213 protein-coding genes, 7 tRNA genes, 1 other RNA gene, 1 pseudogene and 1 riboswitch (1 of these 223 only partly in view) are annotated in these 222,835 nt (G+C 66.7%); of the genes and pseudogenes, 117 read left to right on the top strand and 105 right to left on the bottom strand.

Annotated elements, in window-relative coordinates:
* Positions 1 to 28 precede the first annotated feature (28 nt).
* Positions 29 to 619, top strand: a complete 591-nt coding sequence (locus tag DFS13_RS06235; protein ID WP_034200938.1) for a nucleotidyltransferase domain-containing protein — start codon at positions 29 to 31, stop codon at positions 617 to 619.
* Positions 619 to 1,056, top strand: coding sequence for a hypothetical protein (locus DFS13_RS06240; RefSeq protein ID WP_034200937.1), 438 nt, complete (start codon positions 619 to 621; stop codon positions 1,054 to 1,056). The genes DFS13_RS06235 and DFS13_RS06240 overlap by 1 nt, the downstream gene beginning before the upstream one ends.
* An 89-nt stretch (positions 1,057 to 1,145) precedes the next feature.
* Here DFS13_RS06240 and DFS13_RS06245 read toward each other — a convergent pair whose 3' ends face one another.
* From DFS13_RS06245 to DFS13_RS06265, 5 genes are all read right to left on the bottom strand, one after another.
* Complete coding sequence (locus tag DFS13_RS06245; RefSeq protein WP_043205476.1) at positions 1,146 to 1,934, bottom strand: sulfite exporter TauE/SafE family protein; 789 nt, start codon at positions 1,932 to 1,934, stop codon at positions 1,146 to 1,148.
* 292 nt (positions 1,935 to 2,226) lie between these two features.
* Entirely contained in the window at positions 2,227 to 3,666 is a 1,440-nt protein-coding gene (locus DFS13_RS06250; protein ID WP_006485880.1) for a DHA2 family efflux MFS transporter permease subunit, read from the bottom strand.
* Between the two features lie 131 nt (positions 3,667 to 3,797).
* Complete coding sequence (locus DFS13_RS06255; protein ID WP_111441477.1) at positions 3,798 to 4,526, bottom strand: DsbA family oxidoreductase; 729 nt, start codon at positions 4,524 to 4,526, stop codon at positions 3,798 to 3,800.
* Between the two features lie 183 nt (positions 4,527 to 4,709).
* On the bottom strand, positions 4,710 to 5,357 hold the full coding sequence (locus DFS13_RS06260; RefSeq protein WP_012492917.1) for a transcriptional regulator: 648 nt from the start codon (positions 5,355 to 5,357) through the stop codon (positions 4,710 to 4,712).
* Positions 5,358 to 5,498: 141 nt separating this feature from the next.
* Positions 5,499 to 6,473: an ornithine cyclodeaminase family protein gene (locus DFS13_RS06265; protein ID WP_111441478.1), complete on the bottom strand. Its 975-nt coding sequence runs from the start codon at positions 6,471 to 6,473 to the stop codon at positions 5,499 to 5,501.
* Positions 6,474 to 6,854: 381 nt separating this feature from the next.
* Here DFS13_RS06265 and DFS13_RS06270 point away from each other — a divergent pair, with 381 nt between their 5' ends.
* From DFS13_RS06270 to groL, 12 genes are all read left to right on the top strand, one after another.
* A complete protein-coding gene (locus DFS13_RS06270) occupies positions 6,855 to 7,631 on the top strand; it encodes an ABC transporter substrate-binding protein (protein WP_006496681.1) in 777 nt (258 codons plus the stop codon).
* A gap of 67 nt (positions 7,632 to 7,698) precedes the next feature.
* The gene (locus DFS13_RS06275) at positions 7,699 to 8,943 is read left to right on the top strand and encodes an FAD-binding oxidoreductase (protein ID WP_006496680.1); all 1,245 of its coding nucleotides are present in this window, start codon (positions 7,699 to 7,701) and stop codon (positions 8,941 to 8,943) included.
* 111 nt (positions 8,944 to 9,054) lie between these two features.
* Positions 9,055 to 9,324: a hypothetical protein gene (locus DFS13_RS06280; RefSeq protein WP_080324027.1), complete on the top strand. Its 270-nt coding sequence runs from the start codon at positions 9,055 to 9,057 to the stop codon at positions 9,322 to 9,324.
* Positions 9,325 to 9,454: 130 nt separating this feature from the next.
* Positions 9,455 to 12,529, top strand: a complete 3,075-nt coding sequence (locus DFS13_RS06285) for a hypothetical protein (protein ID WP_111441479.1) — start codon at positions 9,455 to 9,457, stop codon at positions 12,527 to 12,529.
* 323 nt (positions 12,530 to 12,852) lie between these two features.
* Positions 12,853 to 13,212 (top strand): hypothetical protein, encoded by a 360-nt coding sequence (locus DFS13_RS06290; RefSeq protein ID WP_034200933.1) that lies wholly within the window; start codon positions 12,853 to 12,855, stop codon positions 13,210 to 13,212.
* A gap of 27 nt (positions 13,213 to 13,239) precedes the next feature.
* Complete coding sequence (locus tag DFS13_RS06295; protein WP_058901976.1) at positions 13,240 to 13,755, top strand: sigma-70 family RNA polymerase sigma factor; 516 nt, start codon at positions 13,240 to 13,242, stop codon at positions 13,753 to 13,755.
* Entirely contained in the window at positions 13,752 to 14,534 is a 783-nt protein-coding gene (locus DFS13_RS06300; RefSeq protein ID WP_060213797.1) for an anti-sigma factor, read from the top strand. Before DFS13_RS06295 ends, DFS13_RS06300 begins: the two co-directional genes overlap by 4 nt.
* A 26-nt stretch (positions 14,535 to 14,560) precedes the next feature.
* On the top strand, positions 14,561 to 14,983 hold the full coding sequence (locus DFS13_RS06305) for a hypothetical protein (RefSeq protein ID WP_062911448.1): 423 nt from the start codon (positions 14,561 to 14,563) through the stop codon (positions 14,981 to 14,983).
* Complete coding sequence (locus DFS13_RS06310) at positions 14,980 to 15,612, top strand: DUF1571 domain-containing protein (RefSeq protein WP_048986303.1); 633 nt, start codon at positions 14,980 to 14,982, stop codon at positions 15,610 to 15,612. The genes DFS13_RS06305 and DFS13_RS06310 overlap by 4 nt, the downstream gene beginning before the upstream one ends.
* Before the next feature lie 42 nt (positions 15,613 to 15,654).
* Positions 15,655 to 16,170, top strand: a complete 516-nt coding sequence (locus DFS13_RS06315) for an SRPBCC family protein (RefSeq protein ID WP_006485459.1) — start codon at positions 15,655 to 15,657, stop codon at positions 16,168 to 16,170.
* A 394-nt stretch (positions 16,171 to 16,564) separates the two neighbouring features.
* Entirely contained in the window at positions 16,565 to 16,858 is a 294-nt protein-coding gene (groES, locus tag DFS13_RS06320) for a co-chaperone GroES (RefSeq protein WP_004186661.1), read from the top strand.
* Positions 16,859 to 16,904: 46 nt separating this feature from the next.
* Entirely contained in the window at positions 16,905 to 18,545 is a 1,641-nt protein-coding gene (groL, locus tag DFS13_RS06325) for a chaperonin GroEL (RefSeq protein WP_006485462.1), read from the top strand.
* A 191-nt stretch (positions 18,546 to 18,736) separates the two neighbouring features.
* Here the strand turns inward: groL and DFS13_RS06330 are convergent, their stop codons facing one another.
* Positions 18,737 to 19,603: a hydroxymethylpyrimidine/phosphomethylpyrimidine kinase gene (locus tag DFS13_RS06330; protein WP_012492910.1), complete on the bottom strand. Its 867-nt coding sequence runs from the start codon at positions 19,601 to 19,603 to the stop codon at positions 18,737 to 18,739.
* 255 nt (positions 19,604 to 19,858) lie between these two features.
* Between DFS13_RS06330 and DFS13_RS06335 the strand changes: the two genes are divergently transcribed.
* The 8 genes from DFS13_RS06335 to DFS13_RS06370 all read left to right on the top strand — a co-directional run bounded on the left by DFS13_RS06335 (position 19,859) and on the right by DFS13_RS06370 (position 26,474).
* A complete protein-coding gene (locus DFS13_RS06335) occupies positions 19,859 to 20,029 on the top strand; it encodes a rubredoxin (protein ID WP_004186709.1) in 171 nt (56 codons plus the stop codon).
* Between the two features lie 104 nt (positions 20,030 to 20,133).
* Positions 20,134 to 21,435 carry a hypothetical protein gene (locus DFS13_RS06340; protein ID WP_111441480.1) on the top strand — a complete coding sequence of 434 codons (1,302 nt, stop codon included), beginning with the start codon at positions 20,134 to 20,136 and terminating at the stop codon, positions 21,433 to 21,435.
* Between the two features lie 182 nt (positions 21,436 to 21,617).
* On the top strand, positions 21,618 to 22,196 hold the full coding sequence (locus DFS13_RS06345) for a YqgE/AlgH family protein (RefSeq protein WP_006491354.1): 579 nt from the start codon (positions 21,618 to 21,620) through the stop codon (positions 22,194 to 22,196).
* The gene (ruvX, locus tag DFS13_RS06350) at positions 22,193 to 22,642 is read left to right on the top strand and encodes a Holliday junction resolvase RuvX (protein WP_006476737.1); all 450 of its coding nucleotides are present in this window, start codon (positions 22,193 to 22,195) and stop codon (positions 22,640 to 22,642) included. The genes DFS13_RS06345 and ruvX overlap by 4 nt, the downstream gene beginning before the upstream one ends.
* Positions 22,629 to 23,153: a bifunctional pyr operon transcriptional regulator/uracil phosphoribosyltransferase PyrR gene (gene pyrR / locus DFS13_RS06355; RefSeq protein ID WP_069352988.1), complete on the top strand. Its 525-nt coding sequence runs from the start codon at positions 22,629 to 22,631 to the stop codon at positions 23,151 to 23,153. Before ruvX ends, pyrR begins: the two co-directional genes overlap by 14 nt.
* 73 nt (positions 23,154 to 23,226) lie before the next feature.
* Positions 23,227 to 24,258 (top strand): aspartate carbamoyltransferase catalytic subunit, encoded by a 1,032-nt coding sequence (locus DFS13_RS06360; RefSeq protein ID WP_006476735.1) that lies wholly within the window; start codon positions 23,227 to 23,229, stop codon positions 24,256 to 24,258.
* A gap of 61 nt (positions 24,259 to 24,319) precedes the next feature.
* On the top strand, positions 24,320 to 25,597 hold the full coding sequence (locus DFS13_RS06365; RefSeq protein ID WP_111441481.1) for a dihydroorotase: 1,278 nt from the start codon (positions 24,320 to 24,322) through the stop codon (positions 25,595 to 25,597).
* A gap of 19 nt (positions 25,598 to 25,616) precedes the next feature.
* Positions 25,617 to 26,474, top strand: coding sequence for a 1-acyl-sn-glycerol-3-phosphate acyltransferase (locus DFS13_RS06370; protein WP_111441482.1), 858 nt, complete (start codon positions 25,617 to 25,619; stop codon positions 26,472 to 26,474).
* Between the two features lie 37 nt (positions 26,475 to 26,511).
* On the opposite strand, the gene DFS13_RS06375 is transcribed toward DFS13_RS06370, so the two are convergent.
* Entirely contained in the window at positions 26,512 to 27,351 is an 840-nt protein-coding gene (locus tag DFS13_RS06375) for a symmetrical bis(5'-nucleosyl)-tetraphosphatase (protein WP_111441483.1), read from the bottom strand.
* A gap of 339 nt (positions 27,352 to 27,690) precedes the next feature.
* On the opposite strand from DFS13_RS06375, the gene rfbB reads away from it, so the two are divergent.
* The 17 genes from rfbB to DFS13_RS06465 all read left to right on the top strand — a co-directional run bounded on the left by rfbB (position 27,691) and on the right by DFS13_RS06465 (position 48,546).
* The gene (gene rfbB, locus DFS13_RS06380) at positions 27,691 to 28,752 is read left to right on the top strand and encodes a dTDP-glucose 4,6-dehydratase (protein WP_058901969.1); all 1,062 of its coding nucleotides are present in this window, start codon (positions 27,691 to 27,693) and stop codon (positions 28,750 to 28,752) included.
* An 11-nt stretch (positions 28,753 to 28,763) separates the two neighbouring features.
* The gene (gene rfbA / locus DFS13_RS06385; RefSeq protein WP_058901968.1) at positions 28,764 to 29,657 is read left to right on the top strand and encodes a glucose-1-phosphate thymidylyltransferase RfbA; all 894 of its coding nucleotides are present in this window, start codon (positions 28,764 to 28,766) and stop codon (positions 29,655 to 29,657) included.
* Complete coding sequence (gene rfbC / locus DFS13_RS06390) at positions 29,642 to 30,193, top strand: dTDP-4-dehydrorhamnose 3,5-epimerase (protein ID WP_111441484.1); 552 nt, start codon at positions 29,642 to 29,644, stop codon at positions 30,191 to 30,193. The genes rfbA and rfbC overlap by 16 nt, the downstream gene beginning before the upstream one ends.
* Before the next feature lie 45 nt (positions 30,194 to 30,238).
* On the top strand, positions 30,239 to 31,147 hold the full coding sequence (gene rfbD, locus DFS13_RS06395) for a dTDP-4-dehydrorhamnose reductase (protein WP_111441485.1): 909 nt from the start codon (positions 30,239 to 30,241) through the stop codon (positions 31,145 to 31,147).
* A 403-nt stretch (positions 31,148 to 31,550) separates the two neighbouring features.
* Positions 31,551 to 32,399 carry a glycosyltransferase family 2 protein gene (locus DFS13_RS06400; RefSeq protein WP_111441486.1) on the top strand — a complete coding sequence of 283 codons (849 nt, stop codon included), beginning with the start codon at positions 31,551 to 31,553 and terminating at the stop codon, positions 32,397 to 32,399.
* A complete protein-coding gene (locus DFS13_RS06405; RefSeq protein WP_111441487.1) occupies positions 32,399 to 33,361 on the top strand; it encodes an NAD-dependent epimerase/dehydratase family protein in 963 nt (320 codons plus the stop codon). The genes DFS13_RS06400 and DFS13_RS06405 overlap by 1 nt, the downstream gene beginning before the upstream one ends.
* A gap of 2 nt (positions 33,362 to 33,363) precedes the next feature.
* Complete coding sequence (locus tag DFS13_RS06410; RefSeq protein WP_111441488.1) at positions 33,364 to 34,359, top strand: glycosyltransferase family 4 protein; 996 nt, start codon at positions 33,364 to 33,366, stop codon at positions 34,357 to 34,359.
* A 120-nt stretch (positions 34,360 to 34,479) separates the two neighbouring features.
* Positions 34,480 to 35,271 (top strand): ABC transporter permease, encoded by a 792-nt coding sequence (locus DFS13_RS06415; protein WP_111441489.1) that lies wholly within the window; start codon positions 34,480 to 34,482, stop codon positions 35,269 to 35,271.
* A gap of 15 nt (positions 35,272 to 35,286) precedes the next feature.
* Positions 35,287 to 36,036 (top strand): ABC transporter ATP-binding protein, encoded by a 750-nt coding sequence (locus DFS13_RS06420; protein ID WP_111441490.1) that lies wholly within the window; start codon positions 35,287 to 35,289, stop codon positions 36,034 to 36,036.
* A gap of 332 nt (positions 36,037 to 36,368) precedes the next feature.
* The gene (locus DFS13_RS06425; RefSeq protein WP_241308641.1) at positions 36,369 to 37,238 is read left to right on the top strand and encodes an SDR family oxidoreductase; all 870 of its coding nucleotides are present in this window, start codon (positions 36,369 to 36,371) and stop codon (positions 37,236 to 37,238) included.
* A 28-nt stretch (positions 37,239 to 37,266) separates the two neighbouring features.
* Positions 37,267 to 38,277: a polysaccharide biosynthesis protein gene (locus DFS13_RS06430; RefSeq protein ID WP_111441492.1), complete on the top strand. Its 1,011-nt coding sequence runs from the start codon at positions 37,267 to 37,269 to the stop codon at positions 38,275 to 38,277.
* A complete protein-coding gene (wecB, locus tag DFS13_RS06435; RefSeq protein ID WP_111441493.1) occupies positions 38,270 to 39,397 on the top strand; it encodes a non-hydrolyzing UDP-N-acetylglucosamine 2-epimerase in 1,128 nt (375 codons plus the stop codon). The genes DFS13_RS06430 and wecB overlap by 8 nt, the downstream gene beginning before the upstream one ends.
* Positions 39,398 to 39,413: 16 nt before the next feature.
* On the top strand, positions 39,414 to 40,199 hold the full coding sequence (locus DFS13_RS06440; protein WP_181461604.1) for a 2OG-Fe(II) oxygenase: 786 nt from the start codon (positions 39,414 to 39,416) through the stop codon (positions 40,197 to 40,199).
* A gap of 3 nt (positions 40,200 to 40,202) precedes the next feature.
* Positions 40,203 to 41,444, top strand: coding sequence for a glycosyltransferase (locus DFS13_RS06445; protein WP_111441495.1), 1,242 nt, complete (start codon positions 40,203 to 40,205; stop codon positions 41,442 to 41,444).
* A 1,197-nt stretch (positions 41,445 to 42,641) separates the two neighbouring features.
* A complete protein-coding gene (locus DFS13_RS06455) occupies positions 42,642 to 43,622 on the top strand; it encodes a hypothetical protein (RefSeq protein ID WP_111441497.1) in 981 nt (326 codons plus the stop codon).
* Positions 43,623 to 44,045: 423 nt separating this feature from the next.
* The gene (locus DFS13_RS06460) at positions 44,046 to 46,280 is read left to right on the top strand and encodes a glycosyltransferase (RefSeq protein WP_111441498.1); all 2,235 of its coding nucleotides are present in this window, start codon (positions 44,046 to 44,048) and stop codon (positions 46,278 to 46,280) included.
* A 385-nt stretch (positions 46,281 to 46,665) separates the two neighbouring features.
* A complete protein-coding gene (locus tag DFS13_RS06465) occupies positions 46,666 to 48,546 on the top strand; it encodes a nucleoside-diphosphate sugar epimerase/dehydratase (RefSeq protein ID WP_111441499.1) in 1,881 nt (626 codons plus the stop codon).
* Between the two features lie 118 nt (positions 48,547 to 48,664).
* Here the strand turns inward: DFS13_RS06465 and DFS13_RS06470 are convergent, their stop codons facing one another.
* The 6 genes from DFS13_RS06470 to DFS13_RS06495 form a co-directional block, all read right to left on the bottom strand.
* Positions 48,665 to 49,684: an acyltransferase gene (locus DFS13_RS06470; protein WP_111441500.1), complete on the bottom strand. Its 1,020-nt coding sequence runs from the start codon at positions 49,682 to 49,684 to the stop codon at positions 48,665 to 48,667.
* Between the two features lie 117 nt (positions 49,685 to 49,801).
* On the bottom strand, positions 49,802 to 50,905 hold the full coding sequence (locus DFS13_RS06475) for a glycosyltransferase (protein WP_111441501.1): 1,104 nt from the start codon (positions 50,903 to 50,905) through the stop codon (positions 49,802 to 49,804).
* Positions 50,906 to 50,932: 27 nt separating this feature from the next.
* A complete protein-coding gene (gene galE, locus DFS13_RS06480; protein ID WP_006485111.1) occupies positions 50,933 to 51,955 on the bottom strand; it encodes a UDP-glucose 4-epimerase GalE in 1,023 nt (340 codons plus the stop codon).
* A gap of 15 nt (positions 51,956 to 51,970) precedes the next feature.
* Positions 51,971 to 53,107 carry a glycosyltransferase family 4 protein gene (locus DFS13_RS06485; protein WP_006485113.1) on the bottom strand — a complete coding sequence of 379 codons (1,137 nt, stop codon included), beginning with the start codon at positions 53,105 to 53,107 and terminating at the stop codon, positions 51,971 to 51,973.
* Positions 53,108 to 53,158: 51 nt separating this feature from the next.
* Positions 53,159 to 53,983: a glycosyltransferase gene (locus DFS13_RS06490; protein ID WP_006485112.1), complete on the bottom strand. Its 825-nt coding sequence runs from the start codon at positions 53,981 to 53,983 to the stop codon at positions 53,159 to 53,161.
* Entirely contained in the window at positions 53,980 to 55,236 is a 1,257-nt protein-coding gene (locus tag DFS13_RS06495; RefSeq protein ID WP_006496640.1) for a lipopolysaccharide biosynthesis protein, read from the bottom strand. The genes DFS13_RS06490 and DFS13_RS06495 overlap by 4 nt, the downstream gene beginning before the upstream one ends.
* 244 nt (positions 55,237 to 55,480) lie before the next feature.
* Between DFS13_RS06495 and DFS13_RS06500 the strand changes: the two genes are divergently transcribed.
* The 4 genes from DFS13_RS06500 to waaA all read left to right on the top strand — a co-directional run bounded on the left by DFS13_RS06500 (position 55,481) and on the right by waaA (position 60,350).
* Positions 55,481 to 56,875: a phosphomannomutase/phosphoglucomutase gene (locus DFS13_RS06500; protein ID WP_006496638.1), complete on the top strand. Its 1,395-nt coding sequence runs from the start codon at positions 55,481 to 55,483 to the stop codon at positions 56,873 to 56,875.
* A gap of 172 nt (positions 56,876 to 57,047) precedes the next feature.
* Positions 57,048 to 58,043: a lipopolysaccharide heptosyltransferase I gene (gene waaC, locus DFS13_RS06505; RefSeq protein WP_111441502.1), complete on the top strand. Its 996-nt coding sequence runs from the start codon at positions 57,048 to 57,050 to the stop codon at positions 58,041 to 58,043.
* A 23-nt stretch (positions 58,044 to 58,066) separates the two neighbouring features.
* A complete protein-coding gene (locus DFS13_RS06510) occupies positions 58,067 to 58,951 on the top strand; it encodes a Kdo hydroxylase family protein (protein WP_006485119.1) in 885 nt (294 codons plus the stop codon).
* Positions 58,952 to 58,988: 37 nt separating this feature from the next.
* Positions 58,989 to 60,350, top strand: coding sequence for a lipid IV(A) 3-deoxy-D-manno-octulosonic acid transferase (gene waaA, locus DFS13_RS06515; RefSeq protein WP_062884032.1), 1,362 nt, complete (start codon positions 58,989 to 58,991; stop codon positions 60,348 to 60,350).
* A gap of 65 nt (positions 60,351 to 60,415) precedes the next feature.
* Here the strand turns inward: waaA and ureG are convergent, their stop codons facing one another.
* The 16 genes from ureG to hemN form a co-directional block, all read right to left on the bottom strand.
* A complete protein-coding gene (gene ureG, locus DFS13_RS06520; RefSeq protein ID WP_006476704.1) occupies positions 60,416 to 61,063 on the bottom strand; it encodes an urease accessory protein UreG in 648 nt (215 codons plus the stop codon).
* 16 nt (positions 61,064 to 61,079) lie between these two features.
* Positions 61,080 to 61,760 carry an urease accessory protein UreF gene (locus DFS13_RS06525; RefSeq protein ID WP_111441548.1) on the bottom strand — a complete coding sequence of 227 codons (681 nt, stop codon included), beginning with the start codon at positions 61,758 to 61,760 and terminating at the stop codon, positions 61,080 to 61,082.
* Positions 61,747 to 62,361: an urease accessory protein UreE gene (gene ureE / locus DFS13_RS06530; RefSeq protein WP_049019910.1), complete on the bottom strand. Its 615-nt coding sequence runs from the start codon at positions 62,359 to 62,361 to the stop codon at positions 61,747 to 61,749. Before ureE ends, DFS13_RS06525 begins: the two co-directional genes overlap by 14 nt.
* An 18-nt stretch (positions 62,362 to 62,379) precedes the next feature.
* The gene (gene ureC / locus DFS13_RS06535) at positions 62,380 to 64,086 is read right to left on the bottom strand and encodes an urease subunit alpha (RefSeq protein ID WP_006491061.1); all 1,707 of its coding nucleotides are present in this window, start codon (positions 64,084 to 64,086) and stop codon (positions 62,380 to 62,382) included.
* 29 nt (positions 64,087 to 64,115) lie between these two features.
* Positions 64,116 to 64,421, bottom strand: coding sequence for an urease subunit beta (locus DFS13_RS06540; RefSeq protein ID WP_006491066.1), 306 nt, complete (start codon positions 64,419 to 64,421; stop codon positions 64,116 to 64,118).
* Positions 64,422 to 64,429: 8 nt separating this feature from the next.
* Entirely contained in the window at positions 64,430 to 64,732 is a 303-nt protein-coding gene (locus DFS13_RS06545) for an urease subunit gamma (RefSeq protein WP_006491064.1), read from the bottom strand.
* Positions 64,733 to 64,964: 232 nt separating this feature from the next.
* Entirely contained in the window at positions 64,965 to 65,840 is an 876-nt protein-coding gene (locus tag DFS13_RS06550; RefSeq protein ID WP_111441503.1) for an urease accessory protein UreD, read from the bottom strand.
* A gap of 166 nt (positions 65,841 to 66,006) precedes the next feature.
* A complete protein-coding gene (gene urtE, locus DFS13_RS06555; protein WP_006488540.1) occupies positions 66,007 to 66,699 on the bottom strand; it encodes an urea ABC transporter ATP-binding subunit UrtE in 693 nt (230 codons plus the stop codon).
* Between the two features lie 4 nt (positions 66,700 to 66,703).
* Positions 66,704 to 67,558, bottom strand: coding sequence for an urea ABC transporter ATP-binding protein UrtD (urtD, locus tag DFS13_RS06560; RefSeq protein ID WP_006488543.1), 855 nt, complete (start codon positions 67,556 to 67,558; stop codon positions 66,704 to 66,706).
* Positions 67,555 to 68,742: an urea ABC transporter permease subunit UrtC gene (gene urtC, locus DFS13_RS06565; RefSeq protein WP_111441504.1), complete on the bottom strand. Its 1,188-nt coding sequence runs from the start codon at positions 68,740 to 68,742 to the stop codon at positions 67,555 to 67,557. The genes urtD and urtC overlap by 4 nt, the downstream gene beginning before the upstream one ends.
* A 1-nt stretch (position 68,743) precedes the next feature.
* On the bottom strand, positions 68,744 to 70,363 hold the full coding sequence (gene urtB / locus DFS13_RS06570; RefSeq protein ID WP_058901943.1) for an urea ABC transporter permease subunit UrtB: 1,620 nt from the start codon (positions 70,361 to 70,363) through the stop codon (positions 68,744 to 68,746).
* 139 nt (positions 70,364 to 70,502) lie between these two features.
* The gene (gene urtA / locus DFS13_RS06575) at positions 70,503 to 71,810 is read right to left on the bottom strand and encodes an urea ABC transporter substrate-binding protein (protein ID WP_111441505.1); all 1,308 of its coding nucleotides are present in this window, start codon (positions 71,808 to 71,810) and stop codon (positions 70,503 to 70,505) included.
* Between the two features lie 353 nt (positions 71,811 to 72,163).
* Positions 72,164 to 72,487, bottom strand: a complete 324-nt coding sequence (locus tag DFS13_RS06585) for a rhodanese-like domain-containing protein (RefSeq protein ID WP_006488544.1) — start codon at positions 72,485 to 72,487, stop codon at positions 72,164 to 72,166.
* Between the two features lie 14 nt (positions 72,488 to 72,501).
* Positions 72,502 to 73,158 carry a protein-L-isoaspartate O-methyltransferase gene (locus tag DFS13_RS06590; RefSeq protein ID WP_006488564.1) on the bottom strand — a complete coding sequence of 219 codons (657 nt, stop codon included), beginning with the start codon at positions 73,156 to 73,158 and terminating at the stop codon, positions 72,502 to 72,504.
* Between the two features lie 104 nt (positions 73,159 to 73,262).
* Positions 73,263 to 73,520, bottom strand: coding sequence for a hypothetical protein (locus DFS13_RS06595; RefSeq protein ID WP_006488573.1), 258 nt, complete (start codon positions 73,518 to 73,520; stop codon positions 73,263 to 73,265).
* A gap of 96 nt (positions 73,521 to 73,616) precedes the next feature.
* Entirely contained in the window at positions 73,617 to 75,008 is a 1,392-nt protein-coding gene (gene hemN, locus DFS13_RS06600; protein ID WP_034200902.1) for an oxygen-independent coproporphyrinogen III oxidase, read from the bottom strand.
* A gap of 173 nt (positions 75,009 to 75,181) precedes the next feature.
* Here hemN and DFS13_RS06605 point away from each other — a divergent pair, with 173 nt between their 5' ends.
* The 3 genes from DFS13_RS06605 to DFS13_RS06615 all read left to right on the top strand — a co-directional run bounded on the left by DFS13_RS06605 (position 75,182) and on the right by DFS13_RS06615 (position 76,987).
* On the top strand, positions 75,182 to 75,499 hold the full coding sequence (locus DFS13_RS06605; RefSeq protein ID WP_027783753.1) for a YkgJ family cysteine cluster protein: 318 nt from the start codon (positions 75,182 to 75,184) through the stop codon (positions 75,497 to 75,499).
* Positions 75,496 to 76,077: a DUF1439 domain-containing protein gene (locus DFS13_RS06610; protein WP_006496624.1), complete on the top strand. Its 582-nt coding sequence runs from the start codon at positions 75,496 to 75,498 to the stop codon at positions 76,075 to 76,077. Before DFS13_RS06605 ends, DFS13_RS06610 begins: the two co-directional genes overlap by 4 nt.
* A gap of 79 nt (positions 76,078 to 76,156) precedes the next feature.
* The gene (locus tag DFS13_RS06615) at positions 76,157 to 76,987 is read left to right on the top strand and encodes an undecaprenyl-diphosphate phosphatase (protein ID WP_006488560.1); all 831 of its coding nucleotides are present in this window, start codon (positions 76,157 to 76,159) and stop codon (positions 76,985 to 76,987) included.
* Between the two features lie 93 nt (positions 76,988 to 77,080).
* Here the strand turns inward: DFS13_RS06615 and trmB are convergent, their stop codons facing one another.
* Together trmB and DFS13_RS39775 are read right to left on the bottom strand one after the other, a co-directional pair.
* Entirely contained in the window at positions 77,081 to 77,857 is a 777-nt protein-coding gene (gene trmB, locus DFS13_RS06620; protein WP_006488575.1) for a tRNA (guanosine(46)-N7)-methyltransferase TrmB, read from the bottom strand.
* A gap of 346 nt (positions 77,858 to 78,203) precedes the next feature.
* Positions 78,204 to 78,473 carry a hypothetical protein gene (locus DFS13_RS39775; RefSeq protein ID WP_134163131.1) on the bottom strand — a complete coding sequence of 90 codons (270 nt, stop codon included), beginning with the start codon at positions 78,471 to 78,473 and terminating at the stop codon, positions 78,204 to 78,206.
* Positions 78,474 to 78,500: 27 nt separating this feature from the next.
* Between DFS13_RS39775 and DFS13_RS06625 the strand changes: the two genes are divergently transcribed.
* Positions 78,501 to 78,839, top strand: coding sequence for a hypothetical protein (locus tag DFS13_RS06625; RefSeq protein WP_111441506.1), 339 nt, complete (start codon positions 78,501 to 78,503; stop codon positions 78,837 to 78,839).
* 163 nt (positions 78,840 to 79,002) lie between these two features.
* Here DFS13_RS06625 and DFS13_RS06630 read toward each other — a convergent pair.
* The 5 genes from DFS13_RS06630 to DFS13_RS06645 all read right to left on the bottom strand — a co-directional run bounded on the left by DFS13_RS06630 (position 79,003) and on the right by DFS13_RS06645 (position 83,454).
* Positions 79,003 to 79,077: transfer RNA gene (locus DFS13_RS06630), tRNA-Gly, on the bottom strand.
* A 225-nt stretch (positions 79,078 to 79,302) separates the two neighbouring features.
* Entirely contained in the window at positions 79,303 to 80,001 is a 699-nt protein-coding gene (locus DFS13_RS06635; RefSeq protein WP_134163130.1) for a hypothetical protein, read from the bottom strand.
* 56 nt (positions 80,002 to 80,057) lie between these two features.
* Positions 80,058 to 81,659 carry an RNA-directed DNA polymerase gene (locus tag DFS13_RS06640; RefSeq protein WP_208328478.1) on the bottom strand — a complete coding sequence of 534 codons (1,602 nt, stop codon included), beginning with the start codon at positions 81,657 to 81,659 and terminating at the stop codon, positions 80,058 to 80,060.
* A 55-nt stretch (positions 81,660 to 81,714) separates the two neighbouring features.
* The gene (locus DFS13_RS39780; RefSeq protein WP_134163129.1) at positions 81,715 to 82,386 is read right to left on the bottom strand and encodes a hypothetical protein; all 672 of its coding nucleotides are present in this window, start codon (positions 82,384 to 82,386) and stop codon (positions 81,715 to 81,717) included.
* A 6-nt stretch (positions 82,387 to 82,392) separates the two neighbouring features.
* The gene (locus tag DFS13_RS06645) at positions 82,393 to 83,454 is read right to left on the bottom strand and encodes a ParA family protein (RefSeq protein WP_111441508.1); all 1,062 of its coding nucleotides are present in this window, start codon (positions 83,452 to 83,454) and stop codon (positions 82,393 to 82,395) included.
* 84 nt (positions 83,455 to 83,538) lie between these two features.
* On the opposite strand from DFS13_RS06645, the gene DFS13_RS40765 reads away from it, so the two are divergent.
* From DFS13_RS40765 to DFS13_RS06655, 3 genes are all read left to right on the top strand, one after another.
* On the top strand, positions 83,539 to 83,673 hold the full coding sequence (locus DFS13_RS40765) for a hypothetical protein (RefSeq protein ID WP_258399992.1): 135 nt from the start codon (positions 83,539 to 83,541) through the stop codon (positions 83,671 to 83,673).
* Positions 83,674 to 84,089: 416 nt separating this feature from the next.
* Positions 84,090 to 84,434 carry a cupin domain-containing protein gene (locus DFS13_RS06650; protein ID WP_006496617.1) on the top strand — a complete coding sequence of 115 codons (345 nt, stop codon included), beginning with the start codon at positions 84,090 to 84,092 and terminating at the stop codon, positions 84,432 to 84,434.
* Positions 84,435 to 84,757: 323 nt separating this feature from the next.
* A complete protein-coding gene (locus DFS13_RS06655) occupies positions 84,758 to 85,939 on the top strand; it encodes a mandelate racemase/muconate lactonizing enzyme family protein (protein WP_111441509.1) in 1,182 nt (393 codons plus the stop codon).
* Here DFS13_RS06655 and DFS13_RS06660 read toward each other — a convergent pair.
* On the bottom strand, positions 85,936 to 86,562 hold the full coding sequence (locus tag DFS13_RS06660; RefSeq protein ID WP_080330720.1) for a LysE/ArgO family amino acid transporter: 627 nt from the start codon (positions 86,560 to 86,562) through the stop codon (positions 85,936 to 85,938). The genes DFS13_RS06655 and DFS13_RS06660 overlap by 4 nt on opposite strands.
* 54 nt (positions 86,563 to 86,616) lie before the next feature.
* Positions 86,617 to 87,561: a LysR substrate-binding domain-containing protein gene (locus DFS13_RS06665; RefSeq protein WP_111441510.1), complete on the bottom strand. Its 945-nt coding sequence runs from the start codon at positions 87,559 to 87,561 to the stop codon at positions 86,617 to 86,619.
* 192 nt (positions 87,562 to 87,753) lie between these two features.
* On the opposite strand from DFS13_RS06665, the gene DFS13_RS06670 reads away from it, so the two are divergent.
* The 3 genes from DFS13_RS06670 to scpB are packed head-to-tail and all read left to right on the top strand — an operon-like array spanning position 87,754 to position 91,165.
* Entirely contained in the window at positions 87,754 to 89,076 is a 1,323-nt protein-coding gene (locus DFS13_RS06670; RefSeq protein ID WP_006488552.1) for an MFS transporter, read from the top strand.
* Positions 89,077 to 89,135: 59 nt separating this feature from the next.
* Positions 89,136 to 90,359, top strand: a complete 1,224-nt coding sequence (locus DFS13_RS06675) for a CaiB/BaiF CoA-transferase family protein (RefSeq protein ID WP_077190928.1) — start codon at positions 89,136 to 89,138, stop codon at positions 90,357 to 90,359.
* Positions 90,356 to 91,165, top strand: coding sequence for a methylmalonyl-CoA decarboxylase (scpB, locus tag DFS13_RS06680; protein WP_077021914.1), 810 nt, complete (start codon positions 90,356 to 90,358; stop codon positions 91,163 to 91,165). Before DFS13_RS06675 ends, scpB begins: the two co-directional genes overlap by 4 nt.
* Before the next feature lie 169 nt (positions 91,166 to 91,334).
* On the opposite strand, the gene DFS13_RS06685 is transcribed toward scpB, so the two are convergent.
* Positions 91,335 to 92,090, bottom strand: coding sequence for a DeoR/GlpR family DNA-binding transcription regulator (locus DFS13_RS06685; protein ID WP_111441511.1), 756 nt, complete (start codon positions 92,088 to 92,090; stop codon positions 91,335 to 91,337).
* Between the two features lie 81 nt (positions 92,091 to 92,171).
* Between DFS13_RS06685 and DFS13_RS06690 the strand changes: the two genes are divergently transcribed.
* The 5 genes from DFS13_RS06690 to DFS13_RS06715 all read left to right on the top strand — a co-directional run bounded on the left by DFS13_RS06690 (position 92,172) and on the right by DFS13_RS06715 (position 95,141).
* Positions 92,172 to 92,771, top strand: a complete 600-nt coding sequence (locus tag DFS13_RS06690; protein WP_006496610.1) for an NUDIX domain-containing protein — start codon at positions 92,172 to 92,174, stop codon at positions 92,769 to 92,771.
* Positions 92,768 to 93,148, top strand: a complete 381-nt coding sequence (locus DFS13_RS06695; protein WP_077190924.1) for a DUF4406 domain-containing protein — start codon at positions 92,768 to 92,770, stop codon at positions 93,146 to 93,148. Before DFS13_RS06690 ends, DFS13_RS06695 begins: the two co-directional genes overlap by 4 nt.
* A gap of 183 nt (positions 93,149 to 93,331) precedes the next feature.
* The gene (locus tag DFS13_RS06700; protein WP_060213713.1) at positions 93,332 to 94,198 is read left to right on the top strand and encodes a Sir2 family NAD-dependent protein deacetylase; all 867 of its coding nucleotides are present in this window, start codon (positions 93,332 to 93,334) and stop codon (positions 94,196 to 94,198) included.
* 181 nt (positions 94,199 to 94,379) lie between these two features.
* On the top strand, positions 94,380 to 94,766 hold the full coding sequence (gene crcB / locus DFS13_RS06710; protein WP_006488542.1) for a fluoride efflux transporter CrcB: 387 nt from the start codon (positions 94,380 to 94,382) through the stop codon (positions 94,764 to 94,766).
* A 24-nt stretch (positions 94,767 to 94,790) separates the two neighbouring features.
* Entirely contained in the window at positions 94,791 to 95,141 is a 351-nt protein-coding gene (locus DFS13_RS06715) for a DUF190 domain-containing protein (protein WP_043205441.1), read from the top strand.
* Between the two features lie 13 nt (positions 95,142 to 95,154).
* Here the strand turns inward: DFS13_RS06715 and DFS13_RS06720 are convergent, their stop codons facing one another.
* Both DFS13_RS06720 and DFS13_RS06725 read right to left on the bottom strand, forming a co-directional pair.
* Positions 95,155 to 95,718 (bottom strand): YggT family protein, encoded by a 564-nt coding sequence (locus DFS13_RS06720; RefSeq protein ID WP_006488584.1) that lies wholly within the window; start codon positions 95,716 to 95,718, stop codon positions 95,155 to 95,157.
* A gap of 75 nt (positions 95,719 to 95,793) precedes the next feature.
* Positions 95,794 to 96,723 carry a Rossmann-like and DUF2520 domain-containing protein gene (locus DFS13_RS06725; protein WP_006488556.1) on the bottom strand — a complete coding sequence of 310 codons (930 nt, stop codon included), beginning with the start codon at positions 96,721 to 96,723 and terminating at the stop codon, positions 95,794 to 95,796.
* 515 nt (positions 96,724 to 97,238) lie between these two features.
* On the opposite strand from DFS13_RS06725, the gene DFS13_RS06735 reads away from it, so the two are divergent.
* Positions 97,239 to 97,535, top strand: a complete 297-nt coding sequence (locus DFS13_RS06735; RefSeq protein WP_006488565.1) for a hypothetical protein — start codon at positions 97,239 to 97,241, stop codon at positions 97,533 to 97,535.
* Positions 97,536 to 97,653: 118 nt separating this feature from the next.
* On the opposite strand, the gene DFS13_RS06740 is transcribed toward DFS13_RS06735, so the two are convergent.
* Together DFS13_RS06740 and DFS13_RS06745 are read right to left on the bottom strand one after the other, a co-directional pair.
* Positions 97,654 to 98,322, bottom strand: a complete 669-nt coding sequence (locus tag DFS13_RS06740; RefSeq protein WP_012492886.1) for a LysE family translocator — start codon at positions 98,320 to 98,322, stop codon at positions 97,654 to 97,656.
* 58 nt (positions 98,323 to 98,380) lie between these two features.
* Positions 98,381 to 99,937, bottom strand: a complete 1,557-nt coding sequence (locus DFS13_RS06745; protein ID WP_006496605.1) for a UbiD family decarboxylase — start codon at positions 99,935 to 99,937, stop codon at positions 98,381 to 98,383.
* Positions 99,938 to 100,533: 596 nt separating this feature from the next.
* Between DFS13_RS06745 and DFS13_RS06755 the strand changes: the two genes are divergently transcribed.
* On the top strand, positions 100,534 to 101,661 hold the full coding sequence (locus tag DFS13_RS06755) for a lytic transglycosylase domain-containing protein (RefSeq protein ID WP_006496604.1): 1,128 nt from the start codon (positions 100,534 to 100,536) through the stop codon (positions 101,659 to 101,661).
* Positions 101,662 to 101,779: 118 nt separating this feature from the next.
* Here DFS13_RS06755 and DFS13_RS06760 read toward each other — a convergent pair whose 3' ends face one another.
* The 9 genes from DFS13_RS06760 to DFS13_RS06800 form a co-directional block, all read right to left on the bottom strand.
* Entirely contained in the window at positions 101,780 to 102,976 is a 1,197-nt protein-coding gene (locus DFS13_RS06760; RefSeq protein ID WP_060266531.1) for a pyridoxal phosphate-dependent aminotransferase, read from the bottom strand.
* Positions 102,977 to 103,047: 71 nt separating this feature from the next.
* On the bottom strand, positions 103,048 to 103,485 hold the full coding sequence (nusB, locus tag DFS13_RS06765) for a transcription antitermination factor NusB (RefSeq protein ID WP_006476662.1): 438 nt from the start codon (positions 103,483 to 103,485) through the stop codon (positions 103,048 to 103,050).
* The gene (gene ribH, locus DFS13_RS06770; protein ID WP_006476661.1) at positions 103,482 to 103,997 is read right to left on the bottom strand and encodes a 6,7-dimethyl-8-ribityllumazine synthase; all 516 of its coding nucleotides are present in this window, start codon (positions 103,995 to 103,997) and stop codon (positions 103,482 to 103,484) included. Before ribH ends, nusB begins: the two co-directional genes overlap by 4 nt.
* A gap of 53 nt (positions 103,998 to 104,050) precedes the next feature.
* On the bottom strand, positions 104,051 to 105,193 hold the full coding sequence (gene ribBA / locus DFS13_RS06775; RefSeq protein ID WP_006496602.1) for a bifunctional 3,4-dihydroxy-2-butanone-4-phosphate synthase/GTP cyclohydrolase II: 1,143 nt from the start codon (positions 105,191 to 105,193) through the stop codon (positions 104,051 to 104,053).
* 157 nt (positions 105,194 to 105,350) lie between these two features.
* A complete protein-coding gene (locus DFS13_RS06780; RefSeq protein WP_069352425.1) occupies positions 105,351 to 105,869 on the bottom strand; it encodes a DUF1993 family protein in 519 nt (172 codons plus the stop codon).
* A 329-nt stretch (positions 105,870 to 106,198) separates the two neighbouring features.
* Positions 106,199 to 106,828 carry a riboflavin synthase gene (locus tag DFS13_RS06785; RefSeq protein WP_006484245.1) on the bottom strand — a complete coding sequence of 210 codons (630 nt, stop codon included), beginning with the start codon at positions 106,826 to 106,828 and terminating at the stop codon, positions 106,199 to 106,201.
* 14 nt (positions 106,829 to 106,842) lie between these two features.
* Positions 106,843 to 107,964: a bifunctional diaminohydroxyphosphoribosylaminopyrimidine deaminase/5-amino-6-(5-phosphoribosylamino)uracil reductase RibD gene (gene ribD / locus DFS13_RS06790; RefSeq protein ID WP_006496600.1), complete on the bottom strand. Its 1,122-nt coding sequence runs from the start codon at positions 107,962 to 107,964 to the stop codon at positions 106,843 to 106,845.
* A gap of 15 nt (positions 107,965 to 107,979) precedes the next feature.
* Positions 107,980 to 109,263, bottom strand: coding sequence for a glutamate-1-semialdehyde 2,1-aminomutase (gene hemL, locus DFS13_RS06795; RefSeq protein ID WP_034200884.1), 1,284 nt, complete (start codon positions 109,261 to 109,263; stop codon positions 107,980 to 107,982).
* Positions 109,264 to 109,444: 181 nt separating this feature from the next.
* Entirely contained in the window at positions 109,445 to 109,897 is a 453-nt protein-coding gene (locus DFS13_RS06800) for a hypothetical protein (RefSeq protein WP_006484248.1), read from the bottom strand.
* A 249-nt stretch (positions 109,898 to 110,146) separates the two neighbouring features.
* On the opposite strand from DFS13_RS06800, the gene DFS13_RS06810 reads away from it, so the two are divergent.
* The gene (locus tag DFS13_RS06810) at positions 110,147 to 111,364 is read left to right on the top strand and encodes a Bcr/CflA family multidrug efflux MFS transporter (RefSeq protein ID WP_069352422.1); all 1,218 of its coding nucleotides are present in this window, start codon (positions 110,147 to 110,149) and stop codon (positions 111,362 to 111,364) included.
* Between the two features lie 105 nt (positions 111,365 to 111,469).
* Here the strand turns inward: DFS13_RS06810 and DFS13_RS06815 are convergent, their stop codons facing one another.
* The 3 genes from DFS13_RS06815 to zwf all read right to left on the bottom strand — a co-directional run bounded on the left by DFS13_RS06815 (position 111,470) and on the right by zwf (position 115,614).
* Complete coding sequence (locus DFS13_RS06815) at positions 111,470 to 113,398, bottom strand: bifunctional transcriptional regulator/glucokinase (protein ID WP_006484254.1); 1,929 nt, start codon at positions 113,396 to 113,398, stop codon at positions 111,470 to 111,472.
* Positions 113,376 to 114,056, bottom strand: a complete 681-nt coding sequence (gene pgl, locus DFS13_RS06820; RefSeq protein WP_077190919.1) for a 6-phosphogluconolactonase — start codon at positions 114,054 to 114,056, stop codon at positions 113,376 to 113,378. The genes DFS13_RS06815 and pgl overlap by 23 nt, the downstream gene beginning before the upstream one ends.
* Before the next feature lie 88 nt (positions 114,057 to 114,144).
* Positions 114,145 to 115,614, bottom strand: coding sequence for a glucose-6-phosphate dehydrogenase (zwf, locus tag DFS13_RS06825; RefSeq protein ID WP_006491174.1), 1,470 nt, complete (start codon positions 115,612 to 115,614; stop codon positions 114,145 to 114,147).
* Between the two features lie 431 nt (positions 115,615 to 116,045).
* Here zwf and DFS13_RS06830 point away from each other — a divergent pair, with 431 nt between their 5' ends.
* The 4 genes from DFS13_RS06830 (at position 116,046) to DFS13_RS06845 (ending at position 120,448) form a co-directional block, all read left to right on the top strand.
* Complete coding sequence (locus DFS13_RS06830; RefSeq protein ID WP_006491170.1) at positions 116,046 to 117,293, top strand: ABC transporter substrate-binding protein; 1,248 nt, start codon at positions 116,046 to 116,048, stop codon at positions 117,291 to 117,293.
* 138 nt (positions 117,294 to 117,431) lie between these two features.
* A complete protein-coding gene (locus DFS13_RS06835; RefSeq protein WP_011544827.1) occupies positions 117,432 to 118,370 on the top strand; it encodes a carbohydrate ABC transporter permease in 939 nt (312 codons plus the stop codon).
* Positions 118,360 to 119,217, top strand: a complete 858-nt coding sequence (locus DFS13_RS06840) for a carbohydrate ABC transporter permease (protein WP_006496594.1) — start codon at positions 118,360 to 118,362, stop codon at positions 119,215 to 119,217. Before DFS13_RS06835 ends, DFS13_RS06840 begins: the two co-directional genes overlap by 11 nt.
* Positions 119,218 to 119,329: 112 nt before the next feature.
* Positions 119,330 to 120,448 carry an ABC transporter ATP-binding protein gene (locus DFS13_RS06845; RefSeq protein WP_006496593.1) on the top strand — a complete coding sequence of 373 codons (1,119 nt, stop codon included), beginning with the start codon at positions 119,330 to 119,332 and terminating at the stop codon, positions 120,446 to 120,448.
* A gap of 96 nt (positions 120,449 to 120,544) precedes the next feature.
* Here the strand turns inward: DFS13_RS06845 and DFS13_RS06850 are convergent, their stop codons facing one another.
* From DFS13_RS06850 to trxB, 3 genes are all read right to left on the bottom strand, one after another.
* A complete protein-coding gene (locus tag DFS13_RS06850; RefSeq protein ID WP_006491172.1) occupies positions 120,545 to 121,168 on the bottom strand; it encodes a trimeric intracellular cation channel family protein in 624 nt (207 codons plus the stop codon).
* On the bottom strand, positions 121,155 to 121,934 hold the full coding sequence (locus tag DFS13_RS06855; protein ID WP_006496592.1) for a Smr/MutS family protein: 780 nt from the start codon (positions 121,932 to 121,934) through the stop codon (positions 121,155 to 121,157). The genes DFS13_RS06850 and DFS13_RS06855 overlap by 14 nt, the downstream gene beginning before the upstream one ends.
* Before the next feature lie 135 nt (positions 121,935 to 122,069).
* Positions 122,070 to 123,032 carry a thioredoxin-disulfide reductase gene (gene trxB, locus DFS13_RS06860; protein ID WP_006491171.1) on the bottom strand — a complete coding sequence of 321 codons (963 nt, stop codon included), beginning with the start codon at positions 123,030 to 123,032 and terminating at the stop codon, positions 122,070 to 122,072.
* A 388-nt stretch (positions 123,033 to 123,420) separates the two neighbouring features.
* Between trxB and DFS13_RS06865 the strand changes: the two genes are divergently transcribed.
* From DFS13_RS06865 to DFS13_RS06875, 3 genes are all read left to right on the top strand, one after another.
* The gene (locus tag DFS13_RS06865) at positions 123,421 to 125,730 is read left to right on the top strand and encodes a DNA translocase FtsK (RefSeq protein ID WP_006486612.1); all 2,310 of its coding nucleotides are present in this window, start codon (positions 123,421 to 123,423) and stop codon (positions 125,728 to 125,730) included.
* A gap of 46 nt (positions 125,731 to 125,776) precedes the next feature.
* Complete coding sequence (gene lolA, locus DFS13_RS06870; RefSeq protein ID WP_006486626.1) at positions 125,777 to 126,466, top strand: outer membrane lipoprotein chaperone LolA; 690 nt, start codon at positions 125,777 to 125,779, stop codon at positions 126,464 to 126,466.
* A gap of 179 nt (positions 126,467 to 126,645) precedes the next feature.
* Entirely contained in the window at positions 126,646 to 127,956 is a 1,311-nt protein-coding gene (locus DFS13_RS06875; RefSeq protein ID WP_006486630.1) for a replication-associated recombination protein A, read from the top strand.
* A 42-nt stretch (positions 127,957 to 127,998) separates the two neighbouring features.
* On the opposite strand, the gene DFS13_RS06880 is transcribed toward DFS13_RS06875, so the two are convergent.
* A complete protein-coding gene (locus tag DFS13_RS06880; protein ID WP_006486638.1) occupies positions 127,999 to 128,265 on the bottom strand; it encodes a DUF2164 domain-containing protein in 267 nt (88 codons plus the stop codon).
* A gap of 248 nt (positions 128,266 to 128,513) precedes the next feature.
* Here DFS13_RS06880 and serS point away from each other — a divergent pair, with 248 nt between their 5' ends.
* Together serS and DFS13_RS06890 are read left to right on the top strand one after the other, a co-directional pair.
* Complete coding sequence (serS, locus tag DFS13_RS06885) at positions 128,514 to 129,815, top strand: serine--tRNA ligase (RefSeq protein ID WP_006486625.1); 1,302 nt, start codon at positions 128,514 to 128,516, stop codon at positions 129,813 to 129,815.
* Between the two features lie 116 nt (positions 129,816 to 129,931).
* A tRNA-Ser gene (locus tag DFS13_RS06890) sits at positions 129,932 to 130,022 on the top strand.
* 234 nt (positions 130,023 to 130,256) lie between these two features.
* Here DFS13_RS06890 and DFS13_RS06895 read toward each other — a convergent pair.
* Positions 130,257 to 131,417 (bottom strand): alkane 1-monooxygenase, encoded by a 1,161-nt coding sequence (locus DFS13_RS06895; protein ID WP_006496590.1) that lies wholly within the window; start codon positions 131,415 to 131,417, stop codon positions 130,257 to 130,259.
* A 556-nt stretch (positions 131,418 to 131,973) separates the two neighbouring features.
* Here DFS13_RS06895 and DFS13_RS06905 point away from each other — a divergent pair.
* The 5 genes from DFS13_RS06905 to DFS13_RS06925 all read left to right on the top strand — a co-directional run bounded on the left by DFS13_RS06905 (position 131,974) and on the right by DFS13_RS06925 (position 135,257).
* Positions 131,974 to 132,597 carry a GNAT family N-acetyltransferase gene (locus tag DFS13_RS06905; RefSeq protein ID WP_226244688.1) on the top strand — a complete coding sequence of 208 codons (624 nt, stop codon included), beginning with the start codon at positions 131,974 to 131,976 and terminating at the stop codon, positions 132,595 to 132,597.
* Between the two features lie 169 nt (positions 132,598 to 132,766).
* Positions 132,767 to 133,552 (top strand): septum site-determining protein MinC, encoded by a 786-nt coding sequence (gene minC / locus DFS13_RS06910; RefSeq protein ID WP_006496586.1) that lies wholly within the window; start codon positions 132,767 to 132,769, stop codon positions 133,550 to 133,552.
* A 59-nt stretch (positions 133,553 to 133,611) separates the two neighbouring features.
* Positions 133,612 to 134,427 carry a septum site-determining protein MinD gene (gene minD, locus DFS13_RS06915; protein WP_006486674.1) on the top strand — a complete coding sequence of 272 codons (816 nt, stop codon included), beginning with the start codon at positions 133,612 to 133,614 and terminating at the stop codon, positions 134,425 to 134,427.
* Between the two features lie 12 nt (positions 134,428 to 134,439).
* Positions 134,440 to 134,694 carry a cell division topological specificity factor MinE gene (gene minE / locus DFS13_RS06920; protein ID WP_006486661.1) on the top strand — a complete coding sequence of 85 codons (255 nt, stop codon included), beginning with the start codon at positions 134,440 to 134,442 and terminating at the stop codon, positions 134,692 to 134,694.
* Positions 134,695 to 134,855: 161 nt separating this feature from the next.
* On the top strand, positions 134,856 to 135,257 hold the full coding sequence (locus DFS13_RS06925; RefSeq protein WP_006486632.1) for a YXWGXW repeat-containing protein: 402 nt from the start codon (positions 134,856 to 134,858) through the stop codon (positions 135,255 to 135,257).
* Between the two features lie 116 nt (positions 135,258 to 135,373).
* On the opposite strand, the gene DFS13_RS06930 is transcribed toward DFS13_RS06925, so the two are convergent.
* A complete protein-coding gene (locus DFS13_RS06930; RefSeq protein ID WP_060213704.1) occupies positions 135,374 to 136,930 on the bottom strand; it encodes a chloride channel protein in 1,557 nt (518 codons plus the stop codon).
* A 191-nt stretch (positions 136,931 to 137,121) separates the two neighbouring features.
* Here DFS13_RS06930 and waaC (DFS13_RS06935) point away from each other — a divergent pair, with 191 nt between their 5' ends.
* The gene (waaC, locus tag DFS13_RS06935; protein WP_034201852.1) at positions 137,122 to 138,117 is read left to right on the top strand and encodes a lipopolysaccharide heptosyltransferase I; all 996 of its coding nucleotides are present in this window, start codon (positions 137,122 to 137,124) and stop codon (positions 138,115 to 138,117) included.
* 16 nt (positions 138,118 to 138,133) lie between these two features.
* On the opposite strand, the gene DFS13_RS06940 is transcribed toward waaC (DFS13_RS06935), so the two are convergent.
* The 9 genes from DFS13_RS06940 to rph form a co-directional block, all read right to left on the bottom strand.
* Positions 138,134 to 138,313: a hypothetical protein gene (locus DFS13_RS06940; protein WP_006486620.1), complete on the bottom strand. Its 180-nt coding sequence runs from the start codon at positions 138,311 to 138,313 to the stop codon at positions 138,134 to 138,136.
* A 104-nt stretch (positions 138,314 to 138,417) separates the two neighbouring features.
* Positions 138,418 to 139,728: an MFS transporter gene (locus DFS13_RS06945; protein WP_006486616.1), complete on the bottom strand. Its 1,311-nt coding sequence runs from the start codon at positions 139,726 to 139,728 to the stop codon at positions 138,418 to 138,420.
* 305 nt (positions 139,729 to 140,033) lie between these two features.
* Complete coding sequence (locus tag DFS13_RS06955; RefSeq protein WP_006486614.1) at positions 140,034 to 140,525, bottom strand: energy transducer TonB; 492 nt, start codon at positions 140,523 to 140,525, stop codon at positions 140,034 to 140,036.
* Positions 140,526 to 140,822: 297 nt separating this feature from the next.
* Positions 140,823 to 141,116, bottom strand: coding sequence for a hypothetical protein (locus DFS13_RS06960; RefSeq protein WP_006486651.1), 294 nt, complete (start codon positions 141,114 to 141,116; stop codon positions 140,823 to 140,825).
* A gap of 230 nt (positions 141,117 to 141,346) precedes the next feature.
* Entirely contained in the window at positions 141,347 to 141,742 is a 396-nt protein-coding gene (locus tag DFS13_RS06965) for a hypothetical protein (RefSeq protein WP_111441512.1), read from the bottom strand.
* A gap of 141 nt (positions 141,743 to 141,883) precedes the next feature.
* Positions 141,884 to 141,971, bottom strand: a tRNA-Ser gene (locus tag DFS13_RS06970).
* Between the two features lie 44 nt (positions 141,972 to 142,015).
* The gene (hemW, locus tag DFS13_RS06975) at positions 142,016 to 143,230 is read right to left on the bottom strand and encodes a radical SAM family heme chaperone HemW (RefSeq protein ID WP_111441513.1); all 1,215 of its coding nucleotides are present in this window, start codon (positions 143,228 to 143,230) and stop codon (positions 142,016 to 142,018) included.
* A gap of 34 nt (positions 143,231 to 143,264) precedes the next feature.
* Complete coding sequence (gene rdgB / locus DFS13_RS06980; RefSeq protein WP_006496578.1) at positions 143,265 to 143,891, bottom strand: RdgB/HAM1 family non-canonical purine NTP pyrophosphatase; 627 nt, start codon at positions 143,889 to 143,891, stop codon at positions 143,265 to 143,267.
* Positions 143,884 to 144,624 carry a ribonuclease PH gene (rph, locus tag DFS13_RS06985; protein WP_006496577.1) on the bottom strand — a complete coding sequence of 247 codons (741 nt, stop codon included), beginning with the start codon at positions 144,622 to 144,624 and terminating at the stop codon, positions 143,884 to 143,886. Before rph ends, rdgB begins: the two co-directional genes overlap by 8 nt.
* A 176-nt stretch (positions 144,625 to 144,800) precedes the next feature.
* Here rph and DFS13_RS06990 point away from each other — a divergent pair, with 176 nt between their 5' ends.
* The 4 genes from DFS13_RS06990 (at position 144,801) to DFS13_RS07005 (ending at position 149,107) form a co-directional block, all read left to right on the top strand.
* Complete coding sequence (locus DFS13_RS06990; protein WP_006486665.1) at positions 144,801 to 145,724, top strand: YicC/YloC family endoribonuclease; 924 nt, start codon at positions 144,801 to 144,803, stop codon at positions 145,722 to 145,724.
* 7 nt (positions 145,725 to 145,731) lie between these two features.
* Entirely contained in the window at positions 145,732 to 146,415 is a 684-nt protein-coding gene (gmk, locus tag DFS13_RS06995) for a guanylate kinase (RefSeq protein WP_006486663.1), read from the top strand.
* 58 nt (positions 146,416 to 146,473) lie between these two features.
* Positions 146,474 to 146,677 carry a DNA-directed RNA polymerase subunit omega gene (gene rpoZ / locus DFS13_RS07000; protein ID WP_006025620.1) on the top strand — a complete coding sequence of 68 codons (204 nt, stop codon included), beginning with the start codon at positions 146,474 to 146,476 and terminating at the stop codon, positions 146,675 to 146,677.
* Between the two features lie 63 nt (positions 146,678 to 146,740).
* A complete protein-coding gene (locus tag DFS13_RS07005; protein ID WP_006496576.1) occupies positions 146,741 to 149,107 on the top strand; it encodes a bifunctional (p)ppGpp synthetase/guanosine-3',5'-bis(diphosphate) 3'-pyrophosphohydrolase in 2,367 nt (788 codons plus the stop codon).
* 191 nt (positions 149,108 to 149,298) lie between these two features.
* Here the strand turns inward: DFS13_RS07005 and DFS13_RS07010 are convergent.
* The 3 genes from DFS13_RS07010 to DFS13_RS07020 form a co-directional block, all read right to left on the bottom strand.
* Positions 149,299 to 149,375, bottom strand: a tRNA-Arg gene (locus DFS13_RS07010).
* A 61-nt stretch (positions 149,376 to 149,436) separates the two neighbouring features.
* Positions 149,437 to 149,513: transfer RNA gene (locus DFS13_RS07015), tRNA-Arg, on the bottom strand.
* A 66-nt stretch (positions 149,514 to 149,579) separates the two neighbouring features.
* Positions 149,580 to 149,656, bottom strand: a tRNA-Arg gene (locus tag DFS13_RS07020).
* A 129-nt stretch (positions 149,657 to 149,785) separates the two neighbouring features.
* Here DFS13_RS07020 and greB point away from each other — a divergent pair.
* On the top strand, positions 149,786 to 150,349 hold the full coding sequence (greB, locus tag DFS13_RS07025; protein ID WP_006486618.1) for a transcription elongation factor GreB: 564 nt from the start codon (positions 149,786 to 149,788) through the stop codon (positions 150,347 to 150,349).
* A gap of 82 nt (positions 150,350 to 150,431) precedes the next feature.
* Here greB and DFS13_RS07030 read toward each other — a convergent pair whose 3' ends face one another.
* Positions 150,432 to 151,583 (bottom strand): porin, encoded by a 1,152-nt coding sequence (locus DFS13_RS07030; RefSeq protein ID WP_111441514.1) that lies wholly within the window; start codon positions 151,581 to 151,583, stop codon positions 150,432 to 150,434.
* A gap of 502 nt (positions 151,584 to 152,085) precedes the next feature.
* Positions 152,086 to 152,352, bottom strand: a complete 267-nt coding sequence (locus DFS13_RS07035; protein ID WP_006486644.1) for a hypothetical protein — start codon at positions 152,350 to 152,352, stop codon at positions 152,086 to 152,088.
* A 393-nt stretch (positions 152,353 to 152,745) separates the two neighbouring features.
* Here DFS13_RS07035 and DFS13_RS07040 point away from each other — a divergent pair, with 393 nt between their 5' ends.
* Both DFS13_RS07040 and DFS13_RS07045 read left to right on the top strand, forming a co-directional pair.
* Entirely contained in the window at positions 152,746 to 152,949 is a 204-nt protein-coding gene (locus DFS13_RS07040; RefSeq protein WP_006476615.1) for a cold-shock protein, read from the top strand.
* A gap of 140 nt (positions 152,950 to 153,089) precedes the next feature.
* Positions 153,090 to 154,217, top strand: a complete 1,128-nt coding sequence (locus DFS13_RS07045) for an exonuclease domain-containing protein (protein ID WP_006496574.1) — start codon at positions 153,090 to 153,092, stop codon at positions 154,215 to 154,217.
* A 13-nt stretch (positions 154,218 to 154,230) separates the two neighbouring features.
* Here the strand turns inward: DFS13_RS07045 and DFS13_RS07050 are convergent, their stop codons facing one another.
* A complete protein-coding gene (locus DFS13_RS07050) occupies positions 154,231 to 154,824 on the bottom strand; it encodes a chorismate mutase (protein ID WP_006496573.1) in 594 nt (197 codons plus the stop codon).
* Between the two features lie 223 nt (positions 154,825 to 155,047).
* Positions 155,048 to 155,152 (bottom strand): chorismate mutase, encoded by a 105-nt coding sequence (locus DFS13_RS40225; RefSeq protein ID WP_162484450.1) that lies wholly within the window; start codon positions 155,150 to 155,152, stop codon positions 155,048 to 155,050.
* Between the two features lie 240 nt (positions 155,153 to 155,392).
* Here DFS13_RS40225 and DFS13_RS07055 point away from each other — a divergent pair, with 240 nt between their 5' ends.
* From DFS13_RS07055 to DFS13_RS07070, 4 genes are all read left to right on the top strand, one after another.
* A complete protein-coding gene (locus DFS13_RS07055) occupies positions 155,393 to 155,782 on the top strand; it encodes a DUF2946 domain-containing protein (RefSeq protein ID WP_006486673.1) in 390 nt (129 codons plus the stop codon).
* A 128-nt stretch (positions 155,783 to 155,910) separates the two neighbouring features.
* Complete coding sequence (locus DFS13_RS07060) at positions 155,911 to 158,274, top strand: TonB-dependent receptor (protein WP_111441515.1); 2,364 nt, start codon at positions 155,911 to 155,913, stop codon at positions 158,272 to 158,274.
* Positions 158,262 to 159,530, top strand: coding sequence for a sialidase family protein (locus DFS13_RS07065; RefSeq protein WP_111441516.1), 1,269 nt, complete (start codon positions 158,262 to 158,264; stop codon positions 159,528 to 159,530). The genes DFS13_RS07060 and DFS13_RS07065 overlap by 13 nt, the downstream gene beginning before the upstream one ends.
* Positions 159,527 to 160,018 carry a TlpA disulfide reductase family protein gene (locus tag DFS13_RS07070; RefSeq protein ID WP_111441517.1) on the top strand — a complete coding sequence of 164 codons (492 nt, stop codon included), beginning with the start codon at positions 159,527 to 159,529 and terminating at the stop codon, positions 160,016 to 160,018. The genes DFS13_RS07065 and DFS13_RS07070 overlap by 4 nt, the downstream gene beginning before the upstream one ends.
* Here DFS13_RS07070 and DFS13_RS07075 read toward each other — a convergent pair.
* From DFS13_RS07075 to pepN, 7 genes are all read right to left on the bottom strand, one after another.
* A complete protein-coding gene (locus DFS13_RS07075; RefSeq protein ID WP_006476609.1) occupies positions 160,002 to 160,256 on the bottom strand; it encodes a GlsB/YeaQ/YmgE family stress response membrane protein in 255 nt (84 codons plus the stop codon). The two genes, DFS13_RS07070 and DFS13_RS07075, sit on opposite strands and share 17 nt — an antisense overlap.
* Before the next feature lie 263 nt (positions 160,257 to 160,519).
* Entirely contained in the window at positions 160,520 to 160,732 is a 213-nt protein-coding gene (locus tag DFS13_RS07080; RefSeq protein ID WP_060213678.1) for a hypothetical protein, read from the bottom strand.
* Positions 160,729 to 162,471 carry an FAD-dependent oxidoreductase gene (locus tag DFS13_RS07085; protein WP_111441518.1) on the bottom strand — a complete coding sequence of 581 codons (1,743 nt, stop codon included), beginning with the start codon at positions 162,469 to 162,471 and terminating at the stop codon, positions 160,729 to 160,731. Before DFS13_RS07085 ends, DFS13_RS07080 begins: the two co-directional genes overlap by 4 nt.
* A 153-nt stretch (positions 162,472 to 162,624) precedes the next feature.
* Positions 162,625 to 163,434: a LuxR C-terminal-related transcriptional regulator gene (locus tag DFS13_RS07090; RefSeq protein WP_058902079.1), complete on the bottom strand. Its 810-nt coding sequence runs from the start codon at positions 163,432 to 163,434 to the stop codon at positions 162,625 to 162,627.
* A gap of 169 nt (positions 163,435 to 163,603) precedes the next feature.
* Positions 163,604 to 163,679 (bottom strand) — tRNA-Thr (locus tag DFS13_RS07095).
* Positions 163,680 to 163,885: 206 nt separating this feature from the next.
* Positions 163,886 to 164,899, bottom strand: coding sequence for a class 1 fructose-bisphosphatase (locus DFS13_RS07100; RefSeq protein WP_006485729.1), 1,014 nt, complete (start codon positions 164,897 to 164,899; stop codon positions 163,886 to 163,888).
* Positions 164,900 to 165,181: 282 nt separating this feature from the next.
* Positions 165,182 to 167,875, bottom strand: a complete 2,694-nt coding sequence (gene pepN / locus DFS13_RS07105; protein WP_111441519.1) for an aminopeptidase N — start codon at positions 167,873 to 167,875, stop codon at positions 165,182 to 165,184.
* 187 nt (positions 167,876 to 168,062) lie between these two features.
* On the opposite strand from pepN, the gene DFS13_RS07110 reads away from it, so the two are divergent.
* On the top strand, positions 168,063 to 168,770 hold the full coding sequence (locus tag DFS13_RS07110; RefSeq protein WP_111441520.1) for a DUF4136 domain-containing protein: 708 nt from the start codon (positions 168,063 to 168,065) through the stop codon (positions 168,768 to 168,770).
* A gap of 54 nt (positions 168,771 to 168,824) precedes the next feature.
* Here the strand turns inward: DFS13_RS07110 and DFS13_RS07115 are convergent, their stop codons facing one another.
* From DFS13_RS07115 to DFS13_RS07155, 8 genes are all read right to left on the bottom strand, one after another.
* The gene (locus tag DFS13_RS07115; RefSeq protein WP_006482044.1) at positions 168,825 to 169,397 is read right to left on the bottom strand and encodes a TMEM165/GDT1 family protein; all 573 of its coding nucleotides are present in this window, start codon (positions 169,395 to 169,397) and stop codon (positions 168,825 to 168,827) included.
* A gap of 78 nt (positions 169,398 to 169,475) precedes the next feature.
* Positions 169,476 to 169,613: riboswitch (yybP-ykoY riboswitch) on the bottom strand.
* Positions 169,614 to 169,742: 129 nt separating this feature from the next.
* On the bottom strand, positions 169,743 to 171,062 hold the full coding sequence (gene guaD, locus DFS13_RS07125; RefSeq protein ID WP_062884693.1) for a guanine deaminase: 1,320 nt from the start codon (positions 171,060 to 171,062) through the stop codon (positions 169,743 to 169,745).
* Positions 171,059 to 171,406, bottom strand: a complete 348-nt coding sequence (locus DFS13_RS07130) for a hypothetical protein (protein ID WP_080403529.1) — start codon at positions 171,404 to 171,406, stop codon at positions 171,059 to 171,061. Before DFS13_RS07130 ends, guaD begins: the two co-directional genes overlap by 4 nt.
* Positions 171,407 to 171,433: 27 nt before the next feature.
* Positions 171,434 to 172,459: an adenosine deaminase gene (locus DFS13_RS07135; RefSeq protein ID WP_006482041.1), complete on the bottom strand. Its 1,026-nt coding sequence runs from the start codon at positions 172,457 to 172,459 to the stop codon at positions 171,434 to 171,436.
* 18 nt (positions 172,460 to 172,477) lie between these two features.
* Positions 172,478 to 173,482, bottom strand: coding sequence for a xanthine dehydrogenase accessory protein XdhC (xdhC, locus tag DFS13_RS07140; RefSeq protein WP_006482042.1), 1,005 nt, complete (start codon positions 173,480 to 173,482; stop codon positions 172,478 to 172,480).
* Between the two features lie 625 nt (positions 173,483 to 174,107).
* A complete protein-coding gene (locus DFS13_RS07145) occupies positions 174,108 to 174,620 on the bottom strand; it encodes a disulfide bond formation protein B (RefSeq protein ID WP_006489750.1) in 513 nt (170 codons plus the stop codon).
* Positions 174,621 to 174,756: 136 nt separating this feature from the next.
* Complete coding sequence (locus DFS13_RS07150) at positions 174,757 to 176,133, bottom strand: amidase (RefSeq protein WP_111441521.1); 1,377 nt, start codon at positions 176,131 to 176,133, stop codon at positions 174,757 to 174,759.
* Positions 176,134 to 176,139: 6 nt separating this feature from the next.
* Positions 176,140 to 176,820, bottom strand: coding sequence for a GntR family transcriptional regulator (locus DFS13_RS07155; RefSeq protein WP_111441522.1), 681 nt, complete (start codon positions 176,818 to 176,820; stop codon positions 176,140 to 176,142).
* Positions 176,821 to 177,101: 281 nt separating this feature from the next.
* Between DFS13_RS07155 and DFS13_RS07165 the strand changes: the two genes are divergently transcribed.
* Together DFS13_RS07165 and DFS13_RS07170 are read left to right on the top strand one after the other, a co-directional pair.
* On the top strand, positions 177,102 to 178,292 hold the full coding sequence (locus DFS13_RS07165) for a gamma-glutamyl-gamma-aminobutyrate hydrolase (RefSeq protein WP_006496556.1): 1,191 nt from the start codon (positions 177,102 to 177,104) through the stop codon (positions 178,290 to 178,292).
* A 115-nt stretch (positions 178,293 to 178,407) separates the two neighbouring features.
* Positions 178,408 to 179,106: a DUF2968 domain-containing protein gene (locus DFS13_RS07170; protein WP_058902086.1), complete on the top strand. Its 699-nt coding sequence runs from the start codon at positions 178,408 to 178,410 to the stop codon at positions 179,104 to 179,106.
* Between the two features lie 78 nt (positions 179,107 to 179,184).
* Here DFS13_RS07170 and DFS13_RS07175 read toward each other — a convergent pair whose 3' ends face one another.
* Positions 179,185 to 180,138 (bottom strand): hypothetical protein, encoded by a 954-nt coding sequence (locus DFS13_RS07175; RefSeq protein ID WP_181461605.1) that lies wholly within the window; start codon positions 180,136 to 180,138, stop codon positions 179,185 to 179,187.
* A gap of 354 nt (positions 180,139 to 180,492) precedes the next feature.
* Here DFS13_RS07175 and DFS13_RS07180 point away from each other — a divergent pair, with 354 nt between their 5' ends.
* The gene (locus tag DFS13_RS07180) at positions 180,493 to 181,788 is read left to right on the top strand and encodes an MFS transporter (protein WP_011694210.1); all 1,296 of its coding nucleotides are present in this window, start codon (positions 180,493 to 180,495) and stop codon (positions 181,786 to 181,788) included.
* 81 nt (positions 181,789 to 181,869) lie between these two features.
* Here DFS13_RS07180 and DFS13_RS07185 read toward each other — a convergent pair.
* A pseudogene (locus tag DFS13_RS07185) lies at positions 181,870 to 183,776 on the bottom strand (tetratricopeptide repeat protein).
* A 58-nt stretch (positions 183,777 to 183,834) separates the two neighbouring features.
* On the opposite strand from DFS13_RS07185, the gene DFS13_RS07190 reads away from it, so the two are divergent.
* Positions 183,835 to 185,481, top strand: coding sequence for an FAD-dependent monooxygenase (locus DFS13_RS07190; RefSeq protein ID WP_034200861.1), 1,647 nt, complete (start codon positions 183,835 to 183,837; stop codon positions 185,479 to 185,481).
* Positions 185,482 to 185,487: 6 nt separating this feature from the next.
* Here DFS13_RS07190 and DFS13_RS07195 read toward each other — a convergent pair whose 3' ends face one another.
* Genes DFS13_RS07195 through DFS13_RS07210 form a run of 4 tightly spaced genes read right to left on the bottom strand, consistent with a single transcriptional unit; the run spans position 185,488 to position 190,790 of the window.
* Positions 185,488 to 185,739 carry a formate dehydrogenase subunit delta gene (locus DFS13_RS07195; RefSeq protein ID WP_006486928.1) on the bottom strand — a complete coding sequence of 84 codons (252 nt, stop codon included), beginning with the start codon at positions 185,737 to 185,739 and terminating at the stop codon, positions 185,488 to 185,490.
* A gap of 7 nt (positions 185,740 to 185,746) precedes the next feature.
* Positions 185,747 to 188,698, bottom strand: coding sequence for a formate dehydrogenase subunit alpha (fdhF, locus tag DFS13_RS07200; RefSeq protein ID WP_111441525.1), 2,952 nt, complete (start codon positions 188,696 to 188,698; stop codon positions 185,747 to 185,749).
* Between the two features lie 17 nt (positions 188,699 to 188,715).
* Positions 188,716 to 190,293 carry an NADH-quinone oxidoreductase subunit NuoF gene (locus DFS13_RS07205; protein WP_111441550.1) on the bottom strand — a complete coding sequence of 526 codons (1,578 nt, stop codon included), beginning with the start codon at positions 190,291 to 190,293 and terminating at the stop codon, positions 188,716 to 188,718.
* Positions 190,290 to 190,790 (bottom strand): NAD(P)H-dependent oxidoreductase subunit E, encoded by a 501-nt coding sequence (locus tag DFS13_RS07210; RefSeq protein WP_111441526.1) that lies wholly within the window; start codon positions 190,788 to 190,790, stop codon positions 190,290 to 190,292. The genes DFS13_RS07205 and DFS13_RS07210 overlap by 4 nt, the downstream gene beginning before the upstream one ends.
* Positions 190,791 to 190,921: 131 nt before the next feature.
* Between DFS13_RS07210 and DFS13_RS07215 the strand changes: the two genes are divergently transcribed.
* The 3 genes from DFS13_RS07215 (at position 190,922) to DFS13_RS07225 (ending at position 193,097) form a co-directional block, all read left to right on the top strand.
* Positions 190,922 to 192,028: a substrate-binding domain-containing protein gene (locus tag DFS13_RS07215; protein ID WP_109341657.1), complete on the top strand. Its 1,107-nt coding sequence runs from the start codon at positions 190,922 to 190,924 to the stop codon at positions 192,026 to 192,028.
* A gap of 100 nt (positions 192,029 to 192,128) precedes the next feature.
* On the top strand, positions 192,129 to 192,398 hold the full coding sequence (locus tag DFS13_RS07220; protein WP_006486884.1) for a hypothetical protein: 270 nt from the start codon (positions 192,129 to 192,131) through the stop codon (positions 192,396 to 192,398).
* A gap of 345 nt (positions 192,399 to 192,743) precedes the next feature.
* Complete coding sequence (locus DFS13_RS07225) at positions 192,744 to 193,097, top strand: DUF4148 domain-containing protein (protein WP_006486887.1); 354 nt, start codon at positions 192,744 to 192,746, stop codon at positions 193,095 to 193,097.
* Between the two features lie 248 nt (positions 193,098 to 193,345).
* Here DFS13_RS07225 and ssrA read toward each other — a convergent pair.
* The 4 genes from ssrA to ompA all read right to left on the bottom strand — a co-directional run bounded on the left by ssrA (position 193,346) and on the right by ompA (position 195,979).
* Positions 193,346 to 193,715, bottom strand: a transfer-messenger RNA (tmRNA) gene (gene ssrA / locus DFS13_RS07230).
* 17 nt (positions 193,716 to 193,732) lie between these two features.
* Positions 193,733 to 194,446, bottom strand: coding sequence for a phosphoglycolate phosphatase (gph, locus tag DFS13_RS07235; protein WP_060213651.1), 714 nt, complete (start codon positions 194,444 to 194,446; stop codon positions 193,733 to 193,735).
* Positions 194,447 to 194,459: 13 nt separating this feature from the next.
* Positions 194,460 to 195,158: a bifunctional 2-polyprenyl-6-hydroxyphenol methylase/3-demethylubiquinol 3-O-methyltransferase UbiG gene (ubiG, locus tag DFS13_RS07240; protein ID WP_006486844.1), complete on the bottom strand. Its 699-nt coding sequence runs from the start codon at positions 195,156 to 195,158 to the stop codon at positions 194,460 to 194,462.
* Between the two features lie 152 nt (positions 195,159 to 195,310).
* Entirely contained in the window at positions 195,311 to 195,979 is a 669-nt protein-coding gene (gene ompA, locus DFS13_RS07245) for an outer membrane protein OmpA (protein ID WP_006476579.1), read from the bottom strand.
* A gap of 541 nt (positions 195,980 to 196,520) precedes the next feature.
* On the opposite strand from ompA, the gene gyrA reads away from it, so the two are divergent.
* The 16 genes from gyrA to cysM all read left to right on the top strand — a co-directional run bounded on the left by gyrA (position 196,521) and on the right by cysM (position 214,262).
* Positions 196,521 to 199,124: a DNA gyrase subunit A gene (gyrA, locus tag DFS13_RS07250; RefSeq protein WP_012492866.1), complete on the top strand. Its 2,604-nt coding sequence runs from the start codon at positions 196,521 to 196,523 to the stop codon at positions 199,122 to 199,124.
* Positions 199,125 to 199,207: 83 nt separating this feature from the next.
* The gene (locus DFS13_RS07255; RefSeq protein WP_006486966.1) at positions 199,208 to 199,807 is read left to right on the top strand and encodes a DUF2059 domain-containing protein; all 600 of its coding nucleotides are present in this window, start codon (positions 199,208 to 199,210) and stop codon (positions 199,805 to 199,807) included.
* Between the two features lie 155 nt (positions 199,808 to 199,962).
* Complete coding sequence (serC, locus tag DFS13_RS07260; RefSeq protein ID WP_111441527.1) at positions 199,963 to 201,045, top strand: 3-phosphoserine/phosphohydroxythreonine transaminase; 1,083 nt, start codon at positions 199,963 to 199,965, stop codon at positions 201,043 to 201,045.
* A 33-nt stretch (positions 201,046 to 201,078) separates the two neighbouring features.
* On the top strand, positions 201,079 to 202,161 hold the full coding sequence (gene pheA, locus DFS13_RS07265) for a prephenate dehydratase (RefSeq protein WP_034200855.1): 1,083 nt from the start codon (positions 201,079 to 201,081) through the stop codon (positions 202,159 to 202,161).
* Between the two features lie 186 nt (positions 202,162 to 202,347).
* A complete protein-coding gene (locus tag DFS13_RS07270; protein WP_111441528.1) occupies positions 202,348 to 203,274 on the top strand; it encodes a prephenate dehydrogenase/arogenate dehydrogenase family protein in 927 nt (308 codons plus the stop codon).
* Between the two features lie 13 nt (positions 203,275 to 203,287).
* On the top strand, positions 203,288 to 204,592 hold the full coding sequence (aroA, locus tag DFS13_RS07275; RefSeq protein ID WP_006486921.1) for a 3-phosphoshikimate 1-carboxyvinyltransferase: 1,305 nt from the start codon (positions 203,288 to 203,290) through the stop codon (positions 204,590 to 204,592).
* Positions 204,593 to 204,605: 13 nt separating this feature from the next.
* Positions 204,606 to 205,292: a (d)CMP kinase gene (gene cmk, locus DFS13_RS07280; protein WP_080323312.1), complete on the top strand. Its 687-nt coding sequence runs from the start codon at positions 204,606 to 204,608 to the stop codon at positions 205,290 to 205,292.
* Between the two features lie 142 nt (positions 205,293 to 205,434).
* Entirely contained in the window at positions 205,435 to 207,147 is a 1,713-nt protein-coding gene (gene rpsA, locus DFS13_RS07285) for a 30S ribosomal protein S1 (RefSeq protein WP_012492864.1), read from the top strand.
* A 22-nt stretch (positions 207,148 to 207,169) separates the two neighbouring features.
* Positions 207,170 to 207,493, top strand: coding sequence for an integration host factor subunit beta (locus DFS13_RS07290; RefSeq protein ID WP_006486894.1), 324 nt, complete (start codon positions 207,170 to 207,172; stop codon positions 207,491 to 207,493).
* A gap of 210 nt (positions 207,494 to 207,703) precedes the next feature.
* Positions 207,704 to 207,997: a lipopolysaccharide assembly protein LapA domain-containing protein gene (locus DFS13_RS07295; protein ID WP_006486935.1), complete on the top strand. Its 294-nt coding sequence runs from the start codon at positions 207,704 to 207,706 to the stop codon at positions 207,995 to 207,997.
* Positions 207,998 to 208,050: 53 nt separating this feature from the next.
* Positions 208,051 to 209,223 (top strand): lipopolysaccharide assembly protein LapB, encoded by a 1,173-nt coding sequence (lapB, locus tag DFS13_RS07300; RefSeq protein ID WP_006496539.1) that lies wholly within the window; start codon positions 208,051 to 208,053, stop codon positions 209,221 to 209,223.
* A gap of 90 nt (positions 209,224 to 209,313) precedes the next feature.
* The gene (locus tag DFS13_RS07305; RefSeq protein WP_006486856.1) at positions 209,314 to 210,714 is read left to right on the top strand and encodes a UDP-glucose/GDP-mannose dehydrogenase family protein; all 1,401 of its coding nucleotides are present in this window, start codon (positions 209,314 to 209,316) and stop codon (positions 210,712 to 210,714) included.
* A 7-nt stretch (positions 210,715 to 210,721) separates the two neighbouring features.
* Positions 210,722 to 211,672: a D-glycero-beta-D-manno-heptose-7-phosphate kinase gene (gene rfaE1, locus DFS13_RS07310; RefSeq protein ID WP_006486931.1), complete on the top strand. Its 951-nt coding sequence runs from the start codon at positions 210,722 to 210,724 to the stop codon at positions 211,670 to 211,672.
* Positions 211,673 to 211,736: 64 nt separating this feature from the next.
* On the top strand, positions 211,737 to 212,729 hold the full coding sequence (gene rfaD, locus DFS13_RS07315; protein WP_006496538.1) for an ADP-glyceromanno-heptose 6-epimerase: 993 nt from the start codon (positions 211,737 to 211,739) through the stop codon (positions 212,727 to 212,729).
* Between the two features lie 73 nt (positions 212,730 to 212,802).
* On the top strand, positions 212,803 to 213,150 hold the full coding sequence (locus DFS13_RS07320; RefSeq protein WP_060213632.1) for a helix-hairpin-helix domain-containing protein: 348 nt from the start codon (positions 212,803 to 212,805) through the stop codon (positions 213,148 to 213,150).
* A gap of 209 nt (positions 213,151 to 213,359) precedes the next feature.
* Positions 213,360 to 214,262, top strand: coding sequence for a cysteine synthase CysM (gene cysM / locus DFS13_RS07325; protein ID WP_012492863.1), 903 nt, complete (start codon positions 213,360 to 213,362; stop codon positions 214,260 to 214,262).
* Between the two features lie 77 nt (positions 214,263 to 214,339).
* On the opposite strand, the gene mltB is transcribed toward cysM, so the two are convergent.
* Positions 214,340 to 215,683, bottom strand: a complete 1,344-nt coding sequence (mltB, locus tag DFS13_RS07330) for a lytic murein transglycosylase B (protein ID WP_077021933.1) — start codon at positions 215,681 to 215,683, stop codon at positions 214,340 to 214,342.
* A gap of 43 nt (positions 215,684 to 215,726) precedes the next feature.
* On the opposite strand from mltB, the gene DFS13_RS07335 reads away from it, so the two are divergent.
* Entirely contained in the window at positions 215,727 to 216,650 is a 924-nt protein-coding gene (locus DFS13_RS07335; RefSeq protein WP_006486840.1) for a histone deacetylase family protein, read from the top strand.
* Between the two features lie 28 nt (positions 216,651 to 216,678).
* Here the strand turns inward: DFS13_RS07335 and DFS13_RS07340 are convergent, their stop codons facing one another.
* Entirely contained in the window at positions 216,679 to 217,587 is a 909-nt protein-coding gene (locus tag DFS13_RS07340) for an alpha/beta hydrolase (RefSeq protein ID WP_006486872.1), read from the bottom strand.
* 216 nt (positions 217,588 to 217,803) lie between these two features.
* On the opposite strand from DFS13_RS07340, the gene DFS13_RS07345 reads away from it, so the two are divergent.
* From DFS13_RS07345 to DFS13_RS07365, 5 genes are all read left to right on the top strand, one after another.
* Positions 217,804 to 218,838, top strand: a complete 1,035-nt coding sequence (locus DFS13_RS07345; protein ID WP_043205428.1) for a methionine ABC transporter ATP-binding protein — start codon at positions 217,804 to 217,806, stop codon at positions 218,836 to 218,838.
* On the top strand, positions 218,828 to 219,481 hold the full coding sequence (locus DFS13_RS07350) for a methionine ABC transporter permease (protein ID WP_006486982.1): 654 nt from the start codon (positions 218,828 to 218,830) through the stop codon (positions 219,479 to 219,481). The genes DFS13_RS07345 and DFS13_RS07350 overlap by 11 nt, the downstream gene beginning before the upstream one ends.
* A gap of 28 nt (positions 219,482 to 219,509) precedes the next feature.
* On the top strand, positions 219,510 to 220,304 hold the full coding sequence (locus tag DFS13_RS07355) for a MetQ/NlpA family ABC transporter substrate-binding protein (protein ID WP_080323314.1): 795 nt from the start codon (positions 219,510 to 219,512) through the stop codon (positions 220,302 to 220,304).
* Positions 220,305 to 220,532: 228 nt separating this feature from the next.
* Positions 220,533 to 221,282, top strand: a complete 750-nt coding sequence (locus tag DFS13_RS07360) for an electron transfer flavoprotein subunit beta/FixA family protein (RefSeq protein WP_006496532.1) — start codon at positions 220,533 to 220,535, stop codon at positions 221,280 to 221,282.
* A 16-nt stretch (positions 221,283 to 221,298) separates the two neighbouring features.
* Complete coding sequence (locus tag DFS13_RS07365; RefSeq protein ID WP_006486854.1) at positions 221,299 to 222,234, top strand: electron transfer flavoprotein subunit alpha/FixB family protein; 936 nt, start codon at positions 221,299 to 221,301, stop codon at positions 222,232 to 222,234.
* A gap of 226 nt (positions 222,235 to 222,460) precedes the next feature.
* Here the strand turns inward: DFS13_RS07365 and DFS13_RS07370 are convergent, their stop codons facing one another.
* Positions 222,461 to 222,835, bottom strand: partial view of a D-amino acid dehydrogenase gene (locus DFS13_RS07370; RefSeq protein WP_034200850.1) — the 3' end only. It continues 912 nt past the right edge of the window; 375 of the gene's 1,287 nt are visible here — the last part of the coding sequence; its start codon lies beyond the right edge, outside the window; its stop codon occupies positions 222,461 to 222,463.

The raw sequence follows: 222,835 nt of genomic DNA on the forward strand, positions 1-222,835 counted from the left end.
ATTGAGGATTAGGTGAGAAATCCTCATAATGAGGACAGTCATCCCCGATCCAAGGATTTTTGTGGGCGTCGCCGACTTTCTCCTCACACCCGGTATGCAACGTGTGCTGGGTGCCACGTTGCTCGAACCCGACCGCTGCTTTACGCTGCAGGAATTGCTGCGTCTGGCAAGCAGTGGACACGGCAGCGCTCAAAAGCAGATAGACCGGCTGATTGAGGCCGGCGTACTCAAGGAGGACGCGCGCCGAGGCCGGCAGCGGAGCATCCGCGCAAATACGGACTTCGTCCTCTATCCGGAACTCGTCGAGATCGCGCGAAAGACGTTCGCTGTCGCGGAGCCGTTGAAGGACGCCTTGTTGCCTTTTGCCGGGCATATTTCCACGGCCTTCGTGTTTGGCTCGGTGGCCAAGGGTACCGACAGCAGCCGAAGCGACATCGACCTGATCGTCATCGGCGACGCCCAACTTCTCGAGCTATCCGAAGCCTTGCACGCGGCCGAGCATGATCTGCGGCGTCCCATCAACTTCTCGTTGTACGAACCTGCCGAATGGGCCGCGCTGGTCGATAGCGATCCCGTTATCGCGCAGATCGCCCAGGGCCCGACTTTGAGGATTCTGTGATGCCGCGTCCGACCGAATACGAAAACCTCGTCAAGACGAGAGCCTTCGAGGCGGTTGCGCCGACGCCCGGGGCAATCGCGGGCTTCCTGCGCAATGCGGAGGACTACAAGGCCACTGCCGACGAACTGGATCCCACCCGGCATTTGCAGGTATTTACCTTGGCCTACGAAGGCTACTTCCAGCTCGTACAGGCTGTTCTCGAGTTCTACGAGGTGAGGACCAAAGATGCCGGCCGCAATCTGGCTATCCAGCGCGTTTCTACCTCGTTGGGTGTGAGCCCCCCGGAATTCGCCTTCATCACGAAGGCCCACGAGCGACGCAACGGCACGTCGTACGTTTCGCCGTTTCCGCCGGTGTCGAAAGCCGAGGCCGCCACCATGCTGGGCATCCTGGCGAAATACCTGCCTATTGCACGTGCGCTGACCGGTATGTCGTGAAACCGCTTGGTCATCCGTCAAGACAGGCGACAGATGGTTGTGGGGGGTACCCACTGAGGCGGCGTTTTTCGGCAGGCGTGAGAGGCTGCTTACGCCAGCACGAGCCGCACGCCGACCGCGACGAGCGTCGCGGCGAGCAGGTTGCGCAGCAGCCGCTCGGGCGCGCGCGCCGACAGCAGGCTGCCGAGCACGATGCCGGGCAGCGAACCGAGCAGCAGCGACAGCAGCATCGACCAGTCGACCGAGCCGAGCAGCCAGTGGCCCATGCCCGCGACCAGCGTGAGCGGCACCGCATGCGCGATGTCGGAACCGACGATGCGGGTCGTCGCGAGCAGCGGATACAGCAGCAGGAGCACGGTCACGCCGATCGCGCCGGCGCCGACCGAGGTCATCGACACGAGCACGCCGAGCACGGCGCCCGTCAGCACGGTCGACCACAGCGTGCGTGCGGGGCTCGGCGCGAGCGGGTTGCGCGCGGCGAATGCCGTGAGCTGCGGCCGGAAGATCAACGCGAGCGACGTGAGCAGCAGCGCGACCCCGAGCACGAGCTGGATCATCCGCGCGGTGCCCGGCGTGTTCATCCCGTGCGTGTGCAGCCACCACAGCGTGAGCGCCGCGGCCGGCACGCTGCCCGCCGCGAGCCGGCCGGTGATGCGCCAGTCGATCGAGCCTTTCAGGCCGTGGACCAGCGTGCCGGTGGCCTTGGTCGCGGCCGCGTACAGCAGGTCGGTGCCGACCGCCGTCGCGGGGTGGACGCCGAACAGCAGCACGAGAATCGGCGTCATCAACGAACCGCCGCCGACGCCCGTCAGGCCGACGAGAATGCCGACGAACAGGCCGGACAGGGAGTACAGCAGATCGATATGGGGAAGCGACATCGGAAGCAGGCGGTTATGCGGCGTTCGGCGACGGCGCGCGGCCGCGGCGGCGCGCATCAAAGTCCGCCATTGTCGCAAAAGTGGCGCTTCAATGTACGACCGCGTTAAAAATCGGCCGGGAAGGCTCGCGCGGGCGGCGGCCGGCGGGATGTGAAACGGGCGTTTGAGCCGGGGGCGAGGATCGTCGTCAGCCTGACAGATATGACGAACCGCGCGCCTCCGCTGCGCGCAAAAAAGGGCGCGACACGGCGCGCCCTGATTCGATGAAGGCTCCCGGTTCGGCTGCCGACGGTCAGTGCAGCGCCGGGCCGGCGCCTTCGACCGCGCGTGGCGGCCGGATCCGCAGCGCGAACCCGATCAGCGCGGCCACGGCCGCGAACGCCGCGCCGAATGCGAAGGCCGCGTGGTAGCCGCCGTTCAGCGCGTCGAGCGGCGCGGCCCGCGCTGCCGCGAGCGCGTCGGTGCGGGCGCCGGCGAGACTCGCGAGGACCGCGAGCCCGAGCGCGCCGCCCATCATGAACGCGGTGTTGACGATGCCCGACGCGAGCCCGGAATCGGCCGGGTCGACGTCGCTCATCGCGGCGAGCAGCATCGGATTGAACGCGACGCCCGCGCCGATGCCGAGCAGCGTCATGCCGGGCAGCACGTGCCACACGAAACCGCCGTCGACCGGCGCGCGCGAGAACAGCGCGAGGCCGCACGCCGCGATCAGCAGGCCGGCGGCGATCGGGCCGCGGATCCCGAAACGCATCACGATCCGGGCCGACAGCCCGAGCGAGAACGCGGCCATGATCAGGTTCGCCGGCAGGAACGCGAGGCCGACTTGCAGCGGCCCGTAGCCGAGCACGCGCTGCATGTACAGCGCGGACAGGAAGAACCACGCGAACATCGCGGCCGCCCACAGCACGGCGATCGTGTTCGCGAGCGCGACGTTGCGCGCCGCGAACAGCGTGAGCGGCATCAACGGATGCGCGGCGCGCGACTCGATCGCGATGAACAGCGCGAGCAGCACGACGGCCGCGCCGATCAGCGCGACGGTCTGCGTCGACAGCCAGCCGGCCTCGTTGCCGCCGACGATCCCGTAGACGGCCAGCATCAGCGACGCGGTCACGGTGATCGCGCCGGCGACGTCGAGCCGCGCCGTGCCAGCCGGCGCACGCGTGCGCGGCAGCAGCGCGACGCACATCGCGTAGACCGCGACGCCGATCGGCAGGTTGACGAGAAAGATCCAGTGCCACGACAGCGAGCTCGTCAGCAGCCCGCCGAGCAGCACGCCGATGCTGCCGCCGCCCGCGCACACGAAGCCGTAGACGCCCATCGCGCGGGCGCGTTCGCCGGGGGCCGTGAAGAGGTTCATGATCAGCGACAGCGAGACGGCCGACACGACCGCGCCGCCGAGCCCCTGCACCGCGCGCGCGGCGATCAGCATCGCCTGCGATTGCGCGAGGCCGCAGGCGAGCGACGCGAGCGTGAACACGACGAGGCCCGCGAGGAACATGCGTCGCTGGCCGTACAGGTCGCCGAGCCGGCCGCCGAGCAGCAGGCAGCCGCCGAACGTCAGCAGGTATGCGTTGACGACCCACACGAGGGCCGTTTCGGTGAAGTGGAGGTCGGTGCTGATCGACGGCAGCGCAACGTTCACGATCGTGCTGTCGAGCACGATCATCAGCACGCCGAGACAGAGCACGATCAGCGCGTACCAGCGCTTCTCGCCGTGAATCCCGTGGGTCATGGGCCTGCAGCCTTCTGATAGTTATTTGAAAGGATGCATTGTAGACGTCGACGGCGCGGGCTTCCTGCCGGTTTGTGGCAGGAGCGTCGCGTAGTGGCGCCCGGCCCGGCGCGCGTGCAGCGGGCGGCGCGTTACGACTGGGGCAGTTCGCAGCCGTCGGGGCCGCAGGCGGCCGCGTCGCTGCCGCCGAGTGCGACGATGCCGTCGCGCCACGCCCGGTCGAGCGCCTGCGCGAACGCGTCGGCCGGCTGCGCGCCGGACACCGCGTAGCGGCCGCCGAACACGAACAGCGGCACGCCGCGCCCGCCGATCTGCGCGGCACGCGCGATGTCGGCCTCGACTTCGTCGCGGTGCGCGTCGCTGTGCAGCACCGCTTCGACGGCCGAGCGCTCGAGCCCGGCTTCGACCGCAAATTCGGTCAGCGCGGCATGATCGAACAGCGAGCCGTGTTCGCAGAAATACGCGCGATACAGCCGCTCGGTCAGCGCATGCGCGCGACCCGTGGCTTCCGCGAGCTTGACGAGCCGGTGGCCGTCGAGCGTGTCGCCGACGAGCGTGCCGGGCAGGTCGTAGCGCAGCCCGACGCTCGCCGCCGCCTCGGTCACCTGGCGCAGCATCTGGTCGACCTGCGCGGGCGACATCCGGTACTTGCCCGCCAGCATCGCCTCGACCGGCTCGACGGGCTGGCCGGGCATCAGCCGGTATGCGCGCAGCGCGACGTCGACGCGGTCGGCGTGCGCGAACGCGGCCAGCGCCTCGTCGAAGCGGCGCTTGCCGATCCAGCACCACGGGCAGATCAGGTCGGACCAGATTTCGACGGTCAGGGTCAGGCGGGCAGTCGGGGCAGGAGCGGTCGTCATGGGCGGTCCGGGGCGGCAAAAAGTGTAACCGAGACTATATCACTTTATGTTTCGACGTTTCGTCGTCCGGGGGACCGTGCGGAAGGGGCCGCGCCCGCCTGTCGCGAAGCATGGACGCGAAACCGGCAGTCCAGCCCGGTACCGATGACCGGGCCGGCCGTCATTACGCTCGCCGCGTCGCGTTCAGGCGTCGCCTTGGGTTTCCTTCAGATGCTTGAGGTGCTTGTAGACCGTCGCGCGCCCCATCCCCAGCACGTTCGCGACGTAGTTCGCCGCGCTCTTGCCGCGGAACGCGCCTTCCGCGTACAGCGCCTCGACGAGCTCGCGCCGGTGTTCGCGCGTGAGCCCGTTCAGCCCGACCTGGCGCTCGCGCAGCCAGCCGTGCAGGAACGTGTTGATGCGCTCCTGCCAGTCGTCGCGGAACAGCTCGTCGGGCTGCGCGACGACGCCCGCGCCCTTGATGAAGAGGTCGAGCGTCGCGCGTACCTCGTCGAACACCGCGATGTTGAAGTTGATGCACATCATCCCGGCCGCCCGGCCTTCGTCGTCGAACAGCACGTTGCTGACGCAGCGCATGCGCCGGCCGTCCCAGTTCAGCTTCTCGTACGGCCCGATCACGCGCTCGCGCGCCGAATGATCGATTTCCTCGAGCGCCGAATCGTCGCCGACCTCGCGCTTGGACAGGTTGTTCGCGAGATACAGCACGGTCTGGTCGTGCAGGTCGTGGATCACGACTTCCGCGTACGGGAAGAACAGCGCGGCGATACCGTCGGCGATCGGCGCATAGCGGGTGAGCAGCAGGTCTTTGACGGGAGATTTCTTCTTGCGCATCGGTGTCGCGATCTCGGGTGGGCGGGCGCCGGGCAGCGTGCCGGGCCGGCGAGCCGGCGTACCGTCGGTCGGCATGCCCGTGCGCGCGCGCGGCCGCCGCGGCGGTTGCGCCATTGTATCGGCCCCGCGTGCGCGTGCCGCTCATGCGCGCGTCAGATGCGCGTACAGCGCGTGCGCGATCGCGATGTCCTCGAGCCCGAGGCCGATCGAGCGAAAGAACGCGTGACGCGTGCGCGATGGCGCGGCGCAACTGCCGGCGACGAGCGCGGGCAGGTCGCCGACGATCCGGCCGGCATCCCAGCCGTGCTCGGCCGCGGCGATCTGCATCTCGCCGGCGCTCGCGGGCGTCGTGTGCCGGTAGTCGCAGTAGACGTCCATGTCCGGCAGCCACGCGGGCGGGATTTCGTGCGCGCGCGCGACGTTCGTGCTGATCGACGTGACGAGCGCGGGGCGCGTGAGCATTCCGTCGCCGAGCACGGGCGTGCCCGACGACGTGCACAGCATCACCACGTCCGCGTCGCGCACGCAGGCCTCGACGCTCGCCGCCGCGCGTGCGCGCGGGTCGAGCGCGGCGAGGCCCGCCTGCAGCGCCGCATCGCCGGCCAGCGCGGGCGAGTACACGCGGATCGTGTCCCAGTCGCGCAGCGCCGCCGTGTGCTTCAGGTGCGCGAGGCCGACCGCGCCCGCGCCGACGATCGCGAGATGGCGCGCGTCGCGCGGCGCGAGGCAGTCGACCGCGAGCGCCGTCGTGCCGGCCGTGCGCTCGACGGTCAGCAACCCGGCGTCGCACCACATCAGCGGCTGGCCGGTTCGCATCGACATCAGCGCGGTCCACGCGGTGACGATCGGTTTGCCGTCGGGCTTGCCGCCCGTCACGACGTACGGCGACAGCTTCGCGCCGAATACCTGTGCGTCGGCGAGCGCGCCGAGATACGTGATGAAGTCGCCGGCCTGGTCGGGAAACAGCGTGAGCGTCTGCGGCGGCTGCACCGCGCGCGCCGCGGCGAGCGACGCGAACATGCGGCGCAGCGTGCCGAGCACGTCGAGCGACGGCAGCGCCGCGCGCACCGCGGCCTCGTCGACGGTCAGCGGCAGAGTAGGGACGGTTTGCGTCATGAGGACATCTCCGGTTCGGGCTGGACAGAAAGTCTCGAAAGACGGCGTCCGGTGGGGTTTTTTATGGACGAAAAGTCTAATATAGACAAATGAAATCGGGAGGATTTTTATTTTCGGGACAGAGATTCTTTGCCGTCTTCATAAAAAACGCCATGAAATCAAGGGCATTCCGAGCGGGTGACGAAATTTCGACGTGAAGAAGCAGCGCGATCTCCTCGTATCCCCTATGGTCTATAGTAGACTTTAAGTCTATATTTCTGCGTGCGGGACCCGACACGTCGCCATGCGGCGGCCACCTGCGTCGAATGCCGACCCGGCGCCCGACCCGGCGCGCCGTACGACCCGATCTTCATCGCCACACTCCAGAACAGAAGGACCGTCATGAACTGGAAACTTTCCCTCTGCGCCGCTGCGGCGCTCGCGTGCGCGGCCGTCACGGCCCATGCGGAAACCACGTTGCGCTTCGGGATCGAAGCCGCCTATCCGCCGTTCGAGAGCAAGACGCCGGCCGGCCAGTTGCAGGGTTTCGACGTCGACGTCGGCAACGCGGTGTGCGCGAAGCTGAACATGAAGTGCGTGTGGGTCGAGAATTCGTTCGACGGGCTGATCCCGGCGCTGCAGGCGCGCAAGTTCGACGCGATCAACTCGGCGATGAACATCACCGCGAAGCGCAAGCAGAGCATCGATTTCACGCCGGCGATCTACGTGGTGCCGATCGTGATGGTCGCGAAGCACGGCTCGCCGCTGAAGCCCGACGTCGCGAGCCTGCGCGGCAAGCACGTCGGCGTGCTGCAGGGCTCGTCGCAGGAGGATTTCCTGAAGGCGCACTGGGCCAATGCGGGCGTGGCCGTCGTGTCGTACCAGGATCAGGACCAGATCTATGCCGATCTCGTCGCGGGGCGTCTCGACGCGGCCGTGCAGGAAGCGCAGACCGCGCAGGACGGGTTCCTCGACAAGCCGGCCGGCCGCGACTACCAGATCGTCGGCGAACCGCTGAAGGATCCGGCGACGCTCGGCGAAGGCACCGGCTTCGGGATGCGCAAGAACGACAAGGCGCTGCAGGCGAAGATCGTCGGCGCGCTCGACGCGCTGAAGAAGGACGGCACGCTGAGCGCGCTGTCGCAGAAGTACTTCAAGCGCGACATCATCGCGAAGTAAGCGCCGCCGCGTGCCGGCCGCGGGGCCGGCGCACGGCGCATCCCATCTCGACGCAGTGCGGGGAACCATGGATTTCGACGTGATCGTTCTGGGGGCCGGCATCGTCGGCGTGTCGTCGGCGCTGCATCTGCAGGATCGCGGGCTGCGCGTCGCGCTCGTCGACCGGCGCGCGCCCGGCGAGGAAACCAGCCACGGCAATGCGGGACTGATCGAGCGCTCGTCGGTCGTGCCGTATGCGTTTCCGCGCCGGCTCGGCACGCTGCTGCGCTATGCGCGCAACCGCTCGGTCGATCTCTATTGGGACTACCGTGCGCTGCCCGCGTATGCGGGCTGGCTCGCGCGCTTCTGGCGCGAATCGTCGCCGCAGCGGCTCGCGGCCGCCGCGCGCGACCTGCTGCCGCTCGTGGCGGCGAGCGTCGTCGAGCACGATGCGCTGCTCGCGCGCACCGACGCGCAGCCGCTCGTGCACGACGGCGGCTGGATCGAGGCGTTTCGTTCGCCCGCGTTGTTCGACGCGGAAGCGCGCGCGCAGCAGCGCGTGGCCGACGCGCACGGGCTGCGGATGACCGTGCTCGACGCGCATGCGCTGCGCGCGCGCGAGCCCGGTATCGGCGACGCCTTCTGCGGCGCGTTTCACTGGCAGGACCCGAAGACCGTGTCGAGCCCGGGCGGGCTGACCAAGGCCTATGCGCGGCTGTTCGAGCGTGACGGCGGCACGTTCGTGCGCGGCGACGCGACGACGCTCGTGCAGGTGGATGACGGCTGGCAGGTCCGGACCGAACACGGGCCGCTCGTGGCACGCTCGGCCGTGGTCGCGCTGGGCCCCTGGTCCGATCAGGTGTTCGCGCCGCTCGGTTACCGGATTCCGCTGCGCGCGAAGCGCGGCTATCACATGCATTACCGGCCGACGCGCACGCCGCTGAACGTGCCCGTGTGCGATACCGAGGCAGGCTTCGTCGTCGCGCCGATGGAGGGCGGCCGCCTGCGGCTCACGACGGGCGTCGAGATCGCGCTGCCCGACGCGCCGCCGACCGGCGTGCAGCTCGCGCGCGCCGAACCGCTGGCGCGTGACGCGTTCGGCATCGGCGAGCGGCTCGACCCGGAGCCGTGGCTCGGGATGCGGCCGTGCACGCCCGACATGCGCCCGGTGATCGGGCCCGCGCCGCGCCACCGGCATTTGTGGTTCGCGTTCGGTCATTGCCATCACGGACTCACGCTCGGGCCCGCGACCGGCCGCCTGCTCGCCGAAATGATGACGGGCGCGCCGACCTATATCGATCCCCATCCGTACCGGCCCGCACGCTTCGGCTGAGCCTGCGGCGTGCAGATGCGGCTTCGGCCGCCGGCACGCGCCGGTGGCCATGCGCACGCTTCACAGTTTTTCATTCTGCTATCCGGGTTATCGAAATCCACGCAATCGTAAATGATCTGCGTAATCGATAAGAAAGAAAATCGCGCGATAAAAGAAAATCAGCAAATTCGCGATTTATCAATGCATTTTCATATTGCTGAAATGCGTAATGGGCAGTCCGTCATGGCGGTATGGGGTCTCATCGTGATCGCGTGTTTCGACGTTACGCGGAATGTACCGGAACACGTTACTACGGGGCTCGCAAACGTTACGTTACATCCGCGTTCCGGCGACCTTTTTCATCAGACGATTCGGGCTCCGCAATTCAGGAATTTCGCCTGAAATCGATTAAAAAACGTTATTACCGGTCATTAGGCAGACGAATCAATCCCGTTTTTTGAATTGGCACGCTTCGTGCAATCCGTCCCCATGCTTTGTCAACGTAGTGCCAACCGAGATGGGGAAAATAAAGATGGGACAGAATTTTAAATTGACGGGTGTGGCGCTGTCGGTCGCGACGGTGTTCGGGGTGCTGGCTTCGGGTTCCGCGATGGCGGGGGCGCTCGACTCGCTGCCGATCCCGCAAGTGATCGTCAATCCGCCGACGAACAGCGTGTCGGTCGGGCTGGTCGCGACGGGCACGTCGCCGCTGGGCTCGGTCACCGTGACGGCGGGCGGGTCGGGGGCGATTCAGACGTCGCTCGGTGACCCGGGACACGTGCTGTCCGGCGCCGTGGGGGCGGTGACGGGCGCACTCGGCGGTGGCGGCGGGGTGCAGCCGCTGGCGCCGGTGCAAGGCGTGGTGAATCAGGTGACCGGGGCGCTCGGCGGTGGCAACCCGGCAGGCGCGCTGACCGGGGCGCTGAATACGGCGACGGGCGCGCTGAGCAATGCGGTTGGCACGGCCACGGGTGCGCTGGGCGGTATCGGCGGTGGTGCGAATCCGCTGGCGCCGGTTCAGGGTGTGGTGAATCAGGTGACGGGTGCGCTCGGTGGCGGCAACCCGGCAGGTGCGCTGAGCGGTGCCGTGGGTACCGTCACCGGCGCGCTGGGCGGCATCGGTGGCGGCGCGAATCCGCTGGCGCCGGTTCAGGGTGTGGTGAATCAAGTAACGGGTGCGTTGAGCGGCGGCAACCCGGCCGGTGCATTGACCGGCGCGCTGAATACGGCAACCGGCACGCTGAGCAACGCGCTCGGCACCGCAACGGGCGCACTGGGCGGCATCGGTGGCGGCTCGAACCCGCTGGCGCCGGTTCAGGGTGTGGTGAATCAAGTAACGGGTGCGTTGAGCGGCGGCAACCCGGCTGGCGCGCTGACCGGCGCGCTGAACACGGCAACCGGTACGTTGAGCAACGCGCTCGGTACGGCAACGGGTGCGCTGGGCGGCATCGGTGGGGGCTCGAACCCGCTGGCGCCGGTTCAGGGTGTGGTGAATCAAGTAACGGGCGCCCTGAGCGGCGGCAACCCGGCCGGTGCATTGACCGGCGCGGTGAATACGGCAACCGGCACGCTGAGCAACGCGCTCGGCACCGCAACGGGCGCGCTGGGCGGCATCGGCGGCGGCTCGAACCCGCTGGCACCGGTTCAGGGTGTCGTGAACGGGCTCACGGGCACGATCGGCGGTGGCGATCCGGCCGGTGCGCTGACTGGCGCCGTGGGCACGGTCACCGGGGCGTTGGGCAACCTTGGCGGCGGCTCGAACCCGCTGGCGCCGGTGCAAGGCGTAGTGAACGGCGTGACGGGTGCACTTGGCGGCAGCAATCCCGCAGGCGCACTGACCGGCGCGCTCGGCACGGTGACGGGCGCATTGGGTGGCGTTGGCGGCGGCAACCCGGCAGGCGCGTTGACCGGTGCCCTCGGTACGGTAACCGGCGCACTGGGCGGTGTTGGCGGCGGCAATCCGGCAGGCGCGTTGACCGGTGCCCTCGGTACGGTAACCGGCGCACTGGGCGGTGTTGGCGGCGGCAATCCAGCAGGCGCCTTGACCGGTGCCCTCGGTACGGTAACCGGCGCACTGGGCGGCGTTGGCGGCGGTAATCCGGCAGGCGCCTTGACCGGTGCCCTCGGCACGGTAACCGGCGCACTGGGCGGCATCGGCGGCGGCAACCCGGCAGGCGCGTTGACCGGTGCCCTCGGTACGGTAACCGGCGCACTGGGCGGCATCGGCGGCGGCAACCCGGCAGGCGCGTTGACCGGTGCCCTCGGCACGGTAACCGGCGCACTGGGCGGCATCGGCGGCAGCAACCCCGCAGGCGCACTGACCGGCGCCCTCGGCACCGTAACCGGCGCGTTGGGCAACCTCGGCGGCGGCGCAAACCCGATCACCCCGATCCAGAACGTCGTGAACCAGGTCACGGGCACGCTCGGCAGCGGCAACCCGGCCGGCGCGCTGAGCAACGCGGTCAACACGATCACGGGCACGCTTGGCAACGTCGGCGGCGCCGGGAGCCCGCTCGCGCCGGTGCAAGGTGCCGTCACGCAGATCGCCGGCACGCTCGGCAACGGCGATCCTGCCGGTGCGCTGACGAACGCGCTGAACTCGGTGACGGGCGCGCTCAGCGGCGCGAACCCGCTGGCGCCGGTGCAGGGTGTCGTCAACCAGGTCGTCGGCACGCTGTCCGGTGCGGGCGGCGGCAGCCCGATCACGCCGATCACGAACCTCGTCAACGGTCTGCAGAATGCGCTGCCGGGCGGTAATCCGGCCGGCGCGCTGACCGGCGCACTCGGTTCAGTGACGGGCGCGCTCGGCAATCTCGGCGGCTCCAACCCGCTGGCGCCGGTGCAAGGCGTCGTGAACCAGGTCGTCGGCACGCTGGGCGGCAGCAACCCGGCCGGCACGCTGAGCAACGCGATCGGCACGGCCACGGGCGCCCTCGGCAACGCGGTCGGCTCGGCGGCGGGCGCGCTCGGCGCACTGGGCGGCACGAACCCGCTGGCGCCGGTGCAGGGTGTCGTGAACCAGGTCGTCGGCACGCTCGGCGGTGGCAATCCGGCCGGTGCACTGACGGGCGCGCTGAACTCGGTGACGGGTGCCCTCGGCAATCTCGGCGGCTCCAACCCGCTGGCGCCGGTGCAAGGCGTCGTGAACCAGGTGGTCGGCACGCTGTCCGGCGCTGCGGGCAACAGCCCGATCGCGCCGATCACGAACCTCGTGAGCGGCCTGACGGGCGGCGGCAACCCGGCCGGCGCACTGACCGGTGCGCTCGGTTCGGTGACGGGCGCACTCGGATCCGGCCCGGCGGCACTCGGCCAGGCGGCCGGCGCGCTGTCGGGGGCGGCCGGTTCGACGGCAGCGGCGGGCGGCAGCCTGCTCGGCGCGGGCGCGAACGCGGCCGGCGGTACGGCCGGCGCGGTCGGTTCGCTGCTGACGACGGGGGCCAACTCGACGGCAACGGTCGTCAACGCGGTCGGCACGTCGGTGGGCACGGCGCTCGGTTCCGCGCCGAGCCTGTCGGTGACGCCGCATTCGGGCAACAGCTCGCCGAACAACCCGCTCGCACCGGTGACGACGCTGCTCCAGTCGCTGACCGGCGCACTGCCGAGGTAAGCGGCCGAAACCGGCCGAACCTGCACGACGGCGCTGCATCGGCCGTCGTGCGAAACGGACGTGCAATACGGGCCGTGCGATACGGTCGCGCAACGCGGCATGACAGCGATGTCATGCCGCGTTGTCGTTTGCGGGTTCCCGCTTTCTTTCGTCGCATGAACGATCGTCGCCGCTCGTCGCGCTGCCGGATGGAATAACCGGCCGTCGCCGTCCGTTTACATACCGAGTTCCGGCACCGCCGGCCGGCGGGATAATGATCGCGACGCAGCCGATCGTCCCGTCCGGCGGCACCGTGTCGCGACACGACGCCAAGGAGAACGGGAATGAAACGGATGATCTTCGCTGCCGCGCTGACGGCGGCGATCGCGCGGCCGGCGGCCGCCGAACCGCCACAGGCCGGCGACGGGAAACTGGTCGACGAAGCGCACATGACGCTGTACGTATTCGATCGCGATGCGCCGGGCAAGAGCATGTGCGACGGCACGTGCGCGGCCAACTGGCCGCCCGCGCTCGCCGACGCGTACGACAAGGCGTCGGGCGCGCTGAGCCTCGTCGCCCGCGACGACGGCAAAAAGCAGTGGGCGTACCGCGGCCGCCCGCTGTATCGCTGGAAGATGGACCACAAGGCCGGCGACGCGGGCGGCGACGGAATCGGCGGCATGTGGCACGTCGCGCGGCCATGACCGCGCGGCGACGCGCGAGGCATCCCGATGAGCTATGAGTCGGACCTGCTGGTGTGGCTCCCGCATCTCACGCGCTATGCGCGTGCGCTGACGGGCGAGCGCGCATGGGCCGACGACCTCGTGCAGGACACGCTCGAGCGTGCGCTGAACCGGCCGCCGCGCGACGGCGGCCACCTGCGCGCATGGCTGCTGACGCTGTTGCGGCACCGCTTCATCGACCAGTTGCGCGCGCGGCACGAGATCGCGGTCGACGACGCGACGGCGCCGTGGCAGACGATGGCCGCGCCTGCGGGCGCGGTCGGCGGGCTGGAGTTGCGCGACGTGCAGCGCGCGCTGTACCGGCTGCCGATCGAACAGCGCGAGGTGCTGCTGCTGGTCGCGCTCGAGGAGCTGAGCTATCGCGATGCCGCGCAGGTGCTCGGCGTGCCGGTCGGCACGGTGATGTCGCGGCTCGCACGGGCGCGCGCGCAGATGCGCGCGTTGCTGTCGGACGCGCCGCCGGCGCACGGCACGGCCACGTTACGGGTGATCGGGAAGCCATGATGGACGATCCGCGCAAGCCTTCGAACCAGCAGGACGACGATGCGTCGGCGCAACTGCTGTCCGCGTTGCTGGACGGCGAATTGTCCGGGCACGAACGCCGCGAGATGCTCGAGCGCCTGCAGTCCGATCCGCAGGAAGCCGAACGATTTGCGCATTACCGTGCGCAGCGCGATGCGCTGAAGGCGCTGTTCCCGTTGCCGGGTGCCGCGCCCGCGTTGTTCGTGCAGCGCCGCGCGCCGCGCTGGCGCGCCGTCGCGCATGCGTTCGCGGGGCTGGCGGCCGGCCTGCTGATCGGCGTCGCGCTGCATGCGGGCTGGGCGGCATTCGGCCGCGCACCGGCGTTCGCCGCGCGCGCCGATGTCGCGTACGCCGTGTACGCCGCCGACCGCGAGCATCCGGTGGAGGTGGGTGCGGCCGATCCCGCCCGTCTCGCCGCGTGGCTGTCGGCGCGCATCGGCCGGCCGGTGCGCGCGCCGTCGCTCGACGAATACGGTTACGCGCTGCTGGGCGGCCGGTTGCTGCCCGGCGACGCGGGGCCGGCCGCGCAGCTCATGTACCAGCGCGCGGACGGCGCGCGCGTGACGCTGTACATGACCGCATACGACGCGCGCCGCCTCGCGCCGCGGGCGATGTCGGCCGACGGTCGCTACACGTATTTCTGGTCGGATCGCGGCATGGGTTATGCGCTGTCCGGTCGCGGCGACGAACGGCGTCTGCGCGAACTCGCGATCGACGCATGCGGTGCGCTGGGCGGCCCGACCGACGCGTGGAAGGGATGACGCGCGGCGCCCGCAGGGAGCAGGCAATGAAGACGGCGATGATGAAGGGGCTCGTGCTGGCGGCGTGCGTCGCGGGCACGATGCTTGCGCGAGCGCAGGGCGATGCGCCGGTGCACGTGCCGGTCGATGCCGATGGCGTGCAGCGGGTGACGATCGTCGGCGGCAGCTATTTCTTCCGGCCCAACCACGTGATCGTTCGCGCGCACGTGCCGGTCGAGCTGACCGTATCGGCCGAACCCGGCGTCGTGCCGCACAGCTTCGAGATCGACGCGCCGCCGCAGGCGGGCATCGCGGTGCATACCGAACTCGGCACGACGCCGAGAACGTTTCGTTTCACGCCGCAGCAGCCGGGGCGGTTCGCCTACTATTGCACGCACCGGCTGCTGTTTTTCGGCAGCCATCGCGCGCGCGGAATGGAAGGCGTGCTCGATGTCGAGGCGGCGCCATGATCGCCGCGTTGCTGGCCGCGAGCCTGATAGGAGCGAGCATGACAGCCGATCCCGTGACCGTCGCGCAGGCGCATTTCGACCACGTTCGCTCGTACCGCGCGACGATCCGCTCGTCGGCGCGCGACGGCGAGCACACCGAAATCCGCTACGCGTACCTGAAACCGGGCTTCGTCCGGATGGATTTCGTGTCGCCGCATCGCGGCGCGGTGCTCGCGTACGATCCCGGCGACGGCAAGGTGCGGCTGCGCCCGTTCGGCACGCATGCGCCGCCCGCGCTGACGCTGTCGCCGTCCAATCCGCTCGTGCGCGACCGCACCGGCCACCGGGTCGACCGCTCGGACGTCGGCGAACTGCTGCGCAACGTGCATGCGCTGCAGCAGGGCGGCGCGACGGTGACCGAAGGCGAGGAGGCCGTCGGCGGCCGGACCGCGCTGCGCGTGCTGGTCACGGGCGCGCCCGCGCACGCGGTCGACGGCGTGCATCGCTACCGGCTGTGGCTCGACGCCGCGGACGGTTTTCCGCTGAAGGTCATCAGCTACGCGAACGATGACGACACGCCGCTCGAAACCGTGACGCTCGACGACGTGGAGATCGACGTCGCGTTTCCCGAGCGTTTCTTCGCGCCCTGACGGCGCGCCATCCGCGTTCCTGACGCGCATGCCGGAGGCTGCATGGCGGAGTACCGGTTTTCGACGACCTGGCGGGTGGATGCGCCGCTCGCGGCGGTCTGGGACGCGATCTACCAGGTCGACCGCTGGCCCGACTGGTGGAAGGGCGCCGTGCGTACCGTCGAGCTCGAGCCCGGCGACGCGCGCGGCGTCGGCGCGCTGCACCGGTATACCTGGAAGGGCGCGCTGCCGTACCGGCTGACCTTCGACATGCGCGTGCGGCGCGTCGAGCGGCCGCATGCGCTCGAAGGCCATGCGAGCGGCGCGATCGAGGGCGACGGCCGCTGGTCGTTCGTCGCCGACGGCGCGCGCACCGTCGTGCGCTACGACTGGCACATCCGCACGCACGCGCGCTGGATGAACTGGCTGGAACCGCTCGCGCGGCCGCTGTTCCGGTGGAATCACGACGTCGTGATGCGCGAAGGCGCGAAAGGGCTCGCACGGCGGCTCGGTGCGACCGTCGAGACGGACGGCCGGACCTTTCGGCCGCTGTCGGGCGCGGACTGCGCCGATGCGTGAGGATCGGCCCGGCGAAGCCGAGTGACGGACGCGTCGCGACGGACGAAATCGGCGTCCGTGCGGTTTTTTCGATGCGATGTCAGCGGTCTCGGGAACTCCGGGCTTACCCGGTGTCCAAACGGGGCTGGATGAGATGCGCGGGCCGCACGAGCCCGCGGGCGGAGCAGGATGTGTTCGGTTTGTCTTTGTTTTAAAAGGGTTTTTTGTCGCTTTTGTCTGTTTTCCCCGCTGCGCCGCCGCCCCGAAAATTCCTCCGGTTCCCCTTCTTGAATTTGTCAAAACCCGTCCATATAATTAGCACTCGCTGCACGAGAGTGCTAACAATTCTCTGCCGGGCGATGAGCCGGGCAGATTCCCTAAGCGTTCTTCAATCTCAGTCAAGAGAGGAGTGAATATGAACCTTCGTCCTTTGCACGATCGCGTGATCGTCAAGCGCCTGGATCAGGAAACCAAGACCGCCTCGGGCATCGTGATCCCCGACGCCGCTGCTGAAAAGCCGGATCAGGGCGAAGTCCTGGCCATCGGCCCGGGCAAGCGCGACGACAAGGGTGCGCCGATCGCGCTCGACGTGAAGGTCGGCGATCGCGTCCTGTTCGGCAAGTACGCAGGCCAGACCGTGAAGGTCGACGGCCAGGAACTGCTGGTCATGCGCGAAGAAGACATCATGGCCGTGGTCAACGCCAAGTAAGCGTCATCCGACGGTACATATTCCCAAGAATTCAAGGAGTTAGAAGATGGCAGCTAAAGACGTCGTATTCGGCGATTCCGCCCGTTCGAAGATGGTCGAAGGCGTGAACATTCTCGCCAACGCAGTCAAGGTCACGCTGGGTCCGAAGGGCCGCAACGTCGTGCTCGAGCGCAGCTTCGGCGGCCCGACGGTCACCAAGGACGGTGTGTCGGTCGCGAAGGAAATCGAGCTGAAGGACAAGCTCCAGAACATGGGCGCGCAAATGGTCAAGGAAGTCGCTTCCAAGACCAGCGACAACGCAGGCGACGGCACGACGACGGCAACCGTCCTCGCGCAATCGATCGTTCGCGAAGGCATGAAGTACGTCGCATCGGGCATGAACCCGATGGACCTGAAGCGCGGCATCGACAAGGCAGTCGCAGCGGCTGTCGAAGAGCTGAAGAAGATCAGCAAGCCGTGCACGACCAACAAGGAAATCGCACAGGTCGGCTCGATCTCGGCGAACAGCGATTCGTCGATCGGCGATCGCATCGCTGAAGCGATGGACAAGGTCGGCAAGGAAGGCGTCATCACCGTCGAAGACGGCAAGTCGCTGGCCGACGAACTCGACGTCGTCGAAGGCATGCAATTCGACCGCGGCTACCTGTCGCCGTACTTCATCAACAACCCGGACAAGCAAGTCGCCGTCCTCGACAACCCGTTCGTGCTGCTGCACGACAAGAAGGTGTCGAACATCCGTGATCTGCTGCCGGTGCTCGAGCAAGTCGCGAAGGCTGGCCGTCCGCTGCTGATCATCGCAGAAGACGTCGAAGGCGAAGCGCTCGCGACGCTGGTCGTCAACAACATCCGCGGCATCCTGAAGACCGTTGCGGTCAAGGCGCCGGGCTTCGGCGATCGTCGCAAGGCGATGCTGGAAGACATCGCGATCCTGACCGGCGGTCAAGTCATCGCGGAAGAAACCGGCCTGACGCTCGAGAAGGCAACGCTGGCCGAACTGGGCCAGGCGAAGCGCATCGAAGTGGGCAAGGAAAACACGACGATCATCGACGGCGCAGGCGAAGCTGCAAGCATCGAAGCACGCGTGAAGCAAGTGCGCGCGCAAATCGAGGAAGCTACGTCGGACTACGACCGTGAAAAGCTGCAAGAGCGCGTGGCCAAGCTGGCAGGCGGCGTTGCAGTGATCAAGGTCGGTGCTGCGACCGAAGTCGAAATGAAGGAAAAGAAGGCACGTGTCGAAGACGCACTGCACGCAACCCGCGCAGCTGTGGAAGAAGGCATCGTGGCCGGTGGCGGCGTTGCGCTGATCCGTGCACGCACCGCGATCGCAGGCCTGACCGGCGCGAACGCCGACCAGAACGCCGGCATCAAGATCGTGCTGCGCGCGATGGAAGAGCCGCTGCGCCAGATCGTCACGAACGGTGGCGAAGAAGCGAGCGTCGTGGTGGCGGCAGTTGCAGCAGGCAAGGGCAACTACGGCTACAACGCAGCAACGGGCGAGTACGTCGACATGGTGGAAGCCGGCGTCGTCGACCCGACCAAGGTCACGCGTACCGCGCTGCAGAACGCAGCTTCGGTGGCAGGCCTGCTGCTGACGACGGACGCAGCTGTCGCAGAACTGCCGAAGGAAGACGCACCGATGCCGGGCGGCATGCCGGGCGGCATGGGCGGCATGGGCATGGACATGTAATCGACTTCGGTCGACGGTGTCCGGGGCGCGCAGCGATGCGCGTTCCAGCCAAAAGAAAAGACCCGCAGCGATGCGGGTCTTTTTTTATGTGCGCGCGGTTTTCGATGCGTACGCGAGGCGGCCGGATACGCCACGCCTCAAAGCGTCGAGGCGCGGCGTGCGACGGCGGGGCCTGCCCGCCGCGTCGCGACTCAATGCCGGTGCGACGTCCTCGGCGCCGGGTCGGCCTTCACGGCCGGCGGCGTATCCGAATCGTCGTTGCTGCGCGCCCAGAAGAACCGGTCGGGCAGGTACGCGCCCATGCCGGGCCGGAACGCGTCGCGCACGGCCTGGTACAGGTATTCCTGCGCCTCGCGCACGGCTTCGGGCGGCTCCTGGCCGTTCGCGAGCAGCGCCGCGATGGCCGCGCCGAGCGTGTCGGTGATGCCCATCAGCCGGTGCGGCGAGCGATCCCACATGTCTTCGCGCAGCTGGCCTTCTTCGCCGTACAGCGTATTGACGAGCCGGTGCGAGCCGGTTTCCGACGACAGGATGTATTCGCAGCCCTGCGACAGCAGGTGCGATACGGCCGCGTCGAGATTCGGCGCTTCGGCATCGCCGTCCGGCTGGGCGAGCGCGATCAGCGTCGCGTGGTCGGCGACCAGCAGGGTGGTTTGCGGCGCCAGCAGGTCGGCGATCGATTCGCGCAGGTCGTCGGCGGCGAGCACGTGCTCGTCGTCGAGCGTGAAGTCCGGGGCGAGCACGAGCGGCACGCCGTCGTAGTCGGCGACGACTTCGGCGATCGCGCTCACGACTTCTGCACGCGTCGCCGCGCCGATCTTGAACGCGGCAACCGGCATGTCTTCGAGCAGCATGCGCGCCTGCGCGGCGACGACGTCGGGATCGAGGCCCGTGACTTCATCGCAGGCGGCCGAGTCGCGCACGGTATAGCCGGTCAGGACGGACACGCCGTGACAGCCCATGCTCGCCAGGGTCATCAGATCGGCTTGGAGGCCGGAGCCGCCGGTGGGATCGGACAGGCCGAAGGTGAGGACGATCGGAGGGGCGTTGCTGGACATGTAAAAATGGGGCAAGAGAAAAACGGACAAGCGACGGAAATGCGGACGGCGAGGCGAATGGGCTTTTTTTGCCCTGTGTTGCCCGGCAGGCCGCACTTTTCAACCATTATGCGGTGGAATCCGGCCGGTACGACGGAATTTTTAGCGCAGCGCAACGTAGTTGCCGTCCTCCAGCGCGATTGCTAGGCAGTCCGGCCCCGACACGGTACCATCATGGCTCCCGAATTTACCGACTTTTCCCCGACGCGGCTTAAGATGGAATACAAGAGCTGGATGTGCCTGATTTGTGGCTGGATTTACGACGAAGAAGCCGGGCTGCCGGAAGAGGGCATCGCCCCGGGCACGCGCTGGGAAGACGTCCCGATCAATTGGACGTGTCCCGAATGCGGCGCCCGCAAGGAAGACTTCGAGATGGTCCAGATCTGACCGGGCCGCTGGCCCACGGACACTCCGCTCAGGCCTCGCACCGGCCCGGCGCTTGCGCGCCGCGGTTCGCGCGAGCGACTTGACGATGACAGGCGCGCGTGTCCATGACGTCCGATCCGGCGAACGTTCCCAACCCTGACGCATTGCCCAACCCGCGTGGCGGAGCCGTGCGCGCGGCCGACGCGTGGCTGGCGGCGGCCGCCGACGCATTCGAGCGGCGCGATGACGCAGCGGCGCCGCTTTCCGCGGCCGCGGCCGTGCTGGCGGAAGCCGGCTGGTTGCCGGCCGCACGGTTTGCCGGGCAACTGTCGGCCGCCGTGCCGCTCGTCGCCACCGAGCCGACCTCGGCCGGCTGGCGCGCCGCACTGCGCGATTTTCGTGCGGCCGTCGGACGCCACAACCTGCGCGAGCTCGCGTGCTCGCCCGTTCTCTTCGAGCATTTCCGTGCGTTGCGCGCGCAAAGCGCCGCCGACCTGCGCACGCGCACGCCGCCCGATGCGCTCGCGCTGGTCGGCCGCGCGGTGCCGCCTGCCACGCTGCGCGCGTTGCCCGACGCATTCGCGCCCCGGATTCGCGCCCGTTACGAGCAGGCGCTGCTCGGCGTACTGCGGGCCGAACACGGCGCCCCGGGCGCCGCACTCGACGAACTCGACGCGCTGCTCGCCGCGCTCACCGACGACGGGCCGTACGATTTCTGGCGGCTCGCGGCCGCGTGTACGCGCGCGCTGCGCGCAAGCGGCGCGCCGGAGCTGAAGCGCTTTCTCGCGCGGACCAACCTGCTGCTCGGCGAACACGCGCAGGGCCGACGCAGCGCGCCGCCCGAATTGGTGCGCGAGACGGTGGCGCTGCTGTGGCGCGATTTCGCGCTGTTCGGCGCCGCGGCCGAGGACGTCGCGCTCGTCGACGTATTGCACGACTACGGATTGACGGTCGACTGGCACGTCGCCGGCACGCCCGCGTCCGAAGCGTTGTGGGAGGCCGATGCCGCGCGGGCCGAGCGCGATGCGGTCGCGGCCGCGCCCACTCGCGCGCTCGGCGTCGTGACCGTCAACGCGCATGCCTATGAGGATTTCCTGCAGACCGCCGATGCGTCGATGGCCGATCTGGCGGCCGACCCGGCCACGGCCGACGCCGGCGCCGCGTGGCACGCGTCCGGCGCGGCCTATCGGGTCGGCACGGCCGCATGCGCGCTCGGGCTCGGCCACGCGGCGCTGCTCGCCGACACGCTCGGCCTGGCGTGGCGCCGCGCGGCGCACGGCGTGCCGCTCGCCGACGGCGGCCTCGACGCGCACCGCCACGCGTCCGACATGCTGCGCGCGGCGCTCCTGAAGATCGCGGCCGGCGTCGCGCCGCCGGATCTCACCGCGGCGTCCGCAGCGCTCGGTACGGCGCTCGGCCGGACCTGACGAACAAGGGGACGGACACGCGACGGCGGCCCTTGTCGCGCGGGCCTGCAACACGCTGCCGACAGCGCCCGCGCGCGTGTTAGAGTGCCGTGTGATCCGCGCGCGCCGTTGCCAGCGTGGCGCGGCGTTGCTTGTTGATCGCGGCCCGGTCAGGTCGCGGCGTCTTTGCTAAAATTCAAACCATGTCAAAGCCTTCCGATCGCATCAATCTCACCAACCAGTTCCTGATCGCCATGCCCAACATGGCCGATCCGACGTTCTCGGGAACGGTGGTCTATCTTTGCGATCACAGCGAGCGCGGTGCGCTCGGCCTCGTCATCAATCGTCCTACCGACATCGACCTCGAATCGCTGTTCAACCGCATCGACCTGAAGCTCGACATCGAGCCGCTGCTGCACATTCCCGTGTACTTCGGCGGCCCGGTCCAGACCGAGCGCGGCTTCGTGCTGCACGAGCCGGTCGAGGGCGCGAGCTACAACTCGTCGATGTCCGTCGACGGCGGGCTCGAGATGACGACGTCGAAGGACGTGCTCGAGGCGGTCGCGACGGGCACCGGCCCGAAGCGCTTCCTGCTGACGCTCGGCCATGCAGGCTGGGGGGCAGGGCAGCTCGAGGAAGAAATTTCCCGCAACGGCTGGCTGACGGTCGCCGCCGATCCGCGCATCGTGTTCGACACGCCGGCCGAAGAGCGCTTCGAAGCCGCGCTCGGCCTGCTCGGCGTCAGCTCGTCGATGCTGTCCGGCGAAGCAGGGCACGCATGAGTGGCGCGAGCGCGCGCGATGCGACGCTCCTGGCGTTCGACTACGGCGAAAAACGGATCGGCGTCGCGATCGGCAACGCACTGACGCGCTCGGCCCGCGCGCTCGTCGTGATCCAGAATTTGAACCGCGAGCACCGCTTCAAGGCGGTCGGCGACCTGCTGGCCGAATGGCGGCCGGACGCGCTCGTCGTGGGCCTGCCGATGCATCCGGACGGCACGCCGCACGACATGACGCAGCAGGCGAAGCGCTTCGGCAACCAGCTGAACGGCCGCTTCGGGCTGCCCGTCACGTGGGTCGACGAGCGCTATTCGTCGGTCGAGGCCGAGGCCGGACTGCGCGAGCGCAACGTGCGCGGCCGCGCACGCACCGACATGCTCGATGCCGAAGCCGCGCGCGTCATCCTTCAACAGTATCTCGATCAATTGTCCGACCATGAGCACCATTGACGCCGAGGCGCTTTACCGCGTCCTGCTCGACCAGATCCGCGCCGCGTACGGCACGACGTTCGCCGCACCGGGCGGCCCGCGGCTCGCCGGCATTCACAGCGGCGGCGCGTGGCTCGCCGAGCGCCTCGCACGCGATCTCGGCGCACCGGCGTTCGGCGTCGTCAACGTCGCGCTGCATCGCGACGACTACGCGAAGAAGGGGCTGCACAGCCAGGCCAGCCCGACGTCGCTGCCGTTCGAGATCGACGGCGCGTGCATCGTGCTCGTCGACGACGTGCTGTACACCGGGCGCACCGTGCGCGCGGCGCTCAACGAGCTGTTCGACTACGGCCGTCCGGCCGCGGTCGAGCTCGCGGTGCTGGCCGATCGCGGCGGCCGCGAGCTGCCGGTCGCTGCGCGCTTCGCGGGCGGCGCACTCGACGTGCCGGCCGACGCGACGCTCGTGCTCGCGCGCGACGATGCGCGATTCACGCTGCGTATCGAGGCCCAGAGCGAGTCGCACGGCGCCTGAACGACACGCGAACCGTATCCCGGGCCGCTGGTTTGCACCGCGGCCCGTTTGCATAGTTGGAATCACGCACACCATGACCACCGACACCACTGGCCGCACCGGCAATCCCGCGGCGGCCGCGAGCCCCGACCGGTTTCGCTACGGGTTCCTGAAGGGCAACCCGCAGCTCACGAAAAACGGCGAGCTGAAGCATCTGCTGTCGATCGAGGGCCTGCCGCGCTCGATCGTCAATCACATCCTCGATACGGCCGAGCAGTTCGTCAGCGTGACGGACCGCGAGGTGAAGAAGGTGCCGCTGCTGCGCGGCAAGTCCGTGTTCAACCTGTTCTTCGAGAACTCGACGCGCACGCGCACGACCTTCGAGATCGCCGCGACGCGCCTGTCGGCCGACGTGCTGAACCTGAACATCAACGCGTCGTCGACGAGCAAGGGCGAATCGCTGCTCGACACGATCAACAACCTGTCGGCGATGCATGCCGACCTGTTCGTCGTGCGGCACGCGTCGAGCGGCGCGCCGTACCTGATCGCCGAGCACTGCGCGCCGCACGTGCACGTGATCAACGCCGGCGACGGCCGCCACGCGCACCCGACGCAGGGCCTGCTCGACATGTACACGATTCGTCACTACAAGCGCGACTTCACGAAGCTGCGCGTGGCGATCGTCGGCGACATCCTGCATTCGCGCGTCGCGCGCTCCGACATCCACGCGCTGACCACGCTCGGCGTGCCGGAAGTGCGCGCGATCGGCCCGCGCACGCTGCTGCCGGGCGGCCTCGAACAGATGGGCGTGAAGGTGTTCCACAACCTCGACGAGGGGCTGAAGGGCGTCGACGTGATTATCATGCTGCGCCTGCAGAACGAACGGATGAGCGGCGCGCTGCTGCCGTCCGCGCAGGAGTATTTCAAGACGTGGGGCCTGACGCCCGAGCGCCTCGCGCTCGCCGCGCCCGACGCGATCGTGATGCACCCGGGGCCGATGAACCGCGGCGTCGAGATCGATTCGCAGGTCGCCGACGGGCCGCAGTCGGTGATCCTCAACCAGGTCACGTTCGGCATCGCGGTGCGGATGGCGGTGATGGGCATCGTCGCTGGCAACAGCGATTGAGCCCGCTTTCGCGCCTCCTCGTTCAGGCATTCAACGCAATCAACGCATTCACAGACAGCGCATGAAGATTCATATCAAAGGCGGCACGCTGATCGACCCGGTCGCCGGTACCGAAGGGCAGGCCGACGTATTCGTCGCGGACGGCAAGATCGCCGCGCTGGGCAGCGCGCCCGCCGGTTTCAACGCGGACAAGACGATCGACGCGTCGGGCCTGGTCGTCGCGCCCGGCCTCGTCGACCTGTGCGCGCGGCTGCGCGAGCCCGGCTACGAACACAAGGCGACGCTCGCGTCCGAGATGACCGCGGCCGTCGCGGGCGGCGTCACGACCCTCGTGTGCCCGCCGGACACCGATCCCGTGCTCGACGAGCCGGGCCTCGTCGAAATGCTCAAGTTCCGTGCGCGCAACCTCCACCAGGCGAACGTGCATCCGCTCGGCGCGCTGACGGTCGGCCTCAAGGGCGAGGTGATCACCGAGATGGTCGCGCTGACGGAATCCGGCTGTGTCGGCTTCACGCACGCCAACGTGCCGGTGCGCGACACGCAGGTGCTGCTGCGCGCGCTGCAGTACGCGAGCACCTATGGCTACACGACGTGGCTGCGTCCGCTCGACGCGTTCATCGGCCGCGGCGGCGTGGCCGCGAGCGGCGCGCTCGCGTCGCGGCTCGGGCTGTCCGGCGTGCCGGTCGCGGCCGAGACGATCGCGCTGCACACCATTTTCGAACTGATGCGCGTGACGGGCGCACGCGTGCACCTCGCGCGGCTGTCGTCGGCGGCCGGCCTCGCGCTCGTGCGCGCGGCGAAGGCGGAAGGGCTGCCCGTGACCTGCGACGTCGGCGTGAACCACGTCCACCTGATCGACGTCGACATCGGCTACTTCGATTCGCAGTTCCGGCTCGACCCGCCGCTGCGCAGCGAGCGCGACCGCGAAGCGATCCGCGTGGCGCTCGCCGACGGCACGATCGACGCGATCTGCTCGGATCACACGCCGGTCGACGACGACGAGAAGCTGCTGCCGTTCGGCGAAGCGACGCCGGGCGCGACGGGGCTCGAACTGCTGCTGTCGCTGACGCTGAAGTGGGCGGACGAGACGCGCACGCCGCTCGCGCAGGCGCTGCGCCGCATCACGTCCGCACCGGCCGACGTGCTGCAACTGCCGGCGGGCCGCCTCGCCGAAGGCGGCGCGGCCGACCTGTGCGTGTTCGATCCGCGCGCGCACTGGCGTGTCGAGCCGCGTGCGCTGAAGAGCCAGGGCCACAACTCGCCGTTCCTCGGCTACGAACTGCCGGCCACCGTGCGTACCACGCTCGTGGCCGGGCAGGTCGCGTTCGAGCGCCACTGAACCTCGCCGGACCTTCGCCATGATCGCCTTTCGCAAGCTGCGTCTCGTCTTTCACCTGTTGCGCGGCATGGTGATCGTCGCGCTGCGTTTTTCGCATGTCACGCCCTCGCGCCGCGCCGAGATGACGCGCCGCTGGTCGATCAAGATGCTGCGGATCTGCGGGATGCGCCTGGTCGTCCACAACGACGGGGCGCGGCTCGACGCGAGCGCGCTCGTCGTCGGCAACCACGTGTCGTGGCTCGACATCTACGCGGTCAACGCGTGGCGGCCGACGCCGTTCGTGTCGAAGGCCGAGGTGCGGCAATGGCCGGTCGTCGGCTGGCTCGCCGAGAAGCTCGACACCGTGTTCCTGCAGCGCGAGAAGCGCACCGAGGCGATGCGGATCATGCACGAGATGGCCGAGCGCCTGCGCACAGGCGGGCTGATGTGCGTGTTTCCGGAAGGGACGACGTCCGATGGCCAGGAGCTGCTGCCGTTCCATGCGAACCTGTTCCAGGCCGCGGTCTCGGCCGGCTGCGCGGTGCAGCCGATCTGCCTGATGTACGAGGACGCGAGCGGGCGACAGTCGGTCGCGCCGGCTTACACGGGCGACCTGTCGCTCGGCAAGTCGCTCGACATGGTGCTGCGCGGCGGCCCGCTCGTCGCGCATCTGTACGTGTGCGAACCGATCGCGCCGGGTGGCGACCGTCGCGCGACGTCCGCGGCGGCGCGCGACGCGATCGCCGCTGCACTGGCGACGCTGCAGGAGAAGGTCGGCAAGCCGACGGCCGAATCGCTCGCCGAGTTGCAGAAGCATGCGTATCCGGCGACCGAGCTCGGTGCCGCTGCGGCGGGCGAGGCGACGACCGACGCGCCCGTGCCGGGGCGCGAGGGCTGACGCGCCGCCCGGCCGGGGCCGGCCAATCAGCGTGCCGTCACTCGCCGCCCGGCGAGCGGCACGCTTCGCACTGCACCTGCGTGACGGTGCGCTGCGCCGGATCGGCCGTGAGCCGCACGGCCGACAACTGGTTTCCCCATACGCATCCCGAATCGAGCGCGACGACGTTGTCGCGCAGCATCAGGCCGAGCGCGGCCCAGTGCCCGAACACGACCGTCACGTCCTCGGTGCGGCGCCCGGGCACGTCGAACCACGGCAGGTAGCCGGGCGGCGCGCTGTCGGGGCCGCCGTTCGCCTTGAACTCCATCGCGCCGTCGGGCGTGCAGAAGCGCAGGCGCGTGAACGCGTTGAACGCGACGCGCATCCGGTCGCGTTTTTTCAGGTCCGGACTCCATTGATTCGGCTCGTTGCCGTACAGGTCTTGCAGCGTGTCGCGCCAGTCGGGCGCACGGAGCGCGCGCTGGAGCTCGTCCGCGAGCTCGAGCACGAGCGTGGCGTCCCATTGCGGCAGCACGCCCGCGTGCACGAGCAGCATTCCGTGCTCCGCATGCACGAACGGGCGGTGGCGGACCCAGTCGAGCAGCGCGTCGGCGTCGGGCGCATCGAGGATCTCGCCGATGGTGTCGCCCGGGCGCTCGGTACGCAGCCCGGCGGAAACCGCGAGCAGGTGGAGGTCGTGATTGCCGAGCACGACGGTCGCGCGCGGGCCGAGGTCGACGAGCGCACGCAGTGCGGCGAGGGAGCCGGGGCCGCGGTTGACGATGTCGCCGGCGATCCAGAGCGGCGTGTCGGCGGGGGGCGAGAGCTTGTCGAGCAGCGACTGGAAAGCGGTGTGACAGCCTTGGATGTCGCCGATGGCGATGGGGGGCGGGGGCATGAGGGTCGGATTGTGAGCGAATCGGATGAACTGAGAAAAAAATCGCACAAACCCACGGCTGGCGCAACGGCCATTCCATATCAAGTGGCCTGCCTGGCATGCGATTTTCGTAACGCAAAGGGCCGGGGTGCTGTATCAAGTTGTTAGCAGCATGGAGTTGGCGTCGCTTGGATTCCTATAATCGGCATTTTCGCTCTGAAATTAACATCTCGTGACCTGGCCGGTCGTGGCGACCGGTTAAAATGCCGGGCCTGATCGGCTGAGACTTGGCCACTGTGCATGACAAGAAGTGCGATGAGCGCCTGCCAGGCGCGCCGCACATTACGTAGAGGAAGTTTCATGATCCTGGTTACCGGCGGCGCGGGTTTTATCGGTGCCAATTTCGTACTCGACTGGATGGATGCTTCCGGCGAGGCCGTGCTCAATGTCGACAAGCTGACCTATGCGGGCAACCTGCGGACGCTGGTCCCGCTGGACGGGAATCCGGCCCATGTGTTCGCCCGTGTCGACATCTGCGATCGCGCGGCACTCGATGCGCTGTTTGCCGAGCACAAGCCGCGCGCCGTGATCCACTTCGCCGCCGAAAGCCATGTCGACCGTTCGATCCACGGACCGGCCGATTTCGTGCAGACTAACGTCGTCGGTACGTTTACGCTGCTCGAAGCGGCACGTACGCACTGGAATAGCCTGAACGATACGGACAAGGCGGCCTTCCGCTTCCTGCACGTGTCGACCGACGAGGTATTCGGATCGCTGTCGGCCACCGACCCGCAATTCTGCGAGACGACTCCGTACGCGCCGAACAGCCCGTATTCGGCGACGAAGGCCGGCTCTGATCATCTGGTGCGTGCGTATCACCATACGTACGGCCTGCCGACTCTCACGACGAATTGCTCGAACAACTACGGCCCGTACCAGTTCCCCGAGAAACTGATTCCGCTGATGATCGCGAACGCGCTCGCGGGCAAGCCGCTGCCGGTCTACGGCGACGGCCAGAACGTGCGCGACTGGCTGTACGTCGGCGACCACTGCAGCGCGATCCGCGAAGTGCTCGCGCGCGGCGTGCCGGGCGAGACGTACAACATCGGTGGCTGGAACGAGAAGAAGAATCTCGACGTCGTGCATACGCTGTGCGATCTGCTCGACGCGGCGCGGCCGAAGGCGGCCGGTTCGTACCGCGAGCAGATCACCTACGTGAAGGACCGTCCGGGCCACGACCGCCGCTACGCGATCGATGCGCGCAAGCTCGAGCGCGAACTCGGCTGGAAGCCCGCCGAGACGTTCGAGACGGGGCTCGCGAAAACCGTGCGCTGGTATCTCGACAATCAGGCGTGGGTGGACGACGTCGCGTCGGGCGATTATCGCAAATGGGTCGAAACCAATTACGCGCAACGCACGTGAGGGGCTGATCGATGGCACGTAAAGGCATTATCCTTGCCGGCGGTTCGGGCACACGGCTGTATCCGATTACGCATGTCGTATCGAAGCAGCTGCTGCCGGTGTACGACAAACCGATGATTTACTACCCGCTGTCGACGCTGATGGTGGCGGGCATCCGGGACGTGCTGATCATCTCGACGCCGCACGACACGCCGCGCTTCGAAGCGATGCTGGGCGACGGCAGTCAGTGGGGCATGAATATCCAGTTCGCGGTGCAGCCGTCGCCGGACGGGCTCGCGCAGGCCTTCATCATCGGGAAGTCGTTCATCGGCAACGAGCCGTCGGCCCTGATTCTCGGCGACAACATCTTCTATGGACACGACCTCGCGAAGCAACTCGAACGGGCCGATGCGAATACGAATGGCGCAACGGTGTTCGCGTATCACGTTCAGGATCCCGAGCGGTACGGCGTGGTCGAATTCGACCGGGATTTCCGTGCGTTGTCGATCGAGGAAAAGCCGGTCAAGCCGCGTTCGCACTACGCGGTGACGGGCCTGTACTTCTACGATAACCGCGTGTGCGATATCGCGTCCGACATCAAGCCGTCGCCGCGCGGCGAGCTCGAGATCACCGACGTGAACTCGCGCTATCTGGCCGACGGTGCACTCGATGTCGAGATCATGGGGCGGGGCTATGCGTGGCTCGATACGGGTACGCATGATTCGCTGATCGATGCGGCAATGTTCATCGCGACGCTGCAGAAGCGCCAGGGGCTCGTCGTGGCGTGCCCGGAAGAGATCGCCTACCGCAAGCGGTGGATCGACGCCGAGCAGTTGGGCAAGCTCGCCGCACCGCTGTCGAAAAACAGTTACGGGCGATATCTCCAACATATTCTTTCTGACCAAGTCGCATGGCCATCCAGGTAACAGCAACGGCATTGCCGGAAGTCAAGATCATCGAGCCAAAGGTATTCGGCGACGCGCGCGGCTACTTCTACGAGAGCTTCAATGCCCAGGAGTTCGCCGAACAGGTCGCGCCGGGCGTCGAGTTCGTACAGGACAATCACTCGCGCTCGATGCGCGGCGTGCTGCGCGGGCTGCACTACCAGATTCAGCATGCGCAGGGAAAGCTGGTGCGCGTGGTCGAGGGCGAGGTGTTCGATGTCGCGGTCGATGTGCGTCGCAGCTCGCCGAACTTCGGCAAATGGGTCGGCGTGACGCTGTCGACCGACAACCATCGCCAGCTTTGGGTGCCGCCCGGTTTCGCGCACGGCTTCGTCGTGCTGTCGGAGTCGGCGCAGTTTCTCTACAAGACGACTGATTACTGGTTTCCCGAACACGAGCGGAGCATCGTCTGGAACGATCCGGACATCGGGATCGAATGGCCGTTCGACGGCGAGCCTGTGCTCGCCGCGAAAGACGTGGCGGGCCTGCGGCTGGCCGACGCGGAAGTATATGCGTGACCCGGCAGTGGGCATCCGACAGAACGTCATCCAACTGTGAGTGCAATGACTGATTCATTTCGTGTAACACGGCCGATTCTCGTGACGGGCGCCAATGGGCAGGTCGGCTTCGAGTTGACGCGCTCGCTGCAGGGCCTGGCGCCGGTGGTCGCGCTGGATCGCAGCGGGCTGGATCTTGCCGATCCGGACCAGATTCGTCGCGTCGTGCGCGACATCGGTCCGGCTGCCATCGTCAATGCGGCCGCGTATACCGCGGTCGATCGTGCGGAGAGCGACGAGGCGGCAGCGCGCAGGGTCAATGGCGAAGCGCCCGGGATACTGGCCGAAGAGGCGGTGCGCGCCGGTGCGCTGCTGGTTCATTACTCGACGGATTACGTGTTCGACGGACACGGCGATCAGCCGTTTCGCGAGGACGACCCGACCGGCCCGCTGAATGTCTATGGCCGCACGAAGCTCGCGGGCGAGCAGGCGATCGCAGCCGTCGGCGGCGACTATCTGGTATTTCGCACGAGTTGGGTCTACGGTGCAACAGGGAAGAATTTTCTCGGGACGATGCTCAGACTCGGCCGCGAGCGCGACGAACTGAGTGTTGTCGCGGATCAGATCGGCGCGCCGACGTGGAGCGGCACGATTGCAGCCTTGACCGGCCATGTCCTGGCCCGCTACTGCGCCGAGGGTGGGGATTCGCGCGACTGGTGGCGCGAACACACCGGCGTTTATCATCTGACGAATGGCGGTGAAACGTCATGGCACGGTTTTGCCAAGGCCATTTTCGCCCGCGCAGGTCTGAATGTCGCCGTGCATCCGATCCCCAGCGACCAATACCCGACGCCGGCGGCACGCCCGCGCAATTCGCGATTGTCGGGCGACAAGTTGTCCAGCGTGTTCGGGTTGTGCGCGCCGTCCTGGGAGGAGGCGCTGGCGCGTTGCCTGCAGGAACCGGGATTTCCATAACGGTTACCGGCGCACGATCTGACCGTCGTCAGCCTCGCAGAAATGGGGTGGCATCATATTTGATGACACAATATGTTCTGCCGCAACAATCTGTAACAGGGCTGCTCATTTATAATGCTGCCCGGGCGCGTTGAGCCCAACGCCGGTTTTCCGGGCAAAGGCAACATCACATTGTTGCGCCCCGGTGCGGACGCGTTTTTCCGGTGAGCGCATCTGCAAGCAACGGGCCGTGGCGTGCAGTCTAGCGGGTGGCGGCACAGGCAACTTTTACAAATTGATAAAATTTCGCGGCCCACCTTCAGTACCATTTCTCGGTTGCTGTGACCTGGCGAGGTCTTCCCAAGCGGATTTGCATGACAGGTGGTGGCAGTAAGGTGCAAACAGCGAAACCACAATCTGCTCAATGACTCGATCTTCGTCGCCCAGCTATCTACTCTCGATTTCCGTTGTCACGTATCGACCGGATCCGGTGCTGCTCGAGCGTACGCTGGCGACCCTGCTCGATTCGCTGCTGGCATTGCGTGAAGCGCCGCAACCGGCGGATTGCGACCGGCTGGCAAAGTTCTATTTCGTCGACAACGGCGACAGCGAGGTTCCGCACGCGTGGCGGGAGCGGCTCGAACGGGCCGGTGTCGATTTCGAGGTGTTGCGCGGTCACGGTAACGTGGGCTATGGCCGAGGCCACAATCTCGCGATCGAGCGCAGCGACAGTGTCTTTCATCTCGTCCTGAACCCGGACGTGCTGTGTGAGCGCGACACGCTGACGGCTGCCGTCGAACTGATGGTGGCATATCCGGAGATCGGTCTGGTCGTGCCCGAGGTACGCGGCGAGGACGGCTCGATCCAATATCTGTGCCGCCGCTATCCGAAAGTCCTGGATCTGCTGCTGCGTGGCTTTGCGCCGCAGTCGATCCGCCGTCTGTTCAAGGGGCGCCTGGAGCGCTATGAAATGCGCGAAGAGTGCGGCACGGCCGAAAACGTGTGGGGGCCCGCGATCGTGAGCGGCTGCTTCATGTTTTTTCGAAGCAGCGTGTTGCGCAAGCTGGGCGGCTTCGATCCGCGCTATTTTCTCTATTTCGAGGACTACGACCTCAGCCTTCGAACGGCCGAGGTGGCGCGAATCGTGTATTCGCCGCGCGTCCGGATCGTCCATTTCGGCGGCGGGGCGGCCAGGAAGGGCTGGCTGCACGTCCGGCTGTTCGTCGCGTCGGCGACTCAGTTCTACAACCGTTTTGGCTGGCGGTGGATCTAATGCGCATCCTTGTTTCCGGTGCGAACGGCTTCGTCGGGCGCGTGGTATGCGCGGCGGCGGTAGCGCGCGGCCACGACGTGACAGCACTTGTCCGTCGCGCGGGCCTTGGTATTCCCGGCGTGCGCGAATGGGTGTCGCCCGAGCCTGATTTCGTTTCGGTGGGCGACGCGTGGGGTGCGGGCGAGATTGATGCTGTCGTGCACACTGCGGCGCGCGTGCATCAGTTCGGGCGTCACGAGGCGCAACTGCTCGATGCGTATCGCCAGACCAACCTCGATGGCACGCTGCGACTCGCCGAAGCGGCCTATCGGCACGGCTGTCGTCGGTTCGTTGGTATGAGCAGCGTCAAGGCGCTGGCTGAGCGCGATGCCGGCCGCCCGTTGCGCGAGAGCGACACGCCTCGACCGCTCGATGCATACGGCATGTCGAAGCGCGAGACCGAGGAGGCGCTGGCGGCGCTCGCTGCCCGCTCCGGGCTGCAGGGCGTTTCCGTGCGCTGCCCGCTCGTCTATGGTCCGGGTGTCGCCGGCAATTTCGAACGTCTGATGTCGGCGGTTGCGCGTCGTATGCCGCTGCCGCTCGGGCGGGCATCCGCAGCGCGCAGCCTGGTATTCGTCGGCAACCTCGCCGATGCGTTGCTGGCACTGGCGGAGCATCCGGGCGCGTGCCAGTCCGTCTATCATGTCGCGGATCGCGAAACGCTGACCGTGCGCGAACTGATCGAAGCGCTCGGGCGTCATCTCGGGCAGCCCGCACGGTTCATCGATGTTCCCGTCGGCCTGCTGCAACTGGCGGCGCGCATGACCGGGCGGACCGAGACGGTGCGCCGGCTCGTCGATCCGCTGCGACTGGATATCGGCGCCATCCGGCAGGATCTCGGCTGGGAGCCGCCTTTCAGCTGTGAAGAGGGGCTCGCGCGCACTGCCTGGACGTATCTTGAACATCGCGAGGAGGGGCGCTGAACATGCGGGATCTTCCTTCGATCGCCGCAGCTGCGGCGTTGGCCGCCGTCGCGTGCGTCGCGTTGCTGGCATGGCTGCTGAAGACCCGGCTCGCGTGGCGGCTCGCGATCGACACGCCCAACTGGCGGTCGCTCCACACGATACCCGTGCCGCGCGTCGGCGGCTGGGGGATCGTGCCGGCGGCCGTGATCGCCTCTTTCGTCGTCGGTGCCGGCTCGCGGATTGGTTATGCGCTGGCCGGCATGGTCGCGCTGGCGGTACTCTCGTTCATCGACGATCGTCGCGGGCTGCCGGCCAGCATCCGGTTCGCCGTCCATTTCATCGTCGCGGGGCTGTTCGTCTCGTCGCTCAAGACGGGCGATGCCATGTGGGTGATGATCGCGTTGGGCGTGACGACCGTCTGGATGACCAATTTGTACAACTTCATGGACGGGCTTGACGGCCTCGCTGGCGGCATGGCGCTGTTCGGGTTTGCCGCCTATGCATGGGCGGCCGCCGGCCATGCAGCGGAGTTGGCCGTCCTGGCCGCCGCGCTTGCCGGCGCCGCGCTGGGTTTTCTCGTGTTCAATTTTCACCCGGCGAAAATCTTTCTCGGCGATGTCGGCTCGATTCCACTGGGCTTCATGGCCGGCGCACTTGGGCTGTATGGCTGGCGAAACGCGGTCTGGCCGCTCTGGTATCCGGCGATCGTCTTTTCGCCCTTCATTGCCGATGCATCGCTGACGCTTGCCAAGCGCGTGATCCGGAAAGAGAAGATCTGGGAGGCGCACCGTGAGCATTACTACCAGCGCTTGGTCCGTATGGGCATGGGACATCGGCCGATCACACTGGTCTGGTACGGCCTGATGGCGGTCGCGGCGCTATTGGGGATCGGGATGCTGCAATTGTCAGCGTTCGCTCAATACGCGATTCTGGTGTTGTGGTATCTAGGGTTGCTTGTTGCCTGCTTCAGGCTGGATACGGCCTGGAAGCGCTTCGAGCGCCGGAAATCCGCCTGAGCCGAAAGCGGCCGGCCGGCTCGACGAAATCCTGCGTCGGGTGGCCGAAGGAAGCGTGCGGTCGCGTCGACGGATGGCGCGCGGATGCGAAGGTAAATTGGAGCTGGACAACTGATACGTATGAGTCAAATCAATTACCGAAGGAACGAACTGTTCGACACGGTCAAGGCGCCGCAACTGTGGGGATTGCTCGCGTGGTACGACATCAAGCAACGCTATCGCCGTTCGGTGCTGGGGCCGTTCTGGATGACGCTCAGCACCGGGATCATGATCGCGACGCTGGGTGTCGTCTGGTCGATGATCTTCAAGATGCAGATTCACGAATACCTGCCGTTCTACGCGATCGGCCAGGTCGTCTGGTCGTTCTATTCGACGCAGGTCAACGAGTCGTGCACCGCGTTTTCCCAGTTCGAGGGGCTGATGAAACAGACGCGTCTGCCACTGCCGTCGTTCGTGCTCCGGTTGGTGTGCCGCAACCTGATCATCTTCGCGCACAACTTCGTCGTGGTCGCGCTGGTCATCACGTTCGTCGGCCCCGGCTGGTCGTGGTATGCACTGCTTGCGGTGCCGGGTCTCCTGCTCGCCTCGGTTGCGATTTTCTTCATTTCGTTGTGCGTGGCCATTCCGTGCACCCGTTTTCGCGATCTGCTGCCCGTCGTGCAGAACCTGACGATGATCGGCTTCTACCTGACGCCGATCCTCTGGCAGCCGAAGACGCTCGGTTCGAAATTCGCCTGGATGGTCGCCCTCAATCCGGCCGCGCATCTGCTGGACGTCGTGCGCAGCCCGTTGCTCGGGCAGATGCCGTCGCTGACGTCGTGGATCTGGGTAATCGGCATTACTTTGGTAACCGGCGGGGTGGCGTCGCTGATGTTGTCGCGGTATCGCCACCGTGTCGCGTATTGGCTTTGATCGAGAGTGGGCTGTATGGAATCTGTGCATATTCGTGCTGAACGCATCACCGTCGAGTTTCCGATTTTCAATGCATCACACCGTTCGCTGAAGAAGGCGGTGCTGCGTGCAACGACCGGCGGGCGCGTCGCACACGATGCCGGCAAGCACGTCGTCGTGCGCGCGGTCAGCGACGCGACGTTCGAGTTCAAGCCGGGCGATCGCGTTGCGCTGGTCGGCCATAACGGGGCCGGCAAGACCACGTTGTTGCGCGTGTTGTCGGGCGTGTATGCGCCCGTTTCGGGACGGCTCGACGTGAAGGGGCGCATCGGCTCGCTGCTCGATATCTCGCTCGGGATGGATCCGGAGGCGACCGGCTACGAAAACATCTTTCTGCGCGGCGTCGTGATGGGGCTGCGGCCGAGCGAGATCGAAGCGAAGATCGAGGAGATCGCCGAGTTCAGCGAACTGGGCGACTACCTGAACATGCCGACCCGAACCTATTCGAGCGGGATGGCCCTGCGTCTGGCTTTCGCGGTCTCGACCGCTGTCCATCCGGACATTCTTCTGATGGATGAGTGGCTGTCCGTGGGCGACGAGTCGTTCAACAAAAAAGCGTCGGACCGGTTGAATTCGCTGGTCGAGCGATCGTCGATCCTCGTGATGGCATCGCATTCGCCGCAACTCGTCGAGCGCGTCTGCAACCGAAAGATCGTCATCGACCACGGGACGCTGACCGAGGTGCCGATGGATGCGCCGACGTCGGATCTGGTGGTGAATTCGTAGTTCACAACATTTGTCAAATGCGCCGCCGGCTCGGCGGTGCGCGAAGACGGGTGGGATATAATCCGCTACGGCTATACGGGGCATACCTCGGGCGGGCGAATCTTGATGCAAACGATTCGCGTCTGCCAGCGGGATCGCGACAATCGACGAGAGCGTCGCGTGCCTGCCCTGCAATGGATGGGTTGGCGTCCTAACGAGAGCAATCTCTGGGGCGGTATGGTCCAAGTTCTTGAAAGGCTTTGGTTCGAGAATGTCTGCCAGGCCCGGTCACGACGGCAGTCGTTTGTCGCCAGGATCTGGCGGGCAGACGGGTATCCTCTCGTAGAAGCCGGATGGAAGGTAACTTTATGCGCATATTGGTCCTCGGCGTTTCCGGCATGCTGGGAAACGCAGTCTTTCGAGTATTTGCAGGCGATTCGGCCTTCGAAGTTTTTGGTGCCGCACGTAGCGCCTCCGTGTTGCGGCATTTCGACGAACAGCTCGCGCCGCGCATTCTGGTCGGCTTCGACGTCGAAAGCCCCGATGCATTGATGCGATTGTTCGCCGCGACCAAGCCGGATGTGGTCGTCAACTGTATTGGCCTCGTCAAGCAGTTGTCCGCAGCCAACCAGGTCCTCGATGCCGTCCCGCTCAATACGATTCTTCCGCACCGTCTCGCAGTGCTTTGCGAAGCGGTGGGTGCGCGACTGATCCAGGTCAGTACCGATTGCGTTTTCTCTGGCGCGAAGGGCGGTTACCTGGAAAGCGATTTTCCCGATGCGTACGACATTTACGGCCGCTCGAAGTTGCTCGGCGAGGTCGACTACCCGAACGCGATCACGCTTCGCACGTCGATCATCGGTCACGAACTCGAAGGCAGCCGCAGCCTGGTCGGCTGGTTCCTGTCGCAGCAAGGGGCCGTGAAGGGCTTCACCAAGGCCGTTTTCTCGGGCCTTCCGACCGTCGAACTGGCGACGGTCATGAAAGACTACGTGGTTCCGCGTCCGCAGATGCGCGGCCTTTACCACGTATCCGCCGCCCCGATCGACAAGTACGAATTGCTGCGGCTCGTAGCCGATGCCTATGGCAAGGAGATCCGCATTGATCCGTCGGACGAACTTGTCATCGATCGCTCCCTCGACTCGACGCGCTTTCGGGCCGAGACGGGTTATCAGCCGCCTGCGTGGCCGGAGCTCGTCCGTCGCATGCGCGATTTCAAATGACTGAACGATAAAGGTTAGACGTACGGCAATGTTTGCAAACAAAACCCTGATGATCACGGGCGGCACCGGCTCCTTCGGCAACGCCGTTCTCAAGCGCTTCCTCGACACCGACATCTCCGAGATCCGGATTTTCAGCCGCGACGAGAAGAAGCAGGAAGACATGCGGATTGCGTTCAACAATCCGAAGCTGCGTTTCTATATCGGTGATGTGCGCGACTACGACAGCGTGCGGCAGGCAATGCACGGCGTGGACTATGTGTTCCATGCGGCAGCGCTCAAGCAGGTGCCGTCGTGCGAGTTCTACCCGATGGAAGCGGTCCAGACCAACGTCATCGGCGCGGAAAACGTGATGGCCGCGGCGATTCACGAAGGCGTTGCGCGTGTCATCGTGCTGAGCACCGACAAGGCCGTCTACCCGATCAATGCGATGGGGTTGTCGAAGGCTATGATGGAAAAGCTGATGGTGGCCAAGTCGCGGATGCGGCGTGAAGGTGAGACGATTCTCTGCGCAACGCGTTACGGCAATGTGATGGCGAGCCGCGGGTCGGTTATTCCGCTGTTCGTTTCGCAGATCCAAGAAGGGAAGCCACTGACCATCACGGATCCGAAAATGACACGTTTCCTGATGTCGCTCGACGATTCGGTCGATCTTGTGCTGTACGCGTTCGAGCACGGCAACCAGGGTGACATCTTCGTGCAGAAGGCGCCCGCGTCGACGATCCAGGATCTCGCCGAAGCGTTGAAGGATCTGTTCAAGGCAGGCAACGAGATCAAGGCGATCGGCACGCGGCACGGCGAGAAGCTGTACGAGTCGCTCGTGAGCCGCGAGGAGCTCGCGCGCGCTGAAGATCTCGGCGGTTACTATCGCATCCCGGCGGATGCACGCGACCTGAACTACGCGAAGTTCTTCGTCGAAGGCGAAGCGAAGATTTCGACCTTCGAGGATTACACGTCTCACAACACCGAGCGGCTGGACCGCGAAGGCGTCAAGTCGCTGCTAATGAAGCTCGATTTCATCCGGGAGCAACTCGATGCTTAAGGTCATGACGATCGTCGGCACACGCCCCGAGCTGATCAAGATGGCCCGGGTGATTGCCGAGTTCGACAAGCACACGCATCATGTGCTGGTTCATACCGGTCAGAACTTCGACTTCGAGCTGAACCAGATCTTTTTTGACGAGCTTGGCATTCGCAAGCCTGACTACTTCCTCGAGGCAGTCGGTGAGAACGCGGCGCAGACGATTGCACGCGTGATCGAAAAGTCGGACAAGGTGATGGAGCAGGAGAAGCCCGATGCGGTGCTTCTCTATGGCGACACGAATTCGTGTCTCGCCGTCATCTCGGCAAAGCGCCGCAAGATTCCGGTATTTCACATGGAAGCCGGCAACCGCTGCTTCGACCAGCGCGTGCCCGAGGAACTGAACCGCAAGGTTCTCGATCACCTCAGCGACATCAACCTCGTGCTGACCGAACATGCGCGGCGTTACCTGATCGCCGAAGGCATTCCGCAGGACCGGATCATCAAGTCCGGGTCGCACATGGCCGAGGTGCTGGAGCACTTCAAGGACGAAATCGAATCCGCGACGGCGCTGGAAAAGCTCGGGCTCGAAGAGCGGAAGTATTTCGTGGTCAGCGCGCACCGCGAGGAGAACGTCGATTCCGAGGACAACCTTCGCAGTCTTGTCGCGACGCTCGATGCGCTGGCTGCCAAGTACGGCTTTCCGGTCATCGTGTCGACGCACCCTCGCACCCAGAAGCGTATGGCGGCGCTCGATCTGAAGCCGGCCTCGTCGCTGGTCTGGTATCTAAAGCCGTTCGGCTTCTTCGACTACGTCAAGCTCCAGCAGAAGGCGACCTGTGTCCTGTCGGATAGCGGAACGATTACGGAGGAGTCGGCGCTGCTGAACTTCCCGGCGGTTACGATCCGAAATTCGCATGAGCGGCCCGAAGGCATGGACCAGGGAACGCTCGTGATGTGCGGGCTGCAGGCGGACTACGTGCTCGATGCCGTCGGCATCGTGACGGCGCAATGGGCAGAGGCGGGCGATACCTACCGGCCGCCCGCCGATTACGTCGCCGAGAACGTCTCGCAGAAGATACTTCGTATCGTTTTGAGTTACACGCGATTCGTCAATCAGCGCGTGTGGTTCCAATTCTAGACACATGGGTCGAGAAATGACGCAATTTACCCAAGCTCAACTCAAGTCGGTTGCCGAATATTCCTGCGCTCGACTGCTCGCTGCCCGCGAGGGCGTCGAGCTCTTCGACGAGCCCTTCAAGCACGTCGTCATCGACAATTTTTTCCCCGATGATTTTGCGAAGGCTTGCCTCGACGCGTTTCCGGACATCACCGATCCGATCTGGGAGCACTCGAACGATCCCGACATCGAAGTGAAATTCCGGACCGACTGGAAATCGGAATTCGACATTCCGGATGGCATGCTGCCGTCCGTGCGTATCCTGAACAGCGCGCCGTTCCTGCAGGCGATGTCGAAGGTGATGGGCATCCAGAAGATCATTCCGGATCCGTACTTCACGGGCGGCGGCCTCAACGTGACGATGCGCGGCGGCTTGCTCGACGTGCACGTCGACGGCAACTACCACGACGCGACCGGCTTGAACCGGCGCCTGAATGCGCTCGTCTATCTGAATCCGAACTGGCAGGAAGAGTGGGGCGGTGAATTCGGCGTGTATGACGCCGAAGGCGAAGTGTGCGTGAAGAAGGTTGCGCCGCTTTACAACCGCCTGGTGATTTTCGACTCGCACGACAAGAGCTTCCATGGCTTGCCGGATCCGGTGAACTTCCCGGAGCACGAGCCGCGCCGGTCGATCATTCTTTACTACTACACGAAGGAACCGCGCCCTGATGGCCACGTCGTCGTGGACGAGCCGCACAGCGCGCTGTGGAAGAAGCGGAATCTCTTGGATAAGCGCGGTAACAAGACGCGCAACTTCACCTGATCCATGCGCACTGTTCTGAATATTTCCAAACATGACGCGACCGGACGGAGATTCAATAATCTGGATGCCCGTCCGGGTTTTCGCGCGCATGGTTGGGACGCGAAGTTTGCCTGCTGGACCCCTCGCACGGAATCGGAGGAGTACGTTCAGCAGGCAGGTTCGAGCTTGACCCGCAACATGACGCCGTTGTTGTCCGAACTGGCGCGTCGGACCGGCAACCTCAACGGCTATTACCGCAACGCATCGGCAATTACAAATCTCGATTTTTATCGGGCGGCCGATTTGCTGCATTTCCATATCGTCCACGAGGAATTCCTGTCGGTGCGTGACTGGGTCGAGATTGCCGCCGACAAGCCGCTGGTATGGACGTGGCATGACCCATACATGTTAAGCGGGCACTGCATTTATTCGCTGGATTGCAACGGCTTTGAATCCGGTTGCATACGTTGCCCGAATCTCAATTATCATTTTCCGATCAAGCGGGATCGCAGCGCGCGAAACCTCGAGGAAAAGCTTGCGGTGGTTAAGAAGCTTGATCCGATGGTGATTGTGGCTTCTGAATACATGCGCGAGTTGGTGGCGCGGTCGGTATACGAAAATCAGATTCGGGTGCGCGTGCTGCCATTTGGCGTTGAAATGGGCTCTGGGCTCAGCCAGGTCGACGCAAAGCGGGCACTGGGCATTCCGGACGGTAATATCGTGGTCGGATTCCGGGCCGTATATTCGGAATACAAGGGGATGACATTGATCCTCGCCGCGTTGCGCCGGTTGTCCGCGCGTTATCCGGGCCTGCCGATCACTATCATCGCTTTCCAGGAGACGGGCTGTTGTCGTGGCCTGTCGAGCCGTTATCAGATTATCGACACCGGCTGGATCAAGGATGCGGAGATCGCCAAGTATTACAGTGCGATGGACTACTTCTTCATGCCGTCGAAGGCGGAAGCGTTCGGCCTGATGGCCATCGAGGCGATGGCGGCCGGCGCGACGCCGATCGTGACGGTGGGGACCGCGTTGCCGGCCCTGGTCGGAGCGCCGATCTACGGCCTGTGCAGCGAGCATTCGGACGACGCATATGCGGATGTCGTCGAGACGGCCGTTCTGCGCGCGGCGCGCAACGCCGAAGGGCGGGCGGCTCGCCAGCAGTTTGCGCGAGACCATTACAGCATGGATGTCTTCTGCAAAGAACTCTCCGGAATTTACGATGAAGAAGTTGAGTATTCCCATAGTGTCCGACGTGCCGCCTGACTCCAGCTATACGGCTGGGCAGGTGTTGCATCGGATCATGTCGTCGATACCCGACGCCCGGTTCGAGTTCTTCTGGGTCAATCACTCGGGGCTTCCAGGGCACATCGCCGTGCCGGAAAACTGCATGATCGCCCGCATATTCGGCTTCCAGCTGGATGGCATTTGGCTGCGAATCGCGCGTCTAACGAAGCGGATTGGCGAGCGTTCGACGCTGCTGCACCGTTTCGGGCTTGTCGTGCGCATGATGATGTGGATGGCCAAGACGGCGTTGATCGGCGTGCGGCTCGGCCTCAACCTCCGCCATTCGCCGTCGCGCGTGGTGTGGTTCGTGGTGCAGGGCGAGAAGACCGTGCTGTGCTACACGGTGGCCGCCTGGGTGTCCGGCAAGCAATTCATCGTCCATCAGTGGGATCCGCTTGCGTGGTGGATGACGCACCGCGGGCATCCGCGCCAGCTTCATGGCCTGATGCGCAGGCTGCTGAATCGACTCGAGCGGCGTGCGATCCTGAACCTGGTACCGAGTGATGCGTGGAAGGCGCGTCTGACGAGCGAAGGCAAGCACAGCATCCGGATCGACAACTTCTTCGACGATCCGGTCGACGACGCTCAGGATCTGGTTCTGCTGTCCGACCCGAAGGCCGTGCACGCGGTGTTCGTCGGTCAGTTCTATTCGAATGCGGAACTCGATGCGTTGCTCAACGTGCTGTCGCGTACGTTGCTCGCGATGGGCAAATCGCTGGTTCTGCATTATTTCGGCTACGGTAATCCGTCCGCGACGAATCCCGGCTATCGACTGATCGCGCATGGCGCGTTGCCGCGCGACGAACTCGTCACGCGAATTGCAAAATGGGATCTTGCGTTGCTACCGTACCCGACGGAGGAGCGCTTCATCGAGACGTCCACGCTGTCGTTCCCGTCGAAGTCGCGCGTCTACCTTGCAGCCGGTCTGCCGATCATGTCGTGGGCCCGGGAAGGCGCTTCGCCGGACGTGTTCTATCGCCAGCATTACGGTGCCCACTATCACAACGGTTCGGTCGCGGAAGGGACCGACGCGTTCATCCGTTCGATCATGGAAGCCACACCCGCGCACCGGCGGCAACGCCACGAAGCTGCGCGACAGATCCTGAGTGAGCAATTCTCGTATTCATCCGAGCTCGTTCCATTTCGTGACTTTCTGGTGCAACACGTATGAGCAACATGACCCTGGAATCCCTGGTTGTCGAAAACAAGATTCTGAAGAATCAGGCCAACCAGCTTCGATACTTCCTCGGTGGTTCGCGGATCGATGTCCGGACGGTGAACGATGTCGAATACGGACAGACGCTCCATTGCAGCCATGATGCGCTGCATCGCGTGGCGACCAGTCTGCTGAAGCCGGTGGACGTCTGCCTCGACATCGGGCCGGGCGTGCGCCCGCAACGGATGCTCGATTGCCCCGTCCATGTGCTCGTCGAGCCGCATCGTCCGTATGCCGAGAAGCTCGTTGCCAGCTACCCCGACAAGGTCGTGTATTGCGTCGACGGTCTCGAATACTTCAAGAGTGCGCTCGACAAGAGCACCGACACGGTGTTCATGCTCGATGTGATCGAGCATCTGGAAAAGGAAGATGGCCAGAAGCTGCTGGATCAGGCATTGCGGGTGGCGCGCAAGCAGGTCGTGATATTCACGCCGCTGGGTTTCATGCCGCAGCACTACACGGAATCCGTGTCGTGGGAGGGCGTGCCCCATTCGGAGCTGCAGAACCACCGGTCGGGTTGGGAGCCGCACGAGTTCGACAATGCCATCCACGTGGTCTGCGACAACTATCACTCGTCGGGTTCGAAGGTGTATGGCGCGTTCTACTCGATCATCGATGCATCGGCCGAGCGACAACCGCGGCTCGTGCTGATTTCCGATGGCGTTCCGAACGACTTCGAATTTCAGGACGGAGACGTCATCATCGCGGATGTGATGTTCTCGGAGCTGAGCTGGAAGATCAATTACGTGCCTAAGCGCAACATGATCGTCGTCCCGCTTCAGCTGGTCGCCGAGGAAAGCCTGACGCCTCCCGAAATCCTGCGCAACTCGATCATTAACTTCGGTGCGCTCGAAAACTATCTCCGCCGTTTCGACAATGTCGTCGCGGTCGGTGCGTCGGCAGAGGTCGTGCTTCAACGTCATCGCAACGGCTGGGCCTGATCCGGCCCAACGCCCTGCGTCGCGCACCGGATGCCGTTTGACGAATCCGCCGGCGCGGCGCGGTGTCGTCGGACCGGGGGCAGCAACCGCCGCCGCGCGCTTGAATTGGGGCTCTTTCCCATATGCTGCGCGGCCGCTCGCGATGTTGCACTTTGTAGCATCCGGAGATGGCCAATGATGAGAGACTCTCGTCTTGCGATCCGTATTGCAATGCGCGGTCGCATCGTGGCCGCGCACTATCTTGCCGGCGACTGCGCCGCCCGGGGCAATCGCCAGCGTTGATGCCCGATAGGCCGACACATCGCGTTCCCGAGCCGCCGTGGCGGCACACATCACCGGGCCGATGACCGATGACGCATGCTCCCGACCGGGCCTCGGGCCGGAATGCGCCTGAATTTTCAAGCTTGGAACGTCTAGCCAATCGTGATTGACACGCTTTCTACCTCGTCCGTGGCCCAAAACGCCGCCACCCAGTCGACTGCAGTCGTGGTCGTCGTGCCCGTGTACCGGGATTGTGAACTGACGCGAGCGTGTCTGGCATCCGCGATGCCGGCCGTGATGCGCCATCCCGGTGCGCGGCTGGTGGCGATCAACGACGCATCGCCGGATGCCGCGATGGACGACACGCTGGCAAGCGAGGCGCGGCGATGGGGTGAGAAACTCGTTGTACTGCGCAACGAGGTCAACCTGGGCTTCGTGAAGACCGCCAATCGCGGCATTCGGTACGATGCCGCCGCGGACGTCATCCTGCTGAACAACGATGTGGTCTTGCCGGATCAGTGGCTCGAGCGAATCGTCGAGGACGCGGGCGCGCTCTCCGACGCGGGAACCGTGACGCCGCTGTCGAACAATACGACGATCTCGTCGTTCCCCAATTTCGTCGCCGACAATGCCAGCCCGCTGCAGCTCGAGTTGGAGCAGATCGACCAGGCTTTCCGGACGGTACGCCTGAACCCCGTCGATGCACCGACCGGCATCGGCTTTTGCATGTATATCAAACGCCAGTGCCTGGACGAGGTCGGCGAGCTGGACGAACAGTCGTTCGGCACCGGCTACGGCGAAGAGAACGACTTCTGCCAGCGTGCGCTGCGCAAAGGCTGGAAAAGCTATATTTCGCCGAACCTCTACGTTCACCATCGCGGTGGCGTCAGCTTCGGAGATCAGCGAACCGAGCGCATTCGCCACGCCGATCAGACGCTCGATCGCCGCTATCCGAACTACCACGCCGATGTGCAGTCCTTCGTTGCAAAGGACGAACTGCGCGGCGCGCGGCTGCAACGCTATTTCGATCTGTTGCGCACGCGGCAGGCCCCGATCGTGCTGCATGTGTCGCACGGATTGGGCGGCGGCGTCGATCAGCATATCAAGGACATCGCCCGCCGCTGCGAGGGGCGCCTCGTGTCGCTCGTGCTTCGGCCGGAAGACGGCGGGCGGCTGGTGTCGATCGGTGCTTGGGATGCAGATTCGTCGATGCGAATCGCAGTCGATGCGCAGCAGGGTTCGGCCGCGCTCCTGCCGTTCCTGAAGGCGATCGGCGTCGATCTGGTCCACTATCATCACGTGCTCGGCCTGTCCGCGGACTACCTGTCGCTCGGCGCGGTGCTAGGAGCTCGGCAGATTTTCACGGTACACGACTTCTATCTCATTAACGGCAACCCGACGCTGACGGATGAGCGCGGCGTGTTCGACGCCGTCGATCTGGACAAGGCTCGGAACCCGTTGTATCCGCTACCGAAGGACGTCACTCGCGAAGCGTGGCGCGACCGGTATCGAGGTTTTTTGGCCGCGTGCGAACGCGTGGTTTTCCCGTCGCATTCGACGTTCGCGTTGTTCGAGCGCTTTTTCGAGGTCCGCAATGCGCTGCTGGCCTACCATCCCGAAGACATCGCGCAGCAAGACCGGCCGCATCGCCCCTTCACGCCCAAGAAGACGTACACGATCGGGGTGCTGGGGGCGTTGAGCCGCGAAAAGGGCGCCGACCTGCTCGAAGCCGCGGCGGCGCTGGCCGCGTCCCGGCAGTCGAAAGTCGGGTTTACGCTGATCGGCTACGCGTATCGTCCGCTCCAGGGAGTCAAGACCACCGGGCCATACGAGAGCGCGCGAATCGGTGAGTTGATCGACAGCGCGTCGTGCGACCTGATCGCCTTCCCGGCCCTGTGGCCGGAGACATACAGCTATACGCTCAGTTCCGCGCTGGCCAGCGGGCTGCCGATCGTCGCTCCGAGTATCGGCGCCTTTCCCGAGCGCCTGGCCGGGCTCGACAAGACGGCGTTGCTTCCGCATCCGCCAACGGCCGATGCATTGCTCGCGGCCATCGAGTCGCTGCTGGCCACGCTCGAGCAGGGCGGGCAGTCGCGCGCGCCGGAATTCGTCGGTGAACGGCCGTGCACGGATTATTACGAGGAGCAGTATGTGCGCGATGCCGGTCCCGCCAGAGGGCAAGCGCGACGTACGGAGATGGTCACGGCGCTCGATGCGGTGCTGGCCGTGCAGGAGACGGTCGTCCACGGCGTGCGCGAACGCGTCCTGCGGGTTCTCTGGGGCATTTATACGGATCCGCGCACGCAGGCAGTGTCTAGGCTGATTCCGCATCGGATGAAACGTGCAGTCAAGCGTTTGCTTTCGAAGCGGCCATTACATGAAGTGATTCGCAGCTGACATGCGTTGCCGAGCACGACGATGCCCGCATGCGCGGTCACGCGGGCCTGCTGCCGACGCAGCGCGGGTGAGCGAAGGGGCGCGATATTGCGCTGCAGCATCCCTGCCGCACCAGATGTGATTCCGGTGACAGGCCGCGGTTTCGCCCGCATCGAGTTTCGAGCGCGTCGTCGCGTTTTGCCGCGATGCGTAGTTCGGTCGGTTCCGCGCGGCGGGGCGGTGTATTGGAACCCCCGGTCGTTGACGGCATAATGGTCGCCGTTGGCCACCTCGGCATGCCATCATGACGGCGCCGCGCGCGGTTTTTCGATCGACCGGCATGGGTTCGGCGCGGGCAGTTGAATCCGCAAGGCAGCGCCGCACAATTTCTTCGAGGTCTTCGTCGATGTTTCGTTTCAGGGCGTCGTGGCAGTCGTTGAGCGCTTTTCTGTTCGACCTGATTGCGGTTGCAGGCGCTTGGCTGACCGCTTACGTAGTTCGATTCAACGGGATCGTGCCCAGCGATTTTCTCGCCGGCGCATTCAGTGCGCTCGCGTGGGTGCTGCCGATCTACGGATCGATGTTCCACTGTTTCGGCTTGTACCGCGGGCTGTGGGTATTCGCGAGTCTGCCCGACCTTCTGCGCATCTCGAAAGCGGTGATCGGCGGCGGATTGATCGTGATGGTTGGTGCGGTGATGCTGCAGCCGACGCCCATCATTCCACGTTCCGCCCTCGTTCTGTCGCCGGTGCTCCTGTTCCTGGCGATGGGCGGCGCACGTGCACTATATCGCGCCAGCAAGGAGTTCTATCTGTACGGCGGTCTCGTCGGCAAGGGCAAGCCGGTGCTCGTACTGGGTGCCGGCACGGCCGGTGCCAGCCTCGCTCGTGAGCTGTCCCGCTCCGGCGAGTGGCGGCTCGTCGGTCTGCTCGACGACGATCCGGCCAAACGCGGTCGCGAAATCTACGGCTACAAGGTGCTGGGCGCGATCGGCGAACTGAATCACTGGGCGGAATTCACCAAGGCCGAGCACGCGATCATCGCGCTGCCTTCCACGCCGGTTGAAGTGCAGCGCCGGGTCGCGACACTGTGCGTACGTGCCGGTGTGAAGGCAATGGTGCTGCCGGCGTTGACCGCGCTGATGCCGGGGCAGGGTTTCCTGTCGCAGGTGCGGAACATCGACCTCGAAGATCTGCTCGGCCGCGAGGCGGTGACGATCGATACGCCGCACGTCGAGGCATTACTGCACGGCAGGGTCGTGATGGTGACGGGGGCGGGCGGTTCGATCGGCTCGGAACTGTGCCGCCAGATCCTGCGTTTCGCGCCGGCGCAATTGATTGCGTTCGACCTGTCCGAGTACGCGATGTATCGACTGACGGAGGAGTTGCGAGAGCGCTTCCCCGATCAGCCGGTCGTGCCGATCATCGGCGACGCGAAGGATTCTCTGCTGCTCGATCAGTTGATGTCGCGGCATGCGCCGCACATCGTGTTCCACGCGGCCGCCTACAAACATGTGCCGTTGATGGAGGAGCACAACGCCTGGCAGGCACTGCGCAACAACGTGCTCGGAACATATCGTGTCGCGCGCGCGGCGATTCGGCACGACGTGCGCCACTTCGTGCTGATTTCGACGGACAAGGCCGTCAATCCGACCAACGTGATGGGGGCGAGCAAGCGGCTGGCCGAGATGGCATGCCAGGCGCTTCAGCAGACGAGCGAACGTACGCAATTCGAAACCGTGCGGTTCGGTAACGTGCTCGGCAGCGCGGGCAGCGTGATCCCGAAGTTTCAGCAGCAGATCTCGAAGGGCGGCCCGGTGACGGTCACGCACCCGGAGATCACGCGATTCTTCATGACGATCCCGGAGGCGTCGCAGCTCGTGCTGCAGGCCTCGAGCATGGGGCACGGGGGGGAAATCTTCATCCTCGACATGGGGCAGCCGGTGAAGATCGTGGATCTCGCCCGCGACCTGATTCGCCTGTATGGGTTCTCCGAAGAGCAAATCCGCATCGAATTCACCGGGCTGCGCCCTGGCGAAAAGCTCTACGAGGAACTGCTCGCCGACGATGAGGAGACGACCCGTACGCCGCATCCGAAACTGCGGATCGCCCGTGCACGCGAGGTACCGGACAACCTGCTCGACGAACTGCTGCCGTGGCTGATGCAGCATCGCGTGCTGAGCGACGACGAAGTGCGGCGCGATTTGCGTAGATGGGTGTCCGAATACCAGTCGCCGAGCGCGCCGGTCCTACACAGCGTCCCCACTCGTGCTGCGTCGCGGGTTTGACGGATGATCGACCGGGTCGACATTGCGCCAATTGCCGTGAGCCGTTCACGAAGACGCGATCCGCACGTTCCCGTGCCGGTCGCGTCTTGCGTTGCAGGGTGCCCGTTGTTCCGCCTGATCAGATGACGATCCGAAGAGGGCGATACCGGAACAACGGAATCCAGCGCAGAAAAGCAATGATTGCAAACGCCGTGCCGAAGATCAGCAGCGTGGCTAGCAACGGATCGATCCACGACCACCCGGTCAACTGCAGCAGTTCGAAGCGTTTCGCAAATGGATCGATCAGGAAGGGATGCAATCCATAGATACCGAGCGTACATCCCGAGACGGTATTGAGCAGCGGCGATGCCTTGCCCGGGGTCATGCCCATGAATGCATGGAAGAGGCCGCATGCGGCGATGACGACGAGCGGCGACAGGTAGAGCTGGAAGAACGGGTTCGGCACGCCATGGATGCGCGATTCCCAGATCGTGGTGAGCGCGGTGGCCACCACGGCGGCGGCGAAGACCGACAAGCCCCTCACGACATTCCCTTTCAGGTCCGCAAGCCAGGCGCCGAGCACCATGAAACCTGCATACATGCCATAGTAGGACGCATCGTAAACACTCTCTCTTCCCCACTTGGCGATCAGGTCGTCTTCGCGCCCCGTGAACAGCGCCTGCAGGGTCGGGTAAAGTGAAGCAGTCAGGAGCCACACGGCGAGCAGCCACATTCGCTCCGATTGCGATGCGTTTTGATAGAAGCGACGCATAGCCGGCACGACCAGATAGATGCCGAAAATCACGTAGAAGAACCACAGGTGAAACATGGTCGGGCCCGCGACGATCGCGAGAACCCAGTTCTCGGTGTGCACGTTGTTGAAGTCGAGCCACCAGAGATAGAACACGGACCAGAAAACGAGCGGGGGAATCACGCGCAGCACGCGCTTCGACAGGAACGTCCCGAGAGGTTCATTTTTCCGCAGCAGATTGGCTCCGGAGATCATGAGGAAAATCGGTACGCAGGCGCGTGACAGCGATTCGTAGCAGTTCGATGCATTCCACGCTGCGCTGTACCTCACGAAGCTTTCGCTGGAAACGTGCAACAGCACGACCAGGAAGCAGGCAGCCACGCGTAACGCGTCTACTCGTCTATCCATCCCGATAGTCTCTCCACGCCTTGGGCGTTGTTTCAGCGGGGCTTCATGTTAGACGATATCGGGTATTTTCGGGATGGTGGAAATCCACCATTTCGACGTTTGTCGCAGTACGGATGATCAGCCACGCCGATGCTTCCTCACCACCATCCACCTCGGCGCCTTGAACCGCACGATGCTGAGATAAAGCCACACATAAGTCACCGCGAACAGTACGACGAACGCGAACAGGTGTACCGTATGCCGCCAGAACAGCGTCGCCGGTATTACCGCGACGAGGCACAGCAGCCACAGATAAGGTGAAGTCAGCGAATTCCGCCGCGTTAGGTCGTGCGCATGCTTCGTACCGACGGCCCAGCGCATCAACCGCTTGTACACGAGCATGTGCAGGTGCACGCCGTCCGGAATCCCTGGCGACATCCCGCGAATGAACTTCTTCCGGTAGATCGAGAAGCAGGTCTCGAAGATCGGATACATGAACAGCAGCACCGGGTACCACGCGGACACTTCGCGGTTGCGCATCACGAGCATGATCGCGAGTTCCGCGAGCATGAAGCCGATGAAATACGCGCCGCCGTCGCCGAGGAAGATCAACCCGGCCGGGAAATTCCACAGGAAGAAGCCGAGCACGGCGCCCATCATGATGATCGACGCGGACATCACGACCGGGTCGTTGACGTGGAATGCGACATACGCGAGCGACGCGAACATCATGAAGCTGACCATCGACGCGAGCCCGTTGAAGCCGTCGATGATGTTGATCGCATTCGCGAGCGCGGCGACCGCGAGCACGGTGACGAACGCCGAGATGGCGACGTAGCCGAGCAGGAAGTCGAGCGGCGGCACGCTGATGCGCGTGACCGCGATGTGCATCAGCCAGAATGCGAGCGCGGCCGCGCCCATCGTGCAGAGCAGCCGCGCGCGCGGCGACACGCGCTTGGTCAGATCCTCGACGAGACCGGACAGGAAAGCCGGCATCCCGCACGCAACGATCCCGAGAATGCTGCCGGAGATCGTCGGATAGCGCCGGAACAGCACCAGCGCGGCAACGACGACCCCGGCGAGGATCCCGATGCCGCCCACCCGCGGCACCGGCCGCACATGGAATTTCTGCACGCCGGCCAGGTCGCTGTCGATCGAGAATTTCTCGTGAAGGTGCGCGTAGCGCACGATGAACAGCGTGACGAGCAGGGAGACGATGAAGCCGGACGCGAAGCTGAGCATGGGACCGCTCGGAAAATGGACAGCGGATTATACAAAACCGCGCGGGTTCCCCTCCTGCCATCGCCAGTGGTCGGCACACATTTCCTCGATGCCGAGCGTCGCGCGCCAGCCGATGATGTCGGCCGCGGCCTGCGGGTTCGCATAGCACTCGGCGATGTCGCCCGGGCGGCGCGCGACGAGTTCGTACGGCACCGGACGACCCGACGCCTTCTCGAACGCGCGCACCACTTCGAGCACGCTGTAGCCTTGCCCGGTGCCGAGATTCACGACGAAGCTCGCGTCGCGCTTCGCGAGCGCGTCGAGCGCGGCGATGTGCCCCTTCGCGAGATCGACGACGTGGATGTAGTCGCGCACGCCGGTGCCGTCCGGCGTCGGGTAGTCCGAGCCGAACACGCGCAGCTTTTCCAGCTTGCCGACCGCGACTTGCGCGACATACGGCATCAGGTTGTTCGGGATGCCGGCCGGATCCTCGCCGATCAGCCCGCTTGCGTGCGCGCCAACCGGGTTGAAGTAGCGCAGCGTCGCGATTCGCCACGACGGGTCCGAGACTTCGAGATCGCGCAGGATCTGCTCGGCGATCAGCTTCGACTGGCCGTACGGGTTCGTCGCGGACAGCGGGAACGATTCGTCGATCGGCGAGCGCTCGGGCACGCCGTACACGGTCGCGGACGAGCTGAACACGAACTGCCTGACGTTGCGCTCGCGCATGACCTTGAGCACGGCGAGCAGCCCGCCGATGTTGTTCTGGTAGTACTCGAGCGGCTTCTCGACCGATTCGCCGACAGCCTTGAGCGCCGCGAAATGAATCGTGCCGGTGATCGGATGCGCGTCGAACACTTTCGCGAGCGCGGCTTCGTCGCACACGTCGACCTGGTGGAACGCGGGCGTCTTGCCCGTGATCCGCTCGATCCGGCGCACCGATTCGGCCTTGCTGTTGACGAGGTTGTCGACGATCACGACGTCGTAGCCGTTGTCGAGCAGCTCGACGGTCGTGTGCGAGCCGATATAGCCGGCTCCGCCGGTGACGAGGATGGTGCCTTTAGCGGTCATTGCTGATGCGCTCCTTCAGAGGGTGATACCGGTTAACGAGTGGATGGTACGCCGGTAGCGTTCGACGACCTGCTGTTCGTCGAATTCCGCCGTGACCTTCTGCCGGCCGCGCGCGCCCATCGCTTCGCGTCCGGCCGTTCCGAGTTCGATCATGCGAGTCAATTGCTCCGCGAGGCTCGCGCTGTCGCGCACACGGCACAGGTAACCTGTTTCGCCGTCGGCGACGACGTCGCGGCAGCCCGGCACGTCGGTCGCGACGATCGGGCGGCCCATCGCCGATGCTTCCATCAGCGTGCGCGGCACGCCTTCGCGGTACGACGGCAGCACGACGCAGTCGGCCGCCGCGATGTGCGGTCGCACGTCGTGCGCTTCGCCGAGATATTCGACGATGCCTTCGTCGACCCACGCGTCGACATCCGCGCGGCCGATCGCGCTCGGATTGTCGACGCCGAGCGGCCCGAGCAACTGGAAGCGCGCGTTCGGGAAGCGCTCGCGCACGAGACGCGCGGCCTCCACGTATTCGCGCACGCCCTTGTCCCACAGCAGCCGGCCGATCAGGATGAACACGGGCGCGTCGCCGGCGGGCAGCGGCACGGGCGCGAACTGTTCGAGATCGACGCCTTCGCCGTGCAGCAGCCGTGCGCGATCGGGGTGCGCGAGCAAGCGCTCGTCGGTGAAGGTCGCGAGATCGTCGCGGTTCAGGAACCACACTTCACGCGGGAAGCGGAATGCGAACCGGTACAGGCGCTTGGCGACGCTCGCCGCGCGGCTCTTCTGGATGAACACGTAGCCGAGGCCCGTCGTCACCGCGATCGACGGCACGCGCGCGAGCCACGCGGCCACCGAGCCGTAGATGTTCGGCTTGATCGTGTAATGGAACACGAGGTCGGGCCGCAGCGCGCGATAGTGGCGCACCAGCGCGGCGAGCGTGCCGAGATCCTCGCGCGGGCTCGTGCCTTTCGACGCGACCGCGAGCGCCACGTAGCGGCAGCCCATCTGCTCGAGCAACGGCACGGTGCGATCGTGCGGCGCGATCACGACGACCTCGGCGCCGCGCGCGACGAGCGCACGGATCAGCCCGTGGCGATACGTATGGATCGCCCAGGCCGTGTTGCAGACGAGCGCGATGCGCAGCGGGGAGGTGGCGGACATGAAAAAAAGAAAAAATAAAGCGTCGAAATTGCCGAACGGGCCGGATGCACGTCAGGCGGACGGCCGCGCGGCGAACAGCGTCTGCTTGATGCGCTGCAGCGTACGGTACGGCGTCACGAAATGCAGCAGGTTCTTGGCGAGGCCGGCCCAGTCGTACGGGTTCAGCACGTTGAAGTGGCGCAGCAGCAGCGTGAGCGTCGACACCAGCTGGCGCCGGCGTTTGGTCGCGCTGATCCCGCCCTCGTTAAGCTCGTAATACAGGCCGAGTTCCGGCAGGTTCGCGCAATCGTAGCGTTGCATTAACCGTAAAAAAAGATCGAGATCCTCGGCCGCGCGGTACTTTGCCCGATAGTTGCCCACTTCGCGCACGGCGTCGATGCGCAACATCACAGACGGATGCACGAGCGGCGAGCGCAGGAAGCGCGTGCGGCGCAGCGTGCGCGGATCGGCGGCCGGCGTGAGCATGAAGCGCGGCTCGCCGGCGCGCGACACGACCTGCGTCCACATGCCGACGCAGGCTACGCGCGGGTGGGCGCCGAGATAGGCGCGCTCCTTCGCGAGGCGCTGCGGCGCGGCGAGATCGCCGGCGTCGATACGGGCCGCGTAGCGGAAGCCGCGTGCCGCGAGCGCGTCGATGCCGGCCGCCAGCGCGCGTTCGATGCCGCCGTTCCGGGGCATGCGCAGCACGTCGATCGACAGGCCCGGCAGATCGGGCGCGACGATCGGCGGCGTGCTGCCGTCGTCGACGATCAGCACGTGCACGGGCGCGTCCTCGCGAAACGACGCGAGGGTCCGGACGACGTCGTCGTGCCCGTTGTAGGCCGGCATCAGCACGGCCACGTCGTCGAGCGGGGTCGGGCAAGCAGGGGACGTCATGTTCGCAGCTTGAAACGGATGTAATAAAAGTTGACGGCGGCCGCGGCCAGGTAGCCGGCCGCCAGCCCGACGAGCGCGCCGTACAGGCCGAGCCGCGGGATCGCGAACAGGTTGACGAGCGCGGCGATGGCCAGCGCGAGCAGCCATTTCGACAGCAACACGAATTTTGCTTGATATTTGAGAACGATAAGATTGCCTATCGCCTCGATGCCGGCCGGCACGGACAGCCAGACGGCCCAGCGGAAGATGTCGACCGACGCCTCGTAGCCGCGGCCGAACACCTTGCCGACGATCAGCGGGGCGGCGGCGTCGAGCACGAGCGCGCCGGCCGTCATCAGGCCGGCCGTCATCGCGATCAGCCGGACGATGTTGCGGCGCAGCCGCGCGACGTCCTGCACGCGGTAGACGAAGGCGGGCGCGATCGTCTGCGCGAGCATCAGCGCGAGCGTGATCCAGTTCTCGTTGAGCTGCTGCGCGGCCGAATAGCGGCCGAGATCGGCGAACGACACGTGGCGCTCGAGCATCAGGCGGTCGAGCTTCAGGAACAGGTACATGCAGATGAGGCCGAGCCAGAACACGGTGCCGGCCGTTGCAAAGTGCCGGAACAGCGGCTTGTCGAACGTCCAGCCGAGCGCACCGCCGTTACGATGGCGGTAGTACAGCAGCAGCGCGAAGCCGATGGCGGCGGCTTCCAGCGCCCACAGCCACGCGAAGCGGGCGGGGCCGGCGGCCGCGCGGACCAGCAGCCAGACGAGCAGCGCCTTGGCGAGCGCGGTGACCATGCTGGTGACGAGCTGCGGCTTGCTGTAGGTCATGCTCTGCAGCCACGCGTTGATCACGCCGACGAACGGCTCGCGGAACACCATCGTGACCGCGAGGCCCGCGAGCATCGCGCCGACCAGCGGGTCGAAGGCGCCCGCGGCGATCGCGATCCAGGTCGCGGCGAGCGCGGCGGCCGACACGGCGATGCGCAGCACGAACGCGCTGCCGAGCACCGCGCCGAGCTGCGCGGGCGGGCGCTGGACGATGGTCGGGACGAGGATTTCCGCGCCGCACACCCAGGTGAGCGGCGCCAGTACCAGGAGAAGCGTATTCGCATACTGCCATTTGCCGAACACATCTGGCCCGAAATAACGGGCCAGCAGGCCGCTGATCGCGATCGCGACGCCGATCTGGGTGAGCCGTTCGAGCCCCAGCCAGACGAGGTTCGCGACGGCCTTCGCGACGTCCGGGTTGCCGAAGCGCTTCAGCATGCGCGGCAGCGGCGGCGCGCGCGAGGGGCGGCCGGAGGCGGCAGGTGGGCGGCGGCGGGGCGGCTAGGCATTAAAATGGGCGACATGCGCGTCATCGAAACCCGCGATTATAAGTGGGATCGCGGCCGCTCCAGCCGTTGCGCCCCGTGTTCCGCCGGCAGGCATGTATCATGCGCGGCACCCGCGAGCGGCGGCCGCGCAAGCCAGACAATTTTTCATGCACGCAACCGAGAGAAGAGAATCGATGATCTCCCAATCCATCTTCAAGGCATATGACATTCGTGGCGTGGTCGGCAAGACCCTCGACGTCGACACGGCGCGCGGGATCGGCCGGGCATTCGGCAGCGAAGTGCGTGCGCAGGGCGGCGATGCGGTCGTCGTCGCGCGCGACGGCCGCCTGTCCGGACCGGAGCTGGTCGGCGCGCTGGCCGACGGCCTGCGTGCGGCCGGGGTCGACGTCGTCGACGTCGGCATGGTGCCGACGCCGGTCGGTTATTTCGCGGCGAACGTGCCGCTCGCGCTGAAGGGCGGCGAGCGCCGCGTCGATTCGTGCATCGTCGTCACGGGCAGCCACAACCCGCCCGACTACAACGGCTTCAAGATGGTGCTGCGCGGCGCCGCAATCTACGGCGAGCAGATCCAGGCGCTGTACCGCCGCATCGTCGACGAGCGGTTCGAGACGGGCAGCGGCACGTATGAAGCAATCGACGTCGCGGATCAGTACATCGCGCGCATCGTCGGCGACGTGAAGCTCGCGCGGCCGCTGAAGCTCGTCGTCGACGCCGGCAACGGCGTCGCGGGCCCGCTCGCGACGCGCCTGTTCAAGGCGCTCGGCTGCGAACTCGTCGAGCGCTTCACCGACATCGACGGCACATTCCCGAACCACCACCCCGATCCTGCCCACCCGGAAAACCTGCAGGACGTGATCCAGGCGCTGAAGGACACCGATGCGGAGCTCGGCTTCGCGTTCGACGGCGACGGCGACCGTCTCGGCGTCGTCACGAAGGACGGCCAGATCATCTATCCGGACCGCCAGCTGATGCTGTTCGCGGAAGAAGTGCTGTCGCGCAACCCCGGCGCCCAGATCATCTACGACGTGAAGTGCACGCGCCACCTCGCGCAGTGGGTGAAGTCGAAGGGCGGCGAGCCGCTGATGTGGAAGACCGGCCATTCGCTCGTGAAGGCGAAGCTGCGTGAGACGGGTGCACCGCTCGCCGGCGAAATGAGCGGCCACGTGTTCTTCAAGGATCGCTGGTACGGCTTCGACGACGGCCTGTACACGGGCGCGCGCCTGCTGGAAATTCTCGCGAAGACGGCCGATCCGAGCGCGCTGCTCAACAGCCTGCCGGACGCGATGAGCACGCCGGAACTGCAGCTCTGGCTCGACGAAGGCGAGAATTTCCGCCTGATCGAGCAGTTGCAGAAGGAAGCGAAGTTCGACGGCGCCGACGAAGTCGTGACGATCGACGGCCTGCGTGTCGAGTACCCGGACGGCTTCGGCCTCGCGCGTTCGTCGAACACGACGCCGGTCGTCGTGATGCGCTTCGAAGCCGAGACGCAGGAAGGGCTCAAGCGCATCCAGGAAGACTTCCGCCGCGTGCTGACGGCCGCGAAGCCGGACGTCAAGCTGCCGTTCTGAGCGCCGGCGGCCGGCGGGCCGCCCGTACGATGGCCGGCTCATCGGCCGGGTTTATCTTGAAAAGCGGCGCGCGCCCCGGGCGCGTGGCCGCTTTTTGTCTGTCCGGCCCTCCGGGCGGGATAAAATCCCCCCTTTATGTCTGTCGCCGGCTGCCAGCCGGCGTTTTTTCAGCGTGCAAAAGATCCTGATCGTGCGTGTGTCGTCGCTGGGCGACGTCGTGCACAACATGCCGGTGATCGCCGATATCCGGCGCCGCCACCCCGATGCGCAGATCGACTGGCTCGTCGAGGAAAGCTTCGTCGACCTCGTACGGCTCGTCGACGGCGTGCGCAACGTGCTGCCGTTCTCGCTGCGCCGCTGGCGCAAGAAGCCGTTCTCGGGGGCCACGTGGCGCGAGATCCGCGCGTTCCGCCGGCGCCTCGCGGCCGAGCAGTACGACCTCGTGATCGACTGCCAGGGCCTCATCAAGACCGCGTGGGTCGCGAGCTGGGCCCGCGGCCCGCTCGTCGGGCTCGGCAACCGCACCGACGGCGCCGGCTACGAATGGCCGGTGCGCTTCTTCTACCGCAAGCGCGTGCCGATCGCGCCGCGCACGCACGTCGTCGAGCGCTCGCGCCAGTTGGTCGCGGCCGCGCTGGACGACCCGGCGCCGACCCCGGCCGACCCCGTCGAGTTCGGCCTCGACACGCGGGCGGCAGCGCGCGCGGTGGCCGCGCTCGGCCTGAACTTGCCGGTGCCGTACGTCGTGTTCGTCCACGCGACGTCGCGCGCCGACAAGCAGTGGCCGGACGCCGCGTGGATCGAGCTCGGCCAGGCGCTGGTGCGGCGCGGCGCGTCGCTCGTGCTGCCGTGGGGCAACGACGCGGAACGCGCGACCAGCGAGCGGCTCGCGAAGGAATTCGGCGCGGCGGCGATCGTGCCGCCGAAGCTGTCGCTGCCGGCCGTGGTCGGGCTGATCGACGGCGCGGCTGCGACGGTCGGGGTTGATACAGGTCTGGTTCACATCGCGGCCGCGCTGAAGCGCCCGACGGTCGAACTGTACAATTTCGCGACGGCCTGGCGGACCGGCGGCTACTGGTCGCCGAACGTCGTCAATCTCGGCACGGCGGGGCAGCCCCCGTCGATCGCGCAGGTGAAGTCGGCGCTCGCGGGCTTCGGCCTCCTGTAACGCTGTCCACACGCGAACCGATCATGAGCGAATCCCAGATCATCGAAGTCCCGTCCGCCGACTGGAGCGGACACAACCTGTCGGCGCCGCGCGAGCAGTTGCTGGCCGCGGTCGAGGAAGGCAAGGTGCTGTATTTCCCGCACCTGCGCTTCGCGATCGAAGGCGGCGAGGAAGCGCTGCTCGATCCGGCGCTCGCCGATCCGAAACGCAAGAACATCAGCCTCGCGCCGAACGGCGGCGCGCTCGCCGGCGTGCTCGGCGACAGCGTCACGCAGTCGGCCGTGCGCGCGCTCGTCGCGCGCTTCCAGCAGCAGGCCGGCACGCTCGTCGACGGCCTCTTTCCCGAATACCGCGGCAAGCTGCGCGTCGCGCCGACGAGCCTGCGGCTGATGCAGGTCGAAACGCGCCAGACGTCGTGGCGCAAGGACGACAGCCGGCTGCACGTCGACGCGTTCCCGTCGCGGCCGAACTACGGCGAGCGCATCCTGCGCGTGTTCACGAACGTGAACCCGGCCGGCGCGCCGCGCGTGTGGCGTGTCGGCGAGCCGTTCGAGGACGTCGCGAAGCGCTTCCTGCCGAAGATCCGGCCGCAGTTCCCGGGCTCGGCGTGGCTGCTGAACCTGCTGCACGTGACGAAATCGCCGCGCAGCGCATACGACCACCTGATGCTGAACCTGCACGACGGGATGAAGGCCGATCTCGACTACCAGAAGACGTGTCCGCAGCAAACGATGCCGTTTCCGCCGGGCAGCGTGTGGATATGTTTCTCCGATCAGACTTCGCACGCTGTGATGTCGGGCCAGTTCATGCTCGAGCAGACCTTCTTCCTGCCGGTCGACGCGATGGTTCGCCGCGAATGCGCGCCGCTCGGCATTCTCGAACGCCTGACGGGCAGGGCGCTGGTTTGAGCGCGCGCCTGCTTCGACGCAATACCCGGGCGGCCGCATGCTGAGGGCGATCTATCGCGCGCTGTGGTGGCTCGTCGCGCCGGCCGCAGTCATCCGGCTCTACGTGCGCTCGCGCAAGGAGCGCGGTTATCGCGAGCATATCGCCGAGCGCTTCGGTCACGTCGCGGGCCGCTCGCGCGACGACCGCGCACCGCTGATCTGGGTGCATGCGGTGTCGGTCGGCGAGACGCGCGCCGCGCAGCCGCTGATCGATGCGCTGATGCGCGCACGCCCCGATGCGCGCATCCTGCTCACGCACATGACGCCGAGCGGCCGCGCGACGGGCGAACAGATCTTCGGCGATCGTGTGCTGCGCTGCTACCTGCCGTACGACATGCCGGGTGCGGTGCGGCGCTTCCTGCGTGCATGGCGGCCGACGCTCGGCCTCGTGATGGAAACCGAGGTGTGGCCGACGCTGATTGACGAGTGTCGCCGCGCGGACGTGCCGCTGGTGTTGACCAATGCGCGGATGTCCGCGCGTTCGTTCCGGCGCGCGGCAAAATTCGGCGCGGCGACGCGCGACGTGTTCGGCGGCTTCTCGCGCGTGCTCGCGCAGAGCCCGGCCGATGCGGAGCGGCTGACGTCGCTCGGCGCCCGCAACGTGACCGTGCTCGGCAACCTGAAGTTCGACATGACGACGCCGCCGGAACTCGCGGCACGCGGCCATGCGTGGCGCGACGCGATCGGCGCGCGGCCGGTGTGGGTCGCCGCCAGCACGCGCGAGAACGAAGAGGCGCTGGTGTTGCAGGCGTTCGCGGAAATGCGTACGCCCGGCGCGCTGCTGGTGCTCGTGCCGCGTCATCCGCAGCGCTTCGCCGAGGTCGAGGCGCTCGTCGCGCGCGGCGGGCTCAAATGCGTGCGGCGCTCGGTGTGGGCGGCCGACGCGGCCGCGCTCGCAGCGGGCCGGCCGGCGGCCGACCCGCTGCCGGACGATGTGACGGTGCTGCTCGGCGATTCGATGGGCGAGCTCGGTGCGTACTACGCGGCGGCCGACATCGCGTTCATCGGCGGCAGCCTGCTGCCGCTCGGCGGGCAGAACCTGATCGAAGCGTGCGCGGTCGGCGTGCCGGTGCTGATCGGGCCGCACGTGTTCAACTTCACGCAGGCGACCGCCGATGCGGTCGCGGCCGGTGCGGCGATGCAGGTCGAGGATCCGCTCGATCTGGCACACGTGCTCGACGCGCTGTTCGCCGACAACGCGCGGCGCATCGCGATGGGCGCGGCCGGTGCGGCCTTCGCATCGCGTCACCGCGGCGCGACCGCGCGCACGGTCGACGTGCTCGCCGCGCTGTTGCCGCCTGCCGCAACCGGCGCGCGTGCGCTGCCGGACGTGCAGGACGCTCCGGACGACGACGCATAGACGGCGCGGGCGGCGCGATGCCGCCCGGACTCGCGTGGCGGCGTCGCAGGGCGCCGACGCGCCGCTCACACCGTCAGCAAACCCTTCTTCTCGATGAATGCGATCACGTCCGCGACGCCGTCGAGCGCCTTCAGGTTCGTCATCACGTAAGGCCGCTCGCCGCGCATCTTCCGCGTGTCGGACGCCATCACGTCGAGGTTCGCGCCGACCAGCGGCGCGAGGTCGGTCTTGTTGATCACGAGCAGGTCGGACTTCGTGATGCCGGGGCCGCCCTTGCGTGGAATCTTCTCGCCGCCGGCGACGTCGATCACGTAGATCGTCAGGTCCGACAGCTCGGGGCTGAAGGTCGCCGCGAGATTGTCGCCGCCGGACTCGATGAACACGATGTCGGCATCGGGAAAGCGCGCGAGCATCCGGTCGACGGCTTCGAGGTTGATCGATGCATCTTCCCGGATCGCCGTGTGCGGGCAGCCGCCCGTCTCGACGCCCATGATGCGTTCCTCGGGCAGTGCGCCCGCGACCGTCAGCAGTCGCTGGTCTTCCTTCGTATAGATGTCGTTGGTGATCGCGACGAGGTCGTAGCGGTCGCGCATCGCCTTGCACAGCATTTCGAGCAGCGTGGTCTTGCCGGAGCCGACGGGGCCGCCGATGCCGACGCGCAGCGGCGGCAGTTTCTTCGTGCGGCGGACGGAGGAGGGGGCAGGTGCGTTCATGGTCGGGCAAAGAGGTTCAGGAGCGGAACAACCGCGAGTACTGGGTTTCGTGCCGCGCGGACAGGATGCCGAGCTGCGGCGCGAACGTGTTGACGGCGTCGGGCGGTGTCGCGAGCGCGCGGCGCACGGCCGCGTCGATCGCGCCGCGCAGCGCGACGATGATGCGTTGCCCGGCGAGCTGGCCGAGCGGTACGGCCTTCAGCGCGGCGGACGTCTGGTTCTCGACCCAGCCGAACGCATACGCGGCGAGCGTCGCGTCGGCGCTGGCATCGTGTGCGGCGGCCGCGTACGCGAATGCGGTCGGCAGCGCGATCGGCGACAGCGACGCGAGCGTCGCGCGGCGTGCGGCGTCGCCCCATTCGAGCGACGCGCACAGCTGCGCGAGCGACCAGCCCATCTGTTCGGTTTCGCGGCGCAGTTCGGCCGATTCCCGGCTCGCGACGAACCACGCGTTTTCGGCGGCGAGCGCGTGCGTGTCGTGGGTCTGCCAGCGCGCGAGCTGGTGTGCGAGGAACGGCAGTTCGCCGTGCGCGAGCACGTCGGTCAGGCCGCTGGCAATCCAGTCGCGCGCGGAATCGGCGTCGCGGATCAGGTTCGCGTCGAGCGAGGCTTCGAGGCCCTGCGAATAACTGTATGCGCCGATCGGCAAAGCCGGCGACGCGAGGTGCAGCAGTGCGACGAGTTCAGTGGTGGTCATGACCGTGGTGGCCGTGCGTGCAGCCGGGACCATGCTGATGATCGTGATCGTGATCGTGATCGTGATCGTGCGAATGCGCATGCCCGTGATGTTCGCCGAACACCTGCTGCGCGAGCGCGTAATCCTCGGCGAACGTCGCGTCGTGCCCGTGCTTGTGGCCGCCGCCGTACGCACCGGCTTCCGGCTGGAACGGCGCGCGTGCCTCTTCGACCCGCGTGCCGAGCCGGCGCAGCATGTCCGCGAGCACCGGATCGGCTTCGAGCTTCAGGTAGCCGTCGCCGATCTCGACCGGCGTGTGACGGTTGCCGAGATGGTACGCGGCGCGCATCAGCGTGAGCGGGTCGGCCGCACGCACGAGCAGCACGGTTTCGGGCGCCGCGGCGATGCGCACGAGCGCGCCGTCGTCGGCGACGAGCACGTCGCCGTCGCGCAGCACGGTGCCGCGCGGCAGCAGGACCGCGACGTCCTCGCCGGTATCGAGCGTCGCCGCGAGGCGGCTCTTGCAGCGGGCGTCATAGGCGAGCGTGAGCGTCGGCGCGCGCGCGACGAGCGACGCGGCGAGTTTCACGTTCGGGGCAATACGTTTGTCGAGGGTGCGCATGAAACCGTGGATCTCGAATCAGAACAGGAAATAGCGCTGCGCCATCGGCAGCACAGTCGCCGGCTCGCAGGTGAGCAACTGGCCGTCGGCGATCACGTCGTAGGTTTCCGGGTCGACGCTGATCGACGGACGCCAGGCGTTGTGAATCATGTCGGCCTTCGTCACGTTGCGGCAGTTGCGCACCGGCACGATCCGCTTCGCGAGGCCATAGCGCTCCGCGATGCCCGCATCGGCCGCCATCTGCGACACGAAGGTCAGCGACGTGCGCGCGAGCGCCCCGCCGCGCGTCGCGAACATCTCGCGATAGTGAACCGGCTGCGGCGTCGGGATCGACGCGTTCGGGTCGCCCATCTGCGCGAGCGCGATCATGCCGCCCTTGAGGATCATCGACGGCTTGATCCCGAAGAACGCGGGTTCCCACAGCACGAGGTCTGCCCATTTGCCCGGTTCGATCGAACCGACTTCGTGCGCGATGCCGTGCGTGAGCGCCGGGTTGATCGTGTACTTCGCGACGTAGCGCTTCGCGCGGAAGTTGTCGTTGCGCGCGGTGTCCTCCGGCAGCGCACCGCGCTGCACCTTCATCTTGTGCGCGGTCTGCCAGGTGCGGATGATCACTTCGCCGACGCGGCCCATCGCCTGCGAATCGGACGACAGCATCGACAGCGCGCCGAGATCGTGCAGGATGTCCTCGGCCGCGATCGTCTCGCGACGAATGCGCGATTCGGCGAATGCGAGATCCTCGGCGATCGACGGATCGAGGTGATGGCACACCATCAGCATGTCGAGATGCTCGTCGAGCGTGTTGATCGTGTACGGGCGCGTCGGATTGGTCGACGACGGCAGCACGTTCATCTCGCCGCACACCTTCAGGATGTCGGGCGCATGGCCGCCGCCCGCACCTTCGGTGTGGTACGTGTGGATCGTGCGGCCCTTGAACGCGGCGACCGTCGATTCGACGAACCCGGCCTCGTTCAGCGTGTCGGTGTGGATCGCGACCTGCGTGTCGGTGTCGTCGGCCACCGACAGGCAGTTGTCGATCGCGGCGGGCGTCGTGCCCCAGTCCTCGTGCAGTTTCAAACCGATCGCGCCGGCCGCGATCTGCTCGACGAGCGGCTGCGGCAGGCTCGCGTTGCCCTTGCCGAGAAAGCCGAGATTGATCGGCCAGCCGTCGGCGGCCTGCAGCATCCGCTCCATGTGCCACGGGCCCGGCGTGCAGGTCGTCGCGTTGGTGCCGGTGGCCGGCCCCGTGCCGCCGCCGAGCATCGTCGTGACGCCCGACGCGAGCGCCTCGTCGATCTGCTGCGGGCTGATGAAGTGAATGTGCGTGTCGATGCCGCCCGCGGTCACGATCAGCCCTTCGCCGGCGATGACTTCGGTCGCGGCGCCGATCGCGATCGTCACGCCCGGCTGGATGTCGGGGTTGCCGGCCTTGCCGATCGCGGCGATGCGGCCGTGCTTGATCGCGATGTCGGCCTTCACGATGCCCCAGTGATCGAGGATCACCGCGTTCGTGATGACGGTGTCGGGCACGTCGGCGGCCACGCGCTGCGACTGGCCCATCCCGTCGCGGATCACTTTTCCGCCGCCGAATTTCACTTCCTCGCCGTACGTGGTGAAGTCGCGTTCGATCTCGATCAGCAGTTCGGTATCGGCGAGCCGGACGCGGTCGCCCGTCGTCGGCCCGAACATTTCCGCGTACGCGCGGCGGCTCAAGCGTAGTGTCATGTTGCTGTTCCTGAAGAGCGGGGCGCGGCTTACAGCGGCCCCATCACCTTGCCCTGAAAACCGTAGACGGCGCGCTCGCCCGCGAGCGCGACGAGCTCGACGGTGCGCGTCTGGCCGGGCTCGAAGCGCACGGCCGTGCCGGCCGCGATGTTGAGCCGGAAGCCGCGCGCGGCCGCGCGGTCGAACGACAGCGCGTCGTTGACTTCGAAGAAGTGGTAGTGCGAGCCGACCTGCACCGGGCGATCGCCGGTGTTCGCGACGACGAGCGAGCGCGTCGCACGGCCCGCATTCAGTTCGTGTTCGCCGTCGTCGGTGAGGATTTCGCCGGGGATCATGCGGGGCCTCACGGAATCGGGTGGTGGACGGTCACGAGCTTCGTGCCGTCGGGGAAGGTCGCTTCGACCTGGATGTCGGGAATCATTTCCGGCACGCCGTCCATCACGTCGTCGCGCGTGAGCAGCGTCGTGCCGTAGTGCATCACCTCGGCCACCGTCCTGCCGTCGCGCGCGGCTTCCATCAGCGCCGCGGTGATGAAGGCGACCGCCTCCGGATAGTTGAGCTTCAGGCCGCGCGCACGGCGGCGTTCGGCGAGCAGCGCCGCCGTGAAGATCAGCAGCTTGTCCTTTTCGCGGGGAGTCAGTTTCATGAAGGCAGACGTTCAGGAAAACGTAATTTTTATCGGTGCGCACGCAACGGGCGGGCGCGCGGTTCATCGTAGCACCGCGCTGTTTTGCGTGCGTCGTGTATCGCTTATGTAAGGAGCAAGGTGCGTGCCATGTGCATTGCACGCGGTGCGATGCGCGTTCGTGGTGCGCGATGCATGGAGAGGGTGCGTCGCGTGTCGCGCGCTGCGCCGAAACGGTGCGTGATGCGCGCGTTCAGGTTTGCCAGAGACGCAGCGGCCGCGCGTCGACGCCGTGCACGATCGGTCGCAACTGCAGCCAGCAGTCGGTGAAGTGGCGCTGCAGCGCTTCCATCGACGTCGCGAGCGCACGCACGAGCACGACGCCGGGCGTCACGCAGGTGGCGCCCGCGCGCAGCGTGTCGTCGAACGGCATGCGCGCGGCGAGCGCTTCGGCGAGCGTGGCGTCGCACGCGGCGCCGGCGGCCCACAGCGTGCCGTAGACGGGAAAACCGGCGAGGCCCTGCAGCGCGCCGCGCAGCGGGTCGCGCGCGTCGAGCAGCGCGCGCTCGGTCCACAGCGGCCGGCCGTCGGCATCGACGAGCGCCGAGGTCGACGCGATGCGTCCCGCCGACCAGGTTTCGCCGGCCGCCTGCCGGCCGAGCTGCGTCGCGTCCCAGCCGATCGCGCTCGCGCCTGCGCCGAGCGTCACCGTGAAGTCGAGCGCCGCGTGCGCCGCGTCGAAGAACAGGTTGTTCTGCGGTAGCCAGTCGAGCTTCGCATGCGCGCCGATCGCGATGCCGATACGCTGTGTCGCGTCGAGGCCGTTCGACTTGTACCACTTGGTCGCGCCGGGCGTCGTCAGCACCGCGTGCGTGCCGTCGCCGAGCGCGATGTCGATGTCGAGCCGGTCGCCGCCCGCGACGCCGCCCGGCGGATGCACGATCACCGCGTGGCAGATCGCGTCGCCTTCCGGGTACAGCGGCCGCTGCACGCGCAGCGGGCCGTCGTGCAGCCGGTGCGCGAGCGTCGTGCGCGCACCGTGCCGCTCGAAGCCGAGTTCGAGGCGGCCGCGCCACGACTTGGCGACGGCGGGGCGGGACAGCGAGGCGTGCGAATCGGAGGCGGACATCGGCGGCGAACGGGAAACGAGGAAGCGGGTGCGAAGAACGTGGATGCTACCGGAACAATAATGCAGATGCCGCGTTCGTAGGAAGCGCCGCGTGCGTGCGTCCCGCGAGCCGACCGTACGTGTCCCTCGCCGTGCCTACCGCCGTGCCTACCGCGGTGCCGCCCCATCACACCGCGATCAGCTCCCGCACCCCGTTCGTCTCCATGTCCTGTGCCTCCCCGCCCGCGACGATCTCGCCACGACTCATCACCCAGTACCGGTCGGCGATCGATTGAGCGAAATCGTAATACTGTTCGACGAGCAGCACGGTCATCCGCGATTCGTCGACGAGCTGGCGCAGCGTGCGGCCGATGTCCTGGATGATCGACGGCTGGATGCCTTCGGTCGGCTCGTCGAGGATCAGCAACTGCGGCTCGCTCATCAGCGCGCGGCCGATCGCGAGCTGTTGCTGCTGGCCGCCCGACAGGTCGCCGCCGCGCCGCGCGCGCATGTCCTTGAGCACCGGGAACAGGTCGTAGATGCGATCGGGCACTTTCGACGGCGCCTTGCGGCTCGCCGCGCCGACGAGCAGGTTTTCCTCGACGGTGAGCCGCGGAAAGATGTCGCGGCCCTGCGGCACGTACGCGAGCCCCGCCGCGACGCGCGCATACGGCGGCAGTGCGCCGAGCGCGGTGCCGCGCCACGACACGCTGCCGCTTTTCGCGGCGACGACGCCCATCAGGCAGCGCAGCAGCGTGCTCTTGCCGACGCCGTTGCGGCCGAGCAGCACGGTGAGCTTGCCGTCGTCGGCGACGAGGTTCACGTTGCGCAGGATATGGCTGCCGCCGTAGTACTGGTTCAGCGCTTCGATTTTCAGCATCGCATCATCGTCCGAGATAAGACTCGATCACCGCGTCGTCGCGCTTGACCTGGTCGAGCGTGCCGTGCGCGAGCACCGCGCCTTCGGCCATCACCGTCACGCGTCCCGTGTCGCCCGCGAGCGCCGCGACGAATTCCATGTCGTGCTCGACGACCATCATCGAGCAGGTGCCGCGCAGCGTGTTCAGCAGCTCGGCGAGTTCCATCGTCTCGTGGTCGGTCATCCCGGCCGCCGGCTCGTCGAGCAGCAGCAGCGCGGGGCGCTGCATCAGCAGCATGCCGATTTCGAGCCGCTGCTTCTGGCCGTGCGACAGTTCGCCGGCCGCGCGATACGCATGGCTTTCGAGGCCGATCAGTGCGAGCGTCTCCTCGATCTTCGCCTGCGCGGTGCGGTCGAGCCGCGCGCGCAGCGACGCGAGCCAGCCCTTGTCGGTCTGCATCGCGAGTTCGAGGTTTTCCCATACCGGATGCTGTTCGAACACGGTCGGCTTCTGGAACTTGCGGCCGATGCCCGCCCGCGCGATCTCGGGTTCGTTCATCCGCGCGAGGTCGATCGTCTGGCCCAGAAACACCTTGCCCGCATCGGGCCGCGTCTTGCCGGTGATGACGTCCATCATCGTCGTCTTGCCCGCGCCGTTCGGGCCGATCACGCAGCGCAGCTCGCCCGCGTCGATCGAGAGCGACAGCTTCTTCAGCGCGCGAAACCCGTCGAAGCTCACCTCGATGTCCTCGAGATAGAGAATCGTGCCGTGCGACGTATCGATGCCGGGCGGCACGACGCGCCCCATCGACGCGCTGCCGCTGACGGTCAGCTCGTCCTCGGGGGGCGGCGTGAACTGGTAGAGCGCCGTTCCATTCATGCGCGTTTCCCCTTCGCGAGCACGGTTTCGACGAGGCCCATGATCCCGCGCGGCAGCAAGAGCGGCACGAGCACGAAGATCAGACCGAGGAAGAACAGCCAGTATTCGGCGAAGTACGCGGTGAAGACGCTCTTCGCGCCGTTTACCGCGAACGCGCCGACGATCGGCCCGATCAGCGTGCCGCGTCCGCCCACCGCGACCCAGATCGCCATTTCGATCGAGTTGCCGGGCGACATCTCGCCGGGATTGATGATGCCGACCTGCGGCACGTACAGCGCGCCGGCGATGCCGCACAGCACGGCCGACACGGTCCACACGAACAGCTTGTACGCGAGCGGGCTGTAGCCGAGGAACATCAGCCGCGTCTCGCCGTCGCGCACCGCGGTCACCACGCGCCCGAGCTTGCTCGTGACGATCGCGCGCGCGGCGATGAACGCGAGCACGAGGGTCGCGAACGTCAGCAGCAACAGCACCGTGCGCGTGCCCGGCGACGTGATCGCGAAGCCGGCGATGCGCTTGAAGTCGGTGAAGCCGTTGTTGCCGCCGAAGCCCGTCTCGTTGCGATAGAACAGCAGCATCGCGGCGAACGTCAGCGCCTGCGTGATGATCGACAGGTACACGCCCTTCACGCGCGAGCGGAACGTGAAGAAGCCGAACACCCACGCGAGCACGGCCGGCACGAGCACGACCAGCGCGAGCGCCCACGCGAGATGCTGCGTGCCGCTCCAGTACCACGGCAACTGGTGCCAGTCGAGGAACACCATGAAGTCGGGGAGGTCGCTGCCGTACTTGCCGTCGCGGCCGATCTCGCGCATCAGGTACATGCCGATCGCATAGCCGCCGAGCGCGAAGAACAGGCCGTGGCCGAGGCTCAGGATGCCGCAGTAGCCCCACACGAGGTCGAGCGCGAGCGCGGCGATCGCGTAGCACATCAGCTTGCCCGCGAGCGTCATCGCGTACGCGGACAGGTGGAACGCGCTGGCTTCGGGCGCGACGAGTGCGGCGAGCGGCACGCCGATGCCGATCGCCACGCACAGCGCGACGAGCGCGAGCCATGCGCGGCGCGACAGCAGCGCGGGGCGGGGCGGCAGGGCGAGCGCGAAGCCGTCCGCCGCGCGTCCGGCGGCAGCGGGCTTCGACGTGTCGGCGACCGGGTTCGATATCGAATCGGTGAATGAAGTCACGTCAAGCCTCCGCGCTGCGGCCCTTCGGGGCGAACATGCCCTGCGGGCGTTTCTGGATGAACAGCACGATCATCACGAGCACCGCGATCTTCGCGAGCACGGCACCCCAGAACGGTTCGATCGCCTTGCTCGCGAGGCCGAGTCCGAAGCCGCCGAGCACGGTGCCGGCGATCTGCCCGACACCGCCGAGCACGACGGCCATGAACGAGTCGATGATGTAGTTCTGGCCGAGATCGGGGCCCACGTTGCCGATCTGCGACAGCGCGCAGCCGCCGAGGCCTGCGATGCCTGCCCCGAACGCGAACGCATACGCGTCGACCCGCGCGGTCTTCACGCCGACGCAGGCGGCCATCCGGCGGTTCTGCGTGACCGCGCGCACGAACAGGCCGAGCCGCGTCTTCGTCAGCACGGCCCACGCGACGACCACCACCGCGAGCGCGAACGCGAGGATCGCGAGCCGGTTGTACGGCAGGATCAGGTTCTGCATCACCGTCACGCCGCCACTCATCCACGACGGGTTCACGACCTGCACGTTCTGCGCGCCGAACAGCATGCGCGTCGCCTGGATCAGGATCAGGCTCACGCCGAAGGTCGCGAGCAGCGTTTCGAGCGGGCGGCCGTACAGGTGCCGCAGCACGAGCCGTTCGAGCACGATGCCGACGAGCGCGGCCACCGCGAACGACACCGGCACGGCGACGAGCGGATACCAGTCGAATGCGCCGGGCGCGTAGCGCTGGACCAGCGTCTGCACGACATAGGTTGCGTACGCACCGATCATCAGGAATTCGCCGTGCGCCATGTTGATCACGCCGATCAGCCCGTACGTGATCGCGAGGCCGAGCGCGGCGAGCAGCAGCACGCTGCCGAGCGACAGGCCGGCGAACACCGTGCCGACGATTTCGCCGCGGCGCTGCAGCGCGTGCAACGTATCGAGCCCGTGTTGCGCGGCGTCGCGCACGCGCGCGTCGGGCTCCGCGTAGCTGCCGTCCGCGTTTTTAGCGACGAGCGGGCGCAGTTGTTCGATCATGTCGAGATCGCTGCGCGCGGCCACCACCTGCACGGCTTCGAGGCGCTTCGCCGGATCGGGATCGTGCAGCGCGGCGATCGCCCACAGCGCATCGAGGCGGCGTTTCAGCGCCGGATCGGTTTCCTTCGCGCGGGCGCGGTCGATCATCGGCTTGAGCGCCGGGTCGGGCGACTTCAGCAGTGCGTCGATCGCGTCGCGGCGCGCGGCCACGTCCGGCGACGCGAGCGCGAGGCCCGACAGCGCACCGGCGATCTTCGTGCGCAGCAGGTTGTTCAGCATCACCGGCTGCGCGTCGCCGGCCGGCGTCGCGGCCTGCGTGAGCGCGTCGTGCGCGGTGTCGCCGGCCTGGATCAGCAGGCGGCCGTCGCCGGTCGCGAGCGCATCGCCGCTCGACAGTGCGTTGAGCACCGCAACGGCGCGCGGATCGGTGTCGGCGGCGAGCCGTTCGATCGCGGCCGTTTTCGCGTCGAAGTCGTCGCCGGCGAGCGCGGCGGTATCGGCCGCCGTCAGCGCGAACGCGGCGTGCGGCAGCAGGCCCGCGAGGGCGGCGCATGCCGCGATCGCGCGGGCGGCTCGGCGAAAGCGTGTTGGCATCGGGAAATCCTGTCGGGCGTGGGAAGCGGAGTGGGGCGGCGCTGCGCCGTTGCCGACGGTCCGTCGCGGCAAGCGTGGCCGGCGCATCGGCAGCGGGCCGGCGGCACGTCGCACACGAAGCGCGACGCGCCGCTCGACGTCAGGCCAGCGCGGCGCGCTGCCGGCGCAGGAACGCCGGAATCGAGCTGACGACGTCCGGCTTGCCCTGGTTGCCCGCGATGAACGGGCTCCACGGTTGCGCGCGCACGGCCGTCTTCGTCTTCCACACGACGTTGAACTGCCCGTCGCCACGGATCTCGCCGATCATCACCGGCTTGTGCAGGTGATGGTTGCCGTCCATCGCGAGCGTGAAGCCCGATGGCGCGGCGACCGTCTGGCCGATCATCGCGACGCGCACCTTGTCGACGTCGGTGCTCTTCGCCTTCTCGACGGCCTGCTTCCACATATGGATGCCGACGTAGGTCGCTTCCATCGGATCGTTGGTCACGCGCTTCGCGCCGCCCGGCAGGTTGTTCGCCTTCACCCACGCGGCGAACTGGTCCTTGAATTTCGTGTTGGTCGGGTTCTTCACCGACATGAAGTAGTTCCACGCGGCGAGGTGGCCGACGAGCGGCTTCGTATCGATCCCGCGCAACTCTTCTTCGCCGACCGAGAACGCGACCACCGGCACGTCGGTCGCCTTGATCCCCTGGTTGCCCAGCTCCTTGTAGAACGGCACGTTCGAGTCGCCGTTGATCGTCGAGACCACGGTCGTCTTGCCGCCCTGCGCGAAGGTCTTGATGTTCGCGACGATGGTCTGGTAATCGCTGTGGCCGAACGGCGTGTAGACCTCCTGAATGTCGGCGTCTTTCACACCCTTCGATTTCAGGAACGCGCGCAGGATCTTGTTGGTCGTGCGCGGATACACGTAGTCGGTGCCGAGCAGGAAGAAGCGCTTCGCGCCGCCGCCTTCCGCGCTCATCAGGTACTCGACGGCGGGAATCGCCTGCTGGTTCGGCGCGGCGCCCGTGTAGAACACGTTGCGCGACATTTCCTCGCCTTCATACTGCACCGGGTAGTAGAGCAGCCCGTTCAGCTCCTCGAATACCGGCAGCACCGACTTGCGCGACACCGACGTCCAGCAGCCGAACACGCACGCGACCTTGTCCTGCGTGAGCAGCTGGCGCGCCTTCTCGGCGAACAGCGGCCAGTTCGACGCCGGGTCGACCACCACCGGTTCGAGCTTGCGGCCCATCACGCCGCCGCTCTTGTTGATGTCGGCGATCGTCATCAGCGCGGTGTCCTTCAGCGACGTCTCCGAGATCGCCATCGTGCCCGACAGCGAATGCAGGATGCCGACCTTGATCGGGCCGGTGCCCGAATCGGCCGCGTGCGCGAACGGGCTCTTGCCCGCCAGCGCGAGCGCGCCGGCCATCGAACCGAACTTCAACAGACTGCGACGTTTCATCGGGATCCCCTTGTCGTGTTGGATGTGCGTGCGCCGTGGCGGCGCCGGCCATCGTGTAACGCAAGGCATGTGCCAGTCGCGCGGATGCACGTCCGGCGTGCCTGCGCGGGGCATCGGCGGGCATCGGGGCGGTGCGGATGACGCGTGGTGCAGCATGCGCGGTCCGTTGCGGTGCAGACGCGCGGGCGCAAATGGTGCACGTCGGTGCCGCGGCGCCGCGACGCGGGAAACGACGGAACGGCGCGCGGAAAAGAGAAACGGGCGCGCAATGCGCGCCCGTTCGGCGGATCGGTGCGGCCGGCGGCGGGGGCCGGGCGGCGCGGCGGCGCGTGATGCGCGGCCGGAAGGATCGGTCAGTAGCGCGGCACGGACGGATCGACGTCGCGCGACCACGCGTCGATCCCGCCTTGCAGGTTGTACAGCTTGGTGAAGCCGCGCGATTCGAGGAACATCGCGACTTGCGCGCTGCGCATCCCGTGATGGCACACGCAGACGATTTCCGCTTCGTCGTCGAGCTCTTCGCTGCGCGCGGGAATCTGCTGCATCGGAATCGACACGCTGCCGGCGATCTGCGCGGTCGCGATTTCCCACGGCTCGCGCACGTCGAGCACGACCGGCGCGGGGCGCGCCGTGTCGCCGAGCCATTCCGCGAGCATCGCGGGCGTCAGGATCTGCATGGAGGCTCCGCCGCTCAGAACTTGAAGCGCGACGGCTCGATCGCGTTGACGAGGTGGTCGATGTACGTTTCGAACACGTCGGCCACGCGGTACTGCTTGTCGTCGATGCGCGTGATGATCTGCGCCTTCATCACCGGACGGCCGCCGACGAACGCCGACAGGCGGCCGCCGACCTTGAGCTGTTCGAGCATTTCCTGCGGCACGACCGGCAGGCCGCCCGCGACGCAGATCACGTCGTACGGCGCCTTCGCGGCCCAGCCGCGCGAACCGTCGCCGAGCACGACTTCGGCGTTGGTCACGCCGTCGTTGCGCAGGTTGTCTTCCGCGAATTTCGCGATCGCCGGATCGATCTCGACGGCCGTCACGTGCTGCGCGCGATGCGCGAACAGCGCGGCGAGGTAACCCGAGCCCGCGCCGATCACCAGCACGTTCTCGTGCTTCTTGACGCCCAGCTCCTGCAGCACGCGCGCTTCGACGCGCGGGAACAGCATCTTGCTGGCGCCGCCGGGCAGCGGCAGTTCGAGATCGGCGAATGCGAGATCGCGGTATTGGGCCGGAACGTAGTTTTCACGCTTGACGATCGACAGCAGGCCCAGGACATCCAGATCCAGCACGTCCCACGGACGGATCTGCTGTTCGATCATGTTGAAACGCGCGTTTTCGATATTCATGGTGTGGTCACGCAGCCAGGTCGGCCATCAGCGGGGATAGAGAAACTTCGTGATTGTACCAAAGGGCACGGCCGCGAAGCCTTCAGGCGGCCTGCAACAGACCTTTACCCCTTGCTCTTCTTGATCTGCGCCTCGAACGCGAGGTCGAGCTTGCTCGCCTTGCGCGGTTTTTTGGGGCCGAATTCGTCGACGAACTTGACGAATTCGTCGAGCGGCAGCGGCTCGCAGCGCTTCTCGGCGGTGCCGCCCGAGCGGTCGACGAGATAGAACAGGCCGCCCGCCATCGCGACGGCCGCGAATTGCGGGTTGCCGGAGCGGGTCTTCAGGCGTTCGACCGCGTGGGTCGCTTTGGTGGTGCGCATCTTGGGGGCTGGCGAAGCGGGTGTAAGCCTCACACTGTATCAAACCGGCCGCCTGCTTGCGGCCGGCGGCCCGCCCGTGGCCGGCGCGAACCGGCCCTAAACCGTGCGCGAGTAGCGCTGCCGCGGCGTCTGGCCGAGGTACGCATCGAACGCCATCGCGATGTTGCGTACGACCATCCGGCCGGCCGGGTGGATCGTCAGGCGGTCGCGCGCGATCGTCAGCAGCCCGTCGCGCTCGAACGGGCGCAGCGCGTCGAGCTCGCGTGCGAAATGATCGGCGAAGCGGATGCCGTGCGCGGCCTCCACATGCGAGAACGGCAGTTCCAGGTTGCACATCAGTTGCGTGATCACGTCGCGGCGCAGCCGGTCGTCCGGCGTGAGCCGCACGCCACGCGCGATCGGCAGCCGGCCCGCGTCGAGCGCGGCGCCGTACGCGGGCAGGTCCTTCGCGTTCTGCGCGTAGACGTCGCCGACCTTGCCGATCGACGACACGCCGAAGCCGATCAGGTCGGTATCCGCACGCGTGCTGTAGCCCTGGAAATTGCGCTGCAGCGTGCCGTTGCGCTGCGCGCGCACCAGCTCGTCGGACGGCCGCGCGAAGTGGTCCATCCCGATGTACACGTAGCCGGCCGACGTCAGCATGTCGATCGCGAGGCCGAGCAGCGCGATGCGCGTTTCGGGCGGCGGCAGCGTCGTGTCGTCGATCTGCCGCTGCATCTTGAACAGGTGCGGCATGTGCGCGTAGCCGAACACCGACAGCCGATCGGGCGCGAGTTCGATGATCGTCTCGAGCGTGCGCGCGAACACCGCGACCGTCTGGTGCGGCAGCCCGTAGATCAGGTCGACGCTGACCGAATGAAAGCCCGTCGCGCGCGCGGCGCCGAGCAGGTCGGCGGTCATCGCGAGCGGCTGGATGCGGTTGATCGCCTGCTGCACGACCGGGTCGAAATCCTGCACGCCGAGGCTCAACCGGTTGAAGCCGATCGTGCGCAGGTGCACGAGCGTGGCCGGCGTGACCGTGCGCGGGTCGATTTCGATCGAGAACTCGGCGTCGGTATCCGGCGCGAGCGAGAAATGCTCGCGCGTGGCCGCCATCAGCTCGGCCGTTTCGTCGTCGGACAGGAAGGTCGGCGTGCCGCCGCCCCAGTGCAGTTGCGTGACGGGGCGGGACGGATCGAACAGCGCGGCCTGCAGCGCCATTTCGCGCTTGAGCTGGTCGAGATACGGGCGCGCGCGGCGGCGGTTGTTGGTCGCGATCTTGTTGCAGCCGCAGTAGAAGCACGCGGTGTTGCAGAACGGGATGTGGAAGTACAGCGACAGGTCGCTCGATGATGCGCCGGGGTCGCGCGCCGCGCGACCGTAGTCGGCCGGGTCGAAATCGTCGCGGAACTGCAGCGCGGTGGGGTACGACGTATAGCGCGGCCCGTTCGCGCCGTATTTCGCGACTAAATCGGGACGGAACATCGTGTCGGCAGAACCAGAACGCATGGCGGTCTCGCGCTTTTTGGGATGCTTCCGAGTATATGAACGCGCGATCGGGCTGCATTGTGTAATAACGTCGCAGCGGGCGATGGCACAATGCGGGGTGGGGCTGCCGGACGCCGCGTCCGGTTGCCGCACCGTTTTTCGTTGTTCGTCGAGAGAGCCGAGTGTCCGTCGAAATGCCTGTCCGTCCGGCACCCGCCGAAGTTCCGCCGCCGCATGCGTGCCGCGAGGGCTGCGGCGCGTGCTGCATCGCGCCGTCGATTTCCAGCCCGATTCCGGGCATGCCCGACGGCAAGCCGGCCGGCGTGCGCTGCGTGCAGCTCGGCGACGACCTGCGCTGCATGATCTTCGGCCGGCCCGAGCGCCCCGCGTGCTGTTCCGGGCTGCAGCCGTCCGCCGACATGTGCGGCGCGTCGCGCGACGACGCGCTCGCGTGGCTCACGCGCCTCGAGGCCGCGACGCGGCCGGCGCATCCAGGAGAGAGTTCAGCATGACCGTTGCTCGCGCGCCCGGCCGGCGCCGTTTTCTCGCTGCCGCCATCGGCGCCGTCGGCGTGTGCGTATCGCTTGCCGCCTGCGCGTCGACGTTCCCGTTCATTCCCGATCACTACACGTTCTCGCGCGGCGACGTGCAAAAGGCCGTCGCGCGCAAGTTTCCTTACCAGAAGACGGTCGCGCAGGTGGTCGACGTGTCGCTCGCGAACCCGGCCGTCAACCTGCTGCCCGACCAGAACCGCGTCGCCGTGCAGCTCGACGCCCATTTCGCGAGCCCGTTCCTGCGCGGGCCCGTCAGCGGCAAGTTCACCGTGTCGGGCCAGCTCGCGTACGACGCGCCGAGCCGCTCGGTCGTGCTGAAGGCGCCGGCCGTCGACAGCCTCGTGCTCGACGGCGATGCGCAGATGTACGCGCAGCAGGTCGGCGCGGCCGCAGGCCTGCTGGCGACGCAGTTGCTGACCAACTATCCGATCTACACGTTCAAGCCCGAACAGCTCCAATTTGCCGGGGTGAACTACGAACCCGGTACAATTACGATTCTTACAAACGGCATACGCGTGGCGATCGTCGAAAAGTGACGACGGCGCGCGCACGGCCGGGCGGGCCGCGCGCGCAAGAGTGGCCTTTTCTTTCGACCATTTCGGAGTTGGGCCACGGATGGACTGGATCCTGATCTGCAAGGCATTGATCCTCGGCGTCGTCGAGGGGCTGACGGAATTCCTGCCGGTGTCGAGCACCGGTCATCTGATCGTCGCGGGCAGCTTCCTGAATTTCAACGATTCGCACGCGAAGACGTTCGACGTCGTGATCCAGTTCGGCGCGATCCTCGCGGTCTGCTGGGAATACCGGCAGCGGATCGTGTCCGTCGTGTCGGGGCTGCCGAGCCGGCCGGATGCGCAGCGCTTCACGCTGAACGTCGTGATCGCGACGATTCCCGCGATCGCGCTCGGTCTCCTGTTCGAGAAGAAGATCAAGGCCGTGCTGTTCTCGCCGGTGCCCGTCGCGTTCGCGCTCGTCGTGGGCGGCGCGATCATCCTGTGGGCCGAGGCGCGGCAGCGCGAACGCAGCGAGCCGCCGCGCGTGCTGTCGGTCGATGCGCTGACGCCGCTCGACGCGTTCAAGGTCGGGATCGCGCAGTGCTTCGCGCTGGTGCCCGGCATGTCGCGCTCGGGCTCGACGATCATCGGCGGGATGTTGTTCGGGCTCGACCGCCGCGTGGCCACCGAATTCTCGTTCTTTCTCGCGATCCCGATCATCTTCGGGGCGACGCTGTACGAAACCGTCAAGGACTGGCAGGCGTTCACCGTCGATTCGCTCGGGCTGTTCGCGCTCGGGCTCGTCGCCGCGTTCGTCAGCGCGTTCGTGTGCGTGCGCTGGTTGCTGCGCTACGTCGCGACGCACGATTTCACGGTATTTGCGTGGTACCGGATCGCGTTCGGGCTGTTCGTGCTGCTGGTCGGTTACAGCGGCTGGCTGAACTGGGCGTGATGCCGAGCATGGGCCGATGCGCGGGCCCATGAAAAAGCCCGACCGGCGAGAGATGCCGGTCGGGCTTTTTCATTTTGCGTGGGGCGAAGCCGCTCAGCTTGCGCGCTTGCGGAACACCAGGTCCCACACGCCGTGGCCGAGCCGCAGCCCGCGCCGTTCGAATTTCGTCACCGGACGGTAGTCGGGGCGCGGTGCGTAATCGGCGGCGGTGTTTTCGAGCGTCGGTTCCGCGCCGAGTACTTCAAGCATCTGCTCCGCGTAGTTCTGCCAGTCGGTCGCGCAGTGCAGGTACGCGCCGGGTTTCAGGCGCGATGCGAGATGCGCGACGAGCGGCGGCTGGATCAGCCGGCGCTTGTGGTGACGCGCCTTGTGCCACGGATCGGGGAAGAAGATGTGCACGCCGTCGAGGCTTGCCGGCGCGATCATGTGCTCGAGCACCTCGACCGCGTCGTGCTGGATGATGCGGATGTTCGACAGATCCTGCTCGCCGATCAGCTTCAGCAGCGCGCCGACGCCCGGCTCGTGCACCTCGACGCCGAGGAAGTCGTCGCCCGGGCGGTGCGCGGCGATTTCCGCGGTCGACGCGCCCATTCCGAAACCGATCTCGAGGATACGCGGTGCGCTGCGGCCGAAGATCGCGTCCCAGTCGGGCAGCTCCGGCGCATACGGGACCACGAAGCGCGGGCCGAATTCGTCGAGCGCGCGGCGCTGGCCGGTCGACACGCGGCCGGCGCGCGTCACGAAGCTGCGGATACGGCGGCGGTGCAGCGGGTTGACTTCGTCGGCGCCTTCGGCGGCTTGGTCGGCTGCGTCGGGAATGGCGTCGTCGTGCGGCGGCAGGCCGGCTTCGTTCGGATCGTCGTGCATCATCGGTACAGAGAAAGGCTCGGTTCGGGCGAGGGCATCGGGCGCGCGGGATGCGCCGGCGCGGTACAAAAAAGCCGCCTTCGACGAGGCGGCTGGCGCGCGGTTGCGGAACGTGGCGACGGGAGCGGCGATACGCCGTCAAGCCGTTGATCCTTAAGGATTTCCCGTTCAGCCAACCGGAAAGAGCCGGATTATGGACTGGTTTGATCGGGCTGGCAAGGTTGTGCGGGTCGCCGCCGGGTTTGGCCGAGCGAGGCGTGAATGGGCTCCGGTCTCGGGGCCACATCTCGCGAGGGGCCGAAGCGTATGCCGCTTCGGTGCTCGTTTCAGCGATCGGGCATGGTGCATGTCACTCGCAGCTTTCCCATTCGAAGATGCTAGCGTTCGTGAGTTCGCGCCATATCTTGCCGCCGAACGATTGAGTAGAATCGCCGACGCAGCCGGCTTGACCGGATGCGCCGGACGCGTGCGCAATCCGATGAAAATGAATAGTGTGCGCTTCATTCCGCATGCTCGCGGCCAGAACGACAAGAAGGGGTAACGGCCGCATGATGCTTGATGTTCGATCGATGGTTGTTTTCGCAACGGTCGAGAGAAAGGACGCGTCGGCATGATCCACGGCCAATGGCCTTTGGGGAGAAAAGCCATGAGTGAAACAATTTTTGTACGGCGCAAAGTCGGCAGCGGCCCGGCGATGCTCGCACTTGCCGAGTGTGTGATCGCCGGTATCGCCGGCATTTCAATCGTGAGCGATCCGGGCAGCTTTGCCGGCGCATCGGGATTCGGTGCGATCGGCGCGGCACTGGTCGTCGCGGTCCTATGCGGCGTCGCTTCGCTCGGCGGTCTCGTTTGGGCGATCAGCACGTTGCTCAACGCGAATGGCGATGCCGGAACGGACGGCGTGCCGGCGTATTGCGCGATCATGCTTCATGGGTTGCTGTGCTTGCCCATCCTCATCGTGGTCTTTGCGGGCGGCATGCGGTAGGCGCCGGGTTTTTCGTCACGAACTGGCTATCGGGAAGATGTCGCGATGAGCGCATGACGGACATGATTCGCCGAACACATTCGGGATCGGGTATTGCTGGGAGGGGAGGTACGGCTGCCGCTGGAACCCTGCAAGCTTTGCGCGGCAAGGGTTGGGGAAAGGCTGGAGCGGGCGATGGGAATCGAACCCACGTCATCAGCTTGGGAAGCTGAGGTAATGGCCATTATACGACGCCCGCAGAACTGTCGATTCTACAGGGGTTCGGGTGGGAATGGCAAGCGAGGCGTCTGGGTCGGCTGTATCGAAACTGGCATTGTTGTTGCTCGGCGGCTGTCGGAACGGGGCACTTTCAGGCATTCGACACACACGCTAATATCGTCAACAATCGCGCGTCAGGATTCCTCCAGTTCGACAAGGATCGATCCCATGCTTGTTCGCTCGCTCGCCGCTTCGGATGCACGGATCAGAATGCTCGATCGTTCACAAACTCCGTCGTTTGGACAAATTCCACTACGTCCCCGAGAACATCCACACGGGGCTTCCCTCCGGATAATCGAAGCAGTAGCGCATCGATTTCGGCACGATGGAATGTACCGCGTCGAGGGTTGAAAACTGCAACGTGACTCCATCGTTGCCGTCCCGCGCCAGCGTCAAGTGCGAGATAAGTTATGAGCTGCCTCAGATCCTTTCCGGAAACATTACGGGTCGTCGTTTTGATTTCGACCAAGGTCCCATTGATCCCGAGATCGCCCTCTGCTGCGTTCAGGAATCCGCATCCTTCGAACCGCGGGCTAAACTCGACGTCGTCTGCCGGCAGGCAGGCGCGGTAAAGGGACGCATAATTGCTCGCAAGTGCGACGCCTTGACTCAACTCTGGGGGCGTTAGTGGCTCGATCGGGTCGGGCTTTGCGCCTTCGTACTTTTGCACTACCTCGAAAGCCATGCGGCTTGCCTCTTGCACAATCTCGGCCTGATCGAGGAGGTCATCGGCGTGTCGGCCGCTGTCATGCAGCAATCTCGCAGCCCAGAAAGCGAACTCCGCAACCATGTCGGCGCGTATGCCGGGCACTATCGGAATCGCTCGTAGAGGGTCTCCAGACTTGTCGACAAGCTCTTTCCGGTAAGCTTCATTGAAGAGACCCACGAAGCGCGGCGTCAGCAACGGCACTAGTTCCTGCCAGAACGAACAGAAAGACTTCGCGAAGACGCGCTCGGATATCATAGCGGTACGCTTTTGTTTGACTGGAATCTGCTGGAAAACCAGTCGCGAACCAATATCTCGGCCTTGGACCAACTGGCTTTGACGTGATCTCGCCAGTGTCTCCCCTCGTCGCCTAAAAAGTACGACGCAATAATGAAGGCGCGGCGCTCGAAGACGGACATCGCGCCATATTTCGTTTTCGCATCCGAAAGCCAATAGTGGCACGACCACTTGGCCATCGCCAAGATGACTAAACGTCGAATCATGGGGTTGGCGCTATCCTCGAAGATCTTTATGAGGATCTCCTCTTTTTGCTGTGTTTGGTCGCCGGCCAGAGCCCGGATGTAGTAGGACAGATTTACCTCCACCGATAACAACGGTGACTGCTCGCTCCACAGTTTGCAGAGAGCTTCGTCGAGGCGGGCTCTCGCATCTGAAGCGAGCCCTGCATAGACATCGCGTACGGCGCGCATAACGGTCACGAAGACTGGCGCGAGCGTCATAAGGTTGTCACCGTCTAGCAGCATGCCAACTGCCTGCATTCGCTGGGCTGGATCGAGAGCGAGGATTGCCTGGACGGCCTGCTTGGTTACGGAGGTATCGATCGTAGTTTTGGCAATCTCCCGTCCTAGGATTCCAATGATGTCGATTTCCTGAATGGCTCCTTTGAGTTCCTCGTAATCCTCCTCGGCAGTGGGTGAGTAGGGATCGAAGCGCAGCGATATGCTCAGGAGCTTCTGTTCCTCGGTGGCCAGCGCATTTGCGGCTTCGGCAGGGTCCAGCAACTGCGCTGTCTCTCGAAACTCCTGCGCAGAGAGAATGCGCGTCTTCTTCTTCTGAAGCACCAACCCTTCGTTCGCTAGCTTTTCAGATAAAAAGACAAGGGTTCGATAGGCTTCAGCTTTGTCAGCACAGAAGATTGCATAGTCATCAGCATAGCGGCAAAAGCGCACGCCCCGGCGGACTAGGAGCTTATCGACTCCATCGAGCGAAAGCTCAGCCAAAATTCGTGAAGCCGGACCACCTACAGGCAGACCATAAGAGACATTCTGCGAAAACTGTTTGAGTAAGTCCATGAGACGCTTCGGCTGATCCCCAACGCCAGGGAGCCGCTGTAGGGCGTTCTCGATACGATGATGGTAAATGCGGGAATAGAAATCGGAAATGTCTGTCTGTACCACGACGGGGTAGTCGTTGCTGAGTAACAGACACTGCTTCCTAAAATCGATCCAAGTGCTGTCTTTGAAGATCTTGGCGTCACTTTCTTGCCAATGAAAACGATAAGAGAAAACTGTCTTCTCGGTTTCCGGTACGCGAACGGACTCGATCTTATCGGCAATCGACAGCACCAGCGACAAGTAGGAACAATTCCAAAATGGATCGATCAACGTAGCCCAACGAAACCCAGCATAGCCAACTTGTGCCAAACTGCGCATCGTTTCCGGTGGATAGACTGAAAGCCACTGGTCCCAGTTTGCATGGATGGTCCGTATCAGCGTGGCTGAATCCGCTGGCCTATCACGGAACAACAGATTTTCGAACGAAAACGAAAAAATATCCGTGTCACCGTGTTCGGCCACATTGCGAAGCGCCGCTGCGATGGCTTGATCGATGTTCATTTCGCGGTTGCTCGGGATTGTATTCTTTATTTAACGTCACGCTCTGACGAATGGTCTACAAGACCGAAAATCTTGGCCCGGACAGATTGGTCCCAAGCTTGTGATCGGCATACCATGCCAACCAACGCATCTTCTCCTGTACCGAGCTGTCGCTACTTCGTGATGCTGCTATCACGCCTTGGATTGATGTATTGAATTTATCCTTCTCGTCCTGATTGTCTATCTCGAGATAGTCGATAAATGAAATGCCGTCCTCTTCGCGAATCAAATTCAAGGCTCCAATATCCACCGTTGGCTGCGCAAGCTGAAGCAGGTTTTCAGATACGACTATTCTGGGGTATTTTGCTTGTGTGCTCTCGAGGCGATAAGCGTCTATTAAGCCTTTGCTGAACAAGAACCTATCTTTGACGAAGTGTTTGCCGAAGGTGACTCCGCCTCGGCATAGTAATCCATCGAGAAGGAGTGAGCGTTGCCATATTGCTATTGTTGAAATGAAGTTGGATAGTGATGGTAGATCAAATGGTCGACTTAACACTATTGAATCGGAGAATTGAGTAAGGCCGGAATCTAGATCCTTGCTGAAAAGTGCGGCCGCGCGAAGATGCGCGGTGTACAATAGGTCCAAGTATTTGGGTTCATGAGATGATTCGCAGTCGGCTCGAACCATCTCTGAAAAACCAAGAAGATCAATGAATGCCACGAAGTGACTTTCAAGTTTCAATAGCATCGTCGATTAACCTGCGATAGAAATTCGATTGGCGAGTTGCTCAAGACAGGTTTTGTATGTTGCCATGCGCTTCTGGGCATCGGTCCAAGTTCCTCCTGCCCATGCGACACCAGACTCGGTGACCAAGGCGGTATCTTCTTGTGTGATGCTAAAGACAGGTTTTCCGACCTCCTGCATTAGAGGGGCCAGTGTGCCAAAATCGGGAATTTGAGCAGCAATAAATTCCTCGTGACTTAGTGGGCACAGATTTTTTTCTGGTGTGGAGAGCTTTTCCAAAGCCGGGACAAGATATGTTGTGATCTGTTCTGGAATGCGCTTCATCCAAACATCAAAACCTGCTTTGGGTTTTCCTTTATAGACTTTAAAAAATTGAGATATCGCGCCACAAAAAATTGGCTGCCCTGGGCGGACGGGAAGAGAATAACTTTTGTACGTTTCACGAATCTGAGAGTGTTCTTCAAGCCATCGAGAAACGATGGTTGATAGCGTCCGAATGGCCTGAACATTGAATCGGTCCGGTGCAACTGGAACAAAGAACGCATCGCAAGCTAAGAAAAACGAGCGCGTTAGTGCACCAGCGCTTGGTCCAAGGTCAATGAATATGTAGTCGTAGCCACGGGCATCGGCGAGGCGCGTCAGCATGTCACCGATGGCAACGTATGTGCGCATCAGATTAGTGCGAGCGGCGAAGCGTTGAGTATGTGCTTCGCCGATATCATCTTCGATAGAGGTAAGGTCGACGCTACCTCGAATAAGATCAAGTCCCGGCACGAGATTCACGGTCTCGATGGTATCGATATTTATTGATGCGACTTCGCCTTCAATTCTCGGCTTGAGAGCGTCAAGGATATTTGTTCCAGGCAGATCTTGAATAATTCCAGTTTTTTCTGCGACCGCATCTAATTCTTCTATTACTCGTCCTAGGCATAATTCGGTGAGGTTGCATTGTGAGTCTGCATCCACGAGCAATACTTTTTTTCCTCGCGTTACAAGAAGATGTGCAAGGTTGAAAGTTGTGGTGGTCTTTGAAACCCCGCCTTTGTGGTTGTATAGCGTTACGATAGGCATTGGTCACCTCGATTGTTCGTGGCTGTAAGGATACTCCTTTTCGTGAAGGGGGGCGATTGGTGAGAGGCGAAAGGAGTCAACTGGGTGTCGACTGCCATTGAGAGAATGGCAGAGATCTTCGTCGCTGGAGTCGGTGCAATTGGACTGGTGACGCTATATCGTCAGCTTCTCGAGTTTGGCGCTGGCATGAAAACTGGCACCGTCGAGAACTACGCATGAACAGTGGTTCTTCGTGGAACCGGGAGAAATCGTGACGTGAGAACGCGCATGACTAGTGGTTCTGATTAACGCGATAGGGCCTGAGAGGCTGAGGTAATGGCCGTTATACGACGGCCGAAGGGTGGGTGATCGTACAGGGTTTGGTGGCAATGTTACAAGTAGTGCGTTGTGGGGCTGCCCGCAAACGGACTTCGAACTCGTTCGTGGAGTACGTACCCTCGCGATGCGCCAACTACCTAAGCAAGTGGGTTGTAACTAGAGAAGTGGCCGAGGTTCAACTACAAACGCGATGGCGGCACGCTTGTACGCCCGCCAATGTCGAAAATAGACGAGTCGGCGTCGGAAGCATGCAAGCCTGGACAAGGCTTTCGAACTAACGTGACAGACCTTTCACACGATCTCAGTCTGGAGCCGACATGTCCGATTTCATCACCGTTCTGCGCAAAACCTGCCCGACGCCTGTCCTTGACGCGACCAAGTGGAAGCGCATTGGCGGCGATCCGCACACCGTGAACCTCAACGCGTACGTCTCGAAGGACGGCAGCAAGATCATGGGTACCTGGATCTGCACGCCGGGCAAGTTCGAGGTGAACTACGAAAAATGGGAGTACTGCCACTTCCTTGATGGCTACTGCATCATCACGCCGGAAGGCGAGGAGCCGCAGCACCTGAAAGCCGGTGACGTATTCGTGATCGAACCCGGCATGAAAGGGACATGGGAAGTGGTGGAGACGGTGCGCAAGTACTTCGTCTTCGCCTGAGCGGGGCGGTCGATTCAACCCGACCCGCGCGCTCCACATCCTCCCGGTTCGCGGAGCCGGGACGGCAACCGAGGATTCCGGCTCGATCGAACTCGATTCGGTTCGGAAAGAACGCGCCGAACGTGGTTACACGCTTCGCGCCCCCGCTATCCGACTCCGATCCGTGACGAAGGCGACGCGCGGTTGTCCGGCGGCGACACGATGACGCTCGCCGGTCGTGCACGCGGTCGCGCAAACCCCTAAGATGCAGCGATCCGTCCACCGTTTCCGCTGCAGCGCACGAATCTCCCGCCTGCGCCGGACGCCCCACCGGAACCCCGACCATGCGCATCACCGCGATCCACGAACGCGCGATTCCCGTATCCCGCTATGCCGATCCGGCGATCCCGTCCGGCGGCCTGACCACGAGCATCGTCGCGGTCGTCACCGACGTCGTGCGCGACGGCTGCCCGGTGACGGGCTACGGCTACGCGTCGATCGGCCGCTTCGCGCAGGGCGGCCTGATCCGCGAACGGTTCGCGCCGCGCCTGCTGGCCGCCGCCGATACGCTCGCCGACGAAGCCGGCACGAACCTCGACCCGTTCCGCGCGTGGCGCGCGATGATGGCCGGCGAGAAGCCGGGCGGGCACGGCGAACGCTGCGTCGCGGTCGGCACGCTCGACATGGCGATCTGGGACGCCGCCGCGAAGATCGCCGATCTGCCGCTGCATCGCTTTCTCGCCGATCGTCTCCAACACGCGGCAGCACCACGCGTGCGCGTCTACGCGGGCGGCGGCTACCGCTATCCGCATGACGATCTCGCGCGCCTGCCGGATGAGATACGACGGATCGTCGATCTCGGCTACACGCACGCGAAGATCAAGATCGGCGGGGCGAATTTCGATCAGGACCGGCGCCGCATCGACGCCGCGGCCGCGCAGTTGGCAGGCCCTTCGCATCTCGCAGTCGACGCGATGAACACGTACGACGCGACGACCGCCCACGAGGCGGCCGACATGCTCGCGCCGTTCGGCCTCTGGTGGTTCGAGGACATCTGCGACCCGCTCGACCTGCCGCTCCAGGCAGACGTCGCCACGCGATACGCACCGCCGATCGCAGCAGGCGAAGCGCTGTTTTCGCTCGCGGAAGCGAAGCTGCTCGACCGCTACGGCGGCTTGCGTGCCGACCGCGACGTGCTGGTGTTCGATCCCGTGCACAGCTACGGGCTGCCGGGCTATCTGCAGATCGTCGATCACTTCGTGTCGCGCGGCTGGCGGCGCGACGCGTTCTGGCCGCATGGGGGCCATCTGTTCTCGTTGCACGTCGTCGCGGCGCTCGGGCTTGGCGGCGCGGAAGTCAGCCCGTTCGCGTTCCAGCCGTTCAGCGGACTGGCCGATGGCGAAATCGTCGACGCGGGATACGCGCGCGTGCCGCAGGCACCGGGTATCGGATTCGAGCTGCATGCCCACGCACACGACGCGTTCCGCGCGATATCGCTATCGGGCTATCGGGCCGCTGACACCTAAAGCGCGTCGATCGCGAAACGCACCGCGAAGCCGAGCATCATCACCGCGACGAAGCCATCGAGCACGCGCCACGCGAGCGTACGGGCGAACCACGCACGGCACGCGCGTGCGCCATAGGCGAGCATCAGGAACCACGCCAGCGAAGCAGTCATCGCGCCGATCGCAAACGGTGCGCGGGCAGACGGCGCGTGGCTCACGATCACGGTCCCGAGCAGCAGCACCGTATCGATCCATGCATACGGATTGAGCAGCGAAACCGCGGCGGTCGCGAGCAGCGTGCGCGACCGCATGGGTTCGCTAGCGACGCGTGAGCCATCTACATGCTCAGGCTCCCGTCCGACGATCGCCGAGCGCAGCGCGAGCAGGCCGTAGCCGGCGAGATACGCGATACCGGCCCACAGCGCGGCCGCCACCACGGCGGCATGGCGCGACAGCAATGCCGACAGCCCGTGCGCGCCGAGCACGATCAGCAATGCGTCGCTGCCTGCACAGACGAGGGCGATGGAGAGTAGGTGAGGGCTCGAAAGCGAGCGCTTGATGACGAAGGCGTCCTTGGGACCGACCGACGTGAACAGGCCTGCGCCAAGCAGCAGGCCTTCGAGGAAGGCAGAGGTGTCGAGCACGAGCGGGCCGACAACCTCTTAAGCTGAACCGGTGATGGTTACGATGGAGCCACGTTAAGGGGCGCCGGGGGGCGTTGTCAATGCCCGGCCGGCCGCCCATTCCGGCCGCTGCCCGAGCGTGTCGAACAGCCGGACGATTTCGCCCTTCACCTTCTGCACCGCGTTGCTGACGAGCGCCGTGTCGTGCCAGCACAGCGACAGGTCGCGCGCGAACAGCCGGTGCGCGACCGTCGACAGCTTCAGCTTGCGCTCCTCGATCTCGACGTGCGCGGCCGTCCACGGCAGGATCGTCACGCCGAGCTGCGCCATCACGGCCGCGAACAGCAGCCCGGTCGAACTCGCCTCGAAGCTGATCTCGTACGACAGCCCGGCCTCGCGCATCGCCCAGTCGACGCGGTTGCGGATCGTATTCGGCGCGCTCGGCAGCACGAGCGGCATCCGCGCGATCGCGTCGAGCGGCACGGGTGCGTCCGGCACCGGAAAGCCGGGCCACGTGATCAGGTACAGCGTTTCCGTCAGCAGCCGGTGGATCGCGATGCCGCGCGTGTCGACCGCATCGACGACGATCGCGAGATCGAGCCGCGCGCGTTCGAGCAGCGTGTCGAGATCGGCGCTCGGCGCTTCGATCAGCTCCAGCATGATGCCCGGATAGCGGTCGCGCACGGCGCGGGCGAGCGGAATGGCCAGCACGCGCGCGGTGCTCGACGGCATGCCGACGGTCACGCGGCCCTGCGGCGTGTCGGCGTCGCGGCGCAGCAGCTCGCGCGTGCCGTCGGCCTGGCGCAGCAGTTCGAGTGCGTGCCGGTACAGCGTGCGGCCGGCGGCGGTTGGCGCGACGCCGCGCACGCTTCGTTCGAGCAGTTGCATCCCGAGATCCTGCTCGAGATTGCGCATCTGCTGGCTCACCGCCGGCTGCGCGACGTGCAGCGCCTCGCTCGCGTGCGTGACGTTGCCGCATTCGACGACCTTCACGAAATAGCGCAACTGTCTCAAGTCCATCGCCGCCGTCTCCCGATTCAAGCCCGAATCACGCCCGATTCGAGCCATAAGCCAATCCGATCGAGCAAGATGAATATCATATTTTTCAGCGATCGATAGCGTTTCTATACTCGTCTCACAAAAGAGCCCGACTGCCGGCCATTCCGGACCGGACGCGGCGCAAGAGCCGGCCCCGCCGGCAAGGAGACGAAGATGTTCAAGGCGATCGACGCGCCGGCGGCCGGCGCGAAGCCGCGGCGCACGCCGCTCACGCGCGAGCAGGTGAAGGGCTTCTGGGCCGTGTACGCGGGCTGGGTGCTCGACGGCGTGGATTCGGTGATCTACGCGCTCGTGCTGATTCCCGCGCTGACGGAATTGCTGCCGGCGTCCGGCATCGCGGCGACGCCCGCGAATCTGGGGATGTACGGCTCGATCCTGTTCGCGCTGTTCCTGATCGGCTGGGGGCTGTCGTTCATCTGGGGGCCGCTCGCCGATCGCTTCGGCCGCGTGCGCACGCTCGCGGCGAGCATCCTGATCTATTCGGTGTTCACCGGCGCGGCCGCGTTCGTGCACGACGTGTGGGCGCTGGCCGCGTGCCGGCTGATCGCCGGGATCGGCGTCGGCGGCGAATGGGCGCTCGCCGGTACCTACGTCGCCGAGAGCTGGCCGGAAGACCGCCGCAAGATGGGCGCCGGCTACCTGCAGACGGGCTACTACTTCGGCTTCTTCATCGCGGCCTGCCTGAACTACACGATCGGCGCGACCTACGGCTGGCGCGCGATGTTCCTGTGCGGGCTGGCGCCCGCGCTGCTCGCGGTGTTCACGGTGATGCGCGTGAAGGAGCCGGGGCAGTGGCGCCGGCACGATGCGCGCGACGGCGACGTGGCCGACACGCGGCGCGCACATCCGCTGCGCGAGATCTTCGCGCCGGCGTTCCTGCGCCGCACGCTGACGAGCGCGAGCCTCGTCGGCGTCGCGATCGTCGGGCTGTGGGCCGGCTCCGTCTACGAGGCGAGCGCGGTCACCACGCTGGCGGCGCGCGCGGGCATCGATCACGTCGGCGCATTGCGGCTTGCGTCGATCGGCGCGGCGATCCTGTCGTGCGCGACGATCGCCGGCTGCCTGGCGGCGCCGTGGCTGTCGGAACGGCTCGGCCGGCGTACCGCGCTCGGCGTGTATTTCGCGGGAATGGCCGGCTCGATCGTGTTTGCGTTCGGCTGGGCGTTCTACCAGCCGAACGGGCTCGCGGCCTTCATGGTGTCGCTCGCGTTCCTCGGCTTCTTCGGCGGCAACTTCGCGATCTTCTCGCTGTGGCTGCCCGAGCAATATCCGACGCGCGTGCGGGCCACCGCGTTCGCGTTCAACGCGTCGGTCGGCCGCTTCATCGGCGCGGGCGTGAACTTCCTGCTCGGCGCGGCGATACACGGTTACGGATCGCTCGGCGTGCCGGTCGCGTGGACCGCGGCCGTGTTCGGGCTCGGCATCCTGATCCTGCCGTTCGCGGTCGAAACGCGGCATCAGACGCTGCCCGAATGAACGGCGCGGCAGTCGTTCGCAAACAACACACATCTCGTCATCCCTATCAGGAGTCCGGAATGCAGGCATTAACAGGAATCAGGGTCGTCGATCTGAGTCGCGCGCTGTCGGGGCCGTTCTGCTCGATGGTGCTCGCCGATCTCGGCGCCGACGTGATCAAGGTCGAGTCGGGGCCGCACGGCGACATGAGCCGCGCGTGGGGGCCGTTCGATCGCGGCGTGAGCACGTACTACCTGTCCTGCAACCGCAACAAGCGCGGCATCTGCGTGGACTTCCGGCAGCCGGCCGGCCTCGACGTCGTGCGGCGGCTGATCGCGCAGGCCGACGTCGTGATCGAGAATTTCAAGGCCGGCACGATGGACGCGATGGGGCTCGGCTACGAAGCGCTGAGCGCGCGCGACCCGCGGCTCGTGATGGGCAGCGTCACCGCGTTCGGCCCGCGCGGCCCGCTGCGCGACTGGCCGGGCTTCGACCAGATCGCGCAGGGCTATGCGGGGCTGATGAGCGTCACCGGCTTCCCGGACGGCGAGCCGACCCGCACGGGCACCGCGATCGGCGATCTCAGCTCGGGGATGTGGGTCGCGACCGGCGTGATGGCCGCGCTGTTCGAGCGCGAGCGCACCGGGCGCGGCCAGCATGTCGGCACGTCGCTGCTCGAAAGCCTCGTTGCGCTGCTGAGCGTGCATGGGCAACGCTACCTGAGCCTCGGCGACGTGCCGCGCCGTACCGGCAATGCGCATGCGGTGATCGCGCCGTACGGCGTGTTCGAGACGGCCGACGGCCCGCTCAACCTCGCGCCGATCACGACCGACATGTGGTTGCGGCTGTGCCAGTTGCTGGATCTGCCCGAGCTGCCGAACGATCCGCGCTTCGCGACCAACGACGCGCGCGTCGCGCATCGCGATGAACTCAAGGCGCTGCTCGAAAACCGGCTGCGCACGCGCGGCAAGCGCGACTGGACGCAGCGGTTCGTCGAGGCCGGGCTGCCGGCCGGGCCGATCCATACGCTCGACGAAGTGTTCGACGATCCGCAGCTCGCGCATTGCGGGCTGGTCGAGCCGGTCGCGCATCCGACGCTCGGTACGCTGCGCCAGGTCGTCACGCCGCTCGGCGGGATGGGCGACGACGTGCCGGCGCCGCGCACGCGCCATGCGCCGCCGCTGCTCGGCGAGCATACGGTCGACGTGCTGCGCGAAGCCGGCTACGGCGACGAGGCGATCGACGCACTGCTGGCCGCGCGCGCGATCTTCCAGGCGGATGCGGTGGCGGAGGCCGTGCAATGACCGACATGACGAAACACGACGCGGCGTCGACCGTGACGGTGGACCTGATCGGCGAGCGGATCGCGCGCGTGCGGTTCGCGAATCCGGCGCGACGGCATGCGCTCGACGCACCGTTGCTCGATGCGCTCGTCGCGCACCTCGATGCGCTGGCCGCACGCCGTCCGCCGCCCGTCGTGATCCTGTCGAACGACGGCAGCGGCGACGTGTGGAGCGCGGGGCACGACCTGCGCGAGCTGGCCGACGACCGCGATCCGCTCGCGTACGGCAAGCCGCTCGAACGCGCGCTGCGGCGCGTGCGGACCTATCCCGGCGCGGTGATCGCGGCGGTGGCGGGATCGGCATGGGGCGGGGCGGTCGATCTGGTGATGAGCTGCGATCTCGTCGTGGCGGCGCGCGACGCACGCTTCGCGATGACGCCGGCGAACATCGGCCTGCCGTATTCGACGAGCGGCCTGCTGCGCTTCTACGACAACCTGCCGATCCACGTGCTGAAGGAGATGTTCTTCTGCGCGCAGCCGCTCGATGCGGAACGCGCCGCGCATCACGGGCTCGTGAACCGGCTGGCAGACGCCGGCGGGGTCGACGACGCGGCACTCGACGTCGCGCGCACGATCGCCGCGAAGGCGCCGCTCGCGGTGCACGCGGTGAAGGAGCAGTTGCGCGTGCTGCAGGATGCGCGGCCGTTGCCGGCCGATGCGTTCGAACGGATCGCCGAGTTGCGCCGGCACGCGTGCGAAGGCGCGGATTTCGACGAAGGGCTGCGTGCGTTCGCGCAACGCCGCGCGCCGGCGTTTCGCGGGATTTAGGCGGACCGGCGGCGTTTCGGTGTGACGCGTGGCGGCACGCGTTATGCGCCGCCGAGTATGTGCACGCCGAGGGCGATCAGCGGTCGCGCCTGAACGCGCGCGTATCGATCACGCACCGCGTCGACGCATTCGCAGTTCGATTGCGCGTGCGGCCCGCCTGTACCGCGCGCTACGCGCGCACCACCGTCACGCCCGCGGCCTCGATCGGCTTCGTCAGAGCGGCGTCGGTTTCCTGTTCGACGACGATCGTCTGCGCGAGCGTGAGGTCACCGATCACGAACTGCGACGCCGCACGCAGTTTCGACTGCGACGCGAGCACCACCGTCTCGGCCGCGCGTTCGGCCAGCGCGCGCTTGATCGCCGCTTCCTCGAAATCGCCGGTGCTCAGGCCGGCGACCGGATGCACGCCCGTGACGCCCATGAAGTACAGGTCCGTATGGATGCGCGCGATGCCTTCCATCGCCGCCGCGCCGACCGCGACGATCGAGTGCTTGTAGAGCCGCCCGCCGATCAGGATCACGTCGATCGACGGATGTGCGGCCAGCGCAACCGCGACGCTCGGGCTGTGCGTGACGATCGTCGCGCGCAGGTCGGTCGGCAGTTGGCTGACGAGCAGCGCGGAGGTCGTGCCGCCGTCGACGATCGCCACCTGCCCGGGCGCGATCATCTGCGCGGCTCGCCGTGCGATGCGCCGCTTCTCCTTGGCTTCGAGCGCCTCGCGCTGCGCGAACGGCGCGATGGCCGGCGACGCCGGCAGCGCGCCGCCATGCACGCGCTGCAGCAGTCCTTCGGCCGCGAGTTCGCGCAGGTCGCGGCGCACCGTGTCTTCGGATACACCGAATTGCACGCTCAGCTCGGCGGCCAGTACCTGGCCGTCGCGCGCGAGCGCATCGAGGATCGCTTTCTTGCGTTGCGTCGTCAGCATCGTGATTGCACGAAAATTCTTGAAATTGCACGAATCTGCACGTTACCATGGACGCCGTCCTTTGTCGAACCGGAGGCTGCAATGGCTGCAACGCGGGAGCGGGTGCGCATCGTCGATACGACGGTGCTGTCCGACGACTGGTATGTGCTGCGGAAGGTGACGTTCGATTTCCTGCGCCGCGACGGAACGTGGCAGCGCCTGAGCCGCGAGACCTACGATCGCGGCAACGGCGCGACGATCCTGCTCCGTCATGCCGAGACGGGCGACGTGCTGCTGACACGGCAGTTCCGGATGCCGGCGTTCGTGAGCGGGCACGACGGCATGCTGCTCGAAGCGGCCGCCGGGCTGCTCGACGACGCCACGCCCGAAGCGCGCATCCGCGCGGAAGCCGAGGAAGAGACCGGCTACCGCGTGCGCGGCGTGCGCAAGGTGTTCGAGGCGTTCATGAGCCCGGGTTCCGTGACCGAGAAGCTGCATTTCTTCGTCGGCGAATACGATGCGTCGCTGCGCACCGGCGCGGGCGGCGGCGTCGCGGCAGAGGGCGAGGATCTGGAGGTCGTCGAGATGCCGCTGCAGGCGGCGCTGGACGCGGTCGAGCGCGGCGAGATCGTCGATGCGAAGACGATCATGCTGCTCCAGTACGTCGCGCTGCGGGAAACCGCTGGCGCACGCGCCGCATGACGCCGCAACTCGTGCTGGTCGCCGGCCCTTATCGCAGCGGCACGGACGGCAACCCCGCGCGCATCGCCGCGAACCTGCACCGGCTGGAAACGGCAGCGCTCGCCGTGTATCGCCGCGGGCACGTGCCGATGATCGGCGAATGGCTGTCGTTGCCGCTCGCGGCCGCGGCCGGGTCGACGCAGGTCGGCGACGCGATCGGCGAAACGTTCCTGTATCCGGCCGCGCACCGGTTGCTGCGCCGCTGCGATGCGGTGCTGCGCATCGACGGCGCGTCGCGCGGCGCGGATGCGGACGTGGCGCTGGCGCGGCAACTCGGCAAGCCGGTCTATTTCTCGGTCGACGAGATGCCGGTCGCGCAGGACGGTGCGGCTGACTGAGCAAGCGTGGGCGCCGGGTCGCGGCATCGCCGGTGCGGTGCTTGCGGACAGCCGGCGGTCGCACTGCCGGTAGCCGTACGCGCGCGGCGTCACGCGATTGCTGGGTCGATGCTGCGCGACGCCCGAACCGGCGTATGATCGCGACGCCACTCGCGCAACGTTCGACGCCACCGCTTCTCCATCATGCCGTTTTCCGATCCCGCCGATTCCGACGCCGCCGCCGCGTCGCTTCCCGCCGCTCTCGTCGCGTCCGCCGTCGACGCGCTCGCGCGCGCCGACGCCTTGCTCGTCACGGCCGGCGCGGGCATCGGCGTCGATTCCGGGCTGCCCGATTTTCGCGGTACGGACGGTTTCTGGCGTGCGTATCCGGCACTGCGCCACGAGCGTTTCGAGTTCCACGAGATCGCGTCGCCGCACGCGTTTCGTGCGCGTGCGCCGCTCGCATGGGGGTTCTACGGGCACCGTCTCGCGCTCTACCGCGCGACGGTGCCGCACGCGGGCTTCGCGATCCTGCGTCGCTGGATCGACGCGATGCCGAACGGCGGCTTCGTGCTGACGAGCAACGTCGACGGCCAGTTCCAGAAAGCCGGCTTCGATCCGGCGCGCATCGTCGAGATCCACGGTTCGATTCATGCGATGCAGTGCCTGCGACCGTGCACGGACGACACGTGGAGCGCGGCGCCGTTCGTGCCGGTGGTCGACGAAGCGACGTGCCGCCTGGTGGGCGACATGCCGCGCTGCCCGCACTGCGGCGGGCTCGCGCGGCCGAATATCCTGATGTTCGGCGACACCGGCTGGCTCGGTGCGCGCTACGACGCGCAGGAGCGCGCGCTGGAAGACTGGATCGCGCAGGCGGGGCGTGTCGCCGTGGTCGAGATCGGCGCGGGCACCGCGATTCCGACTGTGCGCCTGCTGAGCGAACGGCTCGGTGCCGACGTGATCCGCATCAACGCGCGCGAAGCGCATGCGCGCCGCGCGGACGTGATCGGGCTGAAGGGCGGTGCGCTGGCGACGCTGAACGCGCTCGATCGCGCGTGGCGCGGCGGCTGAGCACCGCGCCTCGTATCGATCGGCCGACGTCGCGCGATTGCGGCCGCGCGACGAGCGCCTGCACGAGCGCCGGCGCGCTGCCTGCCGGTTCGGGCCGCCGGCATTGCCGGTGCGGCGCGATTCCGCATACAGTTCAGCGTAGGCCGCGTCCGCCGCGCGGCGCCGTCAGTGAGGAGTGCCCTTGTTCTATTCGATCGTCGCGATCTTCGTCGGCGCCGGGCTCGGCGCGTTGCTGCGCTGGTGCCTGAGTCTCACGCTCAACGCGTTCTTTCCCGCGGTGCCGCTCGGCACGCTCGCGGCGAACCTGCTCGGCGGCTACGTGATCGGCGTGGCTGCGGTCGTATTCACGGTTCGCGTCGGGTTGCCGCCGGAGTGGCGGCTGTTCGTGATCACGGGCTTTCTCGGCGGTCTCACGACGTTCTCGACCTATTCGGTCGAAGTGATGACGCACGCGCTCGAGGGCGAATTCGGATGGGCGTTGGCGGTGGCTGCCCTACACTTGACTGGATCGTTCGCGCTGACGGCGCTCGGCATGTGGACCGCGCGCGCGTGGCTGGCTGCGGCCTGAGCGGGGCCGCCATCGGAGGGAGCGATGGACAGGGTCTTGTTGCGCTTCTATGTGCACGAGCAGCACCGGCTGCACTGGAAGCCGCTGTGGGAATGGCTGCTGGAAGAGGCGAACCGGATGGGCGTCGCGGGCGGTTCCGCGTTTCGCGCGATGGCCGGTTTCGGCCAGCATCGCGTGCTGCACGAGGATCGCTTCTTCGAGCTGCAGGGTTCGCTGGCGGTCGAGGTGGAATTCATCGTCACCGAGGACGAAGCGCAGCAGCTGCTCCAGCGGCTGTCGCGCGAGAAAGTGCGGGTGTGCTACGCGATGATGCCCGCGCAGTTCGGCGTGATCGACACGCTCGGCGCACCGCCGGCGCAGGGGCCGGCGGCGTAGGGCGCCGCGCCGATCAGATGCCGAACATCGTCAGCGACACGGCGGCGCGCGTGACGATCATCAGCAGCACCTGCACGATCACGAACAGCAGGATCGGCGACAGGTCGATGCCGCCGAGATTCGGGATCACGCGGCGCAGCGGGTTCAGGAACGGCGCGGTGAGCTGGTAGAGGATCGGCATCGCCGGCGAGCGCGGGTTGAGCCACGACAGCAGCGCCATCAGGATCGTCATCCAGATCACGAGGTTGAGCGCCCACTTCACGACGGTGAGCAGCGCGACCACGACGAGCGTCGCGATCACGGCGGCCGGATCGAAGCCGGCCATCACGACCATCAGCACGACGTAGACGAGCGCGGTGAGCAGCGCGGCGACGACGCTGGCCCAGTCGATGCCGCGTACGCCCGCGATCACGCGGCGCAGCGGCAGCACGAGCCAGTTGGTCGCCTGCAGCACGGCTTGCGTGACGGGGTTGTACGGCGGCACGCGGACGGCCTGCATCCAGACGCGCAGGATCAGCGCGGCGCCGAATAGCGTGAAGACGGTATTGAGCAGAAAACGGGCGATCTCGCCGAACATCGTTGGCATCCTTTTTATACAGTCAGTAGCGTGCGGCCGCCAACGCCGGTTGGCGGCGCATCGGCCGACACCTTATCACGCCTCGTCGCGCGACGGGGAGGGGCGCGCGGCCACCCGTGCGAGCGAGGTTTCGACAGCTTCGGCCAGCGCCGGCAACGACGCCGGCGGCGTCGCGCGCTTCGCCGCGAGCGCGACCGCGCGGCGCGTCAGCAGCGCATACAGCGCCGCGTGATCGCCGCCGCGCGCCTCGAGCAGCGCGAGCTGGCGCTCGACGATGCCCGTGTCGCCGCGCGACACTGGGCCCGACAGCGCATTCGCGAGCCCCTTGTCGCGCGCGGTCTCGATCGTGCCGGCGAGCATCGGCAACAGCGCACGCAGCGCGGCGTCCTCGTCGAACCCGAGGCCGCGCCACAGCTCGACCGCTTCCGACAGCCCGCACAGCGCGAAGCTCGCCGCGTAGTGCGCGGCCGCGTGATACAGCATCCGGCCGCCGGCCGGGATCGACAGCGGATGGCAGCCGAGTGCGGCGGCAAGTCGCATCAGCGCCGCGTGCAGCGCGCCGTCCGCTTCGATCGTGACCGAGCAGCCGTCGATGCGCGCGAGGTCGGCGTCGGTGCCGCCGAACAGATAGAGCGGATGAAAGCCGCCGGTGGCCGCGCCTTGCTGCTTCGCCGGATCGAGCAGCGCGACCGCCGACGCGCCGCTGCAATGGACGAGCGCCTGACTGGCGGCGCGCGATGCGTCGAAGCGCAGTGCGGCGGCGCTCGACGCGAGATGATCGTCGGGCGTCGTCAGGAAGATCAGGTCGGCGGCGTCGACCACCTGCTGCGCGGTGTCGACCGCGCGGCAGCCGTCGATGCGCGCGGCGAGGCCGGCGGCCGACGCGGGCGTGCGGCTCGCGATCGCGACGACCGGGAAGCCGGCCTGCGCGAAGCGCTGCGCGACACAGCGCGCGAGGCGGCCGGCGCCGATGAAGCCGAGGCGGGGTGGGTCCGGAAGGGGCATGGCAGCGGATGTAAGCAAAAACGAAGCAACCGCCAGTATCGCAGGAATGACGGCGGTGTCGTGGAAGGCCGGTTGCGGAGCGGTCGCATGTATGAATTACCGGTAGGCGCGGCGATCTGTACGCAGGCCGACGGCCGGTATCGCAGCGGCATCAGGATCATGGAATCCGACCCCGAAATGCCACGCGCCTGCCTCCCGCTTGAAACGTCGGCATCTTGTCTCGAATTTGTAATCGTTCATTACGCATGCTGGCCGGTTGCACGCGCCGGATCCGGTAAGACTGACCGGCCGTCGTGTTGCGACCCGACTCCTCGGACGGAATCGCGCGACCCGCAAGGGTCATCGCCCGCACCGGGCGCCGCGCCGCGCGGCGGCTCCGGCCGCGTGCAATTGCAATTTGCAACAAATGCACGATACGCGCGGGGCGGGTTTTCGCTACATTGCTTGCATGCGACGTGCATGCCCGCCGTTGCCGACAGGAGCGCCTAAAATACCGCTCCAGCAGGAGAATCGAAGTGAAAAAGCTCATTCCGTTCATCGCCGCCGCCGCGCTGGGCCTGGGTGCCGCAAGCGCCGCGCAGGCTCACGTGTCGATCGGGGTCGGCATCGGTATCCCGGTCGCACCCGCGTATCCCGTCTATGCACCGCCGCCGCCCGTGTACTACGCGCCGCCGCCTCCGCCCGTGTACTACGCGCCCGCGCCGGCCTACTATGCGCCGCCGCCCGCCGTGGTCGTCGGCGGTTACTACGGTCGCCCGTACTGGCGCCATGGTTATGGCGGCTGGGGCCATCACGGCTACTGGCGTCGCTGATTCGTCCCGCGCGGCCTGACCGCGCGTGGCAAAACGGCGCAACGTCCCGCGAGGGGCGCTGCGCCGTTTTTCTTTGGGGGCGGCGATACCGTGCCCGGCTCGCGCAGGGCGACCGCGATTACACCGCGTGCACGATCAGGTCGCGGTAGCCGCCGACGATCACGCTGTACGAGAAGTACGCGAACAGCAGCGCGGACGCGATGTGGCAGGCCCGCATCAGCCCGGCGCCCGCGCGCTTGCGGCCCTGGCTCGCGAGCGTGCACATGAACAGCGTCCATGCGAGGCCGCCGAGGAAGAAGCCCGACAGGAACACCGACGCGGTCGCCGGGGTGGTCGCACCGGCTTTCGCGATCAGCGCGCCGCCGACCGCCGCGAACCACAGGATCGCGCTCGGCGACGACATCGCGAGCAGCATCCCGCGCAGAAAGCTGCGCCGCGCGCTCGCCCGCGGCTGGGGGGCGTCGTCTGCTTCGTCGCTGGCCGCCTTGACCGGCGTCAGCGCTTCACGCGCCATCTTCCATGTGAGGAACAGCAGCACCGCGCCGCCGCCGATCCACACGATCCAGCGCACGGGTTCGAACTGCAGCAGCACGGCCATTCCCGCGAGCGCGAGCGCCGCATAGACGAGATCGCCGACGCACGACCCGAGGCCGAGCCAGAAGCCCGGCCGGAAGCCGTGCGATAGCGTGAGCGACAGCATCGCGACGTTTACGAGGCCGATGTCGAGACACAACGATAGCGACAGAAAGAATCCGTCGGACAGCATGGAGGCGGGCGGAAAGCTCATCTTCTGGGTGCTTGCGGCGATTGCGATGCGCGAGCCGGCGGGCGCCGGCCGCCTGGCGTCAGAGGCCGATCTCCTGCCACAGCCGGTCGACACGCGCCTTCACGGCCGCGTCCATCTCGATCGGGCGGCCCCATTCGCGGCTGGTTTCGCCCGGCCACTTGTTGGTCGCGTCGAGCCCCATCTTCGAGCCGAGTCCGGCCACCGGCGACGCGAAGTCGAGATAATCGATCGGCGTGCTGTCGACCATCACCGTGTCGCGCACGGGGTCGACGCGCGTCGTGATCGCCCAGATCACTTCCTTCCAGTCGCGGATGTTCACGTCCTCGTCGACGACCACGATGAACTTCGTATACATGAACTGCCGCAGGAAGCTCCACACGCCGAACATCACGCGCTTGGCATGGCCCGCGTAGCTCTTCTTCATCTGGACGATGGCCATCCGGTAGCTGCAGCCTTCGGGCGGCAGGTAGAAGTCGGTGATTTCCGTGAACTGCTTCTGCAGCAGCGGCACGAACACCTCGTTGAGCGCGACGCCGAGCACCGCGGGTTCGTCGGGCGGCTTGCCCGTGTAGGTCGAATGGTAGATCGCGTCGCGGCGCATCGTCATGCGCTCGACGGTGAACACCGGAAACCACTCCTGCTCGTTGTAATAGCCGGTGTGGTCGCCGTACGGCCCTTCGAGCGCGTGCTCGTACGCGGCCGCCGCGTTGCCGGCCGGGCGCGGCGGCGCGCCGGCCGGAGCGGGGGCAGGGGCGCCGTCCTGCGGATGAATGAAGCCTTCGAGCACGATCTCCGCGCGCGCGGGCACCTGCAGCGTGTCGACGCCGGGCGTCAGGCACTTCGCGAGCTCCGTGCGACTGCCGCGCAGCAGGCCGGCGAACTGATACTCGGACAGCGAATCGGGCACCGGCGTCACCGCGCCGAGCGTGGTGGCCGGATCGGCGCCGAGCACGACCGCGACCGGATACGGCTTGCCCGGATTCTGCAGCGCGAACTCGCGGAAATCGAGCGCGCCGCCGCGGTGCGCGAGCCAGCGCATGATCAGCTTGTTGCGGCCGATCAACTGCTGGCGGTAGATGCCGAGGTTCTGGCGCGACTTGTTCGGCCCGCGCGTGACCGTCAGGCCCCACGTGACGAGCGGCCCCGCATCGCCGGGCCAGCAGGTCTGGATCGGCAGCTTGTTCAGGTCGACGTCCGCGCCTTCCCAGACGATCTCCTGGCACGGCGGCGACGACACCGACTTCGGCGCCATGTCCCACACCGCCTTCGCGAGCGACAGCAGCTTGCCGGCATCCTTCAGGCTCTTCGGCGGATCGGGCTCCTTCAGCGCGGACAGCAGGCGCCCGAGGTCGCGCAGCGAGCCGAGCGCGGCATCGTCGCCCGCATCGACGCCCATCCCGAGCGCGACGCGGCGCGGCGTGCCGAACAGGTTGCCGAGCACCGGGAATGCATTGCCGGGCGGCGCGTTGAACAGCAGCGCGGGGCCGCCAGCGCGCAGCACGCGGTCGCACAGCTCGGTCATTTCGAGCACGGGCGACACGGGTTGCGTGACGCGCCGCAGTTCGCCGAGCGCCTCGAGGCGCTGAATGAAATCGCGTAAGTCTTTGTATTTCATGAAGAAGGTCCGGGCCGCCCGAATGCACGGGCAGCGATGGGCGGGCGCAGCGGCCGGCTGCGACCCCGAATCGACCGACGATTTTACCCGGGCAGCCGCGCGACCGCCCGGCGGAGAAAAAAGTCGACCGCGCGCAAACCCCCTACGGCACGGGGCTTGCGTTCTGAAGAGGGGTTTTAAATTACTTTTTGTTATAATTTCGAGGTTTTATAGTGTTGACGATCTATAAAACCCTGCTAGAATCCGCTCACATTGGTTGCAGGGTAAAAGGCTTCGAGCCGCCAATCACCGATCTTTGACGCAGCGCGTCACCGTCCGCCGAATCCTGCACGGCGTCTTCGACGGCCTTTGTCGTAGTCCCAGCCAGCGCCACCAGACGCTGGTTTTTTGCGTGGGTGCCACCGCGTATGCCCGCCTCGCCAGTGTGCGAAGGCGCCGGCCCTCTTACACCGTGGCCTCGAACGGTACTTATACCGTTTCCCCGATGCTTGCGCGTCCCAACCAAGGCGCGCGGCGTCGTGATTCCGCGGCGCGTTTTCTGTCTCGCCATCGAGCTGAGCGAGCCGCACGAGTCATGTTCATGGGAGATGATCTGAATGAACGCTTGGTTATCGTGGCGTCCCACTGAGCAGCATGCGCAAATCGTGCGCAACTTGCTGCGTCGCGGGACGCGTGTCAGTCACCATCTATTCAGCGTTGTCGGCTGTCTCGCTGTCGCGGTTGCGCTTGCGCTGTGGCTGCTGCCAACCGTCCGCGGCACGCTCGCCGCGAAGCTGATGCCGGTCGTATCCGCGGCCGTGCAGGCCGGTCCGGCCCGTCTGCTGTCCGGCCATCCGCTGCCGAACTTCGCGCCTGCCGGTGCGCAGCCGCAGCAGGACGATGCGCCCGAAACGGATGCGCTTGCGGTCGGCCTCGATGTCGCACCGGAAGCCACCGCGCAAGGCGTCCAGGGTGATGCGTCCGATCCGGCCCGCAACGGTCCGTCGCCGGTCGCACTGGCCAAGCTGATTCCGATCCAGCGCGTGGCGGCCGATGCCCGCGACGATCGCGCGCTCGCGTCGAACCGCGAACAGGCGCTCGTCGCCACGTATTTGTCGCGCCGTTACCGCGTCGCCCAGGAGCCGCTCGGCCAGCTCGTCAAGGCGGCGTTCCAGACCGGTCGTGACGTCGGCCTCGATCCGCTGCTGCTGCTGTCCGTGATGGCGATCGAGTCGGGCTTCAACCCGTACGCCGAAAGCGGCGTCGGCGCGAAGGGCCTGATGCAGGTGATGTCGAAGGTCCATTCCGACAAGTTCGAGTATTTCGGCGGCACCGACACCGCACTGCAACCGCTCGCGAACCTGCAGGTCGGCGCACTCGTGCTGAAGGACTGCATCGCGCGCGGCGGCTCGCTCGCGAACGGCCTGCGCCTGTACAACGGCTCGACGAATCCCGACGACAACGGCTACGGTTCGAAGGTGATGGCCGAGCGCGGCCGCCTGCGCGACGTCGCGCGTGGCCGCAGCGTGCCGATCAACGCACCGCAGGCGCCCGCGCAACCCGCGAAGCCGATCGTCACCGCCGCAGCCGTGACGGCCGCGGCAGGCGGCGCGAAGCGCGTGCATGCGACGCTCGACGGCGCGACGACGGTCAAGGCAGCGCCGAAGGAAGCGGCCCCGCAGGACGACGCGAGCGTCGATACCGCGAAGCAGTCGCACGGCGATCATTCGGAGCTCGGCGCGTAACGTCGCGTTCCGGGCGGCTCCGGCTGGCGCAGATGAAGCGCAGATGAAGAAAAGGCACCCGATTCGGGTGCCTTTTTCTTTTGCGGTGCGGGAAGCGGCCGGCGTGCCGGCCGCGGCGTCAATGCTGGCCGAACAGCGTCGCGAGCCGGTCGACGGCCTCTTCGAGCCGCGAGTAGGCCGTCGCATAGGACAGGCGGATATAGTCGCGCGGGGCATGGACGCCGAAGTCCATGCCCGGCACCAGCACCACGCCTGCGTCGTGCAGCATCGCCTGCGTGAGCGCGGCGCTGTCGCCGGCCGCCGGGTGGGCGACGCCGCCGCAATGCGCATACACATAGAACGCGCCGTCCGGCATCACCGGCACCGTAAAGCCGAGCCGCTCGAGCGCCGGTGCGATGAAATCGCGGCGGCGCTTGAATTCGAGCCGGCGCGTTTCGTAGATGTCGAGCGTGGCCGGTTCGAAGCAGGCGAGCGCCGCGTGTTGAGCGAGGGCGGACGGGCAGATGAACAGGTTCTGCGACAGCTTCTCGAACGTGCCGACGAGGGCGGGCGGCACGACGAGCCAGCCGAGCCGCCAGCCGGTCATGCTGAAATACTTCGAGAAGCTGTTCACGGTGATCACGTCGTCGCCGAACGACAGCGCCGACACGGGGGCGGCATCGTAGCTGAGCCCCTGGTAGATCTCGTCGACGATCGTGAAGCCGCCGCGTGCGCGCACTGCTTCGACGATCCGCTTCAGTTCGTCCGGTTCGAGCGACGTGCCGGTCGGGTTCGACGGCGACGCGAGCAGCACGCCGCGCGTGCGGTCGTTCCAGTGCGTGCGGACGTCGTGCTCGGTGAGCTGGAAGCGCGCGTCCGGGCCGCTCGGCACGAGCACCGGACGGCCTTCGGCCGCCGCGACGAAGTGCCGGTTGCACGGGTATGACGGGTCGGGCATCAGCACTTCGTCGTCGCGGCCGACCAGCGCGAGGCACGCGAGCAGCAGCGCGGCCGATGCGCCGGCCGTCACGACGATCCGCTCGGGGCTGATCGTGAGGCCGTACGCGTGTGCATAGTGCGCGGCGATCGCCTCGCGCAGCGGCGCAATCCCGAGCGCGCTCGTGTATTGCGTGACGCCGCGGCGCAGCGCGGCCGCCGCGGCCTCGACCACCGGCTCCGGCGCGGTGAAATCGGGCTCGCCGATGCCCATGTGGATAACATCGCGCCCCAAGGACTCGAGCCGCTGTGCCTCCTTCATCAGTTCCATCACATGAAAGGGCTGGATCGCGTCGACGCGTGCGGCGAGCGTGACGAGCGAATCGGCGGTGGTATTCATCGGCGGGCAGGGCGGAGGGAGAAAGGAATGAAAAACGGGGCGCTTGCGCGCCCGTGGACCAACCAACGGTATCAGCCGTTGCGACGCGCCTGCGTTTCGGCGGGGCGCAGCTTCGCGGCCAGCTTGTCGAGCACGCCGTTCACGTACTTGTAGCCGTCGGAGCCGCCGAACGTCTTCGCGAGTTCGACGGCTTCGTTGATGATCACGCGGTACGGCGTTTCGACGTGGTGCGTGAGCTCGAACGTCGCGATCAGCAGCACCGCGCGTTCGACCGGCGACAGCTGATCGATCGGACGGTCTAGCGACGGCGCCAGCGCTTCGACGAGCGTCGCATGCTCGCGGATCACGCCGTGCAGGATCGCTTCGAGCAGTTCCTTGTCAGCCTTGTCGTAACCGAGCGCGCCGCGCAGTTGCGCGTCGATCTCGCCGGAGGGCGCGTTCGACAGCAGCCACTGATACAGGCCCTGCGTCGCCAGCTCGCGCGATTGTCGGCGGGCGCTCTTCTTCATGCGCGCTCCTCTTCGTCGTCTTCGTCTTCCTCTTCGTCCTCGTCGTCGCCGAGCTGGTCGAGCGCCATCGTCAGGTTGGCCATCTCGACGGCGACGCGTGCGGCGTCACGACCCTTTTCGGTCATGCGCGCGACGGCCTGCTCGTCGTTTTCGGTGGTCAGGACCGCGTTCGCGATCGGCAGGTTGAAGTCGAGGCCGATGCGGGTGATGCCCGCGCCGCTCTCGTTCGACACGAGTTCGAAGTGGTAGGTCTCGCCGCGGATCACCGCGCCGAGCGCGATCAGCGCGTCGAACTGGCCGCTTTCGGCGAGCTTTTGCAGCGCGAGCGGGATTTCCAGCGCGCCGGGCACCGACACGAGCAGCACGTCTTCACCGGTGACGCCGAGGCGCTCCAGTTCTTCGACGCACGCGTCGGCGAGGCCGTTGCACACGGGTTCGTTGAAGCGCGATTGCACGATGCCGATACGCAGGCCGTCGCCTTCGAGATTCGGTTGGTATTGTCCGATTTCCATGATCTGGTCCGTGGTGTGGATGAACGGTTATAGGGCGAAAGCGCCGTGGCGGGTTACGCGTGGGACGCCGGGCAGGACTTGGCTTCGCCGCCGGGCATCGGAATGAAGCCCGTGACTTCGAGGCCGTAGCCGGACATGCTGCCCAGCTTGCGCGGATTCGACAGCACCTGCATCTTGCCGACGCCGACATCGCGCAGGATCTGCGCGCCGATGCCGAACGTCTTGAAATCGACCGGCCGGCGCTTGAGCGCAGCGGCCTTTTCTTCCTCGTCGAACGCCTTGAAGACGTCGATCAGGTGTTCCTTCGTATCGCCGCAATTGAGCAGCACGATCACGCCGAGGTCGCGCTCCGCGATGTCGCGCATCGCGGCGTCGAGCGTCCACGAGTGGGTCGACACGCCCGTTTCGAGCAGGTCGAGCACCGACAGCGGCTCGTGCACGCGCACCGGCGTATCGACGTCGGGCGACGGGGCGCCGCGCACCAGCGCGATGTGCGGCGAGCCGCTCGGCTGGTCGCGGTACAGCACCGCGCGGAACGTGCCGTGCGCGGTCTGCATCGTGCGCTCGGCGATCCGCTCGATGATCGATTCGGTGCGGCTGCGGTACTGGATCAGGTCGGCGATCGTGCCGATCTTCAGGTTGTGTTCCTTCGCGAATTCGATCAGGTCCGGCAGGCGCGCCATCGTGCCGTCGTCCTTGATGATCTCGCAGATCACCGCGGCCGGCGTGAGGCCCGCGAGCGCGGTGAAGTCGCAGCCGGCCTCGGTGTGGCCGGCGCGCACGAGCACGCCGCCCGGCTGCGCCATGATCGGGAACACGTGGCCCGGCTGCACGATGTGCTCGGGGCGCACGTCGTGCGCGACCGCCGTGGCGATCGTGTGCGCCCGGTCGGCGGCCGAGATGCCGGTCGTCACGCCTTCGGCCGCTTCGATGCTGACCGTGAACGCGGTGCCGTACTGCGTGCCGTTGCGGTAGGTCATCAGCGGCAGGTGAAGCTGCTTGCAGCGTTCCTGCGTCAACGTCAGACAAACCAGGCCGCGGCCGTACTTGGCCATGAAGTTGATCGCTTCCGGTGTGACGAATTCGGCGGCGATCACGAGGTCGCCCTCGTTTTCGCGGTCTTCTTCGTCGACCAGGATCACCATCCGGCCGGCTTTCAGCTCGGCGATGATGTCGAGCGTGGAGGCGAGCGTCATAAGGGGGCGAGAAAGAGGAAAGTGCGTATTTTACGCCAGCCGGACGGCGTTTCGGCTGGCGCGGGCCGCGCGGGGCCCGCGCGTGCTCCAGAAAGCGCTGCGGCCGGCCTGCGCGCGGGCGCGGACGGTTGCGGGCCGGGCGTTGCCCGGCCGCGCGTCACGCTTGCTCGTTGCGCCCGCCGAGGTAGTCCAGCTTGCCGAGCTCGACGCCGCTGTGGCGCAGGATGTCGTACGCGGTCGTCACGTGGAAGAAGAAGTTGGGCAGCACGAAGTTCAGCAGGTACGACTGGCCGGTGAACTCGATCGGGCCGACGCGCATCTTCAGCACGATCTGGCGCGTCTCGCTGCCGTCGATCTGTGCGGCGTCGAAGCTTTTCAGGTAGTCGATCGTCTTCTGGATGCGCGCGTGCAGCTCGTCGAAGCTCTGCTCGACGTCCGGGTAGCTCGGGATCTCGGTGCCGGCGAGCCGCGCGGCGCAGCCCTTCGCCGTGTCGGTCGCGATGTAGACCTGACGGACGAGCGGCAGCATGTCCGGGTAGAGGCGTGCGCCGATGAATACCGACGGGTCGATCTGCTTTTCGGCCGCATGCGCCTGCGCCTTGCCGAGGATGTGCTGCAGGTTGGTGAGGCCGCGGATCAGGACGGGCAGCGAAGCCTGGTACATCGAGATGGACATGGGGACGAACTCCTGTGGGAAGAGGCGCGGCCGCGATGCGGCGCGTCGTGCGTGGCGGCGTGGAAACCGCTGTCGACGCATCTTAGCGCGACGGCATGACCCGTGCGCGTCGTTGGCTGTTCGGCCAGGTGTCGGCTGGCCCGACGGCCATCGACCGAACGCGATTCCGATGCAAGCGTGTCGGATGGCCGGCGACGGAGTGGCACGGCACGAAGTAGGGCGGGATCCCTGCTCGGCGCGGCCTGCTCGGCCGACGCCGACGATTGATGCGGCGGCCGGCCGCACCGTCGGCCGTCATTCCCTGTACAGGACGCGGCGGCGCTGCCCGGTCAGTCCTGATGCACGCCCTGCGACGCCGACAGCATCCGCTCCACATAGCGCGCGATCATGTCGACTTCGAGGTTGACCTTGTCGCCGGCCTTCACGTGGCGCAGCGTCGTGACGTCGACCGTATGCGGAATCAGGTTGATCGAGAATTCGCAGCCGTCCGCGCGATCGTCGACCGCATTCACGGTCAGGCTCACGCCGTTCACCGTGATCGAGCCCTTGTACGCGAGATAGCGGCCGAGTTCGCGCGGCGCGACGATTCGCAGTTCGTGCGACTCGCCGACCGGCGCGAAGCGCGACACGGTACCGAGTCCGTCCACATGGCCCGATACGATATGCCCGCCAAGGCGGTCGTGCGCGCGCAGCGCCTTCTCGAGGTTCACCTCGCCGGGCTGCGCGAGGCCGACCGTCCGGTTCAGGCTTTCGCGCGACACATCGACGTCGAACGTGGTGTCGGTCTTCTCGATCACCGTCATGCATGCGCCCTGGATCGCGATGCTGTCGCCGAGCGCGACATCGGCCAGGTCCAGCCCGCCGGCCTGCACGGTCAGGCGCACACCGGCGTCGGCCGACGTGCCGAGCGGGGCGATCGATTCGATGCGGCCGACGGCCGCGACAATTCCGGTAAACATCGTGACGATTCCGTTCAGTGAGAGGCGTCGGGCGGCGCGATACGCGCGAGGATCCGCAGATCGTCGCCGATCCGCTCGATACCGTGGAACGACAACCGGGTACGTGCATCGAGACTGGCCGGCGCGGCGAGATCGAACATGCCGGCCGCGTCGGCGCCCAGCAGGCTCGGCGCCAGATACACCAGCAATTCGTCGACGCACCGTTCGCGCAGCAGCGAACCGTTCAGCTTGTGGCCGGCCTCGACGTGCAGTTCGTTGACGCCGCGCGCGCCGAGCGCCGCCAGCATCGCGGGCAGGTCGACCTTGCCGTGCGCATTCGCGAGCGGCACGATTTCCGCGCCGCGCGACTTCAGCACGTTCGCGCGTAGTTCGCCTGCGGCGTCGAGCCGGCCGCAGAAGATCAGCAGCGGCGCGCCTTCGAGCAGCCGCGCGTCGAGCGGCAGGTCGAGGCGGCTGTCCACCAGGATGCGTTGCGGCTGACGCGGCGTGTCGATGCCGCGCACGGTCAGCAGCGGATTGTCCTCGCGCACGGTGCCGATGCCGGTGAGGATCGCGCACGCGCGGGCGCGCCATGCGTGGCCGTCGAGGCGCGCGGCCTCGCCGGTGATCCACTGGCTTTCGCCGGACGGCAGCGCGGTGCGGCCGTCGAGCGACGCGGCGGTCTTCATCCGCACCCACGGGCGGCCGCGCGTCATCCGCGACACGAAGCCGATGTTCAGTTCGCCGGCCTCATGCGCGAGCAGCCCGCAGCGCACGTCGATGCCGGCGTCGCGCAGCATTCCGAGGCCGCGCCCCGACACCTGCGGGTTCGGGTCTTCCATCGCCGCGACCACCTTCGCGACGCGCGCGTCGATCAGCGCGTTCGCGCACGGCGGCGTGCGGCCGAAATGGCTGCACGGTTCGAGCGTCACGTAGACGGTCGAGCCCGCGACGTCGTAGCCGCGCGAGCGCGCGTCCTTCAGCGCCTGGACTTCCGCGTGGTCCTGGCCGGCCGGCTGCGTGAAGCCTTCGCCGATCACGTCGCCGTCCTTGACGATCACGCAGCCGACGCGCGGATTCGGCGCGGTCGTGTACATGCCGCGCGCGGCGAGCGCGAGCGCGCGCTGCATGTGGGCGAAATCGGTATCCGAGAACATGCGCGCGGCCTCGGGTCAGGCGGCGAGCGCCGCGAACGCGCGGCGCGCGGCCGCGAGCGTCGCGTCGATCACCGCGTCGTCGTGCGTGCTCGACACGAAGCCGGCTTCGTACGCGGACGGCGCGAAGTACACGCCCTCGTCGAGCATCAGGTGGAAGAAGCGGTTGAAGCGCGCGACGTCGCTCTTCGTGACTTCCGCGAAGCTGGTCGGCACGCGCTCGGCGAAGTACAGGCCGAACATCGCGCCGATCGAGTCGGCCGCGAACGGCACGCCGGCCGCGCGCGCTTCCGCCGCGAGGCCGTCGGCGAGCCGCTTCGTCTGCGCGGTGAGCGCGTCGTAGAAGCCGGGCGCCTGGATCAGTCGCAGCGTCTTCAGGCCCGCGGCGACCGCGATCGGGTTGCCCGACAGCGTGCCGGCCTGGTAGACGCCGCCGAGCGGAGCGAGGTGGGCCATGATGTCGCGGCGGCCGCCGAACGCGGCGGCCGGCATCCCGCCGCCGATCACCTTGCCGAGGCAGGTGAGGTCGGCCGCGATGCCGTAGTACGCCTGCGCGCCGCCGAGCGCGACGCGGAATCCGCACATCACCTCGTCGAAGATCAGCACGGCGCCGTGCTTCGTGCACAGCGCGCGCAGTGCGTTCAGGAATTCGGGCGTGCCGCGCACGAGGTTCATGTTGCCGGCGACCGGCTCGACGATCACCGCGGCGATCTCGTCGCCGAACGCGCCGAAGGCTTCTTCCAGCGCGGCGACGTTGTTGTATTCGAGGACGGTCGTGTGCTTCGCGATGTCGGCGGGCACGCCGGCCGACGTCGGATTGCCGAACGTCAGCAGGCCCGAGCCGGCCTTGACCAGCAGGCTGTCCGCGTGGCCGTGGTAGCAGCCTTCGAACTTGACGATGCGGCTGCGGCCCGTGAAGCCGCGCGCGAGACGCAGCGCGCTCATCGTCGCCTCGGTGCCGCTCGACACCATCCGCACCTGCTCGATCGACGGCACGAGCTTGCAGATTTCCTCCGCGATCTCGATCTCGGCTTCGGTCGGCGCGCCGAACGAGAAGCCGTCGGCGAGCACGTTCTGCACGGCCGACAGCACTTCCGGATGGACGTGGCCGACGATCATCGGGCCCCACGAGCCGATGTAGTCGATGTACTGCTTGCCGTCGGCGTCCCAGAAATACGGGCCTTGCGCGCGCGCGACGAAGCGCGGCGTGCCGCCGACCGAGCGGAAGGCGCGCACCGGCGAGTTGACGCCGCCGGGAATGGTCTTCTGGGCGCGTTCGAAGAGGATCTGATTGTTGGACATGGGCGAAACCTGCGAGAGAAGGGCGCGGAGGCCTGTGCACGGGCCGCGGCGCCTGGGCGGAACGATCGTCCGATTGTACCGGAGACACGCGCGGCAGGCCCGCGGGCCGGTCTGCGGCCTTTCGGCGCGCGGGGGAATCAGTCGGGCGAAAAAGGCGCGCGGGATTCGACCCGGTTTTCGGCTATCGCGGCGGCTTGCGCTTGCCGGTCAACTCGGCCCAGCGCTTTTCGAGCGGACCTTCGACCATCGGCTTGATCGACGTGCCGGACGTCTGTGCATCCCAGGTCTGTACCGAATACGGGTGAACGCGCAGCGCGTCGCGCGCGATCACGACGTCCTGGTGCGCATCGACCAGCCAGTCGTACACGAAGTCGATGCACAGCCGGTAGCCGCGCTTCGTCGACGGATCGGGCACCTCGTACGGCGCGCGCGTCACGTAGCCGGAGCCGAATACACCCTTGGGCTCCTTCGCGACGCGGTGCAGGAACACGCGGTCGCCCGGCAGGATGCCGCGCGCGAAGCCGCAACCCCACACGTCATGCACGGCCTCGCCGGCCTTCACGCGCGCGGCGACGTCGGGCAACTCGGGCCACGGCCATTTCTTGGGGCTCCAGATCAGCAGGAAAGCGGTCATCGGTTCGGTCGTACGTCGAATGGGTCAGACAAGAGAAACGAGCAGCAGCAAGCTTAATCGAATCCGCTCGCGCGTTCGTCCGGCAAACGGCAGGCGTGGGCGTCGCCGCGCCCGCCGCCGGACGCGGCCCGAGGCAGGCAAAAAAGTTGCGCGTACAATCATGGGCCTGAACGCGCCGCTTGCGGCGCGGCTTCCCGTCTTCACCGCCACGCGCGCCCCGATGCGCGCGGGCTCCCATTCCGGATACCCATGTCCCACGTCGTCCGGCGCCGGCCCGATGCCCGGCTGATCCTGTTGCTCGGCGCGCTCGCGGCCTGCGGGCCGATCGCCACCGACATGTACCTGCCGAGCCTGCCGTCGATCGCCGGCAGCTTCTCCGTGAGCCCCGGCGCCGCGCAGCGCACGCTGACCAGTTTCATGGCGGGCTTCTCGATCGGCATGCTGCTGTACGGCCCGCTGTCCGACACGTGGGGCCGCCGTCCCGTGCTGCTCGGCGGGATCGCGCTGTTCACGCTCGCGAGCATCGGCTGCTTCGTGTCGGGTTCGATCGACATGCTGATCGTCGTGCGCTTTCTGCAGGCGCTCGGCGCCGGTGCCGCGTCGGTGCTCGCGCGGGCGATCGCGCGTGACGCGCACGAGCCGAGCGACGCGGCGAAGGTGTTGTCGATGGTCGCGATCGTCACCGCGGTCGGGCCGCTGCTCGCGCCGCTGATCGGCGGCCAGATCCTGCGCTTCTCCGGCTGGCGCGGCGTGTTCGTCGTGCTGGCCGTGTTCGGCGCGATCTGCGCGACGACCGCGTACTTGCGCGTGCCCGAAACCTGGCCGAAGGAGCGGCGCAAGAGCGCGGCCGTGCTCGCGTCGTTCGCGTCGTACGGGCGCATCCTGTCCGACCCCGTCGCATGGGGGCACATGCTGTGCGGCGGGATGGCGTTCGCGTCGATGTTCTCGTACATCACCGCGACGCCGTTCGTGTACATCGAGTATTTCCACGTGTCGCCGCAGCACTACGGGCTGCTGTTCGGCCTGAACGTCGTCGGGATCATGATCGGCAACTTCGCGAATACGCGCCTCGTCGGCCGCATCGGTTCGCTGCGCATCATCGCGGCCGCGTCGCTCGTGAGCTGCATAGCGTCGCTCGCGGTCGCGCTCGTCGCGCTGACGGGGTGGGGCGGGCTGTGGTCGATCGTCGTGTGCCTGTTCTTCGTCGTCGGCGTGGTCGGGATCCTGTCCGCGAACTGCACGACCGACCTGATGCACCGCTATCCGCACAACGCGGGCGCGTCGGCGGCCGTGTTCGGCGCGATGCAGCTCGCGCTCGGTGCGCTGGCGAGCATCGCGATCGGCGCGCTCGCGGACGGCACGCCGTTCGCGATGGGCGTGACGATCGGCGTCTGCGGCGTGCTGTGCTTCGCCGGGCGCTATCTCGTGCTGCGCTGGCACGGCCGGCCGGTGAAAGCGGGCGCCTGAGCCGCATCGCCCGGCGGGCCGCACGATGAAAAACGCCACCGCGCGCGATGCGCCGGTGGCGTTGTTCGTCGGGACGCGTGAAGCGGGCGGACGCCGCGCGATGCGTCAGTCCCGCGCGACGTCCTTCGCCGCCGGCGACGCGCCGTGGCTCAGCCAGTCGAGCACGTCTGCCGTTTCGTCGTCGCTGGCGCGCGCCTTCGCCTGGGCAACGGCCTCGGGCAGCTCGCCGTTCGTCGACGCGCGACGGATCGCGACGCCGACCGCGAGGATGTCGATCATCAGCAGATGCAGGATCCGCGAGATCATCGACAACTGCGACTCGCGCATCTCGATGTGGTCGGTCTCGAGCGCGACGGTCGCGCGCTTCGCGAGCGGCGTGTTGCTCGACGTGATCGCGATCACCTTCGCGCCGGCCTGCATCGCGACGTCGAGCACGCGCAGCAGCTCGGGCGCGCGGCCCGACTTCGACACCGCGACGATCACGTCGCCCTTGCCGAGCAGCGCGGCCGACGCGGCCTGCATGTACAGGTCGCCGTACGCGATCGTCGGAATCCCGAAGCGGAAGAACTTGTAGTGCGCGTCCTGCGCGACGATGTTCGAGTTGCCGAGCCCGTAGAACTCGATGCGGCGCGCGCCGTTCAGGATCTCGATCGCGTTCTCGACGTGCTCGAAATTCAGGTGCTCGCGCAGTTGCAGGATCGCGGACACCGTGTTGTCGAGCACCTTCGCGCCGAAGTCGGTGGCCGTGTCGCCGAGATGCACCTGGCTGTGGCTCATCGGGATCGTGCCGGTGAGCCCGGTGGCGAGCTTCAGCTTGAAGTCCGACAGCCCCTGGCAGCCGAGCGAGCGGCAGAAGCGGATCACGGTCGGCTGGCTCACGTCGGCCTTGCGCGCGATGTCGACGATCGGATCGTTGATGATCGAGCGCGGATGGTTCAGCGCGAGATCGGCCACGCGGCGCTCGGCCGGCGTCAGCGCGTCGCGCATCTGGCGGATCCGTTCGAACACGGCCGACGACGCACCGCCGGAGCGGTTCGACAACTGCTCCGCGAGAATCGCCGACACGCCGAGGAACGCCGGGTATTCGGCGGTGATCAGGTAGGTCGGGATGTTCTCGAGATAGTGCGTGAAGCGGCCCTTCGCCTCGAAGCGCGCGCGGAACGACGAGCGCGTGAACAGCTCGCCCAGCTTCAGCGCGACGCCGCCGCCGATGTACACGCCGCCGAGCGCGCCGAGCGTCAGCGCGACGCTGCCCGCGAACGCGCCGAGAATCCCGCAGAAGCATTCGACCGTCTCGAGCGCGAGCGCGTCGCCCGCATGCGCGCGCTCGACGATCTCGACCGTGTCGACGGTCGCGGCGACACGTTTCTTGTCGCGCGCGGCGAGCGCGCGATAGATGATCTCCATGCCGGGGCCCGCGCACACGCGTTCGAACGACACGTGCGGAAACTTCTTGCGCGCGTACTGCAGCACCAGATCCTCGCGCTCGTCCTGCGGCGCGAACGATGCGTGGCCGCCTTCGCTGCCGAGCGCGATCCAGCGGTCGTCGGCCGGAATCAGCCCCGACACGCCGAGCCCGGTGCCCGGCCCGAGCAGGCCGATCACGCTGTTCTGGCGGCGCGTGCCGCCGCCGATCTGCACGCGCTGCGCGTCGGTCAGGCCCGGCAGCGCCATCGCCAGCGCGGTGAAGTCGTTGACGACCAGCAGCGTGTCGAAGCCGAGCGCGCGGCGCGTCGCCTCGATCGAGAAGCTCCAGTCGTGGTTGGTCATCGTGACCTGGTCGCCGTCGACCGGATTGGCGATCGCGATCGCCGCGTGGTTCACGCGGCTGATCTTCACGTCCTTCAGGTATTTGCGGATCGCGTCGGTGAGCGTCGGATAGTCGGCGCCGGGATAGACGCGGATCTGCGTGATCTCGCCGGGGCCGGTTTCCAGCGCGAAGCGCGCGTTGGTGCCGCCGACGTCCGCGAGCAGGCGCGGGCCGTCGGCATGCTGACCCGCGACGACCGCCTTACTTTGCGCACCAGTAGACATCGAGCTGGGTCCCCTTGTCGTTGGCCAGTTGGGAAATCGCGTTCTTCTGCAGCGACGCGGCCGCGGCGTCGAGCACGTCGCGTTTGCGGGCGCCCGCGATCAGCAGGAACAGCCGGTCGACGCGCTTGAGCGTATCGAGCGAAAAGCTCACGCGGGCATGCGGCGCCGCGCCCGGATGCACGGCGACGAAGCGCTCGGGCGTCGTGATCGCGTGGTCCCATTCGGGTGCGTCGGCGAAGATCGACGCGGTGTGGCCGTCCTCGCCCATGCCGAGCACGGCGACGGTCGGCACGCGGTAGTCGGGGTTCGCGTTCAACGCGGCGACGTGCGCGTCGAGCGTGCTGCGCGTGTCGACGAGCGGCAGGAAGCGGGCAGGGGCCGCCGCGTGCTGCAGCAGCGTGTCGCGCACGAGTTGCGCATTGCTGGCCGCGTCGTCGTCCGGCACCCAGCGGTCGTCGACCAGCGTGACGTCGACGCCGGCCCAGTCGAGCGCCGCATGCGACAGCGTGTGCAGGAACGGGCGCGGGCTGGTGCCGCCGGACACCGCGAGCGTCGGGCGCGCGGGGCCGGCGAGCGCCGCGCGCAGCGCGTCGCCGACGGCGCGCGCGAGCGCTTCGCTTTGCGCTTCCTGGGTGTCGAAAGCGTGGATCTCGATCACATCTCCTCCGGACTGCTTTGTCTGTTCAAATCGTACGAATCGTGGGGCACGTTGCCGCGTACGGTGGCGTACGCGGCAACGGTCTGCATCAGTTTTCTTCTTCGAGCCAGCAGGTGTCGTGCTGCGCGAGCATCGCGCTCGACGCGGCCGGCCCCCACGTACCCGCCGCGTACGGCTTCGGCGGCTTCAGCGTGCGCGCCCATTCGTTCAGGATCGGCTCGACCCACTGCCATGCGGCCTCCTGTTCGTCGCGCCGCACGAACAGGGCGAGCCGGCCGTTGATCACGTCGAGCAGCAGGCGCTGGTACGCCTCCATCTGCCCTTCCTTGAAGAACTGGTCGAACGCGAGGTCGAGGTGCACGCTCGCGAGGTTCATCCCTTCGCCCGGCTGCTTCGCGAGGCAGTACAGGCGGATCGTCTCGTTCGGCTGCAGCCGGATCACGAGACGGTTCGAACCGGGGCGCAGCGCGGTCGGGCCGAGCGCCGAATGCGGCACCGGGCGGAAGTTGACGACGATCTCCGCGACGCGGTCGGCCAGACGCTTGCCGGTGCGCAGGAAGAACGGCACGCCGGCCCAGCGCCAGTTCTCGATCTCGACCTTCAGCGCGACGAACGTTTCGGTCTGGCTGTCGGGCTTCACGCCCGGCTCGGTCGCGTAGGCCGGCACCTGCGCGCCCTTGATCACGCCCGCATGATACTGGCCGCGCACCGCGACCTTGCCGATGTCGCGCGGATCGACCGGCTTCAGCGCGCGCAGCACGCGCAGCTTCTCGTCGCGTACCGAGTCGGAATCCATCGAGTGCGGCGGCTCCATCGCGACGATCGACAGCAGCTGCAGCAGGTGGTTCTGCACCATGTCGCGCAGCGCGCCCGTATTGTCGTAGAAATCGCCGCGCGCCTCGACGCCGAGCTCTTCCGCGATCGTGATCTGGATGCTCTCGACCCATTCGCGGCGCCACAGCGGCTCGAACAGCGCGTTGCCGAAGCGCAGCGCGAGCAGGTTCTGTACCGGCTCCTTGCCGAGGTAGTGGTCGATCCGGTAGATCTGGCCTTCCGCGAAGATCTCGCCGACCGCGTCGTTGATCGCGTTCGACGACTTCAGGTCGTAGCCGAGCGGCTTCTCGAGCACGATGCGCGAGCCTTCGTTCAGGCCGACCGACGCGAGCGCCTTGCAGATCGGCACGAACAGCGACGGGCCGGTCGCGAGATAGAACACGCGGATGCCGGGCAGCGATGCGATCGCGTCGCGCAGCACGACGTAGTCCTCCGCACGGCCGAGATCGAGCTTCACGTATTCGATGCGCTCGAGAAACGACTTCCATGCCGCGTCGTCGAACGCGTTGCCGGCCGCCTTCGCCGCATGCGGCTTCACGTGCGTATCGACCCATTCGAGATAGCCTGCCCGATCCGATTCGTGCCGCGCGACGGCTACGATCCGGCCGCCGTCCGCCAGCATGTTCGCGCGGTGCGCTTCGAACAGCGCGGGCAGGATCTTGCGCATCGACAAATCGCCGGTGCCGCCGAAAAGTACGAAGGTAAAGCTGGAATCGGTATGCATGTGTCTCCGCCGTGTTGGGGGTGCTGGGAAGCGATCCGTAGTGCGATAAAAATATTTTTGACACTGAATTGTAGTTTAACTACAATCCGCCGCAAGGGGTAGCACCTGGGTGAAGAAAAAAAGAAGTGCGGTCGATGAACTGCGCGAGCTTCGCCTTCGGGAACGCCTTGTGCCGAATGGTATCGGACATTGACGGAGCGCATCATCGCGCGCCGTCGCCCCCGGGCTCGCGCCGCGGCATCGCGGTGGGCCAGAAACACAAAGAGGAGACACGCCGTTGAATCTCGATTCACGCTTTCTGTAAGAGCCCGGCCGGTCATCGGCCCCGTACGCTGCATGCGTCCCGCGGCTCGATTTCCCCGTCGTTTATCAAGAAGCCGGTTCCCCGTCGGGGAACCTCACGAGTTGATTCAGTCTGGAGGAGATAAGTAATGAAAGTTCGCTCGATCATGGGCGCGCTCTGCGCCGCGGGTCTGATGGCTGGCGCCGTGGCGGCGCAGGCAGCCGAGAACGTAACCGTGCTGCACTGGTGGACCTCGGGCGGCGAGTCGAAGGCCGTCGGCGTGCTGAAGGACGACCTGCAGAAGCAGGGCTACGTGTGGAAGGACTTCGCGGTCGCGGGCGGCGCTGGCGCCGCGGCGATGACCGCGCTGAAGACCAAGGTGATCAGCGGCGATTCCCCGTCGGCCGCGCAGATCAAGGGCCCGCTGATCCAGGACTGGGCTGACCAGGGCGTGCTCGTCAACATCGATTCGGCCGCCGGCGACTGGAAGCAGAACCTGCCGCCGGAAATCGACAAGATCATCAAGTACAAGGGCCATACGGTCGCCGCGCCGTTCTCGGTGCACCGCGTCAACTGGCTCTACATCAACAAGGCCGCGCTCGACAAGGTCGGCGCGAAGGTGCCGACCACCTGGCCCGAATTCTTCGCGGTGGCCGACAAGCTGAAGGCCGCGGGCATCCAGCCGGTCGCGATGGGCGGCCAGCCGTGGCAGGACCTGACGCTGTGGGAAGACGTCGTGCTGTCGCAGGGCCCGGCGTTCTACAAGAAGGCGCTGGTCGACCTCGACCAGGCGACGCTGACGTCGCCGCAGATGCTGTCGGTGTTCGACACGGTGCGCAAGATCCAGGGCTACTTCGACACCGGCCGCAACGGCCGCGACTGGAACCTCGCGACCGCGATGGTCATCAACGGCAAGGCCGGCATGCAGTTCATGGGCGACTGGGCGAAGGGCGAGTTCGAGAACGCCGGCAAGAAGGCGGGCAAGGACTACGTCTGCGCGCCGGTGCCGGGCACCGCGAATTCGTACACGTTCAACGTCGATTCGTTCGTGTTCTTCCAGCAGAAGGGCGAGAAGAACGCGACGCCGGGCCAGCTCGCGCTCGCGAAGACGATCATGACGCCGGACTTCCAGGAGCAGTTCAGCCTGCTGAAGGGCTCGGTGCCGGTGCGTCTCGGCGTGAAGATGGACAAGTTCGACGACTGCGCGAAGAAGTCGTATGCCGACGAGCAGACCGCGATCAAGTCGGGCGGCTTCGTGCCGTCGCTCGCGCACGGCATGGCGCAAGGCGACGCGACCGCCGGCGCGATCACCGACGTCGTGACGAAGTTCATGAACTCGCAGCAGGATTCGAAGAGCGCGGTCGCCGCGCTCGCGAAGGCCGCGAAGGTCAAGTAACGCGCGCCAGGCGCCCGGCCGGACACGCTTCATCGGCCGGGCGTTTTTGCATGTGCAGCAAACGGGCTCGCCCGCGGGTCCGTGCCGTACCCGGCGCCGGCCCGGCCTGCGCCGCCCTCGTTCCAGGAGTCGAATCAAGTGGCTGCCCCTCTTAGCGGAAACGGATCCGGCGCTGCCGCCGCACGGCGTACGTCGCCGATGTCGGCCTTCGCCGATCGCTGGATCCCGAAGCTCGTGCTCGCGCCGAGCGTCGCGATCGCCGTGGTGTTCATCTACGGCTTCATCCTGATTACCGGCTATCTGTCGCTGACCCGCTCGCGGCTGTTGCCCAACTACGAATTCGACGGCTTCGGCCGTTACACGGACCTGTTCCAGAACGACGTGTGGTGGACCTCCGCCGCGAACCTCGGCTGGTTCGGGATTCCGTTCATCGCGATCTGCGTCGGGCTCGGGCTGTTCCTCGCGATCCTGCTCGACCAGCGGATCCGCAACGAAGGCGCGCTGCGCGCGATCTTCCTGTACCCGATGGCGCTGTCGTTCATCGTCACCGGCACCGCGTGGCAGTGGATCCTGAACCCGGGCCTCGGCCTCGAGAAGGTGATGCACGACTGGGGCTGGACGAGCTTCTCGTTCGGCTGGCTCGACGATCCGGACAAGGCGATCTTCTGCGTGGTGATCGCGGCCGTGTGGCAGTCGACCGGCTTCGTGATGGCGCTGTTCCTCGCGGGGCTGCGCGGCGTCGACGGCGAGATCTTCAAGGCCGCGCAGGTCGACGGCGCGACGCTGCCCACCATCTACCGCAAGATCGTGATCCCGAGCATGCGCCCGGTGTTCTTCTCGGTGCTGCTGATCCTCTGCCACATCACGATCAAGACCTTCGACCTCGTCGTCGCGCTGACCGCGGGCGGCCCGGGCACGTCGTCGTCGCTGCCGGCCATGTTCATGTACACGTTTTCGTTCAACCGCGGCCAGCTCGGGCTCGGCGCGGCGTCCTCGGTGATGATGCTCGCGACCGTGGTCGCGGTGCTGGTGCCGCTGATGTATATGGAATCGAGGAGCACCCGCAATGCAGCCTAAGATGACGATCAGCCGGGCAGTGATCTATGCGGCACTGATCCTGTTCGCGCTGTATTTCCTGTTCCCGATCTACGTGATGCTGTCGACGTCGTTCAAGGACCTCGACCAGCTGCGCACTGGCAACCTGCTGACGCCGCCCACCACGTGGACCGTCGAGCCGTGGGTGAAGGCCTGGAGCGGCGCCTGTACCGGCGTGCGCTGCGACGGGATGAAGCCGTTCTTCCTGAACTCGCTGCAGATGGTGATCCCGGCCGTGCTGATCTCGTCGCTGATCGGCGCGTTCAACGGCTACGTGCTCACGCACTGGCGCTTTCGCGGCGCGGACGCGCTGTTCACGATGATGCTGGTCGGCTGCTTCATTCCGTTCCAGGTGATCCTGCTGCCGATGGCGCGCCTGCAGGGGATGCTCGGCCTCGCCAACACGATTCCGGGCCTCGTGTTCGTGCACGTCGTGTACGGGATCGCGTTCACGACGATGTTCTTCCGCAACTTCTACGTGAGCGTGCCGGCCGAACTCGTGAAGGCCGCGCGCATCGACGGCGCGGGCTTCTTCACGATCTTCACGAAGATCCTGCTGCCGGTGTCGCTGCCGATCTTCATGGTGTGCCTGATCTGGCAATTCACGCAGATCTGGAACGACTTCCTGTTCGGGATCGTGTTCTCCGGCGTCGATTCGATGCCGATCACGGTCGCGCTGAACAACCTCGTCAACACGTCGACGGGCGTGAAGGAATACAACGTCGACATGGCCGGCGCGATCATCGCCGCGCTGCCGACGCTGCTCGTCTACATCGTCGCCGGCCGCTACTTCGTGCGCGGGCTGACGGCAGGCGCGGTGAAGGGGTAAGCGCGGCTTCATCCGATACGACGAACCGGCCGCGCAGGACGCGCGGCGCATCGAAACGAACCCGACGCGGCGCCCGAGCGCGCCGCGCGAGACGAGACAGAGGATTCACAGCATGGCAAGCCTTTCCATCCGTGACGTGTACAAGACCTACCCGAACGGGGTGCCGGTCCTGAAGGGTGTCGACATCGAGATCGAGGACGGACAGTTCCTGATCCTGGTCGGCGGCTCGGGCTGCGGGAAATCGACGCTGCTCAACATGATCGCCGGGCTCGAGACCGTCACGAGCGGCGAGATCTGCATCGACGGCAAGGTCGTCAACGACCTGTCGCCGAAGGATCGCGACATCGCGATGGTGTTCCAGTCGTACGCGCTGTATCCGTCGATGACGGTGCGCGAGAACATTTCGTTCGGGCTGAACATCCGCAAGGTGCCGAAGAGCGAGCAGCAGCAGATCGTCGACCGCGTGTCGGCGATGCTGCAGATCCAGCACCTGCTCGACCGCAAGCCGGGCCAGCTGTCGGGCGGCCAGCGGCAGCGCGTCGCGATGGGCCGCGCGCTCGCGCGCGATCCGTCGCTGTTCCTGTTCGACGAACCGCTGTCGAACCTCGACGCGAAGCTGCGCATCGAGATGCGCGCGGAAATCAAGCTGCTGCACCAGCGTCTCGGCACGACGATCGTCTACGTGACGCACGACCAGATCGAGGCGATGACGCTCGGCGACCGGATCGCGGTGATGAAGGACGGCGTGGTCCAGCAGTTCGGCGCGCCGCAGGAGATCTACGATTCGCCGTCGAACCTGTTCGTCGCGGGCTTCATCGGCGCGCCGCCGATGAACTTCATCAACGGCAAGCTGGTCGAGCAGGGCGGCGGAATCGCGCTCGAGATCGACACGGGCCTCGCGCGCAGCGCGCTGATCCTGCCGTTCGACGCGGCGAAGCTGAAGTCGCACGTCGGCCGCGAGGTGATCCTGGGCCTGCGTCCGGAACGCATCACCGACGCACGCAACGCGCACAACGGCGAGGCATCGAACCTGCAGCCGATCGACGTGCGCGTCGACGTGACCGAGCCGACCGGGCCGGACACGCACGTGTTCGCGCAGGTGAACGGCAAGCGGATCGTGAGCCGCGTGCATCCGGCCGCGAACCCGCAGCCGGGGCAGACGCAGTCGCTGCTGTTCGACGTGTCGAAGGCCGTGCTGTTCGATCCGGCATCGGAAGAGCGGATCGCGTGACGCGGTGCTTGCGTTGAACGAAACAGAAAGGGGCCGTATCGAACGGCCCCTTTTTTCGTTTCGGCGCTGCGGCTGACGCGTCCGCGGACGCGTCGGTCAATGCGGCAACCGCACGTCGAACTTGAACGTCGCGAGCCGCGCGACGAGGATGAAGCCGGTCGCGAGCAGCACGCTGTACACCGAGTCGAACTGCAGCCACACGAGCAGCAGGTAGAACCAGCAACCGACGAACGCGCAGGTCGCGTACGGCCGCGAATCGCGCAGGATCAGCGGAATGTCGTTGCACAGCACGTCGCGGACGATCCCGCCGACCACACCGGTAATCACGCCCATCATCACCGCGATGAAGCGCGGCATCTCGGCGTCGAGCGCGATCGCCGTGCCCGAGATGCTGAAGATGCCGAGCCCGATCGCATCGGCGATCAGCAGCAGCCGTTCGGCCGACAGCCGCGACAGCATGCGCAGCACGAACGGCGCGAACAGCGCGAGCACGAAGATCGCGATCACGTAGTCGTCGTGCACGACCCAGTAGAACGGCCGGCGCTCGAGCAGGATGTCGCGCAGCGTGCCGCCGCCGAACGCGGTCGCGAGCGCGACGACGAACGTGCCGACCGAATCGAGACGGTTCTTGCGCGCCTCGATGAACCCCGAAATCGCGAAGGCCAGCGTGGCGATCGCCTCCAGTACCGCGATCGCGAGCGTCAGCCTAGGATGCGGCACGCGGCCCCCGGTCGGCCGGCGCCGCGTGCGGCTGCAGCAGCACGAGCACCGCGCCCGCGCCGCCGTCGTGGCCGCGCGCCTCGCAGAATGCGATCACTTCTTCCTTCTGCACGAGCCATGCGCGCACCTTGCCCTTCAGCACGGGTTCCTTGCCGATCGAGCCGAGCCCCTTGCCATGGATCACGCGCAGGCAGCGCAGCCCTTTCTTGCCGGCTTCGCGGATGAATTCGGCGAGCGCATCGCGCGCCTCGTCGCGCCGCATCCCGTGCAGATCGATCTGCGCCTGCACGATCCACGCACCGCTTCTCAGCTTGCGCACGACGTCGCGGCTGATGCCGGGGCGGTGGTAATACAGCGAGTCGTCGCTGTCGAGCAGCGTCTCGGGATCGAATTCGTCGGACAGCGTCGCGTTCAGCACGGCTTCCTCGTCGCGCTGCGTCTGTTTCGGCACCGGGTCGGGCGGCATGCGGCCGGACGACGCGCGTGGCGGCGCGTTCAGCGGCCGGATCGTGCCGATTTCGTTGCGGAACAGGTTTGCGTCGGCTTCCGCCTTGCGCTCGGCCTGCGCGGCTTCGATGCGCGCGCGTTCGCGACGGTCGGCTTCGCCTTGCAGCGACTTGCGCAACGCGCCGAGGCCCGCGAGGCCCTGGCCGCGCAACGCGGCCGCATCGAGGGCGGGCGGCGGCGCCTCGGGCGCCGGGGTCACGGGACGGGCAGCGATCTTCCGCTTCGCGGGATCGCTCGGATGGGGCTGGTTCTTCGCCATGATTCGATAACAGGGCAGGCGCGTTCGGGCGCGCGGGCACAAAAAAGCCGCTGCGCGGCGGCAGCGGCTTTCCGGTCGAGCCCGCTTCGCGGCAGCGGACGCCATTGTAGCGCCCGCCGCGAAAAGGCTTCCGGCTTACTTCTTGTCGTGCAGGCTTTCGAGGTAGCGCTGCGCGTCGAGCGCGGCCATGCAGCCCGTGCCCGCGCTGGTGATCGCCTGGCGGTACACGTTGTCCTGCACGTCGCCCGCGGCGAACACGCCCGGCACGCTCGTCGACGTCGCATTGCCCTGCAGGCCGCTCTTCGTCAGGATGTAGCCGTCCTTCATCTCCAGCTGGCCCTGGAACAGGTCGGTGTTCGGCTTGTGGCCGATCGCGACGAACACGCCCTGCACCTGCAGGTCTTCCGTCGCGCCGGTCTTCACGTTCTTGATGCGCAGGCCCGTGACGCCCGACTCCTCGCCCGTCACCTCGTCGAGCACGTGATCCCACTTGATGTCGACGACGCCTTCCTTTTGCTTCTCCAGCAGGCGGTCGATCAGGATCGGCTCCGCGCGGAACTTGTCGCGGCGGTGGATCACGGTGACCTTCTTCGCGATGCCGGTGAGGTAAAGCGCTTCCTCGACGGCCGTATTGCCGCCGCCGATCACCGCGACTTCCTGGTTGCGATAGAAGAAGCCGTCGCAGGTCGCGCAGGCCGACACGCCCTTGCCCATGAACGCTTCCTCGGACGGCAGGCCGAGATACTGGGCGGACGCGCCGGTCGCGATGATCAGCGAATCGCACGTGTACTCGCCCGAGTCGCCGATCAGGCGGATCGGCTTTTCGTGCAGTTTCGCGGTGTGGATGTGGTCGAAGACGATTTCGGTGTTGAAGCGCTCGGCGTGCTCCTGGAAGCGCGCCATCAGCTCCGGACCCTGCACGCCTTTCGCGTCGGCCGGCCAGTTTTCGACGTCGGTCGTGGTCATCAGCTGGCCGCCCTGCGCGATGCCGGTGATCAGCACCGGGGACAGGTTGGCGCGTGCCGCGTAGACGGCAGCCGTGTAGCCGGCGGGGCCGGAACCGAGAATCAGGACTTTGGCGTGTTTGGGCGTGGACATGTGCGAATCCGTAAAAGGCGGCCGCGGCGGGCGGGGTGGGGCTCGCCGTACGATCCGGGATTGACCGGGATGCCGTCGTAGATGGGTATCAGACGCGCATTATAAAGGCCCCGTTGCTGCGCTGCCGAACGAGAGTTTCAATCGTGCCGATAGCGTTTCGCGGCGCCTCGCCCACACGGGGCCGCGGGCCGGACGGCAGGCGGCCGGGGTGGCGGCGCGTTGCCGCACGCGCGGACATCCGGCCGGCTTGCGGCCGTCGGCGGCGCCGGTTCGGCGCTCCGTCCCCGTGATGTAACCGTCATTTACACTTGGCGGCGCGGTGCAGCGTTTACAATAAGCGCGATCGAACGACAGGCGGGCGCACGGCCCGTCCTCTTTATACGGATTCATGGCAAAAGCTCCTTATTCCGCCCAGGCACAGGCGTTGCCGCACCGGATGTCGAAGCTCCTCACGGAGATCCGCTGGATTCTCCAGGTCGCGCTCTGCGCCTTTCTGGTGATGGCCCTGCTGAGCTACAGCCGGCGCGATCCGAGCTGGACGCACGCCGCCCAGGTCGATCACATCTCGAACTGGGCCGGCCGCGTCGGCGCGTGGACGGCCGACATCATCCTGCTGCTGTTCGGCCTGTCGGCCTACTGGCTGATCGTGCCGCTCGGGCGGCGCATCGCCGTCAACTACCGCCGCATCACGCGCCACGAGGCGATTCCCGACGAACCGGAGCGGCCGATCGGCTGGCTCACCGAAATCTTTGCGTTCGTGCTGGTCGTGCTCGCGTGCGACGGCATCGAGGCGCTGCGCATGTGGTCGCTGAAGGTGCAGTTGCCGCGTGCGCCGGGCGGCGTCGTCGGCGAAGCCGTCGCGGGCGCGATGTCGCATGCGTTCGGCTTCACGGGCGGCACGCTGTTGCTGCTGATCGCGCTCGCGATCGGCCTGTCGCTGTATTTCCGCTTCTCGTGGCTGTCGGTCGCCGAGCGCGTCGGCGGTGCGATCCTGTCCGCCGTCAACGTCGCGAAGCTGCGCCGCGAGGCCGAGCGCGACCGCAAGCTCGGCGAGGCCGCGGCGGTGCGCCGCGAAGGCAAGGTCGAAGAGGAGCGCGTGCGCATCGAGGACCACGAGCCGGTGACGATCGTGCCGCCGGTCGTCACGCCGGCGAAGTCCGAGCGCGTCGAGCGCGAGCGCCAGGTGCCGCTGTTTACCGACCTGCCGGGCGATTCGACGCTGCCGCCGGTGTCGCTGCTCGACCCCGCGCCGAAGACGCAGGAAGCGATTTCCGCCGATACGCTCGAATTCACGTCGCGCCTGATCGAGAAGAAGCTGAAGGACTTCGGCGTCGAGGCGAGCGTCGTCGCCGCGTATCCGGGCCCGGTCGTCACGCGCTACGAGATCGAGCCGGCCACCGGCGTGAAGGGCAGCCAGATCGTCAACCTCGCGAAGGATCTCGCGCGTTCGCTGTCGCTCGTGTCGATCCGCGTCGTCGAGACGATTCCCGGCAAGAACTACATGGCGCTCGAGCTGCCGAACCAGCGCCGCCAGACGGTGCACCTGTCCGAGATCATCGGCTCCGAGGTGTATGCGGCCGCGTCGTCGGCGCTGACGCTGAGCCTCGGCAAGGACATCGGCGGCAAGCCGGTGTGCGCGGATCTCGCGAAGATGCCGCACCTGCTGGTGGCCGGTACGACCGGCTCGGGCAAGTCGGTCGGGATCAACGCGATGATCCTGTCGCTGTTGTACAAGGCGACCGCCGAGCAGGTGCGCCTGATCCTGATCGATCCGAAGATGCTCGAAATGAGCGTCTACGAAGGCATTCCGCACCTGCTGTGCCCGGTCGTCACCGACATGCGCCAGGCCGGCCATGCGCTGAACTGGACCGTCGCGGAGATGGAGCGCCGCTACAAGCTGATGAGCAAGCTCGGCGTGCGCAACCTCGCGGGCTACAACAACAAGATCGACGACGCGGCGAAGCGCGAGGAGAAGATCCCGAACCCGTTCAGCCTGACGCCGGAAGATCCCGAGCCGCTCGGCCGCCTGCCGAACATCGTCGTCGTGATCGACGAGCTGGCCGACCTGATGATGGTCGTCGGCAAGAAGGTCGAGGAACTGATCGCGCGGATCGCGCAGAAGGCACGTGCGGCCGGCATCCACCTGATCCTCGCGACCCAGCGTCCGTCGGTCGACGTGATTACCGGCCTGATCAAGGCGAACGTGCCGACGCGGATCGCGTTCCAGGTGTCGTCGAAGATCGACTCGCGCACGATTCTCGACCAGATGGGCGCCGAATCGCTGCTCGGGATGGGCGACATGCTGTACCTGCCGCCGGGCACCGGGCTGCCGGTGCGCGTGCATGGCGCGTTCGTCGCCGACGACGAAGTGCATCGCGTCGTCGAGAAGCTCAAGGAGCAGGGCGAGCCGAACTACGTCGAGGGCCTGCTCGAAGGCGGCACCGCCGACGGCGACGAGGGCTCGGCCGGCGCGGGAACCGGCGAAGGCGGCGGCGAGTCTGATCCGCTGTACGACCAGGCGGTCGAGATCGTCATCAAGAACCGCCGCGCGTCGATCTCGCTCGTGCAGCGTCACCTGCGGATCGGCTACAACCGCGCGGCGCGGCTGCTCGAGCAGATGGAGCAGTCGGGGCTCGTGTCGGCGATGTCGTCGAGCGGCAACCGCGAAATTCTTGTGCCGGCGCGCGACGCGGAATGAGTCCGCGGCGCCCGCAGCGCCGGCCACCCAGGGAGAAAACCGCAATATGCAGCAACTTTCGTTCGTCCCTTTCCTTCGTTCGACGCGGCGCTGGCTCGGCGCGGCGCTCGCCGGCGCATCGCTGATGCTCGCGGCGACGCACGCGTTCGCGGGCGGCACCGAGCAACTGAAGGCCTTCGTGTCGCAGGTGCGTTCGGCGAAGGGCGATTTCACGCAGCAGATCGTCAAGGCGCCGGCCAAGGGCGCGAGCGCCGCACAGGCCGCACCGAAGCCCACCGACAATTCGAGCGGCACGTTCGTGTTCGCGCGTCCGGGCAAGTTCATCTGGACGTACCAGAAGCCGTACCAGCAGGTGCTGCAGGCCGACGGCGACAAGCTCTACGTGTACGACCGCGACCTGAACCAGGTCACCGAGCGCAAGCTGAACGGCGCGCTGGGCGCGAGCCCCGCCGCGATCCTGTTCGGCAGCAACGATCTCGACAAGAACTACACGCTGCGCGATGCCGGCGAGAAGGGCGGCATCGAGTGGCTCGAGATGCTGCCGAAGGCGCAGGACACGCAGTTCCAGCGGATCGGCATCGGCTTCCGCAACGGCACGCTCGCCGCGATGGAGCTGCACGACGTGTTCGGCAACGTCACGCTCTTGACCTTCACGAACATCCAGACGAACCCGGCGCTGAAGGGCGATACGTTCAAGTTCGTCGTGCCGAAGGGCGCGGACGTGATCAACGGCTGACCGGCGCCGCGCGCCGTTCTCCTGCAACGGGCCTGCCGGCGACGGCAGGCCCGTGTCGTTTCCGGGCGCGGGTAACAGGCGTGGGCACCCCCGGGCCCGGCGGCGCGCTCGCGCGGCTGTCATAATGTCGGGTCCGGCGGCCGGTTCGGCCGCTATCGTTTGATGTGGAGCGAGGGTTCATGTCCGACCTGTTTCAAGTCGAGCCGCGCCGCCCGCTCGCCGAGGCGCTGCGGCCCAAAACGCTCGCCGAGGTGATCGGCCAGACGCATTTGCTGGGCGAAGGCAAGCCGCTGCGGCTCGCGTTCGAATCGGGCAAGCCGCATTCGATGATCCTGTGGGGGCCGCCCGGCGTCGGCAAGACGACGCTCGCGCGGCTCACCGCGCTCGCGTTCGACTGCGAGTTCATCGCGCTGTCCGCGGTGCTCGGCGGCGTGAAGGACATCCGCGAGTCGATGGAGCAGGCGAAGGACACGCTGAACCGCACCGGTCGCCACACGATCCTGTTCGTCGACGAGATCCACCGGTTCAACAAGGGGCAGCAGGACGCGCTGCTGCCGTTCGTCGAGTCGGGTCTCGTCACCTTCATCGGCGCGACGACCGAAAACCCGAGTTTCGAAGTCAATTCGGCGTTGCTGTCGCGCGCGCAGGTGTACGTGCTGAAATCGTTGAACGACGACGAGATGCGTCAGTTGCTCAAGCGCGCGCAGGAAATCGCGCTCGACGGCCTCGCGTTCGACGACAAGGCGATCGACACGCTGGTCGGCTACGCGGACGGCGACGCGCGCCGCTTCCTGAACCTGCTCGAACAGGCGCAGACGGCGGCGACGTCGGCCGGGGTCGCGACGATCGATGCCGATTTCGTCAGCAGCGCGATGACGCTGAACGCGCGGCGCTTCGACAAGGGCGGCGACAACTTCTACGACCAGATTTCGGCGCTGCACAAGTCGGTCCGCGGCTCGAGCCCGGACGGCGCGCTGTACTGGTTCTGCCGGATGATCGACGGCGGCGCGGATCCGAAGTATCTCGCGCGGCGCATCGTGCGGATGGCGTGGGAAGACATCGGGCTGGCCGACCCGCGCGCGTTGCAGGTGGCGAACGACGCGGCCGAGACCTACGAACGGCTCGGCTCGCCGGAAGGCGAACTTGCGCTCGGGCAGGCCGTGATCTATCTCGCGTGCGCGGCGAAGAGCAACGCCGGCTACAACGCGTTCAACCAGGCGATGGCGTTCGTGAAGCAGGACAAGTCGCGCGAGGTGCCCGTGCACCTGCGCAATGCGCCGACCAAGCTGATGAAGGAACTCGGCTACGGCCACGCGTATCGTTACGCGCACGACGAGCCGAACGCGTACGCGGCCGGCGAGACGTACCTGCCGGACGGGATGCGCGAGCCGCGCTGGTATCAGCCGGTGCCGCGCGGGCTCGAATCGAAGATCGCCGAGAAGCTCGCCTGGCTGCGCGAGCTCGATCGCGAAGCCGGCAAGAAGGACTGACGAGGCCGCGCGGCCCGGTTCGGCCTGCGCCTCGCGGACGCGTCAGCGCTTGCGGCCCGGCTGCTGCTTCCAGTATTCGAACGGTTCTTCGTGGCATTCGATGTCGAGTTCGGCGATCCGCGCGTGCAGGCGCTCCTGCGCGTCGGCGATCGCGAGGTTGTAGATCGCCGGCGCGATTTCCTGGACGAAGAAATGCAGCAGCGCGCCGGCCTGGATGTTGCCGATCGGCTCGTCCATGTTTTCTGTGAAATAACGTTGCAGCGACGCGATCGCACGGTCGCGTACATCCTTGTCGAGTTCGATGGTCATCGGATTCCCTGGCGTGCTGTGATACGGAGCCGGCGCGCCGCCTGAATCGGTTGGCGCCAGCCGGCGCGGGCGGTTTGCGATCCGCCATGGCGCGTCGCGCGGCAATTCGCCGGCCGCCGACGCGCAGACCGGCAATGCGATACTGCCATGCTCGCCCCATTTGCGGCATTGTCCGTCCGGACGGTGCCGTGGCGGCCGCGCGGTGCGTTAGAATTCCCGTCTTACACAACGATTTTCCAAGTCCTCCCATGCTCGACATCCAGTTGCTGCGCAAAGACCTCGACGGCGTCGCCAAGCGCCTCGCCGATCGCGGCTACACCCTCGACGTCGCCGCGTTCTCCGCACTCGAAGCGGAACGCCGCGCGATCCAGACCCACACCGAAGAGCTCCAGGCGCGCCGCAACAGCCTGTCGAAGCAGATCGGCGCGATGAAGGGGAAGGGCGAGGACACGTCGGCCGTGATGGCCGAAGTCAGCGGGATCGGCGACGACATGAAGGCGTCGGAAGCCAAGCTCGGCGAGATCCAGGCGCGCCTGTCCGACCTGATGCTGGGCATGCCGAACGTCGCGCACGAAAGCGTGCCGGTCGGCAAGGACGAGGCCGACAACGTCGAGGTGCGCCGCTGGGGCACGCCGCGCCAGTTCGACTTCGAGGTGAAGGATCACGTCGACGTCGGCACGCCGCTCGGCCTCGATTTCGAGACGGGCGCGAAGCTCGCCGGTGCGCGCTTCACGATGCTGCGCGGCCCGATCGCGCGCCTGCACCGCGCCCTCGCGCAGTTCATGATCGACACGCACACGCAGCAGCACGGCTATACCGAAACGTACACGCCGTACATCGTGAACCCGGAGATCCTGTACGGCACGGGCCAGTTGCCGAAGTTCGCGGACGACATGTTCCGCGTCGAGAAGGGCGGCGCGGAAAACACGGTCACGCAATACCTGATCTCCACGTCCGAGATTTCGCTGACGAACACCGTGCGCGAGTCGATCGTCGACGGCGCCGCGCTGCCGATCAAGCTCACCGCGCATTCCCCGTGCTTCCGCTCGGAAGCCGGTTCGTACGGCCGCGACACGCGCGGGATGATCCGTCAGCACCAGTTCGACAAGGTCGAGATGGTGCAGGTCGTCGCGCCGGAAACGTCGTACGCGGCGCTCGACGAGATGGTCGGCCACGCGGAAGCGATCCTGCAGAAGCTCGGCCTGCCGTACCGCGTGATCACGCTGTGCACGGGCGACATGGGCTTCTCGGCCGCGAAAACGTTCGACCTTGAGGTGTGGCTGCCCGCGCAGAACACCTATCGCGAGATCTCGAGCTGCTCGAACACCGAGGCGTTCCAGGCGCGCCGGATGCAGGCGCGCTTCCGCAACGCGCAGGGCAAGCCGGAGCTCGTGCATACGCTGAACGGTTCGGGTCTGGCGGTCGGCCGCACGCTCGTCGCGGTGCTGGAGAACTACCAGAACGCGGACGGCTCGGTCACGGTGCCGGAAGTACTGCGTCCGTACATGGGCGGCATGGAGCGGATCGACGCGCCGGCACAGACGTCGTAACGCGGGTCTTTCGAAGCCCTCGCAAAAAATTTGCAGAAAGGGCTTGTCAGCGGCGAAGCGATCGTCTTATAATCTTTTTCTCGCGGAAACGACCAGCCGCGAAATGCAGTAAGGAAGGAGAGGTGGCAGAGTGGTCGAATGTACCTGACTCGAAATCAGGCGTACGGTTTCCCCGTACCGTGGGTTCGAATCCCACCCTCTCCGCCAAAATACGAAGCCCCTTGATCCGGCAGGATCAAGGGGTTTTTCGTTTTGGGCCGGCGGCGCGCCCGCATCGGGTCGCATCTTCGATGCAGCCCGGCTGCCTGATGAACACCATCGCCCCGTGACGAACCGGTCGTCGGAAGTCCTGACAGTCGTTGCATGGCTGCCGCACCGCGCACGCGTGCAAAACCGGCAGCCGGTGCGCCCACCAGTTTCTACGCAGCCCTCACAGAACCATCACGCCGCCGCCGGATACTGCGCCAGCACCCTGTCGCGGATCGACGGCTTGATGTTCGACTGCGCCATGTCGCCGCGATAGTGGGCGACGACGCGCGGGTTCATCACGCGATACCAGAGCGGCGGCACGTACGCGAACAGGATCATCGTCGCGTAGCCGGCCGGCAATTGCGGCGCATCGTCGAAGTGGCGCAGCGCCTGGTACGAGCGCGTCGGATTCGCGTGATGGTCGGCGTGTCGCTGCAACTGGTACAGGAACAGGTTCGTGACGACGTGATTGCTGTTCCACGAATGCTGCGGCGTGCAGCGTTCGTAGCGGCCGCTCGGCAGCTTGCGACGGCCCAGCCCGTAGTGCTCGACGTAGTTCACGACTTCGAGCAGCGACGCGCCGTAGACGGCCTGGATCACGAGGAACGGAATCACGACCTTGCCGGCCATCGCGATCGCGATGCCCCACACGACGGCGGTCATCGCCCACGCGTGCAGCACTTCGTTGCGCCAGGTCCACGGCGACTGCCCGAGCCGTTCGAGGCGCGCCTTTTCGAGCCGCCACGCCGAGCGGATGCTGCCGGTCACCGTGCGCGGCAGGAACGCCCAGAACGACTCGCCGTAGCGCGCGCTCGCCGGATCCTCGGCCGTCGCGACGCGCACGTGATGGCCGCGGTTGTGCTCGACGTAGAAGTGGCCGTACGCGACCGGCGCGAGCGTGATCTTCGCGAGCCAGCGTTCGAAGCGGTCGGTCTTGTGCCCGAGTTCGTGCGCGGTATTGATCGAGATCCCGGTCGCGGCGCCGAGCGACAGCGCGAAGCCGACATAGTCGTACCACGCGAGCGCATGCGTGCCGACGATCCACACGCACATGAAGAACGCGACGTATTCGACGAAGGTCGCGAGATAGACGATGTACCGGTAATAGCGCTCGCGTTCGAGATGCGGCACGACGGCCTCGGGCGGATTGTCGCGATCGTCGCCGATCAGCGTGTCGAGGATCGGGATCACGCCGAACGCGAACAGCGGGCCGAACCACCAGAACACATGCAGGCCCGTCGACAGCGCGAGCTGTGCAGCGAGGATCGGCAGCGTGATCGTCAGCGCGCCGAGCAGCCACAGGTAACGCTTGCCATCCGACCAGCCCGAAGCCGATTCGTCGGTCATTGCCATTGTCTCCCTCCAGTCGGCCAGCCCGCGGGCGGCCGCATGCAAGATTGTTCGAATCCTCGTGGTCCGCGACGTGCGCGGCGGCCTCCGGATCGTCGCCCGGTTCTGCCTGTTATACGACCGGTGCGCGCGCTTGCCAAACGCCGGCGTTAGGCGCGGCGCTCCAAACGGCGGGGTGCGCGCACCGCGCGCCGGGAAGGGCCGACACGCGCCGATTGAAACATGCAGGCGAGGGCGGATCGACCCGCACGGAGCGTCGCGTTCGTCGGATGAATGGCCCGGCGCGCGGCGAGCGCATGCCGGGTGATGGGGCTGCAACAAATGTTGCGTCGCAATAAAGACGGTGACGAAGGATTGGCGCAGCGTGTTTTTCGTTTGCTTATATTACGCGGCATTACGGCCGCCGCGCGGCCATTCAGCGCGACTTGAAACCGGGTGGCCATGCATGGCAAGGAGAACGGGGCGATGCGCCAAACGAGGGCGGCACGTTCACCGTCCGACCGCCTGCGTCAATGCCCCGATGCTGCACCTGCACACCGATCGACGCGTGTCGTCGCTGATGACACTTGCTGCCTTTCGATCCGCGCCGCCATTTGAAAATTACGATTTGACTCATGCCCCGCTTTCGGTTGAAGCTAATAGCTTGCTGTCCGAAGGGGGCTGTGCCTGCATGAGTTCGACCTTGACCGTTCGTCGTATCGCTGCCGATCAGGGCGGCGTGTATCGCGAACTCCGCGCTGCATCGCTGCGTGAGCCCTACGCGCCCGGCGAAGCGCCGGAGGCCGAATTGCTGACCGTCGAAGCGGACGCAGCGTCGGCGATCGCCGCGCAGCGCGCCGTGTCCGACGAGTCGACGACTTTCCTGCTGTACACCGAAGGCCATCCGGCCGGCATGATCGGCGCGTATTTCGACAACACGCCCGATCGGCGCGCGTTCGTCAGCGAACTGTGGGTCGCGCACGCGGTGCGTCACCTGCGCGGCGGCGTGCTGCTGCTGGAGACGGCCACCGCGTGGCTCGCCGAGCGCGGCGCCACCGACGTCTACGCGTGGATCGCCGATGCGAACCGCAACGCGATCCGCTTCTACGAGCGCGCGGGTTTCGGCAACACCGGCGAACATGCGCCGATCGCCCGGATGCCCGGCGCGATGAAATCGCTGTTCGTATCGCAGGTGAAGCACTGACGCGACCGCGAAACGCCAGCCGCGCGGCGCGATGACAGCCCGGTCGCCCGCCTGCCTGCCCCCCTGCCGGTCGCGCGTCCGCCCGGGTCGCCGCGACCCCGAGTCCCAAAAATAATGGCCGCACGCGTGGACGCCTGTAAAATACGCAAAAATTTTTTGCAGAGTGTCCATGTCGCTTAAAAAATCGCCATTCTTCGAGCTGCGCAGCGGATCGGTCGATACGTTGCTGTTCACCGTGAAGACGACCGATCTCGATGCGTTGCGTACCGAACTGGTCAAGCGCTTCGAAGCGACTCCCGAGTTTTTCGCCGACGATGTCGTCGCGATCGACGTCCGCCGCCTGGCTGACGGCGAACGCGTCGCGCTCGCGGACATCCGCCAGATGCTGAACGACGTGCGGATGCGTCCGGTGGGCGTCGTCGCACTGGCAACGCAGGGCTGGGCGGGGGAAGCCGGCCTGCCGTTGCTGGAGGCGCGCGATCGTCGCGCGCCGGCCGCGAAACCTGCGGACGAAGCGGAACCGGCGGCTGTGCCAGCCGTCGAGGCCGCCGCCGCTCCGGCAGCCGCAGCGGCGCCCGAACAGTCGTCGGACCCCGCGCCGACGCTCTTGCAGGCCGGAGGCCAGACGCTGGTGATCGACCGGCCGTTGCGTTCGGGGCAGCAGATTTACGCGAAAGGAGACCTCGTGGTGCTCGCGCCGGTCAGTCACGGCGCGGAAATCATCGCGGAAGGCAATATCCACATCTACGCGCCGTTGCGCGGCCGCGCCCTCGCGGGCGTGCACGGCAATCACGACGCGCGCATTTTCTGCACGTGTCTCGAACCGGAACTGATTTCGATCGCGGGTATCTATCGAACGACCGAGAACCCGCTGCCCGCCGACGTACTGGGCAAATCGGTGCAGATCCGGCTCGAAGAGGAAAAACTGATGATCGAACCGCTGCGCCTGACGTGATTCACACGGTGCGCTCCGGATCGGTCGGCTCTCATTGACGAACACAGGGTATTGGGTAAATGGCAAAAATCATCGTGGTGACCTCGGGCAAGGGCGGCGTGGGCAAGACGACGACGAGCGCGAGCTTCGCGTCGGGTCTCGCGCTGCGCGGCCACAAGACGGCCGTGATCGACTTCGACGTCGGCCTGCGCAACCTCGATCTCATCATGGGCTGCGAGCGTCGCGTCGTGTATGACCTCGTGAACGTGATCCAGGGCGAAGCGAACCTGAACCAGGCGCTGATCAAGGACAAGAAGTGCGAGAACCTGTTCATCCTGCCGGCGTCGCAGACGCGCGACAAGGATGCGCTGACGCGCGACGGCGTCGAGAAGGTGCTGAACGACCTCGTCGCGATGGATTTCGAATACATCGTCTGCGATTCGCCGGCCGGTATCGAGGCCGGCGCGCTGCACGCGATGTACTTCGCCGATGAAGCGCTGATCGTCACGAACCCGGAAGTGTCGTCGGTGCGCGACTCGGACCGCATTCTCGGCATCCTGTCGTCGAAGACGAAACGCGCGACGGAAGGCAAGGAGCCGATCAAGGAACACCTGCTGATCACGCGTTACAGCCCGAAGCGCGTGAGCGAAGGCGAGATGCTGTCGCTCGAGGACATCAGCGAGATCCTGCGCATCAAGCTGATCGGCGTGGTGCCCGAGTCGGAAGCCGTGCTGCACGCGTCGAACCAGGGTCTGCCGGCCGTGCATATCGACGGCACCGACGTCGCGGAAGCGTACAAGGACGTCGTCTCGCGCTTCCTCGGCGAGGACAAGCCGCTGCGCTTCACCGATTACCAGAAGCCGGGCCTGCTGCAGCGCCTCTTCGGCAGCAAGTAACGGAGGCCGCCCATGTCCATCCTTTCGTTTCTCCTCGGCGAGAAGAAGAAGTCCGCATCGGTCGCGAAGGAGCGCCTGCAGCTCATCATCGCGCACGAGCGGGTCGGCGGCCGGCCGCCGGCCGATTACCTGCCGGCGCTGCAGAAAGAGCTGGTCGCGGTCATCTCGAAGTACGTCCATATTTCGAACGATGACATCCGCGTGAGCCTCGAGCGCCAGGACGATCTCGAAGTCCTCGAAGTGAAGATCGAGATCCCGCAAGCCTGACGCTTGGCGCGTGTCCCTCCGCACGGCGGCGTCCGCCGCCGTGCGCGTCTTACGCCCTGTTGCACTTTCGGGCACGCCGTAACACGGCGCCTGTCGGCCGTAATCGACCTTCCCGCATTGAACGAATACGCTCGCGTGACTTGTTCAACCAGGAGGTTCCGATGGCTGTCCCTACCGTTTCCCGTCGTATCGTTTCGCTCGCGCTGTTCGCCGCGGGCCTGTCGGCCGTCGTCGCCCCGTTTGCCGCGCAGGCCGACGAGATTCTCGTCGGCACGCCCGTGGTCGCGCCGCAGGGCCGCATGGTGATCGCGGAGCCGGTCGCCGTGCGCACCGAGGAAATCGTCGTCGTCGCGCCGAATGCGCCGCCGCCCGTGCGCTACGAGGTCGTACCGGCCATGCGCGTGGGCTATGTGTGGGAGCGCGGACACTGGCGCTGGGATCATGGCCGCTACGTGTGGATCGGCGGCCACTGGGAAACCGAGCGCGTCGGCATGCAATGGGTGCCGGGGCATTGGGACCAGCGCGGTCCGAACTGGTTCTGGACGCGTGGCCACTGGGCCTGATGGAGGCGCGCGATGAAAAGAACCGCAATCGCCATCGTGCTCGTCGCGATCACGCTGGCCGGGTGCATCGTCGTGCCGGCGCGGCCGGTCTACTACCGGCCGGCGCCCGTCGTGATCTATTGAGCGTCGCGCGGGCCGTGCTGTTGCGCCGGACCGTTCGCGTCGGTCGCAGCCGGTCCGGCATCGTGCGGCGCCGGCGCATGCGCGGCGCTGTCGGCTGCCGCAGCGGCGGCCGGCTCGCTGCCATCTTCGTCGCGCAGCGTGTCGAGCGGATCGGCGGGGGCCGCGTTCGCGTCCTGGGGTTCGGTCACATCGGTCACGTTGCTCGCAGCGGCCGCCGCGGTTGCCGCGGCCGGTGCGGCGGCCGCGACGGGCGGCGCGAGATAGCGCTGCGCGAGCGTTTCGTAGAGCGGCGGCGCGAAAAAGCGCGAGACGCGGCTCGATACCAGTGCGGTCGCCATCAGCGAAATCACGAGCGCATGACCGTTGATCATTTCCATCACGATCACGAACGACGTGATCGGCGACTGCGTGACGGCGGCCAGATAGCCGACCATCGCGAGCGCGATCAGCATCGGCAGGCTCATGTTGGTGAACACCGCATGCAGCAGATTGCCGAAGCCGGCGCCGATCGACAGCGACGGCGCGAAGATCCCGCCCGGGATGCCCGGCAGATACGACGCGACCATCGACACCATCTTCAGGAACGGATAGAACACCGACAGCTGCTGGCTGCCGTCGAGCAGGCCGCGCGCTTCGGCGTAGCCGCTGCCGAACGTCGTGCCGCCGGACACGAGCCCCACGACGGCGATCGCGAAGCCGCACAGCGCGGCGAACGTGACCGGCCGCTCGCGATACAGGCCCAGCAGTTGCCCGGGCAGCCAACGCCCCGTGTTGAGCAGCAGCCAGCAGAACAGGCCGCCCGCGATGCCCGTCACGATCGCGGTGACCAGCACCGCGACCGCCAGCAGTTTCGGGAAATGGAGGCCCGTGTCGATCGTGCCGAAATACGTGTAGTTGCCGTTCAGGCCGAGCGCGACCACGCCGGCGAGGATGATCGCGGTGATCAATACGCCGCTGGCGCGCGCGGAGAAGCTGCGGGTCAGCTCCTCGATCGCGAACACGATGCCGGCGAGCGGCGTATTGAATGCGGCAGACAGCCCGGCCGCCGCGCCGGCCAGCACCAGCTGGCGTTCGATCTGCGCGTTCGAGCGCGGGTAGAAGCGCCGCAGGTTGAACATCAGCGCCGCGCCGACCTGTACCGTCGGCCCCTCGCGACCGATCGTGAAGCCGCCGAGGATGCCGAGGAACGAGATCAGTACCTTGCCGAACAGGATGCGCAGCGTCAGCAGCCGGGCGCCGAATGCGCTCGGGCGCGCATGCAGCGTCGCGATCACCTGCGGGATGCCGCTGCCCTCGGCGCCGCGGAAGAAACGGCGCGTGACCCACACCGACATCGCGGCGATCGCCGGCGTCAACAGCAGCGGCAGCCAGACGGCGTGATCGCGCATCGCGCGGAAAGTCTCGTAGCCCCAGTCGATCAACCGGGCGTACAGTACGGCGGCGAGGCCGACGACGATCGCGCCGAGCCAGAAAACACCATATTGGCGCCAGATTCGCAGCGAGCGGCGGGTGAGGGCGGGGAACAGCGAAGGAAGGGCGGGGCGCGGCATTGGCTCGGGCCGGAGGCAAAGAATGAATTATAAAAAGAACCGGATGCCAGCGGGGACGACAAACGCCCGCAAGGCGCGACAAAAATTCACAAAAGAGATGCAATTTGTTGCAAATGTAATGTTGACGTAATGTATGCGCACCGCAACCGTCGTTAGCATGCCGAATGGCCAGTCAGGAATACCCGCACATCGTGAAACGCATTCTTATCGTAAAAGTGACGTCGCTCGGCGACGTCGTCGAGACGCTGCCCGTCGTCGCCGACCTGCATCGCGCCTTTCCCGGCGTGTCGGTCGACTGGGCCGTGGACGAATCGTGTGCGGAGATCGTGCGCTGGCATCCGGGAGTGAGCACCGTCCTGTGCGCGCCGCTGCGCCGCTTCAAGAAAATGCGTAACGCCGGCGACCTGAAGGCGATCTCGGCCTCGATCGGTGCGCTGCGTGCGCACCGCTACGACGCGGTCATCGATCTGCACGGCGTCTACAAGAGCGCGATCATTGCGGCGCTGGCGCGCGCCGGGCGCCGCGTCGGTTACCGGACCCCGGATCTTGGCGAGACAGGGGCGCGTTTCGCGTATTCGCATCGTTTTGGCCCGAAGCCTGCATGCGATGCGTGGCACGGCATGCGCATCAGCGCGGGCGAAGCGCTCGGCTATGCGCCCGAGGGTATCGCCTCGTACGGGATCGAACCGCCCGACGTCACGTTGCCGCCCGCAGTTACCGAGGGTGCGCCGTTCATGCTGCTGTTCCACGCGACGTCGAATTCCGACAAGAAATGGCCGACCGGCCATTGGGTTGAACTGGCTACCCGGATGATGGCGCGCGGCTTGCGCGTGCTGCTGCCATGGGGCTCGTCGTCCGAGCATCGCGACGCGCAGGAGATCGCGATGCAGGCGCCTGGCGCGGTCGTGCTGCCGGCCATGTCGCTGGGCGAACTCGCCGCGACGATGAGCCGGGCGGCGCTGGTCATCGGTGTTGATACGGGGATGGTGCATCTGTCGCACGCGCTGCGGCGTCCGACGGTGATGATTTTCGTGGCCACCTCGCGCGCCCACTTCGGCATCGGCGGCGCACCGCACGCGCTGTCGATCGGTGAGTCCGGCGCCGCGCCGAGCGTGGACGACGCGATGAAGGCAATCGATACCGTGGGACCGGTCTACGACGTGTTGCCGGTGCGGGCGGTAGCCTGACGGCTGCCGGGCGGAGTTACGCCAGCAGCGCCTCGACCGTGACGACGGCGGCGATCGCCGCGAGATTCGCCAGCAGCGCCTCGAACACGAGGCCGCGCCAGGTCTTTGGCCGGAACCGCAGCGCGAGCAGCAACGCGCCACCCAGCGCGAGCGCGAGGATCAGGACGAGGTCGGCATTGGCGAGGCGGATATTCATCGCGGCGGCTCCTGTCGGGGCGGAATCCCCGGGCGCGCAACGACGCGCCCAGAATCGAGTATAGAGAGCCGCCGCCGCTGCACAACCCGGGTCGCCCCGGAGGGTCAGACGAGCGATGCGTCGCGCGTTTCGCGCATCAGCAGTACGCCGATCAGGCTGATCGCCGCCGCGACCGACACGTAACCGCCGACCCACGACAGGCCGCCGCGCGCAGCCAGCAGTTGCGCGATATACGGTGCGATCGACGCGCCGAGAATCCCGCCGAGGTTGTACGCGACGCCCGCGCCCGTATAGCGGACGTTGGTCGGGAACAGTTCCGGCAGCAGCGCGCCCATCGGTGCGAACGTCACGCCCATCAGGAACAGCTCGATCGTCAGGAACAGCGCAACGAGCGGCATCGACCCGCTGCCGAGCAGCGGCTCCATCGCGAACCCCGACAGCAGCGCGGCGATCGCGCCGACGACCAGCACCGGCTTGCGGCCGAAGCGGTCCGACGCCCATGCGGACAGCGGCGTCGCGAGCCCCATGAAGACGACCGCGAAACACAGCAGGCCGAGGAAGCTCTGGCGCGGAATATGCAGCGCTGACACGCCGTACGACAGCGAGAACACCGTCGAGATGTAGAACAGCGTGTAGCAGACGACCATCGCGAGCGCACCGAGCAGCGTCGGCTGCCAGTGCTGCGTGACGAGCGTCGCGACCGGCACGCGCACGCGCTCGTTGCGCTCGAGGGCCGCCTGGAACGCGGGCGTTTCGGTGATCTTGAGCCGCACGTACAGCCCGAGCGCGACGAGCACCGCGCTGACGAGGAACGGAATGCGCCAGCCCCAGCTGCGGAACTGCTCGTCGGACAGCGACAGCGCGAGCGCGAAGAACAGCCCGTTCGACATCAGGAAGCCGACCGACGGCCCCAGTTGCGGGAACATCCCGAACCAGCCGCGCTTGCCCTGCGGCGCATGCTCGGTCGCGAGCAGCGCCGCGCCGCCCCATTCGCCGCCCAGGCCGATCCCCTGACCGAAGCGCAGCACGCACAGCAGCACCGGCGCGAGCGCGCCGATCGCGTCGTAGCCGGGCACGAAGCCGATTGCGGTGGTGGACACGCCCATCACGAGCAGCGAGGCGACGAGCGTCGACTTGCGGCCGATACGGTCGCCGAAGTGCCCGAACAGGAACGAGCCGATCGGGCGTGCGATGAACGCGATGCCGAACGTGACGAATGCGGACAGCGCCTGCGCCGTCGCGGAGCCGTGCGGGAAGAACACGGGGCCGATGACGAGCGCGGCGGCCGTCGCGTACACGTAGAAGTCGTAGAACTCGATCGCGGTGCCGATGAAGCTCGCGAACACGATGCGCCGGTGGCTGACGGCGCCGGCCGAACCGGTTGCGTGTGCAACGGCCGGGGGGGATGCGGACATGGATGTCTCCGTTTTGTCGTTGGGGCGGTCGGCTGAGCGTGCGTTCGGGCAGGCGACGGCCTGCCGGGTGCAGCCGAGCAGAGGATGATGCGGATGACGCGGTGGCGGCGTGGACGCGCGCCGTGGCGCGGACGTCACCCGCCGGTCGACGATGGAGACGGGTACGTCGCCGCCGCCCGGTGCCGGCGTGGTCGGCTCGCTTGCCGGGTGGGGCGCGCGAACGCACGCGCGGCGTGATGGCCGCGCGAGTGCGGAAAATTATAGCCAGCGCCGCCGCTCACCGGCAATCGGGCTGCGGCGGCGCGTCAATCGATCGATTGCGCCTGCGCGGAGGCGGTGCTTTGCAGCTGGAAGTGGCCGTCGTCGTTGAAGAGCCAGCCTTCCATCAGTTCGAGCCGGCCGTTGCCGTCGAGCAGCCGCGACGGCGGGGCCGGCAGCGGTGCCGAGCGGCGCAGCGACGCGAGCGCGAGCGCTTCCGCTTCGCTGTCGCCGTTGCTGCGGTAGACGGATGCGTTCACCACGCGGCCGCTGCCATCGACGGTGAAGGCGACGACGACGAGCGAACGCAGCATCGCCTGCGGTGTGCCGTGCAGCATGCCGGACGGATTGCGTTCGGCGACACGATGGGCAACCTCGACGCGATACTGGTCGAGGCTGCCGCTGCGGGTGACCGACGGAATCGTCAGGACCGAGCGTAGCGACGAGGGCGGCGTGATCGTGCACGCGGCAAGCAGGGCGACGACGGCCAGCGTCGCAACACGAAGCCGCGCGACGCGCGGACGGAGAAGGGGGCGCATGAGGTGATGGCCAGGAGGGACGATAAAAAAATGATAGGCGTACCGGCGCGCGGCGATATGGGGAGAAACGCATAGCGCGCGGGACCGGTCGCTGCTATCGCTGATGATGACGGCCGGGTGCCGCGTCGTGCCGTGTACATCGCGATGTGACGCGACAGGTGACAGCGTGCGCGGTGGACGCGCCTGTTGGAGGGTTGAAAGCGATGGCGTGCAGCGTTCGTCCGGCCGGGCGACGCGGTCATCTGATGCGGCAACCTCGGCTTGCCGCGCGCACGCTGGCAAGCGATGCCGGCCGGCTCAGAAGCCGTGCGTGACGAGCGACAGTACCGACAGGTCGGGATGCGTGCCGTCGATGATGCTCTTGCCGATGTGCACGGCTTCGCGGGTGGCCTCGTCGAGGCTCGCGAAGCTTTCCTCGCCGTCCGCGTGGAACGGCACCGCATGGCCGGGCAGCGCGGGATTCACGCCCGGATGGCACACGTAGCCGGTGTAGGTATAGCGCGTGTCGCTGCCGGGCATCGCGGCCGGCACGACATGGATCTCGAAGCCTTCGTAATCGACGGGTTCCGTCGCGCTCGACAGGTCGGTCATGGCGATCTCCGTGTGCCGCGCGCAGGGTGGCGCGTGCGGCATCGAATACGCGGCGGCGTTCGTGTCGCCGTGTTGAACGAATTCTAGGCGATGGCGGGGCGGGCCGGGAGGCGTCCGGCGCGGTGCGACGCAACGACGGGCCGCTGCCGGGCCCGTGGCTCAGATGCCGCGCGAGGTTCGGCACGAACGCGCGTGCCGTTCCGATTGACGGATTCGCGCGCCGCGCTGCGTCATTGTTTGCAGCGCGCGTTCTTGCGCTGCACGACGATGATCACCGGGTATTTCTGGCCATGATCGAGCTCCACGCGCGCCACGACCGTCAGCGTCGCTGGATCGGAATCGTCGTACACGCTGACCAGTTCGTTGCGCAGATAGGTCACGCCGGTACAGTTCGACGTGCGTCCGTCGTCGCCGACCTTGCACTGGAGGTCGTTGTCCTTCAGGTAGTTGTAGGGCGACGGGCTCGCGAGGTATTCGCTCAGGCCGCGCGGCGAGCCGCCGACGCCGGTCACGTACGCAATCGCGCACGACGCCTGCGCGTCGCTGCCGGAGGCGGTGTCGGCCGCTGCATGCATGCTGGCGGCGGCCAGCACGGCGACGAGCGACGAGACGAGGAAGGGCTTCATGACGTGGATTTCCCGTTTCGCGAATCGGAGCGCCGGATTGTAACGGCATCCGGCGGGGCGCGTCGGGAAGTGCGGGGCGCACGCGCGCGGACAAACAAAAACCCCGTCATTCTGCGAATGGACGGGGTTCGGCGAACTTCCTGGCGGAAGCGGTGAGATTCGAACTCACGGACAGTTTCCCGTCGCTGGTTTTCAAGACCAGTGCCTTAAACCGCTCGGCCACGCTTCCACACGAGGCGGCATTGTAACCGAAATGCCGCCTCGTTCATTCGTTCAGTCGTCGCGCAGGAACAATTCCTGCAGGTCGTTGAGGAAACGCTGGCCAAGCGGCGTCGGCGCGATTCGCGTGAAATCGCGCGTGATCAGTCCGCGCCGCTCCGCTTCCTTCAGCGCCGGCTCGATCGTGCTCATCGGCAGGCCCGTGCGTTCCGCGAAGCTGTGCACGGGGAAGCCCTCGACGAGCCGCAGCGTGTTCAGCATGAATTCGAACGGCAGGTCGCGCGCGCCGACTTCGCGCTCTTCCTGCACGGCCGCGCCGGCCTTCGCCTGCTCGATGAAGGTCGCCGGATGCTTGTAGCGTGCCTGCCGCAGGATCCGGTTCGGGAACGACAGCTTCGTATGGGCGCCCGCGCCGATGCCGAGATAGTCGCCGAAGCGCCAGTAGTTCAGGTTGTGCTTGCACTGATGATTCGGCTTCGCGTACGCGGACACTTCGTAGCGCCCGTAGCCGGCTTCGGCCGTGCGCGCATGGATCCATTCCTGCATGTCGGCCGACGCGTCGTCGTCGGGGACCACCGGCGGGAACTTCGCGAACAGCGTATTCGGCTCGAGCGTCAGGTGATACAGCGACAGGTGCGGCGGCGCGAACGACAGCGCGGTCTCGATGTCGGTGCGGCATTCGTCGAGCGTCTGGTTCGGCAATGCGAACATCAGGTCGAGGTTGAAGTTGTCGAAGTTCTTCGCGGCGATCTCGACGGCCGCGCGTGCCTGCGCGGTGTCGTGAATCCGGCCGAGCGCCTTCAAATGCCCTTCGTTGAAGCTCTGGATGCCGACCGACAGGCGGTTCACGCCGCTTGCGCGGAACTGCGCGAACTTCGCGGCTTCGAACGTGCCCGGATTCGCCTCGAGCGTGATCTCGGCATCGGCGTCGAGCGGCAAGAGCGCGCGCACGTCGGACAGCATCCGGTCGAGACCGGCCGCCGACAGCAGGCTCGGCGTGCCGCCGCCGATGAACACGGTATGCACCTGCCGGCCCCACACGAGCGGCAGCGCCTGCTCGAGATCGGCGCGCAACGCGTCGAGATACTCGGTTTCCGGAAACCGCTCGCCTTTCCATTCGTGCGAGTTGAAATCGCAGTACGGGCACTTGCGCACGCACCACGGGAAATGCACGTACAGCGCGAGCGGCGGCAGCGACGTGAGGCGCACCTGGCCGGGCGACGTGAAGGTCGCGACGACGCGCGCGCCGGTTTCCGCGGCCTGGCTCATGCGACCTCCCGCAGCGAATGGGTGTCGGGTACGGTCATGCTTCCTCCGCGAGCCGCGCGAGCAACGCTTTCAGCGCCAGCGCGCGATGGCTGTGCGTGTTCTTCACGGCGGGCTCGAGTTCGGCGGCCGTCGCGCCGAGCGACGGCAGGTAGAAATACGGGTCGTAGCCGAATCCGTGTTCGCCGCGCGGCGTGTCGACGATCTCGCCGGCCCAGCGACCTTCGGCGAACAGCGGCTCCGGGTCGTCCGCATGGCGGACGAGCGCGAGCACGCAACAGTAGTATGCGCGCCGGTCGTCGATGCCGCGCAGTTGCTCGACGAGATACGCGTTGTTCGCCGCGTCGCCCTTGTCGCGGCCCGCGCGCTGCGCGTAGCGGGCCGAATAGACGCCCGGCGCGCCGCGCAGCACGCGCACGCACAGGCCCGAATCGTCGGCGATCGCCGGCAGCCCGGTGAGCCGCGACGCGTGACGCGCCTTGGTCAGCGCGTTCTCGATGAACGTGCCGAACGGCTCTTCCGCCTCGGGCACGGCGAGGTCGCCCTGCGGGACGATCTCGATGCCGACCGTCGAGAACAGCGCGGTGAATTCGCGCAGCTTGCCCGGGTTGTTCGACGCGAGAACGATGCGCGACAGCGGCGCGACGGTGCGGTCGTCAGGCATGGCTCGCACCCAGGACGTCTTTCTGCAACTGCACGAGCTCGGCGATCCCGCCCTGCGCGAGGTCGAGCAGCGCATTCATCTCGGCGCGCGAGAACGGCACGCCTTCGGCCGTGCCCTGGACTTCGACGAAGCCGCCCGCGCCCGTCATCACGACGTTCATGTCGGTGTCGCAGCGCGAATCTTCCGCGTAGTCGAGGTCGAGCACCGGTGCGCCTTCGTACACGCCGACCGAAATCGCGGCGACGTGATCGGTGATCGGCGAGCGCGTGAGCTTGCCGGCCGCGATCAGCGTCGACACGGCGTCGTGCGCAGCGACGAACGCGCCGGTGATGCTGGCCGTGCGCGTGCCGCCGTCGGCCTGGATCACGTCGCAGTCGATGTGGATGGTGCGCGGGCCGAGCGCCTCGAGATCGAACACCGCGCGCAGCGCGCGGCCGATCAGGCGCTGAATTTCCTGGGTGCGGCCCGTCTGCTTGCCGCGCGCGGCTTCACGGTCGCTGCGCGTGTGGGTCGCGCGCGGCAGCATCCCGTATTCGGCGGTCAGCCAGCCTTGCCCGCGCTCGCGCAGGAATTCGGGCACGCGCTCGGCGACGCTCGCGGTGCAGAGCACCTTGGTGTCGCCGAATTCGACCAGCACGGAGCCTTCGGCGTGTTTCGTGTAGTGGCGCGTGAGGGCGACCTTGCGCAGTTCGTCGGCGCGGCGGCCGCTCGGGCGGGAAACGGAAGACGTCATGGGGAAATCGCGGAAGAAGAGGAAACCCCGATTTTAGCGCCGAACGGCGGGCGCGCCCGGCGGGGTGGTCCGCAAAAATGGGATAATGCGCGCTTGCCGCCCCGCGCTTTCCGACGCGCCGGGCGCCTCGACATATCCCCCCCCGCCCGCGAGGGCACCAGACGGCGAGACGAACCATGATCTACAGCATGACGGGCTACGCGAGCGCGACGCGCGAACTCGTGACGGCCACCGGCAACGGCGGCACCAGCGTGTCGGTCGAACTGCGCACCGTGAACTCGCGCTTCCTCGATCTCAATTTCCGGATGCCGGACGACGTGCGCGCGTGCGAACCCGCGCTGCGCGAAATGCTGATGAACAAGCTGTCGCGCGGCAAGGTCGACGTGCGCATCAACCTGCAGCGCGGCGAGCAGAGCATCGGCGCGGGCGCGCTGAACCAGTCGGCGCTCGGCCAGCTTGCCGAGCTCGAGCGCGCGGTGCTCGATTCGTTCCCGGGCGTCGGCCGCCTGCGCGCGGGCGAAATCCTGCGCTGGCCCGGCGTGCTCGCCGAGAGCGGCGTGTCCGCGGAAGCGATCCGCGACGCGGTGCTCGCCTGCGGCAAGGAAGCGATCGGCGAGCTCGTCGTCGTGCGTTCGCGCGAAGGCGCGCAACTGGCGACGATGCTGCTGTCGAACGTTACCGAGATGGAGGCGATCGTCGCGCGCATCACGCCGCTCGTGCCGGAGCTGATCGCGAAGCACCAGCAGAAGATCGTCGAGCGGCTGCAGGAAGCGCTCGGCCTCGCGGCGCCGGAAGGCGGCTCGACGGTCGTCACGCGCGAGGAAGCCGCGGAGCGCATCCGTCAGGAAGTGACGATGTACGGGATCCGGATCGACATCGCGGAAGAGCTGTCGCGGCTCACCGCGCACCTGAACGAAACGCGTCACGTGATCGAGAAGGGCGGCCGCGTCGGCAAGCGTCTCGACTTCATGATGCAGGAACTGAATCGCGAAGCGAACACGCTCGGCTCGAAGGCGGCGGCGAAGGAACTCGCCGATGCGTCGATGGCGCTGAAGCTGCTGATCGAGCAGATGCGCGAGCAAGTGCAAAACCTGGAGTAACAGCAACATGACCGACCTTAACCGCGACGGCCACGCGTCGCATTCGCTGCATGGCGGCGTCTATCCCGGCAACCTGTTCATGGTCGTCGCGCCGTCGGGCGCCGGCAAGTCGACGCTCGTGAACGCGCTGCTGTCGAAGGACAGCGACATCTGCCTGTCGATCTCGTACACGACGCGCAAGCCGCGCCCGGGCGAGCAGGACGGCCAGCACTACCACTTCACGACCGTCGAGGATTTCCGCGCGCGTCACGCGGCGCACGAATTCCTCGAGAGCGCGGAAGTACACGGCAACTACTACGGCACGTCGCGCGTCTGGATCGAAGAGCAGATGAAGAACGGTCACGACGTGCTGCTCGAAATCGACTGGCAGGGTGCGTTGCAGGTGAAGAAGCAGTTCCGCAACGCGGTCGGCATCTTCATCCTGCCGCCGTCGCTCGATGCGCTCGAGGAGCGCCTGAAGAAGCGCGGCCAGGATGAACCGAACGTGATCACGCGACGCCTGCTGGCCGCCGGCAGCGAGATTGCGCACGCGTCGGAAGCGGAATACGTGGTGATCAACGAGAATTTCGAGCGTGCGCTCGCGGAACTCGAATGCATCGTCGCGGCGACGCGCCTGCGTTTTGCTTCGCAGTACGCGCGACACACGGAGCTGTTCATCGACCTCGGCGTCCATCTGCCCCACGCGGAATGACGCGGGGCACGAGGGACATAAGGTAGAATAAGGACTATATTCAGAAGGAATTACCAACATGGCTCGCATTACCGTCGAAGACTGCCTGAAGCAAATCCCGAACCGCTTCGAACTGGCGCTCGCCGCCACCTATCGCGCGCGGCAGCTCGCGCAAGGCCATACGCCGAAAATCGAAAGCCGCGACAAGCCGACCGTCGTCGCGCTGCGCGAAATCGCTGCCGGCCAGGTCGGCGTCGAGATGCTGAAGAAGGTGCCGGTGTAACGCGCATCCGGCCCGTTCCAGCCATGTAGTCCACGCGCGCAACGACTCGACCTGGAGGCGAATATGAGCACCACCCCATCGTCCGCCTCCGCGGATTCGACCACCGAAGCCACGGCCCAGTCGCCTGCGCGCCAGTACATCGACGCGGTCCTCGAACAGTCCTTCCGGCATCTGTTCGGGCCGACCGCCACGCCGGAGCAGCCGCGCAAGCACGGCGTCGTTTCGATCGCGAAACTGACCGCCGCGCTTGCCGAGTATCTCGGTCCGGACGAAATCAAAGAGGTCAAGGCGGCGTTCCACTTCAGCGACGAAGCCCACCTCGGTCAATATCGCCAGAGCGGCGAGCCCTACATCACCCATCCCGTCGCCGTCGCGGAAATCTGCGCCGGCTGGAAGCTCGACGCGCAGGCCGTGATGGCCGCGTTGCTGCACGACGTGATGGAAGACCAGGGCGTGACCAAGAACGAGCTGGCCGAGCGATTCGGCCCGAAGGTCGCCGAGCTGGTCGACGGCCTGTCGAAGCTCGACAAGATGGAATTCCGCAGCCGCGAGGAAGCGCAGGCGGAAAACTTCCGCAAGATGCTGCTCGCGATGGCGCGCGACGTGCGCGTCATTCTCGTCAAGCTCGCCGATCGCCTGCACAACATGCGTACGCTCGGCGCGGTGCCGATGGAAAAGCGCCGCCGCGTCGCGCGGGAAACGCTCGACATCTACGCACCGATCGCGCACCGGCTCGGCTTGAACAACACGTATCGCGAGCTGCAGGACATGAGCTTCGCGAACTTCAACCCGCATCGCTACGCGACGCTCGAGAAAGCCGTGAAGGCCGCGCGCGGCAATCGCCGCGAAGTGATCAGCAAGATCCTCGAGGCCGCGCAGCGCGCGATGGCCGACGCGAAGATCGACGCTGAGATCACCGGCCGCGAGAAAACCATCTACAGCGTCTATCGCAAGATGCGCGACAAGCAGTTGTCGTTCTCGCAGGTGCTCGACGTGTACGGCTTCCGTGTCGTCGTCGACAGCCCGCTCGACTGCTACACGTGCATCGGCGCGCTGCATGCGCTGTACAAGCCGGTGCCCGGCAAGTTCAAGGATTACATCGCGATCCCGAAGATCAACGGCTATCAGTCGCTGCACACGACGCTCGTCGGCCCGTTCGGCGCGCCGATCGAGTTCCAGGTGCGTACGCGCAAGATGCACGAGATCGCCGAGGCGGGGGTCGCCGCGCACTGGCTGTACAAGAACGGCAGCGCGGATCTCAGCGACGTGCAGAAGCGCGCGCACCAGTGGCTGAAGTCGCTGCTCGACATCCAGAGCGAGGCCGGCGATTCGAGCGAGTTCCTCGAGCACGTGAAGATCGACCTGTTCCCCGATGCGGTCTACGTGTTCACGCCGAAGTCGAAGATCATGGCGCTGCCGCGCGGCGCGACGGCGCTCGATTTCGCGTATTCGATCCACAGCGATCTCGGCAACCAGTGCGTGGCCGTGAAGATCAACAACGAGCTGCTGCCGTTGCGCACCGAATTGAAGAGCGGCGACATCGTCGAGGTGATCACCGCGCCGTATTCGAAGCCGAACCCCGCGTGGCTGGGCTTCGTGCGTACCGGCAAGGCGCGCTCGGCGATCCGTCACTACCTGAAGACGATGCGCCTGAACGAGTCCGTGCAGCTGGGCGAGCGGCTCGTCGACCAGAGCCTGAAGGGCTATGGTCTCGCGCTGGCCGACGTCGAGCCGGAAGTGTGGGAGAAGCTCGTGCAGTGGACGGGCAACAAGAGCCGTCAGGAAATCTTCGCGGACATCGGTCTCGGCCGTCGCGTCGCCGCGGTGATGGCCAAGCGCATCGAGGTGCTGATGAGCGGCCGCGATGCGGACGACGATCTGCCGAAGTCCGAGCGGCATCCCGCGCATCATGCGCCGCCGGTCGTGATCACCGGCACCGAAGGGATGTCCGTGCAGTTGTCCGCATGCTGCCGGCCGATTCCGGGTGACGCGATCATGGGTTACATCGGCATCGGTCTGGGCATGGCGATTCATACGACGGATTGCCGGGTCGCGCAGCGCATCCATCGCCGCGATCCGGGCCGCTGGATCGACGTCGAATGGGCGCCGCAGCCGGGCCGTCTGTTCGATGTCGCGGTGAAGGCGCTCGTGAAGAATACGAAGGGCATCTTCGCGCGCGTCGCCGCGGACATCACGTCGGCCGACGCGAACATCGTCCATATCGCGATGGACGAGGATCTGACGCACGAATCGACGGTGCTGCGCTTCGTGATCCAGGTCAGCGACCGCGTGCACCTCGCGAACGTGATGCGGCGCGTGAGAACCAATCCGGACGTGATGCGGATCATGCGCGAGCGCTCGACTGACGACGGTGCGCATGCGCGCCATGACGGCGGGATGCGAATCGAGCGCGAGCGGCAGGATTACTGACGCTGACGCGCACCCTCGCGGGTGAATGCGTTGATCGACGGACGGCGGCCGATGGCCGCCGTTTTCATTGGGGCCGGCGAAAGCGCGCGCGACGTTGCCGGTGCTTTGCCCAAGGCGTGCGGATGATGGCGCGAACGAAGGAGGGGGCGCAAAAAGAAAAAGGGCTTTCCCGGAGGAAAGCCCTTTTAAGGTGGCGCGGCTGGCAGGATTCGAACCCACGACCCCTTGGTTCGTAGCCAAGTACTCTATCCAACTGAGCTACAGCCGCACGCAAAACGGTACTGCTTCAACTGTCGGAACCTTCTGCGATGGGAAGGCCCCCAAAAAAGTGGCGCGGCTGGCAGGATTCGAACCCACGACCCCTTGGTTCGTAGCCAAGTACTCTATCCAACTGAGCTACAGCCGCACGCAACAACAAACTTCTACTGCTTCGAACTGAAAGGGCCTTCGGTTGGGAAGGCCCTCGAAAAAGTGGCGCGGCTGGCAGGATTCGAACCCACGACCCCTTGGTTCGTAGCCAAGTACTCTATCCAACTGAGCTACAGCCGCACGCAGAAGCGGAAGTATAGCAGAGTCGTATAAAAAGGGAAGCCTTATTCGCGAATTAGGGTGCATGACCTTGGCCGGCCCCCTTCGTGTACCCTTGGGGGGATCAGTCATCCACGTTGAATCTGCATCATGAACAAGGCGTTTGTCAAAGAGTCGGACGGTGACGACGACGATCTCGACCCGGCTCAACCCGCGATTCCGGCGGGCGCGAAGAACTACATCACGCCGGCCGGCCACAAGCGGCTGAGGGACGAGCTGCTGAACCTGATCGACGTCGAGCGTCCCGAAGTCGTGCGGCTCGTGTCGTGGGCCGCATCGAACGGTGACCGGTCGGAGAACGGTGACTACATCTACGGCAAGCGGCGGCTTCGCGAGATCGATCGCCGCATCCGCTTCCTGACGAAGCGGCTCGATCTCGCGGAAGTCGTCGACGCGAGCCGACAGGAGAATGTCGACCAGGTGTTTTTCGGCGCGACGGTCGATTACGAGACGCCGGACGGCGAGGATCATACGGTGACGATCGTCGGGATCGACGAGGTCGATCTCGACCGCGGCTGCGTCAGCTGGATTTCGCCGGTCGCGCGTGCGCTGATCAAGGCGAAGATCGGCGATACCGTCACGCTGATGACGCCGGCGGGCCCCCAGCCGATCGACATACTCGACGTCCGGTATCCGGCACGGGGCGACGCCTGAGCGTCGACGGTGCGGCACGGCAAAGAAAAAGCGCCCCGACGGGGCGCTTTTCCGTTCCGGTGTACGGTGCGGTGCCGGTCGCTCAGAAACGGTGACGCAGGCCGGCGGTCACGGCGATCTGCTTGTTGCTCGACGAAGCGCCACCGAGGCCATTGACATAGGCGCCGATGCCCAGGCCGTCCGTGCTGACGCGCTGATACACGCCTTGCACATACACGTCGGTCCGCTTGGACAGCGCATAGTCGGTCTGCAGGTTGAATTGATTCCAGCCCGGATGACGGCCGTCCAGGAAGCCCGCGGTGTACGTGTACGACCCGGCCAGCGACAACGCCGGCGTGAGCGCGTAGCGCGCGTTCACTTCGTAGTTGTTGAAGCGGGCAAACGTGCCGTTGAGACCCAGGCCGGTCGACACGCCCGACGCACCGGCAGAGATGCCGAGCGCCCGGTTCACGCGCGATTGCGTGAAGACGAAGCCGGCCGTTGCCGGACCGAACGTGTAGTTCAGGCCACCGCCGAACACGCGCTGACGCTTGCCGACGAACGTGTTGTCGCCTGCTACCGCGCCGGCGCCGATGGTGACCGCGGCCGACGTGAGCCCCGAGATGTCGTTGTTCAACTGCAGATAGCCGGCGCCGATATTGAAGCCGGCGTAGGTGTACGACACCCCCGCGCTGTATGCACGGTTGTTCGAGAACTGGCTGCTGTTCGAGAAGCCGTACAACGCGCCGAACTTCAGCCCGCCGAAATTGACGCTCGTATATTTGACGGCGTTGTTGATCCGGAACGAATTGTTCAGGTTGTCGTTGTCGAACGGGTGGGCAAACTGGGTGCCGCCGAATTGCGTGCCGGTCAGCGACAGCGGGCCGATATAGTCGACGACGCTATCGTATTGGCGACCGAGGGTGATTGCGCCGAACTGCTCCTGCGACAGGCCGACGAATGCCTGGCGGCCGAACTCGCGGCCATTCTGGCCGAGCGTGCCGTTGGCGATGTTGAAGCCGTTTTCCAGCACGAAGATCGCTTTCAGGCCGCCGCCGAGATCTTCCGTGCCGCGCAGACCCCAGCGGCTCCCGTTGATCTGGCCGCTGCGTTCGGACCACGAGCTGTGGCCGCCCTGATTGTTCGTATAGGTGATGCCTGCGTCGATCAGGCCGTACAGCGTAACGCTGCTTTGAGCATGGGCTGCGGTAACGAATACACCCGACAACGCGGTGACGATCAGGGTTTTTTTCATGGATCTGTCTCCAAACAGGATGATGTCGATCGAACCTGCGGCGGACTGGCCGTGTTTTGCTTGACGCTGTAGCCGGTCCCGCAGAACGGCGGTGCGCTTATCAGAAAGCCATGTGCAGTGTACGGAGGGCGCGAAGCGGGGACGGCTCACACTTTAAGAAACAATGTATTTTGGAATCCGCAAAAATCGAAAAAAGCGCGCAAACGGTTACTCCGCAAGGGTTTGCGGCAGTGCAGCGAAATGAAATGGAACTCAGGACTACGTAACGGGCGTTGCGCGATTGCGACAGACGGTCAGCAACGGGCGGCGGCAGCTATAGCGCGATTATTGACACATCGGCAATAGAGGTTTGTGTGGAGCATGGATAATGAAAGGTAGTTCTCTCGTTATACTGCGATCTCTGCTTTCCGAAGCAGACTTTTTCGTTGACGGAAAAGATCTCCAAACCTTTGTCGGCGCGACTTCCCAGTCGCGCTTTTTTTTTGCCCTGCTGCCCGGTGCGCTACTGCGTGTACGAGCGGCGCTTGCGCTTGCCCGCGGGCACGGCTTCTTCTGCCTCGATCGGCGGCGGCGTATAGGTCCAGTCTTCCATCACGTAGTGACGGGCGTCGAGAGGCGATGCGAGCAGGTTCTGCCAGTGATCGCCGTGCCACGTCATATCGAATTCGGTGTCGCATGGCGCTTCGCGCGCGGACTCGGCCAAGGCGCGGGACTTGCGACGTACGCGTCCGAGCCGGCTCGCGAAGCGCTTGATTCCGTCCAGCCACATGACCCTCTCCTTCCTTTCGGTGTTGATTCAGGATCGCAACGTCCCCGCATTTCTGCAACCCGGAAAAAACCCGAGGATTTTACCGAATCGATTTGTCCCCGGTAGGAATTTCACGCCCCGGATTATTGGCGATCCGGTCCCGGTAATATTGACAGGTTTTTGATGCGAATCAATTAATCAAAGGCGATGGTGTACCGATTCCAGTGCTATTAGCGTCTTTTCGATAAAACGGTCGCCAAAAATTTTCTTGACGCACCCGGATTGTCCAATTTATAAAGTCAGCACTCCGTCCTCGGGCGGCGTGCTGGTGCGGGTGCTGGCGCAATGTTTCGGGATTTCGGGTAACGGCTATAAAAATAGCTTTTTTGATCTTATCGAGTGGGGAACGAAGACATGGATACCGGTATCGTGAAATGGTTTAACGATGCTAAAGGTTTTGGCTTTATTACGTCGGACAATGGCGGTGAAGATTTGTTTGCGCACTTTTCCGAAATCCGGATGGACGGCTTCAAGACGCTGAAGGAAAACCAGCGTGTCTCGTTCGACGTCAAGGTCGGCCCGAAAGGCAAGCAGGCAGCGAATATCCAGGCGGTCTGACGCGCCACGCATCGCCGATCACGTCCGGCCCCCGCATCGCGGGGGCTTTTTGTTTTCCGGGGACGGAGCAAACCGGTCGGGCTGGCCGCGAGTACGCCCGCCGGTGCATACTCACGGAAGCATCGTTTCCCAGTCTTTTCATGTCCGATTCCCGTCCGTCCGATCCCGCCAGCGAACAGCCGCTCGTCTTCGTCGACCTCGAAACCACCGGCGGCTCGTCCGCCGACCACCGCATCACCGAAATCGGCGTGGTCGAAATCGGACCGCTCGGCGTGTCGACGTGGACGAGTCTCGTCAATCCGGGGCAGGCGATCCCGCCGTTCATCCAGCAACTGACGGGCATCTCCGACGCGATGGTGCGCGACGCGCCGACGTTCGCGTCGCTCGCGCCGGCGTTGTTCGAGCGGCTCGACGGGAAGCTGTTCGTCGCGCACAACGCGAGCTTCGACCGCGGTTTCCTGCGCGCCGAGTTCGAGCGCGCCGGGCTGGCCTTCAATCCCGATGTGCTCTGCACGGTGCGGCTGTCGCGCGCGCTGTTTCCGCGCGAATCGCGGCACGGGCTCGATGCGCTGATCGAACGGCATGGGCTCGTTCCGGCCGCGCGCCACCGGGCGCTGGCCGATGCCGACCTGCTCTGGCAGTTCTGGCGCCAGTTGCACGAGATCGTGCCGCTCGAGCGGCTGCGCGACCAGATCGCGCGGACGACGCGTCACTTCCGTCTGGGCGGCGATCTGACCGAGGCGTGGCTGGATACCGCGCCGGCAGGGTGCGGCGCGTATGCGTTGTTCGGGGAGCGTGACGAAGCGCTGTATGTCGGCCGCAGCGTGCGCGTGCGGCAGCGGCTGCGCGCGCTGTTGACCGGCGAACGCCGGTCGTCGAAGGAAATGCGGCTGGCGCAGCAGGTGCGCCGTGTCGAATGGCGCGAGACCGGCAACGAGCTGGGGGCGATGCTCGCCGAAGCGCAATGGATTGCCCGGTTGCGCCCGTCGTACAACCGGCGCCCCACGGCCGACGCTACCCGCGCGGGTGGCGCGCCCTGGCCGTTCGAAGGCGCCGTCGCGTTCGAGGCGAACGGCGAGCGCCGCCTGTTTCATGTGATCGACGGCTGGTGCTATCTCGGTTCGGCGGAATCGCTCGATGCGGCCGCGCGGCTCGTGGCCGACGCGGCGGCCAGTGTGTTCGAACCCTTCACCCATCGCCTGCTGCAGACGCATCTCGCGCGCGGCCTGCAGGTGATTCCGCTCATGGCGCTCACGCCGGCGGATTGAGCGCCACGGCGCGTCAGCCGATCGCGCTGGCTCCGCCGGCGGAGCAGACGTGCGACAGCGCGGTATCGAGTGCCTGCGTCTGCGTGGAATCGTAGCGGGTGAGCGTCTTCCAGTTCGCGATGCTGCGCGCGAGCCGCGCCTGGCAATCGGGCGCCTCGCGTAGCGGGGCGACCTGCGCGAGACCGGTCAGCATTTTCTGCGTCAGCCGATCGAGCGCCGGCCGCGTGCTGGCGGCGAGATCGGGCGGTGTGCCTTCCGGCGGCCGCGTCGTGCGCCAGGTCGCGAACAGTGCATTCTGCACGTCCTTGCTCGCCGTGATCTGGTCCTCGAAGAACGTACGGGCGAACGCGGGATCGATGCCGGCCTGAACGGCGCGCTGTTCGACCGCCGTGAGCAGGGCCGCTTCGCGCGGCCGGTCCTCGATGGCCTTGTGATTCGCCCATTTCCAGCGCGCGACCGGTTCGGCGAGCGCGAGGCGCTGCGACGCGAGCGCCACGATGTTGGTGAGGGCGGTGTCGTCGCCGTCTGCCCGGGCGGGATGCGGAGACGAAAGGAGGGCGACGCCGAGCGCGGCGACAGCGAGGCTGGCACGAATGGCTTGCTTCATCGGAACGATCGGGAGACCCGGGCGGGCCGGACGTGGAAAACCAGAAGGATAGACGAAGACAGTCGCGCGGCGTAGCGTCGCGACAGGAGAATCAGCAGGCGAGCTGATCCGGCACCGTCAGGCTGTTGCGGCCCGGGTGCGAGGCGAATTGCGCGCGAAGCGCACGGATGAACCGCACGATAGCGATGATCGACACGTGGCGGTTACAGAACCGAACTGACGTTCACTTCGGCGAGTACAGCTTGTGCTGCTCGTCGAAGAATGCCCGAACGTGCTCGGGCAGCTCGGCGAGGAATTCCACGCCGACGGGTTCTGGATCCGGGCTCATCACTTGCTCGGGCGGTGGCATGCGAGTGGGTCTTTCGTCCATGATCGTTTCTCCAGCAGGTTCAATGATTATCAACCTCGCGCTCGGATTTATGCCAGCGGCGAATCGTTAGATTTTGTCTCTGTTGTATTAACGGCACATGCGCTCCGGCGCGCGGTGCGATGCCCGGTATTGCACGCTGCACGATCGGCAACAATCGGGCCGCTTGTTATACTTGCGCGCACTTTTTCCTGGACCGCGATGAGACGAACGACGCGATGGATCGGCCTCGTATGGCTGGCGCTGGTACTGAACGTACTGTCGCCCGTCGTCGGCTACGCGCGTCTCGCGTCGAGCGGCTCCGGCGCGCTCACGCTCGAGTTGTGCAGTGCAGCGGGCGCCCGTCAGGTCGTGCTCGCACAAGCGGGCGACGACCGCGACACGTCGTCGTTCGACCATGCCGGCGTCCCGCACTGCGTGTACTGCCCCGGCTTCGCGGCGAACGTCGCGCTGGGCACGAGCCTGCCCGCGATGCCGGGCTTCGTGCGGACGTTCGCGTATCGGGTGGCCGCGCCGGTCGTTCCCGATGTACCCCGCAAGGGCATCCGTCTCGCGCAGCCGCGCGCCCCGCCTGAAAACCTCCCGATCTGATTGATGTCGTCCGCGCGCCCTGGTGGCGCGCGAGCCGCCCGCGGCCCCGGTCCGCGCGTCGCGTCGTTCGTGCGCGGCTCGCGCACCCGTGTCCGGCGGCGTCCGATCACGTTTTCAGGAATTCACTCATGTCGTCTACCTTTGCCGCGCGGCCGTCGCGCGGCCGGCTCGCGCTCGCATGCGCGGCCGCTTTCGCATGGCCGGCCGCTCACGCGGCTTCGACCGACGATGCGCGCGCCGAGGCCGCCCGCGGCGGCGGCGCCGATCGTTCCGCCACCGCCACGCCGGCTTCCGCCGGTGTCGCGGCATCGGCCACACCGGCCGGCGACACGCTGAGCGCCGTCAGCGTGACCGCGCAGCGGCAACCGGTCGACCCGGATACGCCGGCCGTCGTCACGTCGATCACCCGCGAGCAGATCGATGCGCACACCAACGTCACCACCGAGGACGCGCTGAAGTACGCGCCGAACCTGATGGTCCGCAAGCGCTACATCGGTGACCGCAACAGCATCTTCGCGGGCCGCGACTTCAACGAACTGCAGAGCGCGCGCGGGCTCGTCTATGCCGACGGTGTGCTGCTGTCGAACCTGCTCGGGTCGAGCTATGCGTACCCGCCGCGCTGGTCGCTGATTCCGCCCGACGACATCGCGCGCGTCGACGTGCTCTATGGCCCCTTTTCCGCGCTGTATCCGGGCAATTCGATCGGCTCGACCGTGCTGCTCACCACGCGCCGCCCGGAACAGCTCGAGGCGTCGCTGTCGACGCAGTTTTTCACGCAGCGCTACCACGACGGCTACGGCTTTGCCGATAGCCTCGGCGGCAATCATCAGACCGCGCGGATCGCGAACCGCGTCGGCCGGTTCTGGTTCGCGCTGTCGCTCGACCGGCTGGAGAACAACGGCCAGCCGATGCAGTATGCGAGCCCCGCTTCGGCCTACAACCCGAGGCTGGGCGCCGCCGTGCCCGTGACGGGCGCCGCGACCGACATCGGCCCCAACGGCAAGCCGCGGACCATCGTCGGCGCGCAGACGATCGAGCGGACCGAGCAGCTCAACGAGACGGTCCGGATGGGCTATGCGTTCACCGATCACGTCGATGCGACGCTGACGCTCGGGCATTGGGAGAACCATTACCGGCAGCACGGCGAGACCTTCCTGCGCGATGCGACGGGCAATCCGGTCTACGGCGGCAACGTGTCGATCGGCGGGCAGAACATGACCGTTGCGCCGAACGCGTTCGCGCCGCAGCGCGGCGACCAGGAGAACTGGCTGTACGCGCTCGGGCTGAACGGCCGGCTCGATTCCGGCTGGCGGTTGTCGGGCGTGGTATCCGCGTACGACGTGTCGCGCGACGTGCTGCGCGCGGCCTCGACCGTGCAGGGCGGGGCCGGCACGCTGTTCCAGGGCGACGGCACCGGCTGGCGCACGCTCGACCTGAAGGCCGAGGCGCCGGAAGTGAAAGGCCATACGTTCACGTTCGGCTATCGCTACGACAACTACTTCCTGCGCAACGTCACGTACAACACCGCCGACTGGCTGGCCGGGCCGACCACGTCGCTCGCGAGCGTCTATCGTGGCGACACGCGCACGCAGGCGCTGTTCGGGCAGGACGCGTGGCGCTTCGCGCCGGGCTGGCTCGCGACGCTCGGGCTGCGCTACGAGCGCTGGGATGCGTACGGCGGCGCGCTCGGCAATGCGAAAGGCACGTTCGGCTATGCGGACCGGAGCGCGAATGCGCTGTCGCCGAAAGTCGCGCTGCAGTGGGACGCGACGGAAGTCTGGCGCTTCCGGCTGTCGTTCGCGACCGGCACGCGGTTTCCGACGGTCGGCGAGCTGTTCCAGGGCACGATTTCGAACAACGCGATCGTCAACAACAATCCGAACCTGCGGCCCGAAAAGGCGATCGACTGGGATTTCACGGCCGAACGCGACGTGGGCGTCGGCGTCGTGCGCGCCAGCGTGTTCCAGAGCGACCTGCGCGATTCGATCTACAGCCAGACGACGGCGTCGGGCGCGACGACCGTCACCAACATCTCGAACGTCGACCGCGTGCGCGTGCGTGGCGTCGAGCTCGCGTTCAGCGGCGAGAACGTCGGGCTGCGCGGGCTCAACCTCGACGCGAACGTGTCGGCGAGCAACGCGCAGATCCTTGCCGATGCCGCGAACCCGGCCTACGTCGGGTCGCGTTTCCCGCGCATTCCGCGCATGCGCGCGAACCTGCTCGCGTCGTATCGCTTCGACGAGCACTGGCTCGCGAGCGTCGGCGTGCGCTACTCGGGCCGCCAGTACAACACGCTCGACAACAGCGACGTGAATCCGGACGTCTACGGCGGCACGAGCTCGTTCACGGTCGTCGATCTGAAGGCACGCTACCGCTTCGATCGTCACTGGACCGCGTCGGCCGGCATCGACAACCTGACGGACCGCCGCTACTACACGTTCCACCCGTATCCGGGCCGCACTTTCTATGGAGAACTGAAATGGTCGCTGTGAGATCGTTCGCGGCGGGTTGCGCGCTGTGGCTCGCGGCGCTCTCGACCGCCGGCGCGCATGATGCGTCCGGCGTGGCGAAAGCCGCCGATCCGCACGCCGCGCACACGAGCATGCAGGCGACGCCCGCGCAGCAGAAGCAGCCGCTCGCGACGGGCGCCGCGTTCGATGCGCGTCATCGGCTGTGGGTCGCATGGGTCGAAGGCGCGCATGTCGTCGTCGCGCATTCCGACGACGCCGGGCGCACGCTGTCCGCGCCCGTCACCGTCAATGCGATGCCCGAGCCGATCTACACGAGCGCCGAGAATCGCCCGAAGCTCGCGACGAGCCCGGACGGGCGCGCGGTGTACGTGTCGTGGTCGATGCCGCTCGATGCGCCGTACACCGGCATGGTGCGCTTCTCGCGCTCGCTCGACGGCGGCGCGACGTGGAGCGTGCCCGTGACCGTGCATCGCGACCGGCAGGCGATCACGCACCGCTTCGACATGATGGCCGTCGATCCCGCCGGCAACATCGCGATCGCATGGATCGACAAGCGTGATCTCGTCGCGGCGAAGGCGGCCGGGCAGACGTACGAAGGCGCGGCCGTCTACTACGCGGTGTCACGCGACGGCGGCGCGTCGTTCGACCCCGAGCGCAAGGTGACCGACCACACCTGCGAATGCTGCCGGATCGCGATGGCGATCGATCCGGCCGGGCGCATCGAGGCCGTGTGGCGCAACGTGTTCCCGGGGCAGATCCGCGATCACGCGCTCGCGGTGCTGCCCGTATCGGCGTCCGAGCCGGTCCTGCCGATACGCGCGACGTTCTCGAACTGGCACGTCGAGGCGTGCCCCGAACACGGGCCGGCGCTCGCGATCACGCCGGACGGCACGCGACATGTGGCGTGGTTCGGCGTCGTCGACGGTCGCGCCGACGTGTTCTATTCGCGCATCGGCGCCGATGGCCAGCCGCGCGGCACACCGTGGGCATTCGGCGCGAATCCCGCGGTGCCCGGCGAGCAGGCGTCGCATGCGGCGCTCGTCGCGCACGGCGACGTCGTGTGGCTCGCTTGGAAGGCGTTCGACGGCGACACGATGCAGATCAAGCTGCGTTGGTCGGATGACCGCGGCGAGCACTGGTCGGCGCCGCGCGTGATCGCGTCGACGGCGGGCGCGAGCGACAACCCGCAATTGCTCGACGATGCGGGCCGCATCTACCTGTCGTGGCGCACGCGCAACGACGGCTATCGGCTGATCGCCGTGGAGGGGACGCAATGAAGCGGCTGATGGCATGGCTCGGCATCGTGCTCGCGAGCCTGCCCGCATGGGCGGGCGACGGTGCGTTGCAGCCGTTGCGCGCGGCGGACGTCGCGCGCCTGTACGCGGCGGCGCGCGAGCGGCCGCTGGCGGTCGAGATCTGGTCGCTCGATTGCGGATACTGTCGCGAGAACGCCGCGCATCTGGTCGCGTGGCAGCGCCGTCATCCGGGCGTGCAGCTCGCGATGGTCGCGATGGATGCGTACGACGACAACGGTGCGGCGATCGCGCAGGCGCTGGCGCAGATGAACCTGCCGCCGCAGGTCGCGCAGTATGCGAACGCGGAGCCGATGCCCGAGCGGCTGCGAACGGCGCTCGATGCGGGATGGCGAGGGGAGATGCCGCGCACCGTGTGGATCGGGCGCGAGGGCGTGCGTGACGCGCGCAGCGGCCCGATGCGAAAACGCGCCCGAAGGCGCGTGGAGAGAAACGTCAGGCCGCTCGCCTGAATAGCCGGATCACGAACAGCAGGATCACCGCGCCGATGACCGCGACGATCACCGAACCGATGAAGCCGCTGCCGATGCTGATGCCGAGCAACCCGGCAAGCCAGCCGCCGATCACCGCGCCGACGATCCCGACGATGATGTCGACGATCAGCCCGAAGCCGCCGCCCTTCACGAGCAAGCCGGCAAGCCAGCCGGCGATCGCGCCGATGATGAGCCACATAATCAAGCCATGAGTCATGGTGGTCCTCTCCTTGGGTTGAGTCGAAATGACCGCGTACCGGCCGCCGCGCGCCGCAAGCTGGTTGAAAGCGGCTGCGACCGCCGCGCCGCCCACGCAATGTAACGCGATAGACGGGTCAGAATCGTTAAGTAATGTTATGCACCCTTAAGCAGATTTTCCAGGTGATTTGTCTGCGTACGGCACGATTCGTGCGCATGCGACGCATGGCGAAATGAATTTGTAAGAATCGGGTCGCCGCTGCGGCTGATCGGTCGAACGTGTTATCTCTCGTGCGTCGTCGTGGACAGGGTGGCCTCCGGCAGTCCGTCGGCTGCGTCGGCAATCAGCCGCGCGACGGTCGCGGCATCGTCGATCGCCTCGATCGACAGCAGCGCCAAACGGGCGAGGAAGAGCGACGCATCGGCTTCACCGATCCGGGTCATCGTGTGGCACAGATCGGTGTAGAGCGTGTCGCGTTCGGTGTCCGTCATCATGCGGTCTCCTGAAGATCGGTTTCGATCGAAGCGTGCGGATGGAGCGCGCGATCGAGTGCGGCGCTCACGTCGTCGGCCCGCGCATCGTGCCAGCGACCGAGCACGTGCCCGTCCGGACGCACGAGATAGACGGTGCCGTCGCGTGCGCCGTACATGTCGAACAGCCGCCCGTCGTCGTCGTGGCCGCGGCAGGCCGGATGCCGTACGGTCGCCGCATGCCGGGCGAGCGTGACGAGCGCGAACGGTATGTGCGCTGCCTGCAGGCGTGGCTCGAGCGCGGCGAGCGATGGATCGGGCACGCCGTCCGCCGTGAAGCAGAACGCGGTGAAGCGCGGCGCGACGAGATCGGTCAGGTGGCCGCGGTGCGTATCGTCGCCATGCGCCCCGTACAGCGTCAACGGACACTCGGGGAGCACCGTGCCGGGCGCCGGGCCGGCCGCGAAGGTGTCGCGTTCGGCCGTGTTGAGCGGCGACCTGGCATACGCGATGGCCGATGTCTGGCGCGGGTTGATCAGCGAACGCAGTGCCGGATGCCGGACCGCGAGCGTCAGCACGGCCTTGCGCATCAGCGCGAACGCAAACGACGGCGGCGCCATGAACTCGGTGCTCTTCGTGCCGTAGCGCAGGTTCTCGTGCGCCGCGAACACGCGCTCGTCCGAGTAGCTGTCGAGCAGCGCGTCCGACGCGATGCCGCGGATCACGTACGCGAGCTTCCACGCGACATTGTCGGCATCGTCGATGCCCGAATTCGCGCCGCGTACGCCGAAGATCGGCACGAGATGCGCGGCATCGCCGCAGAACAGCACGCGGTCGTGCCGGTAGCGTTCGAGCGTCAGCGCGTTCGCCTTGTAGATCGTGATCCAGATGGGCGACCACGCGCCGCGCTCGCCCATCATGTCGAGCAGGTCCTGCACGCGCGGGATCACGTTCTCCGGCTTCACGGCCGCTGCGGGATACTCGTCGTCACGCAACTGGTAGTCGATCCGCCATACGTTGTCGGGCTGCTTGTGGACGAGCACGGTGGAGCCCGGATTCGACGACGGATCGAAGTAGGCCAGGCGTTCGGTCGGCCGGTCGCTGTCGAGCGCGATGTCGACGATCACGTAGCGGCCCTCGTAGGTCGTGCCGCGCAGCGGCAGGCCGAGCGCGTCGCGCATCGTGCTGCGGCCGCCGTCGCACGCAACGACCCAGTCGGCATCAAATGCATAGCCGCCGAGCGGCGTGTCGACGTCGATGCGTACACCATCCGGCAGCCGCGTCACGCCGGTCACCTTCGTCTGCCAGCGGATCTCGATCAGGTCGGGCTGGCGCAGCGCGGCATCGAGCAGGAATTGTTCGATGTGATATTGCGCGAGATTCACCATCGGCGGCAGCTTCTGGTTCGCGTCCTGCGGCATCGTGAAATGCAGCACTTCGTCGCGCCGGTAGAAACTGCGGCCGCCGGTCCATGGCAGCCCCGTGCGCAGGAAATCGTCGAGCGCGCCGAGCCGCTCGACGATCTCGAGGCTGCGGCGCGAGATGCAGATGGCGCGGCTGCCGTGGCAGACCGAATCGTCGGCTTCGATCAGCACGCTGCGGATGCCGTGATTCGCGAGGCCGAGCGCGACGGCGAGGCCCACGGGGCCGCCGCCGACGATCGCGACGCGATGCCGGCGCGTGTCGATGCCGCCGTCACGCTCCGGCAGATGCGCGGGATGGCGCTCGGCGACGAACGGGTAGGGCTTGAAGTCGATATCCATCGTTGGCTTCCAGGGTGGTCCGGTTCGACGTGCCCGCATCGGTGAAGCGATGCAGGCAGCTGGTCGATCCAGTATGGAAGCCGGTCGTGCCGCCGTTGTCCCCATTTCGGGTACGGCGGCGGTCGCGCTGCGCCCGGTGCGAGCCGACGCGTTTCAGGGCTGCATGCACAGCGCGAACAGTTCTCGCTGGCTCGAAATGCCGAGGCGCCGATACGCGCGTTTCTGATAGGTCACGACGCTCGACGCCTTTACGCCCATCGTCTCGCCGATGTCATGCGCGGTCTGGCCTTCGAGCACGCCGCGCAACACGTCGAGTTCGCGCTTCGACAATGCCGGGCACGCATGGCGCAGTCGCGCGAGCATGCGTTGCGGGATGCCGATCTGCGCCGCGCCGGCCAGCGCGTAGTGATGCTTGGCGGCCTGCGCGATCAGCGGCGCGAGCGCCTCGATCGTCGCGATCTCGCGCGGCTGGAATGCGCCGCTGCGATGCGCGCGATACAGGTTGATCGACAGCCAGGTTGCATCGTCGGGCTGCATCAGCAACGCGAGCCGGTCGGACACGTCGGGGCCGCGATAGCACGCCGCGCGATACGCTTCGTGATCGATTTCGTCGCCGGCCTGCTGGTGCAGCAGCACGCCGTGCCGGTGCGTGCCGCGCCGGGCGGCCGAGACGATCGGCTGGTTGCCGTCGAGTGCGTAGAAGTGTCGCGCGTACGTGTCGGCGACGTCGCGCAGATAGCGGCCGCCGCGATGATCGGCGACGGACAGCGTGCGCGGGCGGTTGCCGAACTCGTACGCGAAGATCGTGCACTGCGTGATCGACAGTGCATCGTCGAACAGCCTCAGGATTTCGCCGGCGAACGCGTCGGGCTCGTTGCCGCCGATCGCGGCGACGAGGCGCGTCGCGCGGGACACGTCCAGTTGCGCGGAGAAAGCCGGTCGCTCGAGACGCCAGGTGCGCATGGTGCGGGGAGAGGGGGGAATGGTCCGGCGATTGTAATCGGCGGGACGCGGCGCGGGAGTCGGGGGATGCCCGCAAACGAGGGTGAGTCGGAAAGCGGACGGGCGCACGATTTCGGCGCCGGAAAAGAGAAAAGGTCTGACAAGCGATGCTTGTCAGACCTTTATGTCTTGGTGCCGGAGATAGGAGTCGAACCTACGACCTTCGCATTACGAATGCGCTGCTCTACCAACTGAGCTACACCGGCAGCAGAGAAATGAAATTATATGGTGAAATCCGCGATCTTGGCAATAGGTTTTGCGAAATTTTTTCAGCTTGCTGCGGCTGCTTCGCGAAACCCTCGATCCGGCGGACTTTCCGCTTTCACTTCACTGCGATGCAACCCGTTAGGGCCACATCGCGAAGGCGCGATTGTACTGATGTCTCGCACCCTCGTCCAGTGCTGCAGTGCAATTATTTTGCTTCGTCGTGATAGCCGGTCACGCGCTCGACTTCGTTCTTCGAACCGAGGAACACGGGCACGCGCTGGTGCAGGCCGGTCGGCTGCACTTCCATGATGCGCTGCGTGCCGGTCGTCGCGGCGCCGCCTGCCTGTTCGACGATGAACGACATCGGGTTCGCTTCGTACATCAGGCGCAGCTTGCCCGGACGATCGGGCGTGCGCTTGTCGGCCGGGTACATGAAGATGCCGCCGCGATTCAGGATCCGGTGCACGTCGGCCACCATCGACGCGATCCAGCGCATGTTGAAGTTGTCGCCGCGCGGGCCGTCCTTGCCGGCGTTCAGCTCGTCGACGTAGCGCTTGACCGGGTCGTACCAGTGGCGCGCGTTCGATGCGTTGATCGCGTATTCGCGCGTGTCGGCCGGGATCTGCATGTTGCTCTGCGTGAGCACCCACGAGCCGACTTCGCGGTCGAGCGTGAAGCAGTTCACGCCGTTGCCGGTCGTCAGCACGAACACCGTCTGCGGGCCGTAGACGGCGTAGCCGGCCGCGACCTGCTGCGTGCCGGGTTGCAGGAACGATTCCTCGGTCGCCTGCTTGCCGTCCGGGCAGCGCAGCACCGAGAAGATCGTGCCGATCGACACGTTCACGTCGATGTTCGACGAGCCGTCGAGCGGATCGAACACGAGCAGGTATTCGCCGCGCGGGTAGTTCGCCGGGATCGGGAAGAACGTTTCCATTTCTTCCGACGCCATCGCGGCGAGGTTGCCACCCCATTCGTTCGCGTCGAGCAGGATTTCGTTCGACAGGATGTCGAGCTTCTTCTGCACTTCGCCCTGGACGTTCTCGCTGCCGGCGGTGCCGAGCGCTTCGCCGAGCGCGCCCTTCGACACGTTGTAGCTGATCGCCTTGCACGCGCGGGCGACGACTTCGATCAGCAGGCGCAGGTCGGCGGGGAGGTTGTTGGTCTCACGTTGCTGTTCGATCAGGAACTTCGACAGCGTGGTGCGGCGGGCAATGGACATGACAGACTCCGAAAGGCCAAAGAATCCTTGAATGGCCGCAATTTTACCCGTCGCGCCTCCGGTGCCGCCGGCTTTTTTCGTCCGGTTACATGGCCGGGTGCCCGAAGCGGCGCGGTATCGGGCGGCGACGCCGGGCGGGGTGCGCCTCGCCGCGGAGGCCGCCCGAGCGGTCCGACCCCGCGAGCGCGTGCGGTTGCAGCCGTGCTCGTGCAATAAAAAAGCCGGCGCCGCGTGAGGCGGCACCGGCTCGATCGCGCGGACGCGACAGGTCGAACGCGCAAGTTACGCGAGCGCCTTCTCGACGATCTCGCGCACGTCACGCGATTTCGCGCCGGCCGCGACCTGTTCGAGCGCTTCGCGCATCCGGTCGCGCAGCGCCGGCGTGAAGCGGCGCCACAGTTCGAGCGAGCGCGCGAGGCGTGCGGCGACCTGCGGGTTGATCGCGTCGAGCGCGAGCACCTGTTCGGCCCAGAACGCGTAGCCCGAACCGTCCGCCGCATGGAATTGCGCGGGATTGGCCGCGCAGAAGCTGAAGATCAGCGAGCGCGCGCGGTTCGGATTCTTCAGATTGAACGCCGGGTGCGCGAGCAGCTTGCGCACCTTCGCGAGCGTCGGCTGCGCGGGCGTACCGCGTTGCGCCGCCTGCATCGCGAACCACTTGTCGATCACGAGCGCTTCCTTCTCGAAGCGGCGGTAGAAGTCGTCGAGCGCGTGCTCGGCCGGCCCGTTCGCGCCCGCGGCGGCCGCGGACAGCAGCGCGCCGAGCGCAGCCGCGCGATCGGTCATGTTGTTCGCCGCGTCGTACTGGGCCGTGGCGAGGCGTACCGCATCGGCCGGATCGTCGAGTTCGGCCAGATACGCGAGCGCGAGGTTCTTCAGCGCGCGGCGGCCCGACGCGTCCGGGGTCGGCTCGTAGGCGCCGGGCGTCTGGTGCTGCTCGTACGTAGCGAGCCAGTCGGCGCGCAGCGCGGTCGCGAGCTGGCGGCGCACGAACTGGCGCGCGCGATGCACGGCGGCCGGATCGGCTTCGGCCATCTGGTCGGCGAGATAGGTTTCCGACGGCAGTGTCAGCGCGAGTTCGCGGAACGCCGGCGACAGGCTTTCATCGGTCAATACGCGGCGGAACGCGGCGACGAAGTTCTCGCCGAGCGTGAGCGGCGCGTTGGCGGCCGCCCGCGCGGCGAGTGTCAGCAGCGCGCGCGTCGCGAGGCGCTGGCCGGCCTCCCAGCGGTTGAACGGATCGCTGTCGTGCGCGAGCAGGAACGCGAGATCGTCGTCGCTGTAGTCGTACTCGACGATCACCGGCGACGAGAAGTTGCGCAGCAGCGACGGCAGCGGCGCTTCCGGCACGTCGACGAACGTGAAGGTCTGCTCGGTGTCGGTGAACTCCAGCACGCGCGTCGTGCCCGATGCAGCGGCTTCGCCGTCGAGACGCAGCGGCAGGTCACGGCCGTCGCGGCCGATCAGGCCGATCGCGAACGGGATCAGGAGCGGCCCCTGCTGCGTTTCGCGCGCGGCCGGCGACGCGTCGCCGTAGCCCTGCGCGAGCGTGACCGTATAGCGGCGTGCGGCCGCGTCGTACGCGGTGCGCACCGACACGCGCGGCGTGCCGGCCTGGCTGTACCAGCGCTCGAACTGCGCGAGGTCGCGCCCGTTCGCGTCGGCCATCGCGTGACGGAAGTCATCGCAGGTCACCGCGTGGCCGTCGTGGCGCTTGAAGTAGAGGTCCATCCCCTTGCGGAAGCCGTCGCGGCCGAACAGCGTCTGGTACATCCGCACGACTTCCGAGCCTTTCTCGTAGACCGTCATCGTGTAGAAGTTGTTGATCTCGACGTAGCTCTCCGGGCGCACCGGGTGCGCCATCGGGCCCGCGTCCTCCGCGAACTGCAGCTGGCGCAGCACGCGCACGTCCTCGATGCGCTTGACCGCGCGGGCCGCCGATTCGACCGCGTCGCCCGCGGCCATGTCGGCCGAGAACTCCTGGTCGCGGAACACCGTCAGACCTTCCTTCAGGCTCAACTGGAACCAGTCGCGGCAGGTCACGCGGTTGCCGGTCCAGTTGTGGAAGTACTCGTGGCCGACCACCGACTCGATGTTCGCGAAATCGGTGTCGGTCGCGGTCTCGGGGTTCGCCAGCACGTACTTCGTGTTGAAGATGTTGAGCCCCTTGTTCTCCATCGCGCCCATGTTGAAGTCGCCGACCGCGACGATCATGAAGCGGTCGAGATCGAGCTCGAGGCCGAAGCGCTTTTCGTCCCAGCGGATCGAGTGGATCAGCGAATCCATCGCGTGACGCGTCTTGTCGAGATCGGCCGGTTCGACCCACACCTGCAGCAGCTTTTCCTTGCCGGAGCCGGTGGTGATCGTTTCCTCGATCGCGACGAGCTTGCCCGCGACCAGCGCGAACAGATAGCTCGGCTTGCGGAACGGGTCTTCCCATTTCGCGAAGTGGCGGCCGTCGGGCAGGTCGCCCGAATCGACGAGGTTGCCGTTCGACAGCAGCACCGGGTACGCGGCCTTGTCGGCACGCAGCGTGACGACGTACGACGCCATCACGTCGGGGCGGTCGAGGAAGTAGGTGATGCGGCGAAAGCCTTCGGCTTCGCACTGCGTGAAGAAGTTGCCGCTCGACACGTAGAGGCCCGACAGCGTCGTATTCTGGTCGGGTGCGCACGCGCTTTCGAGCGTCAGCTCGAACGTGTCGGGCACGTTCTCGACGGTCAGCCCGTGCTCGTGCGCGCGCACGGCGCCGTGCGGTGCGCCATCCAGCCGCGCGCCGAGGAATTCGAGCGCCTCGCCCATCAGTTCCAGGTGCGGCGCGGGCGCGGCATCCGGATTGCGGCGCACGCGCATCGTATTCCTGACGATCGTGCGGGCCGGCGCGAGATCGAATTCGAGTGCGACGGAATCGATGAGGAAGGCCGGCGGCGTGTAGTCGGCGCGGCGGATCACGGTGGAGGAGGCGTTGTCGGACATGGTCGTCGAGATCGGTGGAGTGGGGGACGGGCCCGTCGCGCGGGCCAGGCGAACCGGGCCATTGTACAAAGGCTTGCGGCTGCGTGTCGGGCGAACTTTTTACCGCTTCCGCCAGTCCGCGTATTATCGGCATCCCGTTGTGGTTCGCGCGGTGCGACGAACGGGTGACGGATCGACGAGGATCAACATGAAACGCGATTGGATTTTTCGCGGTGCGGGCTGGGCGGCGGCGCTGTGCGTCGCGCTGCTGACCGGCTGCACCAGCTACGTGACCACCCAGGTCACGGCCTTCTCCGACTGGAGCGGCAGCGACGCGACGCGCACCTATGCGTTCACGCGCACGGACGCGCAGAAGAACAGCATCGAGCAGTCGACCTACGAGCCGATCGTCGCGAACGAGCTGTCCGCGTACGTGTTCCGGCAGGTGCCGCAGTCGCAGGCCCGCTATCTCGTCGGGCTGACCTATGCGGTCGGCAGCGATCTCGTGACGGTGCCGCAGCCGGTCTACTACGATCCGTGGTTCGCGCCCGGGCCGTACTGGCGGCGCGGGCCGTGGAATCCCTGGGGCCCGTGGGGACCCTGGGGGCCGATGCCGGCCGGCTATGTCGCGCAGACGTACCAGGTGTTCGACTACATGCTCGGTATCCGCATCACCGAGCGCGCGACCGGCAAGGAGGTCTACAACGTGTCCGCGCGCACGACCGGCGACAACGGCACGTTGCTGTACGCGATGCCGTTCCTCGCGCGCAGCGCGCTCGCCGATTTCCCGTTGTCGAACGGCGCGGTCCGCTCGGTTCGGCTGCCGGTCGACAAGCGCGGCGGGCCGGCGGCGCCGGCCGCCAACGAGCGCGCGGTGCCGGCGGCGCCCGCCTCGGGCGCGGCCGTCGCGAAGTAAAGCGGCATCCACTCCGGCGCGGCCGCCCGGCCGCGCCAGCCACTTTCCTTTCCGTCAGACCCCGATACCCAGCAGCGCCAGCGCGCCGAGCACGACGAACAGCACGGCTGCGATCCCGTGTACGAGCTTCGTCGGCAGACGGTGCGCGAAGCGGTCGCCGAGCAGGATCGCCGGCACGTTCGCGAGCATCATCCCGAACGTCGTGCCGGCCACGACACCGATGTAGTCCTGGAAGCGCGCGGCCAGCGCGACGGTCGCGATCTGCGTCTTGTCGCCCATTTCCGCGAGGAAGAACGCGACGAGCGTCGCGCCGAACACGCCGAGCCGCGAGCGGGTCGCATTGGCTTCGTCCTCGTCGAGCTTGTCCGGTACGAGAATCCACAGCCCCATCGCGATGAACGAGAACGCGAGCGCCCAGCGCATGATCGACGGCGTGACGAGCGCGCCCAGCCATTCGCCGAGCGCGCCGGCGAAACCATGGTTGACGAGCGTCGCGACGAGCACGCCGAGAATGATCGGCACCGGCTTGCGATAGCGCGCGGCCAGCACGAGGGAAAGCAGTTGGGTCTTGTCGCCGATTTCAGCGAGGGCGACGGCGCCGGTGGAGATCAGGAAGGCTTGAGACACGAATGGGGTTCCGCGGGCCGTTGTTGTGCGTGCGAGCGACGATCCACCGCGCGCCGGGCCCTGATGCGGCGCGCAGTGAACCATCGGTCTCGCCAGGCCAACGTGGCTGCGTCCGCCATGGCCGAACGGCCAAGTCTGTTGACGGACGCCTCCGTCACGATGCGCGCCGGTGGCGCGGGACATCGAGCGGAGCGGCTACTCCCCAATGAGCGGCGCATTCTAGCACGGTGCGTTGCACGCCGGAAAGCAGCCGGGCCGCCGTGCGGCGCACTGAAGCGGCTTCGATTGCCGACATGCACGGCGGCGAAGCTGCCGCGCGTGTCGGAACGTGCCGGCCGCGGGTCGTTACGCGGCGGCCGGGCGGCGCGCGGCGCCGCGTTCGTGCACGAGTTCGCCGGCCGCGTAGGTGCGGTATACCGCGCGGTCGTCGCCGAGCAGCGCGAACGCGAACAGCAGTTCCTCGAGCGACTCCGCGCGCTTCGTACGGCGCGCGAGCAGCGGCGTCGCCTGCGGATCGAGCACGACGAAGTCGGCTTCGGTGCGCGGCTTGAGCGTGCCGACCGTGTCGGCGAGGTCGAGCGCCTGCGCGGCGCCGGCCGTCGCGAGCCAGAACATCCGCGTGGCGGTCAGGTGATGGCCCGACAGTCGCGCGACCTTGTGCGCCTCGTTCATCGTCTGCAGCATCGAGAACGACGTGCCGCCGCCGACGTCGGTCGCGAGCGTGACGGGCACGTCGTGTTCGCCGGCCTTGTCGAAGTCGAACAGCCCGCTGCCGAGGAAGAAGTTCGACGTCGGGCAGTGCGCGACGACGGTGCGCGTCTCGGCCATCCGGCGGCGATCCTCGTCGTCGAGGTGGATGCAGTGACCGTACACCGCGCGCGGACGCAGCAGCCCGTAGCGGTCGTAGATGTCGAGATAGCTGCGATGGCCGGGGAACAGCTCGGCCACCCATTTCACCTCGTCGACGTTTTCCGCGACGTGGCTCTGCACGAACACGTCCGGATGGCGGCGCGCGAGTTCGCCGCACGCCTCGAGCTGCGCCTCGGTCGACGTCGGCGCGAAGCGCGGCGTGAGCGCGTACATCTGGCGGCCCTTGCCGTGCCAGCGGTCGATCAGCTCGGCGCTGTCGTCATAGCCCGACTGCGCGGTGTCGCGCAGGAATTCGGGGCAGTTGCGGTCCATCAGCACCTTGCCCGCGATCATCCGCAGGTCGCGCGCGTCGCTTGCGGCGAACAGCGCATCGGCCGATTGCTTGTGCACCGTGCAGTAGACGAGTGCGCTCGTCGTGCCGCACGCAAGCAGTTCGTCGACGAAGAAGTCGGCGACTTCGCGCGCATGCTCGGGGTCGCCGAACTGGCGCTCGGTCGGGAACGTGTACTTGTCGAGCCACGGCAACAGGCCCGGCGCCGGCGACGCGATCATGTCCGTCTGCGGATAGTGGATGTGCGTGTCGATGAAGCCGGGCACGATCAGCTTGTCGCGCAGGTCGTGGACCACCGCATCGCGCGCGAGCGTCGCGGCGAGCGCCGCATACGGGCCGATCGCGACGACCTTGCCGTCGTCGACGATCAGGAGCCCGTCGGTCTCGTGGTTCGCGGCCTGGCTCGATTGCGCCGGGTCGCCGTTGAAGGTCAGCAGTTGGGAGCGGAAAGCGGTTTGCGTCATGACGAATGGTCCTGCATCAAGGTAAGGCGAACAGAAGAAAGCGATCGGCGCAGCACGGCGGCGGGACGGTGCGTCGCGAGCGGCAGCGGCACGCGGCGTGCGGCGCGGCCGGCGGCGATGGCATGGGCGAACGTGGCGGCCGAAGCCGCCCGCAAGTGGTTGCCCGCGCACCTCGCGGCCGTTGCACCCGCATCCGGTGCGGCGGCGAACGGCACGGCCAGCCGCGACGGCCGGTGCGCACAAGCGCCGACACACGGCGCCGTCGCGCCGCATGCACGCAGCCCACCGGCCCGGGGCCAGGCCGGACCGGTGAGCGCGAAGCGGATGCCGTTGCCGTGTTTCATCTGTCTAGCGTTCCTCGATGCGGGCCGTCACGCCGCCTGCCAGTACGCGTCGAGGCGCGCGTACAGTGCGTCGCGCTGCGCCGGTTCGATGAACGACGCCTCGAAGCCGTTGCGGATCACCGCATGGACTTCGGCATCCGTGAGTTGCAGCCCTTCGGCCGTCGCGAAGTAGTTTTCATTGACGTAGCCGCCGAAATAGGCCGGATCGTCGGAGTTGATCGTCACCGCGACGCCGCGGTCGAGCAGCGCCTTCAGCGTGTGCTTCGCCATGTCGTCGAACACGCACAGCTTCAGGTTCGACAGCGGGCAGACGGTGAGCGCCGTGCGCGATCGGGCGAGGCGTTCGACGAGCGCGGCATCCTCGATGCTGCGTACGCCGTGGTCGATCCGGTCGACCTTCAGCACGTCGAGCGCTTCGTAGATGTAGGCGGGCGGGCCTTCCTCGCCCGCATGCGCGACGAGTTTCAGCCCGAGCGCGCGGGCCTTTTCGAACACGCGCGCGAACTTCGTCGGCGGATGGCCGAGCTCGGACGAATCGAGGCCCACGCCGATCAGGCGATGACGATAGCGTTCGAACAGCGGCAACGCGGATTCGAACGTCGCGAGCGCGTCCTCTTCCGACAGGTGGCGCAGGAAGCACAGGATCAGCTTGCTCGACAGCCCGCGTCGTTCGGCATCGGCGAGCGCGCGCTCGATGCCCGCGACGACCGTCTCGATCGGCACGCCGCGCTCGGTGTGCGTCTGCGGGTCGAAGAACAGTTCGGTGTGGACGACGTTGTCGGCGAGCGCGCGTTCGCAGTATGCGGCCGTCATGTCGTAGAAATCCTGCTCGGTGAGCAGCACGCTCGCGCCGGCGTAGTAGATGTCGAGGAACGATTGCAGGTCGGTGAACGCATACGCGGCGCGCAGCGCATCGATCGAGTCGTAAGCGAGCTTCACGCCGTTGCGCTGCGCGAGCGCGAAGATCAGTTCGGGCTCGAGCGAGCCTTCGATGTGGATGTGCAGCTCCGCTTTCGGCGCGCGGGCAATCTTGTCCTTGAATGTCGGGGTCATGGCGTCGTTCTTGGTCGGTCAGTAGGTAGGGGAAGCCTGCGCGGACGCATTCGCCTCGACGGCCTGCAGCAACTGCGCGGCCACCGAGATCGCGATCACTTCGGGCGCCTTGTCGATGATGCCTTCGACACCGATCGGGCAGCGCATCCGCGCGACCTGGGCCGGGTCGATGCCGATCGCGGCGAGCCGGTGATCGAACTGCACGCGCTTCGTGTGCGAGCCGGTCATCCCGAAGTACGCATAGTCGCCGCGTCGCAGGATGCGCTCGGCCAGCACGAAATCGAGTGCATGGTCGTGCGTCATCACGACGAAGTAGGACTGCGGCGGCGCGGCGTCGACCGCGTCCGCCGGGGACGCAGCCGCGTCGATCACGAGGTTGCCGATACCGGCGAGCGCGTCGGCCGGCGGGAACACCGCATCGGGCCCGTCGATCCAGCGCACCTGGCACGGCAGCGTCGCCAGCACCTTCACGAGCGCGGTGCCGATGTGCCCGGCGCCGAACAGCACGACGGGGAACGCATACGGCGCGATCGTCTCGGTCATCAGCGATACGCCGCCGGTTTCCCACAGCAGGCAGTCGGCACGCGCGGCTTCCGATTCGGGCTCGCTCAACAGCGGCGCGCCCGGCGAGGGGCCGAATGATACGCTACGCACGGTCGCGGCGCCGGCCGCGACGCGCTTCGCGAGCGACATGATCCAGCCGAGATCGCCGACGTCGAGCCGCTCGAACGCGAGCACCACGGCGCCGCCGCAGCACTGGCCGAGACTCGGGCCGAGCGCGAGCCGCTCTAGCCGGCGGGCGTGCGGCACGTGCGCGCCGTCCTTCAGCAGGTGCCGCGCGATCTCGATCGCCTTCCATTCCAGATGACCGCCGCCGATCGTATGGCGGGCCGTGTCGCGCGTGACGAGCATCTTGGTGCCGGCTTCGCGCGGCGCGGAGCCGTCGGTGTGCGCGACCGTCACGAGCACGGCCGCTTCGCCGTGCGCGAGCAGTTGCTGCAGATCGCCGAGCCAGGCTTCCATCAGCACGCTCCGTTCGGGACGACGCGGCACGACGCGCGGCGCGGGCTGGCGGGCGCGGCGGCAACGAGGACGGACGGGAGCGGGGCCGGCCGGCTGCAGGGCCGATGCCGTGCGGTGGCCGCGGACTGACGGCGTGCGCGTACGGCGCCGCCGGACGCGCGGACGCCATGAGGGTGACGGATGCGGATGGTTTGCGTTGTCATGATGAATCCAGTCGACATTGCGGATCGGGCGCGCGTTACGCAGGGAGCGGTGAGACCGCCTGGCCTCGCGCACGTAGATCGCCATCCAGTCCCGAAGATAGCATCGCCACGCGGCCGGAACATGGCCGGGCGGTGATCCGGGCTATCAGGAGGCGATCATGTCGATCATAGGCCCGCCGCGCGGGATCGGGGGACCGATGCATGCACATCGGGCCGAAACGCATGCGTGGCGGGGCGGGGGCGCGGCAATCGCGCGACACGCGCTCGCCCGGAAATCCAGGCGACGGCGGGGTAGGTGTTTACGCGCGGCGGCCGGGCAGGGCCGCCGGAGGCGTCGGCTGCAGCCGGGCGACGACTTGCCGGCGGCGCGCGGCCCGTTCGGCGGGGCCGCGCAGGCCATGGGCCAAAACGCGGCCGGCCGGTCAGCCCGCGAGCTTGCGGCGATGGCGCCAGAGGCTCGCGACGACCGCGACCAGGATCACGGCGAAGCCGATCAGCGCCCAGCCGGGCAGCAGGATGCCGAAGATCGGCGGATAGACGGTCTCGCACAGCCCGGCGACCTTGAACATGCCGGGGAACCACTGCGCGGGCGGCAGGCTGTCGACGATCGGCTGCAGCGTGTCGAAGCCGCAGCTGAAGCCCGGATTCATCTGGATCGACAGGTGCCGTGCGGCCGTGCCGACACCGCCGGCCGCGGCGATCGCGATCAGCAGCTCGAGCACCCAGACGCCGCGCCAGTTGCGGATCCCGGCGGCCAGGAACGCGAAGATCCCGATCGCGCAGAAGAAGTAGCGCTGGATGATGCACAGCGGGCACGGGTCTTCGTTCTTCACGTACTGCAGGTACAGCGCGCCGGCCAGCAGGGCGATGCACACCCATCCGAGCAGCATCAGCAGGCGGCGTTCGCGGCGTAGTGCAAGCGTGTAGTCGTTCATGTCGGCGGGGTTCCTCGTCGGTCGGTCCGGAAAACAATCGCGCGATTTTAGCGCGAACGGTCTGGCACGAAACTGACAGCGCGCGTGCGGCACCCCGCCGCACCGCGCTCGGTCCGCCGACGATCGGCGGGCGCGGTCAGCGGATCGTGTTCAGCACGGCCTCGACCGACTGGCCGATCGCGAGCAGCGCGTCGTCGCGATGCGGCGCCGCCGCGAGCATCAGGCCGACCGGTGCCGCGTCGCGCGGATGGCACGGCAGCGACAGCCCGCACGCATCGAGGAAGTTGAACGCGCTCGGGTTGCGCAGGATCAGCGCGTTGGTGCGCGTGAACGCGTCGTCGTCCGTTTCGAGTTCGGCGATGCGCGGCGGCACGACCGGCACCGTCGGCGCGACGAGCGCGTCGAAGCGCGACCAGACCGTGTGCGCGGCTTCGTCGAGCATCGCGGCACGCGCAGCGAGCAGGTCGAGATAGTCGGCGGCGCTCGCGGGTTCGCCCTTCAGGATCCGCGTCAGCACGCGCGGGTCGTACTGGTCGCGATGCGTGGCGAGCAGCGGACGATGCCACGCGTACGCCTCGATCGGCGAGAAGCCGAAACGGTTGATCTCCGGCAGCCGGTCGAGCGCGGGGAAGCGCACGTCGGTGACGATCGCGCCGGCGGCTTCCAGATGCTTGAGCGCGGTGTCGAGCGCGGCCGCGACGTCGGCATCGACGCCGTCCGTCACGTAGTTCGTCAGCACGCCGAGCCGTACGCCTTCGAGCGGCCGGGCGGCCGGCACGTGCGGTTCGAGCCCCGCCAGCATCCGGTCGACGAGCGCGCAGCACGCGACCGTGAGGCCGATCGGGCCGAACGAGTCGAGCGTCGTCGACAGCGGCACGCCGCCTTGCGTCGGGATCCGGCTCGCGGTCGGCTTGAAGCCCGTGAGCCCGCACAGCGCGGCCGGGATGCGGATCGAGCCGCCGGTGTCGGTGCCGAGCGCGACGGCGGCCATCCCGTCGGCGACCGACGCGGCCGCCCCCGACGACGAGCCGCCCGAAATCCGCGCGTCGCCCGGCACGTCGCGGTGGTACGGCGAGCGCGGATTGCCGAAGTGCGGATTCAGCCCGAGCCCCGAGAACGCGAATTCGCTCATGTTGGTGCGGCCGACCAGCACCGCGCCCGCGCGCCTGAGCCGCGCGACGGCGACCGCATCGGTGCGCGCGGCCGGTGCGCCGTCGAGCACGCGCGAGCCCGCGCGCGTCACCTGGCCCGCGACGTCGAACAGGTCCTTGACCGATACCGGAATGCCCGCGAGCGGCGACAGCACGGTGCCCGCGGCGCGCAGTCGGTCGTGCGCGTCGGCGGCCGCGCGGGCGTTGTCGGCATCGACTTCGGTGAAGACGACCGCGCCCTGGCCCGCCGGATCGGCGATCCGGTCGAGCGCGGTGTCGACGAGCGCGCGGCTCGTGGTCCGGCCGGCGGCGAGGTCGGCGGCGAGCTGGGCGAGCGGGGGGAACGGCGTGAAAGTGGTCATGGCGGCTCAGGGGCGAAGATGTTGGACAAGCGTGGAGCGGAACGAATCGATGTGGCTTTCGACGGCTGCGCGCGCACCGGCGGCGTCGCGGGCGGACAGCCGGTCGAACAGCGCGCGGTGCTCGTGCTGGACGTCGGCGAGATGGTGCGGTTCGGACAGCGTGACGAACCAGAAGCGCAGCGAGCGCTCGTGCAGCGCGCGCAGGATGTCGGCGAGCACCGCATTGCGCGCGGCCGCGGCGATCGTCTGGTGAAACGCGCGGTCGAGCTCCATCATGCCTTCGACGTCGTGCGTGTCGACGCAGGCCTGCCCGTCGTCGAGCAGCGCGGCCAGCTGCGAGAGATCGTCGGGTGTCGCATGGCGCGCGGCGAGTTCGGCGCAGTGCGCTTCGTTGATGCGCCGCACGTCGATCACCGCGACGATGTCGTCGAGCGACAGCGGCTGCACCATCAGGCCCTTGCGCGGCATCACGGACAGCAGCCCTTCGAGCACGAGCCGATGCACGGCCTGGTGCACCGGCGTGCGGCCGATCCCGGTGCGCGCGACGAGGTCGGCTTCGTTGAGCGCGGCGCCCGGCTTCAGGCGCATCGTGATGATGTCCCGCTGGATCAGCGCGTACGCGCGGTCGGCAAGGCTGGCCGGCGATGCGGCGGGGCGGTCGCGTGCGACGTCGGTCAGCGTACTCATGCGGGCGGCGGCAGCGGGGCCGGAGGGGGCGCGATCATGACGCGGAGGCTCGGAAAGCGTGGACGATCTCTGGATATTATTGTGATATATCACGGATGTCCACTGCGGAAGATATCGGGAAAGCCGGTGCCGGCGCGTGAGCGGAACCGCCCCGCGGCACGACTTGCCACCGACTTGCAACAATATCGACAGGATGTTGCAGGTTTGCCGCGCGATCGTGCACTGAAGCATAATGAATCTTCGTCAATCCATACGCGCGAGCGACGTACCAGACCATCGTCATGAGCGAAACCACGCCTTCCCCGGCCGGTCTGCCCGGCACCTCTTCCGCTTCTTCCGATTCCCCCCGTCCCGATCCGGCGAAAACGCCCGATGCGCCGGCCACGCAGGCCGCCGCGCACAACGTCGCCGACGACGGCGCGTCGCCCGTCACGGCCGCATCCGAGCCGGGCGCGCCCGGTGCGGCAGGCGCCGTAGGCGATGGCGCTGCCGCAGCCGCGCCGCCGAAGCCCGGCGCGCCGCCGCCCGGATTCGGCGCGCAGCCCGATTTCGACACGCCGCGGCCGCCGCCCGCGAACGCGCAGAATGCGCCGCCGGCCTACCTGAAGCAGAGCGACACGCCGTGGTCGGTGTTCGGCCGGATCGTCGCGGCGCGCGCGCGGCGGCTGTTCGACCGCGCCGGCCAGCGCATCACGCAGCGCACGCTGCGCATCGGCGTGTCGGCGCGGATCTTCCATCCGGAGCCGGGCGCGAAGGGGCTGCGCGGCAAGACGCTGCAGTATCTCGAGGAATCGATCGCTCACTGGGTGATGTCGCGCGACGTGCTCGTGTTCATGATTCCGACCGTCGGCCATCAAGGCATGATCCATCCGAGCAACATCCGCCTGCGCGATTACGCGAAGCATCTCGACGGCCTGCTGCTGCAAGGCGGCGCCGACGTGTCGCCGCAGACCTACGCGGCGTCGGATGCGCGTCCCGAATGGCCCGGCGATCGCGTGCGCGACATGTACGAGCTCGAGCTGCTGCACGAATTCGTCGAGTCCGGCAAACCCGTGCTCGGCGTGTGTCGCGGCTGCCAGCTGATCAACGTCGCGTTCGGCGGCTCCTTGTACCAGGACATCGCCACCGACGTGCCGACCGCGAATGCGCACGTGAGCGAGCATTACGACCAGCATCGTCACGCGATCCGCTTCCCCGACTCGTCGACGCTCGCGAGCATGTTCCCGGGACGCAGCGAAGCGATCGTCAACTCGATTCACCACCAGGCGATCCGCGATCTCGGCCGCGATCTGAACATCGAGGCCGTATCGGCCGGCGATGGAATCATCGAAGGCATTCGCCATCGGCGCTCGCCGTTCGTCGTCGGCGTGCAGTGGCATCCGGAGTTCCATCGCGCGGGCGGCTCGGAACTGCTCGATTGCACGCCGCTGCTCGATGCGTTCCTGCGCGCGGCGCGTGAAACGCGTCTGTAGCACGCCGCATTTTCCGTGTTGCACGAAGGCCGGCCGCATCCCGATAAATTCGAGATGGGGCCGTTTCGTTTTGAACGATAATCGCGAGTTCCGATTCGTTCGCCGGAGTCTGACGTTGGTTTTCCGAAACTTTTCCCCTGCACGATGCGCAACGTGGATCGTTGCGCTGGTTGCCTGCGCGCAAGCGGGCGCGGCCTGGTCCGCCGACGCGAGCGCACCTGTTGCCGGCACGCGTCCGGCGGTCACGAGCCTGAGCGGCGGCGCGTCATCGGCGGCATCGGGCGCGGTCGCGACGGACGCCGCCGCGCAAGGCAACGTCGCCGAGCTGACGCAGATGCTGCACGACGGCCGGATCGTCGAGATGCGCACCACGTACAACGGCAGCTACGGCGCGAGCCTGATGTTCGATCCGCGCGAGATGACGTATTACGTCGCGCTGTTCCAGGACAAGAACCTGTGGCGCGTGATCCGTTCGCAGGAAAAGAATCGCGCGGAGACGGTGTACGCGAACTTCGTGCAGCAGACCGCGCAGCTCGCCGATATCGAGATCCGCCGGACCGAGTTGCAGGCGCAGAAGGCATTTCTCGAGCGCGTGATCGCGCTGCAGGCGAATCGTGCGCAACAGTTGCAGGCCGATCTCAGCGTCGCGCGCAGCCAGCAGGCCGAAGTCGCGCAGCGGCAGAAGTCGGCGCAGGAGCAGGCGCAGGCGCTGCAGGTCGAGAAGCGGGCTGCGCAGTTGCAGTTGCGCGATCTGCAGGAGCAGGTGCGGCAACTCGAGAGACAGACCGAGACAGGGCTGCCCGCGCACAAGTAACGGTTCGTCGAACGGACGGAGCGAGACGAGCGAAAACCCGGCGAAGCGATCTTCGCCGGGTTTTTTATTGCGCGTGCGTCAGTGCGTGAACGCGTCCGGCGTGTCGGTCACGCGGCGGTGCGACAGTTGCGACGTCCAGTCGAAACCGGCCGCGCTCGGGTGTGCCGGGCGGGCCGGCTGCGTGGCGCGCAGCGCGTTCGCCATTGCGATCAACGTGGCCGGATCGTCGAGCGAGCCGCGTGCATCGCGCGTGTTGGCGATGCGCGGCGGTGGAGCGAGTCGATCGCGTGTGCCGGTGCCGGCCGCGTCGCGCGGGATCGGCGGATGCGCGGCGAGTCGCGGCACGACCGGTGTGCGGGTCGGTGACTTCGTTGTGCGCAGGCCGGTTGCTCGACGTGGTGAAGCAGGCGTGACGTGCCGCACGTCGGCCGTCGCTTGCGGGTGAAGCGTTGCCGGTCGAAGCGCGACGCGGTGCCTGGCTGGCGGCGATTCGACCGTGTGCGCGACGGGCGTCGCCATCTTGTGCTGCGGCATGACGCGCGTCGATGTATCCGGCTGTGCCGAGGCGACACGTATCGAGCCGGTCGATGTCGTGACGTGATCGGACGTACGGCCGGTCGCTTGAATCGCATGCACGGGCCCGAAACCCGCAGGCGGGTCGTACGTGCCGATCAGCCAGCCGATGATGCCGAGCGCGCCGATGCTCCAGCAGACCGCGTACATCGCGCGCCGGTCGCGAGGGCGGCGCGCGGGATGGCGCAACCGCCGGGCAGGGGCCGCAGCCGGCGCGACAGCCCGCCCGCCCGAAGCCGGCAGCGCGGCCGCCGGTAGCGGTTGCCACCGGCATGCGCGGTGCGGCGAGCCGACATCGACGCAGGACGTCGTCAGGGTCGCGAGGCCGTGCTTGCCGGGCCGTGCGCCGGGTGCGCCGAGAAACCGCCATTCGCGGCCGAACGGCGGGACGTGATCGAGCGGATTGACGCGCGGGCGGGCGAGCGCGCCTTCGATCGGGACGAGGGGCGATGGGGTCATGAAAGGGGTACACCGTGCGATACGGGCAACCGTGCCGGCGCGCCGCGGAAATGTCGTTGCAAATCGTGACATTGTGGTCAGCCGGCGAAGGCAGGTCGATCAGATCAATCTGATTCTTGTGCCCGTTTGAGGGCGACTGGTACGAGGTGGGTGCCGCGACAGCCGGGACGGGCGCGCCACAAGGCAAATGTCGGCCTGGCGTGGCATGATTCGCGAATCATGCCGGCGGCGCGTCGTTACGCGCCGTGCCGTCGGCGGGCAGCGATGCCCGTGCGCGCGGGTCAACCCGGCGCGTCGCGCATCGCCGGATTCATGCGGCGCGGTATTCGCGCCATCCGAGCTGAGCGAGAAAACATGTCCACAGCGTCCCCTGCCATCGCGCAGGAATCGAAAGTCCGCACCGTCTTCCGGGTCGTCAGCGGCAATTTCCTGGAAATGTACGACTTCATGGTCTACGGGTATTACGCGTCGGCTATCGCGAAAACGTACTTTCCGAGCGGCAACGCCTTTGCATCGCTGATGCTGTCGCTGTCGGTATTCGGCGCGGGTTTCCTGATGCGGCCGGTCGGCGCGATCGTGCTCGGCGCGTACATCGACCATCACGGTCGCCGCAAGGGGCTGATCCTGACGCTCGGGCTGATGGCGATCGGCACGCTCACGGTGGCCGCGATACCGGGCTATGCGACGATCGGCGTGCTCGCGCCGGTGCTCGTGCTGCTCGGCCGGCTGTTGCAGGGCTTTTCGGCGGGCGTCGAGCTCGGCGGCGTGTCGGTCTACCTGTCGGAAATCGCGACGAAGGGGCACAAGGGGTTCTATACGTCGTGGCAGTCGGGCAGCCAGCAGGTGGCCGTCGTGTTCGCCGCGTTCGTCGGTGTCGTGCTGAACCGCGCGCTGCCGGTCGAGGAAATGACCGCGTGGGGCTGGCGCATTCCGTTCCTGATCGGCTGCCTGATCGTGCCGTTCCTGTTCCTGATCCGCCGGTCGCTGAAGGAGACCGACGAATTCCTGGCGAAGCGTCACCGTCCGACGATGGGCGAGATCATGCGCTCGATGCTCGACAACTGGGGCGTCGTGGTGGCCGGCATGGGGATGGTGATCATGACGACGGTGTCGTTCTACATGATTACCGCCTATACGCCGACCTTCGGCAAGGAAGTGCTGCACCTGTCGTCGCTCGATGCGCTCGTCGTGACCGTTTGTGTCGGGATCTCGAATCTCGTGTGGCTGCCGCTGTCCGGTGCGTTGTCCGACCGCATCGGCCGCCGCCCGGTGCTGATCGCGTTCACCGTGCTGACGCTGGTGTCGGCTTACCCGGCCGTGCTGTGGCTCGTCGGCGATCCGTCGTTCCTGCGGCTGCTCGCGGTCGAGCTGTGGCTGTCGTTCCTGTACGCGTCGTACAACGGGGCGATGGTCGTCGCGCTGACCGAAGTGATGCCGGCCGACGTGCGTACGGCCGGCTTTTCGCTCGCGTACAGCCTGGCCACGACGATCGGCGGCTTCACGCCGGCGATCTCGACGCTGCTGATCCACCAGACGGGCAACAAGGCGGCGCCGGGGCTGTGGTTGAGCGTGGCCGCGATCTGCGGCTTGATCGCGACGCTCGTGCTGTACCGCACGGCCGACGCGCGCAACCAGTACAAGTCGGCCTGACGGCGGCAGGGCTAGCGCGCGGCGTCGGCCGCGCATCACATCGAAACAGGGAGCGCGATGCGCTCCCTGTTTCGTTTGCGGTCATGCTTCGCGCAGCAGGTCGGCCACCGCGGCCGCCACGTCGCGCCAAGCGCCCGGTGCAGGCTGGCGCGCGATCCTGGCCCGCGGATACCACGGGCAGTCGTCGCCGGTGAACCAGCGCCAGTCGGCTGCGAACGGCAACATGACCCACAGTGGCTTGCCGAGCGCGCCCGCGAGGTGCGCGACCGCCGTGTCGATCGTGACGACGCCGTCGAGGCGCTCGATCAGCGCGGCCGTATCGGCAAAGTCGTTCAGCCGGCCGTCGAGACGATGCACGCGCGGATGCGCGTCGACGCGCGTCCGTTCGTCGTCGTCGAGCGCGGGCTGCAGCACGATCCAGTCGATGTCCGGCAGCGCGAGCAGCGGCGCGAGCGCGTCGAACGGCATCGAGCGGTTTTCCTGCGCCTGGCGGCGTCCCGACCAGGCCAGGCCGAACTTGCGCTTCGACTGCCCGCCGAGCGAGCCGCGAAAGCGCCGGCGGGCGCCGTCGGGGGCGTCGAGGTAGCGCGAGCCGGCGATGTCGTCCGGCTGAAGCCCGAGCAGGAACGGCAGGCTCATCAGCGTGCAGGCGACGTCCGCGGCAGGCGGCTTCGCGGCGCCCTGCGCGACGAGCGTCACGCGCCAGCGCGACGCGGCCGGCGCCAGCAGCGCGACGAGCTCCGGCTGGACTTCGAGGACGACGCGCGCGCAGCGTGCGCGGACCAGCGGCACGAAGCGGACGAACTGCAGTGTGTCGCCGAACCCCTGTTCCGCGCGGATCAGCAGCGTGCGCGACGCAATCGGCTCGCCCTGCCAGCGCGGCAGCGTGCCGAGCGGCGTCGCGCCGGGCGTCTCGTGGCGCGCTTCGTAGGCGGGCAGGCCGCGCGTGAAGTCGCGCAGCGTCAGCAGCGTGACCGCGCGGTGCAGCCGCGCGAGCGTGAGATCGGGCGCGACGCGCAGCGCCTGGTCGTATGCGCGCAGCGCCATCTCGTGCGCGCAGAGCGCGTGATGCGCGTTGCCGAGATTCAGCCACGCGAGCGCGAACGACGGATCGAGCCCGACGGCGCGTTCGTAGTAGGGCAGCGCGTCGCGGTGGCGCGCCTGCGCGCAGAGCGCATTCGCGAGCCCGAACAGCGCGAGCGGAAACGGCGGATGCAGCGCGAGCGCGGCTTCGAATGCCGCGGCCGCCTCGGCATGCCGGCCGACCGCATCGAACGTATTGCCGAGATTGAAATGCGCGGCGACGAACCGCGGCTGCGCGGCGATCGCGGCCTGGAAGTGTGCGATCGCATCGTCGGCGCGCCCCATCGCGTTCAGCGCCATCGCGAGGTTGTTATGCGCGCCCGCGTGCCCGGGCCGGAGCTCGAGCGCGCGACCGAACGCGGCGAGCGCGTCGTCGTGGCGGCCGAGCGCGTTCAGCGCGTTGCCGAGATTGTTGTGGATCGACGCGTCGTCGGGCGTGAGCCGCAGCGCGCGGCGGAAGGCGTCGATCGCATCGTCGTGGCGCTGCAGCGCCGCATACGCGTTGCCGAGGTTGTAGTGCGCGAGCGGAAATTCGGGCGCGAGCGTCAGCGCGTTGCGAAAGCGGTTGATCGCTTCGTCGAGCCGGCCGAGCGCTTTCAGCGCGTTGCCGAGATTGAGCTGCAGCGCCGCATCGTCCGGACGCAGCGCGACGGCGCGGCCGACGAGATCGGCCGCCTCGGCGTGCTGGCCCTGCTGGTGCCGCAGCACGCCGAACAGGTGCAGCGCGTCGGCGTCGGCGGGGTTGGAGGCGAGCGCGTTGCGATAGCCGTGCTCGGCCTCGGCGAGGCGGCCCGCACGGTGTGCGGCGTACGCCTGGTCGAATGCGGAATCCATGACGCGAAAACTGGCGGAAAGCGCGTATTTTCCCACACCGCGCGGCGGGCCGCGGATCGGCCGGTCGGCATATGGCCCCGTCACGCGGAGCGGCGTAGACTTGCATGATCGCGTGTCATCGAGGTCCTCATGGCTGACACACTGTCCGATATCCCGCCCGTGCTGATCGTCGGCGCGGGGCCGACCGGCCTTGCCGCGGCGATGAGCCTCGCGCGGGCCCACGTGCCGGTGCGCCTCATCGATCGTCTCGTCGCGCCCGCGCCGTTTTCGCGTGCGATCGGCATCCAGGCGCGCACGCTCGAACTGCTGGAGCAGCATCGCGCGGTCGAGCCGTTTCTCGCGCTCGGTCATCGCGCGCATGCGGCCGAGCTGCATGCCGACGGCCGCGTGATCGCGCGGCTCGATTTCGATCCGCTGCAAACGCGCTATCCGTATCTGATGTTCCTCGACCAGAGCATCACCGAGCGGCTGCTCGCCGAGCATCTGGCCGGGATGGGCGTGAGCGTCGAGCGCGGTACGACGCTGACCGCCTGCGACGCGGGCGGCACGTCGCTCGACGTGACGCTTCGCCGCGCCGACGGCCGCGACGAGTCGTTCACGCCGTCGTACCTGATTGCGGCCGACGGCGCGCACAGCACGGTCAGGCATCTGCTCGGCCTGGGCTTTGCCGGGCATGCGTTCGAACAGACGTTCCTGCTTGCCGATTTCGCGGCGATACCCGACTGGCCGGACGAAGAGATCCGCCTGTTTACGACATCCGCGGGCATCGCGGGCCTGTTTCCGATGGGGGGCGGTCGTTACCGGCTCGTCGCGGACCGGCCGCCCGGCAGCGATGCGTCGCCTGACGCGCCGGCGCCGTCGCTCGACGAATGCGACGCGATCATCCGCGCGCGCGTCGGCGCATCGATCGCGCCGAGCGATCTTGCATGGTCGTCCTATTTCCACCTGCACAGCCGGATGGTCGACCGGCTGCGTCACGGCCGCGTGTTCTTCGCGGGCGACGCCGCGCACGTCCACAGCCCGGCCGGCGCGCAGGGCATGAACACCGGCATCCAGGAGGCGTTCAACCTGGGCTGGAAGCTCGCCCGCGTCCTCCGTGCAGGGGCGCCCGAGCGATTGCTCGACACGTATCACGCGGAGCGCCACCCGATCGAGCGCGACGTGTTGCGGCAGACCGGTTTCGTCACGCAGGTCGTCGGAGCCGAGCGCGGCGCGATGAAGCTGCTGCGTGATCATGTCGTGCCGCTGCTGGCGTCGTTCGGGCCGATGCGCGACGCGGTCAGGCGCACGGTCAGCGAGCTCGGCGTGCAGTACCGGAAGAGTCCGCTCACGCTCGAGCGCGTGCTCGACGGCGGCCCGCGCGCCGGCGAACGCGCGCCCGATGCACTCGTGCACGTGCTCGACGGGCCGCTCGGTCGCGCGCCCGGCACGGCGCGGCTATACGATCTTCACGATCCGGCGAGCTTCACGCTGTTGCTGCTGGAAGAGCCGGTGAATACCGACGCCGGCGAGGTACCGCCGATCTCGGCCGACGCGCAGGTGCTCGTGCAGGGGCTCGAGCGGATCATGCCGGAAGCGGTGCGCGTGTGGCGTGTCGCCGATGCCGAAGGCGACGGGGCGGCGGGGCTCGCGCAGGAATACGGCCGCTCGCGGCCGTCGTTCTATCTGCTGCGGCCCGACGGCTATGTCGCCGCGCGCGGGCGTACGGCAACCGACGCGAACGCGTTGCTGCGCCACTGCGAAAGCTGGTTCGCGGGCATGTCGGTGTCCGCGTAGCCGCGCTCAGGCCGGCGCCGCCGCGGGGACGAGCGCCGCGCGATGCGCGGCGATCGCGTCGCGCACGATCGGCGCCGCGCGTTGCCCGGCTTCGCTCGACGGATCGTCGAGCGCGGCGAGGAATGCGCGACGCATCCGCGGCTCCCAGAAGCGCCGGATATGCTCGGCGATCCCGGTCAGCGCTTCGTCGCGATCGGGCATCGATTCGAAGAATGCGCCGATCTGGTTGGCCATGTCGATCAGGTGGTCGTTGTCCATGGTTGCCTCACTTGCCTGTCGTCACGGCGGCCGGCGCGGCGGCGCGGCGCTCGAGCAGGTCGAGCTGCTCCGTGTTGAAGCGCGCATACGAGCGCTGCCAGTCGGACGGTTGCGCAACCGGCATCACCTGCACGGCCGTCACCTTGTATTCGGGGCAGTTCGTCGCCCAGTCGGAACTGTCCGTCGTGATCACGTTCGCCCCCGATTCAGGGAAGTGGAACGTCGTGTACACGACGCCTGGCTGCATGCGGTCGGACACCCGCGCGCGCAACACGGTCTGACCGGCACGCGACTCGATGCCGACCCAGTCGCCGGTCCGGATCCCGCGATCTTCCGCGTCGTGCGGATGGATCTCGAGGCGATCCTCTTCATGCCACTGAACGTTCTCGGTCCGGCGCGTCTGCGCGCCGACGTTGTATTGCGACAGGATGCGGCCCGTCGTCAGGATCAGCGGATAGCGCTGCGTGACCTTCTCCGGCGTCGGAATGAACTTGGTGATCACGAACCGGCCCTTACCGCGCACGAACGTGTCGATGTGCATGGTCGGCGTGCCGTCCGGCGCCTGTTCGTTGCACGGCCATTGAATGCTGCCGAGCGCGTCGAGTTTCTCGTACGACACGCCCGAGAAGGTCGGCGTGAGCCGCGCGATCTCGTCCATGATTTCCGACGGATGCGTGTAGTGCATGTCGTAGCCGAGCGCCTGCGACAGCAGCAGCGTGACTTCCCAGTCCGCGTAGCCCGCGAGCGGCGGCATCACCTTGCGCACGCGCGAGATCCGGCGTTCCGCGTTCGTGAACGTGCCGTCCTTCTCGAGGAACGTCGAGCCCGGCAGCAGCACGTGCGCGTATTTCGCGGTTTCGTTCAGGAAGATGTCCTGCACGACGATGCATTCCATCGCGGACAGTGCGGCCGCGACGTGCTGCGTGTTCGGGTCCGACTGGACGATGTCCTCGCCCTGGCAGTAGAGCCCCTTGAAGCTGCCGTCGAGCGCCGCGTCGAACATGTTCGGGATGCGCAGCCCCGGCTCCGGCTGCAGCGTGGCCGACCACGCCTGCTCGAACTGCGTGCGCACGACCGTGTCGCCGATGTGCCGGTAGCCGGGCAATTCGTGCGGGAACGAGCCCATGTCGCACGAACCCTGCACGTTGTTCTGGCCGCGCAGCGGATTGACGCCGACGCCTTCGCGGCCGACGTTGCCGGTCACCATCGCGAGGTTGGCGATGCCCATCACCGTCGTCGAGCCCTGCGCGTGTTCGGTGACGCCCAGCCCGTAGTAGATCGCGGCGTTGCCGCCCGTTGCATAGAGGCGCGCGGCCTCGCGCACTAACTCGGCCGGCACGCCCGTCACGTCGGCGGTCGCCTCGGGCGAATTGTCGGCCTGCGCGACGAAGTCGCGCCATTGCTCGAACGCGCGCGTCTCGCACCGCTCGGCGACGAATGCGTCGGCCACCAGCCCTTCGGTGACGATCACATGCGCCAGCGCATTGACGATCGCGACGTTGGTGCCCGGACGCAACTGCAGGTGGTGCGTGGCCTTCACGTGCGGACCGTCGACGACGTCGATGCGGCGCGGGTCGATCACGATCAGCTTCGCGCCTTCGCGTACGCGCCGTTTCAGTCGCGAGCCGAATACCGGATGGCCGTCGGTCGGGTTCGCGCCCATCACGACGATCACGTCGGCCTGGCCGACCGATGCGAACGTCTGCGTGCCGGCCGATTCGCCGAGCGTCGTCTTGAGGCCATAGCCGGTCGGCGAGTGGCACACGCGTGCGCAGGTATCGACGTTGTTGTTGCCGAACGCGGCGCGCACGAGCTTCTGCACGAGATAGGTTTCCTCGTTCGTGCAGCGCGACGACGTGATGCCGCCGATCGAATCGCGGCCGTATTTCTGCTGCAGCTTGCGGAATTGCGTCGCCGCGTAGGTGAGGGCTTCTTCCCAGCTCACTTCGCGCCACGGGTCGGTGATCTTCTCGCGGATCATCGGCTTCGTGATGCGGTCCTTGTGCGTCGCATAGCCCCACGCGAAACGTCCCTTCACGCAGGCGTGGCCTTCGTTCGCGAGACCGTTCTTGTGCGGCGTCATGCGCACGACCTGCGTACCCTTCATCTCGGCCTTGAACGAGCAGCCGACGCCGCAGTACGCGCAGGTCGTGACGACCGAGTGTTCGGCCTGGCCGAGCTGCACGACGGATTTTTCCTGCAGCGTGGCCGTCGGGCAGGCGGCGACGCACGCGCCGCACGACACGCATTCCGATGCCATGAACGATTCGCTTTCGCCGGCGGCGACGCGCGATTCGAAGCCGCGCGCGGCGATCGTCAGCGCGAACGTGCCCTGCGTTTCCTCGCACGCGCGCACGCAGCGGTTGCAGACGATGCACTTCGACGGATCGTACGTGAAGTACGGATTCGATTCGTCCTTCGTGTCCTTCAGGTGATTCGCGCCCTCGAAGCCGTAGCGCACTTCGCGCAGCCCGACCACGCCGGCCATGTCCTGCAGCTCGCAATCGCCGTTGGCGGGGCAGGTGAGGCAGTCGAGCGGATGGTCGGAGATGTACAGCTCCATCACGTTGCGGCGCAGCGACTGCAGCCGGTCCGACTGCGTGCGCACCTTCATGCCGGCCTCGGCGGGCGTCGTGCACGACGCCGGATAGCCGCGCCGGCCTTCGATCTCGACGAGGCACAGCCGGCACGAGCCGAACGGTTCGAGCGAATCGGTCGCGCAGAGCTTCGGGACGTTGACGCCGGCTTCGATCGCCGCGCGCATCACCGACGTGCCGGCCGGCACCGTGACCGGCTGGCCGTCGATTTCGAGCGTGACGTCGGTGTCGGCATGCCGTTGCGGCGTGCCGTAGTCGGTTTCGTCGAATGGGTCGAATGCGCGCGCCTGCGCGGCGCTCTTGCACGCGCATTGGCCCGAGCCGCAGCCGCCTTGGCGGACGTTGTTCGTGTCGAGGGACATGCAGGGCTCCTTCTGGGTCAGGCCGCAGCCTTGACCGGGCCCGACGCGGCATCCTTGCCGGCTGCGAGCCCGAAATCTTCGGGGAAATGGTCGAGCGCGGACAGCACCGGGTACGGCGTCATGCCGCCCATCGCGCACAGCGAACCGGCGAGCATCGTGTCGCACAGGTCGCGCAACAGCGTGACCTGCCGCTCCGACGTGTCGCCGTCGCGAATCCGCGCGATCGTCTCGACCCCGCGCGTCGAACCGATCCGGCACGGCGTGCACTTGCCGCACGATTCGATCGCGCAGAACTTCATCGCGTATTCGGCCAGCTCGGCGAGATTCGACGTGTCGTCGTGCAGCACGATGCCGCCGTGGCCGACGACCGCGCCGATCGCCGTGTACGCCTCGTAGTCGAGCGGCACGTCCCACTGATGGTCGGGCAGGTAGGTGCCGAGCGGGCCGCCGACCTGCGCGGCGCGGGCCGGCCGGCCGCTGGCCGTGCCGCCGCCGAAGTCGAACAGCAGCTCGCGCAGCGTGACGCCGAACGCAAGCTCGACGAGGCCGCCGTGACGGATGTTGCCTGCCAGCTGGAACGGCAGCGTGCCGCGCGAGCGGCCCATCCCGTAATCGCGATAGAACGCGGCGCCGCGCGCGAAGATCACCGGCGCCGTCGCGAGCGTGATCACGTTGTTGATGACGGTCGGCTGGCCGAACAGGCCCGCGAGCGCGGGCAGCGGCGGCTTCGCGCGCACGACGCCGCGCTTGCCCTCCAGCGATTCGAGCAGCGCCGTTTCCTCGCCGCACACGTACGAACCCGCGCCTTTCGCGACCTGCAGCTCGAACGCATGCGCGGAGCCGAGCACGTGCTCGCCGAGCCAGCCGGCTTCACGCGCGCGGACGATCGCGGCTTCGAGCGTGGCGATCGCGTGCGGGTATTCGCTGCGCACGTAGATGTAGCCGACCGTCGCGCCGGTGGAGACGCCCGCGATGATCATTCCTTCGATCAGGCAGTACGGATCGCACTCCATCAGCAGGCGGTCGGAGAACGTGCCCGAATCGCCTTCGTCCGCGTTGCAGACGATGTATTTCTGCGCGGCGCGTGCTTGCCGCACGGTACGCCACTTGATGCCGGCCGGGAATGCCGCGCCGCCGCGGCCGCGCAGCCCCGATTCGATCAGCGTTTCGCAGGCGGCATCGCCGTCGAGCGCCAGTGCGTTCTTCAGGCCGGCGAGGCCGCCGTGTTGCAGATAGTCGTCGATCGACAGCGGATCGGTCAGGCCGATGCGCGCGAACGTGAGTCGCTGCTGACGGGCGAGGTAGGGCAGTGCGTCGACGAGGCCGACACTGCTCGGATGCGTGCCGCCGTCGAGCCAGTTGGCGTCGAACAGGGCCGGCACGTCGGCGGCCGACAGGTTCGCATAGCCGACGCGGCCCGCGGCCGTCCCGACCTCGACGAGCGGTTCGAGCCACAGCAGCCCGCGCGAACCGTTGCGAACCAGTTCGATCGCGACGCCGCGCCGTTCGGCTTCGGCCACGATCGCGGCGGCGAGCGCGTCGGCGCCGAGCGCCAGCGCGGACGAATCGCGCGGAACGTAGATGCGGGTCGTCATGCCAGCTCCTGCGTGTGGGCGACCGCGTCGGCCAGCAGCGCGTCGAACTTCTCCGGCGTGACCTTCGCGTGGAGCACGCCGTTGACCGTCATCGACGGCGATTGCGCACATAGCCCGAGGCAGTAGACCGATTGGAGCGCGACGTCGTCCGGCGCGTGGGGCGCGGCGGCATCGCCGTGCGCGGCGTCGAACCGGCAGCCCGTGCGGGCTTCCGCATGAGCGGCGAGCGTTTCGCAGCACATGCTGCGGCACGCTTCGGCACGGCACATCTGGATCGTCACGCGCGCGGGCGGCGCGGTGCGGAAATGGTGGTAGTAGGTCAGCACGCCGTGCACTTCCGCGCGCGACAGGTTCAGCGCTTTGGCGAGCGGCGCGACGCAGCCCGGCGGCACGTAGCCCGCGTCGTCCTGGATCGCGTGCAGGATCGCGACGAGCGACCGGCCGGCGTGCGCATGGCGCCCGACGAGCGCGTCGGGCGCAGGGGAATTCGGGGACATCGGTTATGCTCCTCCAAAGTCTCATATGCGCTCGAAATTCATATAGTGCGCATCGGGACTTCGTTCTGATTGATTTCGACCAACGATAAGCGGAAGATTTCGCGGTCGCAATAGGAAATCGGAGTGCATAATTGATTCGAATCGAATGCGACGCGTATCTGACCGTACGCGACACCGAAGGCCGTTCGGCCAGTCTGTCCGACGTCGCGCCGCTGCTGGAGCTCGTGGCCGATACGGGCAGCATTGCGCAGGCCGCGCAAGCGAAGGGACTGTCGTACCGGCACGCGTGGGGCATGCTGCGCGCGCTGGAGTCGTGCATCGGCGGGGAATTGATCGAAACCGCACGCGGCAAGGGTTCGACGCTGTCGGCGCTCGGGCAGGCGGTCGTCGATGCGCAGCGTCTGGCGCGCAGCCGCCTCGACGGGAACCTGCGTACGCTGGCGGCGGAGGTGGCTAGCGAGCTCAACCGGCGGCTCGCGCAGCGCGATGGCGCCGTGCGCATTCATGCGTCGCACGGTTACGCGGTCGCGGCGCTCGTCTCCGCGCTCGTCGATGCGCAGGCGGCCGTCGACATCAAGTATCGCGAGAGCGTCGAGGCCGTGCAGGCGCTCGTCCGCGGCGAATGCGATCTCGCCGGCTTTCATTTGCCGCGCGGCGCGTTTCGCGCGCAGTGCGCGCAAATCTACCGGCCCTGGCTCGACGACACGCGCCACGTGCTGATTCATCTGACGCGCCGCCAGCAGGGGCTGTTCGTCCCGCGCGGCAATCCGAAGCAGGTCCGCGGGCTGGCGGATCTGGCACGCAACGACATCCGCTTCGTCAATCGCCAGCCAGGGTCGGGCACGCGCATGCTGCTGGATCTCGCGTTGCGCGCGATCGGCATCGATCCGGAGCGCATCGACGGCTATGCGTCGGCCGAACTCACGCATTCGGCGATCGCGGCGTTCGTCGCGAGCGGCATGGCCGATCTCGGTTTCGGTGTCGAGCCGGCCGCCCGTCATTTCGGGCTCGACTTCATTCCGGTCGTCGACGAGGACTATTACTTCGCCTGCGAGCGCGCCCGGCTCGATGTGCGGCCGCTCGCCGACGTGCTGGCGCTGCTGCGCGACGCACGGTTCGTCGAACGGGTCGCGCATCTCGACGGCTACGATCCGGCCGCGTGCGGCGCGCTGGAGTGCATCGCGACCGGGCTGGCCGGCAGCGACGGCGCGAGCGCGTCTGACGGCAATTCCCGGTAACGAAGACGCGATCGAACCGCGCTGCAGCAGTGGGGGATTTGCGCTACGCTTGCCGCTTGATCAACGTTCCAACAAGCACGCCGTTCAGGCGTCATCCGCCATGAAATTTTCCGTTCCCCTTGCCGCGGCAGCGTTGACCGCGGGGCTGCTGGTCGTCGCTTCGCCGTTTGCGTTCGCGCAGAATTCCCCGGGTGTGCCCGGCGGGATCCTGAGCGAACAGTTTCGCCTGAACGAACATCCGCAGATGCCGTTCGCGGCGTCGGCGCCGTCGCAGAAATACCAGGGCAGCAAGAAGTCGGCATTGCGCCGTAAGGGGGACCTGGGCGATCCGAACGGCTGCAACCTGAAGTGCCCGATGGATAGCCGGTAACGCGCAGGCTGTGTGCTTGCGCCCGGGTGAGGCGCCTGTCCTCTGGACAGCAGCCGGATCAACTGACAACCGATTGCGCCCGATCCGCTTTGTTCGAGCCCCGCGAAGCCTGCCGCTTCGCGGGGCTTGTGCTTTGGGGCAGGCATTTCCTGCAATGCGGGGACGACCCCGCGACCGTTCGCCTGCGCGTCATATCGACGGTGATTCAGGGTTAACCCGTAAATCAGGAAGGATGTCTTCCTGAAACCTGCCTTATTCTTAAGCATCCACCTACATAAACTTCGGTTTGTCGGCGCTGATCAACGTGTTCACCGCCGAATCAGACAAACCTGGAGGTAGGTCATCATGAAGTCGCTCGTTCAAGCTGTTGTCGTTGCTGCCGCTCTCGTTGCCCCGGTCGTGTCGTTCGCCCAGTCGGGTTCGACGATCACCCGTGCGCAGGTCCGTGCCGAACTGGTTCAGCTCCAGCAGGCCGGTTACAACTCCGCCCGTGGCGAAGATCCGCATTATCCGGAAGCGATCCAGGCCGCAACGGCGCGTATCGCGGAGCAGCAGCGCAGTGCACTGGCGCAAGCGCAAGGCGCCGACGTCAGCGGCTACGGTGCGCAGGCACAGGGCGCATCGGCATCGGGTTCGCGTGCGATGGGCGTGCGCCCGGCCAGCGCGGAAGAAATGAAGTCGCTGTATCGCGGCAGCTAAGTCGTACATCGCCCGGTGCGGGCAGGCGCGACGCCTGACCGCCGGGCCGGCCGCTGCCCCGCGCAAGCGATGATGCCGCGGGCGCGGCAGAACATCCGTCACCTCCTGCCGCCGGAACGCCGGCGGCATTCCGCCCGGCCCGCCCGTGGCTGGGCGCTTTTTCGGAAGGGGTCGGACGTGCGTTTCGTCGGCAACAAAAAACCCCGCAGACTTGCGTCTTGCGGGGTTCGTGCGACGAACGCGGAATTTGGTGGAGGCGGCGGGAATCGAACCCGCGTCCAGAAGCGCTCCACGACTAGTTCTACATGTTTAGTCCAGTCTTTTGATTTAACCGCAGCGACGCGGACGAACACGCTGCACTACGGCGATTCGCTAGATTTTCGACCCTGGCGTCGCGACGCCGACAGGGCTTAACTGACGTAAATGACCTCTGGCGGTATTGCTACCGGTCTTGCGACACTAGCCCGTCAGTGAACTAGGCAGAGGACGGCGGCCCTTAGGCTGCCAGTGCGAACGTATCGTCGTTTGCAGTTACGATTTTCCCATTGATTAACGAGGTGACGGGTCCTCGACATGCCCTAGCCGCTTCACAACCCCTGTCGAAACCAGGTCGCCCCCGCGGATAAGATCAATCATTATAGCCCAACATCGCGCAGCAGGTCCCGCAGTTCCTGCGTCGTGTCGACGAGGTGCTGGGCCTGCCAGTCGGCCGGCGCGATACCGTCGCCGCAATAGCCGTATGCGGCCGCGACCGTGGCCATGCCGGCGGCGCTGCCGGCCTGAATGTCGCGCAGGTCGTCGCCGACGTAGACGATGCGCGCGGGCGCGAGCGTCAGCTGGCCGGCTGCATGCAGCAGCGGGGCCGGATGCGGCTTCGAGTGCGGCGTTGTGTCGCCCCCGACGACGCAGGCGGCCCGCGACGCGAGGCCGAGCAGCTCGACGAGCGGTGCCGTGAGCCGCATCGCCTTGTTCGTGACGATGCCCCAGCGCACGCCGCGCGCATCGAGTTCGTCGAGCACGTCGCGGATGCCCGGGAACAGCGTGGTATGCACGCACAGATCGGTCGCATAGTTGGCGAGGAACTCGTCGCGCATCGCGTCGTAGCCCGGCGTGTGCGGGTCGATGCCGAACGCGCCGCCGAGCAGCCCGCGCGCGCCGGCCGAGGCCAGCGGCCGCAACACGTCGAGCGACGTTTCGGGCAGGCCGCGTTCGCGCTGCATCTTGTTGACGGCTGCCGCGAGATCGGGCGCCGTGTCGGCGAGCGTGCCGTCCAGGTCGAACAGGACCGCATCGCAGTGCAGCAGGCGCGGCTCGTCGGCGATCCGCGCGGTCGAAAGGGGAGTCGTCATGCGGGTCGGGGAGTCACGCGCCGCGGCGGCACGCGACGAGGTAGTTGATGTCGGTGTCGTTCGACAGCGCGAAGCGCTTGCCGATCGGGTGATACGTGATGCCCTTGATCTCGACGATGTGCAGATCCGTCGCACGCACGAAGCCGGCCAGCTCCGACGGGCGGATGAAGCGCGCGTAATCGTGCGTGCCCTTCGGCAGCATTTGCGCGATGTACTCGGCGCCGATCACGGCGAACAGGTAGGACTTCAGGTTGCGGTTCAGCGTCGAGAAGAACACCCAGCCGCCCGGCTTCACGAGCGTCGCGCACGCGGCCACGACATCGCCCGGCGACGGCACGTGCTCGAGCATTTCCATGCAGGTGACGACGTCGTAGGTACCCGGTTCGCGCGCGGCGATCGCTTCGGCGGCGATCGCCTCGTAATCGACCGAAATGCCGCTTTCGAGGCTGTGCAGGTCGGCCACGCCGAGCGCTTCGGTCGACAGGTCGATGCCTTTCACCTGGGCGCCGAGCCCGGCCATCGATTCGGACAGGATGCCGCCGCCGCAGCCGATGTCGAGTGCGCGCTTGCCGGCCAGATGCGCATGCGCGTCGATCCAGCCGAGCCGGACCGGGTTCAGGTCGTGCAGCGGTTTGAATTCGGCATTCGGGTCCCACCAACGGTGGGCGAGGTCGCTGAATTTCTGGAGTTCGTGCGGATCGGCGTTGGTCATGTCGGCAAACGGGCTACGAGAGGAGGGCGGTGCTTCGGTGCGTCAGCCCCGAGTATATAAGCGGGCGGACTACGAGGCCAGCGAGCGCCTGGACGGGCGTCAATGAAAAAGCCCCGCCGGAGCGGGGCTTTGAAGCAGTCGAAAACCGCGGCTTAGTTTGCCGGAACGGTCGTCTTCTGCACTTGCTGCGTACCAACCACTTCGACTTCCACGCGGCGGTCCGGTGCGAGGCAGGCGATGAGTTGCTTGCGGTTCTTCTGGTTGCAGCCAGTCGTAACCGGGTTGCGCTTGCCCTTGCCTTCCGTGTAGATCTTGTTGGCCGGCACACCCTTGCTGACCAGGTACGACTTCACGGCTTGCGCACGGCGCAGCGACAGACGGTCGTTGTACTTGTCCGAACCGATGCGGTCCGTGTAGCCCGTTGCGACGACCACTTCCGTGTTCATGCCTTCGATCTTCGAAGCCAGTTCGTCCAGCTTTTGCTTGCCCAGCGGCTTGAGCGTTGCCTTGTCGAAGTCGAACAGTGCGTCAGCTTGATACGTGATCTTCTGGCTCGTGATGGCCGGAGCGACCGGAGCGACCGGCGGCTGCGGTGCCTGGGCGACCAGTGCGCCATCGCACTTCGCGTTGGCGGTGGCCGGCGTCCAGAACGCATCGCGCCAGCAGAGCTCGTTCGTGCCGTTCATCCACACCCATTCGCCCGTGCCGTTCACCCAGTTGTCATTGACGGCTTGACGCGACGCCGGCACCGACTGTGCCGAAGCGGATGCAGCCATAACTGCGGTAGCTGCAATGAACGCGAGCTTTGAAAGTTTATTCATATTTCTCCTCTCGAAATTGAGATTACCGCAGGTTTACTGCGAGCCTGTTGACGGTGACAAGTCATACATTGCTCGAAGTATAACATTGGTGCGGCACAAAAAACGCGGCACCGCTCTGTGTAGACTTCGAGCAGCGTCTAACTTTCAGTGCGTTGGCATTTTGCCATATCGTTCCCTTCCTACGAAAAAAAATCCTCCCCACCCCAAGATCGCTTCAACTTTGTGGTGCATGCGCAACACCGGCCTGCCGTAACTTTTAGAGATTGTCAAGAGCGGGGCGGCGAAATTGCGCGAGTGCGTGCAGTTGTTTACTCGTGTGCGTGAAACACGGTGATGCGATCGCCTGCGACGTCGAGTCGCACACGCGTGGGTGCGATGCGATTGCGGCCGATTCGTCGCGGCCGCGATTTTTGCTATTTATATATAGAGGGGAAGGCGAATTGGCGGCTGATGGGCGCATGTTAGAATCTCGCGTTGCGTTGCGCATGCAGCGCCCACGCGAAAGGCGTTCGCCGTCTTCGCTCCGAAACGATACGGATACATGGATCAATTCGCCAAAGAGACCCTGCCCACCTCCCTAGAGGAGGAAATGCGCCGTTCGTATCTCGATTACGCGATGAGCGTGATCGTCGGACGTGCCCTCCCTGATGTCCGCGATGGCCTGAAGCCCGTGCACCGGCGCGTGTTGTTCGCGATGCACGAACTGAACAACGACTGGAACCGTGCGTACAAGAAGTCGGCGCGTATCGTCGGTGACGTGATCGGTAAATATCACCCTCACGGCGATACCGCGGTCTACGACACGATCGTGCGGATGGCGCAGGACTTCTCGCTGCGCTACATGCTGATCGACGGACAGGGCAACTTCGGCTCGATCGACGGCGACAATGCCGCGGCGATGCGTTACACCGAAATTCGCATGGCGAAGATCGGTCACGAGCTGCTTGCCGACATCGACAAGGAAACGGTCGATTTCGAGCCGAACTACGACGGCAACGAAATGCAGCCGTCGGTCCTGCCGTCGCGCATCCCGAACCTGCTGATCAACGGCTCGTCGGGCATCGCGGTCGGCATGGCGACCAACATCCCGCCGCACAACCTGAACGAAGTCGTCGACGCGTGCCAGCACCTGCTGGGCAACCCGGAAGCGACGATCGACGAGCTGATCGAGATCATCCCGGCGCCGGACTTCCCGACGGCCGGCATCATCTACGGCGTCGCCGGCGTGCGCGACGGCTACCGCACCGGGCGCGGCCGCGTCGTGATGCGCGCGGCCACGCACTTCGAGGAGATCGACCGCGGCCAGCGGATGGCGATCATCGTCGACGAGCTGCCGTACCAGGTGAACAAGCGCTCGCTGCTCGAGCGGATCGCCGAGCTCGTCAACGAGAAGAAGCTCGAAGGCATTTCCGACATCCGCGACGAGTCCGACAAGAGCGGCATGCGTGTCGTGATCGAGCTCAAGCGCGGCGAAGTGCCTGAAGTGGTGCTGAACAACCTGTACAAGGCGACGCAGCTGCAGGACACGTTCGGCATGAACATGGTCGCGCTGGTCGACGGCCAGCCGAAGCTGCTGAACCTGAAGGAAATCCTGCAGTGCTTCCTGTCGCACCGACGCGAAGTGCTGACGCGCCGCACGATCTACGAACTGCGCAAGGCCCGCGAACGCGGCCACGTGCTCGAAGGTCTCGCGGTCGCGCTCGCGAACATCGACGAGTTCATCGCGATCATCAAGGCCGCGCCGACGCCGCCGATCGCGAAGCAGGAACTGATGGCCAAGCCGTGGGATTCGTCGCTCGTGCGCGAGATGCTGACGCGCGCCGAGAGCGAGAACGCGGCGGCCGGCGGCCGTTCCGCGTACCGTCCGGAAGGCCTGAACCCGGCGTTCGGGATGCAGGCCGACGGGCTGTACCGCCTGTCCGACACGCAGGCGCAGGAAATCCTGCAGATGCGCCTGCAGCGCCTGACCGGCCTCGAGCAGGACAAGATCATCGGCGAGTACCGCGACGTGATGGCGCAGATCGCCGACCTGCTGGACATCCTCGCGCGCCCCGAGCGGATCACGACGATGATCGGCGAGGAGCTGACCGCGGTGAAGGCCGAATTCGGCGACGCGCGCCGCTCGAGGATCGAGCTGAACGCGACCGAGCTGAACACCGAGGATCTGATCACGCCGCAGGACATGGTCGTCACGATGTCGCATGCGGGCTACGTGAAGTCGCAGCCGCTGTCCGAGTACCGCGCGCAGAAGCGCGGCGGTCGCGGCAAGCAGGCGACGCAGATGAAGGAAGACGACTGGATCGAGACGCTGTTCATCGCGAACACGCACGACTACATCCTGTGCTTCTCGAACCGGGGCCGCGTGTACTGGGTCAAGGTCTATGAGGTGCCGCAAGGCTCGCGCAACTCGCGCGGCCGTCCGATCGTCAACATGTTCCCGCTGCAGGAAGGCGAGAAGATCAACGTCGTGCTGCCGGTCAAGGAATTCTCGGCCGACAAGTTCATCTTCATGGCGACGTCGCTCGGCACCGTGAAGAAGACGCCGCTCGAAGCGTTCAGCCGCCCGATGAAGAAGGGCATCATCGCGGTCGGCCTCGACGAGGGCGACTACCTGATCGGCGCGTCGATCACCGACGGTGCGCACGACGTGATGCTGTTCTCGGACTCCGGCAAGGCCGTGCGTTTCGACGAGAACGACGTGCGCCCGATGGGGCGCGAGGCGCGCGGCGTGCGCGGCATGCAGCTCGAGGACGGGCAGCAGGTCATCGCGCTGCTGGTCGCGGGCAGCGAGGAGCAGACCGTGCTCACCGCTACCGAAAACGGCTACGGCAAACGCACGCCGATCACCGAGTACACGCGCCATGGCCGCGGCACGAAGGGTATGATCGCGATCCAGACGTCCGAGCGCAACGGCAAGGTCGTGGCTGCCACGCTCGTCGACGCCGAGGATCAGATCATGCTGATCACGACGGCCGGCGTGTTGATTCGCACCCGCGTATCCGAGATTCGCGAGATGGGGCGCGCCACGCAAGGTGTTACACTCATCAGTCTCGATGAGGGTACCAAGCTCTCTGGCCTGCAGCAGATCGCCGAGGCCGAAGAGGGAGAGGGCGAGGCCGACGAGGCGTCGGACGGCGAAGCCTGAAGAACGGATGAGACTCTGGCCGCCGCGGGCGAAAAGCGCCGCGGCCGGCGAGCAACCATTCATATTTCCAAAAGGGAGTGATGATGCAAAAGCAATTCAAGCAACTGGTCCTGCTGGCTGCACTGGTGCCGACGTTCGCGATGGCGCAGGCGCTGTCGAATTCCGCACCGGCTGCACCGGCGGCAGCTGCGCCGATCGACGCCGACAAGAAGGCGGCGATCAAGGATCTGCTCGACGCGATCGACGCGCCGAAGCTCGTGTCGGCAATCGGCAACAGCGCCGAAATGCAGGCCAAGCAACTCGTGCCGGCGATCCTGTCGGACGCGCTGTCGGAAAACAAGACGCTGAACGACAAGCAGAAGCAGGCTGCCGTTCCGACGCTGCAGAAGAACGCGGTGCCGAAGCTGGTCGACGGCGCAGGCAAGGTGTTCGGCACGCAACAGTTCCAGAGCGACGCGATGTCGGCTCAGTACGACGCGTACGCGAAGTACTACAGCACGTCGGAGATCAAGGATCTGACGACGTTCTACAAGAGCCCGACGGGCCGCAAGTTCATCCAGGTTCAGGATCAGGTCGGTCGCGACGTGGTCAACGGCCTGATGCAGAAGTACATGCCGCAAGCGATCCAGGCAACGCGTACGCAGGCTGACAAGGAAGTCGCAGCAGTCAAGCCGGGCAAGTAAGCTGTCCGGGCGCGCCCCCGGCCGTTCGGCCGGGTTTGGCGGGAGCCTGACGACAGTGCGATAATGGCCGTTTGCGCGCGAGCGCAAGCGGCCATTTCTTTTCTGGCGCGTTTTGCCGGTGGCAAGCCGGTCGCGTCCCTCCCGAGGTTTTCACGATGCGCGTCTTTAATTTCTCCGCCGGCCCTGCGGCGATGCCCGAGGAAGTGCTGCGGCAGGCCGCCGACGAAATGCTCGACTGGCATGGCAGCGGCATGAGCGTGATGGAGATGAGCCATCGCGGCAAGGAATTCATGTCGATCCACGAGGCCGCGCTGACCGACCTGCGCGACCTGCTCGGCGTGCCGGCGAGCCACCGGATCCTGTTCCTGCAGGGCGGCGGCATCGCGGAAAACGCGATCGTGCCGATGAACCTGCTCGGCGCGCGCAACACGGCCGACTTCGTCGTGACGGGTTCGTGGTCGCAGAAATCGTTCGGCGAGGCGAAGAAGTTCTGCACGCCGCATCTCGCCGCGAGCGGCAAGACGGAGAACGGCTTCACGCGTGCGCCCGCGCGCGCCGAATGGCAGCTGTCGGACGATCCGGCCTACGTGCACCTGTGCACCAACGAGACGATCGACGGCGTCGAGACGTTCGAGATCCCGGATCTCGGCGACGTGCCGCTGGTCGCCGATGTCTCGTCGCACATCCTGTCGCGCCCGATGGATGTCGCGAAGTACGGCGTGCTGTTCGGCGGCGCGCAGAAGAACATCGGGATGGCCGGCGTGACGGTCGTGATCGTGCGCGAGGATCTGCTCGATCGCGCGCTGTCGATCTGCCCGTCCGCATTCGAATGGAAGACCATCGCCGCGAACAACTCGCTGTACAACACGCCGCCCACCTACGCGATCTACATCGCGGGCCTCGTGTTCCAGTGGCTGAAGCGGCAGGGCGGCCTTGAGGCGATCGAGGCCCGCAACATCGAAAAATCGAAGCTGCTCTACGACACGATCGACGCGAGCAGCTTCTATCTGAACAAGGTCGAGCCGGCAGCACGTTCGCGGATGAACGTGCCGTTTTTCCTGGCCGACGAAACGCGCAACGAAGACTTCCTTGCCGGCGCAAAGGCGCGCGGGCTGCTGCAGCTGAAGGGCCACAAGTCCGTCGGCGGCATGCGGGCGTCGATCTACAACGCGGTGCCGCTCGAGGGCGTGAAGGCGCTCGTCGAGTACATGAAGGACTTCGAGCAGCGCGGCGCCTGACGGCGGCGCTGTTCAAACAGCACGGCAAAACGCATGGACGACGAACTGAATTCCCGCCTGAAACCGCTGCGCGACCGCATCGACGCGATCGACGCGCAGCTGATCGCGCTCCTGAACCAGCGCGCCGCGGTGGCGCTCGAGGTGGGCGAGGTCAAGAAGCATTTCAACGCGCCGGTGTTCCGGCCGGAGCGCGAGCTGCAGGTGATCGCGCGGCTGCAGGACATGAGCGCCGGGCCGCTCGCGAGCGAGCACATCAGCGCGATCTGGCGCGAGATCATGGCGGCGAGCCGCGCGCTCGAGCAGACGATCCACGTCGCGTTCCTCGGGCCGGTCGGCACGTACAGCGAGCAGGCGATGCTCGAGTATTTCGGCCAGTCGATCGAAGGGCTGCCGTGCCCGTCGATCGACGAGGTGTTCCGCTCGGTCGAGGCCGGGGCATCCGCGTTCGGCATCGCGCCGGTCGAGAATTCGACCGAAGGCGCCGTATCGCGCACGCTCGACCTGCTGCTGCAGACCCAGCTGCTGATCAGCGGCGAGCTCGCGCTGCCGATCCATCACAACCTGCTCACGCAGAGCGGCACGCTCGACGGCGTGAAGCGCGTCTGCGCGCATGCGCAGGCACTCGCGCAATGCCAGCAGTGGCTCGCGGCGAATGCGCCGCAGCTCGAGCGGCAGGCCGTCGCGAGCAACGCGGAGGCCGCGCGTCTTGCGGCGGCCGATCCGACCGTCGCCGCGATCGCAGGCGATCGTGCAGCCGCGCATTACGGCCTGCAGATCGCGTTCTCGCTGATCCAGGACGATCCGCACAATCGCACGCGCTTCGTGATCATCGGCAAGCAGCCGGCCGGCCAGAGCGGTCACGACCAGACGTCGCTGATCGTGTCGGTGAAGAACGAGCCGGGCGCCGTGTTCAAGCTGCTCGAGCCGCTCGCGCGGCACGGCGTGTCGATGACGCGCTTCGAATCGCGTCCGGCGCGCGTCGGCACGTGGGAGTACTACTTCTACATCGACATCGAAGGGCACCGCGACGATGCGGCGGTGGCGGCCGCACTGACGGAGCTCGGCCAGAAGGCTGCGTTCCTGAAGATACTCGGTTCGTATCCGCGCGCACGCTGACGCGCGGTGGCCCAGCGCCTGCTTGAGGCAGGCGTGGCGGCCGGGCGGGCGGGGCAGGCCGGTCGGCGCTGCCGAAGGCGGGTTCGGGCGGTATCCGGTGCAGGCTGCGCCGGGTGCGGGCCCGGTGCCCGGAATCTGGAATTCCGCGTGCGGGCGTCGTTTCGTGCGCGTAACTTGGCTCTTGTCGTGTCAGGCTTTGCATTCAACAAACTGGTCATCTTCGGCGTCGGCCTGATCGGCGGATCGCTGGCCCGCGCGCTGCGCGAGCGCGCGCCGGGCGGCGCGGGCGAGATCGTCGGCGTGGGCCGCTCGCGCGCATCGGTCGAGCGCGCGCTGTCGCTCGGCGTGATCGATCGCGCGGCGGCACTCGACGACGACGCGCAGTTGCGCGACGCGCTCGCCGGCGCCGATCTCGTCTTGCTGGCCGCGCCCGTCGCGCAGACGGGCCCGTTGCTCGCGCGCATCGCGCCGTGGCTCGACGGCGCGACGATCGTCACCGACGCCGGTAGCACCAAGTCCGATGTCGTCGCGGCCGCGCGTGACGCGCTCGGCGCGCGGATCGCGCAGTTCGTGCCCGGTCACCCGATCGCGGGGCGCGAATCGAGCGGGGTCGAGGCTGCGTTGCCGGACCTCTACGTCGGTCGCAACGTCGTGCTGTGCCCGCTGCCGGAGAGCGCGCCCGAAGCGGTGGCCCGGATCGACGCGATGTGGCGCGCGACCGGCGCCGACGTGCGCACGATGAGCACCGAGCAGCACGATCGCGTATTCGCGTCGATCAGCCATCTGCCGCACGTGTTGTCGTTCGCGCTCGTCGAGCAGATTCTCGGCGAGGCCGACGCGGAACTGAAATTCTCGTACGCGGCCGGTGGTTTCCGCGATTTCACGCGCATCGCGGCGTCGAGCCCGGAAATGTGGCGCGACGTGTGCGTCGCGAACCGCGCGGCGCTGCTCGACGAACTCGACGGCTACACGCGCGTGCTCACGCGGTTGCGCGCGGCGATCGACGCCGGCGACGGCGCGGCGCTCGAAGCCGTCTTCACGCGCTCGCGTGCCGCACGCAAGGCATGGCAGGAACGCGGCGGCACGCCTGCTGCCGAACCGGTCAAGAAATAACAGGACGATTCCCATGGACTACCTCGATCTCGGCCCGTACTCCAGCGCATCGGGCACCGTGCGCCTGCCCGGCTCGAAAAGCATTTCGAACCGCGTGCTGCTGCTCGCGGCGCTCGCCGAAGGCGAAACGACGATCACCAACCTGCTCGACTCCGACGACACGCGCGTGATGCTCGACGCGCTCGGCAAGCTCGGCGTGAAGCTCGCGCGCGACGGCGACACCTGTGTCGTCACCGGCACGCGCGGCGCGTTCACCGCGAAGACGGCCGACCTGTTCCTCGGCAACGCGGGCACGGCCGTGCGGCCGCTGACCGCCGCACTCGCGGTGAACGGCGGTGACTACCGCGTGCACGGCGTGCCGCGCATGCACGAGCGGCCGATCGGCGATCTCGTCGACGGCCTGCGCCAGATCGGCGCGCAGATCGACTACGAGCTGAACGAAGGCTACCCGCCGCTGCGGATCAAGCCGGCGACGATTTCGGTCGATGCACCGATCCGCGTGCGCGGCGACGTGTCGAGCCAGTTCCTCACCGCGCTCCTGATGACGCTGCCGCTCGTGAAGGCGAAGGACGGCAGGACCGTCGTCGAAGTCGACGGCGAATTGATCTCGAAGCCGTACATCGACATCACGATCCGGCTGATGGCGCGCTTCGGCGTGACCGTCGAGCGCGACGGCTGGCAGCGCTTCGTGGTGCCGGCCGGCGTCCGCTACCGCTCGCCGGGGCGGATCATGGTCGAGGGCGACGCGTCGTCCGCATCGTACTTCCTCGCGGCCGGCGCGCTCGGCGGCGGCCCGCTGCGGGTCGAGGGCGTGGGGCGCGCGAGCATCCAGGGCGACGTCGGCTTCGCGAATGCGCTGATGCAGATGGGCGCGAACGTGACGATGGGCGACGACTGGATCGACGTGCGCGGCATCGGCCACGATCACGGCAAGCTGGAGCCGATCGACATGGACTTCAACCTGATTCCCGACGCCGCGATGACCATCGCGGTCGCGGCGCTGTTCGCGAACGGCACGAGCACGCTGCGCAACATCGCGAGCTGGCGCGTGAAGGAGACGGACCGCATCGCCGCGATGGCGACCGAGCTGCGCAAGGTCGGCGCGATCGTCGAGGAAGGCCCCGACTATCTCGTCGTCACGCCGCCGGCCAAGCTCACGCCGAACGCGGCGATCGATACGTACGACGATCACCGGATGGCGATGTGCTTCTCGCTCGTCAGCCTGGGCGGCGTGCCCGTGCGGATCAACGATCCGAAGTGCGTCGGCAAGACGTTCCCCGACTATTTCGACCGCTTCGCCGCGCTCGCCAAAGCCTGACCCGACTGTTCCGATGAAATCGACCCGACCCTTTCACCCGACTCCCGTCATCACGATCGACGGCCCGACCGCTTCCGGCAAGGGCACCGTCGCGGCGCTCGTCGCCGCGCACCTTGGCTTCCACCTGCTCGACAGCGGCGCGCTGTACCGGCTCGCGGCGCTCGCGAGCGTGCGCTACGGCATCGCGGCGGAGGACATCGACGCGCTCGTGAAGCTGATCGACGATCTGCACATCACGTTCCGTGAGGGGTGCGCGCAACTCGACGGCGTCGACGTGTCGAACGACATTCGCGCCGAAGCGGTCGGCAACCGCGCGTCGGCCATTGCCGTGCACGGCCCCGTGCGCGCCGCGCTCGTCGCGCGCCAGCGCGCGTTCCGCAAGACGCCGGGCCTCGTGGCGGACGGGCGCGACATGGGCACCGTGATCTTCCCGGACGCCGTGCTGAAGGTGTTCCTGACGGCCAGCGCCGAGGCGCGCGCGACCAGGCGGCATAAGCAATTGATGCAAAAAGGTTTTTCTGCTAATATAGATGACTTGCTCCGGGATCTTCGTGAACGTGACGCGCGCGACAGCAATCGCGCGGCCGCGCCGCTGAAGCCTGCGGCAGATGCCAAGCTGCTCGATACGTCGGCACTTTCGATCGATGAAGCCGTCGATCAGGTGCTGCAGTGGTACCGGGCGCTCGGCCAGCCCGCCTGAGTAGGCGGGCAGCGGTAGGTGCTCCGCGTCGCAAGCGCGGAGCGTGTTTCGAACCCTTAACCCCGTGTGGTCCTCGATCTGGCCCTTTCAGCCTGCCATTCCGGCCGGCGTGGCACAGCGAGCCATGCACAATCAGATTTTTATGTCCGACCTGCAAACCTCCAACCCGAATACCGAATCCTTTGCGGCTCTGTTCGAAGAGTCGCTGACCCGCCAAGACATGCGCGCCGGCGAAGTGATTTCCGCCGAAGTCGTGCGCGTCGACCACAACTTCGTGGTCGTCAATGCAGGCCTGAAGTCCGAGGCTTACATTCCGATCGAGGAATTCCTGAACGATCAGGGCGAGGTTGAGGTGCAGTCGGGCGATTTCGTGTCCGTCGCGATCGACGCACTCGAAAACGGCTACGGCGACACGATCCTGTCGCGCGACAAGGCGAAGCGCCTTGCATCGTGGCTGTCGCTGGAAAAGGCACTCGACAACAACGAGCTCGTCACCGGCACGATCACCGGCAAGGTGAAGGGCGGCATGACCGTGATGGTCAACGGCATCCGCGCGTTCCTGCCGGGTTCGCTGGTCGACACGCGTCCGGTCAAGGACACGACCCCGTACGAAGGCAAGACGCTCGAGTTCCGCGTGATCAAGCTCGATCGCAAGCGTAACAACGTCGTGCTGTCGCGTCGTGCAGTGATCGAAGCAACCCAGGGCGAAGAGCGCGCGAAGCTGCTCGAGACGCTGAAGGAAGGCGCGATCGTCAACGGCGTGGTCAAGAACATCACCGACTACGGCGCGTTCGTCGACCTCGGCGGCATCGACGGCCTGCTGCACATCACCGACATCGCATGGCGTCGTGTGCGTCACCCGAGCGAAGTCCTGTCGGTTGGCCAGGAAGTCACCGCGAAGATCCTCAAGTTCGACCAAGAGAAGAACCGCGTCTCGCTGGGCATCAAGCAACTGGGCGACGATCCGTGGGAAGGCATCTCGCGCCGTTACCCGTCGGGCACGCGCCTGTTCGGCAAGGTCACGAACATCACCGACTACGGCGCATTCGTCGAAGTGGAATCGGGCATCGAAGGCCTCGTCCACGTGTCGGAAATGGACTGGACCAACAAGAACGTTGCGCCGTCGAAGGTTGTCCAGCTGGGCGACGAAGTCGAAGTCATGGTCCTCGAGATCGACGAAGACCGTCGTCGTATCAGCCTCGGCATGAAGCAGTGCAAGCCGAATCCGTGGGATGACTTCAGCCGCAACTTCAAGAAGGGCGACAAGATCACGGGCGCAATCAAGTCGATCACCGACTTCGGCGTGTTCATCGGTCTGCCGGGCGGCATCGACGGCCTGGTCCACCTGTCGGACCTGTCGTGGAGCGAAGCCGGCGAAGAAGCCGTTCGCAAGTACAAGAAGGGCGACGAAGTCGAAGCAATCGTGCTCGGTATCGACGTCGAGAAGGAGCGCATTTCGCTCGGCATCAAGCAGCTCGAAGGCGACCCGTTCAGCAACTACGTTGCAATGAACGACAAGGGCTCGATCGTCGACGGCGTCGTGAAGACGGTCGATGCGAAGGGTGCGGTCGTCACGCTGACGGGCGACGTCGAAGGCTACCTGCGTGCGTCGGAAATCTCGCAGGATCGCGTCGAAGACGCACGCAACGTGCTGAAGGAAGGCGACAAGGTCAACGCGATGGTGATCAACATCGATCGCAAGTCGCGTGGCATCAACCTGTCGATCAAGGCGAAGGATTCGGCTGAACAACAGGAAGCGATCCGCGGCCTGCAGTCGGACTCCAGCGCTGCTGCGACCGGTACGACCAACCTCGGCGCGCTGCTGAAGGCGAAGCTCGACGGCCAGAACCAGTAAGCCTTACGAGGTCTGCTGAAGTATGACCAAATCCGAGTTGGTCGCGCAGCTGGCATCGCGATTTCCGCAACTTGTCCTCAAGGACGCGGATTTCGCGGTGAAAACGATGCTCGATGCGATGTCCGACGCCCTGGCGAAAGGGCATCGCATTGAAATTCGGGGTTTCGGCAGCTTTGGCCTCAATCGTCGCCCGGCGCGCGTCGGACGCAACCCGAAGTCGGGGGAGAAAGTGCAGGTGCCCGAGAAGTTCGTGCCGCACTTCAAGCCTGGCAAGGAATTGCGTGAACGCGTCGACGGCCGCGCCGGTGAACCGCTGAAGGCTGACGATCCGGACGACGAGCGTTGAGCGTCGTTCGGTTTGCCCGGAACCTGTCCGGCGAAGGCTGAAAAGAAAAGCGCCCCTTGCGGGCGCTTTTTTCATTTCCGGCAACCTGACGCGCAACGCGGCGCACAGGATCTGCGCAGCCGCGGAAACGCTTCCTTTACAATACGGGTCGATTCGGTGCGACGAAGGGGAGTCGCGCGCCGCGGCAAACCTCAACAAAGAGAGGGCTTCATGAAGTTTATCGTCTGGCTGATCCGGGTATTGGTGTTCGTCCTGCTGCTGGTGCTTGCGCTGGCCAATACACAAACCGCGACGCTGAATTTCGTTGCCGGCTACGCATGGCAAGCGCCGCTGATCCTGATCGGCCTGGCATTCTTCGCCGTGGGGCTGCTGGCCGGCCTGCTGTCCGCGCTGCCTTCGATCTTCCGGCTGCGCATCGAGAACGGGCGTTTGAAGCGCGATCTGCGTGCGGCGCGCGAAACGCCTGCCGTCATCGACCAGCCGCCGATGCCGCCCGTCATTTAACACGGACGCCGCGCGATCATCGCGCGGTTTTCGTCTCTGCTTCGATATTTCGCATGGATCTGGATTTCTGGTGGTTGCTCGCGATTCCGGTCGCGTTCGCGCTCGGGTGGGCGGCGTCACGCTATGACCTGAAGAATCTCCTGTCGGAGAGTGCCAACCTGCCGCGCTCGTATTTTCGCGGCCTGAATTTTCTGTTGAACGAACAACCCGACAAGGCGATCGATGCGTTCATCGAGGTGGCCAAGCTCGATCCCGAAACGGTCGAGTTGCACTTCGCGCTGGGCAACCTGTTTCGCCGTCGCGGCGAGACCGATCGCGCGATCCGCGTGCACCAGAACCTGCTGAGCCGCACCGATCTGCCGGTCAACGAGCGCGACCACGCGCTGTACGAGCTCGGCCAGGATTTCCTGAAAGCCGGCCTGCTCGATCGCGCCGAAGAGGCGTTCCACAAGCTCGCCGACGGCGACTACGCGCTTGGCGCACAGCGGGCGCTGCTGACGATCTACGAGATCGAGAAGGACTGGAACAAGTCGATCGATACCGCGAGGCGCATCGAATCGATGAGCGACAAGCCGCTCGGCACCGAAATTGCGCAGTTCCACTGCGAACTCGCGCAGGACGCGCTGCAGCGCAAGAACGCCGCCGCGGCGGCCGAACAGTTGCGCCTCGCGCTGACGGTGAATCCGCAGAACGTCCGGGCGACGGTCCTGTCCGGCGACGCGGCCGAGGCGGCGGGCGATCACGCGGCCGCAATCGAGCACTGGAAGCGCGTCGAAGCGCAGAATCCGGCGTATCTGCCGCTCGTCGCGGACAAGCTGATGAAGGCGTACGTCGCGCTCGGCAAGAACGTCGAGGGCGCGGAATTGCTGATGGGGTACGTCGATCGATATCCGTCGAACGACCTGCTCGACATCGCCTATCAGCATATCGCCGGATTGCGCGGCCAGGATGCGGCCCACACGCTCGCGCGCACGCAAATGGAAAAGTCGCCGAACCTGTCGGGGATGCTGCATCTGCTCGATGCGCAGATCGCGGCGGCCGACGAACCGCGTCGTAAGGAACTTGAAATGATGCGTGCGCTGATCAAGCAGCGCACGAAAAATCTGCCACGGTATACGTGCCAGAATTGCGGTTTCCGGGCACGGCTCTTCTACTGGCAGTGCCCCGGATGCAGCGGCTGGGAAACCTATGCGCCGCGCCGCGTCGAACCTGCGATGCCGGGCTGATCCCGGCACGCGGAGCCAACGCGCTGCGGTTGCCGCCAGGCTCGTCCCGGCGGCCAAGTTAGTCCATTACCGGGAAGTACCGGAACATCTATGAAAATCACCATCATCGGCACCGGCTATGTCGGTCTCGTCACGGGCGCCTGCCTCGCGGAGATCGGTCACGACGTCTTCTGTCTCGACGTCGATCCGCGCAAGATCGACATCCTGAACAACGGCGGGATGCCGATTCACGAACCGGGGCTGCTGGACATCATCGCGCGCAACCGCACGGCGGGGCGCCTGCGCTTCTCGACCGACATCGAGGCGAGCGTCGCGCATGGCGAGATCCAGTTCATCGCGGTCGGCACGCCGCCCGACGAGGACGGCTCGGCCGACCTGCAATACGTGCTCGAGGCCGCGCGCAACATCGGTCGCCACATGACGAGCTTCAAGGTGATCGTCGACAAGTCGACGGTGCCGGTCGGCACCGCGCAGCGCGTGCGCGGCGTGGTCGACGAAGCGCTTGCGGCACGCGGGCTCGCGGGCAGCGTCGCGCACCGCTTCTCGGTCGTGTCGAACCCGGAGTTCCTGAAGGAAGGCGCCGCGGTCGAGGACTTCATGCGCCCCGACCGGATCATCATCGGCGTCGACGACGACGAAACCGGCACGATCGCGCGCGAGAAGATGAAGAAGCTCTACGCGCCGTTCAACCGCAACCACGAGCGCACGATCTACATGGACGTGCGTTCGGCGGAATTCGCGAAGTATGCGGCGAACGCGATGCTCGCGACGCGCATCTCGTTCATGAACGAAATGTCGAATCTCGCCGACAAGGTCGGCGCCGACATCGAGGCCGTGCGCCGCGGGATCGGCTCCGATCCGCGCATCGGCTATCACTTCCTGTATGCCGGCGTCGGCTACGGCGGCTCGTGCTTCCCGAAGGACGTGCAGGCGCTGATCCGCACCGCGGGCGAGAACGGCCAGCCGCTGCGTATCCTGGAGGCCGTCGAGGCCGCCAACCATGCGCAGAAGGACGTGCTGATCGGCAAGATCGAGCAGCGCTTCGGCGCCGACCTGACGGGCCGCGAATTCGCGGTCTGGGGCCTCGCGTTCAAGCCGAACACCGACGACATGCGCGAAGCGCCGAGCCGTCGCCTGATCGCCGCGCTGCTCGAACGCGGCGCGACCGTGCGTGCCTATGATCCGGTCGCAGTCGACGAAGCGCGCCGCGTGTTCGCGCTGGATTTCGGCGACGATGCGGACGCACTGGCGCGGCTGCATCTCGTCGATACGCAGGACGTCGCGGTCACCGGTGCGGATGCACTCGTGATCGTGACCGAATGGAAGGAATTCCGCAGCCCCGATTTCACGCGCCTGAAGGCGGAGCTGAAGGCACCGGTGATCTTCGACGGGCGCAACCTGTACGAGCCGGATGCGATGGCCGAGCTGGGCATCGACTACTACGCGATCGGCCGGCCGTATGTCGATCCCCAGTTGTCCTCCCGTGGCTGAACCTACGATGAATACTCTTCGCGAAGTCGTTCCGGTGCCGCGCGAGCAACTCGCGCGCTCGCGTGTGCTCGTCGTCGGCGACGTGATGCTCGACCGTTACTGGTTCGGCAACGTCGACCGCATTTCGCCTGAGGCGCCGGTGCCGGTCGTGCACGTGCAGCGTCAGGAGGAGCGGCTCGGCGGTGCGGCCAACGTCGCGCGCAATGCCGTGACGCTCGGCGGCCAGGCCGGGCTGCTGTGCGTCGTCGGTTGCGACGAACCCGGCGAGCGGATCGTCGAGTTGCTCGGCAGCAGCGGCGTGACGCCGCATCTCGAGCGCGATCCGGCGCTGCCGACCACGATCAAGCTGCGCGTGCTCGCGCGCCAGCAGCAACTGCTGCGCGTCGACTTCGAGGCGATGCCGACGCACGAGGTATTGCTTGCGGGGCTCGCGCGCTTCGATGTGCTGCTGCCGCAGCACGACGTCGTGCTCATGTCGGATTACGCCAAAGGCGGCCTCACGCACGTCACGACGATGATCGAGAAGGCGCGTGCGGCGGGCAAGGCGGTGCTGGTCGACCCGAAGGGCGACGACTGGGCACGCTATCGCGGCGCATCGCTGATCACGCCGAATCGCGCGGAACTGCGCGAGGTGGTCGGGCAGTGGAAATCGGAAGACGACCTGCGCGCGCGCGTCGCGAATCTGCGTGCGGAGCTCGACATCGACGCACTGTTGCTCACCCGTTCGGAAGAGGGCATGACGCTCTTTTCCGCAGGTGGCGAACTGCATGCGCCGGCGCTCGCGCGCGAAGTGTTCGACGTGTCGGGCGCGGGCGACACCGTGATCGCGACGGTCGCGACGATGCTCGGCGCCGGGGTGCCGCTCGTCGACGCGGTGGTGCTCGCGAATCGCGCGGCAGGCATCGTGGTCGGCAAGCTCGGCACGGCCACGGTGGATTACGACGAACTGTTTCACTGAGCGCATTCGGCGGCGCGACGAGCGCGTCGCCCGAGTGGGCTCGCACTTTTCAGGCAGGACGATCATGACCCTCATCGTCACCGGCGCAGCCGGTTTTATCGGCGCGAACATCGTCAAGGCGCTCAACGAGCGCGGCGAGACGCGCATCATCGCGGTCGACAACCTGACCCGCGCAGACAAGTTTCGCAATCTCGTCGATTGCGAGATCGACGACTATCTCGACAAGACCGAATTCGTCGAGCGCTTTGCGCGCGGCGATTTCGGCAAGGTACGCGCGGTATTTCATGAAGGCGCCTGTTCGGACACGATGGAAACCGACGGCCGCTACATGATGGACAACAACTTCCGCTACAGCCGCGCGGTGCTCGATACCTGCCTCGCGCAGGGCACGCAGTTCCTGTATGCATCGTCGGCCGCGATCTACGGCGGCTCGACGCGTTTCGTCGAGGAGCGCGACGTCGAGGCGCCGCTGAACGTGTACGGCTATTCGAAGTTCCTGTTCGACCAGGTGATCCGTCGCGTGCTGCCGAGCGCGAAGAGCCAGATCGCGGGCTTCCGCTATTTCAACGTGTACGGCCCGCGCGAGACGCACAAGGGCCGCATGGCGTCGGTCGCGTTCCACAACTTCAACCAGTTCCGCGCGGAAGGCAAGGTGAAGCTGTTCGGCGAATACAACGGTTATGCGCCGGGCGAGCAGACGCGCGATTTCGTGTCGGTCGAGGACGTGACCAAGGTGAATCTGTTCTTCTTCGACCATCCGGAGAAGTCGGGCATCTTCAATCTCGGCACGGGCCGGGCGCAGCCGTTCAACGATATCGCTTCGACGGTCGTGAACACGTTGCGCGCGCTCGACAACCAGCCGCCGCTGACGCTCGCGCAGCAGGTCGAGCAAGGGTTGATCGAGTACGTGCCGTTCCCCGATGCGCTGCGCGGCAAGTACCAGTGCTTCACACAGGCCGACCAGACGAAACTGCGCGCGGCTGGCTACGACGCACCGTTCCTGACCGTGCAGGAAGGCGTCGATCGTTACGTGCGTTGGCTATCCGGCCAGGTTTAAACCGGCGCGTTGCATCGATAGACTGGGTCTCACGGTCGGCAGCCGCCGGCCGTTTTCTTCGGAGATCCAGCACATGTTCAGGAAATGGTTTGCCGCAGCGGTCATGCTCGGCGCAGTAGCGTCGGCCTGGGCGGCCGTCGACGTCAACACCGCGAACGAGGATGCGCTCGTCGGCATCAAGGGCATCGGCCCGGCACGCGCGAAGGCGATTCTCGACGAGCGCGGCGCACGCGGTCCGTTCAGGAATGCGGACGATCTCGCCAAGCGTGTGAAGGGCATGGGCGGGCACACCGTCGAGCGGCTTCAGCAGGAAGGCTTGACGATCGGTGCGGCGGCCGGCACCGGTACGACGCCGGCCGCCGCGGGCAAGCCGGCGGCAGCGAAGCCTGCTGCAGCACCGGCCCGCACCGCGCAGAAATAACGCGTCACGCAACCGACAAAGCGCTCCTTCAGTCGCCGTCGTTGCGACGGCTTCCCGCGGCATGCCGCGGGTTTTTTGCGTGGTGCGGCGTGCGGCGCGATCACGAACCGCGGCACGCGTATTCCATCGGCGCAATGGGGTTGCCGGCGCGCGTGCCGGTGCTGGTTTACAATCGATCGATTGATCGGCCTCGTACTCACGGTATACCCATGGCTTACAAAACTATCGAAGACACGATCGGCAATACGCCGCTCGTGCAACTGGTCCGCCTGCCGGACGACGAGATTCGCGCTCGCAACAACGTGGTGCTCGCGAAGCTCGAGGGCAACAATCCGGCCGGTTCCGTGAAGGATCGCCCGGCGCTGTCGATGATCAGCAAGGCCGAAGCGCGCGGGCGCATCAAGCCGGGCGATACGCTGATCGAGGCGACGAGCGGCAACACAGGCATCGCGCTCGCGATGGCCGCAGCAATCCGCGGCTACAAGATGGTGCTGATCATGCCGGAGGATCTGTCGGTCGAGCGCCGCCAGAGCATGGCGGCTTATGGTGCTGAAATCATCCTGACGCCGGTGAAGGGCGGGATGGAACTGGCGCGCGACCTCGCGGAGCAGATGCAGCGCGAAGGCAAGGGCGTGATCCTCGACCAGTTCGGCAACCCCGACAATCCGATCGCGCACTACGAAGCAACGGGGCCGGAGATCTGGCGCGATACCGAAGGACGCGTCACGCACTTCGTGTCCGCCATGGGCACGACGGGCACGATCATGGGCACGTCGCGCTACCTGAAGGAGCAGAATGCGGCGATCGAGATCGTCGGTGCGCAGCCGGAAGACGGCTCGCGTATTCCGGGCATTCGCAAGTGGCCGGAAGCCTACATGCCGACCATCTTCGATCGCAGCCGCGTCGATCGCGTCGAAAACGTGAGCCAGGCCGCGGCGGAAACGATGGCGCGCCGGCTCGCGGCGGTCGAAGGCATCTTCGCGGGGATTTCATCGGGCGGCGCATGCGAAGTCGCGATGCGCATCGCGCGTCAGGTCGAGAATGCGACGATCGTGTTCATCGTCTGCGATCGCGGCGACCGTTACCTGTCCACGGGCGTGTTTCCGGCTTGAGCGAGAGAGAGGCGCGATTCGCGCCGCGATAAAAAAAGCGCCGCTCGTGCGGCGCTTTTTCTTTGGCTGGCCGGCGCTTATTGCGACTGAGCCTCGCCAGCGGCGGGCTGCAGCGCGCCGCTCGCTTCCATCTGCGCTTTCACGGCCTCGCCGAGCTGGTACACGGTGAGCGCGTAGAAGAAGCTGCGGTTGTAGCGCGTCAGCACATAGAAGTTCTTCAGGCCGAGCATGTATTCGGTCGCGCGCCCCGGCGTCGGCAGGTCGACCACGGTCACCGGCGTGCCGGCTTCGGTCGTGATGTTGACCGTCGGCTCGTTCAGCGTCATGCCCGCGCGCAGCAGTTGCGACAGCGCCCAGTGCGGTTCGGGCTGGCCGTCGGCGGCGGCCTGTGCGATGCCCAGGCTGCCCGTGTCGGGCGTGATCTGCCAGACCACCGGGCGGTCGGTTTCCCAGCCGTGCTGCTTCAGGTAGTTCGCGACACTGCCGATCGCATCGACAGGACTGCTGCGCAGATCGACATGGCCCGTGCCGTCGAAGTCGACCGCATATTCGCGGATGCTGCTCGGCAGGAACTGCGGAATCCCGATCGCGCCGGTGTACGAGCCGAGCACGGTGGTCGGGTCGAGCTGGTTGTCGCGGGTCCAGACCAGGAAGTCTTCGAGGTTCTTGCGGAAGGTTGCCTGGCGGCTGTCGCGATTCGGCGTGTCCGGGTAGTCGAACGTGAGCGTCGTCAGCGCGTCGAGCACGCGGAAATTGCCCATGTAGCGGCCGTAGATGGTCTCGACGCCGATGATGCCGACGATCACCTCGGGCGGCACGCCGAACTGCTCGGATGCGCGCTGCAGCGTCGCCTGGTTCGCCTTCCAGAACTTCACGCCCGCGTTGATGCGGATCGGCTCGATGAAGCGCGAGCGATACACGCGCCAGTTCTTGACCGTCGGCGACGGGGCCGGCCTCACGAGCTTGACGGCCGTCGCCGAGTAGCTGACGCGCGAGAACAGCGCATGCAGGCTCGCCGAATCGAAGCCGTTGCGACTCACCATCTCGTCGATGAACGCGTCGACCTTCGCGTTGCTCGCGTAACGCTGTGGAACGATTTCCTCTTCGAAGGTCTGACCTTGCGGTGTCGGCTGCTGCGGCTGGGCCTGGGCGACGAGCGTGCCGGCGGACTTCGCAGGCTGCGTCTGCGCCATGGCAGGCGCGGTGCCGAGGGCCGCGGCGATGGCAGCGACGACGAGCGGAGCGCGAACACGGAACAGCGCGGAGAGAAGGGCGGCAGGCTTGCTGGAATTCATGTCGAAGCGGGCGGACAGGGCGATGGTGTTCGGCGCAGTATACCCGACGCATCCGGCGCGCCGGGACGAAGCTGGCCCCCGTTGTGGTAAGTTAGCGGCGAATTCGCGGCAGACGATGGACATCATTGAGGGAGACCTGCGGCGCATCGTGCGCCGCGGATGACAGCTTATGGCAACCGCTTTCTACACGCACCCCGACTGCATGCTGCACGAGATGGGGGAATGGCATCCGGAATGTCCGGCCCGCCTGTCGGCGATCCAGGATCAACTGATTGCGAGCCGCATCGACGACCTGATCGTGCACGAAACCGCGCCATTCGCGAGCGAGGTCGCGCTGGGCCGCGTGCATACGCAGGCGCACATCGACTACATCCGCAGCATGACGCCGGTCGACGGTTACGTCGAGATCGATCCCGATACGCTGATGAATCGCGACACGTGGCGCGCGGCACTGCGCGCGGCCGGCGCGGCGATCGCGGCGACCGACGCGGTGATCGAAGGCCGCTATGCGAATGCGTTCTGCGGCGTCCGTCCGCCCGGTCACCATGCGGAGCCGGCGCGCGCGATGGGCTTCTGCTTCTTCAACAACGTCGCGATCGCCGCGCGGCATGCGCTCGACGTACACGGCATCGAGCGTGTCGCGATCATCGATTTCGACGTGCATCACGGCAACGGCACCGAGGCGGCGTTCGCGAACGACGAGCGCGTGCTGATGTGCAGCTTCTTCCAGCATCCGCTGTATCCGTTCTCGGGCGTCGATCATCAGGCGCCGAACATGGTCAACCTGCCGATGCCTGCACGCAGCAACGGGATGGCGATCCGCGAAGCGGTCGACATGTTCTGGCTGCCGCGTCTCGACGCGTTCAAGCCGCAGATGCTGTTCGTGTCGGCCGGCTTCGATGCGCATCGCGAGGACGACATCGGCAATCTCGGCCTCGTCGAGGCCGACTTCGAATGGCTGACCGCGCAGATCGTCGACGTGGCGCGCCGGCATGCGCAGGGCCGCATCGTCAGTTGCCTCGAAGGCGGCTACAACCTGTCCGCGCTCGGGCGCAGCGTGGTCGCGCACCTGCGCGTGCTGGCCGGGATCTGATTTCCGCTTGACCGGCGGGCCGGCGCGTTCAGTGCGCCGGCACGCGCGCATGAATCCACGCGATCAGCGCGTCGATCACGCGATCGCGTTCGAGATCGTTCATCGTTTCGTGGAAACCGCCTTCGTACAGCGTCAGCGTACGGTCGGGCGAGCCGACGCGCGCGCCGAACGCGCGACTGCCGTCGGGTTCGGTCAGCTTGTCCTCGGTGCCGTGATAGACGAGCACCGGTACCCGCAGCGCGCCGCGGCCATTCTCGATGCGCGCCATCGCGTCGAGAATCTCCGCGCCGGTGCGGGCGGGCACCGCGCCGTGATGCACGAGCGGATCGGCGCGATTGGCGGCGACGACGGCCGGATCGCGCGACAGCAGCGCCGCATCGATCCTGATCGCGGGGAACGTGGGCCACACCCGGCTGATGACGCGGCTGACCGCAAGCATCCAGCGCGGCACGTCGCGCCCCGGCGCGAGCGCCGGACTCGACAGCACGAGGCCTGTCAGCCCATGGCCACGGGCCGGTGCGCGTTCGATCGCATAGAGCGCCGCGACCGCGCCACCCATGCTGTGTCCCATCAGGAACAGCGGCGCATCGCCACGCGCGGCTTCGGCGACCAGCGCATCCGCATCGTTCAGGTAGCCGTCGAAGCGCTCGACCCACACGCGTTTGCCGGGCGATTGGCCATGCCCGCGCAGATCGATCGCCAGCACGTCGATGCCGGCTGCATTCAGCCGGCCGGCGAGCGCGGCATAGCGGCCCGCGTGTTCCGCGAGGCCATGCACCAGCGCGATCGTCGCGCGCGGCGGCGCGGTGCCGTCGCCGGCCGGCCAGCGGTACGACGCCAGTTCGAGCCCGTCCGCGGTACGCAGCCGGCCCATGCGCGGCGCGGGTGCCGATCCGGTGGCGGCGGGTGCGGCGGCCGGCGTGGTGGTGATACTCATCTGGCGTGTCCCCTGTTCGTTGGTCGGTGTTCCGGATCATAGACGCGGCCTTCCCGCGCGGGCCCAGCGGCGCCCCTCTAATTTCGTCCGGTTATGAAAAGATCGAAATCGATTATTAAGGGGAATGAGGGGTTTGCGGTAAAATCGCCGGTTATTCCAGATGCATCGGCGGCCGACTGGCGGGCCAACTCGCCGGCCGGCCGCCGTTTTGTTTACATGATCGAATTACGCAATCTCTCGCAGCGTTTCCCCGGCCCGGGCGGCTGGGTCGATGCGCTGCGCAACGTCAACCTGACGATCCCGCAAGGCGAGGTGTTCGGCATCATCGGCCGAAGCGGCGCCGGCAAGAGCACGCTCGTGCGCACCATCAACCTGCTCACGCGGCCGACCGAAGGCAATGTCGTCGTCGGCGGGCGCGACCTGATGCTGCTGTCGGCCGGTGCGCTGCGCGAGGCACGCCGCGAGATCGGCATGATCTTCCAGCACTTCAACCTGCTGTCGTCGCGCACGGTGTTCGACAACGTCGCGCTGCCGCTCGAACTGGCCGGTGCGAGCCGTGCCGACATCGAAGCCGCCGTGCTGCCGCTGCTCGATCTGGTCGGGCTGTCCGCGCAGAAGGATCGCTATCCGTCGCAGATCAGCGGCGGCCAGAAGCAGCGCGTCGGCATCGCCCGCGCGCTGGCGAGCCAGCCGAAGGTACTGCTGTCGGATGAAGCGACGTCCGCGCTCGATCCCGAAACCACGCGTTCGATCCTCGACCTGCTGAAGCGCATCAACCGCGAGCTCGGCCTGACGATCGTGCTGATCACGCACCAGATGGAAGTGATCAAGCAGGTCTGCGATCGCGTCGCGGTGCTCGATGCGGGACGCGTGGTCGAGGAAGGTCGCGTGATCGACGTGTTCCTGCAGCCGCATCACGAAGTGACGCGCGCGCTGATCGGCGACGTGATCGCGCAGGAGCTGCCGCCCGCGCTGAAGGCGCGCGTGGCCGAGCGGCTGAAGACGGGCAGCGGCCATCTGCTGCGGCTCGCCTTCACGGGCTCGGGGGTCGACCAGCCGATCCTGTCGGAGACGATCCGCCGGTACGAACTCGATTTCAACATCCTGCATGGCCAGATCGACGAGATCCAGGGGCAGGCATTCGGTTCGCTCGCGGTGCTCGCGGGCGGCGAGCCGGGCAAGGTCGGACAGGCGCTCGCGTTCCTGCGCGAGCAAGGCGTGGTGGTAGAGGAGCTTTCGTATGTTGAGTGAGATGTTCGATATGTTCGTGCAGTCCTTCTGGGAGACGCTGATCATGGTCGGCATCTCCGGAGCGGTCGGCGCGCTCGTCGGCCTGCCGCTCGGCGTGCTGCTCTACCTGACCGATCGCCAGGGCGTGCTGCAGAACCTCGCGGTGAATCGCGTGCTCGGCGGCATCGTGAACGCCGTCCGCTCGACGCCGTTCATCATCCTGCTGGTCGCGGTGATTCCGTTCACGCGGCTCGTCACCGGTTCGTCGATCGGCACGGCCGCGGCGGTCGTGCCGCTGACGCTCGCGGCCGCGCCGTTCATCGCGCGTCTCGTCGAAACGGCGCTGCGTGAAGTCGACCGCGGGCTGATCGAGGCCGCGCAATCGATGGGCGCGACCACGTCGCAGATCGTATTCAAGGTGCTGTTGCCCGAATCGCTGCCGGGCGTCGTCGCGGGCCTGACGATCACGTTCGTGTCGCTGGTCGGCTATTCGGCGATGGCGGGTGCGATCGGCGGCGGCGGCCTCGGCGATCTCGGCATCCGCTACGGTTACCAGCGCTATTTGCCGGAAGTGATGTGGACGGTCGTCGCGATCCTGATCGTGTTCGTGCAGATCGTGCAATCGTTCGGCGACTGGCTGGTGCGCCGGCTGAGCCACAAATAAGACAGACCGATCCGATAGGGGAGACACGATGCAACGACGCTTCATGCTGAAATTTGCCGCGGCGCTGGGCGCGGCCGCACTGTTCGCGGGCGCGTACGCCCGGGCCGAAACCATCAAGGTGGGCGTGACGGGCGGCCCGCACGCGCAGATCATGGAAGTGGTGAAGCAGGTCGCGGCGAAGGGCGGCCTGGAGATCCGCATCGTCGAATTCTCCGACTACGTGCAGCCGAACGCCGCGCTCGCGTCGGGCGACCTCGACGCGAACAGCTACCAGCACGATCCGTATCTGCAGGCGCAGGTGAAGGATCGCGGCTACAAGCTGATCAAGGTCGCGGATACCGTCACGTTCCCGATGGGCATCTATTCGAAGCGCGTGAAGTCGCTGGCCGAGCTGAAGCCGGGCGCGCGCGTCGCCGTTCCGAACGATCCGACCAACGGCGGTCGCGCGCTGCTGTTGCTGCAGAAGCAGGGGCTGCTGAAGCTGCGCGCGGATGCGGGGCTGAAAGCGACGCCGCTCGATATCGTCGACAATCCGCGCAAGCTGAAGATCGTCGAGCTCGACGCGGCGCAGATCCCGCGCTCGCTCGGCGACGTCGACGCGGCCGCGATCAACACCAACTACGCGATGGAAGCGGGGTTGAAGCCGAAACAGGACGCGATCGCGATCGAGGGCCCGAACGGTCCGTACGCGAACATCCTCGCGATTCGCGAGACGGACCGGAACAAGCCGTGGGTCGCGAAGCTGATTGCGGCGTATCACTCGGCCGACGTGAAGCAGTTCATCGAAGGCAAGTTCGGCGGCGCGGTCATCGCCGCCTGGTAACGGGCGAAGCACGGGATGCCCGGCGGGATTAGAGTCGATGATCGAAAACCCGGGCTTTGCGTCCGGGTTTTTTCTCTTTTAAAATAGAACGACCGTTCGCTATCATTGGCGCGTCGCCAAGAAGCGGTATCCTCGACAACCATCATGGTTGGGTCCGCCTGGCCGCGCAGTCATGAGGCCTCACTATAAAATGGCCTCTGGTCGTATTCGTAACTTTGGAGCGTGTGCATGAAAATCCTGGTGCCAGTGAAAAGAGTGGTCGATTACAACGTGAAGGTCCGCGTGAAGTCGGACAACACGGGCGTCGACATCGCGAACGTGAAGATGTCGATGAACCCGTTCGACGAAATCGCCGTTGAAGAAGCCGTGCGCCTGAAGGAAGCGGGTGTCGCGACCGAAGTGATCGCGGTGTCGGTGGGCGTCACGCAAGCGCAGGAAACGCTGCGCACGGCGCTGGCGATCGGCGCGGATCGCGCGATCCTCGTCGAGTCGAACGACAGCGTCGAGCCGCTGGCCGTCGCGAAGATCCTGAAGGCGCTGGTCGACAAGGAACAGCCGCAGCTCGTGATCCTCGGCAAGCAGGCGATCGACGACGATTCGAACCAGACGGGCCAGATGCTCGCCGCGCTGGCAGGCCTGCCGCAAGCGACGTTCGCGTCGAAGGTGACGGTGGCCGACGGCAAGGCGACGGTGGCGCGCGAAGTCGACGGCGGCGCGGAAACGCTGTCGCTGACGCTGCCGGCGGTCGTCACGACCGACCTGCGCCTGAACGAGCCGCGCTACGTGACGCTGCCGAACATCATGAAGGCGAAGAAGAAGCCGCTGGAAACCGTGAAGCCGGAAGACCTCGGTGTGGACGTCGCGCCGCGTCTGAAGACGCTGAAGGTGGTCGAGCCGCCGAAGCGCGCAGCCGGCGTGAAGGTGCCGGACGTGAAGACGCTGGTCGAGAAGCTGAAGACCGAAGCCAAGGTGCTGTAAGAGGGAGCGGAAAGAAATGACGATTCTGGTGATTGCAGAACACGACAACGCGTCGATCAAGGCCGCGACGCTGAACACGGTGGCGGCGGCAGCGAAGATCGGTGGCGACATCCACGTGCTGGTCGCGGGCCACAACGCGCAAGCGGCGGCAGACGCTGCAGCGAAGATCGCAGGCGTGTCGAAGGTGCTGCTGGCCGACGCGCCGCAACTGGCCGAAGGCCTGGCGGAAAACGTCGAGGCGACCGCGCTGAACATCGCGAAGGACTACTCGCACATCCTCGCGCCGGCGACGGCCTACGGCAAGAACATCGCGCCGCGTATCGCGGCGAAGCTGGACGTCGCGCAGATCTCGGACATCACGGCAGTCGATTCGGCCGACACGTTCGAGCGCCCGATCTACGCGGGTAACGCGATCGCGACGGTGCAGTCGAGCGACCCGATCAAGGTCATCACGGTGCGTGCAACGGGCTTCGATCCGGTGGCGGCGGAAGGCGGCAGCGCGGCGGTCGACAAGATCGAAGCGGCGGCCGACGCCGGCAAGTCGCAGTTCGTGAGCCGCGAAGTGACGAAGCTGGACCGTCCGGAACTGACGTCGGCGAGCATCATCGTGTCGGGCGGCCGCGGCCTGGGCAGCGGCGAGAACTACACGAAGGTGCTGGAGCCGCTGGCCGACAAGCTGTCGGCAGCGCTCGGCGCATCGCGCGCGGCAGTCGACGCCGGCTACGTGCCGAACGACTACCAGGTCGGCCAGACCGGCAAGATCGTCGCGCCGCAGCTGTACATCGCGGTCGGCATTTCGGGTGCGATCCAGCACCTGGCCGGCATGAAGGATTCGAAGGTGATCGTCGCGATCAACAAGGATCCCGAAGCACCGATCTTCAGCGTGGCCGATTACGGCCTCGTCGGCGATCTGTTCGCGCTCGTGCCGGAACTCGTGACCGAGCTCGGCTGACGCGGTGTGATGCTTCAGCGGTAAGCACACGAGAAGAGGGGCGCGACGAGCGCCCCTTTTTGTTGTGTCATCGCGGAAGAGGCGCGAGCGGCGTGCGCCTGGACGATCCGCGATCGTCTCGTGCCGAGCGGCGCTCGCACGCTCGCAGTCGCCCAAAAGAGAAAGGCGCCCTCGGGCGCCTTTCTCGCTGATGCAACGGGCCCGCATCGCCGCGGGCCGTTCCGACTTACGCGTATGCCGGGCGCGTCTGGCCGGGCACGTCCTTCAGGTAACGATGCACCGACAGGTCGTCGGCCTGGATCGCGGGCATCTTGCCCGAGATCAGGTCCGCGAGCAGTTGGCCCGAGCCGCACGACATCGTCCAGCCGAGCGTGCCGTGGCCGGTGTTCAGGAACAGGTTCGACACCGGCGTGCGGCCGACGATCGGCGTGCCGTCCGGCGTCATCGGGCGCAGGCCCGTCCAGAACGTCGCCTTCGACGTGTCGCCGCCGCCCGGGAACAGGTCGTTCACGCACATCTCCAGCGTTTCGCGGCGTGCCGCGCGCAGCTTCTTGTCGAAGCCGACGATTTCCGCCATGCCGCCGACGCGGATGCGCTGGTC

The sequence above is a fragment of the Burkholderia sp. 28_3 genome (assembly GCF_003253915.1).
Classification (GTDB): domain Bacteria; phylum Pseudomonadota; class Gammaproteobacteria; order Burkholderiales; family Burkholderiaceae; genus Burkholderia; species Burkholderia cenocepacia.

Bases quoted from the DNA above. Each gene is read 5' to 3' on its own strand.
- DFS13_RS06235 (WP_034200938.1), top strand. From the start codon at position 29: ATGAGGACAGTCATCCCCGATCCAAGGATTTTTGTGGGCGTCGCCGAC.
- DFS13_RS06240 (WP_034200937.1), top strand. From the start codon at position 619: ATGCCGCGTCCGACCGAATACGAAAACCTCGTCAAGACGAGAGCCTTC.
- DFS13_RS06245 (WP_043205476.1), bottom strand. From the start codon at position 1,934: ATGTCGCTTCCCCATATCGATCTGCTGTACTCCCTGTCCGGCCTGTTC.
- DFS13_RS06250 (WP_006485880.1), bottom strand. From the start codon at position 3,666: ATGACCCACGGGATTCACGGCGAGAAGCGCTGGTACGCGCTGATCGTG.
- DFS13_RS06255 (WP_111441477.1), bottom strand. From the start codon at position 4,526: ATGACGACCGCTCCTGCCCCGACTGCCCGCCTGACCCTGACCGTCGAA.
- DFS13_RS06260 (WP_012492917.1), bottom strand. From the start codon at position 5,357: ATGCGCAAGAAGAAATCTCCCGTCAAAGACCTGCTGCTCACCCGCTAT.
- DFS13_RS06265 (WP_111441478.1), bottom strand. From the start codon at position 6,473: ATGACGCAAACCGTCCCTACTCTGCCGCTGACCGTCGACGAGGCCGCG.
- DFS13_RS06270 (WP_006496681.1), top strand. From the start codon at position 6,855: ATGAACTGGAAACTTTCCCTCTGCGCCGCTGCGGCGCTCGCGTGCGCG.
- DFS13_RS06275 (WP_006496680.1), top strand. From the start codon at position 7,699: ATGGATTTCGACGTGATCGTTCTGGGGGCCGGCATCGTCGGCGTGTCG.
- DFS13_RS06280 (WP_080324027.1), top strand. From the start codon at position 9,055: ATGATCTGCGTAATCGATAAGAAAGAAAATCGCGCGATAAAAGAAAAT.
- DFS13_RS06285 (WP_111441479.1), top strand. From the start codon at position 9,455: ATGGGACAGAATTTTAAATTGACGGGTGTGGCGCTGTCGGTCGCGACG.
- DFS13_RS06290 (WP_034200933.1), top strand. From the start codon at position 12,853: ATGAAACGGATGATCTTCGCTGCCGCGCTGACGGCGGCGATCGCGCGG.
- DFS13_RS06295 (WP_058901976.1), top strand. From the start codon at position 13,240: ATGAGCTATGAGTCGGACCTGCTGGTGTGGCTCCCGCATCTCACGCGC.
- DFS13_RS06300 (WP_060213797.1), top strand. From the start codon at position 13,752: ATGATGGACGATCCGCGCAAGCCTTCGAACCAGCAGGACGACGATGCG.
- DFS13_RS06305 (WP_062911448.1), top strand. From the start codon at position 14,561: ATGAAGACGGCGATGATGAAGGGGCTCGTGCTGGCGGCGTGCGTCGCG.
- DFS13_RS06310 (WP_048986303.1), top strand. From the start codon at position 14,980: ATGATCGCCGCGTTGCTGGCCGCGAGCCTGATAGGAGCGAGCATGACA.
- DFS13_RS06315 (WP_006485459.1), top strand. From the start codon at position 15,655: ATGGCGGAGTACCGGTTTTCGACGACCTGGCGGGTGGATGCGCCGCTC.
- groES (WP_004186661.1), top strand. From the start codon at position 16,565: ATGAACCTTCGTCCTTTGCACGATCGCGTGATCGTCAAGCGCCTGGAT.
- groL (WP_006485462.1), top strand. From the start codon at position 16,905: ATGGCAGCTAAAGACGTCGTATTCGGCGATTCCGCCCGTTCGAAGATG.
- DFS13_RS06330 (WP_012492910.1), bottom strand. From the start codon at position 19,603: ATGTCCAGCAACGCCCCTCCGATCGTCCTCACCTTCGGCCTGTCCGAT.
- DFS13_RS06335 (WP_004186709.1), top strand. From the start codon at position 19,859: ATGGAATACAAGAGCTGGATGTGCCTGATTTGTGGCTGGATTTACGAC.
- DFS13_RS06340 (WP_111441480.1), top strand. From the start codon at position 20,134: ATGACGTCCGATCCGGCGAACGTTCCCAACCCTGACGCATTGCCCAAC.
- DFS13_RS06345 (WP_006491354.1), top strand. From the start codon at position 21,618: ATGTCAAAGCCTTCCGATCGCATCAATCTCACCAACCAGTTCCTGATC.
- ruvX (WP_006476737.1), top strand. From the start codon at position 22,193: ATGAGTGGCGCGAGCGCGCGCGATGCGACGCTCCTGGCGTTCGACTAC.
- pyrR (WP_069352988.1), top strand. From the start codon at position 22,629: ATGAGCACCATTGACGCCGAGGCGCTTTACCGCGTCCTGCTCGACCAG.
- DFS13_RS06360 (WP_006476735.1), top strand. From the start codon at position 23,227: ATGACCACCGACACCACTGGCCGCACCGGCAATCCCGCGGCGGCCGCG.
- DFS13_RS06365 (WP_111441481.1), top strand. From the start codon at position 24,320: ATGAAGATTCATATCAAAGGCGGCACGCTGATCGACCCGGTCGCCGGT.
- DFS13_RS06370 (WP_111441482.1), top strand. From the start codon at position 25,617: ATGATCGCCTTTCGCAAGCTGCGTCTCGTCTTTCACCTGTTGCGCGGC.
- DFS13_RS06375 (WP_111441483.1), bottom strand. From the start codon at position 27,351: ATGCCCCCGCCCCCCATCGCCATCGGCGACATCCAAGGCTGTCACACC.
- rfbB (WP_058901969.1), top strand. From the start codon at position 27,691: ATGATCCTGGTTACCGGCGGCGCGGGTTTTATCGGTGCCAATTTCGTA.
- rfbA (WP_058901968.1), top strand. From the start codon at position 28,764: ATGGCACGTAAAGGCATTATCCTTGCCGGCGGTTCGGGCACACGGCTG.
- rfbC (WP_111441484.1), top strand. From the start codon at position 29,642: ATGGCCATCCAGGTAACAGCAACGGCATTGCCGGAAGTCAAGATCATC.
- rfbD (WP_111441485.1), top strand. From the start codon at position 30,239: ATGACTGATTCATTTCGTGTAACACGGCCGATTCTCGTGACGGGCGCC.
- DFS13_RS06400 (WP_111441486.1), top strand. From the start codon at position 31,551: ATGACTCGATCTTCGTCGCCCAGCTATCTACTCTCGATTTCCGTTGTC.
- DFS13_RS06405 (WP_111441487.1), top strand. From the start codon at position 32,399: ATGCGCATCCTTGTTTCCGGTGCGAACGGCTTCGTCGGGCGCGTGGTA.
- DFS13_RS06410 (WP_111441488.1), top strand. From the start codon at position 33,364: ATGCGGGATCTTCCTTCGATCGCCGCAGCTGCGGCGTTGGCCGCCGTC.
- DFS13_RS06415 (WP_111441489.1), top strand. From the start codon at position 34,480: ATGAGTCAAATCAATTACCGAAGGAACGAACTGTTCGACACGGTCAAG.
- DFS13_RS06420 (WP_111441490.1), top strand. From the start codon at position 35,287: ATGGAATCTGTGCATATTCGTGCTGAACGCATCACCGTCGAGTTTCCG.
- DFS13_RS06425 (WP_241308641.1), top strand. From the start codon at position 36,369: ATGGAAGGTAACTTTATGCGCATATTGGTCCTCGGCGTTTCCGGCATG.
- DFS13_RS06430 (WP_111441492.1), top strand. From the start codon at position 37,267: ATGTTTGCAAACAAAACCCTGATGATCACGGGCGGCACCGGCTCCTTC.
- wecB (WP_111441493.1), top strand. From the start codon at position 38,270: ATGCTTAAGGTCATGACGATCGTCGGCACACGCCCCGAGCTGATCAAG.
- DFS13_RS06440 (WP_181461604.1), top strand. From the start codon at position 39,414: ATGACGCAATTTACCCAAGCTCAACTCAAGTCGGTTGCCGAATATTCC.
- DFS13_RS06445 (WP_111441495.1), top strand. From the start codon at position 40,203: ATGCGCACTGTTCTGAATATTTCCAAACATGACGCGACCGGACGGAGA.
- DFS13_RS06455 (WP_111441497.1), top strand. From the start codon at position 42,642: ATGACCCTGGAATCCCTGGTTGTCGAAAACAAGATTCTGAAGAATCAG.
- DFS13_RS06465 (WP_111441499.1), top strand. From the start codon at position 46,666: ATGTTTCGTTTCAGGGCGTCGTGGCAGTCGTTGAGCGCTTTTCTGTTC.
- DFS13_RS06470 (WP_111441500.1), bottom strand. From the start codon at position 49,684: ATGGATAGACGAGTAGACGCGTTACGCGTGGCTGCCTGCTTCCTGGTC.
- DFS13_RS06475 (WP_111441501.1), bottom strand. From the start codon at position 50,905: ATGCTCAGCTTCGCGTCCGGCTTCATCGTCTCCCTGCTCGTCACGCTG.
- galE (WP_006485111.1), bottom strand. From the start codon at position 51,955: ATGACCGCTAAAGGCACCATCCTCGTCACCGGCGGAGCCGGCTATATC.
- DFS13_RS06485 (WP_006485113.1), bottom strand. From the start codon at position 53,107: ATGTCCGCCACCTCCCCGCTGCGCATCGCGCTCGTCTGCAACACGGCC.
- DFS13_RS06490 (WP_006485112.1), bottom strand. From the start codon at position 53,983: ATGACGTCCCCTGCTTGCCCGACCCCGCTCGACGACGTGGCCGTGCTG.
- DFS13_RS06495 (WP_006496640.1), bottom strand. From the start codon at position 55,236: ATGCTGAAGCGCTTCGGCAACCCGGACGTCGCGAAGGCCGTCGCGAAC.
- DFS13_RS06500 (WP_006496638.1), top strand. From the start codon at position 55,481: ATGATCTCCCAATCCATCTTCAAGGCATATGACATTCGTGGCGTGGTC.
- DFS13_RS06510 (WP_006485119.1), top strand. From the start codon at position 58,067: ATGAGCGAATCCCAGATCATCGAAGTCCCGTCCGCCGACTGGAGCGGA.
- waaA (WP_062884032.1), top strand. From the start codon at position 58,989: ATGCTGAGGGCGATCTATCGCGCGCTGTGGTGGCTCGTCGCGCCGGCC.
- ureG (WP_006476704.1), bottom strand. From the start codon at position 61,063: ATGAACGCACCTGCCCCCTCCTCCGTCCGCCGCACGAAGAAACTGCCG.
- DFS13_RS06525 (WP_111441548.1), bottom strand. From the start codon at position 61,760: ATGACCACCACTGAACTCGTCGCACTGCTGCACCTCGCGTCGCCGGCT.
- ureE (WP_049019910.1), bottom strand. From the start codon at position 62,361: ATGCGCACCCTCGACAAACGTATTGCCCCGAACGTGAAACTCGCCGCG.
- ureC (WP_006491061.1), bottom strand. From the start codon at position 64,086: ATGACACTACGCTTGAGCCGCCGCGCGTACGCGGAAATGTTCGGGCCG.
- DFS13_RS06540 (WP_006491066.1), bottom strand. From the start codon at position 64,421: ATGATCCCCGGCGAAATCCTCACCGACGACGGCGAACACGAACTGAAT.
- DFS13_RS06545 (WP_006491064.1), bottom strand. From the start codon at position 64,732: ATGAAACTGACTCCCCGCGAAAAGGACAAGCTGCTGATCTTCACGGCG.
- DFS13_RS06550 (WP_111441503.1), bottom strand. From the start codon at position 65,840: ATGTCCGCCTCCGATTCGCACGCCTCGCTGTCCCGCCCCGCCGTCGCC.
- urtE (WP_006488540.1), bottom strand. From the start codon at position 66,699: ATGCTGAAAATCGAAGCGCTGAACCAGTACTACGGCGGCAGCCATATC.
- urtD (WP_006488543.1), bottom strand. From the start codon at position 67,558: ATGAATGGAACGGCGCTCTACCAGTTCACGCCGCCCCCCGAGGACGAG.
- urtB (WP_058901943.1), bottom strand. From the start codon at position 70,363: ATGCCAACACGCTTTCGCCGAGCCGCCCGCGCGATCGCGGCATGCGCC.
- urtA (WP_111441505.1), bottom strand. From the start codon at position 71,810: ATGAAACGTCGCAGTCTGTTGAAGTTCGGTTCGATGGCCGGCGCGCTC.
- DFS13_RS06585 (WP_006488544.1), bottom strand. From the start codon at position 72,487: ATGCAGATCCTGACGCCCGCGATGCTCGCGGAATGGCTCGGCGACACG.
- DFS13_RS06590 (WP_006488564.1), bottom strand. From the start codon at position 73,158: ATGAATATCGAAAACGCGCGTTTCAACATGATCGAACAGCAGATCCGT.
- DFS13_RS06595 (WP_006488573.1), bottom strand. From the start codon at position 73,520: ATGCGCACCACCAAAGCGACCCACGCGGTCGAACGCCTGAAGACCCGC.
- hemN (WP_034200902.1), bottom strand. From the start codon at position 75,008: ATGCGTTCTGGTTCTGCCGACACGATGTTCCGTCCCGATTTAGTCGCG.
- DFS13_RS06605 (WP_027783753.1), top strand. From the start codon at position 75,182: ATGCCTGTCCGTCCGGCACCCGCCGAAGTTCCGCCGCCGCATGCGTGC.
- DFS13_RS06610 (WP_006496624.1), top strand. From the start codon at position 75,496: ATGACCGTTGCTCGCGCGCCCGGCCGGCGCCGTTTTCTCGCTGCCGCC.
- DFS13_RS06615 (WP_006488560.1), top strand. From the start codon at position 76,157: ATGGACTGGATCCTGATCTGCAAGGCATTGATCCTCGGCGTCGTCGAG.
- trmB (WP_006488575.1), bottom strand. From the start codon at position 77,857: ATGATGCACGACGATCCGAACGAAGCCGGCCTGCCGCCGCACGACGAC.
- DFS13_RS06625 (WP_111441506.1), top strand. From the start codon at position 78,501: ATGAGTGAAACAATTTTTGTACGGCGCAAAGTCGGCAGCGGCCCGGCG.
- DFS13_RS06640 (WP_208328478.1), bottom strand. From the start codon at position 81,659: ATGAACATCGATCAAGCCATCGCAGCGGCGCTTCGCAATGTGGCCGAA.
- DFS13_RS39780 (WP_134163129.1), bottom strand. From the start codon at position 82,386: ATGCTATTGAAACTTGAAAGTCACTTCGTGGCATTCATTGATCTTCTT.
- DFS13_RS06645 (WP_111441508.1), bottom strand. From the start codon at position 83,454: ATGCCTATCGTAACGCTATACAACCACAAAGGCGGGGTTTCAAAGACC.
- DFS13_RS06650 (WP_006496617.1), top strand. From the start codon at position 84,090: ATGTCCGATTTCATCACCGTTCTGCGCAAAACCTGCCCGACGCCTGTC.
- DFS13_RS06655 (WP_111441509.1), top strand. From the start codon at position 84,758: ATGCGCATCACCGCGATCCACGAACGCGCGATTCCCGTATCCCGCTAT.
- DFS13_RS06665 (WP_111441510.1), bottom strand. From the start codon at position 87,561: ATGGACTTGAGACAGTTGCGCTATTTCGTGAAGGTCGTCGAATGCGGC.
- DFS13_RS06670 (WP_006488552.1), top strand. From the start codon at position 87,754: ATGTTCAAGGCGATCGACGCGCCGGCGGCCGGCGCGAAGCCGCGGCGC.
- DFS13_RS06675 (WP_077190928.1), top strand. From the start codon at position 89,136: ATGCAGGCATTAACAGGAATCAGGGTCGTCGATCTGAGTCGCGCGCTG.
- scpB (WP_077021914.1), top strand. From the start codon at position 90,356: ATGACCGACATGACGAAACACGACGCGGCGTCGACCGTGACGGTGGAC.
- DFS13_RS06685 (WP_111441511.1), bottom strand. From the start codon at position 92,090: ATGCTGACGACGCAACGCAAGAAAGCGATCCTCGATGCGCTCGCGCGC.
- DFS13_RS06690 (WP_006496610.1), top strand. From the start codon at position 92,172: ATGGCTGCAACGCGGGAGCGGGTGCGCATCGTCGATACGACGGTGCTG.
- DFS13_RS06695 (WP_077190924.1), top strand. From the start codon at position 92,768: ATGACGCCGCAACTCGTGCTGGTCGCCGGCCCTTATCGCAGCGGCACG.
- DFS13_RS06700 (WP_060213713.1), top strand. From the start codon at position 93,332: ATGCCGTTTTCCGATCCCGCCGATTCCGACGCCGCCGCCGCGTCGCTT.
- DFS13_RS06715 (WP_043205441.1), top strand. From the start codon at position 94,791: ATGGACAGGGTCTTGTTGCGCTTCTATGTGCACGAGCAGCACCGGCTG.
- DFS13_RS06720 (WP_006488584.1), bottom strand. From the start codon at position 95,718: ATGTTCGGCGAGATCGCCCGTTTTCTGCTCAATACCGTCTTCACGCTA.
- DFS13_RS06725 (WP_006488556.1), bottom strand. From the start codon at position 96,723: ATGCCCCTTCCGGACCCACCCCGCCTCGGCTTCATCGGCGCCGGCCGC.
- DFS13_RS06740 (WP_012492886.1), bottom strand. From the start codon at position 98,322: ATGAGCTTTCCGCCCGCCTCCATGCTGTCCGACGGATTCTTTCTGTCG.
- DFS13_RS06745 (WP_006496605.1), bottom strand. From the start codon at position 99,937: ATGAAATACAAAGACTTACGCGATTTCATTCAGCGCCTCGAGGCGCTC.
- DFS13_RS06755 (WP_006496604.1), top strand. From the start codon at position 100,534: ATGAACGCTTGGTTATCGTGGCGTCCCACTGAGCAGCATGCGCAAATC.
- DFS13_RS06760 (WP_060266531.1), bottom strand. From the start codon at position 102,976: ATGAATACCACCGCCGATTCGCTCGTCACGCTCGCCGCACGCGTCGAC.
- nusB (WP_006476662.1), bottom strand. From the start codon at position 103,485: ATGAAGAAGAGCGCCCGCCGACAATCGCGCGAGCTGGCGACGCAGGGC.
- ribH (WP_006476661.1), bottom strand. From the start codon at position 103,997: ATGGAAATCGGACAATACCAACCGAATCTCGAAGGCGACGGCCTGCGT.
- ribBA (WP_006496602.1), bottom strand. From the start codon at position 105,193: ATGACGCTCGCCTCCACGCTCGACATCATCGCCGAGCTGAAAGCCGGC.
- DFS13_RS06780 (WP_069352425.1), bottom strand. From the start codon at position 105,869: ATGTCCATCTCGATGTACCAGGCTTCGCTGCCCGTCCTGATCCGCGGC.
- DFS13_RS06785 (WP_006484245.1), bottom strand. From the start codon at position 106,828: ATGTTTACCGGAATTGTCGCGGCCGTCGGCCGCATCGAATCGATCGCC.
- ribD (WP_006496600.1), bottom strand. From the start codon at position 107,964: ATGTTCTCGGATACCGATTTCGCCCACATGCAGCGCGCGCTCGCGCTC.
- hemL (WP_034200884.1), bottom strand. From the start codon at position 109,263: ATGTCCAACAATCAGATCCTCTTCGAACGCGCCCAGAAGACCATTCCC.
- DFS13_RS06800 (WP_006484248.1), bottom strand. From the start codon at position 109,897: ATGACCGCTTTCCTGCTGATCTGGAGCCCCAAGAAATGGCCGTGGCCC.
- DFS13_RS06810 (WP_069352422.1), top strand. From the start codon at position 110,147: ATGTCCCACGTCGTCCGGCGCCGGCCCGATGCCCGGCTGATCCTGTTG.
- DFS13_RS06815 (WP_006484254.1), bottom strand. From the start codon at position 113,398: ATGTCTACTGGTGCGCAAAGTAAGGCGGTCGTCGCGGGTCAGCATGCC.
- zwf (WP_006491174.1), bottom strand. From the start codon at position 115,614: ATGCATACCGATTCCAGCTTTACCTTCGTACTTTTCGGCGGCACCGGC.
- DFS13_RS06830 (WP_006491170.1), top strand. From the start codon at position 116,046: ATGAAAGTTCGCTCGATCATGGGCGCGCTCTGCGCCGCGGGTCTGATG.
- DFS13_RS06840 (WP_006496594.1), top strand. From the start codon at position 118,360: ATGCAGCCTAAGATGACGATCAGCCGGGCAGTGATCTATGCGGCACTG.
- DFS13_RS06845 (WP_006496593.1), top strand. From the start codon at position 119,330: ATGGCAAGCCTTTCCATCCGTGACGTGTACAAGACCTACCCGAACGGG.
- DFS13_RS06855 (WP_006496592.1), bottom strand. From the start codon at position 121,934: ATGGCGAAGAACCAGCCCCATCCGAGCGATCCCGCGAAGCGGAAGATC.
- trxB (WP_006491171.1), bottom strand. From the start codon at position 123,032: ATGTCCACGCCCAAACACGCCAAAGTCCTGATTCTCGGTTCCGGCCCC.
- DFS13_RS06865 (WP_006486612.1), top strand. From the start codon at position 123,421: ATGGCAAAAGCTCCTTATTCCGCCCAGGCACAGGCGTTGCCGCACCGG.
- lolA (WP_006486626.1), top strand. From the start codon at position 125,777: ATGCAGCAACTTTCGTTCGTCCCTTTCCTTCGTTCGACGCGGCGCTGG.
- DFS13_RS06875 (WP_006486630.1), top strand. From the start codon at position 126,646: ATGTCCGACCTGTTTCAAGTCGAGCCGCGCCGCCCGCTCGCCGAGGCG.
- DFS13_RS06880 (WP_006486638.1), bottom strand. From the start codon at position 128,265: ATGACCATCGAACTCGACAAGGATGTACGCGACCGTGCGATCGCGTCG.
- serS (WP_006486625.1), top strand. From the start codon at position 128,514: ATGCTCGACATCCAGTTGCTGCGCAAAGACCTCGACGGCGTCGCCAAG.
- DFS13_RS06895 (WP_006496590.1), bottom strand. From the start codon at position 131,417: ATGGCAATGACCGACGAATCGGCTTCGGGCTGGTCGGATGGCAAGCGT.
- DFS13_RS06905 (WP_226244688.1), top strand. From the start codon at position 131,974: ATGACACTTGCTGCCTTTCGATCCGCGCCGCCATTTGAAAATTACGAT.
- minC (WP_006496586.1), top strand. From the start codon at position 132,767: ATGTCGCTTAAAAAATCGCCATTCTTCGAGCTGCGCAGCGGATCGGTC.
- minD (WP_006486674.1), top strand. From the start codon at position 133,612: ATGGCAAAAATCATCGTGGTGACCTCGGGCAAGGGCGGCGTGGGCAAG.
- minE (WP_006486661.1), top strand. From the start codon at position 134,440: ATGTCCATCCTTTCGTTTCTCCTCGGCGAGAAGAAGAAGTCCGCATCG.
- DFS13_RS06925 (WP_006486632.1), top strand. From the start codon at position 134,856: ATGGCTGTCCCTACCGTTTCCCGTCGTATCGTTTCGCTCGCGCTGTTC.
- DFS13_RS06930 (WP_060213704.1), bottom strand. From the start codon at position 136,930: ATGCCGCGCCCCGCCCTTCCTTCGCTGTTCCCCGCCCTCACCCGCCGC.
- DFS13_RS06940 (WP_006486620.1), bottom strand. From the start codon at position 138,313: ATGAATATCCGCCTCGCCAATGCCGACCTCGTCCTGATCCTCGCGCTC.
- DFS13_RS06945 (WP_006486616.1), bottom strand. From the start codon at position 139,728: ATGTCCGCATCCCCCCCGGCCGTTGCACACGCAACCGGTTCGGCCGGC.
- DFS13_RS06955 (WP_006486614.1), bottom strand. From the start codon at position 140,525: ATGCGCCCCCTTCTCCGTCCGCGCGTCGCGCGGCTTCGTGTTGCGACG.
- DFS13_RS06960 (WP_006486651.1), bottom strand. From the start codon at position 141,116: ATGACCGACCTGTCGAGCGCGACGGAACCCGTCGATTACGAAGGCTTC.
- DFS13_RS06965 (WP_111441512.1), bottom strand. From the start codon at position 141,742: ATGAAGCCCTTCCTCGTCTCGTCGCTCGTCGCCGTGCTGGCCGCCGCC.
- hemW (WP_111441513.1), bottom strand. From the start codon at position 143,230: ATGAGCCAGGCCGCGGAAACCGGCGCGCGCGTCGTCGCGACCTTCACG.
- rdgB (WP_006496578.1), bottom strand. From the start codon at position 143,891: ATGCCTGACGACCGCACCGTCGCGCCGCTGTCGCGCATCGTTCTCGCG.
- rph (WP_006496577.1), bottom strand. From the start codon at position 144,624: ATGACGTCTTCCGTTTCCCGCCCGAGCGGCCGCCGCGCCGACGAACTG.
- DFS13_RS06990 (WP_006486665.1), top strand. From the start codon at position 144,801: ATGATCTACAGCATGACGGGCTACGCGAGCGCGACGCGCGAACTCGTG.
- gmk (WP_006486663.1), top strand. From the start codon at position 145,732: ATGACCGACCTTAACCGCGACGGCCACGCGTCGCATTCGCTGCATGGC.
- rpoZ (WP_006025620.1), top strand. From the start codon at position 146,474: ATGGCTCGCATTACCGTCGAAGACTGCCTGAAGCAAATCCCGAACCGC.
- DFS13_RS07005 (WP_006496576.1), top strand. From the start codon at position 146,741: ATGAGCACCACCCCATCGTCCGCCTCCGCGGATTCGACCACCGAAGCC.
- greB (WP_006486618.1), top strand. From the start codon at position 149,786: ATGAACAAGGCGTTTGTCAAAGAGTCGGACGGTGACGACGACGATCTC.
- DFS13_RS07030 (WP_111441514.1), bottom strand. From the start codon at position 151,583: ATGAAAAAAACCCTGATCGTCACCGCGTTGTCGGGTGTATTCGTTACC.
- DFS13_RS07035 (WP_006486644.1), bottom strand. From the start codon at position 152,352: ATGTGGCTGGACGGAATCAAGCGCTTCGCGAGCCGGCTCGGACGCGTA.
- DFS13_RS07040 (WP_006476615.1), top strand. From the start codon at position 152,746: ATGGATACCGGTATCGTGAAATGGTTTAACGATGCTAAAGGTTTTGGC.
- DFS13_RS07045 (WP_006496574.1), top strand. From the start codon at position 153,090: ATGTCCGATTCCCGTCCGTCCGATCCCGCCAGCGAACAGCCGCTCGTC.
- DFS13_RS07050 (WP_006496573.1), bottom strand. From the start codon at position 154,824: ATGAAGCAAGCCATTCGTGCCAGCCTCGCTGTCGCCGCGCTCGGCGTC.
- DFS13_RS40225 (WP_162484450.1), bottom strand. From the start codon at position 155,152: ATGAGCCCGGATCCAGAACCCGTCGGCGTGGAATTCCTCGCCGAGCTG.
- DFS13_RS07055 (WP_006486673.1), top strand. From the start codon at position 155,393: ATGAGACGAACGACGCGATGGATCGGCCTCGTATGGCTGGCGCTGGTA.
- DFS13_RS07060 (WP_111441515.1), top strand. From the start codon at position 155,911: ATGTCGTCTACCTTTGCCGCGCGGCCGTCGCGCGGCCGGCTCGCGCTC.
- DFS13_RS07065 (WP_111441516.1), top strand. From the start codon at position 158,262: ATGGTCGCTGTGAGATCGTTCGCGGCGGGTTGCGCGCTGTGGCTCGCG.
- DFS13_RS07070 (WP_111441517.1), top strand. From the start codon at position 159,527: ATGAAGCGGCTGATGGCATGGCTCGGCATCGTGCTCGCGAGCCTGCCC.
- DFS13_RS07075 (WP_006476609.1), bottom strand. From the start codon at position 160,256: ATGACTCATGGCTTGATTATGTGGCTCATCATCGGCGCGATCGCCGGC.
- DFS13_RS07080 (WP_060213678.1), bottom strand. From the start codon at position 160,732: ATGATGACGGACACCGAACGCGACACGCTCTACACCGATCTGTGCCAC.
- DFS13_RS07085 (WP_111441518.1), bottom strand. From the start codon at position 162,471: ATGGATATCGACTTCAAGCCCTACCCGTTCGTCGCCGAGCGCCATCCC.
- DFS13_RS07090 (WP_058902079.1), bottom strand. From the start codon at position 163,434: ATGCGCACCTGGCGTCTCGAGCGACCGGCTTTCTCCGCGCAACTGGAC.
- DFS13_RS07100 (WP_006485729.1), bottom strand. From the start codon at position 164,899: ATGTCCATTGCCCGCCGCACCACGCTGTCGAAGTTCCTGATCGAACAG.
- pepN (WP_111441519.1), bottom strand. From the start codon at position 167,875: ATGTCCGACAACGCCTCCTCCACCGTGATCCGCCGCGCCGACTACACG.
- DFS13_RS07110 (WP_111441520.1), top strand. From the start codon at position 168,063: ATGAAACGCGATTGGATTTTTCGCGGTGCGGGCTGGGCGGCGGCGCTG.
- guaD (WP_062884693.1), bottom strand. From the start codon at position 171,062: ATGACGCAAACCGCTTTCCGCTCCCAACTGCTGACCTTCAACGGCGAC.
- DFS13_RS07130 (WP_080403529.1), bottom strand. From the start codon at position 171,406: ATGAAACACGGCAACGGCATCCGCTTCGCGCTCACCGGTCCGGCCTGG.
- DFS13_RS07135 (WP_006482041.1), bottom strand. From the start codon at position 172,459: ATGACCCCGACATTCAAGGACAAGATTGCCCGCGCGCCGAAAGCGGAG.
- xdhC (WP_006482042.1), bottom strand. From the start codon at position 173,482: ATGGAAGCCTGGCTCGGCGATCTGCAGCAACTGCTCGCGCACGGCGAA.
- DFS13_RS07145 (WP_006489750.1), bottom strand. From the start codon at position 174,620: ATGAACGACTACACGCTTGCACTACGCCGCGAACGCCGCCTGCTGATG.
- DFS13_RS07150 (WP_111441521.1), bottom strand. From the start codon at position 176,133: ATGACCACTTTCACGCCGTTCCCCCCGCTCGCCCAGCTCGCCGCCGAC.
- DFS13_RS07155 (WP_111441522.1), bottom strand. From the start codon at position 176,820: ATGAGTACGCTGACCGACGTCGCACGCGACCGCCCCGCCGCATCGCCG.
- DFS13_RS07165 (WP_006496556.1), top strand. From the start codon at position 177,102: ATGAGCGAAACCACGCCTTCCCCGGCCGGTCTGCCCGGCACCTCTTCC.
- DFS13_RS07175 (WP_181461605.1), bottom strand. From the start codon at position 180,138: ATGACCCCATCGCCCCTCGTCCCGATCGAAGGCGCGCTCGCCCGCCCG.
- DFS13_RS07180 (WP_011694210.1), top strand. From the start codon at position 180,493: ATGTCCACAGCGTCCCCTGCCATCGCGCAGGAATCGAAAGTCCGCACC.
- DFS13_RS07190 (WP_034200861.1), top strand. From the start codon at position 183,835: ATGGCTGACACACTGTCCGATATCCCGCCCGTGCTGATCGTCGGCGCG.
- DFS13_RS07195 (WP_006486928.1), bottom strand. From the start codon at position 185,739: ATGGACAACGACCACCTGATCGACATGGCCAACCAGATCGGCGCATTC.
- fdhF (WP_111441525.1), bottom strand. From the start codon at position 188,698: ATGTCCCTCGACACGAACAACGTCCGCCAAGGCGGCTGCGGCTCGGGC.
- DFS13_RS07205 (WP_111441550.1), bottom strand. From the start codon at position 190,293: ATGACGACCCGCATCTACGTTCCGCGCGATTCGTCCGCGCTGGCGCTC.
- DFS13_RS07210 (WP_111441526.1), bottom strand. From the start codon at position 190,790: ATGTCCCCGAATTCCCCTGCGCCCGACGCGCTCGTCGGGCGCCATGCG.
- DFS13_RS07220 (WP_006486884.1), top strand. From the start codon at position 192,129: ATGAAATTTTCCGTTCCCCTTGCCGCGGCAGCGTTGACCGCGGGGCTG.
- DFS13_RS07225 (WP_006486887.1), top strand. From the start codon at position 192,744: ATGAAGTCGCTCGTTCAAGCTGTTGTCGTTGCTGCCGCTCTCGTTGCC.
- gph (WP_060213651.1), bottom strand. From the start codon at position 194,446: ATGACGACTCCCCTTTCGACCGCGCGGATCGCCGACGAGCCGCGCCTG.
- ubiG (WP_006486844.1), bottom strand. From the start codon at position 195,158: ATGACCAACGCCGATCCGCACGAACTCCAGAAATTCAGCGACCTCGCC.
- ompA (WP_006476579.1), bottom strand. From the start codon at position 195,979: ATGAATAAACTTTCAAAGCTCGCGTTCATTGCAGCTACCGCAGTTATG.
- gyrA (WP_012492866.1), top strand. From the start codon at position 196,521: ATGGATCAATTCGCCAAAGAGACCCTGCCCACCTCCCTAGAGGAGGAA.
- DFS13_RS07255 (WP_006486966.1), top strand. From the start codon at position 199,208: ATGCAAAAGCAATTCAAGCAACTGGTCCTGCTGGCTGCACTGGTGCCG.
- serC (WP_111441527.1), top strand. From the start codon at position 199,963: ATGCGCGTCTTTAATTTCTCCGCCGGCCCTGCGGCGATGCCCGAGGAA.
- pheA (WP_034200855.1), top strand. From the start codon at position 201,079: ATGGACGACGAACTGAATTCCCGCCTGAAACCGCTGCGCGACCGCATC.
- aroA (WP_006486921.1), top strand. From the start codon at position 203,288: ATGGACTACCTCGATCTCGGCCCGTACTCCAGCGCATCGGGCACCGTG.
- cmk (WP_080323312.1), top strand. From the start codon at position 204,606: ATGAAATCGACCCGACCCTTTCACCCGACTCCCGTCATCACGATCGAC.
- rpsA (WP_012492864.1), top strand. From the start codon at position 205,435: ATGTCCGACCTGCAAACCTCCAACCCGAATACCGAATCCTTTGCGGCT.
- DFS13_RS07290 (WP_006486894.1), top strand. From the start codon at position 207,170: ATGACCAAATCCGAGTTGGTCGCGCAGCTGGCATCGCGATTTCCGCAA.
- DFS13_RS07295 (WP_006486935.1), top strand. From the start codon at position 207,704: ATGAAGTTTATCGTCTGGCTGATCCGGGTATTGGTGTTCGTCCTGCTG.
- lapB (WP_006496539.1), top strand. From the start codon at position 208,051: ATGGATCTGGATTTCTGGTGGTTGCTCGCGATTCCGGTCGCGTTCGCG.
- DFS13_RS07305 (WP_006486856.1), top strand. From the start codon at position 209,314: ATGAAAATCACCATCATCGGCACCGGCTATGTCGGTCTCGTCACGGGC.
- rfaE1 (WP_006486931.1), top strand. From the start codon at position 210,722: ATGAATACTCTTCGCGAAGTCGTTCCGGTGCCGCGCGAGCAACTCGCG.
- rfaD (WP_006496538.1), top strand. From the start codon at position 211,737: ATGACCCTCATCGTCACCGGCGCAGCCGGTTTTATCGGCGCGAACATC.
- DFS13_RS07320 (WP_060213632.1), top strand. From the start codon at position 212,803: ATGTTCAGGAAATGGTTTGCCGCAGCGGTCATGCTCGGCGCAGTAGCG.
- cysM (WP_012492863.1), top strand. From the start codon at position 213,360: ATGGCTTACAAAACTATCGAAGACACGATCGGCAATACGCCGCTCGTG.
- mltB (WP_077021933.1), bottom strand. From the start codon at position 215,683: ATGATGTCCATCGTCTGCCGCGAATTCGCCGCTAACTTACCACAACGG.
- DFS13_RS07335 (WP_006486840.1), top strand. From the start codon at position 215,727: ATGGCAACCGCTTTCTACACGCACCCCGACTGCATGCTGCACGAGATG.
- DFS13_RS07340 (WP_006486872.1), bottom strand. From the start codon at position 217,587: ATGAGTATCACCACCACGCCGGCCGCCGCACCCGCCGCCACCGGATCG.
- DFS13_RS07345 (WP_043205428.1), top strand. From the start codon at position 217,804: ATGATCGAATTACGCAATCTCTCGCAGCGTTTCCCCGGCCCGGGCGGC.
- DFS13_RS07350 (WP_006486982.1), top strand. From the start codon at position 218,828: ATGTTGAGTGAGATGTTCGATATGTTCGTGCAGTCCTTCTGGGAGACG.
- DFS13_RS07355 (WP_080323314.1), top strand. From the start codon at position 219,510: ATGCAACGACGCTTCATGCTGAAATTTGCCGCGGCGCTGGGCGCGGCC.
- DFS13_RS07360 (WP_006496532.1), top strand. From the start codon at position 220,533: ATGAAAATCCTGGTGCCAGTGAAAAGAGTGGTCGATTACAACGTGAAG.
- DFS13_RS07365 (WP_006486854.1), top strand. From the start codon at position 221,299: ATGACGATTCTGGTGATTGCAGAACACGACAACGCGTCGATCAAGGCC.